This is a genomic window from Aliivibrio thorii, assembly GCF_057368585.1.
In genome coordinates, this window is the sequence record NZ_CM170654.1 from 634,385 (window position 1) to 865,070 (window position 230,686).

218 protein-coding genes and 8 pseudogenes (2 of these 226 cut by a window edge) are annotated in these 230,686 nt (G+C 39.1%); 149 read left to right on the top strand and 77 right to left on the bottom strand.

Translation table 11 applies throughout. From position 1 onward, the window contains the following. Positions 1 to 690 carry the 5' portion of a LysR family transcriptional regulator gene (locus tag AC2IP4_RS02785; RefSeq protein ID WP_486306705.1) on the bottom strand. The gene continues 237 nt to the left of window position 1, outside the view, so 690 of the gene's 927 nt are visible here — the first part of the coding sequence; it begins with the start codon at positions 688 to 690; its stop codon lies off the left edge, out of view. Positions 691 to 980: 290 nt separating this feature from the next. Here AC2IP4_RS02785 and AC2IP4_RS02790 point away from each other — a divergent pair, with 290 nt between their 5' ends. Next, entirely contained in the window at positions 981 to 1,622 is a 642-nt protein-coding gene (locus AC2IP4_RS02790; RefSeq protein WP_375321100.1) for an AcfA family outer membrane beta-barrel protein, read from the top strand. 40 nt (positions 1,623 to 1,662) lie between these two features. Then, positions 1,663 to 2,028 carry a NirD/YgiW/YdeI family stress tolerance protein gene (locus AC2IP4_RS02795; protein WP_375321099.1) on the top strand — a complete coding sequence of 122 codons (366 nt, stop codon included), beginning with the start codon at positions 1,663 to 1,665 and terminating at the stop codon, positions 2,026 to 2,028. A gap of 72 nt (positions 2,029 to 2,100) precedes the next feature. On the opposite strand, the gene AC2IP4_RS02800 is transcribed toward AC2IP4_RS02795, so the two are convergent. Together AC2IP4_RS02800 and AC2IP4_RS02805 are read right to left on the bottom strand one after the other, a co-directional pair. Next, positions 2,101 to 2,841, bottom strand: a complete 741-nt coding sequence (locus AC2IP4_RS02800; protein ID WP_486306704.1) for a copper homeostasis protein CutC — start codon at positions 2,839 to 2,841, stop codon at positions 2,101 to 2,103. Positions 2,842 to 3,121: 280 nt separating this feature from the next. Next, positions 3,122 to 3,730 carry a peroxiredoxin C gene (locus AC2IP4_RS02805; protein ID WP_060991677.1) on the bottom strand — a complete coding sequence of 203 codons (609 nt, stop codon included), beginning with the start codon at positions 3,728 to 3,730 and terminating at the stop codon, positions 3,122 to 3,124. 130 nt (positions 3,731 to 3,860) lie between these two features. Here AC2IP4_RS02805 and AC2IP4_RS02810 point away from each other — a divergent pair, with 130 nt between their 5' ends. The 3 genes from AC2IP4_RS02810 (at position 3,861) to aceA (ending at position 8,282) form a co-directional block, all read left to right on the top strand. After that, positions 3,861 to 4,760, top strand: a complete 900-nt coding sequence (locus AC2IP4_RS02810; protein WP_375321097.1) for a hydrogen peroxide-inducible genes activator — start codon at positions 3,861 to 3,863, stop codon at positions 4,758 to 4,760. A gap of 574 nt (positions 4,761 to 5,334) precedes the next feature. Further along, entirely contained in the window at positions 5,335 to 6,939 is a 1,605-nt protein-coding gene (gene aceB / locus AC2IP4_RS02815; protein ID WP_486306703.1) for a malate synthase A, read from the top strand. A gap of 14 nt (positions 6,940 to 6,953) precedes the next feature. Beyond that, positions 6,954 to 8,282 carry an isocitrate lyase gene (gene aceA / locus AC2IP4_RS02820; protein ID WP_375321095.1) on the top strand — a complete coding sequence of 443 codons (1,329 nt, stop codon included), beginning with the start codon at positions 6,954 to 6,956 and terminating at the stop codon, positions 8,280 to 8,282. Positions 8,283 to 8,387: 105 nt separating this feature from the next. Here the strand turns inward: aceA and AC2IP4_RS02825 are convergent, their stop codons facing one another. Next, positions 8,388 to 8,831: a CBS domain-containing protein gene (locus AC2IP4_RS02825; RefSeq protein ID WP_375321094.1), complete on the bottom strand. Its 444-nt coding sequence runs from the start codon at positions 8,829 to 8,831 to the stop codon at positions 8,388 to 8,390. A 243-nt stretch (positions 8,832 to 9,074) separates the two neighbouring features. On the opposite strand from AC2IP4_RS02825, the gene queA reads away from it, so the two are divergent. The 5 genes from queA (at position 9,075) to secF (ending at position 14,735) form a co-directional block, all read left to right on the top strand. Further along, a complete protein-coding gene (queA, locus tag AC2IP4_RS02830) occupies positions 9,075 to 10,127 on the top strand; it encodes a tRNA preQ1(34) S-adenosylmethionine ribosyltransferase-isomerase QueA (protein WP_486310537.1) in 1,053 nt (350 codons plus the stop codon). Between the two features lie 196 nt (positions 10,128 to 10,323). Further along, on the top strand, positions 10,324 to 11,451 hold the full coding sequence (gene tgt / locus AC2IP4_RS02835) for a tRNA guanosine(34) transglycosylase Tgt (RefSeq protein WP_105055315.1): 1,128 nt from the start codon (positions 10,324 to 10,326) through the stop codon (positions 11,449 to 11,451). Between the two features lie 78 nt (positions 11,452 to 11,529). Then, entirely contained in the window at positions 11,530 to 11,862 is a 333-nt protein-coding gene (gene yajC / locus AC2IP4_RS02840) for a preprotein translocase subunit YajC (protein ID WP_105055314.1), read from the top strand. 53 nt (positions 11,863 to 11,915) lie between these two features. Next, a complete protein-coding gene (gene secD, locus AC2IP4_RS02845) occupies positions 11,916 to 13,772 on the top strand; it encodes a protein translocase subunit SecD (protein WP_105055313.1) in 1,857 nt (618 codons plus the stop codon). A 12-nt stretch (positions 13,773 to 13,784) separates the two neighbouring features. Continuing rightward, positions 13,785 to 14,735: a protein translocase subunit SecF gene (secF, locus tag AC2IP4_RS02850; protein WP_105055312.1), complete on the top strand. Its 951-nt coding sequence runs from the start codon at positions 13,785 to 13,787 to the stop codon at positions 14,733 to 14,735. Positions 14,736 to 14,808: 73 nt separating this feature from the next. On the opposite strand, the gene AC2IP4_RS02855 is transcribed toward secF, so the two are convergent. The 3 genes from AC2IP4_RS02855 to map form a co-directional block, all read right to left on the bottom strand. Beyond that, the gene (locus AC2IP4_RS02855) at positions 14,809 to 15,189 is read right to left on the bottom strand and encodes a DUF3461 family protein (protein ID WP_060991667.1); all 381 of its coding nucleotides are present in this window, start codon (positions 15,187 to 15,189) and stop codon (positions 14,809 to 14,811) included. 121 nt (positions 15,190 to 15,310) lie between these two features. Continuing rightward, on the bottom strand, positions 15,311 to 17,932 hold the full coding sequence (gene glnD, locus AC2IP4_RS02860) for a bifunctional uridylyltransferase/uridylyl-removing protein GlnD (RefSeq protein ID WP_486310538.1): 2,622 nt from the start codon (positions 17,930 to 17,932) through the stop codon (positions 15,311 to 15,313). A gap of 59 nt (positions 17,933 to 17,991) precedes the next feature. Further along, positions 17,992 to 18,819, bottom strand: coding sequence for a type I methionyl aminopeptidase (map, locus tag AC2IP4_RS02865; RefSeq protein WP_486310539.1), 828 nt, complete (start codon positions 18,817 to 18,819; stop codon positions 17,992 to 17,994). A gap of 356 nt (positions 18,820 to 19,175) precedes the next feature. On the opposite strand from map, the gene rpsB reads away from it, so the two are divergent. From rpsB to AC2IP4_RS02970, 21 genes are all read left to right on the top strand, one after another. Continuing rightward, positions 19,176 to 19,904 (top strand): 30S ribosomal protein S2, encoded by a 729-nt coding sequence (gene rpsB, locus AC2IP4_RS02870; protein WP_375321090.1) that lies wholly within the window; start codon positions 19,176 to 19,178, stop codon positions 19,902 to 19,904. Positions 19,905 to 20,038: 134 nt separating this feature from the next. Then, a complete protein-coding gene (gene tsf / locus AC2IP4_RS02875; protein WP_105055308.1) occupies positions 20,039 to 20,884 on the top strand; it encodes a translation elongation factor Ts in 846 nt (281 codons plus the stop codon). A gap of 165 nt (positions 20,885 to 21,049) precedes the next feature. After that, entirely contained in the window at positions 21,050 to 21,781 is a 732-nt protein-coding gene (gene pyrH, locus AC2IP4_RS02880; protein ID WP_105055307.1) for a UMP kinase, read from the top strand. A 36-nt stretch (positions 21,782 to 21,817) separates the two neighbouring features. Further along, entirely contained in the window at positions 21,818 to 22,375 is a 558-nt protein-coding gene (frr, locus tag AC2IP4_RS02885) for a ribosome recycling factor (protein ID WP_060991661.1), read from the top strand. Between the two features lie 123 nt (positions 22,376 to 22,498). Continuing rightward, positions 22,499 to 23,272: an undecaprenyl pyrophosphate synthase gene (gene uppS, locus AC2IP4_RS02890; protein WP_105055306.1), complete on the top strand. Its 774-nt coding sequence runs from the start codon at positions 22,499 to 22,501 to the stop codon at positions 23,270 to 23,272. Between the two features lie 3 nt (positions 23,273 to 23,275). Next, a complete protein-coding gene (locus tag AC2IP4_RS02895; protein WP_375321088.1) occupies positions 23,276 to 24,115 on the top strand; it encodes a phosphatidate cytidylyltransferase in 840 nt (279 codons plus the stop codon). A gap of 101 nt (positions 24,116 to 24,216) precedes the next feature. Further along, a complete protein-coding gene (gene ispC / locus AC2IP4_RS02900; protein ID WP_375321087.1) occupies positions 24,217 to 25,419 on the top strand; it encodes a 1-deoxy-D-xylulose-5-phosphate reductoisomerase in 1,203 nt (400 codons plus the stop codon). A 2-nt stretch (positions 25,420 to 25,421) separates the two neighbouring features. Further along, complete coding sequence (gene rseP / locus AC2IP4_RS02905) at positions 25,422 to 26,780, top strand: sigma E protease regulator RseP (protein ID WP_486310540.1); 1,359 nt, start codon at positions 25,422 to 25,424, stop codon at positions 26,778 to 26,780. Positions 26,781 to 26,809: 29 nt separating this feature from the next. Further along, positions 26,810 to 29,239, top strand: a complete 2,430-nt coding sequence (gene bamA / locus AC2IP4_RS02910) for an outer membrane protein assembly factor BamA (RefSeq protein WP_375321085.1) — start codon at positions 26,810 to 26,812, stop codon at positions 29,237 to 29,239. Positions 29,240 to 29,308: 69 nt separating this feature from the next. Continuing rightward, positions 29,309 to 29,824, top strand: coding sequence for an OmpH family outer membrane protein (locus AC2IP4_RS02915; protein WP_375321084.1), 516 nt, complete (start codon positions 29,309 to 29,311; stop codon positions 29,822 to 29,824). 8 nt (positions 29,825 to 29,832) lie between these two features. Beyond that, positions 29,833 to 30,852, top strand: a complete 1,020-nt coding sequence (gene lpxD, locus AC2IP4_RS02920) for a UDP-3-O-(3-hydroxymyristoyl)glucosamine N-acyltransferase (RefSeq protein ID WP_375321083.1) — start codon at positions 29,833 to 29,835, stop codon at positions 30,850 to 30,852. 127 nt (positions 30,853 to 30,979) lie between these two features. After that, a complete protein-coding gene (fabZ, locus tag AC2IP4_RS02925; protein WP_060991653.1) occupies positions 30,980 to 31,432 on the top strand; it encodes a 3-hydroxyacyl-ACP dehydratase FabZ in 453 nt (150 codons plus the stop codon). Between the two features lie 2 nt (positions 31,433 to 31,434). Then, positions 31,435 to 32,223 carry an acyl-ACP--UDP-N-acetylglucosamine O-acyltransferase gene (gene lpxA, locus AC2IP4_RS02930; protein ID WP_105055299.1) on the top strand — a complete coding sequence of 263 codons (789 nt, stop codon included), beginning with the start codon at positions 31,435 to 31,437 and terminating at the stop codon, positions 32,221 to 32,223. A 73-nt stretch (positions 32,224 to 32,296) separates the two neighbouring features. After that, a complete protein-coding gene (gene lpxB, locus AC2IP4_RS02935; RefSeq protein ID WP_375321082.1) occupies positions 32,297 to 33,448 on the top strand; it encodes a lipid-A-disaccharide synthase in 1,152 nt (383 codons plus the stop codon). A gap of 4 nt (positions 33,449 to 33,452) precedes the next feature. After that, positions 33,453 to 34,076, top strand: a complete 624-nt coding sequence (rnhB, locus tag AC2IP4_RS02940) for a ribonuclease HII (protein WP_486310541.1) — start codon at positions 33,453 to 33,455, stop codon at positions 34,074 to 34,076. Then, positions 34,076 to 37,555: a DNA polymerase III subunit alpha gene (gene dnaE, locus AC2IP4_RS02945; RefSeq protein ID WP_274417396.1), complete on the top strand. Its 3,480-nt coding sequence runs from the start codon at positions 34,076 to 34,078 to the stop codon at positions 37,553 to 37,555. Before rnhB ends, dnaE begins: the two co-directional genes overlap by 1 nt. A gap of 51 nt (positions 37,556 to 37,606) precedes the next feature. Continuing rightward, entirely contained in the window at positions 37,607 to 38,566 is a 960-nt protein-coding gene (gene accA, locus AC2IP4_RS02950) for an acetyl-CoA carboxylase carboxyl transferase subunit alpha (protein ID WP_486310542.1), read from the top strand. A gap of 67 nt (positions 38,567 to 38,633) precedes the next feature. Beyond that, positions 38,634 to 39,989, top strand: a complete 1,356-nt coding sequence (tilS, locus tag AC2IP4_RS02955; protein ID WP_486310737.1) for a tRNA lysidine(34) synthetase TilS — start codon at positions 38,634 to 38,636, stop codon at positions 39,987 to 39,989. A gap of 51 nt (positions 39,990 to 40,040) precedes the next feature. Continuing rightward, positions 40,041 to 40,352 carry a c-type cytochrome gene (locus tag AC2IP4_RS02960; RefSeq protein ID WP_130047695.1) on the top strand — a complete coding sequence of 104 codons (312 nt, stop codon included), beginning with the start codon at positions 40,041 to 40,043 and terminating at the stop codon, positions 40,350 to 40,352. Positions 40,353 to 40,429: 77 nt separating this feature from the next. After that, positions 40,430 to 40,768, top strand: a complete 339-nt coding sequence (glnB, locus tag AC2IP4_RS02965; RefSeq protein ID WP_060991646.1) for a nitrogen regulatory protein P-II — start codon at positions 40,430 to 40,432, stop codon at positions 40,766 to 40,768. A gap of 86 nt (positions 40,769 to 40,854) precedes the next feature. Beyond that, the gene (locus AC2IP4_RS02970) at positions 40,855 to 41,721 is read left to right on the top strand and encodes an endonuclease/exonuclease/phosphatase family protein (RefSeq protein WP_486310543.1); all 867 of its coding nucleotides are present in this window, start codon (positions 40,855 to 40,857) and stop codon (positions 41,719 to 41,721) included. Here AC2IP4_RS02970 and AC2IP4_RS02975 read toward each other — a convergent pair. From AC2IP4_RS02975 to gloB, 3 genes are all read right to left on the bottom strand, one after another. Then, the gene (locus AC2IP4_RS02975; RefSeq protein WP_130047693.1) at positions 41,702 to 42,394 is read right to left on the bottom strand and encodes a YIP1 family protein; all 693 of its coding nucleotides are present in this window, start codon (positions 42,392 to 42,394) and stop codon (positions 41,702 to 41,704) included. The two genes, AC2IP4_RS02970 and AC2IP4_RS02975, sit on opposite strands and share 20 nt — an antisense overlap. After that, positions 42,391 to 43,932 (bottom strand): LysM peptidoglycan-binding domain-containing protein, encoded by a 1,542-nt coding sequence (locus AC2IP4_RS02980; protein ID WP_375321076.1) that lies wholly within the window; start codon positions 43,930 to 43,932, stop codon positions 42,391 to 42,393. The genes AC2IP4_RS02975 and AC2IP4_RS02980 overlap by 4 nt, the downstream gene beginning before the upstream one ends. Positions 43,933 to 44,045: 113 nt before the next feature. Further along, the gene (gene gloB / locus AC2IP4_RS02985; protein WP_375321075.1) at positions 44,046 to 44,804 is read right to left on the bottom strand and encodes a hydroxyacylglutathione hydrolase; all 759 of its coding nucleotides are present in this window, start codon (positions 44,802 to 44,804) and stop codon (positions 44,046 to 44,048) included. A 44-nt stretch (positions 44,805 to 44,848) separates the two neighbouring features. On the opposite strand from gloB, the gene AC2IP4_RS02990 reads away from it, so the two are divergent. Beyond that, entirely contained in the window at positions 44,849 to 45,589 is a 741-nt protein-coding gene (locus AC2IP4_RS02990) for a methyltransferase domain-containing protein (RefSeq protein WP_375322815.1), read from the top strand. 15 nt (positions 45,590 to 45,604) lie between these two features. Here the strand turns inward: AC2IP4_RS02990 and rnhA are convergent, their stop codons facing one another. Beyond that, entirely contained in the window at positions 45,605 to 46,078 is a 474-nt protein-coding gene (rnhA, locus tag AC2IP4_RS02995; RefSeq protein ID WP_375321074.1) for a ribonuclease HI, read from the bottom strand. Positions 46,079 to 46,115: 37 nt separating this feature from the next. Between rnhA and dnaQ the strand changes: the two genes are divergently transcribed. The 7 genes and pseudogenes from dnaQ to AC2IP4_RS03030 all read left to right on the top strand — a co-directional run bounded on the left by dnaQ (position 46,116) and on the right by AC2IP4_RS03030 (position 53,332). Continuing rightward, positions 46,116 to 46,844 carry a DNA polymerase III subunit epsilon gene (gene dnaQ / locus AC2IP4_RS03000; RefSeq protein ID WP_130044060.1) on the top strand — a complete coding sequence of 243 codons (729 nt, stop codon included), beginning with the start codon at positions 46,116 to 46,118 and terminating at the stop codon, positions 46,842 to 46,844. 9 nt (positions 46,845 to 46,853) lie between these two features. Then, a complete protein-coding gene (locus AC2IP4_RS03005; protein ID WP_486310544.1) occupies positions 46,854 to 48,116 on the top strand; it encodes a TIGR03503 family protein in 1,263 nt (420 codons plus the stop codon). Between the two features lie 172 nt (positions 48,117 to 48,288). Beyond that, entirely contained in the window at positions 48,289 to 48,468 is a 180-nt protein-coding gene (locus AC2IP4_RS03010; protein ID WP_105055287.1) for a hypothetical protein, read from the top strand. 159 nt (positions 48,469 to 48,627) lie between these two features. Continuing rightward, a pseudogene (locus AC2IP4_RS03015) lies at positions 48,628 to 49,328 on the top strand (IS4 family transposase); the annotation flags it as partial. A 35-nt stretch (positions 49,329 to 49,363) separates the two neighbouring features. Further along, a complete protein-coding gene (locus tag AC2IP4_RS03020; protein WP_486310545.1) occupies positions 49,364 to 50,104 on the top strand; it encodes an IS6 family transposase in 741 nt (246 codons plus the stop codon). Between the two features lie 569 nt (positions 50,105 to 50,673). Next, positions 50,674 to 52,230, top strand: coding sequence for a methyl-accepting chemotaxis protein (locus AC2IP4_RS03025; RefSeq protein ID WP_486310546.1), 1,557 nt, complete (start codon positions 50,674 to 50,676; stop codon positions 52,228 to 52,230). A 361-nt stretch (positions 52,231 to 52,591) separates the two neighbouring features. Beyond that, positions 52,592 to 53,332 (top strand): annotated as a pseudogene (locus AC2IP4_RS03030) (IS6 family transposase). A 375-nt stretch (positions 53,333 to 53,707) separates the two neighbouring features. Here the strand turns inward: AC2IP4_RS03030 and AC2IP4_RS03035 are convergent. Then, entirely contained in the window at positions 53,708 to 54,637 is a 930-nt protein-coding gene (locus AC2IP4_RS03035) for a helix-turn-helix transcriptional regulator (protein ID WP_486310547.1), read from the bottom strand. A 143-nt stretch (positions 54,638 to 54,780) separates the two neighbouring features. On the opposite strand from AC2IP4_RS03035, the gene AC2IP4_RS03040 reads away from it, so the two are divergent. Continuing rightward, on the top strand, positions 54,781 to 55,254 hold the full coding sequence (locus tag AC2IP4_RS03040) for a hypothetical protein (protein ID WP_375321068.1): 474 nt from the start codon (positions 54,781 to 54,783) through the stop codon (positions 55,252 to 55,254). A gap of 54 nt (positions 55,255 to 55,308) precedes the next feature. On the opposite strand, the gene AC2IP4_RS03045 is transcribed toward AC2IP4_RS03040, so the two are convergent. Both AC2IP4_RS03045 and fadE read right to left on the bottom strand, forming a co-directional pair. Continuing rightward, entirely contained in the window at positions 55,309 to 56,631 is a 1,323-nt protein-coding gene (locus AC2IP4_RS03045) for an IS4 family transposase (RefSeq protein WP_486310548.1), read from the bottom strand. A 125-nt stretch (positions 56,632 to 56,756) separates the two neighbouring features. Beyond that, on the bottom strand, positions 56,757 to 59,204 hold the full coding sequence (gene fadE / locus AC2IP4_RS03050) for an acyl-CoA dehydrogenase FadE (protein WP_486310549.1): 2,448 nt from the start codon (positions 59,202 to 59,204) through the stop codon (positions 56,757 to 56,759). A 354-nt stretch (positions 59,205 to 59,558) separates the two neighbouring features. On the opposite strand from fadE, the gene lpcA reads away from it, so the two are divergent. Continuing rightward, positions 59,559 to 60,140 (top strand): D-sedoheptulose 7-phosphate isomerase, encoded by a 582-nt coding sequence (gene lpcA / locus AC2IP4_RS03055; RefSeq protein ID WP_045102705.1) that lies wholly within the window; start codon positions 59,559 to 59,561, stop codon positions 60,138 to 60,140. A gap of 75 nt (positions 60,141 to 60,215) precedes the next feature. After that, positions 60,216 to 61,043 carry a class II glutamine amidotransferase gene (locus tag AC2IP4_RS03060; protein WP_375321065.1) on the top strand — a complete coding sequence of 276 codons (828 nt, stop codon included), beginning with the start codon at positions 60,216 to 60,218 and terminating at the stop codon, positions 61,041 to 61,043. A gap of 55 nt (positions 61,044 to 61,098) precedes the next feature. On the opposite strand, the gene purN is transcribed toward AC2IP4_RS03060, so the two are convergent. Together purN and purM are read right to left on the bottom strand one after the other, a co-directional pair. Next, positions 61,099 to 61,737, bottom strand: a complete 639-nt coding sequence (gene purN, locus AC2IP4_RS03065; RefSeq protein WP_375322814.1) for a phosphoribosylglycinamide formyltransferase — start codon at positions 61,735 to 61,737, stop codon at positions 61,099 to 61,101. Between the two features lie 129 nt (positions 61,738 to 61,866). Next, the gene (purM, locus tag AC2IP4_RS03070) at positions 61,867 to 62,907 is read right to left on the bottom strand and encodes a phosphoribosylformylglycinamidine cyclo-ligase (RefSeq protein WP_375321064.1); all 1,041 of its coding nucleotides are present in this window, start codon (positions 62,905 to 62,907) and stop codon (positions 61,867 to 61,869) included. 225 nt (positions 62,908 to 63,132) lie between these two features. Here purM and upp point away from each other — a divergent pair, with 225 nt between their 5' ends. Further along, positions 63,133 to 63,759, top strand: a complete 627-nt coding sequence (gene upp, locus AC2IP4_RS03075) for a uracil phosphoribosyltransferase (RefSeq protein WP_060991633.1) — start codon at positions 63,133 to 63,135, stop codon at positions 63,757 to 63,759. A gap of 70 nt (positions 63,760 to 63,829) precedes the next feature. On the opposite strand, the gene AC2IP4_RS03080 is transcribed toward upp, so the two are convergent. After that, positions 63,830 to 65,080, bottom strand: a complete 1,251-nt coding sequence (locus tag AC2IP4_RS03080; RefSeq protein ID WP_486306694.1) for a uracil-xanthine permease family protein — start codon at positions 65,078 to 65,080, stop codon at positions 63,830 to 63,832. Positions 65,081 to 65,286: 206 nt separating this feature from the next. Here AC2IP4_RS03080 and AC2IP4_RS03085 point away from each other — a divergent pair, with 206 nt between their 5' ends. Continuing rightward, entirely contained in the window at positions 65,287 to 66,447 is a 1,161-nt protein-coding gene (locus tag AC2IP4_RS03085) for a DUF2066 domain-containing protein (RefSeq protein ID WP_375321062.1), read from the top strand. A 245-nt stretch (positions 66,448 to 66,692) separates the two neighbouring features. Here the strand turns inward: AC2IP4_RS03085 and AC2IP4_RS03090 are convergent, their stop codons facing one another. The 3 genes from AC2IP4_RS03090 to bepA are packed head-to-tail and all read right to left on the bottom strand — an operon-like array spanning position 66,693 to position 68,968. Then, entirely contained in the window at positions 66,693 to 67,127 is a 435-nt protein-coding gene (locus tag AC2IP4_RS03090; RefSeq protein ID WP_105055279.1) for a DUF2069 domain-containing protein, read from the bottom strand. A 20-nt stretch (positions 67,128 to 67,147) separates the two neighbouring features. Continuing rightward, positions 67,148 to 67,498, bottom strand: a complete 351-nt coding sequence (gene arsC, locus AC2IP4_RS03095; RefSeq protein ID WP_375321060.1) for an arsenate reductase (glutaredoxin) — start codon at positions 67,496 to 67,498, stop codon at positions 67,148 to 67,150. 15 nt (positions 67,499 to 67,513) lie between these two features. After that, complete coding sequence (bepA, locus tag AC2IP4_RS03100; protein ID WP_375321059.1) at positions 67,514 to 68,968, bottom strand: beta-barrel assembly-enhancing protease; 1,455 nt, start codon at positions 68,966 to 68,968, stop codon at positions 67,514 to 67,516. Between the two features lie 161 nt (positions 68,969 to 69,129). On the opposite strand from bepA, the gene AC2IP4_RS03105 reads away from it, so the two are divergent. Together AC2IP4_RS03105 and AC2IP4_RS03110 are read left to right on the top strand one after the other, a co-directional pair. Further along, positions 69,130 to 69,351 (top strand): sulfurtransferase TusA family protein, encoded by a 222-nt coding sequence (locus tag AC2IP4_RS03105; protein ID WP_375321058.1) that lies wholly within the window; start codon positions 69,130 to 69,132, stop codon positions 69,349 to 69,351. Positions 69,352 to 69,359: 8 nt separating this feature from the next. Continuing rightward, positions 69,360 to 70,427 (top strand): AI-2E family transporter, encoded by a 1,068-nt coding sequence (locus AC2IP4_RS03110; protein WP_105055275.1) that lies wholly within the window; start codon positions 69,360 to 69,362, stop codon positions 70,425 to 70,427. An 86-nt stretch (positions 70,428 to 70,513) separates the two neighbouring features. Here the strand turns inward: AC2IP4_RS03110 and bcp are convergent, their stop codons facing one another. Further along, a complete protein-coding gene (bcp, locus tag AC2IP4_RS03115; RefSeq protein ID WP_375322813.1) occupies positions 70,514 to 70,981 on the bottom strand; it encodes a thioredoxin-dependent thiol peroxidase in 468 nt (155 codons plus the stop codon). Positions 70,982 to 71,013: 32 nt separating this feature from the next. After that, a complete protein-coding gene (locus AC2IP4_RS03120; RefSeq protein WP_375321057.1) occupies positions 71,014 to 71,547 on the bottom strand; it encodes a glycine cleavage system transcriptional repressor in 534 nt (177 codons plus the stop codon). A 274-nt stretch (positions 71,548 to 71,821) separates the two neighbouring features. On the opposite strand from AC2IP4_RS03120, the gene dapA reads away from it, so the two are divergent. Next, positions 71,822 to 72,703, top strand: coding sequence for a 4-hydroxy-tetrahydrodipicolinate synthase (gene dapA / locus AC2IP4_RS03125; RefSeq protein ID WP_105055272.1), 882 nt, complete (start codon positions 71,822 to 71,824; stop codon positions 72,701 to 72,703). 11 nt (positions 72,704 to 72,714) lie between these two features. Continuing rightward, positions 72,715 to 73,767 (top strand): outer membrane protein assembly factor BamC, encoded by a 1,053-nt coding sequence (bamC, locus tag AC2IP4_RS03130; protein ID WP_375321056.1) that lies wholly within the window; start codon positions 72,715 to 72,717, stop codon positions 73,765 to 73,767. Positions 73,768 to 73,813: 46 nt separating this feature from the next. Here the strand turns inward: bamC and AC2IP4_RS03135 are convergent, their stop codons facing one another. The 4 genes from AC2IP4_RS03135 to AC2IP4_RS03150 are packed head-to-tail and all read right to left on the bottom strand — an operon-like array spanning position 73,814 to position 76,307. Beyond that, complete coding sequence (locus AC2IP4_RS03135) at positions 73,814 to 74,047, bottom strand: DUF2897 family protein (RefSeq protein WP_375321055.1); 234 nt, start codon at positions 74,045 to 74,047, stop codon at positions 73,814 to 73,816. A 2-nt stretch (positions 74,048 to 74,049) separates the two neighbouring features. After that, positions 74,050 to 74,718, bottom strand: coding sequence for a M15 family metallopeptidase (locus AC2IP4_RS03140; RefSeq protein ID WP_105055269.1), 669 nt, complete (start codon positions 74,716 to 74,718; stop codon positions 74,050 to 74,052). Positions 74,719 to 74,777: 59 nt separating this feature from the next. Then, positions 74,778 to 75,911: a succinyl-diaminopimelate desuccinylase gene (dapE, locus tag AC2IP4_RS03145; RefSeq protein ID WP_375321054.1), complete on the bottom strand. Its 1,134-nt coding sequence runs from the start codon at positions 75,909 to 75,911 to the stop codon at positions 74,778 to 74,780. Positions 75,912 to 75,959: 48 nt separating this feature from the next. Beyond that, the gene (locus AC2IP4_RS03150) at positions 75,960 to 76,307 is read right to left on the bottom strand and encodes an ArsC family reductase (protein WP_375321053.1); all 348 of its coding nucleotides are present in this window, start codon (positions 76,305 to 76,307) and stop codon (positions 75,960 to 75,962) included. 189 nt (positions 76,308 to 76,496) lie between these two features. On the opposite strand from AC2IP4_RS03150, the gene AC2IP4_RS03155 reads away from it, so the two are divergent. After that, complete coding sequence (locus AC2IP4_RS03155; RefSeq protein ID WP_105055587.1) at positions 76,497 to 76,781, top strand: type VI secretion system PAAR protein; 285 nt, start codon at positions 76,497 to 76,499, stop codon at positions 76,779 to 76,781. A gap of 165 nt (positions 76,782 to 76,946) precedes the next feature. Further along, the gene (locus tag AC2IP4_RS03160) at positions 76,947 to 77,228 is read left to right on the top strand and encodes a winged helix-turn-helix domain-containing protein (RefSeq protein ID WP_060991618.1); all 282 of its coding nucleotides are present in this window, start codon (positions 76,947 to 76,949) and stop codon (positions 77,226 to 77,228) included. An 85-nt stretch (positions 77,229 to 77,313) separates the two neighbouring features. On the opposite strand, the gene AC2IP4_RS03165 is transcribed toward AC2IP4_RS03160, so the two are convergent. Genes AC2IP4_RS03165 through narQ form a run of 3 tightly spaced genes read right to left on the bottom strand, consistent with a single transcriptional unit; the run spans position 77,314 to position 79,971 of the window. Beyond that, positions 77,314 to 77,643 (bottom strand): DUF4156 domain-containing protein, encoded by a 330-nt coding sequence (locus AC2IP4_RS03165; protein ID WP_375321052.1) that lies wholly within the window; start codon positions 77,641 to 77,643, stop codon positions 77,314 to 77,316. A 1-nt stretch (position 77,644) separates the two neighbouring features. Next, positions 77,645 to 78,256: a response regulator gene (locus AC2IP4_RS03170; protein ID WP_375321051.1), complete on the bottom strand. Its 612-nt coding sequence runs from the start codon at positions 78,254 to 78,256 to the stop codon at positions 77,645 to 77,647. A gap of 23 nt (positions 78,257 to 78,279) precedes the next feature. Further along, positions 78,280 to 79,971: a nitrate/nitrite two-component system sensor histidine kinase NarQ gene (gene narQ, locus AC2IP4_RS03175; RefSeq protein ID WP_375321050.1), complete on the bottom strand. Its 1,692-nt coding sequence runs from the start codon at positions 79,969 to 79,971 to the stop codon at positions 78,280 to 78,282. A gap of 188 nt (positions 79,972 to 80,159) precedes the next feature. Between narQ and napF the strand changes: the two genes are divergently transcribed. The 6 genes from napF to AC2IP4_RS03205 all read left to right on the top strand — a co-directional run bounded on the left by napF (position 80,160) and on the right by AC2IP4_RS03205 (position 84,763). Beyond that, the gene (gene napF / locus AC2IP4_RS03180) at positions 80,160 to 80,678 is read left to right on the top strand and encodes a ferredoxin-type protein NapF (RefSeq protein ID WP_375321049.1); all 519 of its coding nucleotides are present in this window, start codon (positions 80,160 to 80,162) and stop codon (positions 80,676 to 80,678) included. Next, positions 80,678 to 80,962, top strand: a complete 285-nt coding sequence (locus AC2IP4_RS03185; protein ID WP_375321048.1) for a chaperone NapD — start codon at positions 80,678 to 80,680, stop codon at positions 80,960 to 80,962. The genes napF and AC2IP4_RS03185 overlap by 1 nt, the downstream gene beginning before the upstream one ends. Beyond that, the gene (napA, locus tag AC2IP4_RS03190; RefSeq protein WP_375321047.1) at positions 80,959 to 83,448 is read left to right on the top strand and encodes a periplasmic nitrate reductase subunit alpha; all 2,490 of its coding nucleotides are present in this window, start codon (positions 80,959 to 80,961) and stop codon (positions 83,446 to 83,448) included. The genes AC2IP4_RS03185 and napA overlap by 4 nt, the downstream gene beginning before the upstream one ends. 76 nt (positions 83,449 to 83,524) lie before the next feature. Next, positions 83,525 to 84,013 carry a nitrate reductase cytochrome c-type subunit gene (locus tag AC2IP4_RS03195; protein WP_375321046.1) on the top strand — a complete coding sequence of 163 codons (489 nt, stop codon included), beginning with the start codon at positions 83,525 to 83,527 and terminating at the stop codon, positions 84,011 to 84,013. A 32-nt stretch (positions 84,014 to 84,045) separates the two neighbouring features. Next, positions 84,046 to 84,621, top strand: a complete 576-nt coding sequence (locus AC2IP4_RS03200) for a NapC/NirT family cytochrome c (protein ID WP_060991610.1) — start codon at positions 84,046 to 84,048, stop codon at positions 84,619 to 84,621. Between the two features lie 10 nt (positions 84,622 to 84,631). After that, entirely contained in the window at positions 84,632 to 84,763 is a 132-nt protein-coding gene (locus tag AC2IP4_RS03205; RefSeq protein ID WP_081091591.1) for a TIGR02808 family protein, read from the top strand. A 66-nt stretch (positions 84,764 to 84,829) separates the two neighbouring features. On the opposite strand, the gene AC2IP4_RS03210 is transcribed toward AC2IP4_RS03205, so the two are convergent. Next, entirely contained in the window at positions 84,830 to 85,189 is a 360-nt protein-coding gene (locus AC2IP4_RS03210; protein ID WP_486310550.1) for a DUF2956 domain-containing protein, read from the bottom strand. Positions 85,190 to 85,394: 205 nt separating this feature from the next. On the opposite strand from AC2IP4_RS03210, the gene AC2IP4_RS03215 reads away from it, so the two are divergent. The 3 genes from AC2IP4_RS03215 to AC2IP4_RS03225 all read left to right on the top strand — a co-directional run bounded on the left by AC2IP4_RS03215 (position 85,395) and on the right by AC2IP4_RS03225 (position 87,233). Next, complete coding sequence (locus tag AC2IP4_RS03215; protein WP_486310551.1) at positions 85,395 to 85,844, top strand: DUF2919 domain-containing protein; 450 nt, start codon at positions 85,395 to 85,397, stop codon at positions 85,842 to 85,844. 11 nt (positions 85,845 to 85,855) lie between these two features. Beyond that, positions 85,856 to 86,245 carry a hypothetical protein gene (locus tag AC2IP4_RS03220; protein ID WP_105055260.1) on the top strand — a complete coding sequence of 130 codons (390 nt, stop codon included), beginning with the start codon at positions 85,856 to 85,858 and terminating at the stop codon, positions 86,243 to 86,245. Positions 86,246 to 86,327: 82 nt separating this feature from the next. Then, positions 86,328 to 87,233 (top strand): Dyp-type peroxidase, encoded by a 906-nt coding sequence (locus AC2IP4_RS03225; RefSeq protein ID WP_375321043.1) that lies wholly within the window; start codon positions 86,328 to 86,330, stop codon positions 87,231 to 87,233. 83 nt (positions 87,234 to 87,316) lie between these two features. Here AC2IP4_RS03225 and crr read toward each other — a convergent pair whose 3' ends face one another. The 5 genes from crr to cysZ form a co-directional block, all read right to left on the bottom strand. Then, the gene (gene crr / locus AC2IP4_RS03230) at positions 87,317 to 87,826 is read right to left on the bottom strand and encodes a PTS glucose transporter subunit IIA (RefSeq protein ID WP_105055258.1); all 510 of its coding nucleotides are present in this window, start codon (positions 87,824 to 87,826) and stop codon (positions 87,317 to 87,319) included. A gap of 76 nt (positions 87,827 to 87,902) precedes the next feature. Then, positions 87,903 to 89,627, bottom strand: a complete 1,725-nt coding sequence (ptsI, locus tag AC2IP4_RS03235; protein WP_375321042.1) for a phosphoenolpyruvate-protein phosphotransferase PtsI — start codon at positions 89,625 to 89,627, stop codon at positions 87,903 to 87,905. A gap of 57 nt (positions 89,628 to 89,684) precedes the next feature. After that, positions 89,685 to 89,942, bottom strand: a complete 258-nt coding sequence (gene ptsH / locus AC2IP4_RS03240) for a phosphocarrier protein Hpr (RefSeq protein WP_005420435.1) — start codon at positions 89,940 to 89,942, stop codon at positions 89,685 to 89,687. Between the two features lie 320 nt (positions 89,943 to 90,262). Next, the gene (gene cysK, locus AC2IP4_RS03245; protein WP_375321041.1) at positions 90,263 to 91,231 is read right to left on the bottom strand and encodes a cysteine synthase A; all 969 of its coding nucleotides are present in this window, start codon (positions 91,229 to 91,231) and stop codon (positions 90,263 to 90,265) included. 129 nt (positions 91,232 to 91,360) lie between these two features. Then, the gene (gene cysZ / locus AC2IP4_RS03250) at positions 91,361 to 92,119 is read right to left on the bottom strand and encodes a sulfate transporter CysZ (protein ID WP_105055255.1); all 759 of its coding nucleotides are present in this window, start codon (positions 92,117 to 92,119) and stop codon (positions 91,361 to 91,363) included. A gap of 287 nt (positions 92,120 to 92,406) precedes the next feature. Between cysZ and zipA the strand changes: the two genes are divergently transcribed. From zipA to gltX, 7 genes are all read left to right on the top strand, one after another. Next, positions 92,407 to 93,348: a cell division protein ZipA gene (gene zipA, locus AC2IP4_RS03255; RefSeq protein WP_486310552.1), complete on the top strand. Its 942-nt coding sequence runs from the start codon at positions 92,407 to 92,409 to the stop codon at positions 93,346 to 93,348. Positions 93,349 to 93,435: 87 nt separating this feature from the next. Continuing rightward, positions 93,436 to 95,442, top strand: a complete 2,007-nt coding sequence (gene ligA / locus AC2IP4_RS03260) for an NAD-dependent DNA ligase LigA (RefSeq protein ID WP_486306690.1) — start codon at positions 93,436 to 93,438, stop codon at positions 95,440 to 95,442. Between the two features lie 475 nt (positions 95,443 to 95,917). Then, complete coding sequence (locus tag AC2IP4_RS03265; protein WP_486310553.1) at positions 95,918 to 96,982, top strand: porin; 1,065 nt, start codon at positions 95,918 to 95,920, stop codon at positions 96,980 to 96,982. A 93-nt stretch (positions 96,983 to 97,075) separates the two neighbouring features. Next, on the top strand, positions 97,076 to 97,870 hold the full coding sequence (locus tag AC2IP4_RS03270; RefSeq protein WP_486310554.1) for a hypothetical protein: 795 nt from the start codon (positions 97,076 to 97,078) through the stop codon (positions 97,868 to 97,870). Between the two features lie 395 nt (positions 97,871 to 98,265). Then, positions 98,266 to 99,327 carry a porin gene (locus AC2IP4_RS03275; protein WP_486310738.1) on the top strand — a complete coding sequence of 354 codons (1,062 nt, stop codon included), beginning with the start codon at positions 98,266 to 98,268 and terminating at the stop codon, positions 99,325 to 99,327. 93 nt (positions 99,328 to 99,420) lie between these two features. Then, on the top strand, positions 99,421 to 100,215 hold the full coding sequence (locus tag AC2IP4_RS03280; protein ID WP_486306688.1) for a hypothetical protein: 795 nt from the start codon (positions 99,421 to 99,423) through the stop codon (positions 100,213 to 100,215). Between the two features lie 169 nt (positions 100,216 to 100,384). Next, entirely contained in the window at positions 100,385 to 101,812 is a 1,428-nt protein-coding gene (gene gltX, locus AC2IP4_RS03285) for a glutamate--tRNA ligase (RefSeq protein WP_375321035.1), read from the top strand. Positions 101,813 to 101,911: 99 nt separating this feature from the next. Here gltX and AC2IP4_RS03290 read toward each other — a convergent pair whose 3' ends face one another. From AC2IP4_RS03290 to AC2IP4_RS03300, 3 genes are all read right to left on the bottom strand, one after another. Next, positions 101,912 to 102,079: a hypothetical protein gene (locus tag AC2IP4_RS03290; RefSeq protein WP_375321034.1), complete on the bottom strand. Its 168-nt coding sequence runs from the start codon at positions 102,077 to 102,079 to the stop codon at positions 101,912 to 101,914. Between the two features lie 146 nt (positions 102,080 to 102,225). Further along, on the bottom strand, positions 102,226 to 104,166 hold the full coding sequence (locus AC2IP4_RS03295; protein ID WP_486310555.1) for a tetratricopeptide repeat-containing diguanylate cyclase: 1,941 nt from the start codon (positions 104,164 to 104,166) through the stop codon (positions 102,226 to 102,228). Positions 104,167 to 104,309: 143 nt separating this feature from the next. Continuing rightward, complete coding sequence (locus AC2IP4_RS03300; RefSeq protein WP_375321032.1) at positions 104,310 to 105,446, bottom strand: flagellar assembly protein FlgT; 1,137 nt, start codon at positions 105,444 to 105,446, stop codon at positions 104,310 to 104,312. A 169-nt stretch (positions 105,447 to 105,615) separates the two neighbouring features. Between AC2IP4_RS03300 and AC2IP4_RS03305 the strand changes: the two genes are divergently transcribed. Then, positions 105,616 to 106,251 (top strand): FlgO family outer membrane protein, encoded by a 636-nt coding sequence (locus tag AC2IP4_RS03305; RefSeq protein WP_105055248.1) that lies wholly within the window; start codon positions 105,616 to 105,618, stop codon positions 106,249 to 106,251. 11 nt (positions 106,252 to 106,262) lie between these two features. Further along, a complete protein-coding gene (locus tag AC2IP4_RS03310; protein ID WP_105055247.1) occupies positions 106,263 to 106,694 on the top strand; it encodes an LPP20 family lipoprotein in 432 nt (143 codons plus the stop codon). Positions 106,695 to 107,199: 505 nt separating this feature from the next. Here AC2IP4_RS03310 and AC2IP4_RS03315 read toward each other — a convergent pair. The 3 genes from AC2IP4_RS03315 to flgA all read right to left on the bottom strand — a co-directional run bounded on the left by AC2IP4_RS03315 (position 107,200) and on the right by flgA (position 108,929). Continuing rightward, entirely contained in the window at positions 107,200 to 107,628 is a 429-nt protein-coding gene (locus tag AC2IP4_RS03315) for a flagella synthesis protein FlgN (protein WP_105055246.1), read from the bottom strand. Positions 107,629 to 107,676: 48 nt separating this feature from the next. Beyond that, complete coding sequence (gene flgM / locus AC2IP4_RS03320; protein WP_375321031.1) at positions 107,677 to 107,988, bottom strand: flagellar biosynthesis anti-sigma factor FlgM; 312 nt, start codon at positions 107,986 to 107,988, stop codon at positions 107,677 to 107,679. 218 nt (positions 107,989 to 108,206) lie between these two features. After that, a complete protein-coding gene (flgA, locus tag AC2IP4_RS03325) occupies positions 108,207 to 108,929 on the bottom strand; it encodes a flagellar basal body P-ring formation chaperone FlgA (RefSeq protein WP_486310556.1) in 723 nt (240 codons plus the stop codon). A gap of 95 nt (positions 108,930 to 109,024) precedes the next feature. Here flgA and AC2IP4_RS03330 point away from each other — a divergent pair, with 95 nt between their 5' ends. From AC2IP4_RS03330 to flhB, 40 genes are all read left to right on the top strand, one after another. Then, entirely contained in the window at positions 109,025 to 109,945 is a 921-nt protein-coding gene (locus tag AC2IP4_RS03330) for a chemotaxis protein CheV (RefSeq protein ID WP_105055243.1), read from the top strand. Between the two features lie 70 nt (positions 109,946 to 110,015). After that, the gene (locus AC2IP4_RS03335) at positions 110,016 to 110,843 is read left to right on the top strand and encodes a CheR family methyltransferase (RefSeq protein ID WP_375321029.1); all 828 of its coding nucleotides are present in this window, start codon (positions 110,016 to 110,018) and stop codon (positions 110,841 to 110,843) included. A gap of 195 nt (positions 110,844 to 111,038) precedes the next feature. Next, a complete protein-coding gene (gene flgB, locus AC2IP4_RS03340) occupies positions 111,039 to 111,434 on the top strand; it encodes a flagellar basal body rod protein FlgB (RefSeq protein WP_060991588.1) in 396 nt (131 codons plus the stop codon). Between the two features lie 2 nt (positions 111,435 to 111,436). Next, a complete protein-coding gene (gene flgC / locus AC2IP4_RS03345) occupies positions 111,437 to 111,853 on the top strand; it encodes a flagellar basal body rod protein FlgC (RefSeq protein ID WP_105055242.1) in 417 nt (138 codons plus the stop codon). A 15-nt stretch (positions 111,854 to 111,868) separates the two neighbouring features. Beyond that, entirely contained in the window at positions 111,869 to 112,579 is a 711-nt protein-coding gene (flgD, locus tag AC2IP4_RS03350; RefSeq protein ID WP_105055241.1) for a flagellar hook assembly protein FlgD, read from the top strand. 162 nt (positions 112,580 to 112,741) lie between these two features. Beyond that, positions 112,742 to 114,040 carry a flagellar hook protein FlgE gene (gene flgE / locus AC2IP4_RS03355; protein WP_105055240.1) on the top strand — a complete coding sequence of 433 codons (1,299 nt, stop codon included), beginning with the start codon at positions 112,742 to 112,744 and terminating at the stop codon, positions 114,038 to 114,040. Positions 114,041 to 114,253: 213 nt separating this feature from the next. Beyond that, positions 114,254 to 115,003: a flagellar basal body rod protein FlgF gene (locus AC2IP4_RS03360; RefSeq protein ID WP_151654696.1), complete on the top strand. Its 750-nt coding sequence runs from the start codon at positions 114,254 to 114,256 to the stop codon at positions 115,001 to 115,003. A 55-nt stretch (positions 115,004 to 115,058) separates the two neighbouring features. Then, positions 115,059 to 115,847: a flagellar basal-body rod protein FlgG gene (flgG, locus tag AC2IP4_RS03365; RefSeq protein WP_065593826.1), complete on the top strand. Its 789-nt coding sequence runs from the start codon at positions 115,059 to 115,061 to the stop codon at positions 115,845 to 115,847. 12 nt (positions 115,848 to 115,859) lie between these two features. Beyond that, positions 115,860 to 116,651, top strand: a complete 792-nt coding sequence (flgH, locus tag AC2IP4_RS03370; RefSeq protein WP_375321028.1) for a flagellar basal body L-ring protein FlgH — start codon at positions 115,860 to 115,862, stop codon at positions 116,649 to 116,651. A gap of 2 nt (positions 116,652 to 116,653) precedes the next feature. After that, on the top strand, positions 116,654 to 117,775 hold the full coding sequence (locus AC2IP4_RS03375) for a flagellar basal body P-ring protein FlgI (protein ID WP_375321027.1): 1,122 nt from the start codon (positions 116,654 to 116,656) through the stop codon (positions 117,773 to 117,775). A gap of 133 nt (positions 117,776 to 117,908) precedes the next feature. Next, a complete protein-coding gene (gene flgJ / locus AC2IP4_RS03380) occupies positions 117,909 to 118,913 on the top strand; it encodes a flagellar assembly peptidoglycan hydrolase FlgJ (RefSeq protein ID WP_375321026.1) in 1,005 nt (334 codons plus the stop codon). A gap of 265 nt (positions 118,914 to 119,178) precedes the next feature. Beyond that, positions 119,179 to 121,059: a flagellar hook-associated protein FlgK gene (gene flgK / locus AC2IP4_RS03385; protein ID WP_375321025.1), complete on the top strand. Its 1,881-nt coding sequence runs from the start codon at positions 119,179 to 119,181 to the stop codon at positions 121,057 to 121,059. A 17-nt stretch (positions 121,060 to 121,076) separates the two neighbouring features. Further along, positions 121,077 to 122,270: a flagellar hook-associated protein FlgL gene (gene flgL, locus AC2IP4_RS03390; RefSeq protein WP_375321024.1), complete on the top strand. Its 1,194-nt coding sequence runs from the start codon at positions 121,077 to 121,079 to the stop codon at positions 122,268 to 122,270. A gap of 652 nt (positions 122,271 to 122,922) precedes the next feature. After that, the gene (locus AC2IP4_RS03395; protein WP_375321023.1) at positions 122,923 to 124,062 is read left to right on the top strand and encodes a flagellin; all 1,140 of its coding nucleotides are present in this window, start codon (positions 122,923 to 122,925) and stop codon (positions 124,060 to 124,062) included. A 297-nt stretch (positions 124,063 to 124,359) separates the two neighbouring features. Next, complete coding sequence (locus tag AC2IP4_RS03400; protein ID WP_375321022.1) at positions 124,360 to 125,493, top strand: flagellin; 1,134 nt, start codon at positions 124,360 to 124,362, stop codon at positions 125,491 to 125,493. 347 nt (positions 125,494 to 125,840) lie between these two features. Then, a complete protein-coding gene (locus AC2IP4_RS03405) occupies positions 125,841 to 126,974 on the top strand; it encodes a flagellin (protein ID WP_375321021.1) in 1,134 nt (377 codons plus the stop codon). Between the two features lie 400 nt (positions 126,975 to 127,374). Further along, complete coding sequence (locus tag AC2IP4_RS03410; RefSeq protein WP_486310557.1) at positions 127,375 to 128,502, top strand: flagellin; 1,128 nt, start codon at positions 127,375 to 127,377, stop codon at positions 128,500 to 128,502. Positions 128,503 to 128,747: 245 nt separating this feature from the next. Continuing rightward, positions 128,748 to 129,884: a flagellin gene (locus AC2IP4_RS03415; protein WP_060991574.1), complete on the top strand. Its 1,137-nt coding sequence runs from the start codon at positions 128,748 to 128,750 to the stop codon at positions 129,882 to 129,884. 124 nt (positions 129,885 to 130,008) lie between these two features. Next, positions 130,009 to 130,428 carry a flagellar protein FlaG gene (locus AC2IP4_RS03420; RefSeq protein ID WP_375321020.1) on the top strand — a complete coding sequence of 140 codons (420 nt, stop codon included), beginning with the start codon at positions 130,009 to 130,011 and terminating at the stop codon, positions 130,426 to 130,428. Between the two features lie 24 nt (positions 130,429 to 130,452). Continuing rightward, positions 130,453 to 132,423: a flagellar filament capping protein FliD gene (fliD, locus tag AC2IP4_RS03425; RefSeq protein ID WP_375321019.1), complete on the top strand. Its 1,971-nt coding sequence runs from the start codon at positions 130,453 to 130,455 to the stop codon at positions 132,421 to 132,423. A gap of 60 nt (positions 132,424 to 132,483) precedes the next feature. Beyond that, positions 132,484 to 132,774 carry a hypothetical protein gene (locus tag AC2IP4_RS03430; protein ID WP_105055226.1) on the top strand — a complete coding sequence of 97 codons (291 nt, stop codon included), beginning with the start codon at positions 132,484 to 132,486 and terminating at the stop codon, positions 132,772 to 132,774. A gap of 15 nt (positions 132,775 to 132,789) precedes the next feature. After that, a complete protein-coding gene (gene fliS, locus AC2IP4_RS03435; RefSeq protein ID WP_060991570.1) occupies positions 132,790 to 133,200 on the top strand; it encodes a flagellar export chaperone FliS in 411 nt (136 codons plus the stop codon). 189 nt (positions 133,201 to 133,389) lie between these two features. Further along, positions 133,390 to 134,871 (top strand): sigma-54 dependent transcriptional regulator, encoded by a 1,482-nt coding sequence (locus tag AC2IP4_RS03440; protein WP_105055225.1) that lies wholly within the window; start codon positions 133,390 to 133,392, stop codon positions 134,869 to 134,871. Between the two features lie 127 nt (positions 134,872 to 134,998). Next, positions 134,999 to 136,042, top strand: a complete 1,044-nt coding sequence (locus AC2IP4_RS03445; RefSeq protein WP_105055224.1) for a sensor histidine kinase — start codon at positions 134,999 to 135,001, stop codon at positions 136,040 to 136,042. Positions 136,043 to 136,044: 2 nt separating this feature from the next. Continuing rightward, positions 136,045 to 137,481 carry a sigma-54-dependent transcriptional regulator gene (locus AC2IP4_RS03450; protein ID WP_375321018.1) on the top strand — a complete coding sequence of 479 codons (1,437 nt, stop codon included), beginning with the start codon at positions 136,045 to 136,047 and terminating at the stop codon, positions 137,479 to 137,481. Between the two features lie 100 nt (positions 137,482 to 137,581). Then, on the top strand, positions 137,582 to 137,893 hold the full coding sequence (gene fliE, locus AC2IP4_RS03455; RefSeq protein WP_060991566.1) for a flagellar hook-basal body complex protein FliE: 312 nt from the start codon (positions 137,582 to 137,584) through the stop codon (positions 137,891 to 137,893). 17 nt (positions 137,894 to 137,910) lie between these two features. Further along, on the top strand, positions 137,911 to 139,644 hold the full coding sequence (gene fliF / locus AC2IP4_RS03460; RefSeq protein ID WP_375321017.1) for a flagellar basal-body MS-ring/collar protein FliF: 1,734 nt from the start codon (positions 137,911 to 137,913) through the stop codon (positions 139,642 to 139,644). Next, entirely contained in the window at positions 139,637 to 140,689 is a 1,053-nt protein-coding gene (gene fliG / locus AC2IP4_RS03465; RefSeq protein WP_060991564.1) for a flagellar motor switch protein FliG, read from the top strand. The genes fliF and fliG overlap by 8 nt, the downstream gene beginning before the upstream one ends. Positions 140,690 to 140,807: 118 nt before the next feature. Beyond that, complete coding sequence (gene fliH / locus AC2IP4_RS03470; protein ID WP_105055586.1) at positions 140,808 to 141,605, top strand: flagellar assembly protein FliH; 798 nt, start codon at positions 140,808 to 140,810, stop codon at positions 141,603 to 141,605. Beyond that, on the top strand, positions 141,605 to 142,924 hold the full coding sequence (fliI, locus tag AC2IP4_RS03475; RefSeq protein ID WP_486306683.1) for a flagellar protein export ATPase FliI: 1,320 nt from the start codon (positions 141,605 to 141,607) through the stop codon (positions 142,922 to 142,924). Before fliH ends, fliI begins: the two co-directional genes overlap by 1 nt. 28 nt (positions 142,925 to 142,952) lie before the next feature. Then, complete coding sequence (gene fliJ / locus AC2IP4_RS03480; protein WP_486306682.1) at positions 142,953 to 143,393, top strand: flagellar export protein FliJ; 441 nt, start codon at positions 142,953 to 142,955, stop codon at positions 143,391 to 143,393. 129 nt (positions 143,394 to 143,522) lie between these two features. Further along, positions 143,523 to 144,758: a flagellar hook-length control protein FliK gene (locus AC2IP4_RS03485; protein ID WP_375321014.1), complete on the top strand. Its 1,236-nt coding sequence runs from the start codon at positions 143,523 to 143,525 to the stop codon at positions 144,756 to 144,758. 40 nt (positions 144,759 to 144,798) lie between these two features. Beyond that, complete coding sequence (fliL, locus tag AC2IP4_RS03490; protein WP_486306681.1) at positions 144,799 to 145,281, top strand: flagellar basal body-associated protein FliL; 483 nt, start codon at positions 144,799 to 144,801, stop codon at positions 145,279 to 145,281. Between the two features lie 7 nt (positions 145,282 to 145,288). Continuing rightward, the gene (gene fliM / locus AC2IP4_RS03495) at positions 145,289 to 146,323 is read left to right on the top strand and encodes a flagellar motor switch protein FliM (protein WP_105055217.1); all 1,035 of its coding nucleotides are present in this window, start codon (positions 145,289 to 145,291) and stop codon (positions 146,321 to 146,323) included. A gap of 21 nt (positions 146,324 to 146,344) precedes the next feature. Further along, a complete protein-coding gene (fliN, locus tag AC2IP4_RS03500) occupies positions 146,345 to 146,728 on the top strand; it encodes a flagellar motor switch protein FliN (protein ID WP_060991557.1) in 384 nt (127 codons plus the stop codon). A gap of 42 nt (positions 146,729 to 146,770) precedes the next feature. Further along, the gene (fliO, locus tag AC2IP4_RS03505) at positions 146,771 to 147,157 is read left to right on the top strand and encodes a flagellar biosynthetic protein FliO (RefSeq protein WP_375321012.1); all 387 of its coding nucleotides are present in this window, start codon (positions 146,771 to 146,773) and stop codon (positions 147,155 to 147,157) included. Then, entirely contained in the window at positions 147,144 to 148,013 is an 870-nt protein-coding gene (gene fliP, locus AC2IP4_RS03510) for a flagellar type III secretion system pore protein FliP (RefSeq protein WP_375321011.1), read from the top strand. The genes fliO and fliP overlap by 14 nt, the downstream gene beginning before the upstream one ends. A gap of 9 nt (positions 148,014 to 148,022) precedes the next feature. After that, a complete protein-coding gene (gene fliQ, locus AC2IP4_RS03515) occupies positions 148,023 to 148,292 on the top strand; it encodes a flagellar biosynthesis protein FliQ (protein WP_065593796.1) in 270 nt (89 codons plus the stop codon). Between the two features lie 22 nt (positions 148,293 to 148,314). Next, positions 148,315 to 149,097 carry a flagellar biosynthetic protein FliR gene (gene fliR, locus AC2IP4_RS03520; RefSeq protein ID WP_375321010.1) on the top strand — a complete coding sequence of 261 codons (783 nt, stop codon included), beginning with the start codon at positions 148,315 to 148,317 and terminating at the stop codon, positions 149,095 to 149,097. Positions 149,098 to 149,127: 30 nt separating this feature from the next. After that, positions 149,128 to 150,258 carry a flagellar biosynthesis protein FlhB gene (gene flhB / locus AC2IP4_RS03525; RefSeq protein WP_060991552.1) on the top strand — a complete coding sequence of 377 codons (1,131 nt, stop codon included), beginning with the start codon at positions 149,128 to 149,130 and terminating at the stop codon, positions 150,256 to 150,258. A 28-nt stretch (positions 150,259 to 150,286) separates the two neighbouring features. Here flhB and AC2IP4_RS03530 read toward each other — a convergent pair whose 3' ends face one another. Further along, complete coding sequence (locus AC2IP4_RS03530; RefSeq protein WP_375321009.1) at positions 150,287 to 150,958, bottom strand: flagellar brake protein; 672 nt, start codon at positions 150,956 to 150,958, stop codon at positions 150,287 to 150,289. Between the two features lie 264 nt (positions 150,959 to 151,222). Here AC2IP4_RS03530 and flhA point away from each other — a divergent pair, with 264 nt between their 5' ends. The 22 genes from flhA to AC2IP4_RS03640 all read left to right on the top strand — a co-directional run bounded on the left by flhA (position 151,223) and on the right by AC2IP4_RS03640 (position 172,175). Continuing rightward, positions 151,223 to 153,319, top strand: coding sequence for a flagellar biosynthesis protein FlhA (gene flhA, locus AC2IP4_RS03535; protein ID WP_105055210.1), 2,097 nt, complete (start codon positions 151,223 to 151,225; stop codon positions 153,317 to 153,319). A 34-nt stretch (positions 153,320 to 153,353) separates the two neighbouring features. Further along, complete coding sequence (flhF, locus tag AC2IP4_RS03540) at positions 153,354 to 154,838, top strand: flagellar biosynthesis GTPase FlhF (RefSeq protein ID WP_375321007.1); 1,485 nt, start codon at positions 153,354 to 153,356, stop codon at positions 154,836 to 154,838. Then, positions 154,835 to 155,725 (top strand): MinD/ParA family protein, encoded by an 891-nt coding sequence (locus AC2IP4_RS03545; protein ID WP_105055208.1) that lies wholly within the window; start codon positions 154,835 to 154,837, stop codon positions 155,723 to 155,725. Before flhF ends, AC2IP4_RS03545 begins: the two co-directional genes overlap by 4 nt. Next, positions 155,718 to 156,449, top strand: coding sequence for an RNA polymerase sigma factor FliA (locus AC2IP4_RS03550; protein ID WP_105055207.1), 732 nt, complete (start codon positions 155,718 to 155,720; stop codon positions 156,447 to 156,449). The genes AC2IP4_RS03545 and AC2IP4_RS03550 overlap by 8 nt, the downstream gene beginning before the upstream one ends. A gap of 48 nt (positions 156,450 to 156,497) precedes the next feature. Beyond that, the gene (cheY, locus tag AC2IP4_RS03555; RefSeq protein WP_011262352.1) at positions 156,498 to 156,866 is read left to right on the top strand and encodes a chemotaxis response regulator CheY; all 369 of its coding nucleotides are present in this window, start codon (positions 156,498 to 156,500) and stop codon (positions 156,864 to 156,866) included. Between the two features lie 33 nt (positions 156,867 to 156,899). Further along, positions 156,900 to 157,616, top strand: a complete 717-nt coding sequence (locus AC2IP4_RS03560; protein WP_105055206.1) for a protein phosphatase CheZ — start codon at positions 156,900 to 156,902, stop codon at positions 157,614 to 157,616. 9 nt (positions 157,617 to 157,625) lie between these two features. After that, a complete protein-coding gene (locus AC2IP4_RS03565; RefSeq protein WP_375321006.1) occupies positions 157,626 to 159,812 on the top strand; it encodes a chemotaxis protein CheW in 2,187 nt (728 codons plus the stop codon). 15 nt (positions 159,813 to 159,827) lie between these two features. Next, positions 159,828 to 160,946 (top strand): protein-glutamate methylesterase/protein-glutamine glutaminase, encoded by a 1,119-nt coding sequence (locus tag AC2IP4_RS03570; RefSeq protein WP_375321005.1) that lies wholly within the window; start codon positions 159,828 to 159,830, stop codon positions 160,944 to 160,946. Between the two features lie 10 nt (positions 160,947 to 160,956). Then, positions 160,957 to 161,724 carry a ParA family protein gene (locus AC2IP4_RS03575; protein ID WP_060991543.1) on the top strand — a complete coding sequence of 256 codons (768 nt, stop codon included), beginning with the start codon at positions 160,957 to 160,959 and terminating at the stop codon, positions 161,722 to 161,724. Beyond that, positions 161,724 to 162,821 (top strand): chemotaxis protein CheW, encoded by a 1,098-nt coding sequence (locus AC2IP4_RS03580; protein ID WP_486310558.1) that lies wholly within the window; start codon positions 161,724 to 161,726, stop codon positions 162,819 to 162,821. Before AC2IP4_RS03575 ends, AC2IP4_RS03580 begins: the two co-directional genes overlap by 1 nt. A 29-nt stretch (positions 162,822 to 162,850) precedes the next feature. After that, positions 162,851 to 163,345, top strand: a complete 495-nt coding sequence (locus AC2IP4_RS03585; RefSeq protein WP_060991541.1) for a chemotaxis protein CheW — start codon at positions 162,851 to 162,853, stop codon at positions 163,343 to 163,345. Beyond that, positions 163,345 to 163,806 carry a DUF2802 domain-containing protein gene (locus AC2IP4_RS03590; RefSeq protein ID WP_375321003.1) on the top strand — a complete coding sequence of 154 codons (462 nt, stop codon included), beginning with the start codon at positions 163,345 to 163,347 and terminating at the stop codon, positions 163,804 to 163,806. The genes AC2IP4_RS03585 and AC2IP4_RS03590 overlap by 1 nt, the downstream gene beginning before the upstream one ends. 450 nt (positions 163,807 to 164,256) lie before the next feature. After that, complete coding sequence (ccmA, locus tag AC2IP4_RS03595; protein ID WP_486310559.1) at positions 164,257 to 164,871, top strand: cytochrome c biogenesis heme-transporting ATPase CcmA; 615 nt, start codon at positions 164,257 to 164,259, stop codon at positions 164,869 to 164,871. Beyond that, positions 164,872 to 165,540 (top strand): heme exporter protein CcmB, encoded by a 669-nt coding sequence (gene ccmB / locus AC2IP4_RS03600; protein ID WP_375321001.1) that lies wholly within the window; start codon positions 164,872 to 164,874, stop codon positions 165,538 to 165,540. It abuts the gene before it with no gap. A 42-nt stretch (positions 165,541 to 165,582) separates the two neighbouring features. After that, positions 165,583 to 166,335 (top strand): heme ABC transporter permease, encoded by a 753-nt coding sequence (locus tag AC2IP4_RS03605; protein ID WP_375321000.1) that lies wholly within the window; start codon positions 165,583 to 165,585, stop codon positions 166,333 to 166,335. A 24-nt stretch (positions 166,336 to 166,359) separates the two neighbouring features. Beyond that, complete coding sequence (gene ccmD / locus AC2IP4_RS03610; protein ID WP_061002989.1) at positions 166,360 to 166,566, top strand: heme exporter protein CcmD; 207 nt, start codon at positions 166,360 to 166,362, stop codon at positions 166,564 to 166,566. Then, complete coding sequence (gene ccmE, locus AC2IP4_RS03615) at positions 166,563 to 167,048, top strand: cytochrome c maturation protein CcmE (RefSeq protein WP_486310560.1); 486 nt, start codon at positions 166,563 to 166,565, stop codon at positions 167,046 to 167,048. The genes ccmD and ccmE overlap by 4 nt, the downstream gene beginning before the upstream one ends. Continuing rightward, positions 167,045 to 169,003 (top strand): heme lyase CcmF/NrfE family subunit, encoded by a 1,959-nt coding sequence (locus AC2IP4_RS03620; RefSeq protein WP_375320998.1) that lies wholly within the window; start codon positions 167,045 to 167,047, stop codon positions 169,001 to 169,003. The genes ccmE and AC2IP4_RS03620 overlap by 4 nt, the downstream gene beginning before the upstream one ends. A 3-nt stretch (positions 169,004 to 169,006) precedes the next feature. Continuing rightward, positions 169,007 to 169,558, top strand: a complete 552-nt coding sequence (locus AC2IP4_RS03625; RefSeq protein WP_375320997.1) for a DsbE family thiol:disulfide interchange protein — start codon at positions 169,007 to 169,009, stop codon at positions 169,556 to 169,558. After that, positions 169,558 to 170,073 (top strand): cytochrome c-type biogenesis protein, encoded by a 516-nt coding sequence (locus AC2IP4_RS03630; RefSeq protein WP_105055197.1) that lies wholly within the window; start codon positions 169,558 to 169,560, stop codon positions 170,071 to 170,073. Before AC2IP4_RS03625 ends, AC2IP4_RS03630 begins: the two co-directional genes overlap by 1 nt. Next, positions 170,070 to 171,284, top strand: a complete 1,215-nt coding sequence (ccmI, locus tag AC2IP4_RS03635) for a c-type cytochrome biogenesis protein CcmI (protein ID WP_375320996.1) — start codon at positions 170,070 to 170,072, stop codon at positions 171,282 to 171,284. Before AC2IP4_RS03630 ends, ccmI begins: the two co-directional genes overlap by 4 nt. Positions 171,285 to 171,389: 105 nt before the next feature. Continuing rightward, positions 171,390 to 172,175 carry an MlaA family lipoprotein gene (locus AC2IP4_RS03640; protein WP_105055195.1) on the top strand — a complete coding sequence of 262 codons (786 nt, stop codon included), beginning with the start codon at positions 171,390 to 171,392 and terminating at the stop codon, positions 172,173 to 172,175. An 89-nt stretch (positions 172,176 to 172,264) separates the two neighbouring features. Here AC2IP4_RS03640 and AC2IP4_RS03645 read toward each other — a convergent pair whose 3' ends face one another. From AC2IP4_RS03645 to AC2IP4_RS03690, 10 genes are all read right to left on the bottom strand, one after another. Next, complete coding sequence (locus AC2IP4_RS03645; protein ID WP_375320995.1) at positions 172,265 to 172,864, bottom strand: DUF2238 domain-containing protein; 600 nt, start codon at positions 172,862 to 172,864, stop codon at positions 172,265 to 172,267. 443 nt (positions 172,865 to 173,307) lie between these two features. Further along, a complete protein-coding gene (locus AC2IP4_RS03650; protein WP_486310561.1) occupies positions 173,308 to 174,234 on the bottom strand; it encodes a glycosylasparaginase in 927 nt (308 codons plus the stop codon). Between the two features lie 37 nt (positions 174,235 to 174,271). After that, positions 174,272 to 175,645, bottom strand: coding sequence for a M17 family metallopeptidase (locus tag AC2IP4_RS03655; RefSeq protein ID WP_486310562.1), 1,374 nt, complete (start codon positions 175,643 to 175,645; stop codon positions 174,272 to 174,274). Positions 175,646 to 175,660: 15 nt separating this feature from the next. Further along, positions 175,661 to 176,653 carry an ABC transporter ATP-binding protein gene (locus tag AC2IP4_RS03660; protein WP_486310563.1) on the bottom strand — a complete coding sequence of 331 codons (993 nt, stop codon included), beginning with the start codon at positions 176,651 to 176,653 and terminating at the stop codon, positions 175,661 to 175,663. Beyond that, on the bottom strand, positions 176,653 to 177,633 hold the full coding sequence (locus tag AC2IP4_RS03665; protein ID WP_486306673.1) for an ABC transporter ATP-binding protein: 981 nt from the start codon (positions 177,631 to 177,633) through the stop codon (positions 176,653 to 176,655). The genes AC2IP4_RS03660 and AC2IP4_RS03665 overlap by 1 nt, the downstream gene beginning before the upstream one ends. Continuing rightward, positions 177,633 to 178,655 carry an ABC transporter permease gene (locus AC2IP4_RS03670; protein ID WP_375320990.1) on the bottom strand — a complete coding sequence of 341 codons (1,023 nt, stop codon included), beginning with the start codon at positions 178,653 to 178,655 and terminating at the stop codon, positions 177,633 to 177,635. The genes AC2IP4_RS03665 and AC2IP4_RS03670 overlap by 1 nt, the downstream gene beginning before the upstream one ends. Position 178,656: 1 nt before the next feature. Continuing rightward, complete coding sequence (locus tag AC2IP4_RS03675) at positions 178,657 to 179,643, bottom strand: ABC transporter permease (protein WP_105055189.1); 987 nt, start codon at positions 179,641 to 179,643, stop codon at positions 178,657 to 178,659. A gap of 99 nt (positions 179,644 to 179,742) precedes the next feature. Continuing rightward, positions 179,743 to 181,410 carry an ABC transporter substrate-binding protein gene (locus AC2IP4_RS03680; RefSeq protein WP_375320989.1) on the bottom strand — a complete coding sequence of 556 codons (1,668 nt, stop codon included), beginning with the start codon at positions 181,408 to 181,410 and terminating at the stop codon, positions 179,743 to 179,745. Positions 181,411 to 181,816: 406 nt separating this feature from the next. After that, the gene (locus AC2IP4_RS03685; protein ID WP_375320988.1) at positions 181,817 to 183,130 is read right to left on the bottom strand and encodes an outer membrane protein transport protein; all 1,314 of its coding nucleotides are present in this window, start codon (positions 183,128 to 183,130) and stop codon (positions 181,817 to 181,819) included. Between the two features lie 538 nt (positions 183,131 to 183,668). Continuing rightward, positions 183,669 to 184,883, bottom strand: coding sequence for an outer membrane protein transport protein (locus tag AC2IP4_RS03690; protein ID WP_375320987.1), 1,215 nt, complete (start codon positions 184,881 to 184,883; stop codon positions 183,669 to 183,671). An 877-nt stretch (positions 184,884 to 185,760) separates the two neighbouring features. Between AC2IP4_RS03690 and fadI the strand changes: the two genes are divergently transcribed. Next, entirely contained in the window at positions 185,761 to 187,089 is a 1,329-nt protein-coding gene (gene fadI, locus AC2IP4_RS03695; RefSeq protein ID WP_375320986.1) for an acetyl-CoA C-acyltransferase FadI, read from the top strand. Beyond that, positions 187,089 to 189,188, top strand: a complete 2,100-nt coding sequence (fadJ, locus tag AC2IP4_RS03700) for a fatty acid oxidation complex subunit alpha FadJ (RefSeq protein ID WP_486310564.1) — start codon at positions 187,089 to 187,091, stop codon at positions 189,186 to 189,188. Before fadI ends, fadJ begins: the two co-directional genes overlap by 1 nt. 112 nt (positions 189,189 to 189,300) lie before the next feature. Here fadJ and AC2IP4_RS03705 read toward each other — a convergent pair whose 3' ends face one another. Beyond that, positions 189,301 to 192,078 carry an insulinase family protein gene (locus AC2IP4_RS03705; RefSeq protein ID WP_375320984.1) on the bottom strand — a complete coding sequence of 926 codons (2,778 nt, stop codon included), beginning with the start codon at positions 192,076 to 192,078 and terminating at the stop codon, positions 189,301 to 189,303. A gap of 165 nt (positions 192,079 to 192,243) precedes the next feature. Between AC2IP4_RS03705 and sixA the strand changes: the two genes are divergently transcribed. Beyond that, positions 192,244 to 192,714, top strand: coding sequence for a phosphohistidine phosphatase SixA (gene sixA / locus AC2IP4_RS03710; RefSeq protein ID WP_375320983.1), 471 nt, complete (start codon positions 192,244 to 192,246; stop codon positions 192,712 to 192,714). Between the two features lie 78 nt (positions 192,715 to 192,792). Here the strand turns inward: sixA and smrB are convergent, their stop codons facing one another. After that, positions 192,793 to 193,326 carry an endonuclease SmrB gene (gene smrB / locus AC2IP4_RS03715; RefSeq protein WP_375320982.1) on the bottom strand — a complete coding sequence of 178 codons (534 nt, stop codon included), beginning with the start codon at positions 193,324 to 193,326 and terminating at the stop codon, positions 192,793 to 192,795. Positions 193,327 to 193,378: 52 nt separating this feature from the next. Between smrB and prmB the strand changes: the two genes are divergently transcribed. Next, entirely contained in the window at positions 193,379 to 194,311 is a 933-nt protein-coding gene (prmB, locus tag AC2IP4_RS03720; protein ID WP_375320981.1) for a 50S ribosomal protein L3 N(5)-glutamine methyltransferase, read from the top strand. A gap of 612 nt (positions 194,312 to 194,923) precedes the next feature. Continuing rightward, on the top strand, positions 194,924 to 196,009 hold the full coding sequence (gene aroC / locus AC2IP4_RS03725) for a chorismate synthase (protein WP_105055178.1): 1,086 nt from the start codon (positions 194,924 to 194,926) through the stop codon (positions 196,007 to 196,009). 184 nt (positions 196,010 to 196,193) lie between these two features. Here aroC and AC2IP4_RS03730 read toward each other — a convergent pair whose 3' ends face one another. Both AC2IP4_RS03730 and AC2IP4_RS03735 read right to left on the bottom strand, forming a co-directional pair. Further along, positions 196,194 to 196,832 (bottom strand): trimeric intracellular cation channel family protein, encoded by a 639-nt coding sequence (locus tag AC2IP4_RS03730; protein WP_105055177.1) that lies wholly within the window; start codon positions 196,830 to 196,832, stop codon positions 196,194 to 196,196. A gap of 62 nt (positions 196,833 to 196,894) precedes the next feature. After that, positions 196,895 to 197,470: an MgtC/SapB family protein gene (locus AC2IP4_RS03735; protein WP_375320980.1), complete on the bottom strand. Its 576-nt coding sequence runs from the start codon at positions 197,468 to 197,470 to the stop codon at positions 196,895 to 196,897. A gap of 172 nt (positions 197,471 to 197,642) precedes the next feature. Here AC2IP4_RS03735 and AC2IP4_RS03740 point away from each other — a divergent pair, with 172 nt between their 5' ends. After that, entirely contained in the window at positions 197,643 to 198,173 is a 531-nt protein-coding gene (locus AC2IP4_RS03740) for an elongation factor P hydroxylase (protein WP_375320979.1), read from the top strand. A gap of 7 nt (positions 198,174 to 198,180) precedes the next feature. Further along, positions 198,181 to 198,441, top strand: a complete 261-nt coding sequence (locus AC2IP4_RS03745) for a YfcL family protein (RefSeq protein WP_375320978.1) — start codon at positions 198,181 to 198,183, stop codon at positions 198,439 to 198,441. A gap of 81 nt (positions 198,442 to 198,522) precedes the next feature. Here AC2IP4_RS03745 and AC2IP4_RS03750 read toward each other — a convergent pair whose 3' ends face one another. After that, on the bottom strand, positions 198,523 to 198,948 hold the full coding sequence (locus tag AC2IP4_RS03750) for an HIT domain-containing protein (protein ID WP_486306667.1): 426 nt from the start codon (positions 198,946 to 198,948) through the stop codon (positions 198,523 to 198,525). A 78-nt stretch (positions 198,949 to 199,026) separates the two neighbouring features. Here AC2IP4_RS03750 and lpxM point away from each other — a divergent pair, with 78 nt between their 5' ends. Both lpxM and clcA read left to right on the top strand, forming a co-directional pair. Beyond that, positions 199,027 to 199,968: a lauroyl-Kdo(2)-lipid IV(A) myristoyltransferase gene (gene lpxM / locus AC2IP4_RS03755; protein ID WP_105055172.1), complete on the top strand. Its 942-nt coding sequence runs from the start codon at positions 199,027 to 199,029 to the stop codon at positions 199,966 to 199,968. A gap of 222 nt (positions 199,969 to 200,190) precedes the next feature. Continuing rightward, positions 200,191 to 201,603: a H(+)/Cl(-) exchange transporter ClcA gene (clcA, locus tag AC2IP4_RS03760; protein ID WP_105055171.1), complete on the top strand. Its 1,413-nt coding sequence runs from the start codon at positions 200,191 to 200,193 to the stop codon at positions 201,601 to 201,603. Here the strand turns inward: clcA and AC2IP4_RS03765 are convergent. Beyond that, the gene (locus AC2IP4_RS03765) at positions 201,580 to 202,182 is read right to left on the bottom strand and encodes an outer membrane beta-barrel protein (RefSeq protein ID WP_181044584.1); all 603 of its coding nucleotides are present in this window, start codon (positions 202,180 to 202,182) and stop codon (positions 201,580 to 201,582) included. The two genes, clcA and AC2IP4_RS03765, sit on opposite strands and share 24 nt — an antisense overlap. A gap of 262 nt (positions 202,183 to 202,444) precedes the next feature. Further along, on the bottom strand, positions 202,445 to 203,254 hold the full coding sequence (rlmA, locus tag AC2IP4_RS03770; RefSeq protein WP_375320976.1) for a 23S rRNA (guanine(745)-N(1))-methyltransferase: 810 nt from the start codon (positions 203,252 to 203,254) through the stop codon (positions 202,445 to 202,447). A 499-nt stretch (positions 203,255 to 203,753) separates the two neighbouring features. Between rlmA and AC2IP4_RS03775 the strand changes: the two genes are divergently transcribed. Further along, the gene (locus AC2IP4_RS03775) at positions 203,754 to 204,803 is read left to right on the top strand and encodes a porin (protein WP_375320975.1); all 1,050 of its coding nucleotides are present in this window, start codon (positions 203,754 to 203,756) and stop codon (positions 204,801 to 204,803) included. Between the two features lie 216 nt (positions 204,804 to 205,019). Here the strand turns inward: AC2IP4_RS03775 and AC2IP4_RS03780 are convergent, their stop codons facing one another. After that, positions 205,020 to 205,520 (bottom strand): YfbU family protein, encoded by a 501-nt coding sequence (locus AC2IP4_RS03780; RefSeq protein ID WP_105055167.1) that lies wholly within the window; start codon positions 205,518 to 205,520, stop codon positions 205,020 to 205,022. A 103-nt stretch (positions 205,521 to 205,623) separates the two neighbouring features. After that, positions 205,624 to 207,378, bottom strand: coding sequence for a formate--tetrahydrofolate ligase (locus tag AC2IP4_RS03785; RefSeq protein ID WP_375320974.1), 1,755 nt, complete (start codon positions 207,376 to 207,378; stop codon positions 205,624 to 205,626). Positions 207,379 to 207,694: 316 nt separating this feature from the next. On the opposite strand from AC2IP4_RS03785, the pseudogene AC2IP4_RS03790 reads away from it, so the two are divergent. From AC2IP4_RS03790 to AC2IP4_RS03800, 3 genes and pseudogenes are all read left to right on the top strand, one after another. Beyond that, positions 207,695 to 208,369 (top strand): annotated as a pseudogene (locus tag AC2IP4_RS03790) (response regulator). 40 nt (positions 208,370 to 208,409) lie between these two features. Continuing rightward, positions 208,410 to 208,880 (top strand): Cys-tRNA(Pro) deacylase, encoded by a 471-nt coding sequence (gene ybaK / locus AC2IP4_RS03795; protein ID WP_486306665.1) that lies wholly within the window; start codon positions 208,410 to 208,412, stop codon positions 208,878 to 208,880. 34 nt (positions 208,881 to 208,914) lie between these two features. After that, positions 208,915 to 209,805, top strand: a complete 891-nt coding sequence (locus tag AC2IP4_RS03800; protein ID WP_375320972.1) for a patatin-like phospholipase family protein — start codon at positions 208,915 to 208,917, stop codon at positions 209,803 to 209,805. A gap of 192 nt (positions 209,806 to 209,997) precedes the next feature. Here AC2IP4_RS03800 and AC2IP4_RS03805 read toward each other — a convergent pair whose 3' ends face one another. From AC2IP4_RS03805 to AC2IP4_RS03825, 5 genes and pseudogenes are all read right to left on the bottom strand, one after another. After that, positions 209,998 to 211,194 (bottom strand): DEAD/DEAH box helicase, encoded by a 1,197-nt coding sequence (locus tag AC2IP4_RS03805; RefSeq protein WP_105055164.1) that lies wholly within the window; start codon positions 211,192 to 211,194, stop codon positions 209,998 to 210,000. 125 nt (positions 211,195 to 211,319) lie between these two features. After that, positions 211,320 to 212,066: pseudogene (locus AC2IP4_RS03810) on the bottom strand (tripartite tricarboxylate transporter permease). A gap of 16 nt (positions 212,067 to 212,082) precedes the next feature. Continuing rightward, a pseudogene (locus AC2IP4_RS03815) lies at positions 212,083 to 212,289 on the bottom strand (tripartite tricarboxylate transporter TctB family protein); the annotation flags it as partial. Further along, positions 212,282 to 212,502 (bottom strand): annotated as a pseudogene (locus tag AC2IP4_RS03820) (tripartite tricarboxylate transporter substrate binding protein); the annotation flags it as partial. The pseudogenes AC2IP4_RS03820 and AC2IP4_RS03815, both read right to left, overlap by 8 nt. A 291-nt stretch (positions 212,503 to 212,793) precedes the next feature. Further along, entirely contained in the window at positions 212,794 to 214,887 is a 2,094-nt protein-coding gene (locus AC2IP4_RS03825) for a methyl-accepting chemotaxis protein (RefSeq protein ID WP_375320971.1), read from the bottom strand. 269 nt (positions 214,888 to 215,156) lie between these two features. Between AC2IP4_RS03825 and AC2IP4_RS03830 the strand changes: the two genes are divergently transcribed. Continuing rightward, positions 215,157 to 215,585, top strand: coding sequence for a hypothetical protein (locus AC2IP4_RS03830; protein ID WP_375320970.1), 429 nt, complete (start codon positions 215,157 to 215,159; stop codon positions 215,583 to 215,585). A gap of 63 nt (positions 215,586 to 215,648) precedes the next feature. On the opposite strand, the gene AC2IP4_RS03835 is transcribed toward AC2IP4_RS03830, so the two are convergent. Then, a complete protein-coding gene (locus AC2IP4_RS03835; RefSeq protein ID WP_375320969.1) occupies positions 215,649 to 215,846 on the bottom strand; it encodes a hypothetical protein in 198 nt (65 codons plus the stop codon). Between the two features lie 165 nt (positions 215,847 to 216,011). Here AC2IP4_RS03835 and AC2IP4_RS03840 point away from each other — a divergent pair, with 165 nt between their 5' ends. Beyond that, positions 216,012 to 216,869, top strand: a complete 858-nt coding sequence (locus tag AC2IP4_RS03840; protein WP_375320968.1) for an AraC family transcriptional regulator — start codon at positions 216,012 to 216,014, stop codon at positions 216,867 to 216,869. 66 nt (positions 216,870 to 216,935) lie between these two features. On the opposite strand, the gene purB is transcribed toward AC2IP4_RS03840, so the two are convergent. From purB to AC2IP4_RS03860, 4 genes and pseudogenes are all read right to left on the bottom strand, one after another. Further along, positions 216,936 to 218,306: an adenylosuccinate lyase gene (gene purB, locus AC2IP4_RS03845; RefSeq protein WP_375320967.1), complete on the bottom strand. Its 1,371-nt coding sequence runs from the start codon at positions 218,304 to 218,306 to the stop codon at positions 216,936 to 216,938. Between the two features lie 67 nt (positions 218,307 to 218,373). Beyond that, entirely contained in the window at positions 218,374 to 218,991 is a 618-nt protein-coding gene (gene hflD / locus AC2IP4_RS03850; RefSeq protein ID WP_375320966.1) for a high frequency lysogenization protein HflD, read from the bottom strand. A gap of 11 nt (positions 218,992 to 219,002) precedes the next feature. Beyond that, positions 219,003 to 220,127 carry a tRNA 2-thiouridine(34) synthase MnmA gene (mnmA, locus tag AC2IP4_RS03855; RefSeq protein ID WP_486310565.1) on the bottom strand — a complete coding sequence of 375 codons (1,125 nt, stop codon included), beginning with the start codon at positions 220,125 to 220,127 and terminating at the stop codon, positions 219,003 to 219,005. A 117-nt stretch (positions 220,128 to 220,244) separates the two neighbouring features. Further along, positions 220,245 to 220,801: pseudogene (locus tag AC2IP4_RS03860) on the bottom strand (AAA-type ATPase lid domain-containing protein); the annotation flags it as partial. Between AC2IP4_RS03860 and AC2IP4_RS03865 the strand changes: the two are divergent. From AC2IP4_RS03865 to AC2IP4_RS03875, 3 genes and pseudogenes are all read left to right on the top strand, one after another. Next, positions 220,728 to 221,483: pseudogene (locus AC2IP4_RS03865) on the top strand (ferredoxin--NADP reductase); the annotation flags it as partial. The pseudogenes AC2IP4_RS03860 and AC2IP4_RS03865 overlap by 74 nt on opposite strands. Next, positions 221,482 to 221,817 (top strand): TehB family protein, encoded by a 336-nt coding sequence (locus tag AC2IP4_RS03870; protein WP_486310566.1) that lies wholly within the window; start codon positions 221,482 to 221,484, stop codon positions 221,815 to 221,817. The pseudogene AC2IP4_RS03865 and the gene AC2IP4_RS03870, both read left to right, overlap by 2 nt. A gap of 61 nt (positions 221,818 to 221,878) precedes the next feature. After that, the gene (locus AC2IP4_RS03875) at positions 221,879 to 222,151 is read left to right on the top strand and encodes a hypothetical protein (RefSeq protein ID WP_060991489.1); all 273 of its coding nucleotides are present in this window, start codon (positions 221,879 to 221,881) and stop codon (positions 222,149 to 222,151) included. A 90-nt stretch (positions 222,152 to 222,241) separates the two neighbouring features. Here AC2IP4_RS03875 and AC2IP4_RS03880 read toward each other — a convergent pair whose 3' ends face one another. Further along, on the bottom strand, positions 222,242 to 222,415 hold the full coding sequence (locus tag AC2IP4_RS03880; protein WP_105055154.1) for a hypothetical protein: 174 nt from the start codon (positions 222,413 to 222,415) through the stop codon (positions 222,242 to 222,244). Positions 222,416 to 222,515: 100 nt separating this feature from the next. Beyond that, complete coding sequence (locus tag AC2IP4_RS03885; protein ID WP_105055153.1) at positions 222,516 to 223,136, bottom strand: pseudouridine synthase; 621 nt, start codon at positions 223,134 to 223,136, stop codon at positions 222,516 to 222,518. 170 nt (positions 223,137 to 223,306) lie between these two features. Between AC2IP4_RS03885 and AC2IP4_RS03890 the strand changes: the two genes are divergently transcribed. Further along, positions 223,307 to 225,535, top strand: a complete 2,229-nt coding sequence (locus AC2IP4_RS03890; protein ID WP_486310567.1) for an NADP-dependent isocitrate dehydrogenase — start codon at positions 223,307 to 223,309, stop codon at positions 225,533 to 225,535. 100 nt (positions 225,536 to 225,635) lie between these two features. Here the strand turns inward: AC2IP4_RS03890 and AC2IP4_RS03895 are convergent, their stop codons facing one another. The 4 genes from AC2IP4_RS03895 to folD form a co-directional block, all read right to left on the bottom strand. Continuing rightward, positions 225,636 to 227,153 (bottom strand): SpoVR family protein, encoded by a 1,518-nt coding sequence (locus AC2IP4_RS03895; protein WP_105055151.1) that lies wholly within the window; start codon positions 227,151 to 227,153, stop codon positions 225,636 to 225,638. Between the two features lie 8 nt (positions 227,154 to 227,161). Further along, the gene (locus AC2IP4_RS03900; RefSeq protein WP_375320963.1) at positions 227,162 to 228,430 is read right to left on the bottom strand and encodes a YeaH/YhbH family protein; all 1,269 of its coding nucleotides are present in this window, start codon (positions 228,428 to 228,430) and stop codon (positions 227,162 to 227,164) included. Positions 228,431 to 228,507: 77 nt separating this feature from the next. Continuing rightward, positions 228,508 to 230,442, bottom strand: coding sequence for a PrkA family serine protein kinase (locus tag AC2IP4_RS03905; RefSeq protein ID WP_486310568.1), 1,935 nt, complete (start codon positions 230,440 to 230,442; stop codon positions 228,508 to 228,510). Between the two features lie 188 nt (positions 230,443 to 230,630). Further along, positions 230,631 to 230,686 carry the 3' portion of a bifunctional methylenetetrahydrofolate dehydrogenase/methenyltetrahydrofolate cyclohydrolase FolD gene (gene folD / locus AC2IP4_RS03910; protein WP_486306662.1) on the bottom strand. 802 nt of this gene lie beyond the right edge of the window, so 56 of the gene's 858 nt are visible here — the last part of the coding sequence; its start codon lies beyond the right edge, outside the window; it ends in the stop codon at positions 230,631 to 230,633.

The window sequence follows — 230,686 nt, forward strand, 5'->3', positions numbered from 1 at the left end:
GCGGAAACCAATTTTATGTTTAATATCCAGATCTTTAAGCACTTCACTCGCTAAACTTTTAGTGTCATTCCAACCTGGAATAATTAAAGAGGCAAGTTCATAGCCTTCAAAATCATAAGGTGTTGCCACTTGTTTTTTAATTGGATGGTCATTTCTAATAATTACACAACCAGTTACGGTCATTAAATTATTGGCGAGCAACTCTTTTGATACTTTTTCATATTCATAGTTAATTGCAATGTCTAACTTTCCTTTGATTAGATCGTCAAAGGTGGATGTTGACCAGTTAAATAATTGAAGATCGACATTTGGGGCCTCTTCTCTAATTTGGTGAAATAAAGCACCAGATAAGCAGGTTAAAACTTGAGGAGCCAATGCTATTTTAAGTGTTTGTTGTAATTCACTGGCTTGGAAGTTTTGTGGAGCATTTAAAATTGAAGATAAGCCATCAAGATAAGGATGAATGCTCTCTGCTAATTCTTCAGAAAATGGGGTTGCTTTTAAACCATGATGGACTTTTATAAACAGCTCATCATTAAAATGGTTACGCAGTTTTTGTAGCGCTTGGCTGATTGCCGGTTGTGAGACAAATAAACGTTCAGAGGCTTTGCGCATATTTAACTCTTGAGAAAGAATTAAAAAGGTTCTCAGTAAATTTAAGTCTAATGTTGCAAAGAGATCTTTAGCCATATTGAATTATTTCCTTATTAAAAAATTGAATTATTAAATAATCCTTTACGAATCCTTCGTGAACTCTTTCTTATTGTATTGAATTTATGATGAAAAAGTATGGTTTTTTAGGGACTGTAAGTTTTTACAGCTATTTAAAAATCTATAGAGCGAGTTTAATAATTATTAATGAATGGGTATAAATAGATATGAAGATCCTCTTCACACTTCCTTCACGATCTCTTCTCTATAGTACCCACATTACGAATTAAGACCAAACTTAACATCATAACGATAGGATTGAATTTATAATGAAAAAGTATGTATTTTTATTGATGGCTGCAACATCAACAACTGTATTCGCAGCACCATACGTAGGCTTAGAATATGGCGTAACGAATATGAGCCATGATTACTCAACGACTTTTTCAGATAATGTATCTTTAACGCCTGATGATTCAAATTCTGCATTTGGTGGTTTTGTTGGTTACCGTTTTAATGAGTTTGGTTTAGAGCTAGGATATAAGAAATTTGAGAGTGATGATTCTCGTAGTGTAATGATAACTCCAAGCGACCAAGCTGGCTTTACTCAAGAGCGTGAGTGGGACGCAGATTTAGATGCAAGTCAATTTACGTTTAAACCAGTATATTTCTATAATATTAATGAAAAGCTACAGTTAAAAACGGGCTTAGGTTTAACTTATACTCAGTATAAATATAATTCTTCTTCTCAAGATGAATTTGAAAATATATTAAATGATGATATTGAGAATACAAAGCCTCGTAATACTGGCGGTGAATCTCAAAAAGATGACGTTTGGGGCGGTATTGCAAGTGTAGGTATTGAATACATGGTGATCCCGAACCTAGCTTTAGGGGCATCTGCAAGTTACCAAGCAGATAGTATTGCTAATGCAACGTCGTTCATGTTGAGTTCAGCTTACTACTTTTAATATGCAGTTATAGAAGTTAATCATATTTGGAAATAATAAAATGAAAAAAATCGTATTAGTAAGTGCATTAGTATTAGTATCAACAGGTGCATTTGCTGCTCAAAACACTCAAATTGCTAAAGGTGGGTTCACCGGCCCAAGTGCGGTGACAGTAAATACAGTTCAAGTAGCTCAAGAGGCAAAAGATGACACTCCAGTAACATTAACTGGTTATATTGTTTCTTCATTAGGTGATGAAGAATATCAATTTAAAGATGCGACTGGTGAGATGATTGTTGAGATTGATCATCGTGATTGGAATGGTATTGAAGCAACCCCTGAAACAAAATTAGTGATTCAAGGTGAAGTAGATAAAGAGTGGAAACACACTGCTATTGACGTAAATACTGTGCAATTAGCAAAATAATTTTTCGATTGAACTCAGTATCAAAAAGGCCAGAGATAATTCTCAGGCCTTTTTATTCGTATTTTAAATCGATTAAATGCTTTGTCTTACCGCATCAATTTTTTTAGAGTCCGTCACCGGGACAATAAAATCATCCAAATCGCCAGCTCCCATCTTCACGCCATCTAATACTAATTTCATTTTACTTGGACGAGTTGATTTACCAGATAAATGAATTTCAGTGACACCGGTCTTTTCTATAATTTCTTTTGCATTGTCAGCAGTGACACCAGCACCTGCTAATATGTCAAAGCGTCCATTGGCTAGTTTTACCATTTCAGATAGAACATCAATACCATCATAAGCATTAGCTGCTAAACCTGATGTCAGAATACGTTCGCATCCAAGCTCTGCAATATTTTCAATCGCTTTTTTATAATTAGAACATTGATCAACAGCACGATGAAAAGTAACGCCTAAATCATTGTCATTGGCTATTTTCATTAAACGAGTAGCAAGAGGCATGTCAATATCGCCATTTGCTTTTAATACACCAAATACGACACCTTGCAGACCGGCTAATTTTGCGGCGTGGATATCTTCAATCATTGCCGATATATCATCGTTGTCATAAAGAAAATCGCCTTGTCGAGGACGGATCATCGCATAAACGGGAATAGAAGAAATAGCGGCGGCTTTTTTCATAAAGCCAAAGCTTGGTGTTAATCCACCCAATGCAAGAGAGGAGCAAAGCTCAATACGATCTGCGCCACCATTAATAGCATTGTGCAGAGATTCTAGATTATCGATACAGACTTCAATTTTAATAGACATGATGTGTAGATAGAAATAATGGAGAATGAGTCAGTATAAAGAATATTTAGTTTTAGATGTGTGAAGAGGGCGTCAGAATTACGCGTTAGAACAAAGAGCCCGCTTCCAGTTTTATCAATAGAAAAGAAAAAGCCCTGAAGATAACTTCAGGGCTTTTAGTATTAGGCAAACTTTCTGATTTTAGGCTACTGCGTTTATACGCTTTTAATATTCTAGCCACATGCACCGTTGAGCATTAGTGCATTCGAGTACTTTTATGTAAAGTACTCTATGTTAGCAATTACTTGCTTAGGTCGTCAGCGTGTTCAGATAGGAATGCTGCAACACCTTTTGGAGATGCGTCCATACCTGCTTTGCCTTCTTCCCATTGTGCTGGACAAACTTCACCATTCTTCTCGTGGAAGTTTAGTGCGTCAACCATACGTAGCATTTCGTCGATGTTACGACCTAAAGGAAGATCGTTAACTACTTGGTGACGAACAAGGCCGTCAGCATCGATTAGGAAAGAACCACGGAAAGCAACACCAGCTTCTGGATGCTCAACGTCGTATGCTTTACAGATTTCGTGCTTAACGTCAGCAACTAGAGGGTACTTAACTTGACCAATACCACCATCTTCGATAGCAGTGTTACGCCATGCGTTGTGAGAGAATTGTGAATCGATAGAGATACCAATTACTTCTGCGCCTTTAGCTTGAAAATCAGCTAGACGATTGTCAAAAGCGATTAGCTCTGAAGGACAAACGAAAGTGAAGTCTAGTGGGTAGAAGAATACTACCGCTTTCTTACCTTTAGTGAATTCTGCGAAGTTGAAGTTATCAACGATTTCACCGTTACCTAGAACAGCTGCAGCAGTAAAGTCTGGTGCTTGACGACCTACTAGTACCATTTTTGAATCTCCTAAAAATTAGATTTTCCAAACTTCGTGTTTGGCTTTGTGTTTCAACAGGACAAACTATAGTACAAAAGGTATGATTGAAAAAAGCGAATTAAATAGATTGATGTAATCGAGAAAAACGATGAACAAATGGCCTTCATTAAAACAGTTACACTACTTTATTACTCTGCATGAGACTCGCCATTTTGGTGAAGCAGCAGAACGATGCTTTGTCAGCCAGTCAACATTAAGTAAAGGAATACAAAACCTTGAAGAATTAATTGGTTGCCCATTGTATGAGAGAGATAAAAAGACATTAGTTTTTACTCCTATCGGTGAAAAAGTCGTTGAGCAAGGACGAGAGTTATTAGCGAAAGGACAAGACTTAATCGAATTAGGATCCTTGTGCCAAGGTGATGCAATGCAAGGGCAACTACGTGTTGGTTGTATTCCAACTATTGCCCCATTTTTATTGTGCGATTTAGTGCAAGAGGTTAATAAAAGTTATCCGCAGTTGACTCTCTTATTAAGAGAAGATACAACGACCAATTTATTAGCGGCATTAAGGCAAGGGCAATTGGATGTCCTTATTTTGGCTCTTCCTGTTGATATTTCGGGAATGGAGAGTTTGGTGGTTGGTCGTGACCCATTCAAAATGGTTATCAGTAAAGATCAAGCAGGAACAATATCTACACCAATCCATTATGATGAATTGCCTGATGAATTTGTTTTCTTATTAGAGAAAGAGCACTGTTTAACTGAACATGCGGTTTCTGCTTGTAAGTTAACGAGTAAAGAGAAAATAAATCCATTTACTGCAACCAGTTTACATACTCTTGTCCAAATGGTGGCTAATGGTTTGGGTACAACTTTTATTCCTCAAATGGCAATCAAGCATGGTTTGCTAGATAACCAGAATTTGGTTGTGGTTGAGCCACCAGGTCAAGAGGCATCACGTGATATTGGTTTAGTTTGGAGACCAAGCTCATCTCGTTTGCAAGCTTTTCATCAGTTAGCTGATGTCGTAAAAGACATATTATAGTTTTATGATCACATTTTAAGGCGCTTATTTATTTTATAGATAGGCGCCTTTCTACTTTTGAATAATAGGGCAATTAGTGACCACCTTCTCACTTCTTTATATTTATTTGAAATCAGGTCTGATCAGTTAATCTCCTTTCTTTTTGTTGTATATCGTCACTTTCCTATCTCCACTCGTTTAGTTGAATGAGTCTTTCTCTTTTTTTAATTCTATCTCTCTGTTTTATTTGTGAAATTAAAACTGTGAATTTTACATGTTCAATTTTACAAGTTTAATTTGTGTAATTTTACTACGTTTTTATTAGATCAATTACTCACGTTGTTGTTTCAGATTTGTGAAAAATAATTTTTGACAATTACCTTTATAGAGCATTTACTCATAACTCAACTTTCTGATTTATGTCGACATATTATTGAAATATCAAGGCGATATTAGCCTTTAGTAGGGGTTGTAATTCATTCGCTCTTTCGAGAATGTAATAGACGTAAACAGCAAGAACGATAAATAGGATGAAACATGAATACTGATTCGTAGTGTTTTAGTTACAAATGTAATTTTGCCGGAGGCGCAGACCATGACAGATACCATGACGAAGAAAGAACAAGAATTATCCATTATTGGGCCGAGTCTTCCTCAAGTTGATGAAGTATTAAGTGCAGGAGCGATTCGCTTTCTTACCCATCTTGTCGAAAAGTTTGCGCATCGAGTTCCTGAACTTTTAGAAACCCGCAAAGTAAGACAGCGAAAAATAGACGCAGGACAACTGCCCGATTTTTTAACGGAAACACGTTCAATCCGAGAATCTAAATGGAGTATTCAAGGTATTCCAAGTGATCTTCAAGACCGACGTGTTGAGATCACAGGCCCAACAGACAGAAAGATGGTAATTAATGCATTGAATGCAAATGTAAAAGTATTCATGGCTGATTTTGAAGATTCATTAGCACCGTCATGGGAGGCGGTACTTAATGGTCAAATTAATCTTCGAGATGCAATGAACGGTACAATTCAATACACCAACCCTCAAACTCAAAAGGTATATCAGCTTAAGCAAGATCCTGCGGTATTAATTTGTCGTGTACGTGGACTGCATCTTCCAGAAAAACACGTGCTTTTTAACGGTGTTGCTATTCCCGGAGCTTTGTTTGATTTCGCGCTTTATTTCTATCACAACTACCAGACGTCATTAAAAAAAGGCAGTGGCCCGTACTTCTATCTTCCTAAACTACAAGCCTACCAAGAAGCGGCGTGGTGGAGTGATGTATTTACCTTTGCTGAGCGTGAGTTTGGTTTAAAGCAAGGTACGATTAAGGCGACAGTACTGATTGAAACCTTACCTGCTGTGTTTGAGATGGATGAGATCCTATACAGCTTAAAAGAGCACATTGTTGGTTTAAATTGTGGCCGATGGGATTACATTTTTAGCTACATTAAAACCTTAAAAAATCATCCAGATCGCGTGTTACCTGATCGCCAAATGGTGACCATGGAAAAACCGTTTTTAAATGTCTATTCACGATTACTGATTAGAACGTGTCACCGAAGAGGAGCGTTTGCGATGGGAGGAATGGCCGCCTTCATTCCATCGAAAGATCCGGTGAAAAATGATTGGGTGTTGAATAAAATCCAAACGGATAAATCACTGGAAGCCAATAATGGACATGATGGCACGTGGGTTGCCCATCCAGGATTAGCAGACACCGCGAGGGCTGAATTTGAACAAGTACTAGGCGAGCGAACAAACCAATTAGATATCAGTCGAGATACTGATGCACCAATTACCGCTGAAGAATTGCTCGCACCGTGTGAAGGCGAAAGAACGGAAGAGGGGATGCGTCACAACATTCGAGTTGCAGTGCAATACATTGAAGCTTGGATATCAGGAAATGGCTGCGTGCCTATTTACGGATTAATGGAAGACGCTGCAACAGCAGAAATATCACGAACGTCTATTTGGCAATGGATACAACATGGGAAAACCTTAGATACAGGCGCTGTTGTAACGGCTGATTTGTTTAGAACCATGTTATTAGAAGAGATGAAAGTTATTGAACAAGAATTGGGAACAGAACGCTTTGATTCTGGCCAATTTACTCAAGCAGCAAAACTGATGGAGCAATTGACCACCAGTGATCAACTAACAGACTTTTTAACACTACCTGGCTATGAATACTTATAAGAGAGGGAACTATTATGACGACATTTAAACCGCAAACTCGCCAACAACAAATTGATGCATTGGAAAAAGACTGGGCAGAAAATCCGCGTTGGGATGGAGTAACTCGTCCTTATACCGCTGAAGAAGTTATTAATCTTCGAGGATCTTTTGCACCAGAAAATACCATTGCACAAAAAGGGGCTGACAGGCTATGGGAGCTGGTGAATGGCTCATCAAAAAAAGGGTATGTAAATTGTCTTGGCGCGCTAACGGGTGGACAAGCAGTTCAACAAGCAAAGGCGGGAATTGAAGCTATTTATTTGTCAGGTTGGCAAGTAGCAGCGGATAACAACACTGCATCGACCATGTACCCAGACCAATCGCTATACCCGGTAGATTCGGTACCTTCGGTAGTGAAACGTATTAATAATGCCTTCCGTCGTGCGGATCAAATTCAATGGTCAACAGGAGCAACACCTGAAGAGGGAATTGATTATTTTCTTCCGATTGTTGCCGATGCAGAAGCCGGTTTTGGTGGTGTACTTAATGGCTATGAGTTGATGCGTAATATGATTGAATCAGGTGCGGCTGGGGTTCACTTTGAAGATCAGTTAGCGTCAGTAAAAAAATGTGGTCACATGGGAGGTAAAGTATTAGTACCAACTCAAGAAGCGGTACAAAAACTGGTAGCAGCACGACTAGCAGCCGATGTGGCAGGCACAACGACATTGGTTATAGCAAGAACCGATGCCAATGCCGCAGATTTGCTAACCTCAGATTGTGATCCTTATGATCAAGAGTTCATTGAAGGGGAGCGTTCGGCTGAAGGTTTCTATAAAGTGACCGCAGGTATTGATCAAGCAATTTCTCGTGGTCTGGCGTATTCACCTTATGCTGATTTAGTGTGGTGTGAAACCGCAACGCCATGTTTAGAAGAAGCGCGTAAATTTGCAGAGGCGATTCATGCAGAATATCCGGATCAACTGTTAGCCTATAACTGTTCGCCGTCGTTTAACTGGGAGAAAAATCTGGATTCAGAAACGATTGCTAAGTTCCAACAAGAGCTAGCAGATATGGGGTATAAATACCAGTTTATTACGTTAGCAGGTATTCATAACATGTGGTTTAACATGTTTGAACTAGCGCACTCTTATGCACAAGGTGAGGGAATGCGTCATTATGTTGAAATGGTTCAACGTAAAGAGTTTGAAGCAGCGGATAAGGGCTATACTTTTGTTGCACACCAACAAGAGGTCGGTACAGGCTACTTTGATAAGATGACAAATACCATTCAAGGTGGCAATTCATCAGTGACCGCACTAACAGGCTCAACAGAAGAAGAGCAATTTAAAACGAACGCATAACTGTTTTAATTTAAGATATTCAAATAATAAGAAAGGTTGGTATTATCACGTTTAGGGAGAATGGAGTCTCCCTTTCTTTTTCTACTTATATTGAAAGTTAGCTGATTATTCATCAAGTTCCATAGGGTCAACTTCTTCTTGTAATTCTAATAAGTTAATGGCGATAGTTACAAAATCTGAATCAGTAATAATTCCTACCAACCTCCCTCGGTCAACAACGGGCAAACATCCTACTTTGTGTTTTTGCATAAACAATGCTGCAGACTTTAATCCACCATGTGGAGAAACGCTCATGATGTTTTCATGCATGATGTCATTAAGTGGAATGCTTAAAGCAGATATTTCTTCTAGTGTTGGTTTTTCTAAACATGACGTTTGAGCTGATAATAAATCACGCTGAGTAACTAACCCTACGAGTGCACCTTCAGTATCTACGATGGGAATATGCCTAATACCATGCTCATCCATTAATGCTTTGGCATCTTCTAGTGAGTTGGAACGAAGCAAAGTATGAGGATGAGTTGTCATCATGTCATTAACGGTAAACATAGCGTGCTCCTGCAATCTATAAGTTATTTTTTAAATATAGAATGAGAACGAATAAAAAAGTGCGAACTAGATAGCGATTTGAAGAGATAAACATATTGATGCGACTTTCTCTGTTTAAAGTCAAATTCATTAATTAAAGTGCTAATTTATTCAAAATTTGAGAGGTATATTGCTTCATCCCTTGCTATTGCTCTGGGCGTGAATATACTACTCTGTCTGCCATTTTTGATGAAGAAGTAAACCATGCAAGTATCCGATTTCCACTTTGAATTACCCGATGAACTTATTGCTCGTTATCCTCAACCTGAGCGTACGGCAAGTCGCCTATTACAATTAAACGGTAATAGTGGTGAATTAGTTGATGGTCAGTTTACTGATGTACTGGATTTAGTGCAGAGCGGTGATCTTGTTGTTTTCAATAATACGCGTGTTATCCCTGCTCGTATGTTCGGTGTAAAAGCCTCTGGTGGAAAGCTAGAAGTATTAGTTGAGCGTGTGCTTGATGAGCATTCAGTATTAGCTCACGTTCGTTGTTCTAAGTCACCAAAACCTGGCAATCAATTGTGGTTAGGTGAGAATCAAGAATACGAAGCAGAGATGGTTGCTCGTCACGATACCTTATTTGAAATTCGTTTTACTTCCGACAAGAAAGTATTAGATATTTTGGATGAAATTGGTCATATGCCACTTCCTCCATATATTGACCGCCCAGATGAAGACGCGGATAAAGAACGCTACCAAACGGTTTATAATGAAAAGCCGGGTGCTGTTGCTGCTCCAACGGCGGGTTTACACTTTGATACAGACATTTTAGAAAAAATGAAAGCAAAAGGCGTAGAATTTGCCTACGTTACGCTTCATGTCGGTGCGGGTACATTCCAACCTGTTCGTGTTGATAATATTTTAGCACATCACATGCACTCAGAATACGCTGAAGTTTCTCAAGAAGTCGTTGATGCCGTTAATGCAACGAAGGCTCGCGGTGGTCGTGTAATTTCTATTGGTACAACCTCAGTTCGCTCTTTAGAAAGTGCTGCACAACACGCATTAAAGCAAGGAACAGAGTTAGCGCCGTTTTTTGATGATACTGAAATTTTTATTTACCCAGGATACGAGTTCCAAGTTGTTGACGCATTGGTGACAAATTTCCACTTGCCTGAGTCTACACTTATCATGCTTGTAAGTGCTTTTGCTGGTTATGAAAATACGATGAAAGCGTATGAGCAAGCGGTGAATAATAAATATCGTTTCTTTAGCTATGGTGATGCGATGTTTATTACAAAAAAGACAACGTAATTAATGTAAGCTAATACATTATATAAATTCAAATTTCACTCATGGAATCAGTGAAATAGGAAAACTGGATGTTTTCAACTAGGTTAACGGTAAAGTAAATAGAACGATTGTTAATCTAGCGGTGCATCATTAACCCTATTAGTGAATGCAAATTAAATAAATTGTCAGATTGTTTCTCTGGCTTATCGGAGGTTTCGTGAAGTACGAACTACTGAAAAAACAAGGTCGCGCACGTCGTGGTCAATTACAATTTGACCGTGGTACGGTTGAAACTCCAGCATTTATGCCAGTAGGTACTTACGGTACTGTTAAAGGCATGACTCCTGAAGAAGTTAAAGATACAGGTGCTGAAATCTTATTGGGTAACACATTCCATTTATGGTTGCGTCCTGGTCAAGAGATTATGAAGCTACACGGTGACTTACATGATTTCATGAACTGGAAAGGCCCAATCTTAACGGATTCAGGCGGTTTCCAAGTATTTAGTCTTGGTAAGACACGTAAGATCACTGAAGAGGGGGTTCATTTCCGTAGCCCTGTAAACGGTGACAAGGTCTTTATGGATGCTGAGAAATCAATGCAAATCCAATACGATCTTGGTTCTGACGTCGTTATGATTTTTGATGAATGTACTCCGTACCCTGCAACGCATGACGAAGCACGTATCTCAATGGAGCGTTCTATTCGTTGGGCTGACCGTAGTCGTAACGAGTTTGATCGTCAAGAAAACCCGAATGCACTGTTTGGTATCGTTCAAGGTGGTGTATACGAAGATCTACGTGATGTTTCTGTTGAAGCGTTAACTAAGATTGGTTTTGATGGTTATGCTGTTGGTGGCCTAGCAGTAGGTGAACCAAAAGAAGATATGCACCGCATTTTAGAGCATACATGTCCACAATTACCTGAAGATAAGCCACGATACCTAATGGGTGTTGGTAAACCAGAAGATTTGGTTGAAGGTGTTCGTCGTGGTATTGATATGTTTGACTGTGTTATGCCAACGCGAAATGCACGTAATGGTCACCTATTTGTGACTGGCGGTGTGATCAAGATCCGTAATGCGAAACATAAAACAGATACAACACCACTAGATCCTGAATGTGATTGTTATACTTGTCAGAATTACAGCAAGTCTTACTTACATCATTTAGATCGCTGTAATGAAATTTTAGGTGCGCGTTTAAATACGATTCATAACCTACGTTATTATCAACGTATTATGGCGAGCATCCGTAAGGCTCTGGAAGAAGAACGTTTTGAGCAGTTCGTAGAAGAATTCTACGCACGTCGCGATCGTGAAGTTCCACCATTAAAAGACCTTTAAAAACAGAGTTATCACTCATATATCTAAAGGGATATGTGTATGGTCACATTTAGAAAATATAAACGAGGACGTTATTAAATGAATTTTTTCTCTCAGGCTCATGCAGCTGGTGAAGCAGCGCCACAAGGCGGTGGTATGCAAATGTTTATCATGCTTGGTATGTTTGCTGTTATCTTCTACTTTATGATCTATCGCCCACAAGCGAAACGTCAAAAAGAACACAAAAACCTAATGTCTTCTATGGGCAAAGGTGATGAAGTCCTTACTGCAGGCGGTTTAGTGGGTAAAATCACTAAAGTATCTGAAGAAAATGATTACATCGTAATTGAGCTTAATGCGAATAACGAAGTAACTATTAAGAAAGATTTTGTTTCAGCGGTTCTGCCAAAGGGCACACTGAAATCACTATAAAAATTGTACCCCCTAGTTTCGGCTAGGGGGTATTTTTCGTTAAGGACATCGCTGTGCTAAACCGTTTCCCTTTATGGAAGTATTTGATGGTAATCTCTGTATTACTAATCTCAGCTCTCTATGCACTTCCAAACCTTTATGGTGAAGATCCAGCCGTTCAAATCACGGGTAGTCGTGGTACTGAGGTTCAGACCTCTACGCTGGATGTTGTCGCTGAAAATTTAAAAAACAATGACATTGCTTATAAGTCGATTGCATTCGAAAATGGCAGTGTACTTGTTCGCTTTAATGATACTGATTCTCAAATCAGTGCTCGAGATATTATCAATCAATCACTAGGTAAAGATTACGTAGTGGCGCTAAACCTTGCAGCATTAACTCCTGATTGGCTAACTTCTATTGGTGCTGCTCCAATGAAGCTAGGTCTTGACCTTCGTGGCGGTGTTCACTTCTTAATGGAAGTGGATATGGACGCGGCAATGAGTAAACTTATTGGTCAACAAGAAGAATCTTTCCGTACCGATTTACGTGAAGCAAAAATTCGTTACCGCGCGATTCGTGAATCAGGGAAAGATGCTGTTGAAGTCGTTTTACGTAATGAAGAGCAATTAGCTGAAGCAAAAAAATTATTGTCTGATGCTCATCGTGATATGACTTTTGTAGATTCAGAATCTAATGGTCAATTTAAGCTTGTTGCTAAGTTTACAGATCAACGTTTGCAAGAGATTCGTAATTATGCCGTTGAGCAAAATATTACGATTATCCGTAACCGTGTTAACGAACTTGGTGTGGCAGAGCCTCTAGTTCAGCGCCAAGGCGCTAGCCGCATCGTAGTTGAATTACCTGGTGTACAAGATACTGCTCGTGCAAAAGAAATCTTAGGTGCAACAGCAACGCTTGAATTCCGTGAAGTGGATGATAAAGCAGATTTAGCTGCGGCAGCAAATGGTCGTGCGCCAGCGGGTAGCGAGATTAAAGAAGATCGTAATGGTCGTCCTGTTGTTCTGAAAAAACGTATTATTCTTGGCGGTGCAAGCATTACAGATGCAAGCTCAAGTGCTGATGAATATGGTCGTCCACAAGTTAACATATCACTAGACAGTGAGGGTGGTAGCAAGATGACGGCATTCTCTCGTAAAAATATCGGTAAGCTAATGGCTACGGTATTTACAGAGTATAAAGACAGTGGTCGTCGTACGCCTGAAGGTCGAGTGATTCTATCTAAAACAGAAGAAGTGATTAACCAAGCGACGATTCAGTCTGCTTTAGGTCGTAGCTTCCGAATTACTGGTATTGATTCTCAAGCTGAAGCTCATAACCTTGCGTTATTACTTCGTGCTGGTGCGTTAATTGCCCCAATTTCGATTGTTGAAGAACGTACGATCGGTCCATCAATGGGTCAACAAAACATTGATATGGGTATTCAGGCATGTATCTGGGGTATGGTTGCAGTAATGCTGTTTACTCTGGTTTACTACCGTGGCTTTGGTCTGGTTGCTAACTTAGCGCTTGCTGCTAACTTGGTATTAATTATTGGTGTTATGTCGATGATTCCAGGTGCGACAATGACCTTACCTGGTATTGCCGGTATCGTATTAACCGTAGGTATGGCGGTGGATGCAAACGTACTTATCTTTGAGCGGATCCGTGAAGAGTTAAGAGACGGACGTAATCCACAACAAGCGATTCACCAAGGTTATGCTAACGCATTTAGTACGATTGCGGATGCAAACATTACAACACTAATTACAGCAATTATTCTGTTTGCAGTGGGTACTGGTGCGATTAAAGGCTTCGCGGTAACGCTGTCTATTGGTATTTTAACATCAATGTTTACTGCGATTGTTGGTACTCGTTGTGTGATTAATTTAGTTTACGGCGGCAAGCGCGTAGACAAGCTGTCGATCTAAGGACTCATTATTATGTTTCAATTAATGAAAGCAGAGAAAACGATCGACTTTATGCGTTGGTCTAAGCCTGCCTTTTTCTTTTCAATGTTGATGATTGTTGCTTCAATTGCGACACTTTCAACAAAGTGGTTGAATTGGGGGTTAGATTTTACAGGCGGTACTTTAATTGAAGTTGGTTTTGAGCAACCTGCTCAATTAACTGATATTCGTGGTGCACTAGAAGCAAAAGGCTTTGGTGATGCAACGGTACAAAATTTTGGTACTGCTCGTGATGTCATTGTTCGTCTTCAACCTCGTGATGGGATTAAAGGAGAAGAATTAGGTAACCAAATCATCAGTGCAATCAAAGAAGGTACTGGCGATCAAGTTGAGATGCGTCGTATTGAGTTTGTTGGTCCAAATGTGGGTGATGAACTAACTGAAGCGGGGGGGTTAGCGATCCTTGTTTCTTTGTTATGTATCTTGGCTTACGTTTCAATGCGCTTCCAATGGCGTTTAGCCGCGGGGGCGGTATTGGCATTGGCGCACGATATTATCATTACATTAGGTATTTTTTCATTCTTACAGATTGAAGTAGATTTAACGATTATTGCAGCATTACTAACGGTAGTCGGTTATTCCTTGAATGATACTATTGTTGTATTTGACCGGATCCGTGAAAACTTCTTGAAGATGCGTAAAGGTGAGCCTGAAGACATAATGAATGATTCAATTACTCAAACATTAAGCCGTACGTTGATAACATCAGCAACGACTCTGTTTGTAGTTATCGCATTGTTCACTCAAGGTGGTGCAATGATTCATGGTTTTGCTCTTGCATTACTATTGGGTATTACGATTGGTACGTATTCTTCTATCTATGTCGCTTCTGCGCTTGCTCTTAAATTAGGTATCACTCGTGAGCACCTAATGCCAACCCCTGTTGATAAAGAAGGTGAAGAAGAATTTGAGCAAATGCCTTAACTGGTAATGTGTATATTCTACTGATAAAAAATGGACCTTAATTGGTCCATTTTTTATCACATAAAAAGCAGTGTTAAAGCTTATCTAGATCCCGTTCGATTTCTTCAATTTTACTTGCTACAACTTTTTCTAAGTGACGAAGATCTTTAAGGATTTTCTTTTTCACATCCGCAGGCGTTTCTTTTTCTGGGCGTGTAATTTTATTAAGCTCATCAATGATTAATGTTAGGTTACGGTTAATCTCGGTGGTTTCTTTATAACGATGGCTACCACTATCAACTAAGACATTTTTTACTTGGCGTGGGTATTTAAATTTTACGCTTTTAGCGAATAATTCACCTTTCTGTTTACCAAAATAAATTTTAAGTACGTCTTTATGTGCTTCTTGACGCAAAGAGTAACGCTCAATTTTTTCGGGTTCTGAAATTCCAAGGCTAACTAAGTGTGGGTACATGGTTTACTCCATTGTTATTATCTTGTTGCTTCAATCTTCATCTAAGATAACGAATATAACAAATAGCGTTAAAGAAACTTGTGGGGTAGATCCGTTAAGTTTAAATAGGGTACTTTAAATATTAGTTTATTAGATTATCAACATTTTCAATGAGCGCAGTTTTTAATTCATCTTGTTTTTCTTCATCAAGCCGACCGCCTGTCTCTGACGTTAAAATAAAGAGATCTTCCGCACGCTCACCTATAGTGGTGATCTTTGCAGCATGAAGGTTCACGCCTAAACGTGCAAAAGTGGCTCCTACCGTAGCTAATAACCCTGGCGTATCTAGTGCTACAAATTCCATTAAAGTACGCTTTCCCGTTTTAGTTGGAAGAAATTCCATACGAGTTTTAACAGTAAAATGTTGTAGTTGTCGGGGGGGACGACGAGTCTTGATGTGTGTTTCTTGAGTTTCCAATTCTACAGCGTACAACTGGTCAATTAAACGTTGCTGTCTATCTTCATCAATAGGATCGTCATTTTGGTCAAGAACCATAAAAGTATCAAGGGCATAACCGTCTTTGCTTGACATGATTTGAGCATCATAAATGGTAATACTTCGTCGATCTAACTCTGCAGCGACGGTTGCAAAAAGGTGTGCCTGATCTTTACTATAAATGAAAATTTCCGTGCCACCGCGCGTTGGATTTTTACTGATAAGTATCAGCGATTTTTCTTTGTCTGAATGATTAAGAAGATTACTTGCATGCCATGTAATCTGTTGATGTGTATGGCGTAAGAAATAATCAGCTTTAAATCGGCGCCATAGATCTTCTACTTGCCATTGGGTAAAGCCTTCTGCTCGTAGTTGTGCAGAGGCCATGTGTTGATTATGGCGGATACGATCACGCATATCAGGTGGGTTTTCTAAACCACGACGTAGTGCTCGCTGTGTTGCATTATATAAATCAGCAATAAGTGTTCGCTTCCAACTATTCCAAAGGTCTGGGTTAGTTGCACTGATATCTGCGACAGTAAGGCACACTAAATAATCTAAACGCTCTTCATCTCTAACGTGTTTTGCAAACTCAGTAATAACATCAGGATCATAAATATCACGGCGTTGAGCAGTTACAGACATGAGTAGGTGACTTTTTACTAGCCAAGCAACAAGGTTTGCTTCTGGTTTTGATAACCCATGTTCAATACAAAACTCATAGGCATCAACAGCGCCAAGTTCTGAATGATCGCCTCCTCGGCCTTTTGCTATATCATGAAAAATAGCCGCGATGATTAATAGTTCTTTTTTAATCATTTTTGGATAGACTTCGCAGCAAATAGGGTGTTTTTCTCGGTTTTTTGGGTCTGAAAATTTATTAATGTGTTTTAGTAAGCGAATACTATGTTCATCTACGGTATAGGCATGAAATAAATCAAACTGCATTTGTCCAACAATGTGGCTCCATTGAGGTAAATAAGCAGAGATAACACCTAACTTATGCATTGAACTAAAGGCATTATGGAGCGCATTTGGGTGTTGAGTTAGTTGTAAAAATTTTTCACGCGCTTCTGGGATATCACATAAAAAACGATTCAAACGGCGTCGAGCTGTGCGTAATTGCCGCATTGTTGGAGGGGAAACGCCTTCAATACTAGAATCACTAGCCATTAATAAGAACATATCCAGAATGGTATCAGGACGAGCTTGGAATAAAGCAGGCTTTCTTGCTTCAATAAGACGACCGCGACGTTGAAAATCATTATTGATAATAATGGCTTTGGTTTGTTCACCTTGGTTAAGGATGGCTTGGTCGAATATTTTTAATAGCATGCTATTAAGTTCTGCAACACGTCGTAAAGTGCGGTAGAACTCTTTCATCATGCGCTCGACACCACGGTTGCCTTCACCGATAAAACCTAAATGTTCAGCGACAGAAGCTTGATGGCCAAAGGTGAGCCGATTATCGTAACGTTTTAGCTCAATATGCAAAGCAAAGCGAACGCGCCATAAGAACTCTTGGCATTCTAATAATTCTCGATACTCCGCGTCTGTTAAGAAACCAGCTTGGCTCATCTCAAGCAGAGACGTTGCTCCAAAATGACGTCGAGCAATCCAGCTAAGGGTGTGAATATCTCTCAGCCCACCAGGACTTGATTTAATGTCGGGCTCTAAGTTGTAAGTGGTGTCGTGATAGCGACTATGGCGTTTTTTTTGCTCATCAATTTTAGCTTGATAAAAGGATTCACTTGGCCAGAAACTATCTGAGTGAATATTCAGTTTCAATTGATGGGCAAGTTCTTTATCTCCGCAGATATAACGCGCTTCTTGTAAATTGGTCGCTACGGTTAAATCGCTTTTTCCAATTTCGATACATTCAGATAAAGTTCGAACACTATGACCGACTTCTAGCTTTAAATCCCAGAGTAAGGTAACGAAATGGCTGACTTTTTGACAAAATCCCTCGTCAGTATTTCCTTTGGTAAGCAATAGGATATCAATATCAGACAAAGGGTGAAGTTCACTGCGCCCATAACCACCAACAGCAATGAGCGAGGTGTCTGAGGTGTCATTGAATGCAAAGAAAGCCCAAAGGCGAGACAGTAATTGGTCAAAATAATCAGCACGTTGTAGCACTAAGTCTGACACCGGTAAACTTTGATGGAAACAATCAATTTGATATTGAGAGAAAAGGGCAAGCTGATGTTTTAGCTCTGTAATCGTGAGTTGCTGATCAGATAAAGCAAGAGGAGATGTATAGTTCATAGCAATCCTTGCTAATGTAAAACAGAAGACCGAAGCCTTCTGTTTATTTTAATGTTTGATTATTTATTGTTCATATGACGAGGGATACTTTCTTCAGCGCGAAGTGTTAATACTTCGCAACCGGTTTCTGTAACCAAAATAGTATGTTCCCACTGAGCGGTATTCTTACCGTCACCAGTATAAACTGTCCAACCATCGTTATCATCCTGCAGACAACCAAATTTACCTAAGTTGATCATTGGCTCGATAGTGAATGTCATGCCAGCTTTTAACACTGTGCGGTCATTATTTTTGTAATGAACAACTTGTGGTTCTTCGTGGAACTGAGAACCAATACCATGACCGCAGTAATCACGAACAATTGAACATTTAGGTGTTGTGCCTTTAATGTATTTTTGAATTGCAGTGCCAATTTCACCCAGTTTTACACCAGGTTTTACTTTACGCATACCTACGTACAGGCTTTCTTGTGCAATTAAGCATAGACGTTTATCTGTAGAGCTAACGTCACCAACCAAAAACATTTTTGAAGTATCGCCATGATAACCATCTTTGATTACAGTAATGTCGATGTTAAGAATATCACCATCTTTTAGTACTGCTGGCTTAGTGAAACCATTGTATTGCTCATCTTGTGTAGCTGGAATGCCGTGACACACAATGTGGTTGATTGAGGTACAAATAGATTTAGGAAAACCATGGTAGTTTAGTGGTGCAGGGATCGCACCTTGTACTTCAGTAATATGCTTATGGCAAATTTGGTCAAGTTCTTCAGTTGTTACCCCTGCTTTTACGAAGGGTTCAATCATTTCAAGTACTTCTGCGGCTAATTGGCCGGCAACGCGCATTTTTTCAATTTCTGCAGCGTTTTTAATATTTACTGACATGGGCTTTTCTCTATCTAAAAATAAATCGTTCTGGTTAAACGATAATTGTTCTTAGTTTACCTAGGGTATGTTTATCTTTCAATATGAAGAAGAATGAAAAATAATTCTTGGTTGAAAGGGAATCAGAATGATTTTTTTGAAAATAGTAGATTTTAGCGACGTTTTTATGGTATAAAGCGCGCCGGATTGATGAACAATTTGTTCTCAATACCGACAATACTTTAATTTTAAATCACACACATACCGTCACGCTGTCCGGGGTGCTCAACTTTTTGATTGTTTCAATCAAATGGTTAGGGTCGGATTACAAGCGGGGTATGTGGAGGCTTAACCCCATTTAATAGAGGAATTCTCAAATGGCAACTGTATCAATGCGCGATATGCTTAAAGCTGGTGTTCACTTCGGTCACCAAACTCGTTACTGGAACCCAAAAATGAAGCCATTCATCTTTGGTGCTCGTAATAAAGTTCATATCATCAACTTAGAAAGAACTGTACCAATGTTCAACGAAGCTTTAGCAGAACTTGCTAAAATCGGTAGCAAAAAAGGTAAAGTTCTTTTTGTTGGTACTAAGCGCGCTGCATCTGAAGCTGTTAAAGAAGCTGCGATCAACAGTGACCAGTACTACGTGAACAACCGTTGGTTAGGCGGCATGCTTACTAACTTTAAAACTGTTCGTCAGTCTATCAAGCGTTTAAAAGAATTCGAAGTTCAATCTCAAGACGGTACTTTTGAGAAGATCACTAAGAAAGAAGCGCTTATGCGTACACGTAGCATGGAAAAACTAGAGAAATCTCTAGGTGGTATCAAAAACATGAACGGTCTTCCAGACGCGTTATTTGTTATCGATGCTGACCATGAGCACATTGCAGTTAAAGAAGCAAACAACCTAGGTATCCCAGTATTTGCTGTTGTTGATACTAACTCAAACCCAGATGGCGTTGACTACATTATCCCAGGTAACGATGACGCAATCCGCGCTATCCAACTTTACCTGAACGCTGCTGCTGATTCTGTAAAGTCTGGTCGTAACCAAGACGTTGCAGCTGTAGCTGAAAAAGACGGTTTCGTAGAAGCTGAGTAATTTTTCGACTCGTCGAATTATTATTTGCTCCTAGTGAGTCTTTTAGTTTCGTAGTAAACTAAATATAGTTAGCAGGGGCCCAATTTGGCCCCTGATTTTTAACTTTTATACCTATTTATATTGAGGAATTGAGAATGGCAACTGTAACTGCTGCTCTAGTTAAAGAACTTCGTGAACGTACTGCTGCTGGTATGATGGAATGTAAGAAAGCACTTGTTGAAGCTGAAGGCGACATCGAGCTAGCAATCGAAAATATGCGTAAATCTGGCGCAGCAAAAGCGGCTAAAAAAGCAGGTAACATCGCTGCTGAAGGCACAATCATTATTAAAGAAGAAGCTGGCGTTGCTGTTCTTCTTGAAGTTAACTGTCAAACTGACTTCGTAGCTAAAGATGCTGGTTTCCTAGCATTCGCTAACGAAGTTGCTGAAGCAGCTTTAGCTGAGCGTCTAGACATCGAAGCTCTTCAAGCTAAATTTGAAGATGCTCGTATCGCTCTAGTTACTAAAATCGGTGAAAACATCAGCATCCGTCGCGTTCAACTTGTTGAAGGCGTAGCACTTGCTTCTTACCGTCACGGCGAGAAAATTGGTGTTGTTGTTGCTGGTGAAGGCGAAGCTGATACGCTTAAGCACATCGCTATGCACGTTGCTGCTTCTAAGCCTGAGTACGTTAACCCATCTGACGTACCTGCTGAAGTAGTAGAAAAAGAAAAAGCTGTTCAAGTTGAAATCGCTATGAACGAAGGCAAGCCTCAAGAAATCGCAGAGAAAATGGTTATCGGCCGTATGAAGAAATTCACGGGCGAAGTTTCTCTAACAGGTCAAGCTTTCATCATGGAACCTAAGAAAACTGTTGCTGAAATTCTTAAAGAAAAAGGCGCATCAGTATCTAACTTCGTACGTCTAGAAGTTGGTGAAGGTATCGAGAAAGCGGCTGAAATGAGCTTTGCTGACGAAGTAGCTGCAGTACAAAAAGGTTAATCCTTTCGTATTGTTGATAAAAAAGACCGTGGCCATGCTGCGGTCTTTTTGTGAATGCTCAATAAATAACAAGTTATGATGATAATTGTGCCCTTTTGTGTATTTAAGTTCTAATATCAAAAGGCTACAGTTATTTCGACAACTCTTAGTGAAAAGGTAAGAACCATGACGACGAACCCGAAACCAGTATATCAGCGTATTCTATTAAAACTTAGTGGTGAAGCACTTCAAGGCGAAGAGGGTTTTGGTATTGACCCTGCAACACTTGAGCGTATGGCTCAAGAGATAAAAGAACTGATTGAACTTGGTGTTCAAGTTGGTGTTGTTATTGGTGGTGGTAACCTTTTCCGTGGTGCAGGCCTTGCAGAAGCTGGTATGAATCGCGTAGTAGGCGATCACATGGGTATGCTAGCAACAGTAATGAATGGCCTTGCTATGCGTGATGCACTTCACCGTGCTTATGTAAATGCACGAGTAATGTCTGCTATCCCTCTAAAAGGTGTATGTGATGATTATAATTGGGCTGATGCAATCGCTCAACTTCGTCAAGGCCGTGTAGTAATTTTCTCTGCAGGTACAGGCAACCCATTCTTTACAACCGATTCTGCTGCGTGTTTACGTGGAATTGAAATTGAAGCTGATGTCGTTTTAAAAGCAACAAAAGTAGATGGTGTGTTTACCGCTGATCCAGTATCTAACCCTGATGCAGAATTATATGATAAACTGGATTATAACACTGTTCTTGAAAAAGAATTAAAAGTTATGGACTTAGCAGCGTTTACTCTTGCTCGTGACCACAAAATGCCTATCCGTGTATTCAATATGAATAAGCCGGGTGCATTGCGTCGTGTTGTAATGGGTGAAACTGAAGGTACTTTAATCAGCAGCGCTGAATAAATCGTCCAATATAAAATAACAATTTAAGGTGAAGTTGTGATTAACGAAATTAAAAAAGACGCTCAAGAGCGCATGGAAAAAAGCGTAGAAGCACTGAGAAACAGCCTGTTAAAAATTCGTACAGGTCGTGCTCACCCAAGCCTTCTAGCTGGTCTCTCTGTTGAGTACTACGGTGCAAGAACTCCAATTAATCAAGTAGCAAACATCATTGCTGAAGATTCTCGTACTCTTGCGATTACTGTTTTTGATAAAGAGCTTGCTGGCTTAGTTGAAAAAGCAATCATGATGTCAGATCTTGGTCTAAACCCAATGTCTGCTGGTACAGTAATTCGCGTACCGCTTCCACCGCTAACAGAAGAGCGTCGTAAAGACCTTGTTAAGATTGTACGTGGCGAAGCTGAAGGCGCTCGTGTTGCTGTTCGTAATATCCGTCGTGATGCAAATGGTGATCTTAAAGGTCTTCTTAAAGAGAAAGAAATTTCAGAAGATGATGATCGTAGAGCACAAGACGAAATTCAAAAACTGACAGATTCTGCAGTTAAGAGCATTGATGAAGTGCTTTCAGTAAAAGAAAAAGAGTTAATGGAAGTCTAATTTACTTTTATTACTCATTGTTCAGGCTGATTTTTTCATATAAATAATGATATGATGTCGGCGATGAACACGATAAGAAGCGCTATGTGTAGACATTAGCGCTTTTATTTTTAAGGGAGTTATATGGCCAGTCAACCTAACAGCGAATTTTTATCATCTGAAGTATTACCAAATCATATAGCGGTAATCATGGATGGTAATGGACGTTGGGCGAAAGCTCAGGGTAAGCCTCGTGTATTTGGTCATAAAGCCGGTGTTGATGCGGTGAGAAAAACCATATCAGCAGCCAGCAAACTAGGGATAAGAGCCATTACTCTTTTTGCTTTTAGTAGCGAGAATTGGCGTCGCCCAGAAGAAGAGGTTAGTGTCCTCATGGAGTTGTTTATTACGGTTCTTTCCCGTGAAGTTAAGCGTCTTCATAAAAATAATATTCAGTTACGCGTTATAGGTGATACCTCTCAATTTAGCTCTCGTCTTCAAAAGAAGATCGTTGATGCTGAGGCATTAACTTGTGAAAATTCAGGGTTAGTGCTAAATGTTGCTGCAAATTATGGCGGCAAGTGGGATATTACCCAAGCAGTTAAACGTCTTGCTTATCAAGTGGAGCAAGGTAATTTACAGGTTGATGATATTGATGAAGCGTCGATTGCTTCTAAGCTCACAATGTCAGATTTACCTGATGTGGATTTAATGATTAGAACCAGCGGTGAGTGCCGCATCAGCAATTTCATGCTGTGGCAAATGGCTTATGCTGAGTTTTATTTCACTGACCAATATTGGCCTGATTTTAATGAACAAAGTTTAGCGGATGCTATTGCTTGGTTTGTTAGTCGAGAAAGACGATTTGGTTGTACAGGTGAGCAAATCCAAGCTCTAATGAACGAAAAGGATCTATAAAGTTTGAAACAGCGTATTATTACCGCTCTTATTTTAGCACCCCTAGTTATTGCAGGCATTTTCATGTTGCCAATGCAAGGTTTCCTTATTGCGATTACCGCAATTACACTTGTAGGCTTTTGGGAGTGGACCCAGTTTACAGAATCTAAATCTCGTTATATAGCCTTAGTCCCTTCAGTCATAGCCCTTGCAGCGTCTCTTTTTTTATTGCCAACCTCAACCTTGGAACTTGCGATTCCAACTGATGGGCATCAAGCAATCTTATTGATTGGTTCAATATGGTGGCTAGTTGCTTCAGGTTTGGTTTTAACCTTCCCTAAAAGTAAAACATTATGGCAAAACAACCTATCTTTAAAGCACATTTTTGGTTGGCTAACAATGATCCCATTTTTGTGGAGTATTCTATTGTTGCGTGCCGATAGTTATGCGGTTGATAGTTTTTATGGCGCTAAATTAGTTTTATTGGTTTGTTTATTGGTATGGGCTGCAGATAGCGGCGCTTATTTTGCTGGCAAAACCTTTGGTAAGCGTAAAATGTCACCAGCAGTAAGCCCAAATAAAACGATCGAAGGTTTAATCGGTGGGATTATTACTGCGATTATCGTTGGCTGGGTTGCTGCAAGTGCTTTTGAAATCCGATTTGAAAGTACAATTGCGATGTTAGGTATTTTCATTGCAACCATTATTATTTCAGTATTAGGTGATCTTGTTGAAAGTATGTTTAAGCGAGCATCTGGTATTAAAGACAGTGGCACTATCATTCCTGGTCATGGTGGTATTTTAGATCGTATTGATAGCTTAACGGCTGCATTCCCAGTATTTGCTTTCTTGTATTTTCTATAGTTCGTTTCTCTTCTGTTTTGAAGAACTAAATCAACTTTATTTATACGGTAGATATCATAATCTACCGTTTTTCTATTCAATTTTCATTGTGGTCATTCATTATGCGCAAGTTAACCATTTTAGGTGCTACTGGCTCTATTGGTAGTAGTACACTTTCAGTCGCAAAACAAAACGCCGATAAATTTGATGTTGTTGCATTAGGTGCAGGAAGCAACGTTGAAAAAATGCTGGATCTTTGTTGTGAATGGCAACCTAAATATGCTGCTATGGCAAGTACTGACGCAGCACATTCGTTAATGGTTAAGCTAAAAGAGCGTGATCTTGATATCGAGGTGTTTTCAGGTGAGGAAGGGCTTTGTCACATAGCTCAACTTGATGATGTTGATACGGTCATGGCGGCGATTGTTGGTGCGGCTGGCTTACTACCTACAATGTCAGCAGTTAAAGCTGGAAAACGCATATTACTTGCTAATAAAGAAGCCTTAGTCATGTCAGGGCAATTATTTATTGATGCTGTTGAAAAGTATGGTGCTGAGTTATTACCTGTTGATAGTGAGCATAATGCTATCTTCCAATGCCTCCCTGAGAGAATTCAAACCAATTTAGGCCGTTGTGATTTAGACGCTAATGGCATTAGTTCTATTTTATTAACAGGTTCAGGTGGTCCGTTTCGTTATACTGATATATCAGAATTAGAATCTGTAACACCTGAAATGGCAATTGCTCACCCTAACTGGTCAATGGGACCTAAGATCTCTGTTGATTCAGCAACCATGATGAATAAGGGATTAGAGTATATTGAAGCTCGTTGGTTGTTTAACGCAAGCAAAGAACAACTGAAAGTTGTTATTCATCCACAATCTGTAATTCACTCAATGGTTCAATATAAAGATGGCTCAGTTTTAGCGCAAATGGGACTTCCTGATATGAGAACGCCTATTGCTTGCACAATGTCTTATCCTAAAAGAGTCAATGCTGGAGTTGAACCACTTGATTTTACTAAAGTGGGTGAGTTTAGTTTTCTTGAGCCAGATTTTTCTCGTTACCCATGTTTGAAATTAGCAATTGATGCATGTTATTTAGGTCAGCACGCGACGACAGGGTTAAATGCAGCTAATGAACAATCAGTCGCTGCTTTTTTGAACGGTCAGATTAAATTTACAGATATAGCTCGAATTAATGAGTCGGTTTTGGACAAAGTATGCGCAAACTTCCAAAACCTTGAGCTAGATAGCTTGGAAAGCCTGATTGACCTAGATAGAATGGCCCGTCATTATGCCGATGAGGCAATTAAAAAGGTTTAACTATGTCAGAACTTCTATGGAATCTATCATCATTTATTATCGCACTAGGTATTCTTGTTGCTGTTCATGAGTATGGTCATTTTTGGGTAGCTCGCCGTTGTGGTGTAATTGTTGAGAAATTTTCTATTGGTTTTGGTAAGTCAATCTGGAGCAGAAAAGGCAAAGACGGCACTGAATATAACATATCAATGATCCCACTTGGGGGTTATGTAAAAATGTTGGATGAACGTGTTGATGAGGTTCCTGAAGAACTTAAACAACATGCTTTTAATAACCGTCCTTTATGGCAAAGAAGTGCCATTGTTGCCGCAGGACCAATCGCGAATTTTATTTTTGCAGTGGTAGCGTGTTGGCTTGCTTTTATGATCGGAGTGACGGCATTAAAGCCAGTTGTTGGACATATCGATAAAAATTCAATTTTTTCTCAAGCAGGAATTGAATCTGGAGTGGAACTAAAAGCGATTTCAGGAATCAAAACCTCGGATTGGGAAGCGGTTAATATGGCGATTGTTTCTCATATTGGCGATGAATCAATGACAGTAACCTATAGCGATGAAAATAACATTGGTGTAGATGTTACAGCAACTCTAGATTTATCTGGGTGGGAATTTGATCCAGAAAAAGATTCACCTATGGTGTCTCTTGGTTTTCTTCCTTATCGCCCAACATTAACTTTAGATGTTGCTAATATAAGTGCAAATAGTGCAGCTGAAAAATCAGGTTTATTGGTTGGTGATCGCTTAGCTTCGGTTAATGGTAATAAGTTAGCAGAATGGCAGAATATGGTTGACGCGATACAATCAAATCCAAATAAAACGATGGAGCTAGTTGTACTTCGTGATAATGAACAGGTGGCTTTAAGCTTAACTCCTGATAGCAAAGAGAATGTTGACGGTAAAATTATTGGTTTTGCTGGAGTATCACCTATTTTTGAAGCATGGCCTGAAGGCTATCGCTATGAAAAACAATACGGTCCAATTATTGCCTTTGAAAAAGCGATTGAAAAAACCGGAAATATTATAGATTTAACATTAACCATGACTAAAAAATTATTCACGGGTGATGTAGCGTTAAATAATTTAAGCGGGCCTATTTCTATTGCCAAAGGAGCAGGAACCACTGCAGAATATGGCTTAGTATCATTTTTAGGATTTTTAGCTTTAATTAGTGTTAATTTAGGTATTATTAATTTATTACCTCTTCCGGTATTGGATGGCGGGCATTTACTCTTCTTTGCTATTGAAGGGATTACGCGTAAACCAGTATCCGAAAGAGTTCAAGAAATTGGTTATAAAGTAGGAACAGCAATGATTATGTCATTAATGGCTGTCGCTTTATTTAACGACTTTATGCGCCTTTAAGTAGTAGCAAGGGAATAATAAAACGTATTATGGCGATGAAAAAATTGTTGATAGCCTCACTGCTTTTTGGCAGTGTTGCAGCGCAGAGCGCAGAAACATTTGTTATTGATGATATACGCTTTGAGGGATTACAGCGTGTCGCATTAGGTGCAGCATTACTTAAGACCCCTGTTCGAGTTGGTGATAATATGAGCCAGCAAGATGTATCTCAGGTGATTAAAGCATTATTTGCGTCTGGTAACTTTGAAGACGTAAAAGTATTTCGTGATGGAAATGCGTTGCTAATTAAAGTGACAGAACGCCCAACGATTGCAAATATCTCTTTTTCTGGTAATAAAGCCATTAAAGAAGAGCAGATGCAGCAAAACTTAGAAGCTTCTTCTATTCGTGTAGGCGAAGCATTAGATCGAACAACATTAAGTAATATTGAAAAGGGCTTAGAAGACTTCTATTACAGTGTTGGTAAGTACAATGCAACGGTTCATGCTGTTGTAACGCCACTACCTAGAAATCGTGCGGATTTAAAATTTGTATTTACTGAAGGCGTTTCGGCTAAAATTCAACAAATTAACTTTATTGGTAATGAAGTATTTACTGATGAGCAACTCCTCAGTCGTTTCAATCTTAATGTAGATGTCGCGTGGTGGAATTTTTTAGCGGATGAAAAATATCAGAAACAAGTACTTGCTGGTGATATTGAAGCATTACGTTCATATTATCTTGATCGCGGTTATTTGAAATTTCAGGTAGATTCAACTCAAGTTTCTATTTCTCCAGATAAAAAAGGCGTATATATCGCGTTAACCGTTGAAGAAGGGGCGCCTTACACTGTAAGTGGCGTTAAATTCCAAGGTGAGTTGATCGGTAAAGAAGACGAATTTAAAAAGCTTGTTCCTTTTGAAGATGGCGAAGTTTATAACGGCTCTGAAGTTACTCGTTTAGAAGAGAATATTAAACGTATTTTGGGTGAAGCCGGTTACGCTTATCCTCAAGTTCGTACCATGCCAGAGTTTGATGATGAGAACCAAACAGTATCGCTAGTTATTAATGTAGAGGCGGGTAACCGTATCTATGTTCGTGATATTAAATTTGTCGGTAATACTTCCACTAAAGATGAAGTGTTACGTCGTGAAATGCGTCAGATGGAAAGTTCTTGGTTAAACTCTAAGTCGATTGAAACGGGGAAAAATCGTTTAAATCGTTTAGGTTTCTTCGAAACGGTCGATGTACAAACGGTTCGAGTTCCAGGATCTGATGATCAAGTTGATCTGGTTTACTCTGTAAAAGAAGCAAACTCAGGTAGTGTTAACTTTGGTGTCGGGTACGGTACTGAATCGGGTGTGAGCTTCCAAGTTGGTCTTCAGCAGGATAACTTCATCGGTTCTGGTAACCGTGTTGGTATCAATGCAATGATGAACGATTATCAAAAGAACATCAGTTTAGATTATCGAGACCCTTACTGGAACCTTGATGGTGTCAGCTTAGGTGGTAAGATTTTCTATAATGAATTTGAAGCATCTGATGCGGGTATTGTCGATTACACCAACCAAAGTTATGGTGGTAATCTTACATGGGGTTTCCCGTTTGATGAGCTAAACTACTTCGAAATTGGTGTGGGTTATACGCATAACAAAATTTCTAATCTAGAAGGTTATGTTCAAATTGAACAATACTTAAATTCAGTAGGTGATGCTTATGATGAAGGTGCTCAAACGCTGATCGTAAGTGATTTTGATGTGACGTTATCTTGGACTCGTAATAACTTAAATAAAGGTTATTTCCCAACCGCAGGTAACTACCAGCGTGCGTCTTATAAGATAACGACGCCGAATTCGGATTCACAGTTTTTCAAAGCTCAATATGAAGTGCGCCAATATTTCCCATTAACTAAAAAGCATGAGTTTGCTTTATTAATGCGTGGTAAGGCTGGATACGGTAATGGTTACGGTCAAACTGACGGTAATGATAACTTGTACCCATTCTATGAAAACTTCTATGCAGGTGGTTTCACAACATTACGTGGTTTTGGTTCAAACTCCGCGGGCCCAAAAGCCGTTTATGCTCAAGGTTCAAATGGGGGTATAGGTAATAATACCTCTTACGCAGCAACGGATGATTCAGTTGGTGGTAATGCAACAGCTTTAGCAAGTATTGAGCTAATTGTACCAACTCCATTTGCAAGTGAAGAGACACAAGGTCAAATTCGTACCAGTGTCTTCTTTGATATGGCGAGTGTTTGGGATACAGAGTTTGACTATAAAGATCCTAAACCAGGAATGGATGGCAGTCAGTATTACTATGATTATTCTGATCCATCGAATTTCCGTTCTTCATATGGTGCAGCTTTACAATGGATGTCTCCTATGGGGCCGTTAGTATTCTCAATTGCGAAACCAGTGAAGATTTATGAGGGTGATGATGAAGAATTCTTTAGTTTCACCATTGGACGAACTTTCTAAGCATTGATAGCTCTAATAGAAAAGTGTTAATGTAAAGCGATTAAATTTAGGTCGATAATAATTAAGGATATGATTTTGAAAAAGTTGGTAAAAGTAGCCGCTTTAGGCACAGTATTATTAAGTGGTTCTTTTTTTGCTAATGCAGCAGAAGCAGCAACCAAAATTGGTTATGTAAATATGGCTCAAATCGTTCAGCAAATGCCACAACGTGAAGCTATTTCAGAAAAACTTCGTGCTGAGTTTAAAGATCGTATTGATGAATTACGTGGTTTAGAGTCAAAAATTAAAGATAAAGTAGAAACTATCAAACGTGATGGTGAGCTTTTAGGTACGTCAGGTAAAACTAAGCTTGAGCGTGAAATTGCATCTCTTCAGTCAGATTATAAACTGAAAGCACAAGCATTAGATGAAGATAACCGTCGTCGTCAAGGTGAAGAACGTCAGAAACTGATCATGCAAGTTCAACAAACAGTAGAAAAAGTAGCGAACAAAGAAGGCTACGATATGGTTGTTGATGCACAAACACTACTTTGGGCAAAACCAGAAGACAATCTATCTGAAAAAGTTATTAAAAAAATTAAATAAGGTCGAACATGACTCGTATTACGCTTGCTGAATTGGCAAAAAAACTGGGTGCAACCGTTCATGGTAACGGTGATGTTGTTGTACATTCTATCGCTTCGATGAGTAAAGCTGGAGAAGGGGATATAACGTTCCTCTCAAACGCCAAATATCGTAAGCAATTGGCTAGTTGCCAAGCATCAGCGGTGATTGTGAAAGAGGCAGACATTGAGTTCTGTCAATCTAATGCATTAATAATGCGAGACCCATATTTAGGCTTTGCTTTAGCTGCTCAAGCTTTAGATACAACACCAGCTCCAGCAAAAGACATTGCACCATCTGCATATATTGCTGATGATGCAGTAATTGGAGAAGGTGTTGCTATCGGACATAATGCAGTCATTGAATCAAAAGCCGTTATTGCTGATGGTGCGATTATTGGTGCAGGCTGTTTTGTTGGCCAAGAAGTAAAAATTGGTAAGAATACTAAGTTGTGGGCAAATGTTTCTATTTATCATCGAGTAGAAATTGGTGAATCTTGCTTGATTCAATCTGGTACTGTTATTGGTTCTGATGGTTTTGGTTATGCAAATGACCGTGGAACTTGGGTTAAAATACCCCAACTAGGATCGGTTATCATTGGCGATAATGTTGAGATTGGTGCCAATACCGCCATTGACCGTGGTGCAATTGATAATACTGTTATTGAAAGTAATGTTATTATTGATAACCAAATTCAAATCGCTCATAACGTACAAATCGGATCTGGTTCTGCGATGGCTGGTGGTACAATTGTTGCTGGCAGCACAAGTATTGGTAAGCATTGTATTATCGGTGGTGGTTCAGTGATAAATGGTCACATTGAAATTACCGATGGTGTAACTATTACTGGTATGGGTATGGTGATGAGAGGCATTAGCGAAAAAGGCATGTACTCATCAGGTATTCCACTGCAAACCAATAAAGAATGGCGAAAAACTGCAACTCGTGTTCACAAAATTGATGAAATGAATAAACGATTAAAGGCAGTAGAGAAAAAGTTAGTCGACTAATTCTCACTTAGTAACATTCTAATTAATAAGTATTGGTCTGCATTTTGCAGACCTTTGTCTATCTCTTATTACTCTATTTGAGCTACACTATTACTCAGATACGATATTGTTTTACAGGAATATTATTTTGACTCGTGAAAATAAAACGCTCAACATTACAGAAATCCAAGAGTTATTACCTCACCGTTACCCATTTTTATTGGTTGACCGAGTAACAGATTTCGAAGAAGAAAAATACTTACACGCGATCAAGAATGTGTCTGTAAATGAACCTCAATTTACTGGCCATTTCCCTCAAATGCCAATTTTCCCAGGAGTATTGATTCTTGAAGCAATGGCTCAAGCTACTGGTTTATTAGCATTTAAATCATTTGGTGCTCCTGCTGAGAATGAGCTTTACTATTTTGCTAGTATTGATAAAGCTAAGTTCCGTAAGCCAGTGGTTCCTGGCGATCAATTAATTATTGAAGTTGAATTCATTAAAGATCGTCGCGGTATTGCACTATTTAACGGTGTAGCCAAAGTTGATGGTGCTGTAGTGTGTTCAGCTGAGCTTAAGTGTGCAAGACGAGAGTTTTAATTATGATTCATGAATCTGCTCAAATTCACCCGTCAGCAGTTATTGAAGGTAATGTGACGATCGAAGCGAATGCTTCTGTTGGTCCGTTTACTTACATTTCAGGTAATATCACGATTGGTGAAGGTACTGAGGTTATGTCGCATGTTGTCATTAAAGGCGACACTACGATAGGTAAAGATAACCGTATTTTTGCATTTGCCATTATTGGTGAAGAAAGCCAAGATAAAAAATACAGTGGTGAAGCTACAACCGTTGTTATTGGCGATCGTAATGTTATCCGTGAAAGTGTTCAAATCCACCGTGGTACGACTCAAGATCGTGGCGTAACAACGGTTGGTAGTGATAACTTATTGTGCGTAAATGTTCATATCGCACATGATTGTGTTGTTGGTGACAATATAATCATGGGGAACAATGCAACACTAGCTGGTCATGTGAACATTGAAGATTATGCGATTGTTTCTGCATTATCGCCTGTTCATCAGTTTTGTACCGTTGGTGCTCATAGCTTTATTGGTGGCGCATCGGTTGTTGTTCAAGATGTACCTCCATTTGTTATGGCACAAGGTAATCACTGTAAGCCTTTCGGTATTAATATCGAAGGATTAAAGCGTCGCGGTTTTGAAAAACCTGAAATTCATGCAATTCGTCGAGCTTATAAAGCGCTTTATCGTAATGGTAATACATTAGAAGAAGCAAAAGCTGAGATTAATAAAGAAATTGAAGCATTTCCAGTACTTCAAGGCTTCTTAGATTTGTTTGAAAAATCTACGCGCGGTATTATTCGTTAATTACGGCGTTTAGAAGTATATAAGCATATTATAAAGGCCTATTGATGTAGGCCTTTTTTATTTTGGAGCAAAAATGACCAAACCATTACGAATTGGTATCGTCGCTGGTGAGTTATCTGGTGATACGCTAGGTGAAGGCTTTATTAAGTCTGTTAAAGCACAATATCCAGATGCTGAGTTTGTTGGGATCGGCGGACCAAAAATGATAGCTCAAGGCTGCAATTCTTTATTTGATATGGAAGAGTTGGCCGTAATGGGATTGGTTGAAGTACTTGGCCGTTTACCGCGTTTATTGAAAGTAAAAGCAGAATTGGTGCGCTACTTTACTCAAAACCCACCCGATGTCTTTATTGGTATTGATGCGCCTGATTTTAACCTTCGTCTTGAAAAAACGCTAAAAGAGAACGGAATTAAAACAGTTCATTACGTTAGTCCATCAGTATGGGCATGGCGTCCAAAGCGTATTTTTAAAATTGATGCAGCAACGGATCTTGTTTTAGCCTTTTTGCCGTTTGAAAAAGCATTTTATGATAAATACAATGTGGCTTGCGAGTTTATTGGTCATACATTGGCTGATGCAATTCCAATGCAAAGCGATCAATTTTCAGCTCGTGAATTATTAGGCTTACAGCAAGATCGTCAATGGTTGGCTGTTTTACCGGGTAGCCGTGGTGGTGAAGTTGCATTGATTGCAAAGCCATTTATTGAAACCTGCCAACGCCTTCATAAACAACACCCAGGAATGGGTTTCATCGTTGCCGCTGTGAACGAAAAACGCAGAGAACAATTTGAAGCAATTTGGAAAGATACAGCTCCAGAATTAGATTTTACTATTATTCAAGATACAGCTCGAAATGTAATGACAGCAGCTGATGCTGTATTATTAGCGTCAGGTACCGTAGCACTTGAATGTATGCTAATTAAAAGACCAATGGTTGTTGGTTATCAAGTTAATAAACTAACAGGATGGATTGCTCAAAAGCTTTCAATTACTGAATTTGTTTCTTTGCCTAATGTATTGGCAGGAAAAGAATTAGTGCAAGAGTTTATTCAAGAAGAGTGTCACCCTGATTTTCTTTATCCGGCAATGGAAAAAGTATTGAGCCAAGATAACAGTGAATTAATTGAAAAATTTACTGAAATGCATCAGTGGATCAAAAAAGATGCGGACAAGCAAGCAGCTAATGCCGTCTTACGTCTAATTAATAAAGAAACCGCAGAATAACGCTATGACAAAAAAAACAGACTCAAAAGAATTACCACCATTTGAATACCCTGAAGGATACCAGTTATTTTCCGGTGTTGATGAAGTCGGGCGTGGGCCATTAGTTGGTGCTGTTGTTACTGCGGCTGTAATTTTAGACCCGAATAATCCGATAGAAGGGTTAACAGATTCAAAGAAACTGACAGATAAAAAACGAGAACAACTGTTTCCCGAAATTCAAGAAAAAGCCTTAGCATGGTCACTAGGCCGTTGTGAGGCCCATGAAATTGATGAGTTGAATATTCTGCAAGCGACAATGGTTGCGATGCAAAGGGCTATTGCTGGGTTGAAGATAACGCCTGATTTTGCCTTAATTGACGGCAATAAAGTCCCCGATTTACCAATGGCCGGTTTAGCGGTTGTTAAAGGCGATTTACGAGTTCAAGAGATCAGTGCTGCATCCATTATTGCAAAAGTAACCCGTGACAGAGAGATGGAGGAGTTAGATAAAGAATTCCCTCAATATGGATTTGCCAAGCACAAAGGTTATCCAACCAAAGCACACTTTGCTGCGATTGAAGAGCATGGTGTGATTGCTGAACATCGCCGCAGCTTTAAACCCGTTAAGCGTGTGTTAGGGATTGAATAATGTCTGAACCTAAATTCGTACACCTCAGAGTACACAGTGATTTCTCGCTAGTGGATGGGCTTTCAAAAGTGCCGCCATTAGTGAAAAAAGTCGCTGAGTTAGGAATGCCTGCAATGGCATTGACAGATTTCACCAATTTATGTGGCTTAGTTAAGTATTATTTTGCTGCACATGGTGCTGGTGTTAAACCTATTATTGGGGCCGATTTTAAAGTTCAGTCACCAGAGCTTGGTAAGGAACTGTTTAATTTAACCATCTTAGCTAAAAATAATGAAGGGTATAAAAACCTAACATTATTGATCTCAAAAGCGTATTTACGCGGACATGTTCAGCATACACCGGTAATAGATAAAGAGTGGTTAATCGAGCATAAAGAAGGCTTAATACTTCTCTCTGGTGGTAAAAGCGGTGATATTGGAAAAGCCTTATTAAAGGGCAATAAAGATCTCGCTCGTGACTGTGTCGCGTTTTATCAAGAACACTTTTCAGAACATTACTATTTAGAGCTAACGCGAACAGGCCGACCTGACGAAGAGAGTTACTTGCACTTCGCTGTTGAGTTAGCCGAAAATGAAGGCCTACCAGTTGTTGCCACCAATGATGTTCGTTTTATTAAAGCCGATGACTTTGATGCGCATGAAATACGCGTGGCAATTCATGATGGTTTTACTTTAGAAGATCCTCGCCGCCCAAAACTCTACAGTGAACAACAATACCTGCGCTCAGAAGAAGAGATGTGTGAACTCTTTTCTGACATACCAGAAGCACTAGAAAACAGCGTTGAAATAGCAAAGCGCTGTAACGTAACGGTACGTCTGGGTGAATACTTTCTGCCTAACTTCCCAACAGAAGGGATGAAGATTGAAGATTTCCTCGTTAAGAAATCTCAAGAAGGTTTAGAAAGACGTTTGGCCTTTTTGTTTCCTGATGAGAAAGTGCGTTTAGAGCGTCGACCTGAATATGATGAACGTCTACAGATAGAGCTTGATGTTATTAACCAAATGGGATTCCCGGGTTACTTCTTGATCGTAATGGAATTTATCCAGTGGTCAAAAGATAACGATATTCCAGTTGGTCCCGGTCGTGGCTCAGGTGCGGGTTCTTTGGTTGCTTATGCTTTAGACATTACCGATCTTGATCCTCTTGAATACGACTTACTATTCGAACGTTTCTTAAACCCTGAACGTGTATCCATGCCCGATTTTGATATCGATTTCTGTATGGATAAACGTGATCAAGTTATTGATCACGTAGCGGAAATGTATGGCCGTGATGCGGTATCTCAGATCATCACTTTTGGTACTATGGCTGCTAAAGCGGTAATTCGAGATGTAGGTCGAGTACTTGGACATCCTTATGGTTTTGTTGACCGTATTTCTAAGTTAGTACCGCCAGATCCAGGAATGACGCTAGCCAAAGCGTTTGATGCTGAGCCACAATTGCCCGAACTCTATGAGGCGGATGAGGAAGTTAAAGCACTGATCGATATGTGTCGTATCCTTGAAGGGTGTACACGAAATGCAGGTAAGCATGCGGGTGGCGTTGTTATTTCACCAACGACGATTACAGATTTTGCACCATTATATTGTGATGCAGATGGTAATTTCCCTGTAACGCAATTTGATAAAAATGACGTTGAAACCGCTGGATTAGTTAAGTTTGACTTCTTGGGTTTAAGGACTCTGACCATTATCGACTGGGCACTAGGCCTAGTTAACCCAAAGCTAGCAAAAGAAGGAAAAGATCCAATTCGAATCGAATCGATTCCTTTGGATGATCAGGCGTCATTTAATGTATTACAAAACTCGGAAACGACCGCGGTATTCCAACTAGAATCCCGTGGTATGAAAGATCTTATCAAACGTCTACAACCAGACTGTTTTGAAGATATTATCGCATTGGTGGCACTATTCCGTCCGGGGCCATTGCAATCAGGCATGGTAGATAACTTTATTGACCGTAAGCATGGTCGAGAAGAGGTTTCATATCCGGATGCAACGTGGCAGCACGAGTCGTTAAAAGAAACGTTAGAGCCAACTTACGGCATTATCTTGTATCAAGAGCAAGTAATGCAGATTGCACAGATCTTAGCGGGCTATACGCTAGGTGGCGCGGATATGCTTCGTCGTGCAATGGGTAAGAAAAAGCCAGAAGAGATGGCAAAACAACGTGGTACCTTTAAAGAAGGTGCAATTGCAAATGGCGTTGATGGCGAGTTGTCGATGAAAATCTTCGACTTGGTAGAGAAGTTTGCAGGTTATGGCTTTAACAAATCTCACTCTGCGGCTTATGCACTCGTTTCTTATCAAACCTTATGGTTAAAAACGCATTATCCAGCGGAATTTATGGCTGCAGTAATGACGGCTGATATGGATAATACGGAAAAAGTCATCGGCTTGGTTGATGAATGTTTCCGTATGAAGTTGAAAGTATTGCCACCAGATGTGAATGCGGGTTTATATCGTTTCAATGTCGATGAAGATGGTGCCATCGTTTATGGTATTGGTGCAATCAAAGGCGTTGGTGAGGGCCCAATTGAAAATATCATCGAAGCACGAAATAAAGGCGGGCATTTCCGTGATTTATTCGATTTTTGTGCTCGCATTGATACAAAGAAAACTAATAAGCGTGTTGTAGAAAAATTGATCCGCTCAGGCGCATTAGATCGACTTGGACCGCACCGTGCTGCATTAATGGCTTCATTAGAGGATGCCATGAAAGCGGCAGGCCAGCATCATCAAGCCGAAGCTTTTGGTCAATCGGATATGTTCGGGGTGTTAACTCAAGCGCCAGAAGAAGTAGAGCAAGCGTATATTCATGTACCAAGATGGCCTGAAAAAGTATGGCTTGAGGGAGAGCGTGAAACATTAGGTCTTTATTTAACTGGGCACCCAGTGAATGCCTATATTAAAGAGTTGTCTCGATATACTACTTGGCGATTGAATGATGCTCACGTTACGAGACGTGATCAAACAGTAACAGTTGCAGGTTTAGTGATTGCTGCTAGAGTAATGACCACTAAACGAGGTAATCGTATTGGTTTGATGACATTAGATGACAGATCTGGCCGAATGGAAGTGATGTTGTTCTCAGATGCGCTTGATCGATACGCTGATTTACTAGAAACTGATAAAATAGTGCTCGTTTCGGGACAGGTCAGCTTTGATGATTTCAATGGTGGGCTTAAAATGTCAGCCCGTGAAGTGATGTCATTGGGAGATGCACGAGAAAAATACGCTCGTGGGCTATCTGTTTCTGTTACCGATGCGCAAATTAACAACCAATTTTTTGAACGCTTTAGTCAAATACTAGAGCCGAACCGGGCAGGGACTGTTCCGGTAAATGTATATTATCAGCGAGCTGATGCTCGTGTTAAGTTGGTCTTAGGAACAGAATGGCGAGTGACGCCAACAGACCAACTGATGGATGATTTGAAATCGTTGCTTGGCGAACAGCAAGTCGAGCTTGAATTTAACTAGAATAAATAAGGCTACTAATTTGAGTAGCCTAGAACTAACAAGGATTCTTTAATGAGCCTAAATTTTCTTGAATTTGAAAAACCAATTGCAGAACTAGAAGCAAAAATTGAAGCGCTGCGTGATATTTCTCGCCGTGGTGGAGATAATACGCTTGATCTAGAAAAAGAAATTAAGCAATTAGAAGATAAATGTTTAGAGCTTAAAAAGAAAACATTTAGTGACCTAGGCGCGTGGGAAGTTGCTCAACTTGCTCGTCACCCAGAGCGCCCATATGTATTAGATTACATCGAACATATGTTTACCGAGTTTGATGAATTAGCTGGCGATCGTGCTTTTGCTGATGATAAAGCACTTGTCGGTGGTATTGCTCGTTTAGATGGCCGTCCAGTGATGGTTATTGGTCATCAAAAAGGCCGTGGCACAAAAGAAAAAGTATTACGCAATTTCGGTATGCCAAAACCAGAAGGCTACCGTAAAGCAAAACGCCTAATGCAAATGGCAGAGCGCTTTAAAATGCCTATCATTACTTTCATCGATACCGCTGGTGCTTACCCAGGTGTTGGCGCGGAAGAGCGTGGTCAATCTGAAGCGATTGCAATGAACCTAAAAATCATGTCTGAGCTAAGCGTTCCAGTTATTTGTAACGTGGTTGGTGAAGGGGGGTCAGGTGGTGCACTAGCCATTGGTGTGGGTGATTACGTAAACATGCTTCAGTACTCAACTTACTCTGTGATTTCTCCAGAAGGTTGTGCTTCAATCTTATGGCGTGATTCAGATAAAGCACCACAAGCTGCTGAAGCGATGGGCCTTGTCGCTCCTCGCTTAAAAGAGTTAGAGTTGATTGATACGATTATCGATGAACCGCTAGGTGGTGCGCACCGAGATCATAAAACGACCGCTGCAAATATTAAGGCACGTTTGATTGAACAATTGAATGAGCTTGAAGGTTTTGATGAAGAGGCATTGCTTGATCGTCGTTACCAACGCTTAATGAGTTACGGTTACTGCTGATAATTTTTGTCAGATAGAGTAAAGTGAAAGCGAGCCTGAGTGCTCGCTTTTTTATTATCTGGATATACTGTTTATGCTTTATTCTCAATTCTCATCTCAATTAGCTTCTTATCCTGTCGCTACACCACATCTTGTCGTTGCCTTAAGTGGTGGTATTGATTCAATGGTACTTCTTCGGTTGGCATCTATTTATGCTAAAGATAAGCAATTAGAATGCATTGCCGTCCACGTTAATCATGGTTTAAGTCAGCATGCATTTGATTGGGAAGCCGTATGCCAAGTGCATTGTGATTCTTTATCAATCCCATTAAATATTGAGCGGGTTGAGCTTGTTTTGAGCGCTCAAGATAGTTTGGAAGAGGTAGCAAGAAAAGCACGCTATAAAGCATTAGATAAGCATATGCAGGCCAATAGCTTATTACTTACGGGTCAACATCAAGATGACCAAGCCGAAACCTTTTTTTTGGCATTAAAAAGAGGCAGTGGACCGGCTGGATTATCCTCTATGCCATCAATTACGCCTTTATCTCAAGGTTATAAGTGTCGGCCATTACTTTCTGTTTCTCGAACTGAGATTGAGCAGTACGCACAAGATAACCAACTTGAATGGGTTGAAGATGAAAGTAATAACGATACGCGGTTTGACCGTAATTTTTTACGTCATGATGTTGTGCCTAATTTAGTCCAACGTTGGCCAAGTTTTACTTCTGCGGTATCCCGTAGTGCTCAGTTGTGTGCCGAGCAAGAAAGTCTGCTAAATGAATTACTTTCCCCAAAGCTGGTAGAGTTTCAAAATGCGTATCAAGGTATTTCTATTTTACGATTGATCCATGAATCGCCATTAGCTCGTAATATGTTGTTAAGATTATGGTTAAAGCAGTTTGCTATTCCTTTGCCAAGCCAAGCACAACTTGGTGTGCTATGGAATGAAGTGGCGCAAGCAAAAGAAGATGCGAACCCTACATTAGCACTTGGCTCTGTTCAACTTAGACGCTCCCAAGGTTATTTATACTGTTTGCCTCATTATGAAGAACTGTCTGAGTGGAGAAGTGAGCTAAAGGATAAGTTACTACTACCAGACGCCCTTGGGAAACTGACCTTGTTACCAGTAGTGACAGAGGATAAAGCCGCTACCATTACCTCTTCAAATCAAGAGGCTTTGTTATTAAGAGCACCTTCAGAAAACGAGAAAGTTGAAGTACGTTTTAATGTGGTAGGTTTAACGCCTCATCCTGAAGCTCGTCAGCACAGTCGAAAAATGAAAAAGTTATATCAAGAGTATGAAGTACCCAGTTGGCAAAGAACTCGAATGCCAATGGTTTTTTATAATGATGAACTGGCTGCTGTTGCGGGCTTATTTGTTTGTCAAAAATTTTCAGGCGAAGAATGTGAGCTACACTGGCATAAAACTGAATTTGAATAGACATTGATAACTAACTTGGCAAAATAACCAAAAATAATAAGGAGCAATGGAATGAAAAAAATAATTGGATTGGCGTTTGTCGCTTTATTTGCATCAGCACCAACACTAGCGGCAGGGGATGCGGCAGCAGGGAAGGCAAAATCGGCGATATGTGCTTCTTGTCATGGCGCTGATGGTATTGCGGTTATTCCAGGTTATCCAAACCTGAAAGGTCAAAATGCTCAATATATTGAATCTTCATTGAAAGCGTATAAAAATAAGCAACGAAGTGGTGGTAATTCAGCAGTAATGCAACCAATGGCAGCAATGCTAAATGATGCAGATATGGCAAATTTAGCGGCGTATTACTCAACAATGAAGTAATGTGATTCCTAGGTTGTATGTTCGCTTTGGCTCAAGGATAATGGGTGGATACTATTTATGAATGTTAAGGGACTAATATGAAAAAGATCGAAGCCATTATTAAGCCATTTAAACTTGATGATGTGCGTGAAAGCCTTGCTGATGTCGGTATTACAGGTATGACTGTCTCTGAAGTTAAAGGTTTTGGTCGTCAAAAAGGTCATACAGAGTTGTACCGTGGCGCTGAATATATGGTTGATTTTTTACCTAAAGTGAAATTAGAAATCGTAGTGACTGATGACGTGGTTGATCAGTGTGTTGATGCGATTATTGAAACGGCGCAAACAGGTAAAATTGGTGATGGTAAAATCTTTATCACAGATGTGAGTCGAGTTATTCGTATCCGTACAGGTGAAGAAGACGAAGACGCAATTTAATACCCACATAAACATGAGTATCTGCTAATCTAGTTAGCATTATTACTATTTAAGGAAGGAGTGATGATTCACTCCTTTTTTTGTTTATGAAAATGAAAACCCGCTTATTATCATGTGCTGCGATTGCTGTTGGTTTAACGTTGACGGCAAAGGCATTTATTTTCACTGTACCTACAGATCCTGAATTTATTGAGATCTCCTCAACACCAGAGCAAGTTGTTCCTCAATATAAATCCGGTTGTGCTCAGTTTGATGTTTCTGCACCGATTGACCGTAATGGTCAATTGAATGTATTGGTGTGGAATATTTATAAACAACAGAAAGTGGATTGGGAAAAAGCATTAAAGGCATTATCTGAACCATCAGATTTAGTGTTGTTGCAAGAAGCCAGTCTAACGCCTGAGCTAAAGCAATTTGTGATTGATAGATCCTACTCAGCAGAATTAGTGCGTGCCTTTGATGTGTTTGATACTAGCGCAGGTGTATTAACGTTAGCAAAATCGCCGGCAACCAAAGTGTGTGCGCATACCGCAATAGAGCCTTGGCTTCGCTTGCCTAAATCGGCGCTGCTGTCTGAATATAGACTTTCGAATGGTGAAAACTTGATGGTTGTTAATCTTCATGCGATTAACTTTACCTTAGGTACTGAAGACTATAAAAACCAAATAGAGTCGCTCTCTAAGGAGGTCGAAGAACAGCAAGGTCCTTTAATTGTTGCAGGTGATTTTAATACTTGGAGTGATGCAAGGTTAAGTGAATTAACCCAGCAAACTGAACGGTTGAATTTAAAAGAAGTGATCTTTACACCAGATGAAAGAATGCGTTTTATTACAGGCTTACCGTTAGACCATATTTTTTATCGTGGATTAAAAGTAAAAGAAGCGCACTCAATAAAGAGCAACGCTTCTGATCATAACCCTTTACAGGTAAGTTTTAGCCTGAAAACGCCGTAACAAAGCCCCACAATGTAAAGCAGCTAACCCAAGGTAGAATGGCAATGATAAGTGCCTTTGAGCGCTCTAAGTCTGTCCATGCGCCTAAAGCAGCATAGCTTAGCGCAATATACCAAGGCATTAGTAGTGGGAAAGAACTCGCATAAGCAGACCAGTGATCTGTCATTGGTAACTTCATTAAGCCATTTAAGCTGTTTAAATCGGCAGCGTAAGGCATGATATTCGCGTGATTAAGCAATAGGCTAGCGTAACTTGCGATATCACCAATTAATGCAGGGAACATCACAATGGTGCTGCCTGCTACCCATTTGAAGTAACCGTGCTGATATTGGCTCTGTTTTGTTGCCAGTTTGAACCACAATGCTAATAGCAGAATAGTCGCAGTTCGGCCCATAACATCGTTAATCACTTCGCCGGCCAGTAATATCTCTTTAGTTAACCATTCAGGTTGAACTTGCCCACCAATACTTTCTATTTGGGCGGTTAAGTTAGTGGTTACCCATTCGAAATTCACTAAATCGAAATAGGTTCCCCAAAACATGAATGGTGCGAAGACCAATAAAATATAAGGTAGCCATGCCCATTTGCCACGCTCGTATAGCGCGGCAAAACAGTCAGCAGGTGATCGGAAGATATCGACCAATAAGATCAATGGATTTGAAGACGGTGTCATACGTTTACCTTAGTAACATCAACGTAAAGTTTTAATTTTTGACCTGGCTTAATGTAAGAGCCACGTTCGATGTTATTCCATTTCATAATATCTGTCACAGAGACACTGAATTTCTGTGCGATAGAGCTTAGGTTATCCCCTTGTCTGATTTGATAATGTACAGTTCGGATGATTGCGCCATCAGAGCTGTTTTTCCAAATCACTAAGTTTTGACCTACACGTAATGAATCCTTTGGTGCCATGCCGTTCCATTTTGCTAGATCCCGGTATGAAATCGAGTTGTCACGAGCAATGCTCCATAAACTTTCACCGTCCTTAACTTTATGGGCTAACTTGTATTTCCCTTTTGCTTTCGCTTGAGTTTTTTTCAAGCGCTGTGGGGCACTTAGCGCATACGTTTTATTGCCTTGTGAGGCGGTTGGGATTAATAAGTATTGCCCAACACGAATGCTTGAACCATTTAAATCATTAGTTTGCTCTATGATATTTGTTGTTGTGTTGTGTTTTACTGCTAATTGACTAATGGTATCACCAGGTTGTACTTTGTAACGTACGACCTTAATGGTTTTATCGCCATTTTTCTTTAAATTAGCATTAAATTGCGCTACGTTTTCAATAGGTAATAACAGATGATAAGGACCGTCTGGAGAGGTAGCCCATTGGTTGTAAGCTGGGTTGTAACCTTGTAATTCAGTGATTGAAATACCTGCAAATTCAGCAGCAATAGCAAGATCGAGTTGTTGTTTAGGATCTACCATTTCAAGGACTGGTTTATTTGGAATAGGTGGCAGTTCTACACCGTATTTTTCATGATTTTTTATGATATCAGCAAGAGCAAGCAATTTAGGGACGTAACCACTGGTTTCTTCTGGTAAATCTAATGAAAAGAAATCGGTTGGTTTACCTAGTTTTCTATTCTTAGTCATGGCTCTTGATACTCGACCTGCACCACTGTTGTAGGATGCTATTGAGTTTTGCCAATCACCATTGAAGCGGCTATCAAAATACTCCATATAATCTAAAGCCGCATTTGTTGCCGCTGGAACGTCACGACGTCCGTCATACCACCAATTACGCTCTAACTTAAAGCGATCTGCTGTGCCAGGAACGAATTGCCATAGACCCGCTGCACTACCATGAGAATAAGCAAATGGGTCAAACGCACTCTCTACTACAGGAAGAAGGACTAATTCCATAGGTAAGCCGCGCTTTTCGATCTCAACTGTGATCATATATAGGAAAGGTTGAGCTCGTTTTGCCACTGTTCGTAAGTGATTTGGGTGCTTTGTGTACCAGTTACGGTAATAATCTACAGACTTATGGTCAGGGATTGGCATGTTTAATTGCATAGCAATACGCTGCCAAACATCTTCTTGTTCTTGAGGCGTTAAAACTGGTTTTACTTCAGAAGGTGTGGTGTCTTTTTTTGAAGGTGCGGTAACCGTTGAGGCGGTTTCTGTCTGAGTTTGCTCTGGAGGAGGTGCGGTTTGGCAGCCTGCTAATAGCGCTAATCCAATCCAATGGAATTTTAGTTTCATTGTGTATTGCCTTCAGTGTGCTTATGCCAACATCACAGCATGATATTGGCATTCATATTTTTTATTTGGACACGGATAATACGTTGCAACCACACATCAAACAAGTTTCATACTTAAAACTCATCTTTCCATCTTCTTAATGCGGTAAAGGTCTCAAGTTCGGTACTTTCTGAGACTTTATTCACAACCGCTTTTTTTACACTATTTTCATTTGTTCGTAAAAAAGGATTAATTAATTTCTCGCGTTGCATTGTTGATGGAATGGTCGACTTTCCATTCGCTCGAAGATGTAATACTTTTTCACGATATTGTTGTAGGTAATCATTATCAGGCTCTACTGCTAATGCAAATGCTAAATTGGATGCAGTATATTCATGAGCACAATATACTTCTGTTTCATCCGGTAGAGCAGCCAGTTTTTGCAGTGAATGAAACATTTCTTTGGCTGTACCTTCAAATAAACGGCCACAGCCAGCAGAGAACAATGCGTCACCACAAAAAAGTTTTTCATCTCCCACATAGGCAATGTGGCCTTTTGTGTGTCCTTCAACGCCAAGAACCATGAATTGTTCATTGAATAACTCAACAAAATCGCCATCACCTACAGGGTGAGTTAAGGTTGGAATCGGTTCATTTTCAGGTCCAACAACATTGATATTAGGAAACTGACGAACAAGTTCAGGGACTCCCCCTATATGATCATGGTGGTGGTGAGTGATCAAAATTGCATCTAAAATAAAATTATGAGCTTTGATGCACTCTAAAACAGGTGTCGCGTCACCTGGATCAACAACAACACAGTGATTATCATTGTTGTGAATTAACCAAATGTAATTATCATTAAATGCAGGTATGCTTTTTATTGATAGCATTAACCTTTCTCCAAATTTTGTAGCGTAAATAGGTAACGATATTGATTAAGCCAGCACTGCTTGATAAAAAAATTGAAAAACCGCATTCATGGTCTGATATCCCTCACGGAGAGTGGATAGGAGAGCTAATTCAATCACGTCTGGATGAATGGTGCCCTAAATTGTTTGGTTACCATATGCTTAAAATTGGTGGGCTCAGTGCTGAACTTGATAGCCGTTTCTGTAATATTAAACACCAAGTTAACCTAGATAACAAAAATTCATTAAAAAATATTGTCTCTGAATTGCCTCAACTGCCTTTTTTAGAAAAAAGTATCGATGCGTGTGTGCTTGCGCACCAACTTGATTACTCATCAGATCCGCATCAATTATTAAGAGAAATTGATAGAGTTTTAATTAATGATGGCTACGTTATTTTGACTGGCTTTAACCCGATGAGTGCAATTGGACTAGCGAGCTTATTTCCATGGAGAAAAAATAATCTACCGTGGAGTGGGCGAATGTTTACGCCACACCGGATTAAAGATTGGCTTAGTGTATTAAATTTTGAAGTGGTTTATAGCGATTGCTTTGCATTAGCGCCTTTAACTCGTTATCGAACGGTATGGACATGGTTTGAAAATTTAGGAGGGGAGTCAGTAAAACCAATCAGTGGGATTTATTTTATAGTTGCAAGAAAAAGGACTTATCCATTAAGACCAATAAAGTCGGCGTGGAAAAAGAAGCCGAAGTTGGCTCCTATTTCAGTGGCACAGACTCATCAAAGTAAAACTGAGTCAAAATAACATTTTTTCATAAAACTAGCCGGGGTAACCTGCATCATCTTGAGTCGGGTTTTCTGCCGCAGTTCTTGCTAGATCATCACACATTTCATTTTCACGATGTCCAGCGTGACCTTTTACCCAACGCCAGTCAACAGTATGGCGTTCAGCTTCTGCATCAAGCTGTTTCCAAAGATCTGCGTTTACCACGGTTTTTTTATCTGCTTTTTTCCAACCTCGTTTTTTCCATCCATGGATCCATTGAGTGATCCCTTGGCGAACGTATTGGCTGTCTGTAGTTAGTACGACAGAGCATGGCTCTTTTAGATTACGTAGAGCAACCACGGCAGCAAGCATTTCCATACGATTATTAGTCGTTTGATTAAACCCCTCAGAAAACGTTTTTTCTGTACCTTTATAGCGCATTACAATACCGTAACCACCAGGACCTGGATTTCCTAAACAAGAACCATCTGTGAAAATTTCAACCTGCTTCATTATCTCTGTTATCATTAGAAGAATTTAGAAATAGTCTGACACAAATGAGCCTATGAATACTAGCGACAATTCCCCTAATCGAATTATTGTTCTCGATACAGAAACCACAGGTATGAACTTTTCGGGTGGACCTGTTTATGAAGGTCACCGTATTGTTGAGATTGGTGCAGTCGAGATCATCAATCGAAAATTAACCGGTAATCACTTTCATGTATACATTAAGCCTGATCGATTAATTGATCTTGAGGCAATTGATGTTCATGGTATTACTGATGAGTTTTTGTATGACAAACCAGAATATAAAGATATTCATGATGAATTTTTAGCCTTCATAAAAGGTGCGGAGCTGGTTGCTCATAACGCGCCCTTTGATGTTGGCTTCATGGATTATGAATTCAGTAAATTAAACAAGCTTATCGGTACTACGGATCAGTATTGTAAGATTACCGATACCTTGGCCATGGCGAAGAAAATCTTCCCAGGTAAGCGTAATAACCTTGATATTCTTTGTGAGCGCTATGGAATTGATAACTCACATCGTACGCTTCACGGCGCTTTACTCGATGCCGAAATTCTAGCTGATGTTTACTTATTAATGACGGGTGGACAAACAAGCTTGAGTTTTAATGCTGGTAATCAATCCGATTCCTCAGAAGAAAGCATTAAAAGATTGAATTCAGGAAGAAAAGGATTAAAGGTTTTGCATGCTACGGCCGATGAAATAGAAGCGCATGAAAAGCGCTTAGATATCGTTGGTGATGCCTGTTTGTGGCGTAGTTAGGAGTGTAATATGTGGCGGTTATTGATCATTGTACTGTTTTTCCCAATGCTTTCTTGGGCAAAGAGTACTGAAATGTCGTGGCTGGATAACCGTTTTCGTGTTGATCCAACCATAAAGCAAGTCTCTTTTTTGGTTTACAGAGAAAAGGCATCTCAAGCAGTAACCTTAGTTCGTCCTGATGGAACAAAATATTATGCTTGGGAGCACCCAGAAAATGTTGCTTGGTATGAAGAAAATGGAATGGATATTATTTCCATTGAGAATCCAATGCCGGGTCCTTGGCAAGCTATAGGTAAAATAACACCTGAAAATAAAGTTAAAATTTTATCGAATCTAACACTTAATGTGGATTCGTTACCGAAAAAACTCTATCAATCGGAAAGTTTAAAATTTACTGCTCGGTTGCTGCAAGATGGCAAACCTCTTGTTTTACGTGATTTTTTGAATCGTATTAAATTAAATGTGACGTTTACTCCCTACCTTGCGAATGAAAAAGATCTTGTAAAAGAAGCTCGTCCGTTAGCCGAAGTATTAGGTACTTTTGAAGATAATGGCGAAGATCTTGATGAAGTGGCGGCGGATGGGATCTTTACGGCTAATTTGCCTATTAATATTAAGCCGGGTAAATATTGGGTCCGAATTCAATCTCGTAATGGCGTGTTTTTAAGAACAGTAGAGCAAGATGTTCTGGTTTATCCATCACCAATCAGAGCAAGCTTTACTCAAGCTCGTAATGAAAATCAAAGCCATTCAATGACTATTGATACCGAGGCGGGAGTAATAAAAGCAGGTTCACTTGCGGGTCATATAGAACAGATTAATCCAAATAAAGTAACAAGAGTAACTCAAGCACAATCTAATAAAGATGATGAAAAATTGTATTTTGACTTACCAAACAGCTATATGTCGGGTAAAAATACATGGTCAGGTTGGGTGTATGCAACTGATATGGCAACAGATCGTCCTCTTCAGTTTTTTCTTGGTAAGCACAGTTATGGTGTGACAGAACCAATTGACTTAAAAGCCGCTTATGAAGCTCGAATTAAGGCTGAAGCTGAACAGCGTAAAATTGATGCGCAAAAGAAATTAGAAGAAGAACGAGCAGAAGCTCGTAAGTGGTTTTGGATTTATGTAGTGCTTGGAAATCTACTGATTATTGTTCTTATTTTTGGGGCTATCTTTGGTTGGAAAAAAGTTAATGCAATGAGACAATTGAAAGCAGTGGCGCCAAAATCAGAAAAACTATCTATGCCACCACCACCTAAAGTCTAACTTTACTTGAGGGGATGCAAAAATAATAAAAAGCCGCAGAATAGTATTTTTTTTGTTCGTATTTTTTCATTCTGTTACATTTGTTCTAAAATTAGCGTTTGCTTTTTTATAAAATTTGCACTAACGCCACTTATTAAATATACTTCTATCAATTATTGAAGAGGGCGATATTTTGGATAAGCAAAAAGTAATGCTAGAAGCTGCTTTTAACGAAATGTTAACAAAGAATAAGGGTGCACAAATAAGTTCTTTAATTTGCTGTGGCTTATTGGGTATGAATAATAGCAGTATTGATTACTTATCTATTGAAGAGATTATTTATTTAAAGTTAGTTGTTAATTTAAATAAATAAAGCCCAAAATAAGTAGAATAAAAGGCCAGTGCATATACTCTTAATGCCGATCGTTTAAGGTACTTGAACGATCCTAAGATCACGTGATAATCCCTACTAACTTTTGTTGGTAGGGATTTTTATACGTTAGTTGATGAGTTAAACCAAGCGCATGAAACGATAGAAAACAGTAGTAACTATGAGTTTGTTGTTAATGCTATTGAGATGGAATGGATTGAACAGGCTCTTCATAATACTAACAAAACAAGTATTCGGCGTCGCCGATTACCAGCTCAACAAGCCGTATGGCTCGTTATTTGGATGGGTTTACAACGCAACAAGTCAATCAAGGAAGTATGCAGCTCTCTAGACTTAGCTCTTCAACCTCAACCAGAAAATAGTTGGTCTAGAGTTGCGCCTAGTGTACTCACGGACAGTCGACGTCGATTGGATGAGGCTCCCTTAGCTGCACTTTTTAAAACAGCTGTTTCGGCGTGGTAAACCGATGCGCTTCAGCTAAACAGCGTACTAAATCTCAATGTTCTTGCTGTTGACGGTACGACTTTTCGATGTCCAGATTCAGAAGAAAATGCTGAATCATTTGGCTTCATTTCTAAGAACTATAAACCTTATCCTCAGCTTCGATTAGTTGGATTAATGGCAGCTGAAACTCGCATGATGCTGGGCGCATCGTTTGATGCGTGTAATGTTGGTGAAGCGACATTAGCACATCGCCTGCTAACTGACGTTCCCGCTAACTCACTAACCTTATTCGATCGTTGCTATTTCTCTGCAGATTTACTGATTTACTGATTAACAGGCAAAAAGCAGCATCTAACAGTCACTGGTTGGGGTTGTTGCAAAAAATTCAGTTTAACGTCAAGATCCCACAATCTTTCATACCATTTCGTAGCTAATGACCAATTCTGAATTTAAATGGAAATACTTCGCACCAGAAATTATACTTTGGTGCTTACGCTGGTATGGTTCCACACCAATGAGTTACGCAAATCTCAGTGATATGCTCGCAGAGCGAGGCATATCGGTTAATCGTTCTACTATCTATCGTTGGTTTATTGAATATTCCCCTAAATTACGTAAAAAGTTACGTCGTAATTATCAATTCATCCAAACTGATAGCTCCTGGCAACTCGATGAAACTTACGTGAAAGTAAAGGGAAAATGGAACTACCTGTATCGAGCCATCAATAAACAAGGGGAAACCTTGGATTTTTATTTCTCTTACAAGAGAAATAAAGATGCCGCTTATCAATTTCTTAGGCGTTGCTTACGATGCTATGAGCTAGAGCAGCAGCCTAAAACGTTAAATACAGATAAACATTCCTCATACGCCAATGCTATTGCACGATTAAAAGAAGAGGGACGACTCCGATCTGATGTTAAGCAACGCCAAGTTAAAACTCTCAACAATGGGATTGAATCCGATCATGCTCCCATTAAGAAGTTGATTGTGGCCACTGGTGGTTTCAAGCTAAGAAAACGAGCTTGGTCAACCATTCAAGGGTTTGAGTCTTTACGAATGCTGAATAAGGGACAATTTGATTTCTGGTTACGCAATGATAAACGTAAAACGATAGCGCGGGAGAGATCCGCCTTTCTCAATCGCTTATTCAATGTTGAGGTCGTTTTTCAATAATAATGAGTCAATTGTAGGACTTATTTACTAACTCAGATTATTTGCAACAACCCCGTTTAGCCATGACCGAACGCTATTTAAATCAGTCTAAGCGAAGACGAGATGAAATAGATGAGCGGCTGTCACTGTTAACTGGACAGTATGATTAATGTGACAAATGGGGTTGTTTTTGAGATGAATTTATCATGCTAATCAATTAGTTAATCATAGGGTGTGTTAATGTATTATTGATTTTCTATACGCATTATTACATTTACATGACATTTCTTTGTTTATTTCTAGATAGAATTCAGCGCTTGGGGTGTATGTCGTTCAAGGGTGGTTATACAGTAAAGCCTTACCTGCATCTGAATGGATATCATTCTGTGCACATTATTCGAAAAAGAAATAAGAATCAGACATGATATCTGATGTGGTTCGTCGAGTTCAAGTCGCCTTTTCTCACTCACAAAACACCAATGTTAAATTTGAAGTCGGTGGGGCAACAGAGCACGTTCTATTCTAACATTTTAGCTCACCAGTACGTGAATAGCCCCTAATAATAATAATAATGCTTTAAAGGAATTACAATGAGAGAAACTCACGTTTACATTACTAATACGGAAATTGATTTCCCATCATCAGAGCAACTTTTATCCATCACAGATCTGCAGAGCATAATCACTTATGCTAATGATAGTTTCTGTAAGGTAGCCGGTTACACACTTGATGAATTAAAGGGGAAGCCACACAGTACTGTCCGACATCCGGATATGCCTAAGGTTGCTTTTAAGGACATGTGGCAGAAATTACAAAGTGGCGAGTCATGGCGTGGCGTGGTGAAAAATAGATGCAAAAATGGCGATTATTACTGGGTGGACGCTTACGTAACTCCTATATATGAAAATGATAATATCATCGGTTACCAATCTGTACGGGTTCGCCCCACGTTAAAGCAAAAGCAAGATGCACAACAACTTTATAATGATTTAAACAATGGGAAAAAGGTACACGACTTTCATGCTAACTTCGCTTTAAAACGTGCGCTGGCCGTAGCCTTATTTTTTGCTAGCCATATAATTATCTGGCTTTTAGCTCACAGCATGTTTGTGTATATGTTTTTACCCGCTTTTATATTTGGCGGGTTATCCATTATTTTTTATGAAGAATTATTCCGGCTCCCCAAGTTTATAAATCAACTTAAAAGTACCATTGATAGTCCTTCTCGATATATTTTCTCTGGCAAAGGGCTAATTGCAATTGCAAATTACCCAGTAACCATGTTGAACGCGAAAGTAAGAACCATACTCGGGCGTAGTAAAGACATGGGGGAACACTTAACTTCTTTAGCAAGTGAACTTGAAATATCATCGAAGCTTTCTATGAAAGGTCTTATAGAAGAAAACTCACATTTAACCCAACTTGCGACAGCCATCACTGAAATGAGCACAACGATTGGAGACGTTAGCCAGAATACCAATGGTGCACATGATCAGGTACAAGGTGTTCAACAGTTATGCCAACAAACTGTTACTGTTCTAGATGCCACACAAAATAAAATTTCCGAGTTAACATCTGATGTTGAAAATGCTGTAATTAGTGCGACTAAACTCGTTGTTGATGCCGATAATATCTCAACAATAATGTCTGAAATTCAAGGTATCGCCGATCAAACAAATTTACTCGCTTTAAACGCGGCTATCGAAGCTGCTCGCGCAGGTGAGCAAGGACGTGGATTTGCTGTTGTCGCTGACGAAGTTCGAACGTTAGCAAGTAGAACGCAAGATGCTACTGTTCATATACAAAAATCGGTTATTGAACTGCAAACGACTTTAAAGCACTGGAGTGATGTAATGCTCACCAGTAAAGATAACGCGGAACAGTGTACTCATGAATCTATTCAAGCTAAACAGGCAATGGGACAAATTATGGATAAAATGAATGAGATCAGCGACATTACAGCTCAAATTGCCACTGCAACAGAAGAACAAAGTGTAGTTGCAAATCAAGTCACTCAAAGCGTCCATACTATTGATGATATTTCACGTAGAAATGCTGATATATCTCAACAGGTTAATGCCAATGGAATAAATGTGAATAACTGTGCCAATAAAATAAATATCTTAAGTACGACATTCAACAATTGATCTAGTAAACCTATTTTGAAAAGTGGATTTGACATCAATTGTAGTAATAGCATATAAACAATAGCTCGATGACTTCCTAGCTCTTCCCTTGGGAAGAGGCATTGGCCTTGATTGCCATAACGATGACAGCATTTTTCCAATATTCGTTTTGCTTCTTTATAAAAAGCAAAATCAATGACCCTTCCCGGGGCCGCGGTTTTGGTGGCTTCTAGGCGATAGCGTTCAATATGGCGTTGATAGTAGTTTTCTCTAAACTCTAGAAAAGAGGTTAGTTTTCCGTACTCTTCTGCTAATTGGGGTTGTTGCAAAAAATTCAGTTTAACGTCAAGATCCCACAATCTTTCATACCATTTCGTAGCTAATGACCAATTCTGAATTTAAATGGAAACACTTCGCACCAGAAATTATACTTTGGTGCTTACGCTGGTATGGTTCCACACCAATGAGTTACGTAAATCTCAGTGATATGCTCGCAGAGCGAGGCATATCGGTTAATCGTTCTACTATCTATCGTTGGTTTATTGAATATTCCCCTAAATTACGTAAAAAGTTACGTCGTAATTATCAATTCATCCAAACTGATAGCTCCTGACAACTCGATGAAACTTACGTGAAAGTAAAGGGAAAATGGAACTACCTGTATCGAGCCATCAATAAACAAGGGGAAACCTTGGATTTTTATTTCTCTCACAAGAGAAATAAAGATGCCGCTTATCAATTTCTTAGGCGTTGCTTACGATGCTATGAGCTAGAGCAGCAGGCTAAAACGTTAAATACAGATAAACATTCCTCATACGCCAATGCCATTGCACGATTAAAAGAAGAGGGACGACTCCGATCTGATGTTAAGCAACGCCAAGTTAAAACTCTCAACAATGGGATTGAATCCGATCATGCTCCCATTAAGAAGTTGATTGTGGCCACTGGTGGTTTCAAGCTAAGAAAACGAGCTTGGTCAACCATTCAAGGGTTTGAGTCTTTACGAATGCTGAATAAGGGACAATTTGATTTCTGGTTACGCAATGATAAACGTAAAACGATAGCGCGGGAGAGATCCGCCTTTCTCAATCGCTTATTCAATGTTGAGGTCGTTTTTCAATAATAATGAGTCAATTGTAGGACTTATTTACTAACTCAGATTATTTGCAACAACCCCGGTATTATGAATTAGCAAAGTAAGCGCGGCCATTGGGCTAATATTTTAAGATAGTAATCTATCAAGAAATTTTGTATTGATAATGAAATAAGCTACTAAACCCTTTATTATTTGTCAAAGAAGCTCTGCGAGTCAGAATTTACAACAAAAATTCATCCCATTATCGTAACAGAGCCAGTAGAAGAGCAGTCGAATATTGTGGTGCTGAGATTTAATAATGGCTTTCGTGCCGAGGTTCAATTACCGGGTAGTTTTGATAAGTGATAAAATTCAATGTACCACTACAAACTAGGAGATATCTACTACAACCCTAGTTCCTACTTATTTAGTCTCACTGCTTCCTAACAAGCTTTGAATGTATTCTCTAGCAAAAGGAATAAGGCTTGAGATGACCTTTAATGCAAGTATTGTTTCAGCTTTTATCCTAAGCTGTACGTACCTATAGTTTTTTCCGAATACCTTAATCCCACCAAACGGCACTTCACTTCCTTTTGCAAGTATTTCACATTCGGTACTGGTTTCAAATAGTGCAAAAGCCTCTTGGTCATGGCAATTCAAAACTAAGTGTTTTACTTGAGTGTTGGCACAAAGTATATCTAGCATCAACAAAATGCTCACCATCCTAGGTGCAGGTAGTGAACCATAGGTAGAGACTACATACATATCGGCTATTTTTTCTGAACTATTGTCATAGCCAATGAAAGGGCAGGCTGATAGCTGGTCTGGGGAAATGGCAGCAGCAGGTTGATTCACTGGTATAAAGCCATAAAGTAGATGACCGACTAACATGCCAGCAGAATCACTGAATGTATTTGCAACCAACTCGCTTGTTTGTAGATCCTCGGCATTGATGGATATGCCCATATAATCATGGTGGAACCCGCTCAATTGTTCACATAGACCCTGCTGTTTAAGCAATGAACCATGGTGATAATGGGAAAATGTACTCGGCGTGACGGTGTAAGGGTAGAGAATACGGTTGGTCATTTTATCGAAATGTCGTTTGTTCTTTTCTTTTGCTTTAACGTTAGGGTCTATAAGTTGTACTACATCTTCTTCCATCACTCGTGCTATAAGTAGCTGTTTCGATAGTTTTGGAGAGGTGACGCCGCGTTCCCAACGGCTAAAAGTAGTAAGATCAAGCTTAGAAAGCGCAGGATCTGATGAGCTAAGTAGATCAACCATTTCTTGTTGTGTCAAAATTCTGTCTGTTCTTACGTACTCGAGGAACTTTGCAAATGTTATTGGCATTCCTTAGCCTCACAATATTATTCTTAATATCACTATGCTATTACAATTTATTTAAGACTTCTACCTTTTCGTTTGATTAGGGCATCAACACTCACGGCTAGAGCATTTTAGAAGTCACCGCGAGTGAATCTGAAGAGATATTGATGACATTGTGGGATGTTCGTGATCGTCAAAGTAGCCATTCAGGAAAGTTGGATAATAAATTGAATGTGGTTGCATTTAACAATGGAGAATATACTTGTACTCCTGAAGATAAGGTATGGCTCTGTTCATCTTATAGTGGTGAGTTTGAATTGAATTTGAATAAAGGTGAGCCAATAGATTTATCACAGCTTGCAGGATATTATAGTGCACAAATTGACGATGATATTTTAAATCTGGTGATATTAGATGATGGCAAGTTAGAGATTACATTTAATCATTGTAAGGATAAAGCATTGATTAATTTAATTCTTGAAGAACAAGCCGCTTTTTTTAAGATTAAGAGTAATTCGTGTTCATTTGGTAAAACAGAAGGGTTAATTAGAGCTGTGGTTGAGAATGATAATTTTAAAAGTTTAGAAATTCAAAGTAATGACCTACAGTTTCCTCAGGTTTGGATCAAACAAATTAATTAGTATTGATGCCTCTCTATATAATAAAAAGCCGATCATATGATTAATGCCACTCGCTTAAGGGCGAGTGGTATGTTTATTAGGATATTTGACTGCCTTTTTTAAAACTGCTCGGGGATATGGTTTCCTATTCCGTTTCTTGGGGAGAATAAGCCGTTTCCCACTTTCCCTGAGAGCCTTTAAGTTTTTTGGTATCGCTCCAGGGCTTCGTGTATCACTCGCCCAAATCATCTCGTCCATAATTAAAAATAGTGCATTGATAAAGCTGATCCGCAGGGGCTCAACTTCGTGCTGTTTAGCCATTTCAGCCATTTCCAACCTTACTATGTTGTAGCTGGTTAATATTCCCCATAACTCCTGATATACGCCAACTTTTTTCTTGCTTCGTAATACTGGCTTGTTCTGCAACTGATACTGCTTGAGCTCTCCGTAACTGCGCTCGATTTCCCAACGCTCCCAATACACTTTAACCAATGCATCAAATGGGTAGCGTTCCGGACATAGGCAAGAAGTAATAAAGCCTTTGATTTCACCTGTAGGCGTTGGGATAAGAATAAGTCGAGCCTGCCACTTTTTATCAAGATAAGGAGCAAGCTTTTGAGCTTGTGGTGAAACGGGCATATCAATGAGATGATCATGTTCAGTATAACTCTCAACGATGTCATAACGCATCTTAGCCTTGATTGGTGTTAACCAATGAGTGTTACTGCTTGCGCCACGCCAGGTGGTAAATAGCTCTGCAGAAGTGAACCCTCTATCAAAGAGTGTTAATGAATCATCAGGTGCTGAGCCCACTAGTTGTTGAGCATAGGATATTTCACTATTTGTCACTGGCCCAAAAGCAGCATCAGAGACAAGATGGCTGCGTGTTGACATCAATGTTACCGCCAGTACACTCGGAAGCGATGCCCCTTTTTGAGCAAAGCCGAAATGTTGATTTTCTTCTGTATTATGAGTTTTGAAATGTGTGCCATCGACACTAAGAAGCTTCAAACCGCAAACTTCATCAAAGTCTGACTGTTGCTCCCACTGTTGTGCTGTAGTTTTAAATAAGTAGCGCATAGGTTTATCACCGAGACGTTCTTTTCCCTTGATAATACTGCTTGTTGCCATAGGCGTGAATTTGCCATCCACATCAGGGAATGCCAACTCCAACTTATCACAGACATCTTGAATGGAGCGATTACGCTGGAGCCCAATCCCTAGAACTAGCCAAACAGCTTGTTCAGCGGGTAGTCGGCGTTTTCGGAGCGATGTTCGTCCCGTTTGTTGAATCGCTTCTTCAACCCACTCTAAAGGAATATGTTTACTGAACACATCGATTGGACGTTCGTGGCAAAACTCTGCGGTAATTTGTAACTCTTTTGAAAATTCAGACATAAAAAATCGGCCGTAACTTACGTTACGACCGATTATGAGGCATCTGGAGGATCGTTCAAGTAGCTAAACGAACGGCATTAAGATCATATACTCTGGCCTTTTTATTTGTCTTTTTTATCTTTAAATTAAGCTATTTTACTGTGCTCAAAATTATTAGTTTGAGGCTTTACTATCAGTTCGCTTGGGTCAAAGTCTTCTACACTAATGGTCGCTAAGCGACTTTTTTCAGCTTTACGAAGTAATAAGGCTTCTTTGTCTGAAATGATGTTTAGCTCTAAACCTACTTTGGCTACACGATCTAATTGCATGAATGGTAAACGTTGTTTTGACTCTTTGCATACGCGGTCATAAATTGGCTCTGCAGTTAAGATATCAATTAATGCTTCTTCCATTTTTCCTACAGGGTTAAATCGACTGGCTTCCAAGAATAAACCACGACCAATTCGACTACGAGCGCCTGATGGCTCTTGAAGGATACGAGCTAATTTATGGTCAAGTTTATCGCTTGGACCTTGGCGACGAAGCCCTGTCGGTAATAGGATGAAACGCATTGCACTAGCAATAAATCGATTTGGGAAGTTTGCTAATAGCCCATCAATTGCTTGCTCTGCTTGGTGAAGTGAATCTTGAACACTCCAATGAACTAGTGCTAAATCTTCTTTCTGGCGACCTTCATCATCAAAACGTTTTAGAGTCGATGTAGTTAAGTATAATTGACTTAAAATATCGCCAAGACGTGCTGACATGCGTTCACGACGTTTTAAACTTCCTCCAAGAACTGCCATTGAGATATCTGATAGTAGTGCAAGGTTCGTACTGTAGCGATTTACTTGTTGATAATAACGCTTTGTTTCATCGTTAAATGGCGTTTTAGAACCTCTGCCATCAGATAGACCAAACCATAATGAACGTATAAAGTTACTGATACCAAAACCAATATGACCAAACACTGCCGCATCAAATTTTTCAAGAGAGGCTTGCTTACCTTCTAGGTAGGCCGCATCCATCTCTTCAAGAACATAAGGGTGACAACGAATAGCTCCTTGACCATAAATGATCATTGAACGAGTTAATATATTTGCCCCTTCCACAGTGATAGCGATTGGAGAGCCTTGGTAACCACGCGCTAAGAAGTTTGAACTCCCTAAACAGATCCCTTTACCTCCGGCAATGTCCATACCGTCAATAGCAATGCGCTGCGCACGGTGAGTACAGTGGTATTTTACAATCGCAGAGATAACCGATGGTTTTTCACCTTGAACTATACCTGCAACAGTCAATGCACTTGCTGCATCCATCATATAAGCATTTCCTGCCATACGTGCTAGCGGCTCTTCGATCCCTTCCATTTTACCAATTGGCATTTTGAATTGACGACGAATACGAGCATAAGCCCCAGTCGCAAGTGCAGCAGTTTTTGCGCCGCCAGTGGCATTTGATGGCAGGGTTATACCACGACCAACAGATAAACATTCGACCAGCATACGCCAACCGTGACCTGCCATTTTTTCACCACCGATGATGTAATCAAGTGGAACAAATAAATCTTCACCTTGTGTTGGACCATTTTGGAATGGAATATTCATAGGGAAATGACGACGGCCAATTTTAACGCCTTCTAAGTTAGTTGGAATAAGTGCACAAGTAATGCCTAAGTTTTTCTTATTACCAATTAATCCATCTGGGTCTTGTAGTTTGAATGCTAAACCAAGAACAGTAGCAACAGGAGCGAGAGTGATATAACGTTTATTCCAAGTGATACGCATACCTATCACTTCTTCGCCTTCCCACATGCCTTTGGTTACGATACCAAAATCAGGAATTGAGCCGGCATCTGAGCCTGCTTCTGGGCTTGTTAAGGCAAAGCATGGAATTTCTTTACCTTCAGCAAGGCGAGGTAAATAATGATTTTTTTGGTCTTCAGTACCGTAATGCTGTAAAAGTTCACCAGGACCTAATGAGTTAGGAACTCCAACGGTAATAGAAAGCACGCCTGAAACACTCGTTAATTTTTGTAGTACACATGATTGGGCATAGGCAGAGAACTCTAAACCACCGTATTTTTTCTTAATGATCATAGCGAAGAACTTATGATCTTTTAGGTATTGCCATACTTCAGGTGGTAAATCGGCAAGCTCATGAGTGACTTCGTAATCATTAACCATACGGCAGACTTCGGTCACTGGACCATCCATGAACGCTTGCTCTTCATCTGACAGTGTATTTTTAGGAATATTATGAAGAAATTTCCAATCTGGATTGCCTTTAAATAGTTCAGCTTCCCACCAGACGGTTCCTGCTTCAATTGCATCTTTCTCTGTTTGTGACATTTCAGGCATGACGCTCTTGAATATAGCCAATGCCTTATTACTGAAAATAGATTGACGAATTGAAGGGGTGTTTAATGGCACTGCAATCACTAAGAAGACTGCCCATGTAATAGGACCTGCATAGCCTAATCCTGAACTCACAGCTAAAATAGCCGCTGTGACAAGGGTGGCAGTGCGTAGAGATTGTCGATGATAACTTAATGCAGCAAGTGCAATTAATGTTGTTAAAAGTGTCAGGGCCATGTGATTCTCCTTTTTCGGCGCTGCTCTGTTTGTAGAAACAGAGGGTATTACGATACTCGGTCGTAAAGTTATTGTGTGACGCTATTCTGATAAGAGGTCTAACCAGTTAATGTAAGTGTAGTTCTAATGTTAACAAAAAGTAAATAACGTTAGTGGTCAAAAAGTGATCCAGCTTGGGTAATTAATAAACAATTTTTATTTTTAAGTGAGTAACTTCTAATTTTGTTGGCTATCAATAGAGATATTTATGGCGTGTATAGAAGAAATATAGAGCGGATCTCTTTTAAAGGTTTGCCGGTATAGGTACACTGAGATTAGCCCCTAATAGGGAAAATAATAAATAGAGAGAATCCTATGTCTTATCAAGATCTGATCCGTTCTGAATTAACAGAAGCTGCTCAAGTACTGAATGACTTTTTAGCTGATGATAAAAACCTTGCTCAAATTGAATTAGCGGCAAAGACCATTGCAGACTCTTTTAAACAAGGCGGTAAAGTATTGTCTTGTGGTAATGGTGGTTCACACTGTGATGCCATGCACTTTGCTGAAGAATTAACGGGCCGTTATCGTGAAAACCGCCCAGGTTACCCTGGTATTGCTATTTCTGATCCTAGCCATTTATCGTGTGTAAGTAATGATTTTGGTTATGACCATGTTTTTTCTCGTTACACTCAAGCCGTTGGCTCAAAAGGCGATGTATTATTTGGTTTATCGACGTCAGGTAATTCAGGAAATATTTTAAAAGCGATTGAAGCAGCAAAAGAAAAAGGGATGAAAACTATCGCTCTAACAGGTAAAGATGGTGGAAAAATGGCTGGCCTTGCTGATGTAGAGATCCGAGTCCCTCATTTTGGTTATGCTGATCGTATTCAAGAAATCCACATTAAAATCATCCATATTGTTATTCAATTAATTGAAAAAGAAATGGAAAAATAATTCATTATACTGATCAATCTTGATAACTCTGTGAATTAAGGTTGGTCAGGTTGCGAATAAAGGAGTAACGCAAGAATGTGTGAATTACTCGGAATGAGTGCCAATGTACCAACCGATATTTGCTTTAGTTTTAAAGGGTTAGTTCAGCGTGGTGGTAATACTGGCCCGCATCGTGATGGCTGGGGGATTACTTTTTATGAAGGGAAAGGATTTCGCACATTTAAAGACCCTAAGCCAAGCTGTCATTCAAAAATAGCTGAGTTAGTGCAAGATTATCCAATAAAAAGTAAAGCAGTAATAAGTCATATTCGCCAAGCAAATCGTGGGGATGTTAATCTCGAGAATACACACCCATTTACGCGAGAGTTGTGGGGGAGGTATTGGACATTTGCTCATAATGGTCAATTAACGGGATTTAATGAGTTATCAACAGGACGCTTTAGGCCTGTTGGGGAAACTGACAGTGAACGTGCTTTTTGTTGGTTATTGAATCAATTAGAAGATAAATATCCTGAGCCACCTCAAGATATGATGCTGATGTTTGAGTTTGTGTCTGAGTGTTGTGATCATCTTCGAAGCTTAGGTGTGTTCAATATGCTCTTGAGTGATGGTGAGTACATTATGACTTACTGTTCGAACAATTTACATTGGATCACTCGACGTGCGCCATTTGGTCAAGCTTCATTAATTGATGAGGATGTGACTATTGATTTCCACAAAGAAACAACACTTGATGATGTAGTTTCAGTGATTGTTACACGACCATTAACGGACAATGAAGAATGGCATAAAATGAAAGTCGGTGAGTATGGCTTGTTTCATTTTGGTGAGTTAATTGCGGGTAATCATGAAACCGTTCCAGACATGGCACCACCGCCATCTGAATGCCCAGTTAACGCATAAACGAACTTTACGAAATAAAATGCCCATTGAAAGATAATATCAATGGGCATTTTTATTATTCAGTTTCTAATCCTGACTGACCTAATATATGGCCATCTAGTAAGGCTTTACCATTTTTCATTATCAATCTTTCTTCAACTAACCAATTAGCTACCATTGGGTAGATTACATGCTCTTGCGCCTGTACGCGTGATGCCACATCTTCAGTATTATCATCTGCAAAAATAGGCACTTTAGCTTGAAGTATGACTGGACCACCATCTAATTCAGGAGTGACAAAATGAACGCTCGTCCCATGTTCTTTATCGCCGGCATCAATAGCTCGTTGATGAGTATGTAATCCAGTGTATTTTGGTAGAAGAGAAGGGTGGATATTCAGCATTTTACCTTGATAGCGAAGAACAAAGTCTTCACTTAATATACGCATAAAGCCAGCAAGAATGATGACATCTGGTTTATGAAGATCGATCAGTGTTGCTAAAGCTTCATCATACTGTTCACGATTAGCATAATCAGCTGCACTTAAACAATGAGCGTTAATCCCTGAATTTAGTGCTCGCTGTAATCCATAAGCATCACTTTTATTTGAAATGACGGCAGCTATACGTGCGTTAGGGATTTTGTTACCACAAGCATCAATAAAAGCTTGTAGGTTACTGCCACTGCCTGAAACTAATACAACAATCTTCTTCATCATAATCGTCTTATTCTTTAAGTAATGAGAACTATTCGAACATAAATAATAGATATAAAAAAGGTGATCGAATAAGTGATCACCTTTCTATTTATGCTTTATGAGCTAGCTCAAAGTTTATATACCCGATTAACGGATCTCTACTTGTTCTTCGCCTTGCTCTGCAGCCGCTACTTCACCAATTACCCAAGCGTTTTCGCCTTCAGCATTCAGTAGAGAAACAGCTTGTTCTGCTTGATTTTTTGGAAGCGCAATAACAAGGCCTACACCACAGTTAAAGGTACGGTACATTTCATATGTATCAACGTTGCCTTTTTCTTGTAACCAGTTAAAGATAGCAGGCCATTCCCAACTCTTACCATTAACAACCGCTTTTGTACCTTCAGGAAGCACGCGTGGGATATTTTCCCAGAAACCGCCACCAGTAATATGAGAGATTGCATGAATATCATGCTCAGCAATCATTTTAAGTGCTGATTTAATGTAGATTTTTGTTGGTTCGATAAGATGGTCTGCAACCGTTTTACCGTTTAATTTTTCGGTAAGGTCTGCGTTTGATACTTCAAGAATTTTACGGATTAATGAGTAACCATTAGAGTGTGGACCACTTGAACCTACTGCGATTAATGCATCACCTGCCGCTACTTTTGTGCCATCGATGATGTCTTCTTTTTCGACAACCCCAACACAGAAACCAGCAACATCGTAATCTTCACCTTCATACATACCAGGCATTTCAGCAGTTTCGCCACCGATTAGTGCACAACCAGCTTGAATACAGCCTTCACCGATACCTGTAACTACTTCAGCAGCAACATCAATATCAAGTTTGCCAGTTGCATAATAATCAAGGAAGAACAGAGGTTCTCCACCTTGAACAATAAGGTCATTTACGCACATAGCAACCAAGTCGATACCAATCGTATCGTGCTTATTTAGATCGAGTGCTAAACGTAACTTAGTACCAACACCGTCAGTACCTGAAACTAAAACAGGTTGTTTGTATTTAGTAGGAAGTTCACATAACGCACCAAAACCACCAATGCCACCCATTACTTCTGGGCGACGAGTACGTTTTACTACGCCTTTAATTCGATCAACAAGTGCATTACCAGCATCAATGTCTACACCAGCATCTTTGTAGCTAAGAGAAGTTTTGTTGTCGCTCACGGAGGTGTCCTCGCCATAGGTTGGATTTCAAAAATCCGCGCCATTCTAACAGCACAATGTAAAAAGGGAAACGTTTGCGTAAGGGTTTTTGCATAATTTTTGTAATAAAAAATAATAAATTCGGTAAACAATTTCTTAGGCAGTAATTTATTTTACGATAACGCCATTTTTCAATGAAAAAATATGTATAATTAGAAGGTTTGATTAATGTATCTGGAGTCAGAAATGAAAGTTGTTGAAGTAAAACATCCGCTAATAAAACATAAAATTGGTTTAATGCGTGAAGGCGATATCAGTACTAAACGTTTTCGTGAATTAGCAACAGAAGTAGGTAGCCTACTTACTTATGAAGCAACATCAGATTTTGAAACAGAAAAAGTAACTATAAACGGCTGGAATGGCCCAGTTGAAGTTGACCAAATTAAAGGTAAAAAAGTAACAGTAGTGCCAATCCTACGTGCAGGTCTTGGTATGATGGATGGTGTTCTTGAGCATATTCCAAGTGCACGTATCAGTGTTGTTGGTGTTTATCGTGATGAAGAAACACTAGAGCCAGTACCATACTTTAATAAGTTAGCGTCTAACATTGATGAGCGTATTGCTCTTGTTGTTGACCCAATGCTTGCTACTGGTGGTTCAATGATCGCAACTCTAGACCTTCTAAAAGAAAATGGTTGTAAGCACTTTAAAGTACTTGTACTTGTTGCTGCTCCTGAAGGTATTGAAGCACTAGAAAAAGCACACCCAGACGTAGAGCTTTATACTGCAGCTATTGATGAGAAGCTAAATGACAAGGGTTACATCGTACCTGGTCTTGGCGATGCTGGTGATAAGATCTTTGGTACTAAATAATTTTAGTTACTTAAGTTAAGAATTAAAAAAGGCTTGATGTATTAATCATCAAGCCTTTTCTTACCTAGAACTATTTGTCTTCTTCCATTTGAGCATTATCAACAACATGGCTTTCGCCTAAGTCATTAGGAAGAATTAAATTAAGTGCAATAGCGACAATCCCACAAAGACTTACGCCCTGTAAGTTAAAGTCACCAATACCTACAGCCATACCGCCAATACCAAAGACTAAAGTTACGCCAACGATTGTTAGGTTACGTGCTTTATGTAAATCAACTTGATTTTTAATCAGTGTATTTAGACCTACCGTAGCGATAGAACCAAACAGTAAGATCATGATGCCCCCCATAACTGGAACAGGGATGGTTTGTAGCATAGCGCCTAATTTACCAACGAGAGCAAGAACAATGGCGCATACAGCAGCCCATGTCATGATCACTGGGTTAAATGCTTTGGTTAGCATTACTGCGCCTGTTACTTCACTGTAAGTTGTGTTCGGTGGCGCGCCGATAAGAGAAGCGGCCATTGTTGCAATACCGTCACCTGTGATAGTGCGGTGCAATCCTGGTTTTTTAAGGTAATCTTTTCCTGTCACGTTTGAAATTGCAAGCATGTCACCTACGTGTTCAACGGCAGGTGCGATTGCAACTGGGATCATAAATAGAATCGCATTAATGTTGAACTCAGGGAAAGTGAAGTTAGGTAGGGCAAACCAAGCGGCTTGATGAACTGGGGTAAAATCAACAACACCAAAAATAAGGCTAAGAGAGTAGCCAACTACGATGCCTGATAAAATTGGAAGAAGCTTGAAGAATCCTTTTGAAAAAACACTAACGCCAATAGTTGTAAATAATGAAGCTGCAGCTATCCAAAAGGCGAGTTGTCCATCAACTAATTGATAAGCACCATCACCAGTCTTTCCTAACGCCATATTCACAGCTGTAGGAGCTAAGCCTAAACCAATTACCATAATTACTGGGCCAACAACCACAGGAGGTAATAATTTATGAATAAACGCGACACCTCTAACTTTAATTACCGCGCCTAATGCAACATACACTAGCCCTGCGACCATTAGTCCGCCCATGGTAGCTGGAATACCCCATGTTTGAGTTCCGTAGATAATTGGAGCGATAAAAGCGAAAGAAGAAGCGAGGAAGATAGGAACAGAGCGACGAGTAACTAATTGAAAGAGAAGAGTACCAATACCAGCACCAAAAAGAGCCACGTTAGGGTCTAAGCCAGTAAGAAGAGGAACTAGGACAAGGGCACCAAATGCAACAAACAGCATTTGAAAACCTTGGAATAAATTGTATAGCATTTCCATTTCCAGTAATGAATTTGAGGGATTCTATCATTATTTGAGCAATAAATATCTTGATTTCACTCGTGAAAAAATAAAACTTTTTCCGAAAGTATTACTCTAATAGCTTGAAAGTTAGATCTGAGTCAATTCGAATCCTTGCTGAATAATAGGATAGCCCTTATTATCGGCGGTAAATTATAAAAGTAATTATAGGTTGTTTGATGTTACGTATCTTGTGTTTATTAATGTGTATGATTGCTAGTCCTGTTTTTGCGCAGCAGCAAACGGATCTTTATCATACCGAAGTGCAATTAACTGATGCAGAGAAAGCAGAAAGTTTAGCTAAAGAAGAAGGCTTGGTGAATGTATTGATCAAAGTTTCTGGTCAACAGGAAATTGCTGAAAACGAAGTGATAAAAAAGGCGTTAACACGAAGTGATCGCTACGTAACTCAAATGAGCTTTGTTGAACATGATGACGCCCCTCGTGGTATGAAACTAGGTTACAACTCAAGTATGGTTCTAAACTTGTTAATGCAAGCAGAACAGAGTATTTGGGAGACTCCGCGTAAACCCGTATTAGTTTGGGTCGTCAATGAATATAATTATCAGAGAAGCGTCATTTGGGAACAATCAAACAATTCATTAATCACTCGTATTAAGAATGCTGCAAATGAACGTGGTTTACCGGTTATGTTTCCTGTAGGAGATTTTGATGATGTAACATCTATCGAAATTCCAGATTTGTGGGGTAACTTTAAAAAGCCAATTGCAGATGCGAGTGAGCGTTATAATCCTCAAGCTATTTTAGTGGTTAAAGTTAGTGGTAATAGTTCAAGTTGGACGTTGTTTGATACGACTCCTCAATACCTTACGACGACATCGAAAAAACCAATTGAAGGCAAATCATCAGGTGCTGTTCAATTAGCTGATATGGTTAACGAGGTCAGTGATTATTTTGCTCAAACTTATACGAAAAATTTAGGTGCTGTTGCTAGTGATTCTGAAGTTGTATCGATTAAAGGGATTCATACAACAAGATCTTTCTTCACTTTAGAGAAGTTATTAAAGCAGATGAACTCAGTTGCTAGTGTTCAAGTTGATACAATTCAAGGTGATAAAGTTACCTATACATTAAGCCTATTAGGTGACTATCAACAATTTAATGATGAATTATTAAGTAAAAATACTCGTATATCATTGGTGCCTGAAGAACCTATCGTTAATGAGGACATCAGTTCTGAATTAACCACTGAAGTAACGAAAGATACAGCTGAACCTGAACTTAAAGAAGAGGCGCCTATCGTAGAAGAGAGTGCTTTGGTCGATGAGTTAGAAGTGAAAAAACTAGTGATTCATCAGTATCAATTAAGCGCAAATTAATCGATTTCAGTTAAATAAAAAGGTGACTATAGAGTTAATGCCAGTCAGTTAAGCGAACATCAATAAAAACAAGGGCTTCAGACGAATTTATTACAATCATTCTGGAGCCCTTGTTGTATCTATCTTTCACTCTCTTAACGGGTACTTTGCCATATCTATTAGACATTGAATAAATAGTGCATAATTACTCAATAAAGTGACTAACTGATCGGCATTAACTATAGAGTCACCTTTTTTATGTTTAATTATTCACCTTCAGTGAATTTTGCTTTTTCTATTTTTTCAACTTCAGATAAACGTTTCAGTTTTAATCCGAGCTCTTTACCTCGAAGGCGAGCGTAATAAATATTACCTACAAACGCACCTGTAGTAAGAATTACCTCAATCAGTGCAAAGTATCGTTCGCCTTCATCAAGCCAAAGAATGGTTAAACCATGTAAAAAATAAAACATTAAAATAAAGTTAGCCCAAGCATGAGTGTAAGGCTTACCTTGAATGATGCCCTTTAACGGAAACAGCATAGGAATTATCCATGCCACAGTCACGCCATAAGGGTTAATTAATGGGTGGGGGGAGAATGTACTATGCCAAAGTGTAATAAAAATGAGTAGTGCTAAATTACAAAACAAAGCAAGTAAACGGTAGCGCTTCGTCTCTGCGCTCATTGCAACTGAATCCATGTCTTTTCCTTGGTGTTGTTTTATAAAATTTCTAATACTTTCTCGGGTGGGCGTCCCATTCTTGCTTGGTTATTGTTAACTACTATTGGACGCTCCATTAGCTTTGGTGTTCGTGCCATTGCTTCAAATAATTGTTCGTCAGTCACAGAGCTATCACTTAGATTTTGTTCTTTATATTCAGTTTCTTTTGTTCTCATCATGTCACGAACAGAAGTAAAACCTAATTGAGAAAATAGTGCTTTTAATGCATCAGTACTCGGTGCTTCTTCTAAATATTTAACCACATTTGGAGTAATTCCTCTTTCTTCAAGTAACGCTAAGGTTTCACGACTTTTTGAACAACGAGGGTTGTGAAAAATAACAACAGACATATTTTTTCCTTTTGATTATAAGGTGCTAAAACGTTCTCGTGATAGACGGAGCTGATCAATTCTTGCGTCGTATCTAGCTTGGTCTAAACTTCCAAACTCAACCAATTGACTTGCTTGAGTATAATTACTGAGGGCTTTATTCCACATACCCTTTAAGGCATATACTTCAGCCCTTGCGGCTAATTCACCATTAGTACTGCCATTGTCATGGTAGGCCTTAGAAAGTAACTGCCATCCTGTAGGGTCATCTGGATAATCATGAGTATAACGCTGTAAAACACGTATGGCTTCTGACAGTTTATTGGATTCGGCAAGAGCGTGAGCATAGTTAATCGTTAATACTGGGTTATTTGGTAATTGCACTAAGCTGTCTTTTAAGCGTTTAACTGCTTGCTGATTTTTTTTTGTATAGAGATCTAAATCGGTAGCCGCATCAATATAAAATGTATTAAGAGGATCTTTTCTTAATAGAACATCCATGATTGGTTGTGCTTTGTCATATTGTTTTGAATCAATATACACTAGCGCTCTGCCGTAATTTAGCGCTTGTTTAATATCGTTATTGTGAGTTTTTGATTTACGAGAAAACCAGTCTAGAGCTGCGCCACTGTCAATACCAGCAAAGCGTGCAACAATACGAGACCGCGCAAGATGATAGCGTAATGAGGTATTTACTCGGCGCATAGGGTACTGTTGTGCTCTTTCTCTACTGTCGGTAATACGAGACGTTGGCAGTGGGTGAGTTAGTAGCATGGGTGGTGGTGTGCTTGCATAGCGGTATTGATCAGCTAGGCGAGAGAAAAATCGAGGCATCGCTGAGACATCAAAACCTGATTTAGCTAAAGTATCAATACCAAACCTATCTGCCTCTTTCTCATTACTACGAGTGTAGTTAATTGAACTTTGCATCGCCCCGGCAGTGGTTGCATGAATTGCTGCTATTCCGGCTTCTGGAGCAGCTATTGCTAATAATAAAGATCCAATAAGTGCAGCTACAGTAGCTGGTGAGCGCCTTGCTTGATCTTCCATACTACGAGCTAAGTGGCGTTGAGTTATATGTGCAATTTCGTGAGCGACAACAGAGGCTAATTCACTTTCTGATTGGGCGTATAAAAATAACCCAGAATGAAGTGCTACGTAACCGCCAAAAAAGGCAAAGGCATTAATTTCTCTATTATTAATTAAGAAAAAATGAAAAGGGGTTTTTACATCGCTCGCATTTGCGACTAATCGATGCCCTAGGGCTTGAACATATTCAGCTAAAACAGGATCATTAATAACAGGTTGGCTTGCTCGAAGCATACGCATATATGCATCACCATAGATTAACTCTTGGTCAATCGTTAAGGTTGATGCTGCTGTGGTCCCTATATCCGGTAAATTTAAATCGTTCTTTGCATAAACGGGAAGAGTACTTGTCAATAATGAGGTGATCAGTAAACAACTGGCCAGCTTTTTTAATTTGAACATGTCGTTTTTACAAATCCTTTTCAATAACATTCTCTTATAGAGAGATAATAACGTAATCTTGATGAATAAGAGCACCAAATTTAGAATTGGTTTCTTTTTTGTCGTAATTATGTGATTTATACTCTTTCAATTGAAATCTATCATATCTATAGAGTCGCTGAATGGAAACCAGAAGGTTAGATTTATCACAACATCGTTGCCCAATGTCGCTGTTATTAGCAAAACGGGCCAGTAAATCATTAATTAAAAATGAAATGTTACAAATCAAAGTCGTCGACAAAGCGTCTTTAAGCGATATGATGTCATACTTCGAACAGCATCTATTTGATATTCAATTAGAGCATGCTGACACCTGCTCACTTTTAACCATCATAAAAAAGTAGAACTTAATATGTTAGATATGGTTACACAGTGGTATAAACGCCGCTTTTCTGATCCTCATGCCGTTAGCCTTGTTGCGATTCTTATCGTTGGGTTTATCACGATCTACTTTTTTGGCCATTTAATTGCTCCCTTGTTAGTGGCTATTGTTCTTGCATATTTACTTGAATGGCCAGTGGTAAAACTGAGTAAATTAGGTATACCAAGAACACTGTCAGTCATGCTCGTTATTATTTTATTTATTAGCGTTATGTTAATGGCTGTTTTTGGGTTAGTTCCTACAATTTGGAATCAAGTCGGTAACTTAATTAATGATGTGCCATCGATGTTTAATGGATTGCACAATTTGCTATCTAGCCTTCCGGGACGTTACCCTGAACTGATTCAACCTCAATCGATTGATACTTTACTAGAAACCATTCGTGGCAAAGTTCTTGGCATGGGCGAAACCATGGTTAAAGGCTCATTGGCATCATTAGTCAGTATTGCTGCGTTAGGGGTGTATTTGATCCTTGTTCCGTTGCTTGTTTTCTTTTTATTAAAAGATAAAGAAGAGATGGTAAGAACAATGAGTAATATTCTGCCAAAGAATCGTCGTTTAGCGACAAAAGTATGGGTTGAGATGAATGAACAGATCAGTAATTACATTAGAGGAAAGGTAGTTGAAATTCTGATTGTCGGTGGCGTGAGCTACATTACTTTCTTTATTATGGATTTACGTTATGCCTTATTGCTCGCTGTAATGGTTGGGTTTTCTGTATTGATTCCTTATATAGGAGCCGCTGCAGTTACCGTTCCTATTGCTATTGTTGCTCTATTTCAGTGGGGATTAACGCCTGACTTTTATTGGTTGATAGTCGCTTATGGCATTATTCAAGCACTCGATGGTAATGTTTTAGTGCCTGTACTTTTTTCTGAAGCCGTTAACCTTCATCCGGTCGCTATTATTGTATCGGTACTGGTGTTTGGTGGATTATGGGGCTTTTGGGGGGTTTTCTTTGCCATTCCGTTAGCAACATTAGTGAAGGCGGTATGGAAAGCGCTTCCTGCAACAGATGAAGTGTTTAATAAAGCATAAGGCAGCTTAACAAATAAAAAGGCGGTGCTTTTAATAAGCATCGCTTTTTTATTTTGAGTTTTTAAAACGATTATTTCTCGTTTAGCTTATTTATTGTTTAAATAGTCCAATACCACTTCGTGGTGAGTTTTTGTCTTGAACTTATTGAAGACGTGTTCAATAACACCTTCTTCATTGATCAAAAAGCTAATGCGGTGTAATCCATCATAAGTTTTCCCCATGAATTTTTTCTCACCCCAGACACCAAAAGCATCAGCAGCGGCATGATCTTCATCTGATAATAATGTGAAGTTTAACTCGTCACGTTCGATGAATTTACCTAAACGTTTTACAGGATCAATACTAACACCAAGAGTGACGACATTATGGGCATCTAATTCGGCTTTAATATCACGAAGACCTTGAGCTTGAACTGTGCACCCTGGAGTCATTGCTTTTGGGTAGAAATAAAATAAAACCTTTTTACCTTTTAAATCAGAAAGAGAAATAGACTCTCCATGTTGATCAAGAAGTGAAACGTTTGGTGCAGGAGCCCCTGCTTCTAGTGGTGTGATCATGATATTTCCTTTTGAATTACTTTTTATTATTAGAGGGAATTTTTATAAAAATTAATTTTACCGCTGACACTTAATAAAGCACATAGAGATTCAAACTCTTCTTGGATCTCCATAATATGACATTCTTGAAAGATCTCTGCGGTGATTTGAATTTGAAAAGTATTTTGGTGCTCTCCCTTTTTAAGAGTTTGCGCACTTAGCGTTTTTAAATCGATGTCTCGATTTGCTAGGAAGTCAGTAAACTTCTCAGTTAAGCCCGGACGATCTTCTGATTCAACGAACGCATCAATCGTATAGAAAATATCTTTCTCTTGATGGGGAGAGGTTCGTTTCATCATGGTCGTTAAATCATGCTGTTGTCCAAGTAAAGGTAGGGTATTTTCAATACGAGAAATCGCGTTCGCTGTGCCAGACAACAACATGATTAATGTAAACTCATTACCAAATGAGGCGATACGGCTATCTACGATATTGCAGCTTGACTCAGTGACAAGGCGAGTCACCTTATTAGAGATACCAGGTCTGTCTGTACCGACCGCGGTAATTACAAGGTATTGAGGCATAAAAAACTCGTTGTTGAAAAAGATAACCCAATACTAACACGCAAGTGATTGTGTGATAAGCAAGCAATAGTGAACAATCGTCAAAAAAAAGACTCTACAACATAGGCTCTTATGTAATATCCTTGAGGTATATTGAGTGAATGATTTTGCTCATTGCATAAGAAGATGAAAACCAGATAAAACATCATGGTCAAGGACTATGACTCTTTGCAATGATATTAATGAATAACAAAATTAGTTTACACGTTCAAGCTAAGATAAAAGGGAGAAGGATATGTTCTCAGGTAGCATTGTCGCATTAGTAACACCATTAGATACTGATGGTGAAGTAGATTACACCAGCTTAAAAAATCTTGTTGATTATCATATTGATGCCGGTACAAATGGCATCGTTGCTGTGGGTACAACGGGAGAGTCAGCGACATTAAGTGTAGAAGAGCATGTCAAACTAGTAATGAAAACACTAGAGTTTGCAGATGGACGTATTCCTGTTATTGCAGGTACTGGTGCTAATGCCACTCATGAGGCGGTAACATTTAGTAAGCTTTTCCATGACTCAGGTGTTGCTGGCTGTTTAAGTGTGACGCCTTACTATAACAAACCAACACAAGAAGGTTTGTTCCAGCATTATAAAGCGATTTCTGAAGCAACAGACATTCCTCAGATCCTTTATAATGTACCCGGACGTACTGCGGTTGATTTGTTACCAGAAACGGTTGCTCGTCTGTCAGAGTTTGACAACATTGTTGCACTAAAAGATGCAACGGCTGATTTAGATAGAGTTGCACTGACTCGTGAACTTTGTGGCGAAAAATTTATCCAACTTAGTGGTGATGATGCAACGGCGCTTGATTTTGTTAAGTTAGGCGGTCACGGTGTTATTTCGGTAACCTCAAATATTGCAGCAAAAGAGATGGCAACGATGTTCGCACTAGCGGCTCAAGGTAAGTTTGAAGAAGCGGAAGTGATTAACCAACGCTTAATGCCACTACATAAAGATTTATTCGTTGAAGCAAACCCAATTCCTGTGAAATGGGCAGCACATCGTTTAGGTATGATTACTCATTCAGATATTCGTTTACCATTGACGGAGCTAAGCTCATCATTACAGCCTGTGGTTGAACAAGCCTTAATTAGTGCTGGTGTGTTGAAATAATAGGATTGAAAATGAAAGTGAACACTCGCTTTGTTGTTGGATCATTAATGATTGCTGTTTTATCAGCATGTTCAAGCAGTCCAACAGAGCGTCGCCAAGCTAAGCAAGACTTTAAGTATTTGGATACGCCGCCGCTCGTTGAGTGGAAGCAACCTGCTGATGCTAAACCTGAGTTTTATCCTCAATATGATATCCCTCAAGGAGAATTTATTGGTGGTATTGGTAAAGATGTCGATATTCGTCCACCTCAGCAGGTTCTTGAGCTTATTCCTGGTGCTCGATTTGAAGAGTTAAATGGAGAAGTGACTGTTTGGCTGATTAAAGAAGAAGAGGTCGATAAACTTTGGCAGACCGTGTTAACTTTAATTAAAAAACGCGATATCGGTTTAAAAGTGCAAACTGATTCTGAATTAGAAACGGATTGGATAAAGTGGAACTCAGAAGATGAAGACCATGAGTTTGGTGCTCGCTATAAGATCAATAAACTAAGTCAAAATAGACGTTCTGGTTTCCAAATATCACTGATTGATTGGCAAGTAGATGGTAAGCAAACAGACGTTACTTTGGCTAATAAAGCGCGTTACAACATCTTGATGACAAATTTAGTAACGTCAGCTTACGATGCTCAATTGCGTGAAGAAGCGCGTATTCGTGCTGAGGAATTAGTGAAGCGTATTCCTATTTCTATGGGACAAGATAGAAGTGGTCTTCCAATTATTATTGCTCGTGCGCCTTATAATATTTTCTGGGAACGTCTTGGTGAATTATTACCAATGATGGGGTTAGAAATTGAAGATAGAAACCGTTCTCAAGGTACCATTAAGGTAAAATATAGAGAGCCTGATGATGAGTATTGGGAAGAAATAGGAACGAAGCCATTGGCTTTTGAAGGCCGTACTTACAATCTATTATTAGGTGATTTAGGTAACCGAACATCGATTAATGTTACAGATGCTGCTGGTAAGCCTGTAGATGAAGCAACGTTGGATTCTGTTGTTCCAGTTTTAGCTGCGATGATTGAAAAATCAAATAATGCACCTAAAGTGAAAACGGAAGAAGAGTAGAATTTAGTATTAAATTAACAGCGTTTATTTAAATAGTTAAAGACGTTCACATTAGTGAACGTCTTTTTTTTTCATTGTTTTGTTCTGTAATGATGCTTTCTTCATTTGAGGATGTTATTGAATTATCGTCTTCTGATGATTCATGTTCATTTTTTTGTGAGTAAAGCTTTTCCTTTGATTTAAATTTCATATTTGCTGTTGCTTTTAGGGCTGCAAGGTTACCAATAACAACACTTAAAACGATGACAATAATAACCCAAGGATTCATTAACCATTCCATATTTATTCCTTATTAATATTAGTAATGTAGCGAACAAATAACGTATCAATGTGTTTAATAATAGTATCTTTTCCTGCTAATTCGACATTTTCCCATGCGTTTAAAAGTACTTCGGGAGTTAATTCGGTCATAAATAGTGAGCTTTGCTCTTTATGGCTCACATGCCAAGGTTCAATAGCGACGCCTTGTCTGTCTACTTTATAAGGAAAAAAGAAACCATGCTTATGTGCATTTTCTTGTAGCCATATACTAAACGAGGCTTGGTGCCCTGTATTATATTCCCAAGGTTCTAGCAGAAGCGCTGTGTTTTCAGGGAGAGTATTTGATGCATAAATATCAAGATCTGTACCCCAATGATGACGACTTCCACCAGGAAGGGCAGACCAACGCATAATTGCATGGATTTTATCTAGCTCACTCATATTGTCAGTATTCAGTGGCTGCCCATCTTCACCTAAAATAGGACGGATCCCATTGAACTTATTATTCCAAATCATTAATTGACGTTCAAAATCACGGAAACTGCTTGCAATGGTAAGTGTAAAACCTGCGTTGAGTGCCGCCTGTGTTAATGCGTAAAAAGAAGTAACGCAATGGCGATGAAGTTGACGATTAGCTGTTACAAAAGAGAGGTGTTGGGTTGAAAGACCTGTAAGTTGTGCTTTTTCCATAATTCACCACATTAAAGGAAGAGAGGGTCGAAACCCTCCCATCATATACTCAAAAATCATCAAGAAAATAGATTATTAAGCACTTGTTGATACATATCAGTTAGCTTTTCTAGATCATCGACTTTAACGCATTCGTTCACTTTGTGAATTGTCGCATTAACAGGACCAAGTTCGATGACTTGAGACCCCATTTGAGCAATAAAACGCCCATCAGAAGTACCACCAGTGGTCAATAGTTGAGGTTTTTGCTGGTTGACTGTATCTACTGCATCAACAACAGCTGTTAAAAGATCACCTGTATCGGTTAAGAATGGAAGGCCATTGATGATCCAATCTAAATCGTATTCTAAATCGTACTTATTTAAAGTATCAATGACATGCTGTTGTAGGCCTTCAACCGTAGATTCAGTACTAAAGCGAAAGTTGAACATGATTTCTACATCACCAGGTATTACATTAGAAGCGCCAGTACCTCCATTAATATTAGGAATTTGAAAACTTGTTGGTGGGAAGTAATTATTACCGGTGTCCCACTCTGTTGTTGCTAGTTCTGTTAATGCTGGCATCGCTTGATGAATAGGATTACGTGCAATATGTGGATAAGCAACGTGGCCTTGAATCCCTTTCACTGTTAAATTTCCAGTCAGAGAGCCACGACGACCATTCTTTACAACATCACCCACATACTCAGTACTAGATGGCTCACCGACAATACACATATCGATGATTTCATTTCGATCTTTTAGGGTATCAACGACGCGTGTTGTTCCATTAATAAATGGACCTTCTTCATCAGAGGTAATTAAGAAAGAAATAGAGCCTTTATGGTTAGGATGCTCTGTAACAAAGCGTTCAACGGCCACAACCATGCAAGCCAAAGAACCCTTCATATCAGCAGCACCACGAGCGTATAACATGCCATCAATGATTGTTGGTTCAAATGGATTGGTATTCCAATGATCTAATGAACCAGTTGGTACTACATCGGTATGACCAGCAAAGGTAAATAAAGGCGCTTCAGTACCACGGCGAGCCCAAAAATTAGTCGTATCTTCAAATACCATCACTTCTATTGTAAAACCAAGCGCTTCTAGCCGTTTTATCATAAGCTCTTGGCAACCGGCGTCCTCAGGGGTAACAGATTGGCGGCTTAATAAATCTTTTGCAAGAGCTAACGTTGGGGTGTCTGTCATGGTGTATTCCTTTACTTTATCTTTAATTAGTCATCAAAATTACGAGTTTTAAACGGTAAATAGAGTTTCATATTGAGCAGGTTTAAACCCTAAGTGGTATTCATTGTTATGAACTAATACAGGGCGTTTAATCATGGCTGGCATTTTTAGTAATAATTCAATCGCACTTTCTTCATTTAGAGTATTTTTCTGCTCATCCGTTAATTGGCGGTAAGTTGTGCCTCTTTTATTGACAACATTTTCCCAGCCAAGCTGTTTAACAAAAGTTGTCACCATCTCTTTATCAATACCATCAGTGCGGTAGTCATGATAAGTAAAGTTGATTTCATTTGCGTCTAACCATTTTTTACACTTCTTTATCGTATCGCAGTTTTTTATTCCGTAAATTGTAGTCATGGCTTTCTTCATTATGTTATTAATTATTAACTCCTTTATAACGAGAATTGAACCAATACGCCAGTCTTGAGCATAATTTATCATTCTATTGATTATTATTTGAAGTGACTCGTCTTTTTCTTAAGTACATTATTTTTGTTTGTATAGAAAATATACACTTTGTTATCGACATTAATAAGGGCATACATGATGGGGAATGCAGTAAAGGTTGGAGATATAGGCAGTGCACATGATGGTTTTCATCCCAGTCCAATATTGGCAGGTTCAGCGACAGTTAAAGTCGATGGTGTTCCAGCTGCAAGAAAAGGCGATCCTTTAGCTCCTCATGTGAAGCCAAAGCATCCTCCTCATCCTAGATTTATTTCTGGTGGTTCAAGTACTGTTTTTATTGACGGTCAGCCTGCAGCTCGTAATGGGGACAAAGTTGGATGTGGTGGAACTGTAAAGGGAGGAGGAACCGTTAATATTGGATAATTTGACCTAGGTTATTAGTGATAGTTATGAAAATTAATTACAAAAAATGCATTTTTATGTGTTTTTTGATGGAATTGTGCGATTATTTTCGTAATTAGTTGATCAATCTCAACATCATAAATATTGAATGATTAATAATTGTTATTATTAAATCAGGAGGTATCAATGGAGTTGAATCCAGTGTTTGCCAGACGCTTATATTTGGCGTTATTGGTGCATAATTTAGAAAGACCAAATGTGCCGAAGCTTGTCGAATTAACTGGCTGGCCTCGTCGTACGATTCAAGATGTATTGAAAGCCTTACCTGGCATTGGTATTGAATTGATGTTCATTCAAGATGGACGTCGCCATAATGACGGGTATTACCGCTTGTCAGATTGGGGGCCTTATGATCCTGAGTGGGTGTGTTCACGAGAAGATGAAATCGCATCAACGTTGTATCATTAATAATCTAATGATGATGAAATTTAAATAAAAATGCCAACAAATATGTTGGCATTTTTGTTTTTATTGGTTGGAATATCAAATATGGCTAAGGACAAGAATAGGCTGTACCAAGTAGGGTGATTGATGTATTAAATGGCATAGGATCTTGAAGTATGACGGTATTTGCACCCAAAGAATAAGCTTCGTTTTTTATATCGTTAACCGCCGAGACCATTAAATCTTTGTTGGATATAAAAAAGAAGGTGTACCAATGCCCTTCACTACCTGTAACCGTTCCTAGTTCAGAGCATTGTCTACTCATATTCTCACTATAATGAAGAGTGATTGAACTTGAATCATTATCTAGAGGCTGTGTTGTTGATATACAGCCACTTAATAAAAATAAGCTTAAGGTAGAAATGAGCAATGTTTTCATATTAAGAGTCCAAATAAAGTAACGTTGCTGCAACTCGTGATTTCACGTTTAGTTTTTTCAATAAACTTTTCATGTGTACTTTTACGGTAGCTTCAGAGATAAATAGCTTATCGGCAACTTGTTTGTTTCGCATACCTTTAGCTACGTTTTGTAAAATCTCTAATTCTCTTGCAGTTAGACTTGCTAATTTATCATCACCATTATGATCTTGTTCTAAACACATTTTAACTTGTTCAGAATAGGCTTTTCCGCCTCGCATTGCTTCTTTTAATAAGGCTATGAGTTCATCTGGTTCGCTGTCTTTTAATAAATAACCATCAGCACCAGCCTTAACCAGTGTTTTAATATCTTGTTTGTTATCAGAAACGGTTAAAATTACGATAGGGCATGTTACCCCTTCACTACGTAGTGCGTGTAATGTATCAAGTCCTGACATTCCTTTCATATTTAAATCAAGTAAAACTAAGTCAGGTTCATCCTGAGATATCAGGGCTACCGCATCTGTACCGTTACTTGCTTCGCCTGTTAATGCAAACTCGTCATCAAAAGAGAGAAGTTGGCCAATACCACGACGCATCAATGGGTGATCATCAACGATAACAACATTCCACATAATTTTTACCTTCTATTTTATTTTTATTGGTTTAGTGGAAACATAACGTTCACTGTACAACCGTGTTCAAGTTCTGAGGATATCGATAAAGTGCCGTGAACACAGTTTGCGCGTTCTTGCATTATCCTTAATCCATAATGATTAATTTTTTCTTCTGTAGGATCAAATCCTACGCCATCGTCTTCAATGTTAATGCAACCTTGCTCACTTTCTTGAAAACACGTAATGATAATATTATCAGCTTTTGAGTGTTTGATGGCATTTAATGTTGCTTCACGTATTAATTGTAATAAATGAACATGTTGTTGGGCGTTTATTGGCAATGAAGGCAGTTCATTATTTACTCTAATATTTATGTTAGTTTGTGCAGCTAAGGTCGTTGTTATTTCTTGTAACGCCTCACCAAAGTGAGCCTTATTGATAGTTAACCGAAAAGTGTTAAGTAACTCTCTTAATTGAGTATAGGCACTTTTGAGCCCTTCATCTAATTCTATTAATGTATTACCTGTATTTTTACAGTCACACTTCGCAAGTTGGCGTTTTAGTAACGTAGTTTGGATCTTTAAATAAGATAAAGATTGAGCCAAAGAATCGTGCAGTTCGCGAGCAATGGCTGAGCGTTCTTCTAACAGTATAAGTTGATGAGTTTGTTTTTGAGCTTGATTATAAAAAACACCACGAGCAAGAATATTTGAAATGTTAATGATCAGCTTTTGATCTGGACAAGGAAGGGAGAATTGCCACATTAAGTAACCAAGCTGCTCCCCATCAATACTGAGTTCTTGCAAGCTCCAAGGTGAGTCATTCGAATCACCACTGGTAATTTCCCAATCCCCTCCTGATTCTTCTTCTACGATTAAACGAGCACTTGTGATGCCCTCTATGTTTACAAAAGTATCAAGAATGTTTTTAAATGTTTGTTCATCCAATTGAGATGCTGATAGCTGCTGCGAGCAATGATAAAGCGTTGTTAGTGAGCGGTTTGCTTGGCTTAACTTTTTGGTTTTATCTTCAACTCTATTTTCTAATTCTTTGTAATTTAAGTGGATTTGTTTTGCCATGTGGTTGAATGAATCACTTAATTGGCCTAATTCATTGTCGCTTCTTAAATCAACTTGAACAGAATAATTACCTTTTGTCATCGCTTTACTTGCTTGAACAAGTCGATGCAATGGGGTCACAATTTTTCGCTGGGTAAAAAAGATAATGAAGACACTTAGAAATACAATTAATGATAATCCAAGGGCTCCGATAAATGATAAAAGGTGCAGTTTTCTTTCTGAAAATTCTTGCAACCGGAAAACAAAGTGGTCTATTTCATCGACAAATAAGGAAACTTTATTTAGATAAATTTGCTTATTATCACTAAGTAAAGCCGGCTTTAAAGCATGCCATTGCAGACGAATATCCTGATAAGAAAGTTCAATATCATCAGGAACAAACCATTGCTCTAATGTTTGAAAGGAAGGAGATTCAATAGAGTCAGAAAATTTATTTAAGTGATTTATTATTTCTGGCGAATCACTTTCAATATCATAAGCTAATCGATAACTTTGCATACGTAATGAACCTGCAATGTTGACCGCTTCAGCATCCTTTAAACTAGAAGATAGGGTAATTAAAGCCAAGCTAGTTGTAATTATGGAAATGAGAACTATCCATAGCATCACTTGTGCAATTGTTTTTGTTAAAATTGAGGTTTTTGTATGTTTCATCTTTGTTAATAGTGGCCTATGATTAGTTAAAGGCAAATGAGCTCTATTTTGTTGTTTTTATTTGTTTTAAAAATTGATCTAAAACAAATGTACCCCTTGTTTAGCCATTATGGGGTATATCAATAAATATAACAAAATTTAAAATTCATCGTATAAAAATGTGAATAGACAATTGGAGTTGTGAATAGATGAGTCAAAATAATGCCGTTGACCATTCTAAACGTGGTCTTTTTCGTCGTTTCTCCAATAAAGAAAAAATACATCCTTTAATACAGCAACGACTACCTTGGGTTGAGAACGAAGCAAAATTTGTATCTCAATGCACCCAATGTGAAAAGTGTATTAAAGCGTGTGAAGAAGAAATAATTGTTAAAGGCGATGGTGGTTTTCCTATTGTCGACTTTTCAAAAGGGGAGTGCACTTTCTGTGAAGAATGCGCGAATATTTGCCCTGATAATTTATTTGATTTAACCATTGTGTCAGCTTTTTCTCATAAAATATCTATAAATGAAAGTTGTTTAGCTAAGCAATCGGTTGAATGTCGTAGTTGTAGCGATATGTGTGAGACACAAGCCATTCGCTTTCAATTAGTGCTGGGAAATGTTGCTCAGCCTCAAATTAACTTAGATGTTTGTAATGGATGCGGAGGCTGCGTAGCCGCTTGCCCTGCTTCTGCTATCAGCATGACACTGGAAGAGCAAAAATAATGCTAGAAAACTTGCCTGAGAATGAAGTTCATATTTCAAGTTTAGTGGTTCATGTTAAACCTGAATTTTTGAAGCAAACAAAAGAAAAAATACTGGCACTACCGAATACGGAAATCTATGGCGAAAGTGACGAGGGCAAGTTAATTGTTGTACTTGAAACTGAAAACCAGGGATATATCACCGATTCAATCGATAAAATAAATGACTTCGAAGGAATTCTAAATGTCGCTTTAGTTTTCCACCAAATCGAGCACTTTGATTCGCAATGTGAGGATGAATCATGAAAATGACAAGACGTGCGTTTGTTAAAGCAAACGCAGCAGCTTCTGCTGCAGCTGTTGCTGGGGTTACTTTACCAGCATCAGCAACTAATTTAATCGTTAGTTCTGACCAAACAAAAATTAAATGGGATAAAGCGCCTTGTCGTTTTTGTGGTACTGGTTGTTCTGTACTTGTGGGTACTCAAAATGGTCGTGTTGTTGCGACTCAAGGTGATCCTGAAGCTCCCGTGAACAAAGGCCTTAACTGTATCAAAGGTTACTTCCTATCTAAAATTATGTACGGAAAAGATCGTCTACAAACGCCAATGCTGCGTATGACTGATGGTCAATATGACAAAGAAGGTGATTTTGCTCCTGTTTCTTGGGACGTAGCTTTTGACACCATGGCTGAGAAATGGAAAGCAGCGTTGAAAAAACATGGTCCAACAGGTGTTGGTATGTTTGGTTCTGGCCAGTGGACAGTAATGGAAGGCTATGCAGCCGTTAAATTGATGAAAGCGGGCTTCCGTTCAAATAACATCGATCCAAATGCTCGTCACTGTATGGCTTCTGCGGTAGGTGCGTTCATGCGTACTTTCGGTATTGATGAGCCAATGGGTTGTTATGATGACTTTGAACACGCAGATTCATTTGTACTGTGGGGTTCAAACATGGCAGAAATGCACCCAGTATTATGGACTCGTATTTCTGATCGTCGCTTAAGTAATCCACACGTTAAAGTAAATGTGTTATCTACTTATTATCACCGTTCATTTGAGTTAGCTGATAAAGGGTACATTTTTGAACCTCAATCTGATCTGGCTATTGCTAACTTCATTGCTAACTACATCATTCAAAACGATGCGGTAAACTGGGATTTCGTAAATAAACACACGAACTTCAAGCAAGCAACCACAGACATCGGTTATGGTCTTCGTGATACTGATCCGCTACAAATGAAAGCGGAAAATCCTAACTCTGGAGCGATGAGCTCGATCAGTTTTGAGGAATATAAAGCGTCAGTTGCACCATACACAGCAGAAAAAGCCTCAGAAATGTCAGGTGTATCAGAAGAAGATCTGATCACATTAGCGAAGCAATACGCGGATCCAAAAACGAAAGTAATGTCTTTATGGACAATGGGTATGAACCAGCACACTCGTGGTGTTTGGATGAACAGCCTTGTTTATAACATTCACTTGTTAACGGGTAAGATTTCAACGCCGGGTAACAGTCCATTTTCATTGACTGGCCAGCCTTCTGCATGTGGTACAGCTCGTGAAGTCGGTACATTCTCACATCGTCTACCTGCTGACATGGTTGTTGCTAATCCTAAGCACCGTGCAATTTCAGAAAAAATCTGGAAACTACCAGAAGGTACATTGAACGGTAAGCCTGGTGCACACGCCGTTGTTCAAGATCGCATGCTTAAAGACGGCAAGATTAACGCTTATTGGGTTATGTGTAATAACAACATGCAAGCCGGTCCAAATATTAATACAGAACGTTTACCAGGTTACCGTAACCCTGAAAACTTCATAGTATGTTCAGACCCATACCCAACAGCAACAGCTCAAGCTTCGGATCTTATTTTACCAACAGCAATGTGGGTAGAAAAAGAAGGTGCATATGGTAATGCTGAACGTCGTACTCAAGCTTGGTACCAACAAGTACAAGCAAAAGGCGAAGCTAAATCTGATTTATGGCAAATCATGGAATTCTCAAAACGCTTCACAGTAGAAGAAGTGTGGGGCGAAGAGCTATTAGCTAAAGCACCTGAATTCCGCGGTAAAACAATGTATGACGTACTTTATAAAAATGGTCATGTAGATGCTTTTCCATTATCAGAAGCTCAAGAACTAAATGATGATGCTAAAGCACAAGGTTTTTATGTTCAAAAAGGCTTGTTTGAGGAATATGCTAGCTTTGGCCGTGGTCATGGGCATGATTTAGCACCATACGATACTTACCACCAAGTACGTGGCCTACGTTGGCCTGTTGTTGATGGTAAAGAAACATTATGGCGCTTTAAAGAAGGTTCAGATCCATACGCTAAAAAAGGCTCTGATTGGGACTTCTATGGTAAGCCTGATGGCAAAGCTTTAATTATCTCAGCACCTTATGAAGCTCCACCAGAAGTACCTGGTGATGAGTTTGATATGTGGTTATGTACTGGTCGTGTTCTTGAGCATTGGCACACAGGTACTATGACCCGTCGTGTTCCTGAGCTTTATAAAGCGGTACCAGATGCCCTTTGTTATATCCACCCTGCAGATGCGAAGAAACGTAATCTACGTCGTGGTGATGAAGTATTAATTTCTAATAAACGTGGTGAAGTTAGAGTACGTGTTGAAACTCGTGGTCGTAACCGTCCGCCTAAAGGATTGGTATTTGTACCATTCTTTGATGCTCGCATCTTAATTAACAAATTGATTTTGGATGCTACCGATCCTCTGTCTAAACAGACAGATTATAAGAAGTGCCCAGTTAAGATCACTAAAGTTGCTTAATTAATACATTGATAGGTTACTAGTTTTTTTAACTAGTAACTTGTTACAGAGTTTGCCTTAAGGCGGAGAAATTAGAATGAAAAAATTCATTATAGCGCTTATGTCAGCAGGACTACTGTTTGCAGGTGCAGTACAAGCAGAATCAGAACAAACTACCGAATTACCAACTGCAGAGTTGAATAACCCTGGTGGTATTGGTGGTGTAGAATCATTACGTGGAGCATCAGAGCTAGAAGCAACTCGTCCTGCGGATGATTTTAAACGTTTTCCTCGTGATCACGCATTAGAAAGTGATTATGTTTATCAGCCACCATTGGTACCACATACAATTCGTAACTATGAAGTATCATTGAACGCGAATAAATGTCTATCATGTCACAGCTGGAAAAACGCAAAAGAAATGGGCGCAACGAAGATCAGTGTAACGCACTATGTGAATCGTGAAGATGCTGTACTTTCAGATGTATCACCTCGTCGTTATTTCTGTTTACAATGTCATGTCCCTCAAGCTGATGCTAAACCGTTAGTTGAGAATGAATTTGAACGTGTGGACTCATTGCGCTAGTTGATAGCCAATACTGTTAAGAGAGGCTATACATGAAATTATTAAAAGCATTTTGGAAGCGTTTTTCATCTCCAAGTAAAGCGGCAGTAGGCATTGTCCTATTTATGGGTTTTATGGGGGGGTTACTTTTCTGGGGCGCATTTAACACGGGTATGGAAGCAACCAATACAGAAGAATTCTGTTCTGGCTGTCACGCCCCAATAGTTAAAGAGATCCAAGAGACGATTCACTACTCAAACCGTTCTGGTGTTCGTGCTATCTGTTCTGATTGTCACGTCCCTCATAACTGGACAGATAAAATCGTACGTAAAGTTCAAGCATCAAAAGAATTGTTTGCGCATTACGTAACTAAAACGATTGATACTGAAGAGAAATTCAAAGAGCGTCGTGGTCATCTAGCAGAGCGAGAATGGCACCGAATGAAAGAGAATAATTCCCAAGAGTGTCGCAACTGCCATGAATTTAACTACATGGATTTCTCAGAGCAAGGTCCTCGTAGTGCTAAACAGCACTCAACGGCATTAGCATCAGGTGATAAAACCTGTGTAGATTGTCATAAAGGTATTGCTCATAAACTGCCTGACATGTCTGGCGTTGAAGGTTGGTAAGGAGCTTACTATGAGTACGTTAGAATCAGTTATTTGGCATACACTAGGCTATATCGCTATGCCATCCATCATTTTAGGTGGTTTTGCTGCGGTTGCTGTGTTATCTATTTGGGTGTTATCACTTAAAGCAGATAAAGAGTAGGGCGTTAAGAGCAAATTTATAATAAAAAAGAGATGAGGTAATTTAGCTTCATCTCTTTTTTTGTGCTTAAAAACCGAGTACAGAGTAATAAATAAATCCTGCCCAACTTAGAGCAAGTAATATCCAAGGTAATGCTTTATTCGATTCAGCATTTATTTTATCTTGTTGAGCTTGTTTTGCTTCAATGCCTGAAATTGTCTCATTATTTTGCTTTTGACGAAGTGTTTTTTTCTTTAATTTATCTGCTTCTCTGGCTTTTTCTTTCTGCTGTTTTTTATATAAGGTAATGCCTTTTTCTATTCCTTGAGCAATCAACTTAGTTTGCTCTTTTGTTTGTGCTGGTTTTTGTGTAGCTTTAGCTATCTTCATTGCTTCTTGTTGCGTTTCAATAGAAGAGATCTCTTTTGTTTTTTTGTTGTTTGTCATAATTATTCTTTATTTTTAATATTTGAGAGTATCTTTGTGTATATTCAAACAGTAACTGATGCAAAGTGTGACGGCAACATTGCTTTTGATCTTTGAACTGTTGTCAGCTCAAAGTTTTTATTTTATCCAATCGTTATTTTTAATTATTTCAGTAAGACTGAACAAGTCTACTGAGAAGATTGTTAGTTTATTTTTAAGGTAGAAAATGCACTATTCATTTGATGCATATGATGAGCATGGTTGGTTAAAGCCACCAATATGGCTATGGCTTGGTTGGGTTATTTTAATTCGTTCTGTTGTTGTTTTTGTAATGGCTGGAGCGAGTCGTGAACAAGGTACTGATTTACTGGCATTGTTTTACCCTAATCATACGCATCTTTACACGAGTTTATATCTAAGCTTACCCATTGTGTTTTTTATGTGGTTAAGTAGTTTTAAAAAGCCAACAAGACCTTTTATGCTCACCCTTTGGAAGCAAGGTCGATGGCTAACCATTATTATGGTTCTTATTGATCTCGCCATGCTAATTGAATCTGTAGTGGTGAGTAGTGGAGAGTTTCAGTTAGGAAGTGCCGTGATTATCTTACTTCTTAGCTGGTTTTTAATTTTTTTACTTCGTAGCAAAAGAGTAAAGATATGTTTTAGTCTGACGTAGAGGTGAAGACGATGGATTTATCAACTGGGGCGCTTTTATTTAGTGCTTTATTAAGCCCATTAGCAATGGCTGATTGGCAATTGGACTTAGGGTTAGAAATTAACCGTCCTGATTTACAGCGTATTAGTAATTCTTCAGCATCATTAGTACTTGGAGAAGAGACACTTGTATTTAATTCTATTGATCAACAATCCCAAGTGAAAGCATGGGCTGAAATAAAAAACATTAATGCGGAAAATGTAGAGATTGCCTTTCGAGTAACAGAAGAAGGAAATGGCAATGTGCGTACTATTTGTGCTCCGACGATTATTACTAAGTTAAACAATCAAGAGTCTTATATGGTTTCTGATTCTTCAGCAAAAGAAACAGTAAAATTATCAGTAGAAGTGATTTCTTCATAAACTCTTATTAATTATCAAACAATCCCATGATTTATTACATATAATGGACTCAGTTAATTCAAAATAGAAAGGAACTGAGTTCATGTCTTACACCCCTCAAACGGCATTATTGCCAGAACCTGATCGATTTGCATTATACGTAACTCTAAATATCAAAAGTAATCCTCAGCTTGTATTAGAACAGTTACAAGCGCTTCCTGCTTTGATCATTGAATTAAATGAAAATCAGCCAGACGCAAACTTAAGTAGCGCGGTTTCCTTTGGTACTGATTTTTGGACTACACTGTCTGCACCTATGCCGCCAGAATTGACCAACTTTAAGCAATTAGGTAAAGGCGATATTATTGCTCCAGCAACGCACGGAGACGTACTAATTCATCTTCATTCCAACCGTCATGATTTACATTTCTATATTCTACGTAAGTTGATGAATGTTATTTCTGAGCATGTAGACATTAAAGAAGAGACTTCTGGGTACCGTTTTCTTGATTCTCGTGATATGACTGATTTTGTTGATGGAACGGAAAACCCTAAAAACGAAGCCCGAGCTGAAGTTGCCTTAGTTAAAGAGGGGGAATTTACAGGTGGAAGCTACATGATGTGTCAACGTTTTGTGCATAAACTTCCGGCATGGAATCGCTTATCTGTTTCAGCTCAAGAAAAAGTAATAGGTCGTACTAAACCTGATTCAATAGAGCTAGAAGACGTTCCAGCTGCTTCACACGTAGGCCGTGTTGATATTAAAGAAGATGGTAAAGGGGTTAAGATCCTACGCCACAGCTTGCCGTATGGCTCGGTTTCTGGTGACCATGGTTTATTGTTTATTGCTTATTGTCACTCTGTACATAATTTCCAAGTGATGTTGGATAGCATGTATGGCGAAGTCGATGGAAAAACTGATCAATTATTGCGTTTTACAGATGCAGTAACTGGTGGTTATTTCTTTGCTCCATCACAAGAGATGCTTGCTGAACTGACCGTTAAATAGATACAAAAAGGCCGCTGTTTTCTTTGAGATAACAGCGGCCTTTTTAATGTCTTGTGTAAACTAAATCAATCGATTAAGAAAGATTATTTAGTTACTTTAAGAACTGGAGATTCACCAACAGTAACAGCACCAGTAAGCTTAGTAAGCTCTTTGATTTCGTCCATGTTAGAGATAACAACTGGAGTTAGAGTTGATTTAGCGTGCTCTTCTAGGTACGCAAGATCAAATTCGATTACAGTGTCGCCAGCTTTAACTTCTTGACCTTCTTCAGCGATACGAGTAAAGCCTTGACCTTTAAGTTCAACAGTATCGATACCGAAGTGAACAAAAAGCTCGATGCCATCGTTAGATTCGATAGAGAAAGCGTGGTTAGTTTCGAAGATTTTACCGATTGTACCGTTAACTGGAGCAACCATTTTGTTGCCTGCTGGTTTGATAGCAATACCGTCACCAACGATTTTTTCAGCGAATACTACGTCTGGCACATCTTCGATGTTTACAATTTCACCAGAAAGAGGTGCGATGATGTCGATAGCACCAGCGTCAGCGCTTTCAGAAGAAAATGCGCTTTTAATTTTGTCAAACAGACCCATTGTGTAGCTCCCTAAAGTTTATATTAAATAGCCACTAAAACTTAGTGGCTATATTTAATTCTTTGCAACTATACTATTACTTAGTATTTTCTGCGATAAATTTTTCAACGTGTGCTTCAATTTCTGCTGCTGTTGGCATTTGAAGTGCTTCATCTGCCATCGCTTTTACTGCTGCAAAGTTTGAGTTACGAACGATTTTCTTAACAAGAGGGATAGAAATACCACTCATGCTGAATTCGTCTAAGCCCATACCTAGAAGAAGTAAGCTTGCACGCTCATCACCCGCTAGCTCGCCACACATACCAGTCCACTTGCCTTCTTTGTGAGAAGCGTCGATTACTTGCTTGATTACAAGCAGAACCGCTGGAGATAGTGGGTTGTATAGGTGAGAAATCATTTCGTTACCACGGTCAACAGCAAGAGTATATTGTGTTAAATCGTTAGTACCGATAGAGAAGAAGCTAACTTCTTTCGCTAAGTGGTGTGCAATTGCAGCGGCTGCTGGTGTTTCAACCATAACACCAATTTCGATGTTTTCGTCAAACGCTAGGCCTTCAGCTCGAAGTTCTACTTTGTATTCTTCGATTGCATTTTTAAGCTCACGGATTTCTTCAACAGAAATGATCATTGGGAACATGATACGCAGTTTACCGTGTGCAGATGCACGTAAAATACCACGTAATTGATCACGCAGAATTTCACGACGGTCTAAACTGATACGAATTGCACGCCATCCTAGGAATGGGTTCATTTCTTCAGGAAGATCCATGTATGGTAGATCTTTATCACCACCGATATCCATAGTACGGATGATCACTGGCTCACCATGCATCGCCTCTGCTACTTCTTTATAAGCAACATATTGCTCTTCTTCAGTAGGAAGTGCATCACGATCCATGAATAGGAATTCTGTACGATACAGACCAACACCTTCGCCGCCGTTACGGATGATACCGTCACAGTCTTTAACTGTACCGATGTTACCGCAAACTTCAACTTGGTGACCATCTATAGTGATAGCTGGTAGGTCTTTTAGTTTTGCTAGTTCTTCTTTTTCTGCAACTAAAGTGTCACGGATTTTTTTAGATTCAGCTAGCTCTGCTTCTGATGGATTGATAACAATCTTGTTGTTAACCGCATCAAGAATCAGCATGTCGCCGTTCTTCACTTGCTTAGTGATATCGTTAGTACCAACGATAGCAGGAAGTTCAAGAGAACGCGCCATGATAGAAGTATGAGATGTACGACCGCCGATGTCACAAGCAAAACCAAGAACGTAGTCTAGGTTGATTTGCGCTGTTTCAGAAGGCGTTAAATCGTTAGCAACTAGGATAACTTCTTCATTGATATCACTCAGTGAAACAATATTGATGCCTAATGCGTTTTTAACAAAGCGGCTACCGATATCACGGATATCTGTAGCACGCTCTTTTAGATAATCATCATCTAAAGATTCAAGTGCACAAGCTTGCTCTTCAATTACAGAATAAATTGCAAAATCAGCCGCAAGCTTATCATCTTTGATAAGGGCTAAGATTTCTTCTTCTAGCTCTTCATCTTCAAGAAGCATAATGTGCCCCTCAAAAATTGCTTCTTTTTCTTCGCCAAATGTTGCTAGCGCTTTCGCTTTAACCGCTTCTAATTGCTCAGAAGACTTAGCTCTAGCGTCAAAGAAACATTTAACTTCTGCTTCTACTTGAGATTCAGAGATTGGAGTTTTGTTTAGGACAATTTCATCTTCCTGAAGTAGTAGTGCTTTACCAAAAGCAATACCCGGAGATGCTAGAATGCCAGAAATCATAGCTTTACCTTAACATTGATCAAATTAGAGAATGAGAATAATTAAAGAAAAAGCTGATTAATGCAGCTCATCCATTAGTTTAACTAGGTGGTCTACAGCTTCTTTCTCTTGAGCGCCTTCAGCAGAGATAGTTACGTTAGTACCTTTAGTTAGACCTAAAGTTTGTAGTTTGAAAAGGCTAGTAGCACTTGCGCTTTTGCCGTTAGAAGTAACAGTGATTTTAGCATCAAAACCTTTTGCTTCTTTAACGAACTGAGCCGCTGGACGTGTGTGAAGGCCGTTTTCTGCAGTGATTACTACGTCTTGTGAATACATTGTGTATACCCCGATTTATATTTTATGTTGAATTAATGTCGTTAACCAATTCTGTTTATGACAGTACTTTCGCACATCATTGCTCCAGAAACAATCCGTCTGAATGTAAAATAAGTTAACGACAGTAATTTATACATACTGTCTTACTTTGTAACATTTAGGAGGTCCAATATTGATATATTCTATTGGATTGTAATTATTTTACACCTAAAAATAAAGTGGCTAGATTATTACTAAGGAGTGAAATGAAATCAACAAAAAAACCCCAGAAGGGGCTTTTTTGGAAGAAAAATTGATTTGAACACGTGAATATTGCAGATTTATTGTTCGTTTTCTTGTTCCGTAAACAAACCAGCAAAAAGTGCGGTACTTAAGTAGCGCTCACCTGAACTTGGCAATACAACCACAATTTGTTTATTCGCAAACTCTGGAAGTTCAGCAATACGGTTTGCGGCAACAACTGCGGCACCTGAAGAGATGCCCGCAAGAATACCTTCTTCTTCCATTAAGCGACGAGTCATAGCAATGGCATCATCAGAAGTAACAGCTTCAACACGATCAATTAATGCCAGATCTAGGTTACCTGGAATAAAACCAGCGCCAATCCCTTGAATTTTATGGGGGGAAGGCTTTAATTCTTGACCTGCAAGAGCTTGAGCTATTACTGGTGATTCCGCCGGCTCAACTGCAACTGAAAGTACGGCTTTATTTTGTGTATGTTTTAGATAACGACTTGTCCCTGTTAATGTACCACCAGTACCAACACCTGCGACAAACACATCAATGTTACCTTCAGTTGCTTCCCAAATCTCTGGCCCTGTCGTTTTTTCATGGATAGCAGGGTTTGCTGGGTTATTAAATTGTTGAAGTAGTAGGTACTTACTTGGGTCACTCGCTACAATTTCTTCTGCCTTTGCAATTGCACCACTCATACCTTTTGGTGCTTCAGTTAATACAAGGTTAGCTCCAAGTGCTTTTAGTAGTTTACGACGCTCTAAGCTCATTGATGCCGGCATAGTTAGTGTTAGCTTATAACCACGAGCGGCAGCAACAAAGGCTAATGCAATACCTGTGTTGCCAGAGGTCGGCTCTACTAATTCAATACCTTCTTTTAATGTACCTGCTTTTTCAGCTTCCCAGATCATGTTTGCGCCGATACGACATTTAACACTGAAACTTGGGTTACGAGCTTCTACTTTTGCTAATACGTTACCATTACTTACACGGTTTAGACGTACAAGAGGGGTGTTACCAATAGTTTGAGAATTATCTTCATAAATCTTTGTCATGATCTGTTCCTTCATTTCACGTAACGCGTGATTCAATACGGAGTAAATATTTGGTGACTCATTTGAGTAACTCGACTTACTTAGAATACGAAGAGTTTCTCAAATGAGAAAGGATCGAAAGGTTATAAGTTATGGATTAACGTTTTTATGTGTATCACGATAGACATCAACCCACATAGCTGTTGCTCCACAGACTGCGATAGGCATAACAAATAGGTTCAATATCGGAGTCATTGTAAAGAGAGTAACAAGTGAACCGAAAGATAAGCATTTTCCACGCTTGGTTTTAAGTTCGTCTCTCATTGTTTCAAAAGGTACTTTATGGTTATCAAATGGATAATCACAATATTGTATTGCCATCATCCAAGCGGTAAATAAGAACCATAGAACAGGCGCAATACTTTGACCGATTGCTGGAATGAAAAATAGAATGAACAGGCCTAATGCTTTTGGGAGGTAATACTTTAATTTCTGCCACTCACGTTTGAAAATACGAGGTAAATCTTTTAGGGCATCAACAATACCGCCAGTTGGTGCTGGTTGGTTCGTTAATTTAGCCTCGAGATGCTCAGCGAGCAAGCCATTAAATGGAGCTGCAATCCAGTTAGCTAGCGTGCTAAAAAAATAAGAGAATACCGCTAAAATACTAACCACTATTAATGGCCATAATAGATAAGACAGCCAATCTAGCCAGCTTGGAATTTGAGCTAAAATCTGTTCAATCCAACCACCAATTTGGTTAAATAGGTAAAAAAATGAGCCCCCTAATAAAATAAAATTAATTAATAGAGGAATAAAGACGAAACGGCGGATCCCAGGGGTCATCGCCAATGACATACCTTTTAAAAAATATTGAATACCTGATTGGGTTTGTTTTAATGAACTCATAATCTATATTTACATTTTGTGTACCATGTATTCACTATACTCAAAAACACGCACAAAGAAATGGAATTAGCGTAAATAAAGATGATGTAAATTGTTCAAATGTAAGATTTATGTCACCACTTTCATTTTGTTATTCAACAATAGGGCTATTATTTGGTACATTACCAATAAGTAGTGGTAGATTAACGGTTACAGTTAAACTACCTTCATAGTAGTTAAGGAAAACTTCCTTTGTATTTTTTACAAAATAAGGAAGTTCAATAAAGCAGAAGAGCAGAGAGTTAGCGATGCAAGAATTGCGATTAGTGTTGATACTTGTTGGGGCATTAGCCATTGCGGCGTTATTGTTTCATGGCTTATGGACAAGTCGAAAAGAAACGAACTCAAAATTTGGAAAAAAAGTAGACATAGATTTTGATTCAGAGATTGATGATGAGCAACCTGCTCCTATGCGAACTTTTGATCAAGCAAAAGAAGACGTTAATATTCCAAGAGAGAGAAAAGAGCCAGCGTTTGCAAGAGAAGAACCTGCTTTTTCTAAAGATCCTATTTTTGATGGTGAAAGCGTCACTTCGGAGCCAATCGAAAAGATTCAAGAAAAGCCTGTCGAGACGGCTATTGAGAAGGTTGAGCAACCACCAATAAATGACATTAAGGTTGAACAAGAACCAACAATGTCATTTTCTGCAATTGATGAAAATGTGGTTCCTCAAAAAGAGATACCTCAACCATTGCAGATAGAAGAGCCTATCGTTATTCCTGAACCGATTATTACTATTATTGAAGAACCAGAACCAGAACCAGAACCAGAACCAGAAGAGGATGTTATTGTTATTAATGTCCACGGAATGGGAAGTGAGCGCTTTAATGGTAACCGGTTATTTAATAGCTTGGAGCAAAATGGTTTAGTGTTTGGCGATATGGGGATTTATCATCGTCACTCAGATCTATCTGGTAGTGGTAAAGTCTTATTTAGTACTGCGAATATGGTAGCTCCTGGCCATTTCCAAGTACCTGAAGGTGATGAATTCTCTACTCCTGGAATTTCCTTCTTCTTACCACTGCCGTGCTACGGCGATGCAGAGCATAATTTTAAATTAATGCTACAGACGGCTCAGTTAGTGAGCTCTGAGTTAGGTGGTAATATTTTGGATGAAAAACGAGATATGCTGACTCCAAATAAAATAGATGAATATAAACAACGAGCAAAAGTGTTCTGCCGTAAATAGATCGTCTATTATTATAGTTAATTGAGAAAGGCTCCTAGTGAGCCTTTTTTTTATTTTTTGTACAACAGAACAAGAAGTTGATGAACCATGAGTACAGAACAGACATTAGATGAGTTGAGACAACAGCTGAATTACCACGCGTATCGTTATTATGTGGAAGATTGTCCAGAACTTCCCGATGCAGAATACGATCGAATGATGCAGCAATTACTTTCTATTGAGGCTGAATATCCTGAGTTAGTTACTGTCGACTCACCAAGTCAGAGAGTGGGTGGTGAAGCGTTGGATGGATTTACTCAAGTAAAGCATGAGATAGCAATGCTCTCTTTAGATAATGCCTTTAATGATAAAGAGCTAGAATCTTTCGAGAAAAGAATCAATGACCGTCTCATAACTAAACCTGTTTCATTATTCTGTTGTGAACCTAAATTGGATGGTCTAGCGGTCAGTCTTTTGTATGTTAATGGTAAATTAGTTCAAGCTGGGACTCGTGGTGATGGTTTAACGGGCGAAAATATAACAGAAAATGTTAGAACGATTCGTTGTATACCATTAACACTTCAAGGGGAAGGTTGGCCAACACGATTAGAAGTTCGTGGTGAAGTTTTTATGCCAAAAGCAGGTTTTGATGCGTTAAATGAACGCGCATTAAAACGTGGTGATAAACCATTTGTTAATCCACGTAATGCCGCAGCAGGCAGTTTACGTCAATTGGATTCGAAGATCACCGCGACTCGTCCACTAAGCTTTTATGCTTATAGTGTTGGGGTGATTGATGGTGGTGAATTAGAATCAAGTCATTATCAGCGTTTTGTTCAACTTAAACGTTGGGGTCTTCCTATGTGTGAGGAGACTAAACAATGCAGTTCATTAGATGAGGTTAAAGCGTATTACAAAGATATTCTTGAACGTCGTGATTCACTGAAATATGAAATTGATGGTGTCGTCATTAAAGTTGATGATATTGAACTTCAAGAACAGCTAGGTTTTGTTGCTAGAGCACCTCGTTGGGCTATTGCTTATAAATTTCCTGCACAAGAAGAACTAACAATACTTAACGATGTAGAGTTTCAAGTGGGTCGAACGGGTGCTATTACACCAGTCGCTAAACTTGAACCTGTATTTGTCGGTGGCGTAACCGTAAGTAATGCGACACTGCATAATGCTGATGAAATTGCACGTCTAGGTGTTCACATTGGTGATACGGTGATAATTCGTCGTGCGGGTGATGTGATCCCTCAAATTGTTTCTGTTGTTGAGGCTCGCCGTCCTGAAGACAGTAAGGCGATTGTATATCCAACAACGTGTCCAGTGTGTGATTCGCAGTTAGAGCGCATTGAAGGAGAAGCGGTAACACGTTGTGGTGCCGGTTTAGTCTGTCCAGCTCAACGTAAAGAAGCACTAAAGCATTTTGTTTCTCGTAAGGCTCTTGATGTTGATGGCTTAGGTGACAAAGTAGTAGAGCAATTAGTTGATAAAGAAATGGTCGAAACCCCCGCAGATTTATTTAAACTTTCGGCTGGAGTGATTACGGTATTAGAACGAATGGGAGCGAAATCAGCTCAGAATGTTGTTGATGCCTTAAATAAGTCAAAAGAAACGACATTGCCTAGGTTCTTGTACTCACTAGGGATACGTGAGGTTGGTGAGGCCACTGCGGCAAATTTAGCGATACATTTCTTAACATTAGAAGCGGTTCAAGCTGCAAGTTTTGAGCAGTTAATAGAGGTCAATGATGTTGGTGATATTGTCGCTAAGCATGTATTACATTTCTTTTCTGAACCTCATAATCAAGCTGTAATTGAAGATCTTAAAACGGTAGGTGTTCACTGGCCTGAAATAAAAGCACTAGATGAATCGGTACCTCAACCGTTAGCTGGTAAAGTTGTTGTTTTAACTGGAACCTTGTATCAATTAAAACGTAATGAAGCAAAAGCAGCGTTGCAAGAGTTAGGTGCAAAAGTAACAGGCAGTGTATCTAAAAAGACGGATATTCTTTTTGCTGGTGAAGCTGCTGGTTCTAAATTAGCGAAAGCTGAAGAATTAGGTATTGAAATAATGAATGAAGAACAACTGATAGAATTATTAAATTAATTACTGATTTTTTATTTTTGTAAATATGGACTGTTCAGGTATTTAACAAATATTCCCAATGTTTTTTAATTAGCTTTCATTTCTGATCGGCTCTCAATAAGTTGTGAACATGATCGCATTGAGGTGTTTTTTATATTTATAAGTTATTGTTTTATATATTCTATGCTTTTATTTATGTTTTTTGATCTATTTAATTTGATCTTAATCACTAACGCGAAAGAAGTTTGCGCTCCGTCATATTTTTTTTGTTGTAAATTAAGTTTTTGTTTTATGTTTTTTTTGAACGGTTTAGTATTTATTCATGGATGCACAGTGTGTATGCAGGAAAAAATATAAGGTAATTACGATTTTTAAATTTTCCTTTTCTTATTTAAAAATTGTGTGAATTAGGAGATTTATTTACTGCTTTCGGCGGCCAACTTAAAGCGAGTAAATAATGAACACAGCTATATCCATTTTTTAGGAGCTTTATTCCATGGAAAACAAATTTTTTAAAACAACGTTACTCGGTGCTGCAGTTGCTTTAGCATCTTCAGGTGTAACAGCGAAAGAAGTAGGTATTAACTCAGACTTTAATGTTGAAGTGTACGGTGTTGCTGCGATCTCAATGGTTAACTACAATACTACCGACAATGATAATGACAGTTCTGGTTATGCTGTAGAGAATGAATCTCGAATTGGTTTCCGTGCTCATAAAGAGATGTTCGAAAACGTATTAATTACAATGCAAATTGAGTCTGGTTATGTTGATAGTACAGACTGGGGTCATGGCGGCGTTTCTGGTGGTGTGCTAGGTTTCCGTGATACGTTTGTTGGTGCATCTGGTGATTGGGGTAACGTGCGCGTAGGTCGTGTTCTTACTCCACTATATGAACTAGTTGACTGGCCGTTTTCTAACCCAGGTTTAGGCTCTGTATTCGATTGGGGTGGTATTGCTGGTCATTACGATCGTCAATCAAACCAAGTGCGTTATGATTCACCTAAATTTGGTGGTTTCTCATTTGCAACTTCTGTTGGTCGTGACGATAACGCTAATGGTGGTGGCGCAGCTACACGTGATTCATCATTTGTGAGTGCAAACGCAAAATACAGTTTTGAAAAAGTAACATTCATGGGAGCTGTTGAAACTGGCTCTGATTTTAATGGTGTTGCTAGTCAAGATAACCAAGCTTATCTAGTGGGTTTAGAGGCTTCATTACCTGCTGGTTTCGGTTTTGCAGCAGCATATAAAATGGAATCATTAGATAACCAAGCTAATAAAGCTGGTGTTGCTCAAATGGGTACGGATGTTGAGCAAGGCTCTTACTCTATCATTGGTCAATACTGGAACGGTCCAATTGGTTTCAAACTGGGTTACGCTGCTAACTTAGAGTCAGAAACGAACGGTAAGACTGATAAAGATTCTGATAGCAACACAATTTCAGGTCAGTTGATGGCTGTTCATAACGGTTTCGTACCTTACCTACGTGTAGCTGGACGTACTGTTGGTGATGCTGATACAGATATCGTAACACGCGTTGGTTTAGAGTACGGCTTCTAAGAAAGTTGTTACTTAGCTAACTTTTAAAAGCGCTGGCAATTTTTTGTCGGCGTTTTTTACTTTAAGAGCATTTAAAATTTAAGGTGTATTAGGATGTATAAAAGAATTTTAGGACTAAGCGTAATATTACTTAGTGGGTGCTCCACATTATCAAGTGATGATGATTTTAGTGATGCAGTAAATGAGGTAACAAAAAAATCAACGTATGTATCTATAGAAGCGAAAAGCATTAACCCAATCGAAAATGAAGGTGTTGGGGCGAATGCGATGAGGAATACCTCTCAGTTAACGGCCAATTATGCGACAACGCCAAAAGCTGCGCCTACTTCTTATTTAGCGGTAGAGCTTAGTTATTTTAAATCAAGCTACGTATACGATTCTGTTTCATTAAATGGCACCGAAAAGAAAATGACAGCCTATTCGCCATCAACAGAATCATGTAGTGAGCATTGTACTGCTACTCAATATTTTACATTTCCTATTGATAATGAAGACATCGTATTATCTGCTAAGAGTGGGTTAACTTATGTAGTTAAAACTAAAAATGATCTTTCGAAATTGTCTTTCACGATCCCTGCGGGTTATTTTCAAGCCGTGCTGGATGAAAAAGCACTTCAATTACAGAATACACAGATGGTTGTTACACAACAGCCAGCGGCAGAAATAAAAGAAGTTGAAACAAAGCCTGTTGAAATGACCAAGTATTGGTTTGATGATGCTACAGCTGTAGAGAAAGAGGAATTCACTGAATGGGCGTTTGCAAATAGAAAAACGGTAACGACTTCATTGGAAGGTAATTCAAAATCGGCAGAGATGCTGAGCTATTGGTATGAGAAAGCATCAGCTGAAGATAAAGCTCAAATTTTGACTTGGTTATTAAATAAATAGCGTTTAGAGATTTATTAATTCTCGTAAAATACCAAGTGCGACTTAGTTCGCACTTTTTTTTAAATTAAAGTGAATATTTATAATTTTAACTAAATCTGGTGTGATCTAACCCTTTGTTTTTGGCGTGTTTAGGTATGATTTTTGAGATTTCGATCTCTTTTGTTTTATTTTTAATCGTGGTTGTTTTTTTTGGCATTTAATTAAGTTATTGATTTTATTTTAATATGTTTTTTTATAAGTAATCCAGTTTGAACCTCGTCACTCAAAAAACATAACTATATTTTCTTTGTGAAAAAACATTGTCATAGTCTGCTTCAGACAACAAATCTAGTGCATGGTTCATTTCGGCGACCAACTTAAATATCTATGCATTACTTAATTAGTTAAATGAAGGAATTATGACTATGTTTAAGAAAACCCTTTTAGGTGCTGCTATTGCATTGGTTGCGAGCGGTGTAACTGCAAAAGAAGTGGGTATTAACTCCGACTTTAATGTTGAAGTATATGGTGTTGCTGCAATTTCATTGGTTAACTACAATACAACTGATAATAATGATGCAAGTTCTGGTTATGCTGTAGAGAATGAATCTCGAATTGGTTTCCGTGCTCATAAAGAGATGTTCGAAAACGTATTAATTACAATGCAAATTGAGTCTGGTTATGTTGATAGTACAGACTGGGGTCATGGCGGCGTTTCTGGTGGTGTGCTAGGTTTCCGTGATACGTTTGTTGGTGCATCTGGTGATTGGGGTAACGTGCGCGTAGGTCGTGTTCTTACTCCACTATATGAACTAGTTGACTGGCCGTTTTCTAACCCAGGTTTAGGCTCTGTATTCGATTGGGGTGGTATTGCTGGTCATTACGATCGTCAATCAAACCAAGTGCGTTATGATTCACCTAAATTTGGTGGTTTCTCATTTGCAACTTCTGTTGGTCGTGACGATAACGCTAATGGTGGTGGCGCAGCTACACGTGATTCATCATTTGTGAGTGCAAACGCAAAATACAGTTTTGAAAAAGTAACATTCATGGGAGCTGTTGAAACTGGCTCTGATTTTAATGGTGTTGCTAGTCAAGATAACCAAGCTTATCTAGTGGGTTTAGAGGCTTCATTACCTGCTGGTTTCGGTTTTGCAGCAGCATATAAAATGGAATCATTAGATAACCAAGCTAATAAAGCTGGTGTTGCTCAAATGGGTACGGATGTTGAGCAAGGCTCTTACTCTATCATTGGTCAATACTGGAACGGTCCAATTGGTTTCAAACTGGGTTACGCTGCTAACTTAGAGTCAGAAACGAACGGTAAGACTGATAAAGATTCTGATAGCAACACAATTTCAGGTCAGTTGATGGCTGTTCATAACGGTTTCGTACCTTACCTACGTGTAGCTGGACGTACTGTTGGTGATGCTGATACAGATATCGTAACACGCGTTGGTTTAGAGTACGGCTTCTAAGAAAGTTGTTACTTAGCTAACTTTTAAAAGCGCTGGCAATTTTTTGTCGGCGTTTTTTACTTTAAGAGCATTTAAAATTTAAGGTGTATTAGGATGTATAAAAGAATTTTAGGACTAAGCGTAATATTACTTAGTGGGTGCTCCACATTATCAAGTGATGATGATTTTAGTGATGCAGTAAATGAGGTAACAAAAAAATCAACGTATGTATCTATAGAAGCGAAAAGCATTAACCCAATCGAAAATGAAGGTGTTGGGGCGAATGCGATGAGGAATACCTCTCAGTTAACGGCCAATTATGCGACAACGCCAAAAGCTGCGCCTACTTCTTATTTAGCGGTAGAGCTTAGTTATTTTAAATCAAGCTACGTATACGATTCTGTTTCATTAAATGGCACCGAAAAGAAAATGACAGCCTATTCGCCATCAACAGAATCATGTAGTGAGCATTGTACTGCTACTCAATATTTTACATTTCCTATTGATAATGAAGACATCGTATTATCTGCTAAGAGTGGGTTAACTTATGTAGTTAAAACTCAAAATGATCTTTCGAAATTGTCTTTCACGATCCCTGCGGGTTATTTTCAAGCCGTGCTGGATGAAAAAGCACTTCAATTACAGAATACACAGATGGTTGTTACACAACAGCCAGCGGCAGAAATAAAAGAAGTTGAAACAAAACCAGTTGAAATGACCAAGTATTGGCTTGATGAGGCTTCTCCTGTAGAGCAAGAACAATTCACTGAGTGGGCTTTTGCTAACCGTAAAACGGTAAACAGTAAATTAACTACCTCGTCTAAATCATTAGAAATGTTGAGCTATTGGTATGAGAAAGCGTCTTCTGAAGATAAAGCACAGATCTTGACTTGGCTATTGAATAAATAATTTTTGAATTTTAAAAGTGGTTAAGTGAGTTACTTAACCACTTTTTCTATTTTTTAAATTAGGGACTCTCTCTCTTTCCCATTGTAGATTTACCTTATAGTGCTAAAATAGCGCACAAATTATGTGGTGCTGACAGATTCAGCTCAACCTCTTCAAAAAGGTAATAACAATGACGGTTAAGACTCGTTTTGCTCCAAGCCCAACAGGCTACCTTCACGTTGGTGGTGCACGTACTGCACTTTACTCATGGCTTTTTGCTAAAAACCAAGGTGGCGAATTTGTTCTACGTATCGAAGATACGGATCTAGAACGTAACTCTCAAGAAGCGGTAGATGCTATTATTGAAGGTATGCACTGGATGGGTATGGAATGGGATGAAGGTCCTTATTACCAATCTAAGCGTTTTGACCGTTATAATGAAGTAGTTGATCAACTACTTGCAGAAGACAAAGCTTACAAATGTTATGCATCAAAAGAATTGTTAGATGAAATTCGTGCAGAACAAGAAGAAAATAAAGAGATGGCTCGCTACGATGCAAACCACCCAAAAATTGTTGCCGCGAATGCAGCTGCAAAAGAAGGGGATGCGTGTGTAATTCGCTTCCGTAACCCTAAAGAAGGTTCGGTAGTATTTGATGACCAGATCCGTGGTCGTATCGAAATCTCAAACAGTCAATTAGATGATTTGATCATCCGCCGTACTGATGGCGCACCTACGTACAACTTCGTAGTGGTTGTTGATGATTGGGATATGGGTATTACTCAAGTTATCCGTGGTGAAGATCATATCAACAACACACCTCGTCAAATCAACATCTACGAAGCATTGGGCGCACCAGTACCAATGTTTGCTCACTGTGCAATGATTCTAGGTGATGATGGTGCAAAACTGTCTAAGCGTCATGGTGCAGTTTCTGTAATGCAGTATCGTGATGAAGGTTATCTACCAAACGCATTAAATAACTATTTAGTACGTTTAGGTTGGTCTCATGGTGATCAAGAGATCTTCTCTCAAGAAGAAATGATTAACCTATTTAGCTTAAATGCAGTAAGTAAGTCAGCATCAGCATTCAACACTGATAAACTGTTATGGTTAAACAACCATTACATTAAAACGTCAGAGCCAGAGTATGTTGCTAAATATTTACAATGGCATTTAGATCAAAAAGAGATCTCTCTTGAAAATGGCCCTGCAATTACAGAAGTAATCACTTTAGTCGGTGAGCGTTGTAATACGCTGATTGAACTAGCTGAGCAATCTCGCTACTTCTACCAAGATTTTGAAGAGTTTGAAGCCGGTGCTGCTAAGAAACATCTACGTGGTGTTGCTAAAGGCCCGTTAGAACTTGCTCTTGCTAAAGTTGAAGCTCTAGAAGAGTGGACAACTGAAAACCTTCATAATGTGATTGAAGAAGTATGTGCTGAGCTAGAAATTGGTATGGGTAAAATTGGTATGCCATTACGTGTTGCTGTTACTGGCGGTGGTCAATCTCCATCGGTTGACGCAGTAATGCAAATGATTGGTAACGAGCGTGTCGTTGCCCGTATCAAGATGGCACTAGCATTTATTGTAGATCGTGAAGCTAACGCTCAATAATACTGAGTATAGAATTTAGTTTTAAGTATATTATTGAAATGTAATAAAAAAGCCGTTGAAAGGTTTACTATTCAGCGGCTTTTTTTATTGATTAAACATCTATTTAATTGTGCCTTTTACCACTTTACAAAGCGTTGCATACGTCATAACGATGCTACCATCAGTTTGTTCACAGGACACTTTCGGTCCGATTTCAGTAGAGCCTTCTAAAGCAAACGAATTAAAAGAAAAAAGAGCAACTAAAATTGTTAACCATGCATATTTCATTTTTATGATCCTCAATAAACGTTCTATTGATTAATCCATTGTAATTATTAGTTGTCGCATATCCATTGCTTATTTAAATATAGACATTGTTTTGATCTTGTAAATGAGAATCGGTTAATTACATTTTATTACATCACTAATGAGGTTTAAATTATAGGATCAACTAAAGCATCTACAATACAGTTTTTACCGTTTTGCTTAGCTTGATAAAGCCCTTCATCTAATATGAAATATATCTGTTCTACATCTTTCATTTCTCGCTCAAGATATACCCAAGAAAAACTCGCGGTAATAGATAGAGTTTTTCTATCTAGAGTGGTGAAACTACTTTGTTCTAAATTTACTCGAGCAGATTCAATCATCTTCAAGCATGTATCTTTAGTTTCATTCGAAATTAAAATCAAAAACTCCTCTCCGCCAATACGGCCTATTTGATGAGGTGATGGTATTGCCTTTTCTAAAATGGAATAGAGGTGTTTAAGTCCTAAGTCCCCATTTGGGTGGCCGTGTAGGTCATTTAATTTTTTAAAGTTATCAATATCTAACATAACTAATGCTGCTTGAGTATGAAAGTTCGTTAAGTTTTTATTTATGATTTCAAATATAGAATGTCGATTATTTGCATTAGTTAATACGTCTTTATGCGCCAAAGTGTTAAGGCGTTTCCTTGAGCGTAAGATAAAATATATCGTAATAGTTAGAAGGGCAATGATGATTTGAAACAGTAAGCGATATTTCCTTTCTATGTTTATTTCAAGTTGCTTCTGATGAACAACCTTTAAATTATTGAATTGTTGCTCTTCCTTCTCAATAAGAGATTGACGTAGCTGTAGCGCTGCATAAGCCTCTTGGTGATCCATTGAATGGATGTTATCTATAATTTCTTCGTATTGTTTTCGAGAAATTAATGCCAATTCAAAATTACCAATAAATTCATGTATTTGAGATTGAATTAAGTAAGATGCAGATAAGGCCTGTTTATTTTGTGATTTTTCAGACTTATCTATTGCGGTAGCGATGTAATTTAATGCTTTATTTACATTTTCATATTTTAAATAAACTTGGCTGAGAGCTTGATATATTTCGATGTTTAGAGCTGAATTTGAATTGAGATCGAGTTGTTTAAGGGCAAGTAAAAGGTATTCAATCCCTTCATCGTAGTAGCCTTGAGCATTAAGAATTGAGCCAAAGATAAGGTAGGCTCGACTTAGTGTTTTAGCATTATAACTGTCTTGTAGTTGCTCTATAGCTAATGTAGCTGAAGCTTTAGCTTGAGAGTAATTTGATGATTGTGAATAAATTTCGGCAAGTATAAGGTGCGATTGAGCAATTTTTTGCGGAATATTTCGCTCTATACGGATTTCTAATGCTTTAGTCGCATATTCTTTTGCTGAATTTATCTTACCCATCTTTAGAAGTAAGCTGCTTATATTATTGTAAGCAGTATCGTTAATTTCATAAGGCTTTGCCAAAGATAGGGCTTTTTCGCTAACAATTAATGCTGATTGATAATTTGTAACGCCTTGGTAGCTTAAAGCCAACAGGCGATATCCCCATTTTATGTCAATATAATGATTTGGTGTCTGTTCTAAATGTTTCAATGCTGATTGACAGTAAAATTCGGACAAATAATAGTTTCCTAGTGCTAAATTAGCTCGGCATTGGTTGAGTTGAATTAAGCTATTTAAATCCAAATTATTAAGTTCTTTGGCTTTATTCTGAGCTATTTTAATATAGTTCAGTGATTTTTCATATTGCCCCTTATCTTCTAAGTCCATTGATTTTAAGATCAAATGTTCAATATTTTCATAGAGTTTAGCGCTGTAGTTATTTGTTTTATGAGAATAAGTGTCACCTCTACGAGTCACAAAGCCATGAATTCGAGTTGCTGTATAGATTCGCTCAGCAGAAGGAGGTAGCGATGAATAGACGTCATTAAGCATCGATAAGGCTTTGTTTTGATCTTGTATTCGGTATTGATGGTATTGTTTTTTCCATGCTTCTTCAGACATAACTGAACCAGCAGATGAAGCAGAGCTTATCAGCAATAGTAAACTACTAATAATTAAACGAAACTGTCCTAGCATGATGACTCAATGAGAATGTTGTTCTAATTATATTGGAAAGAATATCTCAAGATGAAAGGTAAAACGAGGATAAGCCTCATAAAAAAAAGAGAAACTACCGTCAATGGTAATTTCTCTTAGATATTAATGATCTACGTCTATTTTTATTGAATGACAGTTTTATGCATTACATCACCAATTTGAACACTATTGATGAGTTGAGGCTGATCTATTACCAACTCAGCATTTTGTTCATATACTCGGTCAACAGTTAATGTAATATTGGTTTTGGCTACTTTATTACGTGGTAGACCATTTTGATCAATAAACGAGCCTGTATGCCAAAGATCTAATTTATCACCTTTGCTAACGCCATGAATACGACCAAGATCCATCGTGATTCGATTGTTATGAATACTGACTACTTGTGGGAGAGTAATTTTACAAGCAAATTGGTTTTCAAGGTCCAGCATCATATCGCGATTCACTCGAAGAACCATTTCGCCATAAGCTGAAGTCCAAAAACGTGCACTTTGGGTGTCAACTTCACTTGTTTTTGGAAAGTCCCATTGAGCCACTTCACGGTAATTATTGTTATAGACCGTTTGCCCTGTTTTGCCATCTAACACAGCAACCTCAATAGCAAATTGACGATTTATGGTGTCTTTCTTCAATAAGTTTTGCTCAATCGTTGCACTTAGGTCTGTAATGTGTCCTGAGAAAATATATTGAGCGCCATGATCTTCTGCAATCATTTTTGCAACTTCAGGCTGGCGTTTATCAATTCGGACATGAGATGTGCCAACAGAAATAAAGCTTTGTGACTCTTTATCTAATTGACGAGAAAAAACGGTGCTTAGATCTTCACCTAACTTATAAACTTTACCCATAACCGCTTGTTGTGGTGAGTCTACTGTTATCTCACTTGTCATTATGGTTTTTTTGTATTGACCAACATGGCAACTGTTTGCCGAAGGGTAAATATCAATACGTGCAGTAATGTATAACTTCCCATTTTTTTTCTTTTCTTTTACTACTTCAATACTGCGAATTTCACTTCCACTGAATTGATAGCGTTTTTCATCATTCTCAAAGAAGACTTTAAGATCATTTAAACGGCTAATGTCGGCCCCAGAAAAGAGCATTGCTTGATAAGCGGCATCTTCTAGTGCATGAGGTCTTGCCGCATTTTTACTGGTTAATACACTTGCTGAGCCAGTTACTTCAAACCACTCAGCGTTAGCTGGTAAGCTGTAACCTATTGTTAATATTGATGTAAGTAAAAAAAATATTCTTTTCATTGCTGCTATCTGCCAAGTGGGTATGAAATTTGCTAACTAATATTTGTTGATTGATAAAAGTACTTACAAATTGCGTTTCCTAAACTACTGCAATTTTTGTTCCTAGTTTAAATTTGACGCTTAAATGAAGCGAGTAAGTATATAAAAAACATTATCTGGAGATAATAGAATGAGAGTATTAGTTGTAATTTTGCTGTCAATGGTGGTGAGCGCATGCGCCTACTCCCCGATTTATAATGGTAAAGAACCTTATAATGGCAGCCCATTTATGTTGGCAGATACACCGCGACATACAATGGATTACTTTATTGAGAGTTTAACAGAGCAATTGGTAACATCGAATACGACACTGTCGGCACGATCTCCGATTGCCATTACTTCTTTTGTTGATTTACAGCAGATGGATCAAACCAACTGGCTAGGTAACTCAGTGACTGAAGGGTTTATGTTCCAGCTACAGCGTCGTGGTTTTAAGGTTATTGACTACAAAACAACGGGTAATATTCGTGTAACTCAGCAGGGTGATTTCGCTTTTAGCCGTGACTGGAAAGAATTAGTGCAAGAGCAGCAAGTTGATTACGTGTTAACAGGTACGATGCTTCGCCAAGATGGTGGTGTGCTAATTAATGCTCGTGTTATTGGAATGCAAACTAGAATCGTTGTTGCTTCGGCACAAGGTTTCCTTCCTGCGGATCGAATTGGCCGTGACTTAGATACCTTAAATACCATGCGTATGGAAGATGGTGTTCTTATTCGTTCTGATGTGAAGAAAGCAGAGCGTAATACCATAATCCTACGTCCATAGGAGAAGCAGATATGAAACATTGGTTTTTATTAGCTCTATTAGTATTAGTTGGTTGCCAACCAATCGGTGTCATGCGTGAAAGCGATCACTTGACCGCGGTCGGTTACGCTAGCATTAGTGAGCAAGCGGGTAAGAATATTGATGAAAAACGTATTCGAGCTATGCGAGCGTCAAAAGTTGATGCATATCGTGAATTAGCGGAACAAGTTTATGGGATGCGAATTAGTGGTAAAGTTGAAATGAATGATCAGCAACTGGGTGAAGAAACAACCAGTGCTGGTGTTGATGGTATTATCCGTGGTGCAGAAGTAATTCGAACTTATCCTGTGGGTGATAGTTATGTGACTGAATTAAAGTTAGATTTGAAAAAGATGGAGCGTATGAAAAATCAAGGTCAAGTTTATGACGTACCCTCAACGCAAAGAAAAACAACGTTATTTTAATTAACGAATAAACACTCTCATTCAACATATTTGCCCTTGGTACTTTTAGTGCTGAGGGCTTTTTTATTATTTGAGTTGTAGAAGATGGATGAGTATTCAAGAGGTATAATTTATTCAAAAGTGCTTAGTAAACAGCATTATTGAGTTTTTGAGTATGACGTTGATCATTTGTTGGGGTAATTTGTTCAGAATTTTGATAATTAAGAAGTTTTGGACAATGGTTATTGTTTTAGTCAGTTGGATTTATGTGTCTTTATCTATTGGTGTTTCGATTATTGCTCATAATCAGAGGCGTTCAGCACCTGTTTTTTTTATGATTTCTATAATGTTGACACCAATTGGTAGTTTTTTGATTTATTTCTTTCTAAGCAAGCCAGATGAAAAGGCTAGTGAAAATAAGGACTGATAGCGTATTTATAAAGCGGGTAGGTATGCCCAGAGTGTTTTTATATAGAAAAATAATTAAAGAGGAGATTTTGTCTCCAATAAATTTAAACTCTCAAGGTTAAGCTTTTATATTTGTGCCTAACGTCGTGATATTACGAGTTTGGCCTTCAGCAGTATATGTCATGCCATTTTTACCACGGCTTTGTTGCATAAGATTATTTAACTTATTAAAACTCAATTGTGCACGTTGAAGGGCTTCGCCATTAACCACGTTTTCTTCTTTACAATCATGGATGATAGATTTTATTTCAACCACTTTGTCATTTAATACGCTATCTTCAGAAAGAAGCTGCCTTTCCGCGTGACTACCTAGTAACTGATCATATTGACGTAACTGGTTCAATAGCCCTAATTTATCGTGGGCAATACTTTCCATTTCCGCTGGTTTTCTACTTGCAATAGCCACCTTCTCTCGACTAAGAACAGTCGAAAGTGATATTGCGACACTGCGTTGTAGGTCCAATAATTCAGTTAATGTTTGAGCCATATTGTCTCTATATTATAGGTATACAATGAGAAAAGTTACCAGCCTAGGTTATAGGCCGGCTAATTCATCTTCAAATTTAATCATGTTGTCTGCTAGACGCTCAGGATCAACTGAATAAGAGCCATTTGCAATAGCTGCTTTAATTGCAGCAACTTTATCTTCATTAAAAGAAGGTTCAGTTGCTAGTTGTTGGTGCATTTGGCCAATTTCTTTTCCTTGATTGCTCAAAGAGACGGCATCTGTTTTTGCAGACAATGCTGGTGCTGAACTTGTTGGTGATTTATCACCAGAATCAACACGAGCTTGATTGCGTACAGTTGTCATTGCTTGGCTAGCACGTAGTTGGTCAATATTTGTCATATTATTCAAGCCTTTTCGCCGGTTAATACATTCTTATAAACTATTTATCGGCTGTCAAAAAATTAACTTAAGCAAATAATGAATATTTTTGACGCTTTTTTCATTATTTTAAACTGTGGTAAAACTAAGCATAAATAATGCCACAAAAATCATATCGGCACTAAGTCCAAGAAGTTTAGGAAAAAATCTAATATTCTGTGTGACATTTAATTCCGCACTTAAAAGCGAATACTAATTTCCCCCACGGCAGTGACTATACCACTAACAATGCGTTTGGATTTGTCGTTTTCAACATTTACTTTATCGCCTAAAGCGCCATCACCCAGTGCCGTTCCCTTTGTTAGGATACTTAATTCGCCTTTTACTGCTTTAATTATAACACTGTCGTTGCGACACACCATGCAGATGTCGTTTTTTTCGACAACGTCACCAGCTCTTACACTGCGTTTAATTCTAGAACCGATAATATCATTTGGGTTAGCGTAGCCCCCTCGTCGATAAGTTCGAGTGTTTACTAGTGTTAATGCTAAATCGCTGCTTGATATTGAATGCCCTTTTGATAAAGGAGAGATTGCAGTAACTAATGGCATCATTAATTCTGTTTTTATAGGAACATATACTTTCCAATCATCAAGTTGGCATTCAACTAATACCGATGTATTACCACTTGTATTTAAGCGTCCAGGTAAAGAGGCACTGAGTGGTTTTGGGCAATCAGTTGCATAAATTCGGTTATCAATACGCGCAGCCTCTACATTGATTGTCCCATTTTTAGGAATTTCAATTTGTGTTTGAATAAAGGACTCTGCCGTTTGTTTGATTGCGTTTAGCTGTTCATCTGTGGCAGCATACGCAATAGAATTAAAGAAACTTATGAATACGCCGATAACGCTTATAAGTCGATAAAGAGTGATCTTGGAATCACGTTTTTTTATTATCATATTTTTATTATAAAATGCCATATAGTATGTCGTGTTCGTCATGGGTTTATGTTAGGCTCACGGTTCATTGATAATGGCACAAGATGGAGTCATATATGACAGGTATACTGGATTCGGTGAATCAGCGCACACAACTTGTTGGACAAAACCGTTTAGAACTACTTACTTTCCGTCTTATGGGACGTCAACGTTATGGTATTAACGTTTTTAAAGTAAAAGAAGTATTACAGTGTCCGAAGTTGACTTCAATGCCAAATTTAAATCCATTAGTAAAAGGAATTGCTCATATTCGAGGTCAAACGATCTCTGTGATTGATTTGAGCCTTGCTACGGGTGGACGTGCAACAACAGATATTGATAAGTGTTTTATTATTATTTCTGAGTTTAACCGTACGATTCAGGGGTTCCTTGTTAAGTCTGTTGAGCGTATTGTAAATATGCATTGGGAAGCTATTTTGCCGCCACCGCAAGGAACTGGCCGTGCAAACTATTTAACAGCAGTAACTAACATTGATGATGAATTGGTTGAAATTCTTGATGTAGAAAAGATTTTGGCTGAAATCGCGCCTATTGATGAAACAATTAATGAAACATTGGTTGAAGAGATGGCAGCGATCAGTCCTGAAGTCGTACGTAAAGTATTGATTGCAGATGATTCAAGTGTTGCTCGTAAGCAAGTTCAACGTGCCGTTCAGTCTATTGGCTTTGAAACTATCATGGTAAAAGATGGTAAAGAAGCGCTAGATAAGCTTGTTGATATGGCAAATGAAGGCAATATTTATGATCAAATTGGTTTGGTTATTTCTGATGTTGAAATGCCAGAGATGGATGGTTATACCTTAACCGCCGAAATTCGTCGTGAACCTGCACTGAAAGATCTACACGTAATATTGCATACTTCATTAAGTGGTGTATTTAACCAAGCAATGGTAGAACGTGTTGGTGCAAACCAATTTATTGCGAAGTTTAATCCAGATGAATTGGGTGCCGCAGTAAAAAGAGCGGTTGAAAAATAAAGCCTACCTGTTATTTTGTCACCTGTAATCTAAGGTGACATTCATTTTTTATTTGGAAATTTATTCGTTAATGACAACTATAACTATCAACGAACAAGAATATCGTGATTTTAGCCGATTTCTTGAGTCTCAATGTGGCATTGTTCTTGGTGACAGTAAGCAATATCTAGTGAGAAGCCGACTGAGTCCTTTAGTTGCTAAGTTTTCATTAGCTTCATTGTCTGATTTATTAAAACAAGTGATCTCGGGTCGTAATCGTGAATTGCGTGTTGCTGCGGTTGATGCAATGACAACCAATGAAACATTATGGTTTAGAGATGGTTACCCGTTCACTGTATTGTCTGAAAAGCTTCTTCCAGAGCTAGCGGCAAATCGTCGCCCATTAAAAATCTGGTCAGCGGCAAGTTCATCAGGTCAAGAACCTTACTCAATGGGGATGACCATTGCTGAGATCCAAGCGCGTAAGCCTGGTTTTCTTCCAAACATTAGTATTACAGCAACTGATATTTCACCATCAATGCTAGAAAACTGTAAAGCAGGTGTTTATGATAATCTTGCATTAAGTCGTGGTTTATCTCCAGAACGCCGTCGTGCATTTTTTGAAGACGCGGATGATGGAAAAATGAAAATTAACGATAAAATTAAACGTATGGTTAATTTCAGACCTCAAAACTTAATGGACAGCTACAGTTTATTAGGTAAATTTGACATCATCTTTTGCCGTAATGTACTTATTTATTTTTCACCAGACATGAAAGCGAAAGTGTTAAATCAGATGGCGGCAAGTCTTAACCCTGGTGGGTATTTATTGCTTGGTGCTTCTGAGTCATTAACAGGTTTGACGGATAAATTTGAAATGGTTCGCTGTAATCCAGGAATTATTTATAAACTTAAATAATCATATTTGAGTAAATTACCAACAAAAAGCGGCTTAGGTCGCTTTTTTTGTGCCTAAAAATCAGGTTCGGCATGTTAATTGCTTATATTTTTACTAGTAGTATCGTCAATCTGTTTGTTAAGTAACAAAGTTGGCATACAGGTTGCTATATAGAAATTATATATACTGCTAGTCAGTTCTTGTGGAGGGTTTGGAATGGCAATTTCTTTTGATAACGCATTAGGTATTCATCAGTACACGGTAGGAGTTCGCTCTGAACGTGCTGAAATGCTAGCGACAAACATCGCTCAAGCAAATACACCAGGCTATAAAGCAAAAGGAATGGATTTTCAAAAAGCAATGCAGTCGGCAACATCGAAGGCAAGCATGGGTCTCAGTCGTACCGATGGTCGGCACATTAATGCCTCAACACGAATGGCAGGGGAAATTCAATACCGTGTACCTACTCAACCAGATACGGGTGATGGGAATACGGTTGATGTAGATTTGGAACGTAATTTATTTATGCAAAACCAACTTCGTCATCAAGCATCATTGGAATTTTTAGGTAGCAAATTCAAAAACCTAACCAAAGCAATTAAAGGGGAATAGAGATGAGCTTATTTAATGTTTTTAACGTTACAGGGTCTGCAATGAGTGCAGAGTCAGTTCGTCTTAATACCACTTCAAGTAACATGGCAAATGCTGATAGTGTAAGTAGCTCTGCTGCTGAAACGTATAAAGCTCGTCAAGCTGTCTTTGGTGCGGAATTGAGTAAAGCAAAATACAAACAAGATCATACAGTTCCTGTAAAAGTACTTGGTATTGTAGAAAGCCAAAAACCATTGCGTGCAGAATATAACCCTGATCATCCTATGGCAAATGACGATGGCTATATTTTTAAGCCAAACGTTAATGTAATGGAAGAAATGGCAAACATGATTTCTGCTTCTCGTTCATACCAAACGAATGTGCAAGTTGCAGATGCAGGCAAACAAATGTTGCAGAGTACTCTGCGAATGGGTCAATAAGGATAGGAGGTAGCTATGACTGGAATCAATAACGTTGGTCAACAAGGCTTGTCCTACATCGACCAGCTTAAAAGTCTTCAAGAGGCGAACAAGCCTGAAAAGACAACTGGCGGTAAAAATGAACTGAAGCAAGAAGACTTCCTTGCATTATTAACCAAACAGTTGTCTCAACAAGACCCATCTAAGCCGGTTGAAAACGATCAAATGATTGCGCAAATGGCATCATTTGCAACCGTCGATGGTATCGGCAAGATGAATACACAGTTTGATAGCTTGAATTCATCTATGACATCTAACCAAGCATTACAAGCGTCTTCGCTTGTTGGCCGTGATGTTCTAGTACCTGGCGCTAAAGGCTTAAAAGAAGCAGATAAAAGTATGGCGGCAATGGTTAAATTGCCACAGTCAATTAATAACCTAATGGTTCGTGTTGAAAACGAGCAAGGTCAATTAATTCGTACTTTAAATGTGGGCGCTAAACCTGCTGGCGACACTCGTGTTGAGTGGGACGGCAAAGATGAAAAAGGCAATGCTATGCCTGCTGGTCGCTACAGTATTAAAGCGGCGGGCGTGCTTGATGGAGAAAACAAAGAATTTGGCGTATCAACATACGCTAACGTCAACAGTGTTCTTCTAGGCAAAGGCGATGGCAATGTTCTGCTTAATCTTGCTGGCTTTACCTCACCTATGAAACTAGCAGAAGTCTTAGAAGTAGGTAAGGCGTAAAAGGGCGAATATTCAGTGCAGCATGACGCTGCCTGAATCCCCTTATTTATATCGTAAAATTCATTAATAAATAGAGCTATGCCAATTCCTTTAACATTCCCAATGACTGTGATCGTTAATGGAATTGGAAAATTATCAGCGTAGCTAGATAGGAGATATCAAATGTCATACGTAGCATTAAGTGGTCTAGCCGCTGCTCAAAAAGATCTAAATACAACATCAAACAACTTGGCGAATGCCAATACGTTTGGTTTTAAAGAGTCTCGTGCCGAGTTTGGTGATGTTTATTCATCATCGTTGTTTTCAAATGCTAAAACCACAACAGGTGGTGGTGCACAAACAACAAAAGTTGCTCAACAGTTCCATGAAGGCTCAAGTGTTTATACTAATAACCCAATGGACTTACGTATCTCGGGTCAAGGTTTTTTTGCGGTAGCGAAAGATCGCTTACAACCATCGACGAATGAGTTAAGCCGTAATGGTGCATTTCATTTAGATAATGAAAACTACATGACAACATCAAATGATGAGTTTTTATTAGGTTACGAAGTGGATCCTGAATCGGGTAATGTATCGTCTTATGAACCAAAAGCGATAAAGATCCCAGATCAGTTTGGTCAACCTAGACCAACTGAAAATGTTGAAATTGGTATGAATTTACCGGCAGGAGCTGAAGCAAAAGATCCAGCTCTCTTTGATATGAATGATCCTGATACCTACAATAAATCAACATCGGTAACGACGTATGATTCTCTTGGTCAGCCATATAAGATGACATCTTATTATGTAAAAGATGCAACGCAACCAAACCGTTGGAATGTATTCTATTCATCAACTGATGTTGATGGTGAGAAAGCCGTAAATATTAACGCTGGTGATGCAACGAATGCAGCAGGCCATCTTGGTCACTCTATTATCTTTAATAACGATGGTACAACTCAAAGTATCAATGCTGGTCAACCTGTTGCAACAACAACGTTAGGTGAGAATGGTTTAAACTTAAATGGTGCAGATCCTTCTCAGACATTAACCATGAAGTTTGATAACCCAACACAGTTCTCGGCACCGTTTGAAATGCGTCGCTTCAGTGAAGATGGTGCAACAACAGGTTATATATCAAAAGTTGACATCGATAAGAGCGGTAACATTATCGGCTCTTACTCAAATGGTAAAGATGTTACTCTTGGTCGTGTAGCAATGGTTCGAGTAACTAACCAGCAAGGCCTTGCCCAAAATGGCGGTACGCAGTGGTCTACGACTCAAGCGTCAGGTTCAGCTATTTGGGGTGAAGCAAACCAAGGTTCATTTGGTGATATTCAAAGTGGTACGTTAGAGCAGTCAAACATCGACATGACTCAAGAGCTAGTTGATTTGATTTCTGCACAGCGTAACTTTCAAGCGAACTCTCGTTCATTGGATGTACATAACCAACTGCAACAAAATATCCTACAAATTCGTTAATCTAAACGAGAATGTATTTATAAAATTGCCGTCGATATTGACGGCAATTTTTTACCCAGATTATTTGCCCCTTACTATCCCTTCTTTTCCTCCTTATTTATTAATTTTCTATTTATTTGACGTAATAGTTAGTTAACCATTTGAAAGTAAAGCTTAATAAAAGTTGGCACACACATTGCTATTATAACTTCAGATAGATTATTGGAGTTCATTATGGATCGCGCATTATTTTTAGCCATGAGTGGCGCAAAGCAAAACATGCAAGCTATGCAGCTGCGTTCAAACAACCTTGCCAATGTAAGCACAACAGGTTTTCGTGCCGATTTAGAGCAAGCGCGTTCAATGCAAGCGTATGGTGAAGGTTTGCCGACTCGTGTATTTAATATGACAGAGCGTCCAGGAAGCAGTTTTTCTCAAGGTTCAGTGATCACTACAGGCCGTGATTTAGATTTAACCATTGAAGGCGATGGTTGGATTTCAGTTATGGACAATACGGGCCGTGAAGGGTTAACTCGTGCTGGTAACCTAAAAATTGATGAAACAGGTTTATTAATGAATGGCAGCGGTCACCTAGTGTTAGGCGAAAATGATGCACCAATTACTTTGCCACTTCCGATCTCAAAGATTCAAATTGCAAAGGACGGCACTATCTCTGTTCTTGAGCAAGGTGCGCCAGCTGAAGCGATGGCAGAAGTTGACCGCATTAAATTAGTAAAAACCGATAATCGCGATTTATTTAAAGACACGAATGGTTTGTTCCGTTCGAAAAATCCTAATAATGCATTCCAAGCGGATGCGGGTGTAACCGTACTTAAAGGTGCATTAGAAGGCAGTAACGTTAATGCCGTAGGTGAAATGACCAATTTAATTGATTTGCAGCGTCAGTTTGAAATGCAAGTCAAGATGATGAGTACCGCTGAAGAGATGGATAAAGCATCAGACTCATTATTACGTATGGGTTAATTGAATAATTAACTTTGATTAACTTAATACATTAAAAAATTTAGAGGAACACACAATGAATCCAGCATTATGGGTAAGTAAAACAGGTTTAGACGCACAGCAAACAAACATTGCAACTATCTCAAACAACTTGGCGAATGCCTCAACGGTTGGCTTTAAAAAAAGCCGTGCCGTATTTGAAGATCTGTTTTACCAAAACGTAAATCAAGCCGGTGCTCAATCAACTCAAAATACCGAGTTACCAACAGGCCTAATGCTTGGTTCTGGTTCTAAAGTTGTGGCAACACAAAAAGTATTTACTAACGGCAATGCACAAACCACGTCGAACGGCATGGATATGATGATCGAGGGTAAAGGCTTTTTCCAAGTAACCATGCCTGATGGCAACATTGGTTACTCTCGTAATGGTCAATTTACCTTAAATGATGAAGGCGCAATTGTAACGACAGGTGCAGGTTATCGTTTAGAGCCTGAAATCGTTGTACCAGAAGATGCGATCAACGTTACTGTGGGGACGGATGGTGAAGTATCTGTTCGTTTACGTGGTCAGCAAGATAACCAAGTGATTGGTCAAATTACAACGGTTGATTTTATTAACCCAGGTGGTCTAGAGCCAGTAGGGCAAAACCTTTACTTACCAACGGGCGCAAGTGGTGATCCGCAAGAAGGAACACCAGGCCTAGAAGGTTTAGGTGCCATTCGTCAATCTATGCTTGAAGCATCAAACGTAAACGTAACTGAAGAGTTAGTAAACATGATTGAAGCACAGCGTGTTTATGAAATGAACTCTAAAGTAATCTCTGCTGTTGATAAGATGGCAAGCTTTGTTAACCAACAACTGTAATTGGTGATTAGGATGAAACGTCTTCTTTGTTTATTAGTACTAACAGCCTTAACGGGGTGTGAGTCACTATTAGTTCAAAATCCGAACTTACAAGATAGCGAAGTGACTTCTGCTACAACAAATGTTGATGCGGTAGAAGGCGATAAAGCAAAAGAAGAAGGTGGTGGCATTATCGATACACTTCGTGGTCGTAATGATCCTATTTCAGGCGATCCGGCTTGGGCGCCTATTCATCCGAAAGAAAAACCAGAGCATTATGCTGCAGCAACTGGTTCATTGTTTAACGTTGATCATGCACAAGATATGTATGATGATACAAAACCTCATGGTTTAGGTGACATCGTTACGGTTACGCTTGCAGAAAATACCAAAGCGGCAAAAAGTGCCGATGCAGAATTATCAAAAACGAATGATTCAAGCATGGATCCACTGCAAGTCGGTGGTCAAGAGTTGCAAATGGGTGGCCAATATAATTTTTCATATGAATTATCAAATGACAATAATTTCACAGGTAATACCTCCGCTAACCAAAGTAATAGCTTAAGTGGCTCAATAACAGTAGAAGTGATTGAAGTATTATCAAATGGTAACTTATTGATCCGTGGTGAGAAGTGGCTAACGCTTAACACCGGTGATGAATATATTCGTTTGAGTGGTACTATTCGTCCTGAAGATATTAATTTTGATAACACCATAGCATCAACCCGAATTTCAAACGCACGTATCCAATATTCTGGTACGGGCGATCAACAAGATATGCAAGAACCTGGATTCTTGGCACGATTCTTTAATGTAGCACTGTAATAATGACGAATCGTTGGAGTTTTGACGTGAATAAAAGCCTAGTTACCTTAATCTTTACTTGGTTATGTCTAAGTATCTCAACTGCACAAGCGGCACGCATTAAAGATGTGTCAGAAGTTGCAGGGGTTCGTAGTAACCAATTAATCGGTTATGGCTTAGTTTCTGGTTTGCCGGGAACGGGGGAATCTACACCTTTTACTGATCAAAGCTTTAATGCGATGTTGCAAAATTTTGGTATTCAATTGCCGCCGGGCACAAAACCAAAGACAAAAAACGTAGCGGCAGTAATGGTAACCGCAACGTTGCCAGCCTTTTCAAAACAAGGCCAAGTGGTTGATGTTAGCGTTTCTTCTGTTGGCTCAGCAAAGAGTTTACGTGGTGGTACCTTACTGCAAACTTTCCTAAAAGGTTTAGATGGTAAAACTTATGCGATTGCACAAGGTAACTTAATCGTAAGTGGCTTTAGTGCAACGGGAGCTGATGGTTCTAAAATTGTCGGTAATAACCCAACAGTAGGTCGTATCTCTGGTGGTGCTATGGTTGAACGTGAGGTTCCATCCCCATTTGGTCGTGGTGATTTCATTACCTTTAACTTGTTAGAAGCAGATTTTACTACTGCTCAACGTATGGCTGATGCCGTTAATAATTTCCTCGGTCCAAATATGGCGTCAGCGATTGATGCTACGTCTGTGAGAGTTCGTGCTCCACGTGATATCAGCCAACGAGTGGCTTTTTTATCAGCCGTTGAAAATGTCGATTTTGATCCTGCAGACGGCTCAGCAAAAATCATTGTTAATTCACGTACCGGTACAATCGTTGTTGGTAAGCACGTGAAATTAAAAGCTGCGGCAGTCACTCACGGTGGAATGACGGTTGCGATTAAAGAAAACCTTCAAGTGAGTCAACCTGGTCCATTTAGCGATGGTAAAACAGTTGTAACGCCAGATTCAGATATCGAAGTAACGGAAGAGCAAGGTAAAATGTTTAAGTTCGAACCGGGTTTAACGTTAGATGATTTGGTAAGAGCTGTAAATGAAGTGGGTGCTGCGCCTTCTGATTTGATGGCTATTCTTCAAGCATTGAAGCAAGCGGGTGCGATTGAAGGCCAATTGATCATTATTTAATGTTCTTTGATAAATAGCTAAATAATTACAGAAAACGCACTTCTTCGGAGGTGCGTTTTTTTTGGCATTAAACTTGCTCTAGTTAATAGAGTAAGTAGATTAATCTCGCAGATTAAAAAGAGTAAGTATAAAGATGAATAATTCAGTAAACATGACAGATGTCGGTTTCATCCATGATGTGGGTGGTCTAGATAAATTACGTAAAAGTGCAGTTAATGGCGATCAAGATAGCCAAGATAAAGCGCTGCGTGCTGCTGCTGAGCAATTTGAATCGATATTTACACAAATGCTTTTTAAATCAATGCGTAATGCGAATGGCTCATTTAAATCAGACATGATGAGTAGTGATAATCAGAAGTTTTTTGAGCAAATGCGTGATGATCAAATGTCGACTGAGTTATCGAAAAAAGGATCTCTCGGTTTAGCCGATATGATCGTCGCTCAACTTGGTGCATCAATGAATCAAGAGCCACCAGTTCAAAGCGGCAATAATTTAGAGCAAGATGCACGCACGGCAATGCGTAAGGCGGCAACCGATGAAACGTTACGTTTACCTTCTGATTATGTTTATCCAAATACATCTGAAGCAAAACAAGAGTCACAAGTAGAATCTCCAGCGATTGCACAATTAGAAAAAGCATTGGCAGCAAGACCTGTGCAACAACCACAGAAATTCGATTCTCCTCAGCAGTTTGTCGACACCATGAAGCCTTATGCAGAAAAAGCAGCAAAAGCGTTAGGTATTGATTCAAATGTTCTTATTGCTCAAGCCGCATTAGAGACAGGTTGGGGTAAAAAAGTGATTCAAAACTCTGTAGATTCAAGTCATAACTTATTCAACATTAAAGCAGACAGAAGTTGGCAGGGTGATAAGATCGCTAAAAACACCTTGGAGTATCACGATAATATCGCTGTTACTGAAAACGCTGCTTTCCGTTCATACGATAATTATGAAGAAAGTTTCAGTGATTTTGTTCGCTTCTTAAATCAAAATCCACGTTATGAACGTGCACTTCAGCAGACCCAAAGTTCTGAAAGTTTTATTAAAGGTATTCACAGTGCGGGTTATGCAACGGATCCAAATTACTCAGATAAAGTAATGAGCGTGATGAAAACGGTAGAAAGCTTAACTAAATAGCGCTTATCTACTTGTAAAACCTATTCATAAGAATCCTGTCGTTTATATAAGCGGCAGGATTTTTTTATTTTTGCCGCTTGACTAAATAAAAGAGGCAAAGAAAGGCAATAAAATAGATTAGAAAGAGGCAATGAGGAGTCGTAATGAGCATTTTAGCTTCTATTTTATTGATATTAAAGGAAATAAAAGTTGGCACATTGATTGCTATATTAGATTCGTTAGGAAATATTTATTGCATCTTTTATAGAGTTTTTTTGGAGGCTACATGGGACTTGATCTGCTACATTTGGGTACACAAGGTGTGCTTACGGCGCAGCGTCAACTGAATACGACCAGTCATAATATTAACAACGTTAATACTGAAGGCTTTAGTCGTCAATCGGTTGTTCAAGAAACAAATATGCCTCATTGGGTTTCGGGTGCAAACCTCGGCGCAGGCGTGCATGTTGCCGCTGTGCGACGTTCGTTTGATCAGTTTGCAACGAATGAACTGAACCTATCAACAACTAACCTTAATTACTCTATGGATACAGAAGCTAACCTAGATGTTCTAACGAATATGATGTCGTCTATTGGCGCTAAACGTATTCCTGAAAACATCAATGATTGGTTTGATGCCGTAAAAACTCTTGCCGATAGCCCTAACGAAATCGGTGCGCGTAAAGTAGTCCTTGAAAAATCACGTCTTGTTTCACAAAGCTTGAACGATTTTTACGAAAATGTGCGTCAGCAAAATGCAGATGTAAATAAGAAGATGGATCTAACTGTAGAGCGTATGAATGCCATTGCTCTTGAGTTAAAAGACATTAACAAAATGATGGTTAAGACCCCAGGTCCGCACAATGACCTAATGGATCGTCATGAAAAGTTAATTAAAGAGCTATCTCAATACACAAAAGTAACGATCACTAAGCGTGACAACGAGAATTCATTCAATGTATTAATTGGTGGTGGACACATGCTTGTGTCTGGCACAAATGCAAGTGAATTGAAAATGATTGCAGGTTCTCCTGACCCATTACAGCGCCGACTAGCAATGGTTGAAGGTAAGGGAATGAAAGCGATTCAACATGATAGTATTGGCGGTAAATTATCGTCACTATTTGAATTGCGTGATAGCACAATCCCAACAATTATGGATGAACTAGGCCGTGTGGCTGTTGGCTTCAGCAGTGAAGTTAACCGTTTACAGAGTCAAGCAATTGATTTACGTGGTCAAGTTGGTGAAAATATTTTCTCTGATGTGAATTCAGAACAAGCAGTCCGTAGCCGTGCTATCATTTCTGGTGACTCGTCTGCTGAAGTCGGCGTATTTATTGATGATATTAGCCAACTAAAAGCAGGGGATTACGCTCTTAAATATGATGGTAGCCAATATACCGTGACCCGACCTACGGGTGAAGTTCAGCGCTTAGACCCAACCGGTAACCCATCGACCTTTTTCTTAGACGGTATGCGAGTTGAAATTCGTGAACCACTAAGTGCCGGTGAGCGTGTATTACTTCGCCCAACGCGTATAGCGGCAGGCACAATGAAGCTTGAGATGAATGAAGCAGAGAAAATAGCCGCGCAAAGCTATGCAAGCTCAGCAACCTTTGCAACAGGTAATGCTAAATTTAAAGTATTACAAGCTGGCCCATTAAAAGAGTTCCAAGTTGTTATTTCTCCTGCGGCAAATCAATTTGCTGTATTGGATATGAAAGGCAAAATGTTATTAGAACCACAAACGTACCCACCTCAAGGTCCAGTAACTGTTGGTGGTACTACTTTTGAGCTTTCTGGTGGTGCAGCAGCAAATGATAAATTTGCGGCTAACTTAGTTCCATCAGAAGGTGATAATGGTAACTTATTGCTAATGCAAGGCTTACAGACACGTAAAGTAATGGACGAAGGCCGCTCAACGGTGATTGACCTATACGAAAACGTAAATACAGAAATTGGTCTTAAAAAAGCCACCGCTTCTCGTTTATCTGAAGTTTCACGTGTAGAGAATGAAGCGGCGCAAAGTCGTGTTGCTTCAGTTGCTGGCGTAAACTTAGATGAAGAAGCAGCGAATATGATGAAATTCCAACAAGCGTACATGGCCTCTTCTCGAATCATGAAAGCGGCAGATGAGACGTTTAATTCAATCTTGCAATTATCGTAATTAGGAGGCAATAGAGTATGTTAAATCGTATTTCAAGCTTTCATAACTACCAATCAGTGCAGAATGATATTTCTCGTCAAGAAGCGAAAGTTCATCAAAATAGCGCACAACTGGCGTCAGGTAAAAAGCTATTAACCGCAGGTGACGACCCCGTAGCTGCGTTATACGCGCAAAACCTAACGCAAAAGAAAGAAGAGTTACATCAATACAGCGATACCATTATCTTAGCGCGTAACCGTTTAGAGCGTCATGAGGTTGCGATTGCGAATGCAGAGCAATTTGCTGATGACGCAAAGCGCAGCGTGATGGAACTGATTAACGGTTCTCTTGCACCAGAAGATCGTTATGCTCATGCGCAAGACATTAAAGGTATTGCAGATAACTTCTTAAACCTAACAAACATGTTAGATGAATCAGGTAACTATTTATTTTCAGGTACAAAGTCGAAAACACAGCCTTTCTTTAGAGCGAATGACGGAACTGTAGCTTACGCAGGTGATGAATATCAGCGTAGCTTAAAGGTTTCCGGTTCTATTGAGGTGGCAGTGAATGACTCTGGTAGTAAATTGTTTACTGAGATAAAAAATCCATTTGGGGACTATGATCCACAATATGCATTACAAGAAGGGTCTGAGTTACTGCTTTCAAAAGCAACAAATTCTAATTATACCGATCCATCTACCTATGAAGTCACTTTTAAAGCGGGGGCAGATGGTCAATATAATTATCAGTTATCTCAAGACGGTAGCGTGGTAAAAAATGGACAGTTTGATCCTTCTGAAGGGATTAAATATGAAGGCGTTGATATTCAAGTTCGTGGTCAATTAAAAGCAGGCGATATCATTACGCTTGAACCAAAGAAAACCATCAGTATTTTTGATGCATTTAAGAAAGCACAAGAATTTGCATTGAAAGATGTCTCTGATGCTTCTAATACAGCAGAGTTACACCAAGTAACAGATGAATTTCATGCTGCATTTATTCACTTAAGCCAAGCAAGAGCGGAAGTGGGTACAAGGCAAAATACGCTTGATCAGCAAGAATCACAGCATCAAGATTTTGATTTAACTATCTCAAAATCATTAAGTTCGATTGAAGATTTAGATTACGCTCAAGCTGTGATTGAGTTTAATGAAAATACACGTGCACTTCAGGCTTCCCAACAAGCCTTCGGGAAAGTAAAAGACATTACATTATTTAATTACGTGTAAATTAACAAGTTTGATGACAAGCCTAGCTGAGATGCTAGGCTTTTTTTAATTTAACTGTATGAATAATAAGTTTTTATATGGGAAATGAATTGCCGTTTCTCTTTGTTTTTTTCCGCAGCTGATGTGTCTTTGATTATGTATAAGTACTTATTTTTGAGATGAATAAGAATTTTGTTTTTCTTATATAAATAAAGAGAGATACGACGGAAGCATTAAAGAGGAAAGAGCGGCAAATCGACTTGAAAAGCGGCAAAAAAATAATTCAGATAGAAAGTTAAGAGTTAAGTAACACTGAATAACCCTATTTAACTTATTGAAATTGTATAAGTTGATTGTTTTTTTTAATTTAAAATGTATTTTTCCTAAAATTGGCACAGCTTATGCTAATTAATAACTATGACTGAGACGCTCACAGTTTGCCAATGGTAAATAGTGGAATGACAGTGGCAAAGTAGAGTTACTCTTTTTGCTTTTGTATGTCAGTCATTAATTCATGTATTTTCTTCTCATCTTGGCATGAGATTTGATATGTAAATTACATGACATTGAAAAACATTGGCCAATTGTGGCTGATATTTAACTATGAATTTTAAATATTTCTGAATAGAGCAGAAATTAGATTTCGTGAAAACGAAGCTAAAGGAGAGCAACGATGGCTGTAAATGTAAATACTAACGTATCTGCGATGACTGCGCAGCGTTACCTAAATAACGCAACGAACGATCTAAACAACTCAATGGAGCGTTTGTCTTCAGGTACTAAAATCAACAGCGCAAAAGATGACGCTGCTGGTCTACAAATTTCTAACCGTTTAACAGCGCAGACTCGCGGTCTTGACGTTGCTGTGCGTAATGCGAACGATGGTATCTCTATCGCTCAAACGGCTGAAGGTGCGATGAACGAATCGACAAATATCCTTCAACGTATGCGTGATTTATCATTGCAAGCGGCAAATGGTTCTAACTCAGACCAAGATCGTGCTTCTATTCAAGAAGAAGTGCACGCTCTTTCTGATGAAATAAACCGTATTGCTGAAACAACCTCTTTTGGTGGTCGTCGCCTACTTAATGGTCAATTCGGTGAGTCTGCATTTCAAATAGGTGCTAATGCAGGTGAAGCAATCCTAATTAAGTTACCTTCAGTTCGTGCTGATGATGCCAGCATGGGAGGACAACGTTTTGTTTCTGAAAACGGCAAAGATGCATCTTGGAACGTAGAACCTGGCAAAAATGACCTGAAATTAGAATTCACAACTAAAAAGGGTGAAGCTGTTTCTATCGATATTAGTGCTAAAGCAGGTGATGATATTGAAGAATTGGCGACTTACATCAACGGTCAATCAGACAAGATCTCTGCATCTGTTGGCGATGAAGGTAAACTTCAATTGTTTGTTGCTGAACCATCTATTGAAGGTGAGTTAGCAGTATCTGGTAACCTTGCGACTGAACTAGGCTTAGCTAGCGGTTCTGGTATGAAAGCTACCGTTGATAAACTTGACGTAACTTCTGTTGGTGATGCTCAAGCATCTGTTGGCGTTATTGATTCAGCACTTGCTTACATCGATCGCGAACGTGCTGATTTAGGTGCTAAACAAAACCGTTTAGGTCACAGTATAAACAACTTGTCAAACATTCAAGAGAATGTGTCTGCTTCTAACAGCCGAATCAAAGATACTGATTTTGCTAAAGAAACAACAAACATGACAAAAGCACAAATCCTTCAGCAGTCTAGTACGTCTATTCTTGCTCAAGCGAAACAGTTACCAAACGCTGCACTAAAATTACTGCAGTAATAGTAACTAACAACAGTCATTAAGATTGAACAAGAGGTGCTCTCATCTCTCATCATCCTCTTGTTCATTTGATTGTTGTGCAAGCTTCAGGTAACTGGTTTTTTGTGTTCTTCTCACAGATCTCCTCATAAAAAACCAACCTAGCTTTATGCCCCTTAATTGGGGCTACCCTTTTCTGCTTACCTCTCAAGTATTGTCTATCCTTTTTCTCTTAAGTTTATTTTTTTTATGCCGATAAAGCGTTATAAGAGTCTGCTTTGCTATATCAGCAAAGAGCTATTTTATTGAGAGGTCATTATGACAGTGACAGTAAACACCAATGTGTCTGCCATGACGGCACAGCGATATTTGAATCAAGCGACGGAGCATTTAAACCAGTCAATGGAACGCCTTTCTTCGGGTAAGCGTATTAATAGCGCGAAAGATGATGCGGCAGGGTTACAAATATCCAATCGACTGCAAGCTCAAATGAGCGGTTTAAATGTTGCTGTCCGTAATGCCAATGATGGGATCTCTATTGCTCAAACGGCGGAAGGGGCGATGAACGAATCGACTAACATCCTTCAGCGTATGCGCGATTTAGCCTTGCAGTCATCTAATGGTTCAAATTCCTTGCAAGATAGACAAGCGATCCAAGAAGAAGCTGATGCTTTAAATGATGAATTAAATCGCATTGCAGAAACAACTTCTTTTGGTGGCCGTCGTTTATTGAATGGCCAATTTGGGACATCAACCTTCCAGATAGGTGCTAATGCAGGTGAAGCGGTTCAACTTACTTTAGGTAGTATGCGCTCTGATACCTTAGCGATGGGTGGTTTTCATTACACCTCACAAAATCAGCTTAATAAAGGTTGGACTATACCTGAAGGTGAGCAAACTTTAACAATGTCATTTGCTGATGAAAATGGAAAAGCTCAAGAGATTACGATAGAAGCGAAAGCCGGCGATGATATTGAAGAGTTAGCCACTTACATCAATGGACAGAATGATACCGTTCAAGCATCCGTAAATGAAAAAGGTCAGTTGCAGTTATTTACTGCCGGAGATCTAGTCTCAAGTGCAGTGACCTTTGGTGGCTCATTATCTGCGGAATTGGCTATTGGTGGTGCTGTATTTGATACCGTGAATGATTTGGATTTAACAACGGTAGGCGGTTCTCAAAAAGCCATTGCAACGTTAGATGCGGCAATGGGGTTTGTTGATAAAGAACGTGCTACTTTAGGTGCTTTTCAAAATCGTTTTGGTCATGCGATTAATAATCTAAATAATATTAATGAGAACATCTCGGCATCGAACAGTCGTATTGAAGATACTGATTTTGCTAAAGAAACAGTTGAAATGATGAAAGCTCAGATATTACAACAAGTGAGTTCAACAATATTGGCTCAAGCTAAGCAAGCACCTGATGTTGCTTTAAAGCTGCTTGGGTAGTTTTAGTTCTTTACGTATAAAAAACCAGCGTTTGCTGGTTTTTTTTTATCTGTAAAAAGGTATTTATTAATGAGAACTTGAGTAGATTTCTTTTATATCAATAGCTTAAGAGGTTTTAATGATAAACATAAAACTTTAGCTATTTTTCTGTCAAATTTAAAAAACTTTGAAGCACGATCATAGTTTATAAAGTAATCGATAATTTTATAAGAAAATCAATAAAGGTTTATTTTTAACCGTCGTTACATTAAGTATCAGGCGCTAATGGCAACATTGTTAGTTCCAAATAATGAAGCTCAGTTTTCCGAAAACGGAAAACAATCGGAAAACTAAACGGAGATACAACTATGTCAATTACAGTAAATACTAACGTATCGGCAATGACAGCTCAGCGTTACCTGAATAGTGCAACGGATGGCGTAAATAAATCAATGGAACGCTTATCTTCTGGCTATAAAATTAACAGTGCAAAAGACGATGCGGCAGGTTTACAAATCTCAAACCGTTTAACGTCACAATCTCGTGGTTTAGATGTAGCAGTACGTAATGCAAACGACGGTATTTCAATTGCACAAACGGCTGAAGGTGCGATGAATGAATCGACAAACATCCTTCAACGTATGCGTGATTTATCTCTTCAATCTTCAAATGGTTCAAATACTTCAGCTGATCGTGAATCGATTCAACAAGAGGTTGGCGCATTAAATGATGAGTTAAACCGTATCGCAGAAACAACGTCGTTTGGTGGCTCTCGCCTTCTAAATGGCCAATTTGGTACAAAGTCATTCCAAATCGGTGCTGATTCTGGTGAAGGGGTAATGCTTAGTTTAAATAACATGCGTTCAGACTCGGCATCAATGGGCGGAACAAGTTATAAAGCAGAAACAGAGCTGGGTGCTGATTGGTCAGTAAATGCTGAGAAATCAGAACTAACTGTGTCGTTTTTAAACAACGCGGGTGAAGAGAAAGAACTAACGATTAATGCGAAAGCTGGCGATGATATCGAACAAGTAGCGACGTATATTAATGGTCAAACAGATTCAATTAATGCCTCTGTATCAGAAAAGGGTGAGCTTCAAATTGTTACCTCTAATGATAAAGTTCAAGGGGAGGTGAGCTTCGGTGGTTCTCTTGCTGGCGAATTAAATATGGGTACAGCTCAAGCTGAAACCGTAAAAAGCATTGATGTAACGACTGTTGGTGGTTCACAAAAGGCCGTTGCTATTCTAGATGCGGCAATGCAGTTTGTCGATTCTAACCGAGCAGATCTTGGTGCATTTCAAAACCGCTTTAATCACGCAATTTCAAACTTAGATAGCATTAATGAAAATGTATCTGCATCAAATAGTCGTATTAAAGACGTCGATTTTGCTAAAGAAACGACAGAAATGACAAAAGCTCAAATTCTTCAACAGGCAAGTTCATCTATTTTAGCTCAAGCTAAGCAAGCACCTAATGCTGCACTTGGTTTACTGAGATAATTAGTTCGTTAAGAATAATTACTTACTTCTAAGGTAATAGTGCTCTCACACTATACCAAAGCCGGGGCTTGCCTCGGTTTTTTTTGTTTGTAAAACCATCAATAAATATTTATTTCTCTCTAAAGTAAGTGATTTTCCTCACATTTAACCTGAGTTTTAAATTATTTTCGATTTTTTTGCATTTTTCTCTAAAGAGTTTCCGAACGCGAGCGATAACTTAATTACAAGGCATGACGATTAAGAAAATCGCTTGAAAATTCTTTAAAAAGAAAAACTTAAAAAATTAAAAGTTTTTCTAAAGTAATTCAAAACGCGGTCGTTAAGTTAAGTATCAACGATGATTAATACGGTTTCCGGTCCAGGAGCGGAGTGATTCGGAACCAAAGTGGAGAAATAAATTATGGCTATCAATGTAAACACAAACGTATCAGCAATGACTGCACAGCGTTACTTAAACAGCACAACGAATGACCTAAACAGCTCAATGGAGCGTTTGTCTTCTGGTCTTAAAATTAACAGTGCAAAAGATGATGCGGCTGGCCTACAAATTTCAAACCGTCTAACTTCTCAAGCTCGCGGCTTAGATGTGGCAGTTCGAAATGCAAATGATGGTATCTCAATGGCGCAAACTGCTGAAGGTGCGATGAACGAAACAACGAACATCCTTCAACGTATGCGTGATTTATCACTTCAATCTTCAAACGGTTCAAATACACACGCTGACCGTACTGCGATTCAAGAAGAAGTGGTCGCTTTGAATGACGAATTAAACCGTATTGCAGAAACAACATCGTTTGGTGGCTCTCGCCTACTAAATGGTCAGTTTGGTACTAAATCTTTCCAAATCGGTTCCGATTCAGGTGAAGCGGTAATGCTAACACTGAATAACATGCGTTCTGATACAACAGCGATGGGGGGACATACTTACTCAGCGACAGAAGGTAAAGATGCAAATTGGTCAGTAAGTGCAGAAAACACAGAATTAACAATGAACTTTGTCGATAAAGAAGGCAAAGAGCAAAATATCTCAATCAATGCAAAAGCAGGCGATGATATTGAAGAAGTAGCGACTTACATCAATGGTCAAAGCAACGCAATCAACGCATCTGTTACTGAAGATGGCAAGCTGCAAGTATTCGCAGCAGCAGAAGCAACAGACATTGAGTTTAGTGGTTCATTAAGCAATGAATTAGGTATGGGTAATAAAGTTGCCGATACAGTGAAAAGCATAGATGTAACTACCGTGGGTGGTTCACAAAAAGCGGTTGCTATTCTTGATTCAGCTATGGAATACGTTGACTCAAACCGTGCTGACCTAGGTGCTTTCCAAAACCGCTTTGGTCACGCTATCAACAACTTAGAAAATATTAATGAGAACGTTAATGCGTCTAACAGCCAAATCAAAGATGTTGATTTTGCTAAAGAAACGACAGCAATGACGAAAGCTCAAATCCTGCAACAAGCGAGCTCGTCTATCCTTGCTCAAGCTAAGCAGGCACCAAATGCAGCATTAGGCCTGTTGGGCTAATCAGCATAGTAAATACTTGTGAGAATGGGAATTTATGCGACACGCTGAGTTCCTTCCCAACAGGTCATGAGTAAGTCTGACTTACTTTTTAAAATTAAACTTAGGCTATCCCGCATGTATTTTGTAGAGGTGAGAGTCTACAAAGTGCATAGAGATACGCTTTATAAATATATGTGAGAATCAATAGCTGGTTTGGAGGATGAGACCAAACCACTGTTGTACAATTTTCCTTAGGAGATCTATTTATGTCTATTACAGTAAATACTAACGTATCAGCAATGACTGCACAGCGTTACCTAAACAGCGCAACATCTGACGTTAATCAATCAATGGAGCGTCTGTCTTCTGGTAGCAAAATCAACAGTGCTAAAGATGATGCAGCTGGCCTACAAATCTCCAACCGTTTAAACACGCAGACTCGTGGTCTAGACGTAGCGGTTCGTAACGCAAACGACGGCATCTCTATGATGCAAACTGCTGAAGGCGCAATGAAAGAGACTTCAAACATCCTTTCTCGTGTGCGTGATCTTGCGCTGCAATCGTCAAATGGTTCAAACACTGACGCTGACCGTAGCGCGATCCAACAAGAAGTAACGGCTCTTTCTGATGAAATGAACCGTATTGCAGAAACAACTTCTTTTGGTGGCACACGTCTACTTAACGGTAACTTCGGTACTAAATCTTTCCAAGTTGGTGCAGATTCAGGTGAAGCAGTAATGCTTACTCTAAACAATCTACGTGCTGACGAAGCAAACATGGGTGGCCAATCTTTCACTGCGAAAGAAGGTGTTGCTGCGGGTTGGACTGCTGGTAAAGACGCAAACATGACTATCTCTTTCACAGACAAAGCGGGTGAAGAGCAATCTGTTTCTATCAACGCTAAAGCTGGCGACGATATCGAAGAAGTAGCAACTTACATCAACGGCCAAACTGACAAAGTTAGCGCTTCTGTTGGTGAAGATGGCAAACTGCAAGTATTTGCAGCTAAAGGCACAATCGAAGGCGAAATCGAATTCTCTGGTGCTCTAGCTAACGAAACTGGTATGTCTGACGCTGTTCAAGCTCAAAAAACAGTTGGTAACATCGACGTTACAACGGTAGCTGGTTCTCAAGACGCAGTAGCAGTTGTTGATGCAGCAATGAAATTTGTTGATAGCCACCGTTCTGAGCTAGGTGCTGCTCAAAACCGTATGGGTCATACAATCAACAACTTAGACAACATTAACGAAAACGTTTCTGCTGCTAAGAGCCAAATCAAAGACGTTGATTTCGCGAAAGAAACAACTGAAATGACTAAAGCACAAATCCTACAGCAAGCAAGCTCTTCTATCTTAGCTCAAGCTAAGCAAGCGCCTAACGCTGCTCTAGGTTTATTACGTTAATCTACACGATTAATTAATAATACCTAAATAGGTAGGTGGGCGGCTTCATCGTCAACCCACTTACTGAAATATGACAGCAGGGCCGCTCTCCTGCTGTCTTTTTTCGTATTAGGAGGAAAGAGTTATGAACCCCTCATTTGTATCTTCACCAGTCCTCACATCTTCACCTTCCAATAACGGCACGCAAATTGCTAGTTCTAATCAGCAACCGACATCATCTGTTAATACTATAAATAAAATAGCAGCAAGCGAATCGTTAGAAACATTGACGCCAAGCCAAGCGATTGTAGTAGAAGCAGAGCAAAAGCTTGAAACGAAAAAGAAAGAAGAAATTCATCATGCAGTAAAAGAGCTGAATGAATACGTTAAAAGCATGGGACGAGGATTATCATTTCATTTAGATGACGAATCAGGGCGGCAGGTTATTACCGTTCGTGAAATCAGCTCTGGTGAAATTATCCGTCAAATCCCCGATGACAAAATGTTGGAAGTTGCTAGAGAATTAGCTGCCAGTGCCTCTGGATTGATAGCTGAGAGGATATAAAACGTTAACTGAGGAAAATGCTTCATGAGTATGAGCCCGATGGGGATGGGTGGTGGCCTAGATATTAATTCTATGGTGGGTAAAATAGTTGAAAGCGAGCGCTTACCAAAGCAGCAGCGCATCGACCGTGAACGCTCAGACATAGACACGAATATCAGTGGTTACGGCCGTCTGCAAGAATCGTTAGATACCATGAAAAATCTCATGTCGACTTTTCGCCAAGAGGATACTTTTGCATCTCGAACCATCTCAAGCAGTGATGATGAAGTCGTAAGTGCAACAGCGACTCCTGAAGCCTTGGCTGGTCGATACAGCATTGACGTTTTACAATTGGCTCAAGCTCAAAAATTAGCGTCATCCCCAATTCGTGATGATGCTAAATTTGGTCCAGGTAAACTTGATATATCGTTAGGTGACAAAAGTTTCACTATCGATGTTATTGGTAAAAATAATAAAATTACCGATTTATTAAGACAAATTAATAGCGCGCCATCTAACCCTGGTGTGCAAGCTTCTATCGTAAAAGACGATGGTGGTTCTCGTCTTATCTTAGCATCAGATAAGCCTGGAGAAAGTCATAAAGTAAAAATTGAAGTTGATGCGGAGTATAACGATCAACTTCATCGTCTTGCCTTTAATCCAAATTTTGATCCTACAGTATCAACTAAGTTCGATATTCCAACACTTCTTCAATACCAAAATACCCCTGAAATAGCGGCGCAACAAGCGGGAGAACCGTTAACTCAAGAACAAGTTCCTGAACTGAGTGATGAAGAAAAATACGCTTATTTTAAACCGTTAATTGATGTTGCGAATAGAGATCTTGCGCGTGAAGAAAAAGCAGCTAAAGAAATCATGATGCAGCAAGAAGCAACAGCGGCATTAGCGACGTTAGAAGATCCAACCGATCCAACATCTGGCATGTCAGGATGGAGTGAGCGTACTGCAGGAACACTGCAAGCAGCACTTCCAAATGAAGATGAAAAGATTGAATTAGCTAAAGCGGCAAAGCAAGGCGATCAAGACGCTGCAGAAGCGCTTGCAGAAATTGGACAAACGCCAGATACGGTGTTCCAAGCAGCTGGTATTACTTACGAAGCGCCTCAGCAAGAAGCACCGAAAAAAGAAATTGTTGATATAGCAAAAGAAAAAGTAGAAAAACTGCCACCAACAATTAAAGAAATAGCAAAAGAAAAATTAGAACCGATTGAAAAGGTTGTAGAGACCATTAAACCTGAAGGTCCACGCAAACCTTTATATTCTGGTCTTCAAGAAGTTCAATCGGCAAGCAGTGCAAAAGTGGTCTTGGATGGTGTTGCAAGAATAAGCAGTGACACGAATGTTATTCAAGATGCGGTTCAAGGTGTTGATATCACTTTAAAAGGTACAACAGCAGAAGCAAGCAAGCGTATCGATTTAGACGTGCAATTTGATAGAGATACCGTAAAAGCTGCTATCGAACAATTTGTTAATACTTACAATCAGTTCTATGAAACCACCAAAGCATTGAGTGGTTTTGATCCGGCAACAGGTGAAAGTGGTCCACTTGCGGGAGACAGTGTCGTCCGTTCGGCTGAGTCTCGCTTAAAATCTGTATTTGTCGCGCCAGTCGAATCGGCTCCTACAGGAATAAAAACTCTGATAGAGCTTGGTATTTCAACAACTCGACAAGGCACACTTGAAATAAACCAATCCATGTTAGATCGTCAATTGAATGAAAATTTCAGTCAGTTGCATACTTTCTTTGGTGGTTCAAAAGGCTTTGCTAAGAAAGTTGAAGATGTTATTCAAAGCATGACAGGGGTGAGTGGTCCAATTCGTACACGAATGAATACGATGCGAGATCAAAACTATCGCCTTAATGATCAGCAGGTTGACTTAGACCGTCGAATGGATAGCTTACAAGAACGTACTCGTAATAAGTTTGCCAACATGCAAGATGTGACAGGAAAAATGAAAGCCCAGTTGTCAGGCATGATGAATGCGTTAGGTTAATTAATGCGATTAAGAAAAAATAAACCGATAAATAGCTGTCTTTAATAATAGGTATCTTTGATGGTGTTATTACAACAATTAGCAAAATTAGATCGAGAGCTACAGATCTCATATCGATGTGATGATATTAATTTTGAGCAAGTGGCGGTTTTTTTATCAGATCGGGAACAACTCTTGCATCAATGCATGAAAGTGTCAGAAATAGTGCATTCTACTGAATGGCAAGCTGCAATTGAAAGAACTCAACTAATTATCAATGAGATGAATGGTTTAGGACAACAATTTGCTTTAGATTATCAAAAACTGAACCATGCAAAAAAATCGGTTCAGTTATATAGAAAATTTCAATAAAACTGAGGAAATACGATGAGAGGTTCACTACAAGCATATAAGAAGGTATCAATTGATAGCCAATTAAGTGCTGCATCACCTCATAAGGTCATTCAAATGCTAATGGCTGGTGCTATCGAGCGCTTAATCCAAGGAAAAGCAGCAATGCAGCAAGGCAATACAGCTGTAAAAGGCGAACGTCTTGGTAAAGCATTGGATATCGTGATCAGCTTGCGTTCATGTCTTTCAATGGATGATGGTGGTGATATCGCAAACAATCTTGATTCTTTGTATGACTTTATGATCCGTCAAATTTCACAAGCAAACCAAAATAATGAATCTCAGCCGATTGATGATGTTGTAGATATGTTACGCGAAATTAAATCCGCTTGGGACCAGATTCCGGCAGAGTTTCATAATCTTACCGCTGATAAAGTTGGCATATAATAAAATATATTTTATAAATCAAATTTATTTTCTGATTTTTATATTAACCTCTCATTTACGGTATGACTGTCTATTAGTCGACAGTCATAGTTGCCTTATTTTTCTTATGCTATAATATGGTTAAATAACTTCGGTGTTGTCCAAGATATAGACCAATTAAATCAAAGAATTAAGGCGCATAACACTTCTATGAAAGGTTTAGCAAAGACTCTAATTATTGAAGATGATGAGCAGAACCGACATAATCTCAAGGTTATTCTTGAGTTTATCGGTGAGCATTGTCATGCTATTTCAACTTCAGAACTGTCTACTTTTGAGTGGAGTGCTCCTTGGAGTGCTTGTTTTTTAGGCCAAGCAACTAATGAATCGCAGAAAGAGCTGATCAAAAAATCATTAATCGATCATAACCATATCCCTGTCGTAATTATGACTGGCGCTATGTACGATCTTGATGATCTTACCAATTATGTTGGTGAATTAAACCAACCTGTTAATTATCCTCAATTAACGGACGCCCTTCGTCATTGCCAAGAATTTATGGGACGTCGTGGTTTGGGGATTCCACACCTAGGTCGAAAAAATACGCTATTCCGTAGTATGGTTGGGCAAAGCTCAGCAATTAGCGCTGTTCGTCATTTAATTGAACAAGTCTCTGGTACCGAAGCAAGTGTTCTTGTTTTGGGGGAATCAGGCACAGGTAAGGAAGTGGTTGCACGAAACTTACATTACCACTCTCCACGTCGTAAGGGACCATTCGTACCTGTAAATTGTGGTGCTATTCCACCTGATCTTTTAGAGAGCGAGCTTTTTGGTCACGAAAAAGGGGCATTTACAGGAGCAATTACCGCTCGTAAAGGTCGTTTTGAACTGGCTCAAGGCGGCACTCTTTTCTTAGATGAAATTGGTGATATGCCAATGCCAATGCAAGTAAAGCTATTGCGTGTATTACAAGAGCGTTGTTTTGAGCGTGTTGGCGGAAATCAAAGTATTAAAGCGGATGTTCGTATTGTTGCCGCAACGCATCGAAACCTCGATTATATGATTGAGAAAGGCACATTTCGTGAAGATTTATATTATCGCTTAAATGTCTTCCCAATTGAAATGCCAGCACTACGTGAGCGTAAACAAGATATTCCTCTGTTATTGCAAGAATTACTTGCAAGAATGGAAGCTGAAGGGAGTATTCGTGTTCGTTTAACTCCTCGTGCAGTTAATTCCTTAATGGAGCATCATTGGCCTGGTAACGTTCGTGAATTAGCGAATTTAATTGAGCGATTGATGATCTTATTCCCTGGTGAATCTGTTGATGTAAATCATTTACCGACAAAATATCGTTATAGTGATATTCCAGAGTTTCAACCTGAGAATTACAACCAACAAACCATTGAAGAGCAAGAACAAGCAGCACTTGCTGATATGTTTGCAAACTTCAGTGACGGTGGCGTCCCGCAAGCGGCAACACCAAGCTTTGGTCCTGCATCAAATGATTTACCAGAAGATGGTTTAAATCTAAAAGAGATGCTGGCTGATGTTGAAGTTAATATGATATGCCAAGCACTTGAGGCGCAAAATGGCGTTGTTGCAAGAGCGGCTGATATGCTGGGCATGCGAAGAACGACATTAGTAGAGAAAATGCGTAAATATAATCTGAATAAAGATGATATTCGTTAATAAGGTCTACTGACAAATAATTGACTCGTCAAACTTGCACTTTGTTGTAAGTTGTTGATTGTAATCAATAAAGGGGCTGGCATGTAAAATGCATTAGCCCTTTTGTTGTTTTGGCGGGAATAAAATTATGCAGGGTAATTTAGAGAGTGAGACCAACTCACCTCTTGGTACAGTAGAAGAACAAAATACACGTTATAAGCAAGTATTAGATGTAATGCCAGCAGGCGTAATATTATTGAATACTCAAGGCGTCGTGTGTGAAGTTAACCCAGAAGCGATCAGACTTCTTGGTCCTCCATTATTAGGTGAACGTTGGTTTGAAGTAATTCAACGATCATTTGACCCAAGAGAAGATGATGGCCATGAAATTTCGTTACGTAATGGGCGTAAGGTACGCTTAGCTATTTCTGCATCAGAAACGGGCCAGCTTATTCTTATTACGGATCTGACAGAAACTCGTCTACTGCAATCTAGAGTCAGTGATTTACAACGCTTGTCATCATTAGGAAAAATGGTGGCTTCCCTTGCACACCAAGTAAGAACACCACTATCAAGTGCAATGCTATACGCATCTAATCTGGGTTCTCCTAATTTACCTGCCGCGACACATAAACGTTTTCAAACTAAATTAGTTGACCGTCTTCATGATCTTGAAAAGCAAGTGAATGATATGCTGCTTTTTGCAAAAGGTGGTGATAACAAAGTTGTTAACTCCTTTACGATTGCTGATTTAGTTGCTGAATACCAACCCATGGTTGAAACCGCATTGCAGTCAAACCAAGTTGATTATGCTTTAGAGGTTGAAGAGGAAGATACATTACTCATGGGTAATGCAAACGCCATTGCGAGTGCGATCAGTAATTTGATCATGAATGCCATTCAAGTGATTGGTAAAGAGTGTCAAATCGACGTCTTCTTTAGACCGGTGAACGGATTTTTAAAAATATCGGTACAAGACAACGGTCCCGGTATTCCATTAGAACTACAAGATAAAATTATGGAACCATTTTTCACTACACGCTCTCAAGGCACAGGTCTTGGTTTGGCGGTAGTTCAAATGGTGTGTCGAGCACATAAAGGACAACTTGAATTGTATTCAGAACCGGATGATGGTGCGTGCTTCACCATGTCGATCCCGCTAACAGCAACCCAAACAGAATCTGGAGAATAACCATGGCGCAAAGTAAAGTACTGATCGTAGAAGATGATGAAGGCCTACGCGAAGCGTTGATCGACACCTTAGAATTAGCTGGTTATGAATGGATTGAAGCAGATAGTGCGGAAGCTGCTCTATTGATTTTGAAAAAAGAGCCTGTAGATATTGTTGTTTCAGATGTGCAAATGGCAGGTATGGGCGGCTTGGCATTATTACGTAGTATTAAGCTGAATTGGCCAAATTTGCCCGTTCTTCTAATGACAGCGTATGCCAATATTGAAGATGCGGTTTCAGCAATGAAAGAAGGCGCAATAGATTACATGGCGAAACCTTTTGCACCAGAAGTGCTTTTAAACATGGTAAGTCGCTATGCTCCAGTAAAAAATGAGCAAACGGGCGACGCCATTGTTGCTGATGAGAAAAGTCTTAAATTACTTAAATTGGCAGATAAAGTTGCTCGAACTGACGCAAACGTGATGGTGCTTGGCCCTAGTGGTTCAGGAAAAGAAGTAATGTCTCGTTATATTCATAACAATTCACAACGCAGTGAAGGGCCTTTTGTTGCAATTAACTGTGCCGCAATTCCTGACAACATGTTAGAAGCAACCCTATTTGGTTATGAAAAAGGCGCATTTACAGGCGCAGTTCAAGCGTGTCCGGGTAAATTTGAACAAGCGCAGGGCGGCACTATTTTACTGGATGAGATCAGTGAAATGGACCTTAACCTACAAGCGAAATTACTTCGTGTTCTACAAGAAAGAGAGGTTGAGCGTCTAGGTGGTCGTAAGAGTATTAAGCTTGATGTTCGTATTTTAGCGACAAGTAACCGTGATTTAAAAAAATACGTGGAAGAAGGTAATTTTAGAGAAGATTTATATTACCGTTTAAACGTATTCCCAATTGCATGGCCGCCATTAAAAGAGCGTAAAGGAGACATTAACCCTTTAGCGAAACATTTGATAGAGCGTCACTGTCAAAAACAAGGCTTACCTGTACCAACATTAACCGTTGATGCGATGGCTAAATTAGAGTCTTACCCTTGGCCTGGTAATGTGCGTGAGTTAGACAATGTTGTTCAACGAGCATTGATTTTGGCTGAAGGTAATCAGATCACTTCTGATGATGTATTACTTGAAGGTGTTGATTGGGCTGATGCTAGCAGTTTACAGCAAGTTGTAAGTGGCGAAGCTCCAGCAATTAGACCTGAGCAGCAGATACCGTCAATAAATGAGCCATCAACTATTGAACTAGAAAGCACAAATGTTGATGCTATGAGTACATCGACAGGCTTAGGTGGTGAATTGCGTGAGCAAGAGTACATTATTATTCTAGAAACGATAAAAGCGTGTGATGGAAAGCGCAAAGATGTAGCCGAAAAACTAGGGATTAGCCCAAGAACACTGAGGTACAAACTTGCTAAGATGCGTGATGCTGGAATCGATATCCCAAGCTAAAACAGTTAGTTATAGTTATTGATATTTTGGTATGTAAATTGCTTTATATACTTCGGGTCGTAAAATTAAGTCAATTAGTTGACTGGGTCGGAGAATAGAAATGAAGATTGGTGGTTTACAGGACGAAATGCAAGCAATGATGCTTGACGCGTCAAATACAACGCGTCCAGCAACAGGTAAAGAGGTCGGTGCGGACTTCAGTGCTATGTTTGCAAAAGCAGTAAATAACGTGAATGGCTTACAACAAGCATCAAGTGATTTGGCTGTGCGTTTTGATCGTGGTGATGAAGGGGTTTCATTATCTGATGTAATGATTGCACGTAACAAATCAAGCGTAGCATTTGATGCGACAATTCAAGTGCGTAATAAGCTAGTTGATGCTTATAAAGCACTAATGAATATGCCTGTATAGTTTCTAGGAAGTAAAGCGTGTCAGAAGAAAATAAAAATACAGACTTAACGGTATCTGATGGAATGTCATCAGGCGGTGCAATGACACTGGATGGTTCCGTTGATGTACAAAATCCTGATGTAGATGAGCAAAGTTCTTCAAAATTAGATTCAGCGCTGGGTAATCTTGATCTATTGCGTCAAGTTATCTTAGTTTTATCTGTTTCTATTTGTGTAGCCTTAATTGTAATGCTCTTCTTTTGGGTGCAAGAACCTGAAATGCGACCGCTTGGTATGTATGAAACGGATGAATTAATCCAAGTTCTTGATCACCTTGATGCGCAGAAAGCCGAATATAAACTAGATGGTAATACTATCTTAGTTCCTGCCTCTGAATTCAGTAAAATGAAATTAGATCTTTCTCGTGCTGGTTTAAATAAATCAGTTGATGAAGGTGATGAGATTCTATTGCAAGACATGGGCTTTGGTGTTTCACAGCGTTTAGAACAAGAGCGTCTAAAATTAAGCCGTGAACGTCAATTAGCCAGTACATTTGAGCAAATGCGTCCAATTCGTAAAGCACAAGTACTGCTTGCTATGCCAAAACAAAGTGTGTTTGTTCGTCATAACCAAGAAGCGTCTGCAACCGTATTTTTGACAATGCGTATGGGTGCTAGCCTAAAGCAAGAAGAAGTTGATTCTATTGTTGATATGGTTTCAAGTGCGGTTCCGGGAATGAAACCAACACGCGTTACCGTAACAGATCAGCATGGGCGTTTATTGAGTTCAGGCTCGCAAGATCCAATGGCAATGGCTCATCGTAAAGAGCAAGAATTAGAACGTAAGCAAGAGCAAACTCTGCGAGATAAAATTGACGCAATTTTAATTCCAGTATTAGGTTTAGGTAACTATACCGCTCAAGTTGATGTGTCTATGGACTTTAGTGCTGTTGAACAAACTCGCAAGAAGTTTGACCCACAAACGCCATCGACTCGAAGTGAATATACATTAGAGGATTATAATAACGGTAATGTTATTGCAGGGGTTCCAGGGGCGTTAAGTAATCAGCCTCCGGTTGATTCTGCTATCCCTCAAGACATTGCTGAGTTAAAAGACGGTTCAGTATTGGGTCAAGGTTCTGTACACAAGGAAGCAACACGAAACTTTGAGTTAGATACTATGATTAGCCATGAGCGTAAGCAAAGTGGCACCGTTGCTCGTCAAACTGTATCTGTTGCGATAAAAGAGCGTCAAAATGTTAATCCTGATACAGGGGAAGTGACATACACTCCAATGTCAGCTGAACAAATTGATAAAATTCGTCAAATCATCATTGGTAGTGTTGGTCTTAATGAGCAACGTGGTGATTTATTGAACGTATTAAGTGTTAAGTTTGCTATTGAAGAACAGCCAATCGTCATTGATGTGCCTATTTGGGAAAATCCAAACTTTAATGATTGGATTAAATGGTTAGCTGGTGCTCTGGTTATTATTGCCGTGCTTCTTATCCTTGTTCGCCCAGCAATGAATAAATTGTTATTCCCTAACCAAGCAGAAGATGATGCGATGGCAAATGGCGAAGGTCATGCTGATGGTGAAATGGGCTTAATTGGTAGTGATTTGGATGGTGACGGATTTGAATTTGGCTCTGGTATCGACCTTCCAAACCTACATAAAGATGAAGATTTATTGAAAGCGGTTCGTGCTCTTGTAGCGAACGAACCAGAGCTTGCGGCGCAAGTCGTTAAAAACTGGGTATCTGAAAATGGCTAATGAGATTGTAGAAGCAGAAAAAAAAGATGAAGATAACCAAGAGTTTGATCTTTCATCACTCGCAGGCTCAGAGCGTGCAGCCATTTTGCTACTTAGTTTGAGTGAGGATGATGCCGCGAGCATTATCCGCCACTTAGAGCCAAAGCAAGTTCAGAAAGTGGGTGCAGCAATGGCAACGGTATCTGATTTAAATCAGGTTAAAGTGTCAGCTATTCACCGTGCTTTCTTAGAAGATATTCAGAAGTACACTAGTATCGGTATGGGTAGCGAAGACTTTATGCGTAATGCATTGGTTGCCGCTCTTGGTGAAGATAAGGCAAATAACCTTGTTGACCAGATTTTACTTGGTAGTGGTTCTAAAGGCTTGGATTCATTGAAATGGATGGACCCTCGTCAGGTGGCAAGCATCATCATGAATGAGCATCCACAGATCCAAACTATCGTATTGTCTTACCTAGACCCAGATCAATCGGCAGAGATTTTATCTCAATTCCCTGAACGTGTACGTCTTGATCTAATGATGCGAATTGCTCACCTTGAAGAAGTTCAGCCTTCAGCTCTGGCTGAACTGAACGAAATCATGGAGAAACAGTTTGCGGGTCAATCTGGTGCTCAAGCAGCCAAAATTGGCGGCCTGAAAGCAGCGGCAGAAATCATGAACTACCTAGATAACAGTATTGAAGGTATGTTGATGGATCAAATTCGTGACCAAGATGAAGAGACAGCAACGCAGATTCAAGATCTTATGTTTGTCTTTGAAAATCTTATTGATGTTCAAGATCAAGGCATTCAAATGCTATTGCGTGATGTTCCGCAAGAAGTGCTACAAAAAGCACTTAAAGGCGCAGATGATGCACTTAAAGAGAAGATGTTTAAGTGTATGTCAAAACGTGCAGCAGAGCTTATGCGTGATGACCTTGAAGCGATGGGACCAGTACGAGTTGCTGATGTTGAAGCTGCACAGAAAGAAATTCTGGCAGTGGCACGTCGAATGGCAGATTCTGGTGACCTAATGCTTTCTGGTGGTGCGGATGAATTCGTATAATACGTTTTCAGTGCGTTAAGTTATAATAAAACGGCTATTTCGGTTTGATATCAACATGATTGGTATTATTGAAATAGCCGTTGTGCTTTTTAAACTTCTAATTTTACGGATTATCATCATGAGTATCAGCAAAAAACGTGGCTTTATTCGCATTACCGATGAGAGTGAACTGCAACGAACTAATATTTGGGAATCTCCAGATTATTCTGATCCTGATAAACCAGCCCGTGAAACCGCATTAAATTACGATCCCAGTTGGGCACCTTCATTACCTAAAGAAGAAGAGCCTGAAGAGTTTGTACTTACTGATGAAATCATTGAGCAAATCAAACAAGGAGCTTATAACGAAGGTTTACTAGAAGGCCAAGAATTCGGCTACAAAGAAGGCTTAGAAAAGGGCCAAGTAGAAGGGTTCGAAGCGGGTAAGCCAGAGGGTTACCAAGTTGGTTATGACGAAGGTATCGCAGCAGGACAAGCTGAGATTCAAGAGCTAATTAAACAATTAATTGAAATGACGGATAAATTTTCAGCACCACTAGAATTAGTCGATTCTCAAGTAGAAAAACAGTTAGTAGATATGGTACTTGCTCTGACAAAAGAAGTAATTCATGTTGAGGTAAAAACCAATCCTCAAGTGCTTCTTGATACGGTTCGTGAGGCTGTCGAAACTCTACCTGTCACTGAACGAGAAATCACTATTTCGCTGAATCCAGAAGATCAACAACGCGTTATTGATGCTTATGGTGAAGAAACATTAGCTCAAAAGCAATGGACTCTTATTTCAGAACCGTCAATGAATGTCGGTGATATTAATATCCAAGCTTCCGATTCTAAAGTTAGCTACTTATTAGAAGAGCGCATCAAAAGCGTATTAGCTAAATTTTGTGGAGTTAACCGTCACCAAGGAAATCAGTAATGTTGCCATTATCTGAACGCCTTTCTCAATATCAAACAACGGGGCTAACTACTCGTGCGATTGCATCTGGTAAGTTAGTGCGTGTTGTTGGCTTAACGTTAGAAGCGACCGGTTGTCGAGCACCTATCGGAAGTTCTTGCTTAGTCGAAACTATTAACGGTGAAATTGAAGCAGAAGTCGTTGGTTTTTCTGGTGAAAATCTATTTTTAATGCCAAATGAACAAGTATCCGGTGTGTTGCCAGGTGCAAAAGTCACCCCAATAGTGGGCGGCAGTGGTATCTCTGTTGGTATGGAGCTGCTTGGACGAGTCGTGGATGGTGTTGGTAATCCTATTGATGATCTTGGTGAGTTATATACTGAAGAGACGGCATCATTTACTTCAGAGCCTATCAACCCATTAGCAAGAAAACCAATTTCAGAACCGCTTGATGTTGGTTTGAAAGCAATTAACGGTTTACTTACGGTTGGTAAAGGACAGCGTTTGGGTCTATTTGCCGGATCGGGTGTGGGTAAGTCGGTAACTCTTGGCATGATGACTCGTGGTACAACAGCGCAAGTGGTTGTTGTTGGTCTGATTGGTGAGCGTGGACGAGAAGTAAAAGAGTTCATCGAAGAGATTTTAGGTCCAGAGGGGCGACAACGATCAGTGGTTGTTGCAGCGCCTGCCGATTCATCAGCACTAATGCGATTAAAAGGCTGCCAGACCGCATTGACTATTGCTGAATACTTTCGCGATCAAGGTTTAGATGTTCTATTATTGATGGATTCATTGACGCGTTTTGCACAAGCTCAGCGTGAAATTGCACTGTCTGTTGGTGAACCACCAGCAACCAAAGGCTATCCGCCATCAGTATTTGCTAAGCTTCCTGCATTGGTAGAGCGAGCTGGTAATGGCAATGATGACCAAGGTTCCATTACGGCATTCTTTACCGTATTAACTGAAGGTGATGATTTACAAGATCCCATCGCGGATGCATCTCGAGCTATTCTTGATGGGCATATTGTACTTTCAAGAGAAATGGCAGATGCCGGTCACTATCCAGCGATTGATGTCGAGAAGTCAGTCAGTCGTGTTATGCCACAGATTACTGACGAAGAGCATATGCTCATGTCGAAAGCGGTGAGACAAGTACTTTCTATCTGTCGTAAAAACCAAGATTTAGTTTCGATTGGTGCATATAAGCCAGGAACAGATCCTGCGATAGATCAAGCCTTTACGTTGAAGCCGCGTTTAGATGAGTATTTACAACAGAGAATGAAAGAAAGTGTTCCATTTGACATGTGTAAAAGTATGCTAAAAATGTTGCTGAGTGGCTAAATGGCAATAATGAAAAAAGAGAAAGATCATGAGTAATACGTTTGATTTCTTATTAGAACAATCTCAAGAAAGAGAGAATCAAGCAGTAATGGCATTAAATACAGCCAAAGCCGAGCTTGATGATTTCTACGAGCAGGTAAAGCAGATAGAAAAATATCGTCTTGATTACTGTAATCAATTATTGCAGCGTGGCCAGCAAGGACTGACTGCGAGTCAATATGGCCACTTAAATAAGTTTTTAGTTCAACTTGATGAAACCTTAACCAAACAAAAGAGTGCCGAATCTCATTTCACTTCCCAAGTGGATAATTGCCAAACCTATTGGCAAGAAACTCGTAAACAGCGTCGTTCTTATGAATGGATGATCGATAAGAAAAAAACAGAACGTCAGAAAATGTTAGATAAACAAGAACAAAACATGATGGATGAATTTTCAACGTTACAGTTTTCTCGTCGTTCTAAATCTTAACGGTTCTGAGTATTTGTTTTTGATTTCCTTTCTATTATTAAAATTGGCTTAATATTTGCTTTAAAATATCAAACGTTGAGCCTCTATCGCTCTTGTCAAAAAATCCACACTCAATGTAGAGAACATACTATGAGCAGTCATGACTTACCATTAAACAGTATCAATAAAAATGTGCCTATAAAGCCTGATACGAAAACGGCTGCCGTAGAACAAACAGAATCTGAAGGCTTTGTTGAAGAGCTAAAAGAATTGATGGAATTAAGCGAAAAAGAAGACGCCAAAAAAGCAGCGGTTGAAGAAAAATCAGCCGATGAGAAAGCAAGACTGGCTGAGAAAAAAGAAAAAGCCGACGAGTTGGAAAAAAAAGAAGACAGCGTAGAAGACAAAGTTGGTGAAGGCTCTGAGTTATTATCTCGTCTTGATCAAGCGAATGGTACGCTTGTGGATAGTAAGAAAAGCAAAGAAAATGCAGATAAAACGTCAGGATCTAGTGAAGAAGAGTTAGATCAGGAAGACGGAAAAGAAGCTATACTTACTCAAGCAACGGTTGGTGCCGCTGCTGGTAAAGAAAGCAGTAAAACCGTTGGTGATGAGTCGGACCCTACCCAAGAAATTCAATGGGGTAAGCAATCTAAAGCTGCGAGTGGCGAAGCTCAAACCAAAGGCGAAGCTTCTGGCAACAAAGAATCAACTAAGGAGCTGTTAACTTCAACGGCTCTTATCGGAAAAGCAGAAGCTGAGTCTGGTAAATTAGCCGATGCACAAAAAGCTAAACTGGATATATCAGCGTTAGGAATGACACAGGTCGCTAACGGTGACGCAGTTAATTTAACCGAATCAAAAACAACAGACTCTTTTGCTCAGCAATTAGCAACGGCATCAGGGACGACAGCAACACAACAAGCGGCAGCAGCTCAAGCGCAACGAACAGATCCGATGAATGTGCCTTTAAATATCCGTCAAGAAATGGCCAGTGATGAAGTTGCAGAGCGCATCAATATGATGATGGCAAAAAACTTAAAGCATGTTGATATTCGATTGGATCCACCAGAAATGGGACGCATGCATATTCGTTTGAATATGGGAGCTGATAGTGCTGGAGTTCAGTTTACAGTATCGAATCAACATGCTCGTGATGCTATAGAGCAAAGTTTACCGCGTTTACGTGAAATGTTTGCTCAACAAGGCATTCAATTGGCCGATACATCAGTACAGCAACAAAGTTCTGGCGATTCTTCACAATATGGCTATCAAAAAGAAGAGTCTTCTCGTCAAGGTTCTGGTTTTAGTGAAATGTCTTCTGAAGAGCATGAAGTCAGTGTTCAAGTATCAAAACCAAATGATGGGATTAGTTTTTACGCCTAATTTAGAATAATAATTTACGATTTATCCAAAAGGAAAAACAATGGCTGATCAAGGTGCCTCATTAAAAAATAAAAAGAAACTGATCATTCTCATCGCATTGATTGTATTATTACTTATTGGTGGTGCAGGGGCTTGGTTCTTTATGTCGAGTGAACCAAAAACAGAACCAACAGAGCAAGATATTGCTGCACTAGAAGCAAAAATGCCGGCGTTATATTTAAACCTACCTCAACCATTTATTTTCAATGTGACAGGTGATAAACGAGATCGTCTAGTACAATTGAAAGTTCAAGTTGTAATGCGAGGTACAGATAATGAAGCCGTTGCAATACAACACACTCCTTTAATTGAAAGTGCCTTATTATCTACTTTTGCCGCAGCTTCAGTTGAGCAATTAAGAGAGCCTCGTGGTCGTATTGATCTTCGAGAGCAGGCAACGCGTGATATTCAAGATGCCTTTACCAAAATTACAGCTAAACCTGTAATTGAAAAAGTATTATTTACTGACTTTGTAATGCAATAGGTTCAATGTGACAGATCTATTATCTCAAGATGAAATTGATGCTCTACTCCACGGTGTAGATGACATCGAAGATGAAGTGCCTGGTGGTGATGAAAACGTAGGTTCAATGAAGAACTTTGATTTCTCATCACAGGACCGCATCGTTCGTGGTCGAATGCCAACACTGGAATTGATTAATGAGCGTTTTGCTCGTCATATGCGTATTAGCTTGTTTAATATGCTAAGAAAGACGGCAGAAGTGTCAATCAACGGCGTATCAATGGTGAAATTTGGTGAATACCAAAATACACTTTATGTACCAACCAGTTTAAATATGGTGCGTTTCCGTCCGTTAAAAGGAACGGCACTAGTGACTATGGAAGCGCGTTTAGTTTTCATTCTAGTAGAAAACTTCTTTGGTGGTGATGGTCGATTCCATGCCAAGATTGAAGGTCGTGAATTTACACCAACAGAGCGACGCATTATTCAATTACTACTAAAAGTCGTTTTTGAAGATTATAAAGAAGCTTGGTCTCCAGTGATGGGGGTTGAATTTGAATATTTAGATTCAGAAGTTAACCCAACCATGGCAAACATTGTGAGCCCAACAGAGGTTATCGTAGTCAGTTCATTCCATATTGAAGTGGATGGCGGTGGTGGTGATTTCCACGTAGTGTTTCCATATTCAATGGTTGAACCAATTCGTGAATTGCTTGATGCCGGTGTTCAAAGTGACAAGATGGACACTGATGTTCGTTGGAGCAAGGCGCTGCGTGATGAAATCATGGATGTGCCTGTTGAAATGAAGGTTAATCTATTAGAAAGCCAAATTTCATTACGAGACTTAATGGATTTAGAAGCGGGCGATATAATCCCTGTTGAGATGCCAGAGGCTGCAACTGTATTTGTAGAAGAACTGCCAACCTATCGCGGTAAAGTAGGAAAATCTAACGATAAATTAGCGGTACAGATCACTGAGAAAATCAAACGCCCTGATATGGTGAAAACGGATTTAGCCTTCTTAGGCAAAGACGTATTGTTTGATCTAGATGACGAAGAATAAGATAAAAGAAGGTAATGGATCATGGATTCAAATGAACAACAAATGGCTGACGAATGGGCAGCAGCGTTAAGTGAAAGTGCAGAAGCGGTATCAGCACCTTTAGAAGATTTAGAAGAAAAAGCGCCGGCGTTTAACGAAGATGAACGTCGCAAGCTTGATACAATTCTAGATATTCCAGTAACTATTTCTATGGAAGTAGGGCGCTCACATATTAGTATTCGTAACCTATTACAACTTAACCAAGGTTCAGTTGTTGAGCTCGACCGTATCGCTGGTGAATCACTGGATGTTATGGTTAATGGTACGCTGATTGCTCACGGTGAAGTTGTTGTAGTGAATGATAAATTTGGTATTCGTCTAACAGACGTTATTAGCCAAACTGAACGTATCAAAAAGCTACGTTAATTTACCTACTTAGCTAAGTACTTGAACAAAAAGGAAAGGAATATGAGACAGCTATGGTTATTGGCCTTCGTGCCCTTTCCTTTGTTCGCTGCAAGCGGTACCAATGTTGATTTAGCTGCAACTTTGGGGTCACTAATTTTTGTTATCGCACTCATCTTATTTTTTGCATGGTTGCTAAAACGAATGAGAGTTCCGGGAGTTACAGGTGGTTCCGGCAGTGCAATGAGCATTGTAAAACAACTTCCTGTTGGAACTAAAGAGCGTCTTGCCGTCGTTCAAGTTGGAGAAGAGCAATTCCTTATCGGGATAACTTCTCAAAATATCAATATGCTGAGCAAACTTGAAAAACCGTTAGAGACGACAGAAAGTACACTAACGCCATTTTCAACACAACTAAGCCAACTGATGAAAAAAAATGCTAAAAACTAAATTAATTGCCGCCACTTTGGCGGTTTTTTCACTCTTATTCATGGCATCTTCTGCATGGGCGGCTGATGATCTAGCAAGCTCTATTCCTGCCACTGCCGCCAGCGGTGAAAGCATGACCGTGACTGCGATGGAAAAAGATTCAGGCGCCGCGAAAACCATCGCAAAAGGCAGCTCCTCTGGTAGTGGCATTCCTGCTTTTACCATGACAACCAATGCGAATGGTGGAGAAGATTATTCGGTTAACCTTCAGATATTAGGTTTAATGACCATGCTAGGCTTCTTGCCGGCCATGGTTATTTTGATGACATCATTTACTCGTATTGTTGTGGTTATGTCGATCCTCCGACAAGCTATGGGTCTACAGCAAACACCATCAAATCAAGTGATCATAGGTATCGCTATGTTTTTGACTTTTTTCATCATGGCACCCGTGTTTGATAAAGTGAATGACACCGCGATTCAGCCTTATATCAATGAAGAAATTAGTGCTCGTGAAGCATTTGATGTTGCTCAAGTACCAATGAAAGAATTCATGTTGGCACAAACTCGCGTTAAAGATTTAGAAACGTTTGTTAATATGTCAGGCGTTGAAGCAGAAAATCCTGAAGATGTTCCTATTACCGTTATCATTCCTGCATTTATTACTTCAGAGCTAAAAACGGCATTCCAAATTGGTTTTATGCTTTTCTTACCGTTCTTAATTATCGACTTAGTGGTGGCTTCAGTCTTGATGGCCATGGGTATGATGATGCTTTCACCTATGATCGTATCGTTACCGTTTAAATTGATGTTGTTTGTATTGGTTGATGGTTGGAATTTAATTCTTTCAACTCTCGCTGGTAGCTTTACAACTTAAGGAGCCAACATGACCCCTGAAATGGCGATAGAGCTATTCCGCGGTGCACTGTACATGGTGCTTATCATGGTGTGTGCCATTATCATCCCAAGTTTATTAATTGGTTTAGTGGTTGCTGTTTTCCAAGCTGCAACCTCAATCAATGAGCAAACGTTGAGTTTTTTACCGCGTTTAATCGTCACGTTATTAGCATTAATGCTGTTTGGGCATTGGATGACCAGAATGCTAATGGAGTATTTTTACGAGTTGATCGCGCGAATGCCGACGATTTTGTATTAACGAATAACGCTGAGCTGATGTTATGGAATATCCAACTCAAATAGTTTTAGATTTTATAGCGACCTATTTTTGGCCCTATACTCGCATCTCTGCCATGTTAATGGTGATGTCTGTATTTGGGGCGCGATTTGTGTCACCAAGAATTCGACTCTATTTGGGCTTAAGCATTACTTTGGCTGCCATGCCTGCAATCCCAGCGATGCCACCTGAAATTCAACTGGTTTCTTTTCAGGGGTTTATGACCACAGCTGAGCAAATCATTATTGGTGTAGCGATGGGAATGGTGACGGTTTTTGTTACTCAAACCTTTGTCTTACTTGGGCAAATTCTGGGTATGCAATCGAGTCTCGGTTTCGCTTCCATGGTCGATCCTGCGAATGGACAAAATACTCCCTTACTTGGTCAATTATTTATGTTTCTGTCTATCCTATTTTTCTTGGGAACAGACGGGCATTTAAAAATGATTAACTTTGTTGTGATGAGCTTTACTACGTTACCTGTAGGCGTAGGAAAGTTAACTAGTGTTGACTTTCAATCATTAGCAGGTTGGCTTGGAATAATGATGAAAGCAGGCTTAAGTATGTCTCTTTCTGGAATTATTGCCTTATTAACGGTTAATTTATCGTTTGGTGTAATGACTCGTGCTGCTCCTCAGTTGAACATATTCTCATTAGGTTTTGCGTTTGCATTACTTGTGGGATTATTACTGACTTCTTATATTATCCTTGGTTTATTTACTCATTATGATTTGCATTGGGGACGAGCAGAAGAACAAATATGCAGCATGATAAGGTTGGATTGCTAATGGCTGAATTAAGATCATTGGAGGTCAGTCATGGCAGAAAGTGACGGCCAAGAACGTACCGAAGACGCCACATCCAAACGCTTGCAACAAGCCAAAGACAAAGGGCAGGTTGCAAGGTCAAAAGAATTGGCGTCAGTATCGGTACTCGTATGTGGTTCAGTAGCGCTAATGTGGTTCGGTGAAGATGTTGCTAAAGCGCTTTTCTCTATTATGGAGCGTTTATTTTCCCTTTCACGCGAAGAGATTTTTGACACCAATAAATTATTAGAAATTGTTGGTGGTGCATTGGGGGCATTAGTTTTCCCAGTATTATTGATATTGGTTACCTTATTTGTTGCAGCATTAATTGGTGCGGCAGGGCTTGGGGGGATCAGCTTTTCAGCAGAAGCGGCTATGCCGAAACCATCGAAGATGAACCCTATGTCAGGTATTAAACGTATGTTTGGTATGCAGAGTTGGGTGGAGCTTTTAAAGTCGATATTAAAAGTGTCACTGGTTGGAGGAACGGCTTATTATTTGATAGATAAAAGTAAAGCGGATTTATTTCAACTGAGTTTAGATACTTATCCATCTAATATCTTTCATTCTCTTGATATTTTATTGAATTTTATCTTATTGATAAGTTGTACTTTATTGATTGTGGTTGCTATCGATATTCCTTTTCAAATTTGGCAACATGCCAACCAATTGAAAATGACCAAACAAGAAATTAAAGACGAATATAAAGAAACAGAAGGTAAGCCTGAAGTAAAAGGCCGTATCCGTATGTTACAACGCGAAATGACTCAGCGACGAATGATGGCGGATGTACCCTCAGCTGATGTTATTGTTACTAACCCAGAGCACTATTCTGTGGCTTTACGTTATGATCAAAGTAAAGACTCCGCGCCGATAGTTGTCGCCAAAGGTATTGATCATGTAGCAATGAAAATTCGAGAAATTGCGCGTGAGCATAATATCGATATTTTACCAGCACCACCGTTAGCTCGTGCGCTATACCATTCAACGGAAGTAGAGCAGCAAATTCCAGATGGATTATTTGCCGCTGTAGCGCAGATTTTAGCGTATATATTTCAGATGAAACAATACAAGAAAAAGGGTGGAACCAAGCCAGAGCTTGATGAAGATACCCTGACCATTCCTGATGAGCTAAAGAAATAGGAATAACAAGGTCATTCCTATTTCTTTATTAACTCCAACCTTTAAGAATGCATTGGTGATGAAGAGTTTGAAGATCTGATTCACTCATATTGCCGGAATCAAACATCACGCCAAGCTTTGATTGCTTTTCTTTTGCGTCGACATTTTTTATCTCACCGGTAACCGTGATTGGCGCAATCGTTTCTAATTCAATGGAAACACTGACTTTTTGATTAAGTAGGTTATTTGAATTCAACTTCGCAGGGAGTGAAACTGCGCACCCTCCAACCGAAAAATCCGTCATTACGCCCGTTAGATTATGACTTCGAACTGCTAAATTACAGGAAAATTGAGTTTTAAGGCGTTGATGAGTTCGGATTTGTCTCATTGAAATGCTTTTAGGCGCATGAAGACAAATCATCTCCATTGGACGGTAAATAACGGAGTGGACTTGTGTTCTAAACGCGATGACGTCGCGATGTGTTGTATTGGTAATGGAGCGAAAGGTAACTTCCGCGCCCTCTAAATAGATTTTGTTAAATTCTAAAGGAGGTGAAATAGGATAATCGATGAAAATGTATTGGCCTTTTTTAAATCCAACTAATGTTGAACTTGCTTGAGCTGATTGGCCATTTGGTGAAGTAATTTCGATAATGACTTTAGCACCAATATCCATTTTATTAAGCACGTTTTGATCCGTACTAAGTGATACGTCAGTCATACAAACACCAAATCAAAGAAGAAGTTTATAATTATACAAAGGACGTCATGATTTTCAATCTTGTTCGGTCTTTTTCCTTAGGAATTAAATGGTTAATTCAGAGTTTGTGATTATTGTTATATCTGTCAGAAAAGTGGAGTAGCAAAGCCAAAAAAGTGACATTAATCTGGCTCGAAACTTGCTTTATTTGGGAAGTAATCATGTTATCAGTTATTTATTATTGATAATTTTCAATAATAACGTCGAGTATAAGAAGCAGAAGTAATGAAATTTCAAATGCCCCTTCCAAATAAGCTGTCTGCCTTAAAAGGTACAAAACTACCGCCTATAGGTGCACCAGTATTAGTACTGTCCACTCTAGCGATGGTGATATTACCAATACCAGCATTTTTACTCGACTTAATGTTTACCTTCAATATCGCTTTGGCAATGGTGGTGCTATTAGTCACCATCTATACTCGTAGACCGCTTGATTTTGCAGCTTTTCCTACCATTCTTTTAGTTTCTACCTTGCTTCGTTTAGCATTGAACGTTGCCTCAACTCGTGTGGTATTACTGCATGGTCATGAAGGGCCTGGGGCAGCGGGTAACGTAATTGATGCGTTTGGTAACGTAGTTATCGGGGGGAACTATGCGGTGGGTTTAATCGTATTTATTATCTTGATGATCATTAACTTTATGGTTGTAACCAAAGGTGCTGGTCGTATTTCAGAAGTAAGTGCGCGTTTTACTTTGGATGCATTACCGGGCAAACAAATGGCGATTGATGCCGATTTGAATGCAGGGCTTATTGACCAAGAACAAGCAAGAACTCGTCGCTTTGAAGTAACCAAAGAAGCAGATTTCTACGGCTCAATGGATGGTGCGTCTAAATTCGTAAAAGGGGATGCCATTGCAGGTATTCTTATTCTGTTCATCAATATCATTGGCGGCCTTATTATCGGTATGGCGCAATTTAATTTAGGTTTTGGTGAAGCGATTCAAATATATACATTGCTGACGATTGGTGATGGTCTGGTTGCTCAGATCCCATCGCTATTATTATCTATCGGTGCTGCGATCATGGTTACTCGTCAAAATACCGATGAAGACATGGGTGAGCAACTTGTATTTCAATTAGTAGATAACCCAAAAGCATTAATGGTGACTGCTGGAATCATGTTTGTGATGGGTATTGTCCCTGGAATGCCTCATTTCCCATTTATCCTACTTGCGCTTCTTGCGAGTGGCTGGGCGTATTATTTGACCAAGAAGAAAGGTCAAGAGAACGAAGACAAGAAAGCGGCGCCTCCTATGGAGATGTCATCGTCACAACAACCTAAAGAATTGTCATGGGATGATGTACAACCTGTTGATGTTATCGGACTTGAAGTGGGCTATCGTTTAATTCCAATGGTAGACAAAGAACAAGGCGGTGAACTGCTTGATCGTGTTAAAGGCGTTCGTAAGAAACTATCACAAGATTTTGGTTTCCTTGTTCCTGCTGTGCACATTCGAGATAACTTAGAGTTACCACCAAACGTATATCGAATTACCTTAATGGGTGTGGCAGGCGGTGAAGCTGAAATTCGTCCTGATAAAGAACTTGCGATTAATCCAGGGCAAGTTTATGGGTCAATTGAAGGTGAACCAACATTCGACCCAGCTTTTGGTTTAGAAGCGGTTTGGATTAATGGCGAGCAAAGAGAACATGCTCAAGCTCTGGGCTATACTGTAGTGGATGCTGCTACAGTGTTAGCAACACATTTAAGTCAATTATTAACCAATAATGCGGCGCAGTTATTAGGTCATGAAGAAGTTCAAAACTTATTAGAGTTGCTTTCACAAAGCTCACCTAAATTGGTTGAAGGTTTAGTGCCAGATCAGCTACCGTTAGGTGCGGTAGTTAAAGTGCTTCAGAATTTATTAAATGAAGCAATTCCGGTTCGTGATATTAGAACCATTGTCCAAACTTTGTCGGAATATGCGCCTAAGAGTCAAGAACCTGACATTTTGACGGCAGCAGTTCGAATTGCTCTAAAACGATTAATTATCCAGGAAATCAATGGTATAGAGGCAGAGATGCCTGTTATTACATTAATTCCCGAGTTGGAACAAATATTGCATCAAACAATGCAGGCATCGGGTGGTGAGACCACAGGTATTGAACCAGGGCTAGCTGAACGCTTACAGACTTCTTTAACTTTAGCGACTCAAGAGCAAGAGTTAAAAGGAGAGGCGGCAGTCTTATTGACCTCTGGGGTATTACGTTCGACATTAGCCAAGTTTGTTAAGAATACGATTCCTAACTTACGAGTGCTTTCTTATCAAGAAATACCAGATGAGAAGCAAATTAGAATAGTTCAAGCTGTTGGTAACTAACCGCGTCGACTTAATTTAGCGCAGGAATACGATATTGAAAATTAAACGATTTTTTGCAAAAGACATGCGTTCAGCTCTAGTTCAAGTAAAAGAAGAATTAGGCGTTGATGCAGTCATTATGTCAAATAAAAAAGTAACCGGTGGTATTGAGATCGTTGCAGCTATTGACCCTAATTCTCAGCAGGGCTCACTTTCTACGCCTGCATCTCGTCGAATTGAAGAAGATAAAGTAAGCGTTGGAAAGGGGTCAATGACTCGACGCTTTGCTAACATGGTCAAACAATATGGTTCTAATAGCGACTCGGCTGATCAAGAACCAGAACCGGTTAAAATAGAAAGAGAAGAAGACAGTTTAGCGGCATTACTAAAGCGCCAATCTAAGTTTCAAGGCCAGCCGTCAAACTCTTATCAATCAATGAAGGCTCAAGCTCCTAAGCTTGATACATCTGAAATGACTCGTGCGATTCAAAGTAATCCTAATTTAGCGCACCTTATTTCAGATGAACCAATGAGACAGCAAAGTCAGCCAGCACAACCAAGGTTAGATCCTTCTCGTTATGAGAAAGGAAGACGTTCAACGCATGACTCTAATGAAGACTTAGAACACATGCGTTCAGAAATGTCGTCTATTCGCCGTTTATTAGAGCATCAAGTTTCAGGTTTAATGTGGCAAGAAGTTGAGCGACGTGAACCGTTGCGAGCTATGTTGATTAAACGATTAGAAAAGATGGGTTTGTCAGCAGAACTTGCTGATCAACTTGCTTGTTATATTCCAGAAGATACAGCACCAAAAGATGCGTGGCCTGCATTACTTAAATTATTAGCAGAGCAAATACCAACAGCGAAAGTAGATACTTTATCGCGAGGCGGTATTGTTGCGTTATTAGGGCCAACAGGGGTTGGTAAAACAACAACTATTGCTAAATTAGCGGCAAGAGCTGCAATGGAGTATGGACCAGATCAAGTCGCATTAGTAACTACTGATACATTCCGAATTGGGGCTCAGGAGCAACTTGCTATTTATGGTCGTATTATGGGATGTCCAGTACGTATTGCTAAAGGCGCAGATGAACTGGCTTCGGTATTATACCAATTACGTAATCGCCGCCTTGTTCTTGTTGACACCGCGGGAATGGGTCAACGTGATATTCGTTTAACAGAGCAGCTTGATACACTAATGGAAAATAGTGGTTCACAAATTAGCAGCTATTTAGTGATGCCAGCGACAGCGCAGCGCAGAGTATTACAAGAAACAATCGACCACTTCAAACGTATCCCATTATCTGGATGTATTTTGAGTAAGATCGATGAATCGTTAAGTTTAGGTGAGTTAATTAGCGTAACAATTGAGAATGGATTGCCAATAGCTTATATAGCAAATGGGCAGAGAGTACCTGAAGACATTGTACTCGCTCAACCAAAATATTTAGTAGCAAAAGCAAACGAATTACTAGAAAAAACGACGGAAAAGGACCCTCATTTCTGGAATAGCGACATGCCAGAGGCAGACAATTTATGATTGATAATAATATATACGATCAGGCTAGTGGATTACGACGACTGACCAAACCTACGCTGACCAAAGTGGTTGCCGTAACGGGTGGTAAAGGTGGTGTAGGTAAAACAAACGTAACATTAAATTTAGCATTATCACTTGCTCAGCAGGGAAAGAAAGTGATGGTATTAGATGGTGACCTTGGCTTAGCAAATATTGATATTATGCTGGGAGTTCGAACACATAAGAACTTAGGCCATGTTCTGGATGGTGAATGCGATCTTGCAGACATTATTGTTGAAGGTCCCTATGGCGTTAAATTAATTCCAGCGACATCAGGTTCTAAATCGATGGCAGAATTAAACCCAGCACAACATGTAGGATTAATTCGAGCTTTCAGTAGTTTAGAAGATGATATTGATGTACTTCTTATTGATACTGCAGCAGGGATATCGGACATGGTAACGAGTTTTTCTCGTGCCGCTCAAGATGTACTTGTTGTTGTTTGTGATGAACCGACGTCAATAACAGATGCGTACGCTTTAATTAAACTATTAAGCCGTGAGCACAACGTTCAGCGCTTTAAAATTGTGGCTAACATGGTGAGAAGTTACCGTGAAGGTCGTGAGCTGTTTGCTAAGTTAACATTAGTAACTGACCGCTTTTTATCTGCAAATATGGAATTAGTAGCTTGTATTCCATTAGATGAAAAAGTACGTTTATCTGTTAGAAAACAGAAAGTAGTTGTTGATGCTTATCCTCGCTCTCCAGCAGCGTTAGCGATGAAATCATTGGCGAATAAAGTAGTCACTTGGCCAGTACCAAAAGCGCCAAGCGGTCACTTGGAATTCTTCGTAGAAAAACTACTGCGAGGAGAAAAAGCAAGTGAGGTAGAGGACGATTATGTCTGATGGGCTAACTTACGATCATAAGGGTAACGTTAACAGTCAAAAGGCGTTTTTAGAGCGCTATTCTGATTTAGTGAAACGAATTGCTCACCATTTAATGGCAAGGTTACCTGCGAGCGTGCTAGTTGATGATCTTATTCAGTCTGGCATGATCGGTCTGTTAGAAGCTCAGCAGAATTACGATGGTAGTAAAGGCGCAAGCTTTGAAACTTACGCAGGGATCCGTATTCGGGGTTCAATGTTGGATGAAATCCGACGTGGTGATTGGGTTCCTCGTTCTGTTCATAAAAACAGTCGTATGATTAATTCTGCAATTAAAGCTCTTGAAGCTAAACTTTCTCGTGAACCGGTCGATAAAGAGATAGCAGAATATTTAGAGTTACCGTTAGATCAATATTATCAGATACTTAATGATGTAAATTGCGGTAAACTAGTCGGCATGGAAGATTTAGGTGTTTCTGATGATGTTATTACAATAGAAGATAATGCTGACGATAATACTCCATTTCAAGGTGTTGCCGATGAACACTTTAGAGTAGCTCTTGTGGAAGCGATTAAAACGCTTCCTGAAAGAGAAGCTCTGGTTTTATCTCTTTATTATGATGAAGAGTTAAACCTTAAAGAAATTGGTGCGGTTATTGGTGTCAGCGAATCTCGTGTCAGCCAAATCCACAGCCAATCAATGCAACGACTACGGGCCAAGTTATCAACTTGGACAGTAGAATAATTAAATCCCGTTACTTTGCCCTCACTGGAGGCGATTTTGAATAAAAACATGAAGATCCTTATTGTTGACGACTTCTCAACAATGCGCCGTATTGTAAAAAACTTATTACGTGACCTAGGTTTTAACAACACCCAAGAAGCGGATGATGGCTTAACAGCATTACCACTGCTTAAAAAAGGTGGTTTTGATTTTGTTGTAACCGATTGGAACATGCCAGGTATGCAAGGGATCGACTTACTAAAAACGATTCGTGCCGATGACGAATTAAAACATTTACCAGTATTAATGATTACTGCTGAAGCAAAACGTGAGCAAATCATTGAAGCCGCTCAAGCTGGTGTAAATGGTTATATTGTTAAGCCATTCACGGCTGCAACATTAAAAGAAAAATTAGACAAAATTTTTGAACGTTTATAAGTAAATGTTGCGCGGTAAAGGATTAGCAATAAGATGATTTCATTAACTGATGCCAAAGAGCTTGTTGCTTTATTAGAAGCAGGCAAGCAAGAAGAAGCAGATCAAATCGTCGCTTCATTAGCGGCCGTTAGCGAGCCTCCAATGCTTCAAGAAATTGGTTCTTTAACTCGTGATCTTCATGAGTCATTAAAGAACTTCAAGCTTGATCATCGAGTTGTTGCTATTGCTAATGATGAGATCCCGGATGCACGTGATCGTTTGCAATATGTGATTGATAAAACTGAAATGGCAGCCAATAAAACAATGGATGCTGTTGACCGTTCATTTCCTATTGCTGACGAGTTGCACGAGGGGCTACTTCAAGTACGTCCTCAATGGAACAGCTTAATGAAAGGCAGAATTGAGCTTACTCAATTTAAAGCGTTATGTCACAACATTGATGGTCTACTTACTCAAGTTGAAGGGAATAGCTCAGAACTACGCAATGAGCTAACTAACATCTTGATGGCGCAAGATTTTCAAGACCTTACCGGTCAAATTATTAAACGAGTAATTACGTTAGTTCAAGAAGTTGAAGACCGATTGGTTGATATTTTGACTTTGTTTAAAGTAGAAGAGCGACTTGGTGAACAAGACGAACTTAATAAACCTTCTCAACCTGAAGGTCCTATTTTAAACCCACATGAACGTGAAGATGCAGTTGCATCTCAAGATGACGTTGATGACCTATTAGCCAGTCTAGGATTTTAGAGGAATATTATGAGCTTTGAAATGGATGAAGACATCCTACAAGATTTCTTAATTGAAGCAGGAGAAATTCTTGAGCTACTTTCTGAACAATTAGTTGAATTAGAACAACGTCCTGACGATTCTGATTTATTAAATGCTATTTTCCGTGGTTTCCATACTGTAAAAGGGGGCGCAGGCTTCCTTTCATTAACAGAACTGGTTGATGCGTGTCATGGTGCTGAAAATGTGTTTGATATTCTTAGAACAGGTAAACGTAAAGTTACCTCTGAGTTAATGGACACTATTTTAGAAACTCTTGATAGCGTAAACGTAATGTTCAGCGCGGTTCAAAATGGTGAAGAAGTTGAACCTGCCGAACAGCGCTTATTGGATCTGCTTCATCATTTAAGCAAACCAGCAACTGAAGATGAAATTGCAGCAGCAACAACAGAAGTTGCGGCTCCAGTCGTTGAAGCTGTTATTCCTCAAGAGCCTGTTATTGAAAGTAATATTCATGATTCAGTGGACGATATTACTGAAGATGAATTTGAAAAATTATTAGATGAATTGCACGGCAAAGGTGCAGCTCCATCAAGTACTTCTTCTACTCCTGCACTAATAGAACCAGTGACCCCAGTAGTGGCTGCTGTTGATGGAGATATCACTGACGATGAGTTTGAACGTCTACTTGATGAACTTCATGGCTCAGGTAAAAGTCCAACGAATTCATCGACAGTACAAGCATCAGTGGCTCCAACTGTTAATACTCAATCTGTTGATGAAGTATTAGCGGGTGACTCTGATCTAATGAGTGATGACGAGTTTGAAAAACTGTTAGATCAACTACATGGTTCAGGTAAAGGACCAACAGATGAAGAGCTTGATCAAGCAGTGAAACCAGCGGTAGCAATGGCTCCAGCTACTCCAGCTCCTGTAGTGCAAGAAGCGCCAACACGAACGACTGCTCCAGCACCAACAAGAGCTCAAGTACCAGAAGAGAAGCCTGTAGCAAAAGCCCCTGCTAAGCCACAGTCTAAACCTCAAGCTGAAAGTACAGTTCGTGTTGATACATCAACGCTTGATAACATCATGAATATGGTGGGTGAGCTAGTTCTTGTTCGTAACCGTTTAGTCAGTCTAGGTTTGAATAGCAATGACGAAGAAATGTCAAAAGCGGTTTCAAATCTTGATGTCGTTACTGCTGATATCCAAGGCGCAGTAATGAAAACTCGTATGCAACCGATCAAGAAAGTATTTGGTCGTTTCCCACGAGTTGTACGTGATTTAGCACGTACATTGAAAAAAGACATCGTGCTAGAAATGCGCGGTGAGGAAACAGATTTAGATAAAAACTTGGTTGAAGCGCTTGCCGATCCATTGATTCACTTAGTGCGAAACTCTGTGGACCATGGTATTGAAATGCCGGATGTTCGAGCAAAAACAGGTAAAGATCGCACAGGTAAAGTTATCTTGTCGGCTTCTCAAGAAGGTGATCACATTCTATTAAGCATCATTGATGATGGTGGTGGTATGGATGCAGATAAACTTCGTGGTATTGCGGTTACTCGTGGTTTGATGGACAGTGATGCAGCGTCTCGTTTAACCAATAAAGAATGTTATAACCTCATTTTTGCACCAGGCTTCTCTACCAAAACTGAAATTTCAGATATTTCAGGTCGTGGTGTCGGTATGGACGTAGTAAAAACTGCGATCAACCAATTAAATGGTTCAATCGATATTGACTCAAGCATGGGTGAAGGCACAAAAATTGTTATTAAAGTGCCGTTAACATTAGCGATACTCCCAACCTTAATGGTCGGTGTTGCTAATCAGCCTTTTGCATTGCCATTAGCAAGTGTTAATGAAATTTTCCATCTTGATTTGTCTAAGACAAACATGGTTGATGGACAATTGACTACGATCGTGCGTGAAAAGTCGATCCCACTGTTCTTCTTACAAGATTGGTTAGTTCCTGGTTCTCGTCAAACAGAACGTACGGGATTAGGTCATGTGGTTATTATTCAATTAGGTGCTCAACGAGTTGGTTTTGTTGTAGATACATTAATTGGTCAAGAGGAAGTCGTTATTAAACCGCTTGATGAATTATTGCAAGGAACGCCAGGAATGGCGGGCGCAACCATTACTTCAGATGGCCATATTGCATTGATCCTTGATGTTCCCAATTTGCTTAAGCGTTACGCTGTTCGCATGCGTTAATGCACAAGGATTGACATGGCAATAAAAGTATTAGTTGTAGATGATTCTAGTTTTTTCCGTCGCAGAGTAAGTGAAATCATTAACGCAGATCCTCGTCTTGAAGTTATCGACGTTGCAGTTAATGGTAAAGAAGCGGTAGAAAAAGCAAAATTATTAAAACCAGATGTCATTACTATGGATATTGAGATGCCTGTCATGGACGGTATCTCAGCAGTAAGAGAAATCATGAAGGCTTGTCCAACGCCAACCTTAATGTTTTCTTCTCTTACCCATGATGGCGCAAAAGCAACATTGGATGCATTAGACGCAGGAGCTTTAGATTTCTTACCGAAGAAGTTTGAAGATATCGCTCGTAATAGAGAGGAAGCCGTTAGTTTATTGCAAAAACGTATTGCTGAAATTGCTCGTAAGAAATTGTTTATGCGTCGCCCATCAGTGGCAACGGAAACAACAACTTCGACGATTCGTTCAACCGTTCGTGCTACTGCATCTACTGCAGCGCCTGCTAAAAGTGCTCCTGTTGCACCACTCGCACAGCGCTTTAAAGCAACCGGTAAAAAATATCAATTAACTGCTATTGGGACTTCAACGGGAGGTCCTGTTGCATTACAAAAGATATTAACGGCAATTCCAGCTAATTACCCACATCCGATTATTTTAGTGCAACACATGCCTGCGACATTTACAGCAGCGTTTGCGGCTCGTTTGAATAATTTGTGTAAGATCCAAGTAAAAGAAGCAGAAGATGGTGATGTGCTGAAACCAGGTTGTGCTTATCTTGCTCCGGGTGGTTTGCAAATGATGATTGATGGTCGCCCAGGAGCTTCACGTTTGAAGATCTTAGATGGTGGCGAACGCATGAATTATAAACCTTGTGTTGATGTGACGTTTGGTTCTGCTGCAAAAGTATATGGTGATAAAGTACTTTCAATGATCTTAACTGGTATGGGGGCTGATGGCCGTGAAGGCTGTCGTATGCTTAAAGCTGCTGGAGCAACCATTTGGTCTCAAGACGAGCAAAGTTGTGTTGTTTATGGCATGCCTCAAGCGATTGATAAAGCGGGTCTGTCATCAGAAAGTTTACCTCTTGAACGTGTTGCAGAAAGAATTCTGATCGAAGTTGGATTGAAGTAGGAAAATACGAATGATTGTCTGGAGCATAGCGAACCAGAAAGGCGGCGTCGGTAAAACAACCACAACAATCACGCTCGCTGGTTTATTAAATCAGCGAGGTAAGCGTGTGCTAATGGTTGATACTGATCCTCATGGTTCTTTAACAACCTATCTGGGGTATGACTCAGACAATTTGCCGTGCAGCTTATTTGAATTATTTCAATTGCCTACGCTAAATAAAGCAACGGTAACGCCGTTTGTTTTAAAAAGTGATATCCCAGGGTTGGATATTATTCCTGCTCACATGTCTCTTGCTACACTTGATCGTGTTATGGGAAACCGTAATGGGATGGGGCTAGTATTAAAGCGAGCATTGAAAGCGTTAGAAGGTGACTATGATTACGTATTAATTGATTGCCCTCCTATTTTAGGAGTCATGATGGTTAATGCGCTAGCAGCAAGCACGCGAATCCTTATTCCAGTACAGACCGAATTCTTGGCTATGAAAGGCTTAGAAAGAATGATGAGAACACTTAATATTATGCAGAGAAATAAACCCTCTTTGTTTGATGTAACCATCATTCCGACCATGTACGACAAACGAACAAATGCTTCATTACAAACATTAATGGAGCTGAAATCGACGTATTCTGATCAGGTATGGGCATCAGCCGTTCCTATTGATACTAAGTTTAGAGACGCAAGTTTGAAAAGAATGCCACCTTCATTTGTTTCCCCAAATAGCCGTGGTGTTTTTGCTTATAAAACATTATTGAATTATTTAGAGAGATTAGCTTAATGGCTAATTTTAAAACATTTACCAGTGAAGAAGCACTTGATGACTATTTTTCATCACTGTTAGATGAAGAGATCATAGAGCTTGACTCTAAGCCTGAAGATATCATTCTGCCAGAGCCAGAGCCAGAGCCAGAGCCAGAGCCAGAGCCAGAGCCAGAGCCAGAAATTACTTGGCATTCAAGTTCTGTCACTGTTGAAGCGCCAGAACCACAATACCAACCACAATTTTCAGCAAGTGTGGATGACGATGATGATTATCCATTTGAATTACCTCAATTAGAGGATGTTCAACGTTTACTGAGTCAATTAGAAAGTTCTCAGCTTGAAGCTCAAATAGAGATAGATGCATTAATATTAGAGGATGCCGAGTTCAACGTTAATATTGAATCAACCCCAGTATTAGTAGCAGAAGAAACTAAGAGTGAGAGTGAAGACGTATCAGAAGAATACCTTGATCTATCTGCATGGGATTTGTCAGATAAAGTCACTGTAACGCCTTCTTCTGAGACAGTTATTGATGACACTCAAACGGTTGAAAATAGTCTTGATGCAATTGATGAAAATCAAGATGACAAGACAGAATCTCAATTAGAAACCAAAGCAGGTAAAGCACCTCCGCCAAGTGGTTTAGATTGGAAAAACGTTGAACATGATAACGTTTTTCAGGTTCTATTTTTTGAAGTGATGGGAGTGACTTTTGCCGTTCCATTAGCTCAATTAGGTGGCATTCATCAAATTACAGAATTGAGTCACTTAATTGGTCGTCCTGATTGGTATCTTGGCTTGCAAAATAGCCGAGAAACTAAAATTGATGCGCTTGATACAGCTAAGTGGGTGATGCCACAAAGTATCAAAGACGACAGTTACAAAGAAGGTTACCAATATCTTGTTATGCTTGGAGAAAGCAAATGGGGTTTAGCGTGTAATGCGTTAGCCGGTACAGAAACCATCACTAGTGATCGAATTCGTTGGCGTGAAACCGCAGGAAAGCGACCATGGTTATCAGGAATGGTAAAAGAGAAAATGTGTGCCTTGATTCACGTTGAGGCGATGATTACGATGCTTAATGCCGGTCTCGACATTAAGGGAATAGAGTAAGATAACTCTAAAGAGGATGAGGAAAGAAGATGTCTCAGATTAATGAAGTAGAGATCCGTAAAGATCAAGTTAATGATGAAGTATTACAGTGGGTAACGTTTCAACTAGAAGAAGAAACTTACGGCATCAATGTAATGCAAGTACGTGAAGTATTGCGTCATACAGAAATTGCTCCAGTACCGGGTGCTCCAGACTACGTTCTAGGTATTATTAATCTTCGTGGTAACGTAGTAACAGTTATTGATACTCGTTCACGTTTTGGCCTAATGCAAGGTGAGATTACTGACAATACACGTATTATCGTTATTGAGTCTGAGCGTCAAGTTATCGGTATCCTTGTTGATAGCGTAGCAGAAGTTGTATACTTACGTTCATCAGAGATTGACACTACGCCAAGTGTTGGTACGGAAGAAAGCGCTAAGTTCATCCAAGGCGTTAGCAACCGTGACGGCAAGTTACTTATCTTGGTAGACCTTAACAAACTTTTGTCTGAAGACGAATGGGATGACATGGCAAGCCTATAATGGTTGATATATTAACTCAGCTCTCAGAGCTATTCGCAGCAACAGCAATGATCTTAGTTCTTGTGGTTTTCTTTATTTTAAATCGCAAAAACAACAAGTTAGTGGAAAAACTGGCGCTAGCTCAAAAGCAAAATAAACATCTTCAAGATGAGCAACAAAAGCTGTATAAGCAATTTGTTGAGTTTCGTACGGGTTCGATTAATTTAGGGCAGCAAGTCGCGGAAATGACTCAATTAAGTCAACATTTTGATGATCGTTTGAATGAGTTAGAAAATACAGATGTAGACAGCCGTTTGTATTCGAGAGCCAACAAATTGGTTCAGTTAGGTGCTGGCATTAATGAATTGATGGAAGAGTGTGAATTGCCAAAAGCAGAAGCCGAGTTAATGATGTCTTTACAGACAAAAATTGCAGCTGGTAAAGGTTCAATTCCACGATTGCGCTTAGAAGACGAAGATTAATTCTCGTTTTTAATAGCAAAAAAATTATTAAGCTCCTCATATTGAGGGGCTTTTTTTATGTCCAGAGAAAAGCAGTTTGTTTTTAAATTATTAAAATAATATCAATCACAGTAAGTAAGTGGCCAAAAATAGCGAAGGAAAAATGCTTGAGAACAAGGCGGTGCTTTTAAATAAATAGTTATTCTACAATCAAAAACTTCAACGCAGTTATCGAGCATTTTAACCTGCTAGGATGAACAGTTATTTACTACGATTAATGTAACTATAAAGTAGTATGTACTTATCTTTTCAGTAACCATTTGATACTCTTGTAGATTATAAGGTATTAAAAAAATGAAACGAAAGGACATACTTATTTACTTATCTATCTAAATAGATTTGTTTTATATCTAAGTTTCATGGTTTTTGCTGTGCTAGAATGCCGATAATATTTTTTAACAATAGACAGTTATGCTAGGAATTCGCAACGTAACCTGTATTCGAGATGAACGTGTTTTATTTGAAAAACTAAGCTTTACCATATCTAGTGGTGAGCTGATTCAAATTGAAGGACAAAATGGTGCAGGTAAAACAACCTTACTTCGTATTATTGCAGGGTTAGGTTATGCGGATGAAGGAGATATCTATTGGAATGGCGAATTAACTAAGCAGTACCGAGAAGAGTTTCATTCTGATTTACTTTTTATTGGACATCATACTGGAGTTAAGCGAGAGCTAACTGCATTTGAAAATTTAGCCTTTTATCAATCAATGCATAATAATTACGACGAACCTGCAATTTGGGATGCGTTAGCTCGTGTTGGTTTAGCAGGAAGAGAAGATGTTGCCGCTGGACAATTATCAGCAGGGCAGCAACGTCGTGTCGCATTGGCGAGATTGTGGTTAAGTAATCATAAATTATGGATTTTAGATGAGCCACTAACCGCGATTGATAAACAAGGTGTGAAAGTGCTTGAGCAATTATTCATGGACCATGCAAAACAAGGCGGTATTGTTTTATTGACCACTCACCAAGATTTATTTACAGACAGTGATGAATTGAAAAAAATTAGACTAGGTGAGTAGATGCTGACTTCAATGACAACCATTATCCGACGTGAGCTATTAATTGCGTTTCGTCGTAAAGCTGATGTACTTAACCCATTGTGGTTTTTTATTATCGTTATCACGCTTTTTCCATTAAGTATTGGTCCAGAACCGATACTTTTAGCGCGTATTGCTGCTGGGATTGTGTGGGTTGCCGCACTTTTGTCAGCATTGCTTTCTTTAGAGCGATTATTTAGAGATGATTTTTCAGATGGGTCACTAGAGCAGATGATGCTGATGCCAACACCATTATCAGTGTTGGTCTTAGCTAAAGTCTTTGCTCATTGGATTTTAACTGGTTTGCCCTTAATCATTATTAGCCCATTGCTTGCTATTTTGTTGTCATTGGATTTTAACTCTTGGTTAGCGATAGTTTTAACGCTATTGCTTGGTACGCCAACATTAAGCTTTCTTGGTGCTGTTGGTGTCGCTTTAACTGTAGGGTTACAAAAAGGTGGCGTTTTACTAAGCTTATTAATTTTACCTTTATATATTCCTGTTCTAATTTTTGCGACATCGGCGATTGATGCTGCAGGATTAGGGATGGCTTATAATGGTCAACTAGCTATTTTAGGTGCTCTTTTTATGGGCTCCGCAACCTTAACTCCATTTGCGATTAGTTCAGCTTTGCGCGTTAGTGTTCAATAACCATAATTATAATTTTTATATTTGAGTAAGTGAGATAAACCAATGTGGAAATGGCTACATCCTTACGCTAAACCAGAAAAAGCGTATCAATTAAGTACCACACTGTTGCCATGGTTTGCGGTGATTTCGATCATTAGTCTAACCGTTGGAACTATCTGGGGTTTAGCGTTTGCACCGTCTGATTATCAGCAAGGTGACAGCTTTAGAATTATCTATATTCATGTACCTTCCGCTATTTTGTCTATGGGCGCTTATATGTCGATGGCGATAGCGGCTTTTATTGGTCTAGTATGGCAATTAAAATTGTCTGATATGGCTGCAGCGGCAATGGCTCCAATTGGTGCGGTATTTACTTTTATTGCTTTATTGACTGGTGCTGTATGGGGTAAACCAATGTGGGGCGCATGGTGGGTATGGGATGCTCGTTTAACTTCTGAGCTTATTCTTCTTTTCTTATACCTAGGTGTTATGGCGCTTTATAGTGCATTTGATGATCAACGCACAGCAGCTCGTGCTGCGGGTATTCTTGCGATTGTAGGAGTAATTAACCTGCCAATTATTCATTTCTCTGTAGAGTGGTGGAATACACTTCATCAAGGTGCAAGTATCACTAAGTTTGATAAACCTTCCATTTCTTCTGATATGTTGTGGCCTTTATTATTAAATATCATTGGTTTTGCAACTTTCTTCGGTTCTGTGACTCTTATTCGCTTTAGGAATGAAATTTTAGCAAAAGAGAGCCATCGTCCTTGGGTTAGAGCATTAGTAGAAACCAAATCTACGTCGTCTAAATAACCAGAGAATAAAGGAATTATTGTCATGCATTTTGATACATTCAGTGATTTTTTAGCCATGGGCGGTTATGCCGCTTATGTATGGGGCGCATTCGGCGCCACTTTTCTCTCATTATTCTGGATTTTGTTTTCTAGCTTAGGCAAGCGTCGCCAATTGCTAAAAGAGATTGAGCAGAAAATGGCACGAGAAGAACGAATTAAAAAAGCAAAAACTATGGAGAACACACTATGAATCCAAGACGTAAAAAGCGCCTAGGATTGATCCTTGCTCTATTCTTTGGGGTCAGTGCAACGATTGGCTTAATGTTATATGCATTGAATCAAAATATGGACTTATTCTATACACCAACAGAACTTGTTAATGGTAAGCCTGATGGTACAAAACCAGAGGTAGGTCAGCGCCTTCGTATTGGTGGTATGGTTGTCGCGGGTAGCGTGAAACGTAATAGTGAATCACTTGAAGTTTCATTTAAAGTGGCAGATATCGGCCCTGAAGTAACCGTTACTTATAATGGTATTCTTCCTGATTTATTCCGTGAAGGACAAGGTATTGTTGCACAAGGTGTTCTTGTGAATGCGACCACAGTAAAGGCTCACGAAGTATTAGCAAAACATGACGAAGAGTACATGCCACCTGAAGTTGCAGAAGCAATGAAGAAAACGCATGAACCACTTCAATACACAGATCAACAAAAACAAGGAACAGGTCAATGATCGCAGAACTCGGTCACTTTGCCTTAATTGCTTCTTTAGGGCTTTCGATCCTATTGAGTATATTGCCTTTGTATGGCGCAAGCCGTGGCAATAAAGCATTAATGCAAAGTGCAAGACCATTGTCGTGGGGTATGTTTTTACTCCTAAGCTTATCATTCGGAATTTTAATGTGGGCGTTCTACATTAATGATTTCACTCTGCAATATGTAGCAAGTAACTCAAACAGTTTACTTCCTTGGTATTATCGCTTAACCGCAGTTTGGGGAGCTCATGAAGGTTCACTATTACTTTGGGTTCTGATTCAAGCTGGTTGGACTGTTGCTGTTGCTACCTTTAGCCGCGGCATGCCACAAGAATCAGTTGCACGAGTTTTGGCTGTAATGGGGTGGATTAACGTCGGTTTCTTACTGTTCATTATTCTTACATCAAACCCATTCTTGCGTACGCTGCCATTCTTCCCTATTGATGGTCGTGATTTAAACCCGTTGCTACAAGATCCGGGTTTAATTATTCATCCGCCAATGCTATACATGGGTTATGTTGGTTTCTCGGTTGCTTTCTCTTTCGCTATCGCATCATTAATGGCTGGTCGTTTAGATACTGCATGGGCTCGTTGGTCTCGTCCTTGGACTATCGCTGCGTGGTCATTCTTAACGGTAGGTATCGCTCTAGGTTCATGGTGGGCATATTATGAACTTGGCTGGGGTGGTTGGTGGTTCTGGGATCCAGTAGAAAACGCCTCATTCATGCCTTGGCTAGCTGGTACCGCATTAATGCACTCATTAGCGGTAACAGAGAAGCGCGGTACGTTTAAAGCGTGGACAGTATTACTCGCAATTTTAGCGTTCTCATTAAGTTTATTAGGCACATTCCTTGTACGTTCAGGCATCTTAGTATCGGTTCATGCTTTTGCTTCAGATCCAGCGCGAGGCATGTTTATACTTGGTTTCCTTGTTATGGTGATAGGCGGTTCATTACTGTTGTTTGCATTAAAAGGAGCATCAGTAAGAGTGCGCGGTAATTTCTCTCTGTTTTCGCGCGAGAATGCGCTATTAGCGAATAACATTCTTCTCATGACAGCATTGGTTGTCGTGCTTGTTGGTACCTTATTACCCCTTGTTCACAAACAACTTGGTTTAGGTTCAGTTTCCATTGGTGCACCATTCTTTGATATGTTGTTTGCATGGTTAATGATCCCATTCGCTTTCTTAATGGGTATTGGTCCTCTGATCCGTTGGAAGCGCGATAACTTAAGTCATTTAGCAAAACGCATGATAATTACTGGTGCGATTACGATCCCACTAGCGGCAATTTTCATGGTTATTTTTGCAGATAGATTCCAATTTATGCCATACCTTGGTTGGATGATGTCTATTTGGATCGTGATTTTACATGGTTTTGAATTGTACGAGCGTGCAACTCACCGTCATTCATTCTCTGTTGGTTTAACTAAATTAGGTCGTAGTCACTGGGCAATGATGTTCGCGCACATTGGTCTAGCTGTAACTATTATTGGTATTGCCATGGTACAAAACTACAGCATTGAAAAAGATGTTCGTTTAGCGCCAGGTGAGCACATTGAAATGAACGGTTACCAATTCTACTTTGCAGGCGTTCGTGATACTGATGGCCCTAACTATGATGGTTATACGGCTGACTTTGATATCACGCTAGATGGTAAAGCAATTAACACGCTTCATGCTGAAAAACGTTTTTATGAAACAGCGGGTTCAATGATGACAGAAGCAGCGATTGATCGTGGCTTTACTCGTGATTTATACATCGCAATGGGTGAGCGCTTGGATGATAACCGTTCATGGGCTGTACGTATTTATTACAAACCATTTGTGCGTTGGATTTGGGCTGGTTCATTATTTATGGCGATAGGCGGCATGTTAGCTTTATCTGATAAACGTTACCGTTTTCGTAAAACAGACAAAAAACAGGAAGCTTAAATTATGAATAAGAATTTTTTATTTGCACCCTTAGCTCTGTTTTTAATTTTGGTTGCTGTGTTTGCTACTCAGTTAACACGTAATTCAAATGGTGATGATCCAACGAAATTGGAATCAGTTCTCGTTGGTAAACAGGTACCAGAGTTCCGTTTAGAAGATTTAGCAGAAGAAGGCAAACTGTACGATCAAAGTATCTTTAAAGGCGAGCCTCTACTACTAAATGTATGGGCGACTTGGTGTCCAACGTGTTATGCCGAGCATCAATACCTAAATACCCTTGCAACTGAAGGTGTTAAAATTATTGGAATGAACTATAAAGATGAGCGAGCAGGTGCAATCCAATGGCTAAAAGAGTTGGGTAACCCTTACTTGATCACGTTGTTTGATGGTGATGGCATGCTTGGTATGGATTTAGGCGTGTATGGCGCTCCTGAAACCTTCCTGATTGATAGTAATGGTATTGTTCGCTATCGACATGTTGGTGATGTGAATGATCGTAATTGGAATGAAGTATTAAAACCAATGTATGATCAACTTGTTGCGGAGGCTAAATAATGAATAGTCGTTTACGTAAATGGGGTCTTCGCAGTTTTGCAGCAATTGCATTGAGTTTCTTTGCTGTACAAGCAAGCTATGCCACGATTGATTTATATAAATTTGATTCGCCAGAACAAGAACAGCAATTTAAAGAATTAGGACAAACACTGCGTTGTCCTAAGTGTCAGAACAACAATATTGCTGATTCAAGTGCAGAGCTTGCACAAGACATGCGCCATAAAGTGTATGAAATGACTAAATCTGGGAAAACGGATGAAGAAATCGTAGCTTATATGATTGATCGTTATGGTAATTTTGTAACTTACGATCCACCATTAACGGCTGGTACATTAGTTTTATGGTTAGGTCCATTAGGTGTACTTGTGTTTGGTTTCGGTTTTATTGTTCTGCGTAGCAAAAAGAGTAAAACAACGGTAGAAGCAAATTCAGAAGAGTGGGATAACGAACATGAAGAACGTTTGAACGCTTTATTAGATGAGAATAACAATGAAGATGGGAAGGTAAACAAATGATTTTGTTTTGGATTTCAACCTTAGCCCTAATTTTTGTTGGTGTGGTATTTATCATTCTTCCTTTATGGAAAGCAAGAGAGCAAGATGATGAAGCCCGCCGAGATGAATTGAATAAAGCTTTCTATAAAGATCGCTTAGCTGAACTGAAAGAAGAAGATGCTGAAGGCCTTGTTAATAACCAAGATGAGTTAATCACAGAGCTAAAGCAATCATTACTTGATGATATTCCAGCGAAAGAGAAAGCAGAGCAAGATAACTTAAATGCACGACTGTTTATCTTACCTTCTATCATTATCTTTATCGCAATTTCTTATGGTTTGTATTTTAAGTTTGGTAATATCGATAAGATTGAAAAGTGGCAAGAAGTAAGCGCACGCTTGCCTGAGCTATCTAAGCAATTAATGAATCCTGAGGGAGTTTCTCTTAGCGATTCAGAAATGACAAACTTAACATTGGCATTACGTACTAAATTACATAATGAGCCAAAAGACGCAATGGGCTGGTTCCTATTAGGTCGTATTGGTATGTCGAATCGAGATATCGATACTTCTATTGGAGCAATGAAAAAAGCGTATGCATTAGAACCAACGAATGTTGATATTAAGTTAGGTTATGCGCAATCGCTTATGCTTTCTGGTGATGATGCAAAAGCTGAACAAGCTAAGAAAATGCTAAAACAAGTGCTTCGTGGTGATGCTACTAATTTACGTGCTTTATCATTATTAGCCTTCAGCTCGTTTGAGCGTCAAGATTATAAAGGCGCAGTATCGGCTTGGAAAGCAATGCAAATGCTGATTGGTCCTGATGATTCTCGCTATGAAATGCTAACTCGTAGTATTGAGCGTGCTCAATCTAAGATTAACCCTGAAGCGAATCTAGATAAGCAAGTTCCGATCACGGTTAACCTAGGCAGTAATGTAACGCTACCTTCTCAAGGTGTTGTGATTGTTTCTATTCACCCAGCAGATGGTTCACCAATGCCAATAGCGGCTGCTCGTGTACCTTTGAGTCGCTTTCCGCTTAAAATCATGATGTCTGATGACAACAATATGATTGAGCAACGTAAATTGTCAGATATGCCAAACTTTATTGTTCGAGCACGTATCGATCAAGACGGTAATGTATCGACAAAAGAGGGCGATTGGTACGGTGAAAGTTCAATAAGTACACTTGGTAAAAATGTATCAGTTGAGATTGATAAGCAATATTAATATCTCTTAACAAGTGGCATACTACGGCGGGTAGAGGCATTAAGCTTCTACCCGTTTTTTTATATAAACTATAATAATATTAATAAAGTTAGGCGAAGGTGTGTTGTGCTTAAAAGAATATGGATCTCTTGTTCGTTACTGTTTTTTATTGCTGGGTGTTCTCAAACCCCAGAGCAAGAAAATAATGAATTAGAAACAACCGAGATTGTAGAGGTTGATTATGATGACTCTCATAGTGGTGATCCCCTAGAGGGTTTTAATCGTGTCATGTGGGACCTGAATTACGATATTCTAGACCCTTATTTAGTTCGCCCAGTTTCTGTTGCTTATGTTGATTACACGCCAACCCCTATTCGTATGGGAATAGCAAACTTTTTAGCGAATTTAGATGAACCATCGAGCATGATAAACAATATATTCATGGGCAATGGTGAAATGGCAATGGTGCATTTCAACCGATTTTGGTTGAACACGACATTAGGTCTAGTCGGCTTAATTGATATTGCTAGCGCTGCTGAGATACAAAAACCAGACAGTAAATCCTTTGGTGACGCATTAGGTCATTATGGTGTCGGTAATGGCCCTTACTTTATGTTGCCAGGATATGGGCCATGGACATTACGAGAAGCGGGAGACTTTGTAGATGGTTTATATATGCCGCTATCTTACTTAAACTTCTGGCAAGGTTTAGGTAAATGGGGTTTAGAGGGCATGGAGTCTCGCGTTCAGCTTATCTCTCAAGAGCCTATATTAGAAGCATCACCAGATCCATACGTATTAACGCGTGATGTTTATCTACAACGCCAAGATTTTAAGGCAGAAGTTGAACCGGAAGTCGATTTAGACGCTGAAGACGATCTTGATGATTATTTAGATGAAATAGATGAGTAAGAATTAACAATAGCATCTCAGGTTTCAGGAACTATCCTCTCCTGAAACCTGAAACCTGAAACCTGAAACCTGAAACCTGAAACCTGAAACTAGCCGCGTTTACGTTGGGTTACCATTAGTAATAAGGCCATTAACGCTCCAGAGGTATCGCACAGCATGTCTTTCTGTGCATCCCAAATATCCCCTTGAGACCCTAAAAAAGCAATTCCTTCGTCACCACCAGCCGTCGCGGCATACCACCATTCAATGATTTCATAACCTGCTGCTACACTCATTAATGTAAATAAACCAAATGCCATAGCGAGTGGTGTCGAGCACTTTCTCGTTTTAATAAGGTATTCGGCAATAGGATAAGCGTAAAACCCAATAGAGAAATGAGCGACGCGGTCATAATTATTACGTTCAGAACCAATTAAATTATTAAACCAATCAAAGGGTACATCGGCAAACGTATATTTAGCACCTATGGTATGTAAAACAAGCCAGATAAACATTAATGCATACGCTGTTTTACTAAACTCAAAACGAGCTGCCATGTAAAGAATACCCGCAAGAATTAATAATGCAGGTAAGATTTCTGCTACCCAAACGGCGCGTGATATTGGATTAAAAGCAGTGAAGAGAAAAACGCATGAATAAAGTAAAGTGAGGATAGCGAGGAAGGGTTGTGTTCTAAGTGATGAAAACATAGTGAGTTCCTTAGATAAGCTCAATAAGAGTCATTTTAATATCAATCTGAGCAAGAAGTTAATCAAATGATTTTAATAAGTAAAAGTGAATAAGTACTTAGTTAAATTAATATTAGATCCTATCATGCAAAAAAACACAGTAAAAACACATTTTCGAGTATGTTTGTTTATTTAATAAATGGAAGCAAAGTGAAAATTGACGGAGTAATAGATCGTTTACATAATAATACCAATCGTAGTAAGTAACTGATCATCCTAGCTGGTTAAAATGCTCGATAACTGCGTTGAAATTTTTGATTGTCGAATAACTACTTATCGAAAAGTTTCGCCTTGTTCTCAAGCATTTTCCCTGCGCTATTTCTGAGCACCTACTCACTGTGATTGGTATAAAAAACCAGAGACAATTTATCTGGCTTTGTTGAATGACTACGATTAATTTTATGTTATTTTGTCATGATGACTTCTGCTTGGCGTTCTTCTGGTTTATCCATGCCTGACTCCCAGAACCAATAGGTGATATTTCCCGGACAATTTAAGCTAACGACTTTATGATTACCTTTATTATCAATAGCGTGAATCGTAACGCCTTCTGTATAGCCATCTTTAAGATAAGTCAGATCATTAATTGCTTCGTAAACTGCCTCGTTTAATGACATTCCCATTTTCATATATAGCACAACAGAATGAGCTGTAGCACAACGGATACTCATTTCACCTGTATGAGTACAAGCGCAAGCACCATAGCGACTGTCGGCGTAAGATCCTGCTCCAATAATAGGGCTGTCACCTAAACGACCTGGATACTTCCAAGCCCAACCGGATGTAGAGGTAGCAGCACTGATTTTTTCCTGATGATCAGAAGATAAAAATACCGTAGTATCCCGAACGCGCTCTGGATCTGTTGCATTATTAGATAGTGGCGCTAAAGGGACGTTAGGAAACGCTTTTTGCTCCTCATCTGTCATGGCCAGAGCCAGCTTTTCCCACCATACTTGTTTAGAATCTTCAATTAAGTTATTACCGGCAACGGCGTTTACTTCATTTGCAAAAATAGCCGCACCTTCACCGACCAAAATTTCATGATTCAGCTTTTGCATTACTTGGTAGGCAACATCAACTGGGTGCATATAACCTTTTAACGCACCGACAGCACCAGTGCGTAAACTATTGCCATCCATCACGGATGCGTCTAATTCCATTTCACCAAGTACATTAGGCCAACCACCGTAACCTACAGTACGAACTCTAGGGTCTAATTCGACAATTTTTATGCCTTCAATCAGTGATAATAGGCCATCTTCTTTTGCTTGTAGACGGCGAGCTGATTCTTCAATTCCAGGGAATGCTTCGGAGTTAGCGAGTAGGATCATATCGTGATTACCTTATTATAATTTTAAATAAAGAGAATTATTGCTGAGCAATATGCTGACAAATTTGAGAAAGTAACAAAACGCCAAAACCACTGGTTGCACTAGGGTGAATATGACGATGGGTCATTCCTAATGACATCGATGCCGAATCAATGTGAATCCATTTTTGTGTCGGTGCGATAAAGTGTTCTAAGAAAGTCGCAGCGACACACGCGCTGCCATCAGGATCTTCGCTGCCATGGCGTAAATCGGCGAAATCACTTTTTAATGTTGTTTCATATAAGCCGCCTGTTGGCATCTGCCATACAGCTTCAGCACATGACTTTCCGGCTTCTTTAGCGATAGAAAGTAATGAATTATCATTGCCCATTAATGACGCGTATTCTTTTCCTAATGCAATTCCTGTTGCGCCAGTTAAGGTTGCAATATCGATAAGATAATCAGGTTGATAAGTGTCTTGTGCATAATGAAGTACATCAGCTAACACCATGCGTCCTTCTGCATCCGTGGTAATAATCTCAACACTGGTTTTTGAAAGCATAGTAACAACATCACCGGGTTTAACGGCATTGCCCGAAGGCATATTTTCAACTAAACCACATAACCCAACCACTCGTATTGGTAGGTTTTGTTCTGCAATCGCATTAAGGGCACCAACGACGGCAGCGGCACCACCCATGTCAACTTTCATTGTACTCATGTAGCGAGGTTGCTTAATGCTGATACCACCTGAATCAAACGTAACGCCTTTGCCTACAAGCACTACGGTTGATTGAACCTTTTCAGGATGATAGTCCAAGCATAATAGTCGAGCATCTTTATCACTGCCTTGGGCTATTCCCATTAGTCCGCCAAAGCCTTGGGTTAACATATCTTCTCCAGAAAGAGAGGAAATAGAAATGTTCTTAATGGCAAGATCTTCAACGGCATGAACAAAACTTTCAGGGTAAAGGATATTTCCTGGTTTATTCATTAACTCGCGTGAGATTAATTGGCTTTTTGCTAAGGATTGCCCTTGCGCAAAGGCAGATAAAAGTGAAAGCGATGAACTATTTAACGCAAATAAAGCCAATGTTGGTACTAATTGCAGACTGTTGCTATGTTTATAGTTATAAACAGAGAGTGATAAACCAAAAGAAAGCCATTTTACCCATAGTTCGGGTTGGAACAGAGAGATAACATCGTCACTTAAGAATATATTCAGTTCTGTTGCGGTTTTAAAGGTCGTCGCAGTAAGATGACCAATATCTTGAATGTTAGCGATGGTATAAGTACTTAATGTAATGAGTCCATCACATTCTAAGGTATCACGGTCAATTTCAAGTTGTTTGGTCGAACCAAAAATGATCTGTATATTTTTTACAACGCGATGTTCATAATCCGTTGTGCGCATGAATGTAAAATGTTGCATGGAAAGTCCTTTTAATTATTCGTATAAATAACAACGTACAAAATGATTGTCTGACAGTTTAGTTACGCTAGGCATGTGTTCTTTACACTTTTTAGTTACGTGAGTACAACGACCTGCAAATGGGCAACCTGCTGATTCTGGTGTCCAAAGAGGGATCTCACCTTTGTTGCCTTTCAGTTTGGTATGAATCGATTTACTTAGGTCTGGCACCGCTGATACTAATAGTTGAGTATATGGATGTTGAGGAGCATGAATGATTTCATCGGTATCACCCCATTCAACCATGTGTCCTACGTACATGACCGCTAGGTCTTCTGCGATATAACGAGCCGTTGCAATATCGTGCGTGATGTAAAGTAGAGACATTTCTTTCTCAAACTTCATCTCTTCCATTAGGTTAAGAACGCCCGCACGGATAGAGACATCAAGCATTGAGGTCGGTTCATCAGCAAGCACTACCTCTGCACCAACCGCTATATTTCGAGCAAGGTTGACACGTTGACGTTGACCACCAGAAAGTTGGTGCGGGAATTTAGCCGCCGTTTCTTTTGGTGGGATCAACCCCACTTGTTCTAGAAGATCATAAACGCGATCCTCCAGCTCTTTTTGATTACCTGAAGTCACTTTCTTATGAATAAGAAGTGGTCTAGCAAGGTGATGAAAAATATTATGGGTTGGGTTTAAAGATCCAAACGGGTCTTGCCATACCATTTGTACGCCTTCACGATATTTCATGAGATCATTTTTCTTAACGATATCTTGAATATCACGGCCTTTGTATTCGATTACGCCGTCTGTCGGTGCGTACATTTTTGCGATCATTTTTGCTGTGGTGGATTTACCTGAACCCGATTCACCAACAACAGAAAGACCACGACTTTTGTACATTTTGAATGACACATCGTTGATTGCTCGCATCATTGGGTTTTTAAGTGCGTTGCTACTAACAGGGAAATCTTTAACTAGATTTTTACCTTCAATCAGTAGTTTGCCAAATTTATTGTTCATCATGATTCCAAATACTGAAGTTGAGTAAATAAATGGCAATTCGAAAAGTGGCCAGTTTCAATTTGACGAAGTTGTGTAGGGATAGTTCGACATATCTCATGTGCATGATGGCAACGAGACTGGAAGCGACAACCTTGCGGTATTTCTAATAAATTAAGAGGATTCCCTGGGATACCTGTTAATTTTGTTTTTGGCCCCGTTAGTGGTGGGAATGAACTCCCCAGCCCTTTTGTATATGGGTGGTAAGGAGAGGTTAAGATCTCTTTTGAAGAAGCAACCTCTATCAATTCACCTGAGTACATGATCCCAATGCGATCAGAAAACTCAACCATTAGTGATAAATCGTGCGTAATGAATAAGATTGAGAAACCAAACTCTTCTTTAAGCGCATAAATTTTCTGTAAAATTTCACGTTGAACCACGACATCAAGTGCCGTTGTTGGTTCATCCATGATGATCATTTTAGGGTTAAGAGCTAATGCAATGGCAATAACCAAACGCTGACGCATACCGCCAGAGAACTGGTGAGGATAATCACTTAAACGACTTGGGTGAATATCTACTATTTCTAATAGGCCTTGAGCACGAGTAATCGCTTGTTCACGAGTCATTGTGGTATGGCGCATGATCACATCACAGAACTGCTCTTCCATCGGAAGTACAGGGTTTAATGCGTTCATGGCACTTTGGAATACCATTGACATTTCACTCCAGCGGAAAGCCTGCATTTGTGGGTCGCTGTATTTTAAAATATCTTGACCATCAAATATAACCTCACCACCGGTGATGAATGCTGGCGGCTTATGCAGGCGCATTAAAGAGAATGCAATGGTTGATTTACCACAACCTGATTCACCAGCTAGACCAAAGACTTCACCTTTACCGATGTCAAAACTCACATTGTTTACAGCACGCACATCACCTGATTCAGTAATGTAATCCACACACAGATTGCGGATAGAAATTTGTGGGTCAGTCATTATTGTATCCCTCTTTCAATATGTGGTGGAAATGCGGTTTCAGTTGCCGGTGAATGAGCTTGTTTTACTGCTTTTTCCCAGCGACGCATTCCTTTGTGAGATCTCAATTGAGGGTTGGCGATTTCATCAACGGCAAAGTTTAATAAAGATAAGCCAAGAGCGATAAAGATAAGAGCTAAACATGGTGTTAAAATCTCCCACCATGCACCGATCAGCATAGAAGAAGAGGTTTGAACGTTATATAGCATCACACCCCAACTAATGGCATTAGGGTCTCCTAAACCAAGGAAAGATAAGCTGGCCTCTGTCATAATTGCGAGTAATACACAGCCAATAAAGCTAGCGCCTACAATCGAAATTAAGTTAGGTAAAATCTCAACAGAGATGATACGCCATGATGATTCACCTAATAATTCAGCTGCGCGAATGAACTCTTTTTCACGCAGTGATAAGGTTTGAGCTCTAACGACCCTAGCTCCCCATGCCCAAGAAGTAATGGCAATAACAACGGCAATGGTTGTAGGTCCTGCTTGCCCAATGAAAGCCGCAATAATAAACAGCAAAGGAAGCTGAGGAACCACAAGCATAATATTCATGGCTGCGGTTAATACTTCATCGACGCGTCCCCCAAAATACCCAGCAGACACGCCAATAAATGTCGCTAAAAGGCAGACTAAGATCCCAGCGCCGAAGCCAACAGCTAAAGAGGTGCGAGTGCCATAAACGAACTGTGACCAAATATCGCGGCCCATACGTGAAGTACCTAATACATGTTCGGCTTTTTCTGACATCATTAATGTGCGTTTATTGGTAGCAAGGTGTGTTGCAATCCAACCATCTGGATTGTTTTGCGCTGCTTTTACAACAAAAGAAGGATATTCATGTGGATTACCCGTTCCAACATCAGGCGCATGTTTGGTTAATAGTGGTGCGAAGAGCGCGATAAAAATAAAGACAAGTAAAATACAAAGTCCAAACAATGCCTTAGGGTTACGAGTCAGCAATGTGAATAAAGGTTTCATTTTATTTTTCTCCATTACGTAAGCGAGGATCTAAAAAGACAATGAAGATGTCGGCCATAAAATTAAAGAACAACATGAATAGAGTCATAAGAAGTAATTGCCCTTGTAGTACTTGGTAGTCTCGGGCGTGAATAGCATTCAATAAAACAGTGCCTAATCCAGGGTAGTTAAAGATCATTTCAATAATTAATTGACCACTGATTGCCGTTCCTAACGCCATAGATAATGCAGTTACACTTGGTAGCATGGCATTACGTGCCGCGTAGTTAAAAACAACGCGATTTTCAGTTAGGCCTTTGGCTTTTGCCATGGTAATGAAGTCTTCATTAAGAAGGTTAATCATGTTGTTACGCATGCTTATCAAGAACCCACCAATTTGAGTGATGGTGGCACAGAAAAGGGGAAGGGCTGCGTGATACAACACATCTTTATAAAATGCCCAGCTAGACCAGTCAGGAGTCTCGCCTGAAGTGTAAGCATTACCAGCAGGAAACCACTCCAAACCAACGGCAAAGATAAACATCACCAACATTGCAACCACTACTGATGGAATTGATTGGACTACAAGCATTGCTGGTGAGATTACGCTGTCATAACGGCTACCACGACGCCAAGCCGCAAAAATTCCAAGAACAGAGCCAATGCAGAACGAAAGGATAACGGCAGTTCCGGTTAAAAATAGTGACCACCCAATAGCGCCACCTAATAAATCAGTTACGGATATTGGGTAAAATTTAATGGAGGTACCCCAATTCCAAGTGAAAATATTAGATAGATAAGTAAAGTACTGTTCATATAAAGGGGCATCAACGAAGCCTAATAATTTTCTCATTGCATCAATACGCTCAGGACTTACATAAGTCATGGCGTTAGCAAACATCATGGTTACGGGATCACCCGGCATTGCTCGGGGTAAAATAAAATTTAACGTTGCAGCAAAAATTAAGGCTAAAAAGTAGAAGAAAAGTCGACGTACGAAAAAGCTCATAACCTATTCCTATTAAAAATAATGAAAATAAACTTAAGAGCAGCGTGAAATAGTGGAATTTCCATGCTGCTAGGGGTGTTTTTACGCGGTATTACTTGATTATGTTCTAGGTTTTAAATCAAGAACGTGCAGTAAACGCTCAGGAACACCAGCCCATGATAGTGGTCGGCCTTTTGGATTCTCAGCATTCCACCATCCAGTAAAACGACTTTCATTAAATTGATAAACATCTACGCCCGACATAACAGGAACAGTCACTTGGTTCTCAGCAATGATCTGTTGGATTTGGTGAGCAATGTTTTTTTGTTCTTTAATACTCGCGGTTTTATAGAATTTATCTAATAGCGTATCTAATTGAGCATCCTTGAAAAAATGCATCGCAAATCGTGGCATGTTTCCGCCAGCTTGATTACGTGAGTGGTATGCACTGTTCCAATAAGGGTGAGGATCGGCACCGTTAAAGTAATTGGTGTAAGCGATATCATAAGTCCCAGATACCATCGCTTTGTTATAGACCGCAAAGTCAGCCGTACGAGCGGTTGCATTGATACCGGCAGCGCGAAGCTGTTCTACACCAAGTTGCACAGTGTTATTAAAATCAGTCCAACCGTTAGGGGATTGAACTTCAAGTAGAATCGGTTTTCCTGTTGGTGTTTCTACGTATCCATCGCCATCAATGTCTTTAAATCCAGACTCTTCAAGCAATGCTTTTGCTCCTGTCACATTATAGGTGTTATAACCTCGATATTTGTTGTAGATATCTTTATCAGCCCAAAACTTAAATACCTCGCCAAGGCCTGATGCGTAGTCGTTCACAACACCATTACCATAAAAAGCGATATCAATAATTTTTTGGCGATCGATAGACATTGAGAAGGCGCGACGGAAATCGACGTTATTAATCGCTTCATGGTTGCCTGGTTTTGGGGATTTAAAGTTAAGCATAAAGGCCTGAGCGCTAGCAGCAGGGTACCAATATTTATGGTGCTTATTTCTAGCGACATAAGTGCTATCAATATCAGGGATAAAGGCTGCAGACCAATCCAGTTCTGATTTAATGATGCGACTGAGTAATTGGTCATTATTGGCAATTTGTGGTACACGTAAACAGTCCACTTCTAAGTTATCATTATCCCAATAGTTTGGATTTCGACATTGAACATAAAGTTGAGGGGTAAAGATGTCTATTTCAGTAAAAGGCCCTGAGCCAACAGGATTTTCATTAGTGAAACTTTCAGGATTTTTAATGTCTTTCCAAATGTGCTTAGGAACAACAGGAATATTGGCTATTTCATAAGGTAAATTTGAGTGCGCTTCGGTTAAATCAAAAATAACATTATTGCCTTCTTGGCGAACGTTTTTCAGCCAACGGTTAATACCACGAGGATCAAGCTCTGGTTTTGCTTTGATTAGTTCGAAAGAATAAACCACATCTTCAGCAGTGAACGGTTTTCCATCCGACCACTTTACGCCTTCCCGTATTTCGTAAGTAACTTGAGTTAAATCTTCAGACATGTAGTAATTTTTTGCTAAGCGCATAACGGGTTTATTACCATGCATTTGATTAAAAATAACCAAAGGCTCATAAATAAAATCTGTCGTTGTACGTAAGTTTGTTGATAAATAAGGGTTAAAATTACGAATGAGTACAGGATAGAAATCAGAGACAATAGTGAGCTGATTTTTTTCTTCTGCGAACGCACCTTGAGAAGATAATGCAGCGAGTATTACTAACGCGAGTCGAGATGACTTGGCTTTTAAAAACATAAAGCTTCCTTACTTAATGATTAATGCAATAAACCACAGTCATAAAATTAATTTCTATGAAGAGGTGAGTTCGTCGTTTTTTTTGAATATAAATAAGCACTTTTTAGAATTAAATTACAATTAAGGTTTTGATAAATAAGAGTAATATTGTGCTCTGTTATTTATTGGTATGCTGTAATTAACGGACAGTGTAGTCTGCATTAGAGTTAATTAAGAGTGGATAAAAGGCATATTTACTGGACATCCGTATCCAAGAGAATTATTTGTGATATGCTTAAAAAACAGGCGAGATGTTTACATTTTACTCAATAAGAGTTAAATAAAAGAAAGCCTTGGTTATTTTTAGAGATAAACAAATGGCGCTCATCATAAGATGAGCGCCATTCTGTTTGGTTCTATGGTTTTATTAGAAACGGTAGTTCGCTTGAACACCGACTAACCATACATTACCTGTTGTTTCGCCAGTGAATTCGCCACCATATGTTGCTGGATCTTCAAGTGGGTTGGTAATGCTTGAATCTTTTCCTTCATACATTTTAGCATCTTTTGCGAATATATAAGTAAAGCCAGCATCGAAAGTTAAATTATCAGACCATGCGTAACCCGCACCCATGCTTAGCCATAAGCGATCAGTTTCAGGGATCGTTGCTGTACGATTTTCATCACTTACTGCTGAAGTATCGTAAGCAACACCTGTACGTAGCGTTACTTTCTGATTAAGGGTATAAGTACCACCTAGCGCTAAGCGATAGTTATCTTCCCAGTTTTCTTCTTTTACTAAGCTTGTATTACCGCCACCAAAGTCAGCTTCTAATTTTTCAAAGCTACTCCAATCTGTCCAGTTAAAACTTGCGTGGATAGCTACTTTATCAGTCAATTGATGGAAACTTGCAAGTTCTGCTGTTGCGGGTAAAGCAAGAGCCATTGAACCATTTTTACGGCCACCTGCAGGCAGCTTAAACCCCATACCTTCTGCGTGGCCTGTTAGGTCCAATGCTACTTCAGATTTATAACTAAAGCCGATGCGGTTTGCATCGTTGACTTGCCAAGCTGTACCCACTTGCCAGCCCCAAGCCTCATCTGTGCCTTCCATGTATTTTAAGGTTGTTCCTGCTGTGTTCGGAATCACAAATTGTTCTGGAATGATAGCACCAAAGCTACCTTCAGCAATTACGTAACGAACACCGCCACCAACACTGAATTGTTGGTTGATTTTATACGCCATGTTTACGTTGATTTCTTTAGTGATAACACTAGCTTCGTTACCAAAGTTTGTTGCTGAGAAATCATCGCCTAGATCGGTTTCCATACCGTAGTTAGTGCCAACAGCAAAACCAATTGCAATTTGTTCATTTACACGATGAGAAACATATAAATTAGGAATAAATGCATCGTGTGCAAAATCATTAGATTTGGTTGATGTAGTTTTAGGTCCAGATGGAGTCATCTGTGTTGATTCACCCTCAACATCAATATTTGGATTTACATAAATACCACCAACAGAAACTTGGGTACCTTCTAAGTACGTCAGCATTGCTACGTTGCGCCATTGTGCATCTGCGCCATCAGCGATAGCTGCTTCACCTGCGTAAGCACGACCAAGACCAGTCGCTGAATACTCTGCCAATTGGAAGCCTGCTGCCATAGAGTTTGTGCTTGCTACTGAGCCTAATAGACCAAATGCAATAGCAAGAGATAGGCGGTTTTTATTATTGTTCATTGATTTTTCCATACTGGTACAAGTGTACGCTGAATTTTGTGGTAGTAAGTTGAAGTGGATAATACGTTTTAGAGTAAAAACTTCAAACAAAAAATTGATTTATTCGAGTTTTAAGCGCTTTTTTCTGTAAAAAGTTTCATTTTTAGACGGAATTTCTGTATTAATCTGGTCGGATGTGTTAATTGGGCGCACAGGTGTAGGTTTGAATTTAGATTGAGGGTATATGTGTACGCTGAAATTTTGGTGGGAAGTAGGAACTAGTTTTAGGGACAAGGGGTTAGGAAGAGCAGGGTTCAGATCGCTTCGCTTGCAGGTTTCAGGGGTGACCGCTTAACTAACAGCATCAAAGAAGGTTCTCCCCCTTGATTGATGAGTTATTGAGATCGATAAAGTAAATAGAAGGGGGAGTTAGAGGGGGGTTGTTTGCTCTTACTCGTCCCTAGTCCCTCGAAGCGTAGCGTTCTAAATACTGTTTCTTAAAGATCAAAAAAGGCCAACGTGTGCTGACCTTTTAGTTTTAAACTTTTAAGAATAAATCTTAGAAGCTGTAGCTGTACTGAACACCAGCAAGAATTGCATCTGCGTGTGTTGTTGCTGTTAGGGGAAGAATACCATTTGTATCTTCTTCAACTTTAACATCATCACCCATTAAGTAAGTAAAGCCGAAATCAACAGTGTGTTTTTTCTCAAAGTGGTAACTAAAGCCTGCAGAGAACCATTGGCGATCTGAATCCGGTACTGAGATTGATGTATCTTTATCTTGAGCCGCTGTGTCGTACATGTAACCTGCACGCAATGTCCATGCGTCGTTTAAGAAATAAGTACCACCAATAGCGTAGTGCATGCCGTCTTGCCAGTTATATACACTTTCACTGATTGCAGCATTTGTAAATTCGATTTGATCAAAATCACTCCATCCGATGTATTGAACAGAATAATGCACTGCGAATTTCGTGTCTTTAATTTCGTGGTAACCAGAGAACTCAATCATATCAGGAAGTGGCAAAGTCACTTTTTGATTACCATCTTTAGCTTCGATTTCAGGACTATAATGGTAAGATAAACCAAATCTATTACCTTTATCTAGCTCATAAACACCACCTAAATTAAAGCCGACACCAGTTCCTGTTGCGTCAATATCTAAAACTGAAGTAGTCCCTAGGTCTCTTTTTAATTCTCCAAAACCTTGAATTATATCAATACCACCACCAACGCTAAATTGCTCGTTTATACGGTAAGAGGTTGTTAGTGCGTAATTTATGCTCTTAATTTCTGTTGTGCCACCATATACATTAGCACCTGGTGTTGTTGGTGAAGTACCAAATGAATCATCGAAATTATTGGATGTACCAAAGTTAGAATAAATACCTGCACCAAACGCCCATTGATCGTTTAAGCGGTGAACATAGTAGATATTAGGAACAGGAGTGCCACTGCTGTTGTTTGCATCATCAATTGGAGCTGCTCCTCCACCTAAAGCTGAAGAGTCATAATTAATATCACTTACATCAATGTCTGTCTTGATGTAGTTAATACCAACAGAAAATTCAGATGAATCAAAAAGAGCCATCGCTGCAGCGTTACGAGCCATTACAGATGCGTTATCAGCGATTACAGCATCACCAGCAAATGCACGACCTAGGCCTGTTGCTGATTGTGCGTTTAGTTGGAAACCGGCAGCAGTAGCTTGTTGTGTTGCAAGAGTGATGGTAGCTGCTAGAAGTGTTTTAGAAAACAAGCGCTTCTTATTCATAATTTTTATATTCCATATATTGTTATTTCCTTTCAATTCTTACGACCGAAAAGATTTATTTTAGTTGAGACTGAGATCTCGACGCCGAGATAATAACGATCAGATCATAGACGACAAATCCGACCACTGCTAAAAAAACGTTAAAATTCGTGATCTGGTCGTGATTTGTACATAAATAGCAATTCAGTTGATATTAATAGAGCTTAAACTCTAATTTATTATATTGGTTTCTGTTGTGTTTTTAATCTTAACTTATTGTTTTTTTTGTGAAATAAATGGAACCTTTTTACATTTAGAGCTTACACTCTAAATTGTGATGGCAGTGAAGATAAATTGATGATTAATCATGATTTTTAAATGGTATTTTATGGTGAGTGTTAATGAATGGTAAAATTGATATGTTTTGTAACTGCTTTTGTTGTGTTTTATTGATTTGAATAAAAGTAGTAAAAGAACATAAAATTGATCTATTTCAATAAATGAATTGAGATTCACGTTATAGTTGATCTCGTTATCTGGTTGAGCAATCAACCCGTTGAGCAAGATAACATTTCCTTTTGAAGGCTGACTTTACTTTCTCCTTATCAGGTGAAACTGATTTTACAATTGGCTATTCGTTAATTGTTTTTTATTCTGACCACATCGATTGATGTGGTTTTTTTTTATCAAAATAGTCAGTAGGTTACATCCCACCGTTATCCTATTCGTTTCCATTTTTCTTAGTGATATTGTCATTTTCTACTGACAAACAATAAATTATGAGTGATTAATAATTCTCCGCTCACATTTCTACTATAACGCACTTCCCATAATTAACAAGTTAGTTACAATTAAGGTCTGACCACTTACGTTTTTAGTGTTTACGCAAGGAGATGCGATGTCAAATGGCAAACTATCAAAGACCTATCAACCACTCACAACACGACAAGGTGATCGTATTGCGGTTGTTTCAGGCATTCGAACCCCATTCGCTAAGCAATCGACCGCTTTTATTTCTACGCCTGCGGTAGATTTAGGAAAGCTTGCTGTAAAAGCATTAATGGATAAAACCGACATCGATCCTAAACTGATTGATCAAGTTGTCTTTGGGCAAGTGGTGCAAATGCCAGAAGCACCAAATATTGCACGTGAAATCGTATTAGGCACGGGAATGAACATTGGTACAGATGCTTACAGTGTGACCCGTGCCTGTGCAACCAGTTTCCAAACAACGGCTAATGTGGTGGAAAGCATTATGGCGGGCACAATAGATATCGGAATTGCCGGCGGTGCGGATTCTTCTTCCGTTCTTCCTATTGGCGTATCAAAGAAAATGGCCTCGACGTTACTTGCGTTAAGTAAAACTAAAACCATGAGCCAAAAATTGTCCCTTCTTCGTACATTATCGTTAAAAGACATTGCGCCAGTACCTCCAGCAGTCGCTGAATATTCTACTGGTATTTCAATGGGACAAACGGCCGAACAAATGGCAAAAAGTCACGGGATCACGCGTGAAGAACAAGATGCATTAGCTCATCGTTCCCATTCTTTAGCGGCTAAAGCGTGGAAAGGTGGATTGATACAAGATGAGGTAATGACCGCATTTCCAGAACCTTATAAAACATGGTTAGATCAAGACAATAATATTCGTCATGACTCTGATCTTGCGAGTTACGCAAAACTTCGACCAGCCTTTGATCGTAAATATGGTTCAGTTACAGCAGCGAACAGTACACCGTTAACAGACGGTGGAGCTGCATTGCTATTAATGAGTGAAAAGCGAGCGAAAGAATTAGGTTATGAACCACTTGGTTATATTCGATCTTTTGCTTTTAGTGCCATAGACGTACATCACGATATGTTGATGGGGCCGTCTTATGCTACACCAATGGCACTTGATAAAGCCGGTATTTCACTGTCTGACTTAACCTTGATTGATATGCATGAAGCCTTTGCAGCGCAGACTTTATCGAACGTAAAAATGTTTTCGTCTGATAAATTTGCTAAAGAATGCTTAGGGCGAGATAAAGCCATTGGTGAAATTGATATGGATAAATTCAATGTACTTGGCGGTTCTATTGCCTACGGTCATCCATTTGCGGCCACAGGGGCAAGGATGATTATTCAAACATTGCGAGAACTAAAACGTCGTGGTGGGGGGCTTGGGCTAAATACAGCATGCGCGGCTGGTGGTTTAGGTGCAGCGATGGTATTGGAGGTTGAATAATGAGTGTAGCAAAAGAACATAAATCGATGGAACTTGTTGAAAATACCAGCGCATTTGTATGGCATAAAGATGAGCAAAATATTGCTTGGCTGACCATTGATGTCATCGATGAAAAAATGAATACCTTAAAAGCTGAATTCGCAGAGCAAGTCTCACAAGTATTGGATGAGATCGAAGCACAGCAAAAAGAGATTAAAGGCTTAGTCATTCAATCTGGTAAGCCTGATAGTTTTATAGCAGGTGCAGACATCAGCATGATAGCGAGTTGTCAAAGCGCGGCAGAAGCTCAAGCGTTGGCTGAAAAAGGTCAACAACTGTTCCAGCGTATCGAAGATTTACCATTTGCGACTGTCGCTGCTATTCATGGCCCGTGTTTAGGTGGTGGACTTGAATTAGCGTTGGCGTGTGATTATCGAATATGTAGTGATGACAATAAAACTAAGTTAGGTTTGCCTGAGGTTCAATTGGGTTTGCTTCCCGGATCAGGTGGAACACAAAGATTACCAAGATTAATCGGTTTGCTAGCCAGTTTAGATATCATTCTTACAGGTAAGCAATTACGACCGAAAAAAGCAGAGAAACTGGGCGTTGTTAATACTTCAGTTCCTTTGTCTATTTTATCTCGAACTGCCGCGGAGTTTGCATTAAAGAAAAAATCCCAAAATAAAGTAGATGTCAAAGAGTGGGGAATATCGAGAAACCCAATTGGTCGCAATGTTATTTTTTCTCAAGCTGAAAAACAAGCTCAAAAAAAAGCACGAGGTAATTACCCTGCGATTGCGGCAATTTTAGATAGCATTGAATATGGGCTAGATAAAGGCATCAAAAAAGGTCTACAGCGAGAAGCTGCTCAATTTGGCAAGTTAGCGATGACTCCAGAATCTGCAGCATTGCGATCTTTATTTTTTGCTATGACTGAAATGAAAAAAGAAAAAGGCAGCGATGCCGAACCAAAAGTAATTAATCATGTTGGTGTGCTAGGTGGCGGCTTAATGGGGGGAGGGATTGCTCACGTATCTATCGTAAAAGCGAAGAAGAATGTCATTATTAAAGATATCAGTAATGATGGCCTGCTAAACGCATACCAATATCATTACCAGCGCTTAGATAAATTAAGAAAACGTCGAATAGTAACCAAAGCTAAGTTACAGCAGCAGATGTTGCAACTTACGGGTGTGACAGATTTTAGTGGCTTTACAAAATTAGATGTTGTGGTTGAAGCTGTTTTTGAAGATTTAGCTCTGAAGCAAGAGATGGTGAAAGCAGTGCAAGCACAGGGGCGAGAAGATATTATTTTCGCAACGAATACTTCTTCGCTTCCAATAGGCCAAATAGCCGAGAGGGCAGAAAAGCCTGAAAATATTATTGGTCTACATTATTTTAGTCCGGTAGAAAAAATGCCATTGGTCGAAGTTATTCCCCATGAAACCACCAGTGATGAGACTATTTCAACGGTCGTTTCTTTAGCTAAGCAACAGGGTAAAACACCGATAGTTGTAAAAGATTGTGCTGGTTTTTATGTTAATCGAATTTTAGCTCCATACATGAATGAAGCGGCGCGATTATTGTTAGCCGGTGAACCAATAGAAGTGATTGATGAAGCACTATTAGATTTTGGGTTCCCTGTTGGTCCAATTTCATTATTAGATGAAGTGGGGGTGGATATTGGCGCGAAAATTATGCCGATATTGGAAGTTGAATTAGGTGATAGATTCCGTAGCCCCGATGTGTTCAAAACCTTAATGGCTGATAAGCGTTTAGGTAAGAAAACCAAACGTGGTTTCTATATCTATAAAGGTAAGAAGAAAGAGCCTGACCAAGATATTTACACTCTACTTAATATCAAACCACACTCTCAGTTGACTAAAGAAGACATCGCAATGCGCTGTGTGCTTCCTATGTTATCTGAAGCAAAACGTTGTTTGGATGAAGGCATTATTCGTTCAGAAAGAGATGGTGATATTGGTGCTATCTTTGGGATTGGTTTCCCTCCTTTTTTAGGTGGACCATTTAGTTACATGGCGGCATTAGGTGAAGATAAGTTAGCAGTATTAATGAAGAAATATGCCGATAAATACGGAGACCGATTCACTCAATAATAGAACACTTAATCGTTTATATAGCCACCGTTTTACAATCTAAATAGAAAATAAAAGTCACCATAATCAACTAATTATGATGGCTTTTTTATCCATTCATCAAAATAAAAGGCTATCCGAGATTCACATCTTTAGCTCTAAGTTGAAATTCATCAATAGAGTCAATCTCTAAGCCCACATCTAAACGATCATATTGTTGATGCTCAGTGCCTTGGCAATGCATAATCAATCGGTTAGCTGTGCGTGGCTTTAATATTCCAACCACAAAGCGCAGCATCTCAGTACGAGTTAAACTCTTTAGATCGTCAGTGACACGTTCTTTATGGTCGAAATTCTGATCTTTATTACCAATACAAGCCCAGAAACGTTGTGCTCGTCCACGCAGGTTTGTATCTGGATCAGATATTTGATCAATTAATCCTTGTTTACTGCTTTGCCATTGAGCTTCATTTAACTCTAATAGCACCATATAAAATGCATTTAAAAATTCATCAATCGAATCTAATAAAATAGCAGGTGGTGCCATAGGCGATTGGACGTATAAAATTAAACCTGGGTGTTTGTTTAGCGGTAAATTTCCGGTACCAACCATATAACCAAGTTGTTGTTTTGTTCGTATCTCGTGGAAGAAAGATGCCGACATTAAATGATTCGCTAAGGTATACAGCGCAAAACTTCGAGGGTCTTCTTTTGGAGATTGATAGTAAATCAATAATGCTGAATCTGAGTGTTCACAGAATAACTCTCGTTGAAAAGTTCCAGAATTACCTAGCATGATTAAAGGTCGGAAAGACTCTTCATAGGTTTGATTCTGCATGCGCAATGCATTTTTGAGAGAGTCACCTAAATCAAGCGCTTGTTGTTTTGACCAATCACCATAGACAAACATTTCGACATGCAACTCAGAAAACATGGCCTGAACAAAGTTGGGTAAATCATCCGCTTCTATACTTTCCAGAGCCTCAAGTAATACAGGATAAGGGGGATTGTTTGGTTGTAAAATCCCAGATAACGCATTAAAAAGCTGTGATATTGGACGCTCTTTGGAAGCATTACTCCAATGACGAATTAATTGCGTTTTAATAAACTCAAAGCGTTCAGCACTGAATTCTCGAGTCGTAAAGCGTTTTAAAATAACATCTAATAATAAAGGTTGTTTTTGACTGAACCCGGATAAGGTTAGTGTCACGCCACCTTGGTGGCAATAAAGGTTGTAGCCCATCCCTGCAATTTCAGCTTGGTAGGTTTCTTCGCTTAATGCATCCATTAGCATTTCAACACATAAGCGAGTCTTCACGATTTTTCTAGGGTCTGATATTGAATGGGGACTATCAATTGCGATGTAAACCATTCCTTTGGGGACATGGAATTCATCTTCTTGTTTATGCCATAGCCTAAATCCAGGTAAATCCTCAATTAAAGTTGGAAACTCGGTAACGTTTTCTAATGATTGAGGCTCTAAGTCATAACAAATATAGGGGTTTTTTTCTGGTAATAACAAGTCAGGGTGCAGTTCTTTTGTATCCCAAGTCGCTATTTGTTTTTGGCTAAGAGGGCGAACTGAATAAGGCGTGTGATACCATTTATCCTCATGGTCGTACTCTAGACCTTGTGCAACTAAGGTGACTCGCATTTGCTCTGGTGTTAGCAAGTCAAGAAGATCAATGATTTGATTTTTATGATAACCTTCCATCATATAGTCAGCGTATATTGCATCTTCAGCTTGGTAACGTTGTAGATTCATTACTAAATGACTGACTAAATCTAATGGTTTGCTCTTTTCTTGAAATTGGAATGCGGATTCTAAAACGGCTTTTTTCTCACTGTAGCGCCATTCATCAAGCCCTTGTTGCTTAATTAGTTCAATGTATTGGAAGGTAAGGCTGATGATCTCATCGGTTTTATCAAGTCCTTTTTCTGTTAGGTTGTAAGCCAGAGTGAATTCTCTGAAATTGCTGCCACTGACTCCTCCGCCTGCGGTGAGTGAATTAATATAGCCTAATTTTTTTAGGTGAAGCATTAGGCTGCCATCACCCTCATAGCCCAGTAAGTGGCCAAGATAATTTAATGGTTTCGTTTTGTAGAAACGATCTTGATTTGGTAAATGAAAAGCTAAGCTTAATTTACGAACTTCTTTTAATGGCTCTATATTTATCCAGCAGCCTTGTTCTTTATCGGTGACATAAGGAACATCAACCACTTTATGACCAAGATTTTGATTTGGAATAGAACCAAAAGATTGAGTTGCAAGTAGCTCTAATTCACACAGAGGGCGGTTTCCAAGTACGACTGCAGTCATTAAATCAGCGGAATAATGTTGTTGATAAAAAGTCAGCATTTCATCTCGGATAGATGAGCCTTCAGCATCAGCTAAAGTATCAATACTACCGACTGAAAACTTTGAAAAAGGGTGCGCTTGATTAACTGTTTCTTTATGGACTTGATAAATTCGACGGACATCGTCTTTTAATTTTAATTTATATTCTGAATCGACAGCTTTTCTTTCTTTATCAACGGCTTCTTCGTTAAATAAAGAGGCATAAAAAAACTGACCGAACCGGTCGAGGCCTTCTTCAAAGGCATTGTGTGAAATCTCAAAAAAGAAGGTCGTATGTTCCGTTCCTGTCCATGCGTTATTTGATCCTCCTTGTTGGTTAATAAAGGAATGAAATTCACCGACTTTAGGGTACTTTTTAGTACCAAGAAATAGCATATGTTCTAAAAAATGGGCGAGTCCTGGGCGGTGTTCAGGATCATCAAAGTGGCCGACATTTACCGAAAGGGCGGCGGAGGAACGAGGGGCTGCATCATCTTGAATCAGTAATACTGGCAGCTTGTTATCGAGCTCGATGAATCGATAGTGTTTTTTATCATTTGGGCTAATATGCACAGGGTGCTCCTGTTTGAAGGCATAGGGGGTGATTTTTCACCTTTATTGTTATATTTATTTTTTTCAATTATGGCGCTGATAGCACAGAGTAGCAAACTCTCTCTTTCCTCTTTTTGGTTTTGCTTGCTACTATTGTGAGGTTAGTAATGATTTGAGAATGAATAAATGAAAGTATTCATAATGCGTCACGGTGAAGCAGAAGCGTATGCTCCTTCAGATGAAGAGCGTAATTTAACCCCACATGGTGAGAGTCAATCAGCAAAGATCGCACAATGGCTAATCGCTACGCATGGTGTTACGTTTGATTATGTTTTAGTGAGTCCGTACATTAGAGCCCAACAAACATGGCATATGATTAAGCCGATTTTGAATGTAGCAGGTGCTAAGGTTGAAGTTTCTGATGAAATAACACCTTATGGTGATTCTGATGATGTGGTGGAGTATGTCAAAGCTTTAGGTAGTGTGGAAGATATTGAGAATATTTTGATTGTTTCTCATTTGCCTTTGGTAGGGTATTTAACGGCGGATTTTGTTCCCGGAATTATGCCGCCAATGTTCCCTACTTCTGCTATTTCTTGTGTTGAATTTTCTCATGCAACAGGAAAAAGTGAGCTTTTGTGGTTGCAGCAACCGTAGAATAAAGTATTAGAACAGTAAGGCTTAATAAAAAAGATCCCTACATGCTTTTTGCACTTATTTGGGATCTTTTTGTTTTTATCGATCAGGAACTGAAAGCAGAACTAAAATAGCACCAGCGCCACCAAATTCTAATGGGGCTTGATGGAAAGCCATTACATCAGGATGTTGAGCTAACCATAAAGGCACTTTTTGTTTAAGGATGTGCTTTCCAATACCGTGCATAACACTCGCACATGAAATGTTCTCTTTTAAACAATAGGCGATCATTGACCCCAATTCGCGCTTTGCTTCATCTTGTTTCATTCCATGCATATCTAAAAAGACATCAGGGACATAAACACCACGACGCAGACGCTTTACTTCGTATTTTGATACATCATCGCGGGCATAACGAACGGGTCCTTCTGTATTCAGAAGTGGTACAAATTCGTCAGAAAAGAAAAACTCTTCATTTTTCCCTTCTTTTAATGATTTTCTTTGCTGTTGTTGCTCGCTAAAGTTCTTACTCGGTTGATGGATTATGGTATCCTGTTGCAACTTTTTAGAGCCTTGTACTGCTTCACGGAACAGCGAAAGTTCGTCATCTGATAGGTGGTCGTTTTTGCTCATTTTAAGATTCCAATAATTAACAGCAGTATTATAACTTGTTTTGGGGGCAATTTTGGATAAGATTTTTGTAGAAGAGGCCGTTTCTGAGCTTCATACGTTACAAGATATGTTACGTTGGACGGTAAGCCGCTTTAATGCTGCGGGTCTTTTTTATGGTCACGGTACAGATAATGCATGGGATGAAGCGGTTCAACTTGTGCTTCCTACGCTGTATTTACCTATTGATGTACCTGCTCATGTACGTGAATCTCGTTTAACATCAACAGAGCGCCTACGTATTGTTGAGCGTGTCGTTCGCCGTATTAATGAGCGTATCCCTACTGCTTATTTGACTAATAAAGCGTGGTTTTGTGGTCTTGAGTTTTTTGTTGATGAGCGCGTTCTTGTGCCTCGTTCACCAATTGCTGAATTGATTGAAACGCAATTTGAACCATGGTTAACCGAAGATCCAACACGTATTATGGATCTATGTACGGGCAGTGGTTGTATTGCGATTGCTTGTGCTCATGCATTCCCAAATGCAGAAGTAGATGCGATTGATATCTCAACTGACGCCTTAATGGTTGCAGAGCAAAACGTACAAGATCATGGCATGGAGCAGCAAGTGTTCCCTATGCGTTCAGATCTTCTGCGTGATATCCCTAAAGATCAGTATAACTTTATTGTTTCTAACCCACCTTATGTGGATGAAGAAGACATGAATAGCTTACCTGAAGAGTTTGAGCATGAGCCTGAATTAGGTTTAGCAGCTGGATCTGATGGTTTGAAATTAGTTCGTCGTATTCTTGCTAATGCACCTGATTATCTTACAGATGAAGGTTTCTTGATCTGTGAAGTAGGTAACTCTATGGTTCATATGATGGAGCAATACCCAGAAATTCCATTTACTTGGATTGAGTTTGCTGAAGGTGGACATGGTGTATTCATGTTAACTAAACAGCAGCTTCTTGATTGTGCTGAAGAGTTTTCTCTTTACCGCGATTAAGTTAGAAATACTTAAATCATGATAAAAAAGCCTAATGTTCGCATTGGGCTTTTTTATGCGTTTTTACTTTGTGACATGGCAAAATCAAGACGATTACGAAGAGTTTGTTGCTTTTCGCTGATGTTATTTTTACGCAATGCTTTTTTTACTAGACGAAGTAGTTTCATTTTCTTCTCTTAATCGTTAATGATATTAAGTAATTAGCAGGAATGATGCCAATTATTTTTTGCTATCCTTTCGTTAAAAACTTCATCCATGAATTGTTTATTTTATCAACATCTTTGTATTTATTTTAAGTTTTTGGCTCATTAATGAATCAAGTGTTAATTATACGTTGTAGCATCGATGTCAGTAAAAGGATATTCCTAAAATTGAGAGCCTTATCAATTAAAATTACTTTTTGGATCAAGATCACAAATTGCCGCTTTTATTTTTTAAAACCATAATTATGGCAAAGAAAATTAGGAGTAAGAAAAAGGTGCATCCACTAATTTAGAGAGAAAGCATTGCTAGGGGCTTTACTCTTACTGAGATTCAAGACAATATGGTTTTATTGAAAACTGATTATTAGTCAGTTAATAGTGGCGAATCAATTTATTTACAGAGGAAGTAATGGCTGGAAACTCTATTGGACAACATTTTCGAGTAACAACATTTGGTGAAAGCCATGGTTTGGCATTAGGTTGCATTGTTGATGGCTGCCCTCCAGGGTTAGAATTAACAGAGGCAGATCTACAAATCGATTTAGATCGCCGTAAACCAGGAACATCAAAATATACAACTCAACGCCGTGAAGCGGATGAAGTTAAAATTCTATCGGGTGTTTTTGAAGGTAAAACGACAGGCACTTCAATTGGTTTATTGATTGAAAATACCGATCAACGCTCTAAAGACTATTCTGAAATTAAAGATAAGTTCCGTCCGGGACATGCAGATTATACTTACCATCAGAAATATGGACAACGCGATTATCGTGGTGGCGGTCGCTCATCAGCTCGTGAAACCGCGATGCGTGTAGCGGCGGGTGCTGTAGCAAAGAAATACTTAAAACAAGAGTTTGGTATTGAGATCCGCGCTTACTTATCACAAATGGGTGATGTTGCCATTGATTCTGTTGATTGGAATGAAATTGAAAACAACGCCTTCTTCTGTCCTGATGCGAGTAAAGTTGACGCCTTTGATGAGCTTATTCGTAAGCTAAAGAAAGAGGGTGATTCTATTGGTGCTAAAATTACCGTCGTAGCACAAGGTGTTCCGGTTGGTTTAGGTGAACCTGTATTTGATCGTTTAGACGCAGATGTTGCTCATGCTTTAATGGGAATCAACGCGGTTAAAGGCGTTGAGATTGGCGATGGCTTTGAAGTGGTTCAACAACGTGGTTCTGAGCATCGTGATCCATTAACACCTGAAGGTTTTAGTTCAAACCATGCGGGTGGTATTTTAGGTGGTATTTCATCTGGCCAAGATATTGTGGCTCACATTGCGTTAAAACCAACTTCTAGTATTACTGTTCCGGGTGAAACGATTACTCGTAGCGGTGAAAAAACAGAGCTAATTACGAAAGGACGTCATGATCCTTGTGTTGGTATCCGTGCGGTTCCGATTGCAGAAGCGATGTTAGCGATTGTGGTTATGGATCATCTAGTTCGTCATCGTGGACAGAACTTTGGCGTACAAACAGAAACGCCTAAGATTTAGTGGTAGGAGATAGGGACTAGTTTTTAGGGACGAGTTAAGAGCGGAAGAACCTTCCTCTACTATTAATAGACATAAATAAAAAGAGCCAGATTGAAGTTACATTCGATCTGGCTCTTTCTGTTTGTATTTGATATTTAGCTCTTCCTAGCCCCTAAGATCTCGTCCCTAGCCTCTTTAACGTTTATCACTTCTTAACGCTTTCAGGCTGATCTTCGGTAATATCTAAATGAAACACTGGTAAGCACCAACCAAATTTTACTGCTGCCATACGAGCAGAGAAACCGATAATAATGGTAGCGATAGTTGCGATCAATTCGCTGACATTAAAGTGTAATAATCCGATGTATAGAACAGAGGATAATAGTGATATAGACGCATACAGTTCTTTGTGCAATACCATTGGCATTTGGCGACAGAATAAATCACGTAATAAACCACCAAACACACCAGTGACGATAGCGGCAACCACACAAATTAATGGATGTAACCCCATATCTAATGCGACTTGAGAGCCGATAATACTAAAAACAATAAGACCAATTGCATCTAATAATACAAAGAAACGATGGTTTTTTGCTACCCATGGGCCAATCCATGTGGTTAATACGCCTGCTATGCAAGTGATAACAAGAAAATGTGGATTCTTCACCCAACCAACTGGATAGTGACCCAGCAAGATGTCACGCACAGTACCGCCACCAATTGCTGTTGCACTTGCCACCAGCATAACACCAAACCAATCCATTTTTTTCTTACCAGCGGCTAATGCACCTGTCATTGCTTCAGCTGTAATCCCAATAATATAAAGAATTGTTAATAACATTTTCTAATACCATACCGTGTCGTGTTGGTGAAATAATAAGGCAGGGATTTTATGAGATTAAATCAATAATGACGAATGAAAAAAACTATTCTGATTCTTTTCGGATTAGTTTTATTTATGCATATTGTCGAGGTTTGAGATCTTGGTTTGTGGGTTCTTATATTAAGGAATTTTTGATGTACGCCTCGACGAAGACTTTTAAACGTATTCTCAAGCTTATCAATACCTAATAAAACAAATAAAGCGAGTAAAGTAATTATGATTGATTGTTGAATGTAACCCAGTGCTATCATCATTCCTAATGCGGCTAAAACCCAAATGATGGCGGCAGAGGTAACGCCGTGGATTTTTTCATCGAGAGTCATCATTACTCCGGCACCAAGAAAGCCAATACCGGTAATGATTTGTCCAAGAACTCGTGCATGGTCAAGGGAATTAACAGATAAAGACATAGCCATAGCTAAGAAAAAATAAGTACCTGAAATAATTAAAATAGAGGTTCTTATTCCTACTGGTTTCCCTCTGGTTTGCCTTTCAATACCAATTAATAAACCGTTAAAAGCACAAGCTGAAATAGCAGTCCAAGAAAAAGGGCCTAAATCAAGTAATTGAGCAAGTTGCAAAGTGATGTCATTCACGGGTGGTGAAGATCCAGTAGAAGGAAAGAGATAATTATTGAGAATATCAGTGCACACTTTTTACAGATAATGAATAATTTTGAAACAGAGGATAAAAATTATTTATCTAGATAGGTCTTTGTCTTTGCTTCAGGTAGAATGTCGCCCTCTTTATTATTGCTAAGCTTTTCGTATGCCTCATCAATACTCAGATTTAATTTCTATATTTAATGCTACTTTTCTTGAGTCTTTTAATACTAAACTCGTATTAGGTGGCGATGAACCTATTTACTTACCTGCAGATAGTGAGTTTGATTATCATCGAATTATTTTTGCTCGTGGTTTTTATCAATCAGGTATGCATGAAATTGCGCATTGGTGTGTTGCTGGCCCTGAACGTCGGTTATTAGAAGATTTTGGTTATTGGTATGAACCAGACGGTCGAACTGAACAGGTTCAATCTGAGTTTGAGAAGGTGGAGATCCGTCCTCAAGCGTACGAATGGATCCTATCATTAAGTGCTGGTTTAAAATTTAATGTTAGTTGTGACAACTTAAATGGTGATTTCGAGCCAGATCGTTTAGCATTCATGGCTAAAGTAAATAATGAAGTGATGGGTATTTTAGATAATGGATTACCTCCACGTGTAGAAATGTTGTCAAATGCATTGCGTGAGTTTTATCAAATAGCCCCTCTAACGAAAAAACAATTTATTGTCCAATAGGAAAAAGATGATCATTGAATTTGAAGAAAAAATGCTTGAACTGATTGATGCTCGTATTGAAACAGCGTCGGATGATGAGCTATTTGCTGGCGGCTATTTAAGAGGCCACATTTCATTATCTGTTGCTAAGTGTGAAGAAGAAGGCATTGCTGATATTGAAGTTTTGAAAGTACGTATCAATGAAAGTCTTGACGCTGCAAAGTCAGAGTTATCTCCTACAGATCGCATTATTGTTGCCGATCTATGGGATGAACTGCAAAACGCTTAGAATTAGCAGTATCAAATTAGAAGAAAGGCAGGTCGATTGAGTCCTGCCTTTTTTATATCATCATTTTTTATTCGTTGTTAACTAACGTTTAAAGCCCGATATAGCATCTAGTTTGTCACGAAGCGAATACACCAATGAGGTTTGAGCCGATTGCTCTCTTATTACACCATTTGTATTTCCCCATACTGGTCCCGGCCAAGCGCAGTCTGTAGTAAAGCGAGCAATGTGGTGGATGTGAAGTTGAGAAACTAAATTTCCTAATGCACCAATGTTAATTTTATCTGGTGCAAAGTTATCTTCTAACAGTTGAGCTACCGCACTTGATTCTTGAATAAACTGAATTTGTTGTGCTTCTGTCATATGGTGTATTTCTTTTAATTCATTAATTCTTGGTACTAAAATTAACCAAGGGCCGATCTCTTCTTTAATCATTAATACTTTACATAAAGGAAGGTCACCTAAAATGATGCAGTCTTGTTCTAAACGGGGGTGTAATTGAAAAGCCATTCGTATTTCCTTGGTTTCTATCAGCAATGCTTTGTTATATCATAATCGGCTTATAATGAAGAATAAGTGAATCTATTCATGAGTGAAAAAGTCGATAAAAATGTATATAACCCAACTTTTCAGTGGGCGTTTCTCCATCCTAGATATTGGCTTACATGGTTAGGGGTTGGTTTCGCTGTTATTTTGGCGTTTGTTCCTTTTCGAGTACGTGACAAGTTAGCAGCAAAGATAGTTAAATTGGTACTTAAAAAGCCAAGTGGTGGGATTAAACGCGCTAAATTGAACATTGCGACTTGTTTTCCTGAGAAGTCAGAGCAAGAGCAACAAAAGTTACTAGAAGATACCTATATTACAGGGGCCCAAGTTATGCTTGGGTTCTCTGAGTTAATTGTTCGCAGTCGCAAACATAATGAAAATAGAGGTATTTTTGTTGGTGGCGAGAATTTATTCCCTCTTTTAGAGCAAAAAGAGAATATTATTATTCTTGCTCCCCATGCGTGGGCGATTGATTTTCCTGCGATCTTACTTGCGTCTCGTGGTTACCATGTGACGACTATGATGAAACCTCAGAAGAACCCAATTACTGATTGGCTAATGCATGTTCAGCGTATGCAGTATGGTGGTAAAATTTATGCTCGTAGTGCAGGAATTAAACCGTTAATTAAAGCAATTAGAGAAGGTTATTTAGCCTATTATTTACCAGATGAGGATCATGGACCACAAAATAGTGTATTCGTGCCTTTCTTTGCGACTCAAAAAGCGACATTAAAAGGTTTTGGTAAATTGGCTCGTTTATCAAAAGCGAAAGTGGTTCCAATGTTGCCATCTTATAATGCAGAAACAGGGCAGTTTGAAATTATTACTCTACCTGCGATTGCTGATTTTCCATCTGGTGATGAAGAAACCGATGCTCGTGCAATGAATATTGCAATTGAGCAGTTGGTTACTGAGCGTCCAGAGCAATATATGTGGGTACTTAATTTACTGCGCTCTCGTCCAGATGGTAGCCGTCTTTATTAAGATTGATAAAATGTAATTTTTATGAAGCTCACTTCACTTTGAAATGGGCTTTTTTTGTGTCTATTTATTTTTTTGATTTATATCAAACTTCGATCTTGGTCATTTAATCAATCTAAGTTTTTGTAAATGGTTAGGGTCTATTCAGATGCAGAGCGTATAATTATTTATGATCTCTGTTCTGTAACGCTCATAATGCTCTTTAGTGCTAAGTTGATACGATAAATGCCAAAATCACCCAATTTTCGTTTCTTTCAAGGTGGGATGTTAAAGCATCGCACAACACCTAAATTTTTAACTACACAAACTGATTACTATGCACTGCTTTTTCTATCTGCTTTAGTTGGTGGTATTGCGGGTTCTGTTGTGGCTTTATTTGAAGCTTCAATCCGTTTGATTTCAGAACAACGTCTACACTTCATTCATAGCTTTCCTTATTCAGAATATCTAGCTCCAGTTGCCGCTGTACTCGCTGGGGCTGCAATGGCCGCTTTGGGTTTTTGGCTTACGTTTAAGTTTGCACCAGAAACAGCGGGTAGTGGTATTCCTCATATTGAAGGGGCATTGGATGGTACTCAGGAAATTCGTTGGGCGAGGGTGCTACCTGTTAAATTTATTGCAGGGACGCTAACTATTGCTTCAGGAATGGTACTTGGTCGTGAAGGGCCATCAATTCAAATTGGTGGTACTGTAGGGCGAATGATTGCAAGTAAAGGAAAACGATTTAGTCATTCTTCTCATATATTAACAGCAGCTGGTGCAGCAGCAGGTTTAGCCGCTGCATTTAATGCACCTTTAGCGGGGATCTTGTTTGTAGTTGAAGAGATGCGACCTCAATTTAGATATAACATTACATCTATTAAGTGTGTGACATTAGCGACTGCCGTTGCAACCATTGTTATGCGTTCCTTACATGGGCAAGAAGCATTTTTAACTATTCCAAGCTTTGAGGTTCCTCCACTTCGTTCTCTAATATTATTTGCGATTCTGGGTATTATATTTGGCATTATTGGGGTTAACTTTAATAAATGGATTCTAAAAGGAACAAGTAAAGTAAAACAAATTCATCAGAATAAGTTGTCTCGTATCGTATTGATGGGCGCGGCGTTTGGTGGCACTTTTGCTTTGCTGCATTTAGTTATTCCAGAATTATCTGGTAGTGGCATGGAAATAATTACTGAGATGTTTTATAGCCCAATGGCTTGGGTGCTTATGGTTGGTTTCTTTGTTTTACGAGTCGTGGTGACGGTCGCCTGTTTCTCATCGGGAGCACCGGGCGGTATTTTTGCTCCGATGTTGGCATTAGGTACTTTACTTGGTCTATCTTATGGTGTCGTAATGTCAACTTGGTTCCCTGGCTGGATATCAAGCCCTGGAGTCTATGCGATTGCCGGGATGGGGGCGTTATTTGCTGCAACAGTGAGAGCGCCTGTGACTGGTGTAATTCTTGTTGTAGAGATGACCAATAATTATCAATTGATATTGCCTTTACTTGTTACAACACTAGGCGCTACTTTTATTGCTCAGGCGTTAGGTGGACAACCTTTATATTCTGCTTTATTGAAGCAATCTTCACTTAAAGACAAAGAGTTGAGGACAGATCGCCAAGCCCCTTTAAAAGATGTAACTCAAGATTAGTTGAGTTGATAAAAGGTCGATAGCAACTCCATCAGAAATTACTCTCCCCATGGTGTAACTTGCTGCTATATTTAATGAATATGGCAGTGAGTATCCAATTTCAACGCCATAAGATAATCCGACTTCCTTTATTGATTTTTCACCAGAGATTGTTGTTTGTAAGGTTGTTCCGTTTGTATTCGTTTGAGATAAACTATCAACCATTAAATCTAAAGAATATTGATGAACGCCAAGGATACTTGCTAAATAGAAATCAGAATCAAAAAGATAAGATTGATATTTTAAGTTCATGCCTATAGAACTCGCATCTATTTCTACATTATCATAGCCAAAATTATCGGTTAAATGATGTTCATAGCTCCCTATCTTGCTGTACTCTAACTCAACAACGAGATTGTAATTTGGCGCTAATACAAACGGATAACCGATCTTTATGAACGCCCCCTTTTCTAAATCAATTTCAGCCCCATTTAATGTTAATGATGATTTTTCTAATCCAGAGGATAGGTAAACATTATCCAGCTTAGCGAAACTATAATTAGAAATAAGCAGCAACGTACAAATAAGTAAACACTTCATAAGATTCATCCATATTGATTAATATGTAAGTATCAGACCAGACAATATCTCTCCTCGTTGTTCTCTCGGAGTTCGATAAAATGGTGTTTTATCGGTGTATTGTGATCTACATCAAGTTTTACGCTGCGTTTTTATATTGTAGGCAGGAATGGACGAAAAGTGAGAGCAAGATAGAAGGGGGATTGGTGTTTTTTATAAAAATGCCAAATAACTTGTTATTAATTAAATAGTTATCTGGCGTCTTATTTTTGAGACTTGCTATTTACTTTTTATAAACTCTAATCGTAAAGTCTGCTTTGCAGTTAAAAGAAGCTTTATTTTTAAGTTCAGTTTTGAACTCAGCTGTTGCTTTCCATGCAAAAGGTGTCATGTCTAATAAGTGTAATGCTTCTTGACCATTTAAATGCATATCGTAAGTTAATTTCTTCTCTTCAATAAGCTTAAAGCCTGTGAGTTCCTCTGCTGTTTCATCATGTAAGCGAACATCACCATATACACCTTCACGTAATTCATACAAGTGATGACTTGCTGGCGTTACCGTAAATAAGTATCCACATTCTTTAATTGTGCGGTGGAGTTCTTCTGCTTTACATGGTGCATAAATACGCACGATGCCATCTAAGCTTTCGTCAGAAAAGGGTAAGCGGTGACTAGAAGCAACGCTAAATTGGCAATTAAGATAGCGTTTAGCTGCATATTTAACTGCTACCTTTGAAATATCAAGCCCAAAGACGGTTGCGCCTTCGCCACTTAATTGTTCTGCAATTTTAGAGGTGTAGTAACCTTCTCCACAACCAATATCTAATAGATTGGTTGAGCTATTGGTTACGTAATGCTGACATAAATCTGCAACTTGTTGTTGCATCGGTTGGTAATGTCCTGCTTCTAGAAATGCACGTCTTGCTTGCATCATTTCTTTATTATCGCCTGGATTTTTAGAACGTTTATGATGAGCAGGCATCAGGTTTACATAACCTTCTTTCGCGTTATCAAACTGATGGTTGTTTTCACAACGATATTGGTTGCTAGTAAGGTGCAACTCGGATTGACATAAAGGGCATTGATAAGACATAACCAGACCTGAAATTAGATTAGGGCTGCAGTGTACTTCTTCATTTCTAGAATAAAAAGACCCGCCAATAAAAAATCTACTCGTCTATTTATTTTTTATCTCAAAATTAATAATGTGATTCACTTCAAATCTTCATTCTAATAGAAGCTAACAAGACCTTTTTTGTTATCAATTTGTAGTGATCAATATCACCTAAATTGTTAATTATAGACTCAAAAAATGTGATCTTGAGTATTTCTAGGTGTAAAAAGGTAAATTTAAAATTTGATGTAAATGCAATAACATTATGATTTTAATATCTTTATACTTTTTTATAAAGGCTGTTTTTGAACTTGGTCAAACTATGAATGAGCTTTATTTTTTAGAGCGAATTAATAGGGCATGATTTGTCTCAACGGATTCAGATAAATATGTATGGATTACAAGTATTCTTGAGTTTGGCGGCTAAACAAGTAGAACAGCTAAACCAAAATAAGTTCAAAAATATAGGGCGTATAACATGAAAAAGACACTTTTAGCACTAGCAGTACCAGCACTTTTAATGGCAGGTTCAGCTTCAGCAGCAACGGTATATACAGCAGAAGATGGTTCGACAATTGATGTGTATAGCCGTTTAGGTTTCAATATTACAGATCGTAATGATGATGGCGATTCTGTTGGTAATTTTGATGCTCGTATCGGTTTGGGTGGTTCTCAAGTTGTTAATGATCAAGTATCTGTTATTGGTTGGGCTGAATATCAAGTAAACGCAGCTGAAGCTCGCGGTAATGGTGATTGGTCTCCTCGATACGTATGGGCTGGTATTGATGCATCAGAAGCAGGTAAAGTGACATTTGGTCGTGTAGCCTCTGGCGTTATCATGCTTTCTGATATTGGTGATGTATTTGCCGCGTCTGATGTGGTTCTGGGTCGTCAATTACAGTTAGTTGATAATTCATCTTCTCAAACTTTCCGTCAAGATGGCACAATCCAATATCAAAATAGTTTTGGTGCGTTTGATATGTCGGTTGCATACATTCTTGGTAACACAGATTCAGATCAAGATGGTTCTTACAATGCAGTAGGTCGTTATACGTTTGATTTAGGTGATGCTGGTACATTAGCGCCTGTATTAGCATATCAAGCAAACAGTACTGGTGATAATGCGGCAAACCCTGATGCTGATTACACATTCTGGGGTGCAGGTCTTCAGTACAAATTAAACGCTTTGACACTTGGTGCAATGTATAACCAAGATGAAATTGAAGGCGTTTACTCTGATAAGTCGACAGATAAGAGCTATGAATTAACAGCTGTATACGATATCAATGATGATTGGACTGCACGTATGGGCTACCGTTCATTAGAAAACAGCGGCGGTGATGAAGCGGAATACAAAGATACAACGTTTGAAGTTCAATACCACTTAACGGCTCGTTCTTCTATCTATACAAGTTACGTAATGCGTGATGGTGACAACGGTAATGCAACGACAGCTGGTGCAGTAATGACTGATTGGAACAATGCTGAAGAAGATTACTACCACCTAGGTCTTCGCTATGAATTCTAATCTGACCAATAATGTTGATATTGCTGTTAATCTATAAGGGTGGATTCTTAGTTAACTATCAATCAGGTTAGAAAATCAAAATCCTCACTGATCCGTCAGTGGGGATTTTTTCTTTTAGATAGGCATGAAACACTTGAATTGCAGGCATAAAAAATCCCCGACAGAGTGCGAGGATTTTAAATAGATTATTTATGCTTACTCTGATTTATATAGAAATTAAGCGTTAAAGATTTGCGCCATTTCAGTTGAGCATAAGTGATATTGGCGTGGACAATTGCGCCATGTTGTTAGCATACGACGATATTTATCAGTCATAGGCATCTGGCTGTTGAAGTGATGGTCTGCTTTATCAAACTGAGAGTATAAACCTTCAGAATTTGTTAAGAAGCGAACGTAATTCACTTGCTGTGCTTCTGTTGCAATATCAAAGCCTAAAAATTGAAGACGACGGGCATCAACTTTTGCTTGGCATTCAGGCACTAACATATTGTAAGACTCTTGCATTGCGTGATACATCTCCATGAAGTCGATGATTTCACGACATTCTGTTTCTGTTATACAACCAAAGTCTTTATCTAATTCACGAATTTGCAGTTCATAACCACGTTCAACAATCAGTTGTTGGCGTTTATATTTTTCTGCATTTGCAGGATCCATTTGTGACATTAAGTAGTACTGATTTGAAAGAATCAAGCGTTGAGCATTAGTCATATCCATCAGGATAACCTCAAAAATTATAAGTAAATTTGTATAAAAAGTTGAAGCTAGATTAACAGTAAATGTAGCACATAGAATATGATCTATATTAAGTTATGTGATCTTAGCTTAGTCCTGTTATGTTTCCATCTGTATCAATGTCTAAATTCATAAATGCAGGTTTTTCTGGTAAACCAGGCATCGTCATTACGTTGCCACATAGTGCATAAATAAAGCCAGCTCCTGCACACAATTTTAATTCGCGTATTGGCACGATAAAGTCGGTTGGTGCACCTTTGATATTACCGTCAGTAGAGATAGATGCTGGTGTTTTTGCCATACATACAGACAATGATTGGTAACCTAGTTTTTCAAACTGCTCCAATTGTTGCTGTGCTTTTTCAGATAATTCAATACGTTCTGCACCGTATCCTTGAATGGCAACCGCGGTTAATTTATCAAATAAGCTCATTTCTGGGGTATATAAAGGGGTAAATGTTGTGTTCTTTTCACAAGCTAAGACGACTTTTTTAGCTAGCTCTAATGCACCTTCACCACCTTTAACAAAGGCTTCACTGATCGCAACGTCAACATTCATGTGATTCGATAATGTTGAAACCCAATCTTTTAAGAAACTTAATTCTTCTTGGGTGTCTTCTGGGAATCGATTGATAGCAACAACAACAGGTAAACCGTATTTAGCACAATTAGCAATGTGCCATTGTAGGTTAGTCAATCCAGCATTTAGTGCGTCTTGGTTTGGTATGAATAGAGCCTTTGGTAAAGCTTGTCCTGGAGATAGTGGGAATAATCCAGAGTTTGCTTTAATACCGCGTAACGTCGCAACAAGTACGGCACAATCAGGCGCTTTTCCTGATAAAGGAGCTTTAATATTACAGGCTTTCTCTAGGCCCATATCTGAGCCAAAACCACCTTCGGTCACTGTATAATTTGTTAATTTTAATGCGATGTTATCGGCAATAATCGACGAGTTACCGTGAGCGATGTTAGCAAAAGGACCTGAGTGAACAAAGGTAGGTACGCCTTCTAATGTTTGCATCAGAGTCGGATTAATTGCAAACTTCATCGTGACAGTCATTGCACCAGCAACTTGCAGGTCTTCAGTTGTTACGGGGTCTCCATCAAAGTTATAAGCAACCACAATTCGCCCAATACGTTGACGTAAATCTTGAAGATCGGCCGCTAAGGCTAGAATCGCCATGAGCTCAGAAGCGGCGGTAATATCAAAGCCATCCTCACGTTGGTAGCCGTTAATCGTTTTTCCGTCTTCATTTTTGCCAATAGTGACCATACGAAGTGCACGATCGTTATGGTCCATTACACGCTTCCACACCACTTGAGATGGGTCAATTCGTAAAGCGGGTAAATCATTCTTTTGAGCGAATTCTTCATAACCTAAACGTTGTTCGTGATAGATACGAGCATCAATAGCAGCAGAAGCTAGGTTGTGTGCAGCAGTAATCGCGTGAATGTCACCAGTTAAGTGAAGGTTTAACTCTTCCATTGGTGCTACTTGACTGTAACCACCACCAGCAGCTCCGCCTTTTACCCCAAATACAGGCCCCATTGACGGTTGACGAATGCATGCGCTAACTGATTTTCCTAATTTAGCAAGACCTTGTGCTAAACCAATAGTTGTTACTGTTTTTCCTTCACCAAGAGGGGTCGGGGTAATTGCACTAACAAGGATTAATTTACCATTTGGTTTGTTTTCAAGGTGTTTTAAAGCATCGATATTGACCTTTGCCTTGTAACGACCTTGTGGGGTAATGTCATCATCATGCAGCCCTAAGTTTGACGCAATCGTTTTCATTCTTGTAAGTGTCGCAGTTTGGCAGATCTCAATATCGCTTTTCATAATAACGGGAGCCTTTAGGAAAGAGTTAAAACATCAGAAAAGAAGCGCTTGTTTTATACCACATAAATGGGGAGATACAGAATCAATTCCCTAAAAATAGTCTTTATTTAACAAGAATCGTTATCATCTGTGATCAAAGAGTATGAACAAGGTTTAAGAATAGGTTAATGATTTGTGATATGTTTATTGGTGAATTTACCGTTAGAAGTGAGCAGGGTAAAGGTACATTGATGACCGTTTACTTACCAAAAGAGTTGCACTAATACCTAGTTAAATAGGAATAAAGCGACCTAAAAAATAAACAAAAGGATATTGTGTGAGCAGTCAAATCAGTATTGTGATTGTCGAGGACGACATAGGAATTGCAGAAATACACCGACGTAATTTAGATAAAATTAACGCGGTAGAGGTGATTGGCATTGCTGCCAGTAAAGGAAGAGGCAATGATCTTATTTGATGTGTTAAGCCCTGATTTAGTCTTGTTGGATATTTATCTTCCTGATGGAAATGGTCTTGAGATATTACGAGAGTTACGTCAGAAAGAATCGTCACCCGATGTCATTTTAATTACCGCCGATAGAGATGTGAATACGCTACAAGAAGCGATGCGTGGTGGTGTGATAGATTATTTATTAAAGCCGTGATCTTTAGTCGATTAGAAGAATCAATAAATAAGTATTTAAGTCAAAAGCAACAATTCATAAATCGAGTTGATATTGATCAATCCATGGTTGATGCGATGTTGAATTCCACTGGAACAGCTACCATATCAAGGTTACCAAAAGGTATTGATGGCGTGACGTTAGAAAAAGTTCGTCAATTGTTTATTAATGAAAAACAACTAACGGCAGATTAAGCTGGTGAGTTAATTGGCGCAAGTTGAACCACAGCTCGTCGTTATTTAGAATATTTGATTAGCTCTGGAGAATTGAGTGCAGACTTGTCTTATGGCAATGTTGGGCGACCAGAGCTAACCTATTTTAAAACATAGTATTGTGAAAAGTAGGATTGTTTATGAAAGGTAATGCACCATGACACCAGCAACGAAATTATTAAAGAAAGCAAAAATAGAACATCAGGTGCTTGAGTATCATCATGATCCTAAAGCTCAAGCGTATGGATTAGAAGCCGCAGAGAAATTAAATTTACCTCATGAAGAGGTATTTAAAACCTTAGTAGTTCAAGTTGATGAAAAAGAGTTGGTTGTCGGTGTTATTCCTGTAGCGGATCATTTAAGTATGAAATTAATTGCTAAAGCTGCCGGTGGAAAAAAAGCGAAAATGGCGGATCCTACTCTAGTGCAAAAAACGACAGGGTATGTGATGGGCGGAGTAAGTCCAATTGGACAAAAGAAGCGCTTAAAAACGGTGATTGATATCAGTGCTGAATTACATAAAACCATATATGTTAGTGGTGGTAAAAGAGGTTTGGATATAGGGTTTGCACCAAAAGATTTACAACAAGTATTAAACGCACAATTTATGGATATTAAAGCAGAATAATAGTCGCGCGGGTTGGTATTATTTGGCAGGGAGAATGGCTGTGAGTAAAAAAACAGTATCACTGGTTTTAGGCAGTGGTGGAGCAAGGGGGCTTGCTCATATTGGTGTTATTCGTTGGTTAGAAGAGCATGATTTTGAGATTGTCTCTGTATCTGGCTGCTCGATTGGTACTGTTATTGGTGGTGTGTATGCAGCCGGAAAACTCGATGAATTTGAAGCGTGGATGCGAACCATAACAAAATTAGACATTGTCTCTTTAATGGATTTTAACTGGGGTAAAGGTGGGCTAATTAAAGGTGAGAAAGTCATGAATCGTCTGGGGCATATTCTAGGTGACTTGAAAATTGAAGATCTTGCTATTCCTTATACAGCTGTTGCCGCAGATATCAGTAATGAAAAAGAAGTCTGGTTACAGAAAGGTTCATTATTACAAGCGATTAGAGCATCTATTTCGTTACCTTTATATTTAATGCCGATAGAATTTAATGGTAAAACATTAATTGACGGTGGTGTATTAAACCCTGTCCCTATTGCCCCTACGTTTGGAGACCATTCAGATATTACCTTAGCGGTAAACCTTGCTGGTGAACTCACGCATAAACTCGATGATTTTAAAGAAGTTAACGTTGATATATCAGACAGTGAATCAGAAGAGGAAACGTCTTTTCATCGAAAGATCAGTGATTATTTTGGTTCCTTGACGGCAAAAACTTCGAGAATTGATTTAGGTATGTACGATATTGCAAATCAAGCATTTGATGCGATGCAAAGTACCATTGCAAGACAAAAGCTTGCGGCTTACCCGCCTGATATTACCGTTGAAATAGTAAGAGATGCGTGTGGAACGTTTGAATTTGAACGCACTGCAGAGATGATTGATTTAGGGTATGAAAGAGCAGAGCATGCATTAAAACATCTGTTATAAATCTTCTTAATCAACACATAGATACAAAAATGCCCATACTTTTCACTTCTCTTTTTAGTAAAAAGTATGGGCGTTTTTTAATTTAGTGGTCTAATACCAATCGTAGTAAATAATTGCGCTTTGTTCTCAAGCATTTTTCCTGCGTTATTTCTGACCACTTACTTACTGTGATTGGTATAACTAAAGCTGCGATTAAAATTTTGGAGCAGGCTTTCTGGTAGGCTTAAAGTTCAAAATAGAAATTGGCACTTCTTTGCGTGGTGCAAAGCCTTCAATTTCTTTACGAATAATTAAGTGACCAAGACGTTTTTCAATCATGCATAAGTTTTTAAAATCGTCTTTAGAAACAAATGAAATAGCCTCACCTTTTGCACCAGCACGACCAGTACGACCGATACGGTGAACATAATCATCAGCAGGGAAAGGTAAATCATAGTTAACAACACGTGTTAGCTCGTCAATATCAATACCACGAGCAGCAATGCCAGTTGCCACTAAATATTGCAATTTGCCTTCTTTAAAGTCATTTAATACTTTTGCTCGTGCATCTTGGCTGCGGCCACTGTGAAATGCTTCAGCTTTAATGCCACGCTTTTCTAGTTGGCTAACTAATTTTGCTGCACCATGTTTTGTTTCAATAAAGATCAGAGCTTGGTCCCACTGATTTTCTGAAATTAAGTGGCTAAGTAGTGCTGATTTTCTGTCTTTATCAACGGTCGTTAGCCATTGATCAATTTGTGGTGCAGATGTCGTTTTTGGCGAAATCGTAATTTCAATTGGGTTGTTTACAGCCGTTTTCGCTAAAAAACGGACTTGATCAGACAGTGTTGCAGAGAACAACATGTTTTGGCGATCAAGAGGTAAACGTTCGATGATTTTATTGATGTCTTCAATAAAGCCCATATCGAGCATACGATCAGCTTCATCAAGAACTAAAATCTCAATTTCATCGAAATGAATTGCGCGTTGTGTGTACATATCAAGAAGACGGCCAGGAGTGGCAACTAATACATCAACCCCTTCAATCAGACGTTCTTTTTGATTTTTATAATCAACGCCACCGTACATAGCCAGTGAACTAATATCGATATGCTTACTGTATTTTTGAATATTATCTTCAACTTGGATCGCTAGCTCACGTGTCGGCGTTAAAATTAATGCACGAATACGTTTAGCACGAACCTTAGTTGGATCTTCGCTGAGGATTTCTAAAATTGGTAATACAAAACTGGCTGTTTTACCTGTACCTGTTTGCGCGGCTGCAATTAGGTTTTTTCCAGTAAGCGCAACGGGAATGGCTTTTTCTTGAATTGGAGTTGGGGCTTTATAACCCAGTTCGTCGATGGCTTTTAAAATTGGATCGCTTAACCCAAGTTTGGAAAATGGCATGTGAAATCTCAGATATATGAATAGAAGGGGATTGTAGCATGAAAAAAAGAAATGGCAGCAGAGGAAATAGACACCAATACTATCCTCAGTATTGGCGCCTATGTGTAGACGATTAAATTAATTGATTACGATTTTACCGCGAACTTAGGTCGGATAATTTTATTAACGAATGTCAGTACCATTGGAAGGATTAGTACGATGGCTGCGATTGCAGTAAAGGTAAAGGTAAAGGTAAAGGTAATTGGACGCTCCCATAAGAAACTTAACTCACCATCACTGATCATTAATGCTCGACGTAAGTTCTCTTCCATCATTCCACCCAAGATAAAGCCAAATAATAGGGGGCGAGGGGGAAGTTAGCTAGCCGAAGCGCAATAGCGACCATCGCAATTAAGATCATGATGAAAACATCAATTGTATTAAAAGAGACTAAATAAACCCCTGTGATTGAGAAGAATAAAACCATTGGCATCAATACGGTTCTTGGTATCGCAAGCAATAAGGGCACCTAGCATGATTGCTGACAGTGTACCGCCAGTGAAAGAAGAGTAAGCAGCAAGAGCCAGAGCTTTTTGTGCCATTGGATAACCATCAAAGGCAGTAACCACAGTTGAAGAACAGCCTGGTGCATTGATCAATATTGATGAGGTAGACCCACCAAAAACGGCGCCATAATAAACACTCGCCATTAAGATCATACCTGATGCTGGATCAAGTCCGTAGCTCATCGGGAGCATTAAGGCAATGACAGAAATAGGGCCAAGACCCGGCAACATACCGATGAATGTACCTACAAAACAGCCGATCATCACCATCATCAAGTTGGTTGGCATAATCGCTGTTGATAAGCCTGCTAAAATTCCATCTAACATAATTAAGTCCTAGGGTTTACCAAGCAAGAAAAAGATAACCAGGTTCTAGATAGATATCCAAACCTTTGGTAAGAAGTAGCCAGAATCCAGTAACGAAAGGAAACGAGGCGCCAAATAAAATGGGTTTACGACGTTCGCCTAAAAGATAGAACCCTGCCAGTAAAAATAGGCTTGTAGCTAGAACAAAACCGAGCCATATTAAACCAATGCCATACAACACCACTTAACGATCGGATCACGATAGGCGTTGAGTTGACCATTAATGTATCTGGTTGGCGCTCTGCAGTTTCAATTAAATGAGCAATAGCTTTACCGTCGCCACCACCTGGAATAATAAAATGGATTTTTCAAGTTCGGCGGCGAACGCAGATCCTGACATAGCAAAAGAGGCTGCAATCATTGACGCTGTGATCTGTTTTTTAAATGAAGTAAGCATAAGTAATATTTCCTTATGTGTCCAAATTTCTCTGTCGTTGCGATATGAAACTTGAGAGTAGGGGGTGCAGCTTCTATGAGCTGTTATCTTTCAGAGATATACTGCTTTTCTTGGTTGTGGTGTAAATGTTATTTCTTCGGGGTGGGTTTGACTAGATAGGGGAAATAATGAGTATTTAGAACATAAAGGGGGTTTTGTTCATAAAGTTCATCATAGTATTTATAAGTAAAAAAGCCATGCAATAAGAAAATGCATGGCTTAAGTTTATTGTGTGTCTTGCGCTACTTTAGGTTATTGAGTCTTAAATTCACTCAGTTTCTGAGTTAATGAATGACTTTCTTTAGTGAGTGCTTCTGTATCTTTTAATGACGTATGCATATCTGAAAGAACCTCGTTAGCGGCTTCATTTATGCTGGTTACATTACGATTAATCTCTTCTGAAACCGAGCTTTGCTCTTCTGCAGCGGAAGCTATTTGATTATTCATATCATTAGCAACCAAAATAGCAGAGCTAATCTCTTTTAGATTATCTTGTGCAATCACAGTCTCTTCTTTAGTTGATAATGCCTGCTTTTGGCTATTATCCATCACCGTTACAATACTTTGAGTATTTTGTTGTAGTATCACAAGCATGTTATTAATTTCTTGAGTTGAGCTTTGTGTACGACTTGCTAGGTTACGCACTTCATCAGCAACAACTGCAAACCCACGCCCTTGCTCACCAGCGCGAGCGGCTTCAATAGCAGCGTTTAATGCCAATAAGTTTGTTTGTTCTGCAATACCACCAATTTCAGTTAGAATTTTTTGAATGCCATTGCTTGATGCAGCTAGGTTTACTACTTGCTCTTGAGCCTCATTAATGAATTGCGCCAGCTCTTCAACAGAAGCTGCAGCATTGTTCATTATTTTTTGACTTTCTTCACTGCTTACTTGAATTTGACTTGCAGCTGCTGCTGCTTGTAATGCAGACGAGGCAACCTCTTGAGCTGTTGCACTCATTTCATTAATAGCGGTCGCTAATTGAGTGACTTCATTCACTTGATTTTGTAGCTTAATTTGTGATTTCTCAGTTTCAGCCATGGTATTCATTGATGATTGAGAGACCAACTCTGCCGTATCTTTTGCATTATGAAGGGTGCCTTGAACTTTCTCGATAAAAGTATTAAACCAGAAAGCCAATTGACCAATTTCATCTTTAGATGTGACTTCAATTCGTTGAGTTAAGTCACCATCGCCTTGAGCGATATTTTCAAAACGAGACGTTAGGTTCGTTAAAGAAGCACCAATTTGTTTCGCTAAAATAAAGATGATGAAAATACCGATAATCGATGAAACTAAACCACTTAATAAACCATTAGAAAGTGCGTCATCACTTAGCTGAGTGCTTAGTGAATTAAAGTCAGTAATTTCTTTCTGCAATGTTTCTGAAGGAATAGAAACGATAACGATCCAAGGTTTAGAACCTGTATTTATTGTGGAAATAGCCGTTTTATATGGACCAATATCTTTTAAAAATGTCTTTTTTGTTATCGCGTCTTGTTGAATCTCGCTCCAGTTTTGAGCAAATTCTTTTTTTACTTTTGTACCAACAAGTTCCCCATCTTGACTAAAAGATAATAAAGTACCGTTCCATGAAGAAATAGAAACGACCGCTTGAGGAATGTCTATTCCTTGAGCCGCTTTTTTACTGATTTTCTGGAAGCTTTTAATTGACCAATCAAACCCAACAGAGCCAACAATTTCATTGTTGTGTCGTAATGGTAAGCTAATCGTAGTAATTAACTCTTCGTTGCCTCTTACATTGTAATAATAAGGTTCCATTACAAAGCTTTTACCTGATTCAAACGGCGCTAAATGCCATTCATCAATACGCTCACCATTATTGTTTAAAGCGGTATTGTTAAAGCTATCCATCCCTAAGGCTTCAAAGCTAGAGTCAATTGGTGAAAAGAATGGAGATAAAATACCGTTTTTATTTACCGCTTTTTGGGTCAATTCGGAATTGTCTTTGATAAAATTTTCTTTTTCCCAAACCATGTAGCCAGCAAAAACGCTTTTATTTTGAATTTTTAACGAAGCTATAAATTGTTCGATAAGAAGGCTGGCATTAGATTGGTGTTGATTTGATAATTCTAGTAATGATTGAAGTTGTTTTAAATTACTAATAACAGGAGAGAAAAGGCCATTCAGTTCGGCACTTTGTTGGTTAGCAATAGACAGTAATTTGTAATCAATATTTTCAACAAGTTGGTCAGAAACATGCTTTGTGATTTCTTTATTTACCTCATCATAAGAAACGGTTGTAAAAAACATAGCCGTACTTAATGTGATAAATATGGCAAGCCCTGCGCTAATCGCGATACGTGTTTTGATTGATTTAAACATAATGCCCCTAATGATAAAAATAGTTTTATAGAATTACTTATCGACTAAAAATAAATATTCATTAGGGTAAATAGAGCGGTTTTAGGATAAAAATTATAAAATGTTCAGATTGAGTTCATAAAGGGTAATTTATATTTATTTATAATCTTTAAGGTATATGATAAATCTCTTGATTAAGTTATTTTCTGTTAATCTGCTTTGTACCAATGCTAGTAAGTATTATTTTGATTGGCATTGTTTATATTCGTAAATTTATAGTGAGAAAAAGAATGAATAAAAAACTATTGATGCCTTTGTTATTTACCGTTGCTTTGGTTGGTTGTGATGATGCCAGTGAAGCGATTGATAACGCACAAGATGCAGCAAACAAGGCTGTTGATATGGCACAATCCAAATTAGAGTCAGTAGATCTGGATGTGTTAAATATTGAACAATTTGGTGATGCTGCTGATTCGGCGACGGAGTTTGCTGAATCGATCGATGAGGCACTAAATGCAGATTACAGCAATCCTAAAGCATTAGTTGAAGTTCAAGAGCACATAGCCAATGCTTACAGCTGCTTAATTGAAGCATCATCAGAATCAAGTGCTGAAAAACTAATGAACAAAGTAATGTCGACGATCTCAAATCAAGAAGCACAAAGTTTGATTGAAAAGGGCATTGAAAGTGCAAAAGAAATGCAAGCGTGCGTGATGTAATTTATTATTGTTTACATCGATAGTTTAAGCGCCAACATAATTGTATTTATGTTGGCGCTTTTTTTATGAATGTGCATTTGAGAGTGTTGGTAACTGTTGTAAATTTTGTTGAAGATCCATTGTGTATGCGTATTTGGATTGGTAACCAAAATAGTGCCATGTAGAACTATAGTGAGCCCCATATCCATAAGTAATTAATGCTATCCATTCTTTACGGTTATTCTCAATTGCTTGGTTGATTATTGCTTTTATTCGATTCATAACATAATCCTCTTCGTTGTATGCTTTTATAGTAAGAAGAGAAAATGATAAAAAGAGCATTAACTTATCTGTTTTTAATACTTTTCCATCAATGACTATTTAACTTTCCAATAAATAGTACTATTTAGGCAGGTTGTAACACTATTTAGCAGCGGAGGTTCATTGATGAAAGCGAATCTTGAAAGAGTACCCATCCGACTAGGCTCATCTTGGCGTTATAAAAAGATTGATGGTGTTGAAAAAAGCTATCATTGGCACTTTCATCATGAATATGAACTTGTTTTGTTTCGAAAAAATAATGCACAAGGAATGGTTGGTCATTTTGAAGGAGAAATAGAAAATAATACGTTATGGTTAATTCCCCCTAAGATGCCACATGCTATTGAGTTATTAGATGAAAATAATGAACGTCAGTGTGAGTCTCATATCATTTGGCTACCAAAAGATTGGGTTGAAAACATGATATTTAGTTGTACAGAATTAAGGAGAATGGCTGAATTATTAAAACGTTCTAGTAATGGACTGTGTTTTTCAAAATCCACAGCAGAAGATGTTTATCAATTAATAAGGAAGTTATTTAAAGGTTCGGTCTTTGATGATCTTGGATATTTAATGCAGATATTAGGTTGTCTATGTTCAGATAAAGAGACTAAGCAACTTCAATTATTTTCAAAGCAAGAAGCGATAGATAAAGAAGGAAAAGAGAAAATTGACCTTGTTTGTAAGTATATTGATGATAACTACCAAAATACAATTACATTACTGAATGTTGCCAATCACCTTTGCGCAAGTGAAAGCACTGTCCATCGACTATTCCAATCACATTTTGGTGAAAGTTTTAGTCAATATTTGAAAAAATTCAGATTAAATCATGCGGCTAATTTACTGACTCACAGCCGTTTACCTATTGGAATTGTGGCAGAGCAGGTGGGGTATAGAAATCAAACTAATTTTAACCGCTTGTTTAAGGATTATAAACACCTGACGCCAAATCAATATAGAAAGAAGTTTAGTGGTTTTTAGTTTTGATATGAAAGACATAAAAAAAGGCTGACACTATGTCAGCCTTAATAATACTTCACTGTAAAATTACAGCTTGTCAGTTAGCTCGATAGCTTGACCGATATAGTTTGCTGGTGTCATCTCTTTTAGACGAATTTTTTCGTCTTCAGGGATTTCTAAACCGTCGATGAATGCACGCATGCCTTCGCCGTCTACACGTTTACCACGAGTCAGTTCTTTTAGTTTTTCGTATGGCTTTTCGATGCCGTAACGACGCATTACTGTTTGTACAGGTTCTGCAAGAACTTCCCAGTTTTTATCTAGCTCAGCTTCAAGTGCAGCACGGTTGATCTCTAACTTGCTAATGCCTTTTAGAGTCGATGTGTATGCAATGATAGCGTAGCCACAACCAACACCTAGGTTACGAAGAACCGTAGAGTCAGTTAGGTCACGCTGCCAGCGAGAGACAGGCAGTTTTTGTGCTAGGTGGCTAAAGATAGCGTTAGCAAGACCTAGGTTACCTTCAGAGTTTTCAAAATCGATTGGGTTAACTTTATGCGGCATTGTTGAAGAGCCGATTTCGCCTGCAATCGTTTTTTGTTTGAAGTGGCCAAGAGCAATGTAGCCCCAAACGTCACGGTCAAAATCAAGTAGGATAGTATTGAAACGAGCAATCGCATCAAATAGCTCAGCAATGTAGTCATGCGGTTCGATTTGAGTTGTGTATGGGTTCCAAGTTACACCTAGAGATTCAGTGATGAACTCTTCGCTGAATGCATGCCAATCAACATCTGGGTAAGCAGAAAGGTGAGCGTTATAGTTACCTACAGCACCGTTGATTTTTGCTAAGATTTCAACGTTTTCGATTTGCTTGTATTGACGTTCCATACGGTATGCAACGTTAGCCATTTCTTTACCCATTGTTGATGGAGAAGCTGGTTGACCGTGTGTACGAGAAAGAAGAGGAACATCACGGTATTCGTTAGCTAGTGCTTTGATAGCATCAATAACGTTACGGATTTCAGGAAGAATCACCGTATCACGAGCTTCTTTAAGCATTAGAGCGTGAGATGTGTTGTTGATGTCTTCTGAAGTACATGCAAAGTGAATGAATTCATTGATAGCATGAAGCTCAGGAACGTCAGCTACTTTTTCTTTTAGGAAATATTCAACAGCTTTAACATCGTGGTTAGTTGTGCGCTCAATGTCTTTGATACGCATAGCATCTTCTTCGCTGAAGTTTACTGCGATGTCATCTAAGAATTGATTCGCTTCTGCGCTTAATGTAGCCACTTCCGCAATCGATTGCGTGGCTGCTAATTTTTGAAGCCAACGAACTTCAACAACAGTACGATACTTCAGTAAGCCGTACTCACTAAAGATGCTGCGTAGAGAAATTGTTTTACTTCCGTAGCGACCGTCTACAGGTGAAACAGCAGTTAATGCTGACAATTCCATGTAAATCTCCTAGATGTGTAATAAAGGTTAGTGGATAAAGCCTGCTTATTATAAACAGGCTTTAATTTTAAATTCGAGCTAAAATAATTTTTGCTTGCTCAACCATCTTTTTACGACCAAAAATTAAGTGGCGGCGTTTGCCCCCCGTTTGACGCCATAGTACGGCTGAGCGAATACCAGAAAGTAATAATGCTCGAACCTTATGTTGTGTCATTGGTTGTTGTAAAATAGACGGTGTGCCAGTGACTTGAATGCGAGGTCCCATTGGGCTGATCACATCTAAGTAAATACTGGCAATATTACTGAGCATTTGTTCGTCATGAATGTCAAAATGTTCAAGTTGACGTTCAATAGTACCAATACGTTCCCCAAGCTTGCTCATACCATCTCGGTGACCAGCTAGTTTACGTTCTAATGCCATTAAACTGATTAAGTAACGAGTTAATTCACTGCCTGCAGGCGTGTTATCAAAATCTCGAACTAGACATTCTAAACCAATGCGCAAATTGGCTTCATTGCCGTATACCGCAACGGTATTATTTGGATTGGTTTCTAAAATAGATTGAATAGCAGTATCAAACGCAGCTTGATCACAGTGTCCATCTTTCGCCATTTTTTGTACTAAGCTTGCCGCTTGGCAAATGCCAGCAAATGCAATGGTTCTGTCAAATAAAGTGTTCGCCACGTTTGGGCTCCTTAAATACGCTCTTCAATAATACCGCCACCTAGGCAAACTTCACCTAAGTAGAAAACTGCAGATTGACCTGGAGTTACCGCAATTTGTGCTTCATCAAAGATCACTTTAATGTTTTCATCATCGATAGGGATGATAGTACAAGGGATATCCGTTTGACGGTAACGTGTTTTTACTGTGCAGCTCAATGGGGCTTTGATCGGCGTGCGATCAACCCAATGAAGTTGAGACGCTAATAACCCTTGAGATTTCAGTAATGGGTGATCTTTGCCTTGAACTGCAATTAGCACATTACGTTTTAAATCTTTCTCGCCAACAAACCATGGGTCTTCATTACCGCCGCCGCCTTTAGAACCGCCGATATGTAGACCTTTACGTTGACCAAGTGTGTGATACATTAAACCTTGGTGTTGGCCAATGACCTTGCCTTCTGGTGTTTCAATGTTACCAGGCTGTGCTGGTAGGTACTTGCCTAAAAATTCAGTGAATTTACGCTCACCGATAAAGCAGATACCAGTAGAATCTTTTTTCTTCGCTGTGATCAAATCTTGCTCTTCAGCAATGCGGCGAACTTCTGGTTTTTCTAATTCGCCTACAGGGAATAAGCTACGAGATACTTGATCTGAGCTTAATGTGTATAGGAAGTAGCTTTGATCTTTGTTTGAATCCAAACCACGAAGCATTTCTGGCTTAGCACCATTAGCAACTTCTTCAGCTGTTGGGAAAGTACGACGAACGTAATGGCCCATAGCGATGAAATCAGCATCTAGAACTTCATCTGCAAATTCTAAGAAAGCTTTAAATTTGATTTCTTTATTACAAAGAATATCTGGGTTTGGCGTACGACCCGCTTTGTATTCCTCTAGGAAATATTCAAAAACGTTGTCCCAATATTCAGCAGCAAAGTTAATAGTGTGAAGGTGAATACCTAATTTGTCACACACCGCTTGTGCATCGGCTAAATCTTCGGCAGCGGTACAATATTCCTCGTTGTCGTCTTCTTCCCAGTTTTTCATGAAAAGACCTTCAACTTGGTATCCTTGTTGCTGAAGTAGATAGGCTGATACTGAAGAATCTACACCACCGGACATACCGACGATGACTTTCTTTTGGCTGTTGTCTGACATTCTTTAACACCACTAATAAAACTTGAGGCAGATTCTAACAGAAAGAATATGCTGGGGACAGATCCGAGACTAAAATCACATAATTATATCTGTGAAATTAGGGTTATTTATGTTGATTTAGCCCTTTAAATTTAAGCGTTTCGCTAAACGATGTAAATTTCCCGTATCAAGCTGTAAGACTCGTGCTGTTGATGCCCAATTTTGTTGCTGCTCTAGGTATGTTTTTTTATTAAAGTAGCTTGAAATTCATCAGTAGCAGAACGTAAATCTGTTGTGTTTTCAAGATTTATGCTGTCTTTTTTTTCAATCAGTTTGTTTTTAGCATGAGTGTCTTTTTTTATAGCGAAATGTACTGGATTGAGTATCAAATCAGAATCATTACTTTGTGCTCTAGAAAGCACCACAGCTCTGCTAATGACGTGTTCTAATTCTCGAATATTTCCGGGCCATGAGTAAGCATTAAGTAACGCGATGGTTTCAGGGGTAATACGTATACTCGAACCGCCTAATTTAATGCGGCTTTTTTCGGTAAAATAACCAGTAAGTAAGGTGATGTCATTATCTCTGTCTCTCAGTGGTGGCACAAAAATAGGAAACACACTGAGACGATGGTACAAGTCCGCTCTAAAGTGCCCATTTTTTACTTCTTCACTCAAGGTTTTATTTGTGGAAGCACCAATTAAAGCGTATCAAGCTGGGCAATTTACCAAGTTAGCATTACCTGATGAAAATGGTGGTTGGGTTAGAAGGGCGTATTCCATTGTGAATAACCCAAAGCAGGCTAAAGGACACCAACAGATGGAGTTTCTGATCATCGCTGATGACAGTGGAGAGTTATCTCCTCGTCTTCAATCGCTTAACTCGGGTGATGAAATTTTTGTTGGTAATGAGGCGGCAGGTTTTATGACTACGGATGAAGTCCCTCAAAATGTGGATGATTTATGGCTATTATCAACAGGAACGGCTATTGGGCCATTTATTTCAATATTAGAAACGCCTTCATTAGGTACACGATTTAAAAATATTGTACTTGTTCACGCCGTGAGAACAGAGTCTGAATTAATTTATCAAGAACGTATTCAATCATTACTTAATCGATATGAGAAGAGGTTCCATTATGTCCCAATTATTTCTAGAGAACATGTCACCGGAACTTTATGTGGACGAATCCCGTCTTTGTTGCTCAATGGGGAGCTTGAACACAACGCCAAATGTCAGCTTAGTACAACGCATAGTTTCTTATACATTTGTGGCAATCCAAACATGGTTAAAGACACATCAAATGTGTTACAAGAACTAGGGTTCAATAAACATCTGCGTAGAAAAATAGGGCAGTTTAGTTCGGAGAATTATTATGAGTCATTTACGTATCCCACAAAATTGGACAATCCAACGATCTACCCTGTTTTTTACTAAAGACAACGTCCCTGATGCATTGCTTTCTCACCATAATACGGCTGCTGAAGTGTTTGGTCAGATATGCGTTATGGAAGGTGTGGTGACTTATTATGGTTTTGCAGATTCAGAGGCTACTGAGCCTGAAGTTAAAGTCGTTATTAATGCAGGACAATTTGCAACAAGCCCTCCTCAATACTGGCATAGAGTCGAATTAAGTGATGATGCTCAATTCAACATTAATTTCTGGTCAGATCAAGATAAAAGCGGAAAGAAAATGTTTAACACGAAATAATTATGAACACTCTTTTTTTCATTTATGGCATAGTAGGCGAAATTATTAAGTGAGAAGTAAGATGACAGACCAACAAGACGATTTCATGACGGAAGAAACACTGATCGAAACCGTAAAGAATCAAATTGAAGACGGTAGCCCAATCGCAGTAAAAGAGACGCTAATGCGTCTAGTTATGACGGGTAATCCTCGTGAAGATGCGATTGAAATGATGGCGTGCGCTTTGGCTGTTGAAGTGTTTGATGTGATGAAGAATGGCGCTGAATTTAACCAAAAGCGTTATAAAGAAAATTTAGAGTCATTACCAGACATGAGTTTTATGGGTGATGAATAATCGTAATAACGATTGCGTGTAATTGGTATTAGAAATAAAGAAGGGCTAATAGTATTAATACTATTAGCCCTTCTTTATATTACAGTATGCCTAGTTTGCGCAACCAATTTCACCTGTCAACATGCAGTTTTGTTGCTGTTTTTCTTGATTATCATAGTGCTCATTTGTTAATTCAACAGAGTTAATGTCTTCTCTATCTGCAGGAGCACAAGCACTTAAAAATAATACGCTAGCAATCCCTGCTACCTTGATGATTATGTTCATATTTATTCCTTTATTCTTCTCGTGTTTTCTTTATGTTAAGTTAAAAAACCTCAAACGGACAGTTGTTTTTAACTTATTTTTTACATTTGAATCTGTTGCTCTAAAGTGAGACTTCTTTCCATTCACCATGAGGGACATCCTTAATAGTCCACTCCCCCATTGAATAGCGGATTAAACGTAATGTCGGAAACCCAATATGTGCAGTCATGCGACGAACTTGGCGGTTACGTCCTTCAATAATGGTAAGTGCTATCCATGTTGTTGGAATGGCAGCACGAAATCTAACGGGAGGATTACGCTCCCATAAATCAGGAGTGTCGATAATTTCAACTTTAGCAGGAAGAGTCATACCATCTTTTAACTCAATACCTTGACGAAGTTTTTCTAAATCGTCTTCTGTTGGTGCACCTTCTACTTGTACCCAGTATGTTTTTGGGGACTTAGATTCTGGTTGTGTTAAGCGAGCTTGAAGCACACCATCATTAGTTAGAATTAATAAACCTTCACTGTCGCGATCGAGGCGACCAGCGGCATAAACGTCTTTTACTGAAATAAAATCTGCGAGAGTCTGACGATGTTGGTCATCGGTAAATTGACTCAGTACATCAAAAGGTTTATTAAAGATAAGGACTTTACGATCTTTTGGCGCAGGGCGTGGCTTTTGGGTGTTTTTTTTCTTAAAGGCCGGTTTTTTCCAATTTGGAGAACGCTTGAATGTCATGTTAACTACCTTGCAAAATTGTAAAGCTTTTGTGGTGTTTAGTTTTAAAGTTCGCCGCTTTTCGCTATAGTACGCGCGTGAAACAAGAGACTAATAAAAATAAAGTCGGTAAATTACAAAACTCATTATACGTTTTGTTGTGGGTTTTGTGGATTAAATAGGGAAATTAAATGACAACGCAAAAATCTAAGATTATCTATACCATCACTGATGAAGCGCCAGCACTGGCGACACATTCACTTCTTCCAATTATTCAAGCATTTGCAGCGTCATCGGATATTGACGTTGATACACGCGACATCTCACTTGCTGGTCGTGTAATTGCTAACTTTTCTGAGTATTTAACCGAAGAACAACGTATTAGTGATGCATTAGCAGAGCTTGGCGAATTAGCAAAAACGCCAGAAGCAAATATCATTAAACTTCCAAACATCAGTGCGTCAATTCCTCAGCTTCATGCTGTAATCAAAGAGCTTCAAGCGAAGGGCTATGCTCTGCCTAACTACCCAGAAGAAGCAAAAACAGATGAAGAAAAAGCCGTTAAAGCGGTTTACGATAAAATTAAAGGCTCGGCAGTAAACCCGGTATTACGTGAAGGTAACTCTGACCGCCGTGCGCCTGGTGCAGTTAAGCAATACGCTCGTAATAACCCACACTCAATGGGGGCTTGGTCTGCTGATTCTAAGTCACACGTTGCAAGCATGAGTGAAGGCGATTTTTACTCAAGTGAGCAATCAGTAACGATTGATGGCGCAACAAACGTTACTATTGAGTTTGTTTCTGAAAATGGCGATGTTACCGTTCTTAAAGAAGGCTTATCGCTAAAAGATAAAGAGATCATTGATGGTTCTTGCCTGAGTAAAAAAGCATTAGTTGAATTCTTCGAAACTGAAATCAAAAAAGCGAAAGAAGAAGACGTATTGCTTTCTTTACACATGAAAGCAACCATGATGAAAGTATCAGATCCTGTTATTTTTGGTCATGCCGTTAAGGTTTTCTATAAAGATGTATTTGCAAAACACGCAGCAACTTTTGAAAAACTGGGTGTTGATGCTAACAATGGCGTAGGCGATGTTTACACTAAAATAGTCTTACTGCCAGATGCTGAAAAAGCAGCGATTGAAGCGGATCTAGCAGCGGTTTACGAATATCAACCTGAGCTTGCTATGGTTGATTCAGACCGTGGTATTACTAACCTTCACGTGCCAAGTGATGTAATTATTGATGCATCTATGCCTGCTGCATTACGTACTTCGGGTCGTATGTGGGGTCCAGATGGTCAGTTAAAAGACACTAAAGCAATGATTCCTGATCGTTGTTATGCGGGTGTTTATCAAGCTGTTATTGAATTCTGTAAAGCGAATGGTGCATTTGACCCGACAACAATGGGGTCAGTACCAAACGTAGGCCTAATGGCTCAAAAAGCAGAAGAATATGGTTCTCACGATAAGACATTTATTCTTCCTGAAGCGGGTACTGTTCGAGTGATTGATGGTACTGGTACTGCACTGATTGAACACTCGGTAGGTGAAGGCGATATCTGGCGTATGTGTCAGGCAAAAGATGCACCAATTCAAGATTGGGTTAAATTGGCAGTAAATCGTGCTCGTGCAACGGGAACTCCAGCTATTTTCTGGCTTGATGCTAATCGTGCTCATGATGCCGAACTGATTAAGAAGGTGAACACTTATCTTGCCGATCATGATACCACAGGTCTTGATATTCAAATTCTATCGCCAGTAGAAGCGACTGATTATACGTTAGCGCGTATTATCAAAGGCGAAGATACGATTTCTGTAACAGGTAATGTGTTACGTGATTACTTAACGGATTTATTCCCAATTTTAGAGCTTGGTACGTCCGCGAAAATGTTGTCTATTGTACCGCTTATGAATGGTGGTGGCTTGTTTGAAACTGGCGCAGGTGGTTCTGCCCCAAAACATGTTCAGCAGTTTGAAAAAGAAAACCACTTACGTTGGGATTCTTTAGGTGAGTTTTTAGCACTGGCAGCATCGTTTGAGCATTTAAGTGTCACGACAGGTAATACAAAAGCACAGATTCTTGCTGATACGCTTGATGCGGCAACGTCTAAGTTCCTTGAAACGAACAAATCACCATCACGTCGTGTTGGTGAATTAGATAACCGTGGTAGCCATTTCTACCTGGCAATGTATTGGGCGCAAGAACTTGCTACACAAACGAAAGATGCAGATCTTCAAGCTTACTTTGGTTCTGTAGCTGAAACATTAACGTCTAATGAAACTAAGATTGTTGATGAGCTAAATGCGGCACAAGGTGTTGCTGGTAATGTAGGTGGTTATTTCCAACCCGTCGCAGAACTTGCTGCAAAAGAGATGCGCCCAAGCGCGACATTGAATGCGGCGCTAGCTTCAATTTAATATCGAATAACGTCTTTATAATAAAGCGCGGTTAAGATGAAAAGCCTTGAAGTAGTGATAATTCAAGGCTTTTTTGTATATGTAATAGTTAGGTTAAGTATTAAATACTGGTATTGTAATAATTACGCTTTGGACAAGAAGAAATAATCTCTGCGCGATTAAATGAGATAACTTCTTCAAGTACGACATCAAATCCCCATAAACGGTGTAAATGTTTCATTACTTCAGCATGACTCTTATCTAATGGAATTCTATTGTGAGGGATATGTCGGAGTGTTAAAGATCGGTCTCCTCTCACATCCACATTCCATACTTGAATATTAGGTTCTAAATTACTTAGATTATATTGAGCCGCTAACTTTTCTCTTATTTCTCGATAGCCTGTTTCATCGTGAATTGCGTTGACTTCAATATGCTTATTTTTATCGTTATCTAGAATTGAAAATAATTTAAATTCACGAATAAGCTTTGGCGATAAATACTGACTAATAAAGCTTTCATCTTTGAAGTTATGCATTGCAAAATGGACAGCATCAAGCCAGTCACTCCCCGCTAATTCAGGAAACCATTCTTTATCTTCATCTGTCGGTTCTTCGCAAATTCGGCGGATGTCTTGGAACATAGCAAAGCCTAACGCGTATGGATTAATGCCACTGTAATAAGGACTATTGTAAGCTGGTTGCGCTACGACATTTGTATGGCTGTGTAAGAATTCTAAAATGAATTTTTCAGAGACGAGTCCGTCATCATATAAATGGTTCAAAATAGTGTAGTGCCAGAAGGTTGCCCATCCTTCATTCATTACTTGGGTTTGTTTTTGAGGGTAAAAATACTGGCTGATTTTTCTTATGATTCTGACGACTTCTCGTTGCCATGACTCAAGTAATGGAGCGTGTTTTTCAATAAAATAAAGAATATTTTCTTGAGGCTCAGAAGGGAATCGTATTTTTTCTTCGCTGTTTTCTTCTTTTGATTTTGGTACGGTTCGCCATAGATCATTGACTTGAGATTGAAGGTAAGACTCTCTGTCTTCTTGACGGATTTTCTCTTCTGCGATAGAAATTTTCTCAGGACGTTTATAGCGATCAACACCGTAATTCATTAATGCATGGCAAGAGTCGAGGATTTTTTCTACCTCATCTGCACCGTACTTTTCTTCACACTGAGTTAGGTATTGTTGAGCAAACAGTAAGTAATCAACAATAGAGCTGGCGTCTGTCCATGTTTGGAAAAGGTAATTTCCTTTAAAAAAAGAGTTATGTCCATAACACGCATGAGCCATTACCAAGGCTTGCATTGTTATGGTGTTTTCTTCCATTAGATAGGCAATACACGGCGATGAGTTAATAACAATTTCATACGCTAAGCCCATTTGGCCGTGTTTATAATTTTGTTCTGTTTGGATAAATTTTTTACCAAAAGACCAATGATGATAGTTGATTGGCATACCTACGCTAGAGTAGGCATCCATCATTTGTTCAGCCGTGATTATCTCAATCTGATTAGGGTAAGTATCAAGGCGGTAGTGTTGTGCGACCTTTTTTATCTCTACATGATATTGCTCTAATATTTGAAAGGTCCAATCTGGCCCATCAGGTAGCATAGCTTTCCTTTTCATAGTGCCTCCTAAGCCAGTTGTTTTTGAAACAACTCTCTGAAAATAGGATAAATATCTTCAACTGAGCGAATGTTTTTCATCGCAAAATTATCAAATCCTTGGGTAAGTTTTTCATACTCAGTCCACAAGGTTTGATGGTGACGTTTGGTTATTTCAATGTAAGAGTAATACTGACAATAAGGGAGAATCGATGAGGTAAGTAACTCTTTACATTTTGGTGAGTCATCGGCCCAATTATCCCCATCAGACGCTTGTGCAGCATAGATATTCCATTCATTGACAGGGAATCGTTCAGCAATCACCTCTTTCATTAGTCTTAATGCACTGGATACCATTGTGCCTCCCGTTTCTTGGGAGTAGAAAAAATCATGCTCATCAACTTCTTTTGCTTGAGTGTGATGGCGAATAAAAACGACCTCGACATTTTCATAAGTACGAGTAAGGAAAAGGTAAAGCAGTACATAGAATCGTTTCGCGATATCTTTTGTTGCTTGATCCATTGAGCCAGAAACGTCCATTAAACAGAACATGACAGCCTGACTTGATGGGATAGGGGTGCGTTCATAGTTTTTATAACGTAAATCAAAAGAATCAATATAAGGCACGTGCTTAATTCTTTCTCGTAATGTTTCGATTTCTTCTTTCATTTGACGTACAGAAAGGGGTTGAGCTGGTTCGCTGTTTTTAATCTCCTCTAACTCTTTTTCTAATTCAGAAAGTAGGCGTTTTTTTCCTGCCGTCATGGCCGTTCTACGCGCAAGGGATTGCTGTAATGAGCGGACAATATCGATATTAGAAGGGACGCCCGCCGTTTGGTAGCCTGCTCGGTGAGTTTCCCACTCTGTAATTTTTTGAACTTGATTCTTTTCTAAATTAGGCAATTCAAGTTCTTCAAATAGGATATCCAGATATTCATCTTTGGAGATTTGGAAACTAAATTCATCTTCGCCTTCTCCATCTGCACTAGCATCACCGTCACCAGCTCCGCCGCCACTGCCACCTTGTGGGCGTTCAATTTTATCGCCTCTAATGAATTGGTCATTACCAGGAAGGATCCGTTCTCTTATTCCTCCTTGGCCCTGATGAAAAACAGGCTCAGATATATCTCCCTTAGGAATAGAGATACTTTCACCGTCTTCTATATTTGTAACTGAACGTTGATTAACGGCATCAGAAACGGCGCGTTTAATCTGTTCTTGATGACGGCGAATAAAGCGCTGTCTATTAACGGTACTTTTCTTTTTCCCGTTTAATCTTCTATCGATAAATTGAGCCATTAGTTACCCCTTATTTTGCTAGGGGCAGCTCATTAAGTAATGAGCTGCAACATAATCTCGAAAATAAAAGAGTTTTATTATGAAGATTTACGTACACGTAAGTACCATTCCGCCAGTAAGCGAACTTGTTTTTTGGTGTAGCCTTTTTCCATCATTCGAGCGACAAAATCGTCGTGTTTTTTCTGATCATCAGTGGATGTTTTGCCGTTAAATGAAATAACAGGTAGCAGGTCTTCGGTATTTGAGAACATTTTTTTCTCAATAACAACACGTAGCTTCTCATAGCTTGTCCATGTTGGGTTTTGACCATTGTTATTCGCTTTGGCTCGCAAAACAAAGTTTACAATTTCGTTTCGGAAATCTTTTGGATTACTTATCCCTGCGGTCTTCTCTATTTTTTCTAGTTCATCATTAAGGGCTGAACGGTCAAACAATTGACCTGTATCTGGGTCTCGATATTCTTGATCTTGGATCCAGAAATCAGCGTAGACTACATAGCGATCAAAGATATTTTGGCCATATTCAGAGTAAGACTCGAGATAAGCGGTTTGAATTTCTTTACCGATAAACTCAACATACTTAGGCACTAAGAAGCCTTTGACAAATTCGGTGTATTTGTCGGCAATGTCTTGAGCAAATTGTTCTCGCTCAATTTGTTGTTCAATGACATAGAAAAGATGAACAGGGTTTGCTGCAACTTCCGCTTGATCAAAGTTAAATACGCGAGAAAGGATTTTAAAGGCAAATCGAGTTGATAAGCCTGACATTCCTTCATCAACACCTGCGAAATCTTTATATTCCTGATAGCTTTTGGCTTTTGGGTCAGTATCTTTTAATGTTTCACCATCATAAACGCGCATTTTAGAGAACAGTGATGAATTTTCTGGATCTTTAAGGCGAGACAATATCGAAAATTGAGCCAAAATATCTAAGGTACTAGGGGCGCAAGGGGCATGATAAAGTTCACTATGCTCAAGCAGTTTTTGGTAAATTCTAACTTCTTCTGAAACACGTAAACAATAAGGGACTTTTACGATATAAACCCTATCTAAAAAGGCTTCATTGTTTTTATTATTTCGGAAAGACTGCCATTCTGATTCATTTGAGTGAGCTAAAATCATGCCATCAAAAGGCAGAGCTGATAATCCTTCTGTGCCGTTAAAATTACCTTCTTGTGTTGCCGTTAGTAGAGGATGAAGCACTTTGATTGGTGCTTTAAACATCTCTACAAACTCCATTAAACCTTGATTGGCTTTACATAAGGAGCCTGAATAACTATAAGCATCAGGGTCATCTTGGGCAAAATGCTCTAATTGACGAATGTCTACTTTACCAACAAGAGATGAAATATCTTGATTGTTCTCGTCCCCTGGTTCTGTTTTGGCTATCCCTATTTGGTCGAGAATTGATGGGTGCACTTTGATTACTTTAAATTTGGTAATGTCGCCACCGAATTCATGTAATCGTTTTGCTGCCCACGGAGACATTATTGAACGTAGGTTACGAGGCTCAATACCGTATTCTTTTTTTAGTAACTCGCCATCTTCTGTGACATCAAATAAACAGAAAGGGTGATCGTTGACAGGGCTTCGTTCTCCATTAGCACTTAATACATAAATAGGTAATTTCTGCATTAAGCTTTTTAGTTTTTCAGCTAATGATGATTTACCGCCACCTACTGGGCCTAATAGGTAAAGCACTTGTTTGCGCTCTTCTAGGCCTTGAGCGGCATGTTTAAGGTAAGAAACAATTTGTTCAATTGGCTCCTCCATACCATAGAAGTCTTTAAAGGTCTCATAGCGAGAGATGACACGATTAGAAAAAATACGACTCAGCTGAGGATCAAGTGCAGTGTCGATTACTTCTGGTTCGCCAATAGCGATAAGAAGTCTTTCTGCTGCATTTGCGTAAGCACTTTTGTCGTTACTACATAATGACAAGAAATCCTGCAGTGATATTTCTTCATCTTTTGCTGCTTCATAACGGGCTTGATAGTGGTCAAAAATACTCATATCCATTTCCTCTTGTCGTCCATAGTTCCAAATCGTTCTTATCTAAGGTTAGTAACTAAACCCTTATTTTGTCCAAGAAAAAACTGAAAATAGAATAAAAATTAAGTGAGAAATGTGGCAGCGCGCAGGTATAAAAAAGGCGAACCTTTAAAAAGCTTGCCTATTGATATTTTTATTATTTGATTTGTTTATTTACAGTGGTATTGCTCGCAAGCCAGTAATGTATTTTCAATTAGGCTAGCAA

What these genes read in the sequence shown, in the direction of transcription:
- AC2IP4_RS02790 (WP_375321100.1), top strand. Translation starts at nt 981, where the DNA reads ATGAAAAAGTATGTATTTTTATTGATGGCTGCAACATCAACAACTGTA.
- AC2IP4_RS02795 (WP_375321099.1), top strand. Translation starts at nt 1,663, where the DNA reads ATGAAAAAAATCGTATTAGTAAGTGCATTAGTATTAGTATCAACAGGT.
- AC2IP4_RS02800 (WP_486306704.1), bottom strand. Translation starts at nt 2,841, where the DNA reads ATGTCTATTAAAATTGAAGTCTGTATCGATAATCTAGAATCTCTGCAC.
- AC2IP4_RS02805 (WP_060991677.1), bottom strand. Translation starts at nt 3,730, where the DNA reads ATGGTACTAGTAGGTCGTCAAGCACCAGACTTTACTGCTGCAGCTGTT.
- AC2IP4_RS02810 (WP_375321097.1), top strand. Translation starts at nt 3,861, where the DNA reads ATGAACAAATGGCCTTCATTAAAACAGTTACACTACTTTATTACTCTG.
- aceB (WP_486306703.1), top strand. Translation starts at nt 5,335, where the DNA reads ATGACAGATACCATGACGAAGAAAGAACAAGAATTATCCATTATTGGG.
- aceA (WP_375321095.1), top strand. Translation starts at nt 6,954, where the DNA reads ATGACGACATTTAAACCGCAAACTCGCCAACAACAAATTGATGCATTG.
- AC2IP4_RS02825 (WP_375321094.1), bottom strand. Translation starts at nt 8,831, where the DNA reads ATGTTTACCGTTAATGACATGATGACAACTCATCCTCATACTTTGCTT.
- queA (WP_486310537.1), top strand. Translation starts at nt 9,075, where the DNA reads ATGCAAGTATCCGATTTCCACTTTGAATTACCCGATGAACTTATTGCT.
- yajC (WP_105055314.1), top strand. Translation starts at nt 11,530, where the DNA reads ATGAATTTTTTCTCTCAGGCTCATGCAGCTGGTGAAGCAGCGCCACAA.
- secF (WP_105055312.1), top strand. Translation starts at nt 13,785, where the DNA reads ATGTTTCAATTAATGAAAGCAGAGAAAACGATCGACTTTATGCGTTGG.
- AC2IP4_RS02855 (WP_060991667.1), bottom strand. Translation starts at nt 15,189, where the DNA reads ATGTACCCACACTTAGTTAGCCTTGGAATTTCAGAACCCGAAAAAATT.
- glnD (WP_486310538.1), bottom strand. Translation starts at nt 17,932, where the DNA reads ATGAACTATACATCTCCTCTTGCTTTATCTGATCAGCAACTCACGATT.
- map (WP_486310539.1), bottom strand. Translation starts at nt 18,819, where the DNA reads ATGTCAGTAAATATTAAAAACGCTGCAGAAATTGAAAAAATGCGCGTT.
- rpsB (WP_375321090.1), top strand. Translation starts at nt 19,176, where the DNA reads ATGGCAACTGTATCAATGCGCGATATGCTTAAAGCTGGTGTTCACTTC.
- tsf (WP_105055308.1), top strand. Translation starts at nt 20,039, where the DNA reads ATGGCAACTGTAACTGCTGCTCTAGTTAAAGAACTTCGTGAACGTACT.
- pyrH (WP_105055307.1), top strand. Translation starts at nt 21,050, where the DNA reads ATGACGACGAACCCGAAACCAGTATATCAGCGTATTCTATTAAAACTT.
- uppS (WP_105055306.1), top strand. Translation starts at nt 22,499, where the DNA reads ATGGCCAGTCAACCTAACAGCGAATTTTTATCATCTGAAGTATTACCA.
- ispC (WP_375321087.1), top strand. Translation starts at nt 24,217, where the DNA reads ATGCGCAAGTTAACCATTTTAGGTGCTACTGGCTCTATTGGTAGTAGT.
- rseP (WP_486310540.1), top strand. Translation starts at nt 25,422, where the DNA reads ATGTCAGAACTTCTATGGAATCTATCATCATTTATTATCGCACTAGGT.
- bamA (WP_375321085.1), top strand. Translation starts at nt 26,810, where the DNA reads ATGGCGATGAAAAAATTGTTGATAGCCTCACTGCTTTTTGGCAGTGTT.
- AC2IP4_RS02915 (WP_375321084.1), top strand. Translation starts at nt 29,309, where the DNA reads ATGATTTTGAAAAAGTTGGTAAAAGTAGCCGCTTTAGGCACAGTATTA.
- lpxD (WP_375321083.1), top strand. Translation starts at nt 29,833, where the DNA reads ATGACTCGTATTACGCTTGCTGAATTGGCAAAAAAACTGGGTGCAACC.
- lpxA (WP_105055299.1), top strand. Translation starts at nt 31,435, where the DNA reads ATGATTCATGAATCTGCTCAAATTCACCCGTCAGCAGTTATTGAAGGT.
- lpxB (WP_375321082.1), top strand. Translation starts at nt 32,297, where the DNA reads ATGACCAAACCATTACGAATTGGTATCGTCGCTGGTGAGTTATCTGGT.
- rnhB (WP_486310541.1), top strand. Translation starts at nt 33,453, where the DNA reads ATGACAAAAAAAACAGACTCAAAAGAATTACCACCATTTGAATACCCT.
- dnaE (WP_274417396.1), top strand. Translation starts at nt 34,076, where the DNA reads ATGTCTGAACCTAAATTCGTACACCTCAGAGTACACAGTGATTTCTCG.
- accA (WP_486310542.1), top strand. Translation starts at nt 37,607, where the DNA reads ATGAGCCTAAATTTTCTTGAATTTGAAAAACCAATTGCAGAACTAGAA.
- AC2IP4_RS02960 (WP_130047695.1), top strand. Translation starts at nt 40,041, where the DNA reads ATGAAAAAAATAATTGGATTGGCGTTTGTCGCTTTATTTGCATCAGCA.
- glnB (WP_060991646.1), top strand. Translation starts at nt 40,430, where the DNA reads ATGAAAAAGATCGAAGCCATTATTAAGCCATTTAAACTTGATGATGTG.
- AC2IP4_RS02970 (WP_486310543.1), top strand. Translation starts at nt 40,855, where the DNA reads ATGAAAATGAAAACCCGCTTATTATCATGTGCTGCGATTGCTGTTGGT.
- AC2IP4_RS02975 (WP_130047693.1), bottom strand. Translation starts at nt 42,394, where the DNA reads ATGACACCGTCTTCAAATCCATTGATCTTATTGGTCGATATCTTCCGA.
- AC2IP4_RS02980 (WP_375321076.1), bottom strand. Translation starts at nt 43,932, where the DNA reads ATGAAACTAAAATTCCATTGGATTGGATTAGCGCTATTAGCAGGCTGC.
- gloB (WP_375321075.1), bottom strand. Translation starts at nt 44,804, where the DNA reads ATGCTATCAATAAAAAGCATACCTGCATTTAATGATAATTACATTTGG.
- rnhA (WP_375321074.1), bottom strand. Translation starts at nt 46,078, where the DNA reads ATGATAACAGAGATAATGAAGCAGGTTGAAATTTTCACAGATGGTTCT.
- dnaQ (WP_130044060.1), top strand. Translation starts at nt 46,116, where the DNA reads ATGAATACTAGCGACAATTCCCCTAATCGAATTATTGTTCTCGATACA.
- AC2IP4_RS03005 (WP_486310544.1), top strand. Translation starts at nt 46,854, where the DNA reads ATGTGGCGGTTATTGATCATTGTACTGTTTTTCCCAATGCTTTCTTGG.
- AC2IP4_RS03020 (WP_486310545.1), top strand. Translation starts at nt 49,364, where the DNA reads ATGACCAATTCTGAATTTAAATGGAAATACTTCGCACCAGAAATTATA.
- AC2IP4_RS03025 (WP_486310546.1), top strand. Translation starts at nt 50,674, where the DNA reads ATGAGAGAAACTCACGTTTACATTACTAATACGGAAATTGATTTCCCA.
- AC2IP4_RS03035 (WP_486310547.1), bottom strand. Translation starts at nt 54,637, where the DNA reads ATGCCAATAACATTTGCAAAGTTCCTCGAGTACGTAAGAACAGACAGA.
- AC2IP4_RS03040 (WP_375321068.1), top strand. Translation starts at nt 54,781, where the DNA reads ATGACATTGTGGGATGTTCGTGATCGTCAAAGTAGCCATTCAGGAAAG.
- AC2IP4_RS03045 (WP_486310548.1), bottom strand. Translation starts at nt 56,631, where the DNA reads ATGTCTGAATTTTCAAAAGAGTTACAAATTACCGCAGAGTTTTGCCAC.
- fadE (WP_486310549.1), bottom strand. Translation starts at nt 59,204, where the DNA reads ATGGCCCTGACACTTTTAACAACATTAATTGCACTTGCTGCATTAAGT.
- lpcA (WP_045102705.1), top strand. Translation starts at nt 59,559, where the DNA reads ATGTCTTATCAAGATCTGATCCGTTCTGAATTAACAGAAGCTGCTCAA.
- AC2IP4_RS03060 (WP_375321065.1), top strand. Translation starts at nt 60,216, where the DNA reads ATGTGTGAATTACTCGGAATGAGTGCCAATGTACCAACCGATATTTGC.
- purN (WP_375322814.1), bottom strand. Translation starts at nt 61,737, where the DNA reads ATGAAGAAGATTGTTGTATTAGTTTCAGGCAGTGGCAGTAACCTACAA.
- upp (WP_060991633.1), top strand. Translation starts at nt 63,133, where the DNA reads ATGAAAGTTGTTGAAGTAAAACATCCGCTAATAAAACATAAAATTGGT.
- AC2IP4_RS03080 (WP_486306694.1), bottom strand. Translation starts at nt 65,080, where the DNA reads ATGCTATACAATTTATTCCAAGGTTTTCAAATGCTGTTTGTTGCATTT.
- AC2IP4_RS03085 (WP_375321062.1), top strand. Translation starts at nt 65,287, where the DNA reads ATGTTACGTATCTTGTGTTTATTAATGTGTATGATTGCTAGTCCTGTT.
- AC2IP4_RS03090 (WP_105055279.1), bottom strand. Translation starts at nt 67,127, where the DNA reads ATGGATTCAGTTGCAATGAGCGCAGAGACGAAGCGCTACCGTTTACTT.
- arsC (WP_375321060.1), bottom strand. Translation starts at nt 67,498, where the DNA reads ATGTCTGTTGTTATTTTTCACAACCCTCGTTGTTCAAAAAGTCGTGAA.
- bepA (WP_375321059.1), bottom strand. Translation starts at nt 68,968, where the DNA reads ATGTTCAAATTAAAAAAGCTGGCCAGTTGTTTACTGATCACCTCATTA.
- AC2IP4_RS03105 (WP_375321058.1), top strand. Translation starts at nt 69,130, where the DNA reads ATGGAAACCAGAAGGTTAGATTTATCACAACATCGTTGCCCAATGTCG.
- AC2IP4_RS03110 (WP_105055275.1), top strand. Translation starts at nt 69,360, where the DNA reads ATGTTAGATATGGTTACACAGTGGTATAAACGCCGCTTTTCTGATCCT.
- AC2IP4_RS03120 (WP_375321057.1), bottom strand. Translation starts at nt 71,547, where the DNA reads ATGCCTCAATACCTTGTAATTACCGCGGTCGGTACAGACAGACCTGGT.
- dapA (WP_105055272.1), top strand. Translation starts at nt 71,822, where the DNA reads ATGTTCTCAGGTAGCATTGTCGCATTAGTAACACCATTAGATACTGAT.
- bamC (WP_375321056.1), top strand. Translation starts at nt 72,715, where the DNA reads ATGAAAGTGAACACTCGCTTTGTTGTTGGATCATTAATGATTGCTGTT.
- AC2IP4_RS03135 (WP_375321055.1), bottom strand. Translation starts at nt 74,047, where the DNA reads ATGGAATGGTTAATGAATCCTTGGGTTATTATTGTCATCGTTTTAAGT.
- AC2IP4_RS03140 (WP_105055269.1), bottom strand. Translation starts at nt 74,718, where the DNA reads ATGGAAAAAGCACAACTTACAGGTCTTTCAACCCAACACCTCTCTTTT.
- dapE (WP_375321054.1), bottom strand. Translation starts at nt 75,911, where the DNA reads ATGACAGACACCCCAACGTTAGCTCTTGCAAAAGATTTATTAAGCCGC.
- AC2IP4_RS03150 (WP_375321053.1), bottom strand. Translation starts at nt 76,307, where the DNA reads ATGACTACAATTTACGGAATAAAAAACTGCGATACGATAAAGAAGTGT.
- AC2IP4_RS03155 (WP_105055587.1), top strand. Translation starts at nt 76,497, where the DNA reads ATGGGGAATGCAGTAAAGGTTGGAGATATAGGCAGTGCACATGATGGT.
- AC2IP4_RS03160 (WP_060991618.1), top strand. Translation starts at nt 76,947, where the DNA reads ATGGAGTTGAATCCAGTGTTTGCCAGACGCTTATATTTGGCGTTATTG.
- AC2IP4_RS03165 (WP_375321052.1), bottom strand. Translation starts at nt 77,643, where the DNA reads ATGAAAACATTGCTCATTTCTACCTTAAGCTTATTTTTATTAAGTGGC.
- AC2IP4_RS03170 (WP_375321051.1), bottom strand. Translation starts at nt 78,256, where the DNA reads ATGTGGAATGTTGTTATCGTTGATGATCACCCATTGATGCGTCGTGGT.
- narQ (WP_375321050.1), bottom strand. Translation starts at nt 79,971, where the DNA reads ATGAAACATACAAAAACCTCAATTTTAACAAAAACAATTGCACAAGTG.
- napF (WP_375321049.1), top strand. Translation starts at nt 80,160, where the DNA reads ATGAGTCAAAATAATGCCGTTGACCATTCTAAACGTGGTCTTTTTCGT.
- AC2IP4_RS03185 (WP_375321048.1), top strand. Translation starts at nt 80,678, where the DNA reads ATGCTAGAAAACTTGCCTGAGAATGAAGTTCATATTTCAAGTTTAGTG.
- napA (WP_375321047.1), top strand. Translation starts at nt 80,959, where the DNA reads ATGAAAATGACAAGACGTGCGTTTGTTAAAGCAAACGCAGCAGCTTCT.
- AC2IP4_RS03195 (WP_375321046.1), top strand. Translation starts at nt 83,525, where the DNA reads ATGAAAAAATTCATTATAGCGCTTATGTCAGCAGGACTACTGTTTGCA.
- AC2IP4_RS03200 (WP_060991610.1), top strand. Translation starts at nt 84,046, where the DNA reads ATGAAATTATTAAAAGCATTTTGGAAGCGTTTTTCATCTCCAAGTAAA.
- AC2IP4_RS03205 (WP_081091591.1), top strand. Translation starts at nt 84,632, where the DNA reads ATGAGTACGTTAGAATCAGTTATTTGGCATACACTAGGCTATATCGCT.
- AC2IP4_RS03210 (WP_486310550.1), bottom strand. Translation starts at nt 85,189, where the DNA reads ATGACAAACAACAAAAAAACAAAAGAGATCTCTTCTATTGAAACGCAA.
- AC2IP4_RS03215 (WP_486310551.1), top strand. Translation starts at nt 85,395, where the DNA reads ATGCACTATTCATTTGATGCATATGATGAGCATGGTTGGTTAAAGCCA.
- AC2IP4_RS03220 (WP_105055260.1), top strand. Translation starts at nt 85,856, where the DNA reads ATGGATTTATCAACTGGGGCGCTTTTATTTAGTGCTTTATTAAGCCCA.
- AC2IP4_RS03225 (WP_375321043.1), top strand. Translation starts at nt 86,328, where the DNA reads ATGTCTTACACCCCTCAAACGGCATTATTGCCAGAACCTGATCGATTT.
- crr (WP_105055258.1), bottom strand. Translation starts at nt 87,826, where the DNA reads ATGGGTCTGTTTGACAAAATTAAAAGCGCATTTTCTTCTGAAAGCGCT.
- ptsI (WP_375321042.1), bottom strand. Translation starts at nt 89,627, where the DNA reads ATGATTTCTGGCATTCTAGCATCTCCGGGTATTGCTTTTGGTAAAGCA.
- ptsH (WP_005420435.1), bottom strand. Translation starts at nt 89,942, where the DNA reads ATGTATTCACAAGACGTAGTAATCACTGCAGAAAACGGCCTTCACACA.
- cysK (WP_375321041.1), bottom strand. Translation starts at nt 91,231, where the DNA reads ATGACAAAGATTTATGAAGATAATTCTCAAACTATTGGTAACACCCCT.
- cysZ (WP_105055255.1), bottom strand. Translation starts at nt 92,119, where the DNA reads ATGAGTTCATTAAAACAAACCCAATCAGGTATTCAATATTTTTTAAAA.
- zipA (WP_486310552.1), top strand. Translation starts at nt 92,407, where the DNA reads ATGCAAGAATTGCGATTAGTGTTGATACTTGTTGGGGCATTAGCCATT.
- ligA (WP_486306690.1), top strand. Translation starts at nt 93,436, where the DNA reads ATGAGTACAGAACAGACATTAGATGAGTTGAGACAACAGCTGAATTAC.
- AC2IP4_RS03265 (WP_486310553.1), top strand. Translation starts at nt 95,918, where the DNA reads ATGGAAAACAAATTTTTTAAAACAACGTTACTCGGTGCTGCAGTTGCT.
- AC2IP4_RS03270 (WP_486310554.1), top strand. Translation starts at nt 97,076, where the DNA reads ATGTATAAAAGAATTTTAGGACTAAGCGTAATATTACTTAGTGGGTGC.
- AC2IP4_RS03280 (WP_486306688.1), top strand. Translation starts at nt 99,421, where the DNA reads ATGTATAAAAGAATTTTAGGACTAAGCGTAATATTACTTAGTGGGTGC.
- gltX (WP_375321035.1), top strand. Translation starts at nt 100,385, where the DNA reads ATGACGGTTAAGACTCGTTTTGCTCCAAGCCCAACAGGCTACCTTCAC.
- AC2IP4_RS03290 (WP_375321034.1), bottom strand. Translation starts at nt 102,079, where the DNA reads ATGAAATATGCATGGTTAACAATTTTAGTTGCTCTTTTTTCTTTTAAT.
- AC2IP4_RS03295 (WP_486310555.1), bottom strand. Translation starts at nt 104,166, where the DNA reads ATGCTAGGACAGTTTCGTTTAATTATTAGTAGTTTACTATTGCTGATA.
- AC2IP4_RS03300 (WP_375321032.1), bottom strand. Translation starts at nt 105,446, where the DNA reads ATGAAAAGAATATTTTTTTTACTTACATCAATATTAACAATAGGTTAC.
- AC2IP4_RS03305 (WP_105055248.1), top strand. Translation starts at nt 105,616, where the DNA reads ATGAGAGTATTAGTTGTAATTTTGCTGTCAATGGTGGTGAGCGCATGC.
- AC2IP4_RS03310 (WP_105055247.1), top strand. Translation starts at nt 106,263, where the DNA reads ATGAAACATTGGTTTTTATTAGCTCTATTAGTATTAGTTGGTTGCCAA.
- AC2IP4_RS03315 (WP_105055246.1), bottom strand. Translation starts at nt 107,628, where the DNA reads ATGGCTCAAACATTAACTGAATTATTGGACCTACAACGCAGTGTCGCA.
- flgM (WP_375321031.1), bottom strand. Translation starts at nt 107,988, where the DNA reads ATGACAAATATTGACCAACTACGTGCTAGCCAAGCAATGACAACTGTA.
- flgA (WP_486310556.1), bottom strand. Translation starts at nt 108,929, where the DNA reads ATGATAATAAAAAAACGTGATTCCAAGATCACTCTTTATCGACTTATA.
- AC2IP4_RS03330 (WP_105055243.1), top strand. Translation starts at nt 109,025, where the DNA reads ATGACAGGTATACTGGATTCGGTGAATCAGCGCACACAACTTGTTGGA.
- AC2IP4_RS03335 (WP_375321029.1), top strand. Translation starts at nt 110,016, where the DNA reads ATGACAACTATAACTATCAACGAACAAGAATATCGTGATTTTAGCCGA.
- flgB (WP_060991588.1), top strand. Translation starts at nt 111,039, where the DNA reads ATGGCAATTTCTTTTGATAACGCATTAGGTATTCATCAGTACACGGTA.
- flgC (WP_105055242.1), top strand. Translation starts at nt 111,437, where the DNA reads ATGAGCTTATTTAATGTTTTTAACGTTACAGGGTCTGCAATGAGTGCA.
- flgD (WP_105055241.1), top strand. Translation starts at nt 111,869, where the DNA reads ATGACTGGAATCAATAACGTTGGTCAACAAGGCTTGTCCTACATCGAC.
- flgE (WP_105055240.1), top strand. Translation starts at nt 112,742, where the DNA reads ATGTCATACGTAGCATTAAGTGGTCTAGCCGCTGCTCAAAAAGATCTA.
- AC2IP4_RS03360 (WP_151654696.1), top strand. Translation starts at nt 114,254, where the DNA reads ATGGATCGCGCATTATTTTTAGCCATGAGTGGCGCAAAGCAAAACATG.
- flgG (WP_065593826.1), top strand. Translation starts at nt 115,059, where the DNA reads ATGAATCCAGCATTATGGGTAAGTAAAACAGGTTTAGACGCACAGCAA.
- flgH (WP_375321028.1), top strand. Translation starts at nt 115,860, where the DNA reads ATGAAACGTCTTCTTTGTTTATTAGTACTAACAGCCTTAACGGGGTGT.
- AC2IP4_RS03375 (WP_375321027.1), top strand. Translation starts at nt 116,654, where the DNA reads ATGACGAATCGTTGGAGTTTTGACGTGAATAAAAGCCTAGTTACCTTA.
- flgJ (WP_375321026.1), top strand. Translation starts at nt 117,909, where the DNA reads ATGAATAATTCAGTAAACATGACAGATGTCGGTTTCATCCATGATGTG.
- flgK (WP_375321025.1), top strand. Translation starts at nt 119,179, where the DNA reads ATGGGACTTGATCTGCTACATTTGGGTACACAAGGTGTGCTTACGGCG.
- flgL (WP_375321024.1), top strand. Translation starts at nt 121,077, where the DNA reads ATGTTAAATCGTATTTCAAGCTTTCATAACTACCAATCAGTGCAGAAT.
- AC2IP4_RS03395 (WP_375321023.1), top strand. Translation starts at nt 122,923, where the DNA reads ATGGCTGTAAATGTAAATACTAACGTATCTGCGATGACTGCGCAGCGT.
- AC2IP4_RS03400 (WP_375321022.1), top strand. Translation starts at nt 124,360, where the DNA reads ATGACAGTGACAGTAAACACCAATGTGTCTGCCATGACGGCACAGCGA.
- AC2IP4_RS03405 (WP_375321021.1), top strand. Translation starts at nt 125,841, where the DNA reads ATGTCAATTACAGTAAATACTAACGTATCGGCAATGACAGCTCAGCGT.
- AC2IP4_RS03410 (WP_486310557.1), top strand. Translation starts at nt 127,375, where the DNA reads ATGGCTATCAATGTAAACACAAACGTATCAGCAATGACTGCACAGCGT.
- AC2IP4_RS03415 (WP_060991574.1), top strand. Translation starts at nt 128,748, where the DNA reads ATGTCTATTACAGTAAATACTAACGTATCAGCAATGACTGCACAGCGT.
- AC2IP4_RS03420 (WP_375321020.1), top strand. Translation starts at nt 130,009, where the DNA reads ATGAACCCCTCATTTGTATCTTCACCAGTCCTCACATCTTCACCTTCC.
- fliD (WP_375321019.1), top strand. Translation starts at nt 130,453, where the DNA reads ATGAGTATGAGCCCGATGGGGATGGGTGGTGGCCTAGATATTAATTCT.
- AC2IP4_RS03430 (WP_105055226.1), top strand. Translation starts at nt 132,484, where the DNA reads ATGGTGTTATTACAACAATTAGCAAAATTAGATCGAGAGCTACAGATC.
- fliS (WP_060991570.1), top strand. Translation starts at nt 132,790, where the DNA reads ATGAGAGGTTCACTACAAGCATATAAGAAGGTATCAATTGATAGCCAA.
- AC2IP4_RS03440 (WP_105055225.1), top strand. Translation starts at nt 133,390, where the DNA reads ATGAAAGGTTTAGCAAAGACTCTAATTATTGAAGATGATGAGCAGAAC.
- AC2IP4_RS03445 (WP_105055224.1), top strand. Translation starts at nt 134,999, where the DNA reads ATGCAGGGTAATTTAGAGAGTGAGACCAACTCACCTCTTGGTACAGTA.
- AC2IP4_RS03450 (WP_375321018.1), top strand. Translation starts at nt 136,045, where the DNA reads ATGGCGCAAAGTAAAGTACTGATCGTAGAAGATGATGAAGGCCTACGC.
- fliE (WP_060991566.1), top strand. Translation starts at nt 137,582, where the DNA reads ATGAAGATTGGTGGTTTACAGGACGAAATGCAAGCAATGATGCTTGAC.
- fliG (WP_060991564.1), top strand. Translation starts at nt 139,637, where the DNA reads ATGGCTAATGAGATTGTAGAAGCAGAAAAAAAAGATGAAGATAACCAA.
- fliH (WP_105055586.1), top strand. Translation starts at nt 140,808, where the DNA reads ATGAGTATCAGCAAAAAACGTGGCTTTATTCGCATTACCGATGAGAGT.
- fliI (WP_486306683.1), top strand. Translation starts at nt 141,605, where the DNA reads ATGTTGCCATTATCTGAACGCCTTTCTCAATATCAAACAACGGGGCTA.
- fliJ (WP_486306682.1), top strand. Translation starts at nt 142,953, where the DNA reads ATGAGTAATACGTTTGATTTCTTATTAGAACAATCTCAAGAAAGAGAG.
- AC2IP4_RS03485 (WP_375321014.1), top strand. Translation starts at nt 143,523, where the DNA reads ATGAGCAGTCATGACTTACCATTAAACAGTATCAATAAAAATGTGCCT.
- fliL (WP_486306681.1), top strand. Translation starts at nt 144,799, where the DNA reads ATGGCTGATCAAGGTGCCTCATTAAAAAATAAAAAGAAACTGATCATT.
- fliN (WP_060991557.1), top strand. Translation starts at nt 146,345, where the DNA reads ATGGATTCAAATGAACAACAAATGGCTGACGAATGGGCAGCAGCGTTA.
- fliO (WP_375321012.1), top strand. Translation starts at nt 146,771, where the DNA reads ATGAGACAGCTATGGTTATTGGCCTTCGTGCCCTTTCCTTTGTTCGCT.
- fliP (WP_375321011.1), top strand. Translation starts at nt 147,144, where the DNA reads ATGCTAAAAACTAAATTAATTGCCGCCACTTTGGCGGTTTTTTCACTC.
- fliQ (WP_065593796.1), top strand. Translation starts at nt 148,023, where the DNA reads ATGACCCCTGAAATGGCGATAGAGCTATTCCGCGGTGCACTGTACATG.
- fliR (WP_375321010.1), top strand. Translation starts at nt 148,315, where the DNA reads ATGGAATATCCAACTCAAATAGTTTTAGATTTTATAGCGACCTATTTT.
- flhB (WP_060991552.1), top strand. Translation starts at nt 149,128, where the DNA reads ATGGCAGAAAGTGACGGCCAAGAACGTACCGAAGACGCCACATCCAAA.
- AC2IP4_RS03530 (WP_375321009.1), bottom strand. Translation starts at nt 150,958, where the DNA reads ATGACTGACGTATCACTTAGTACGGATCAAAACGTGCTTAATAAAATG.
- flhA (WP_105055210.1), top strand. Translation starts at nt 151,223, where the DNA reads ATGAAATTTCAAATGCCCCTTCCAAATAAGCTGTCTGCCTTAAAAGGT.
- AC2IP4_RS03545 (WP_105055208.1), top strand. Translation starts at nt 154,835, where the DNA reads ATGATTGATAATAATATATACGATCAGGCTAGTGGATTACGACGACTG.
- AC2IP4_RS03550 (WP_105055207.1), top strand. Translation starts at nt 155,718, where the DNA reads ATGTCTGATGGGCTAACTTACGATCATAAGGGTAACGTTAACAGTCAA.
- cheY (WP_011262352.1), top strand. Translation starts at nt 156,498, where the DNA reads ATGAAGATCCTTATTGTTGACGACTTCTCAACAATGCGCCGTATTGTA.
- AC2IP4_RS03560 (WP_105055206.1), top strand. Translation starts at nt 156,900, where the DNA reads ATGATTTCATTAACTGATGCCAAAGAGCTTGTTGCTTTATTAGAAGCA.
- AC2IP4_RS03565 (WP_375321006.1), top strand. Translation starts at nt 157,626, where the DNA reads ATGAGCTTTGAAATGGATGAAGACATCCTACAAGATTTCTTAATTGAA.
- AC2IP4_RS03570 (WP_375321005.1), top strand. Translation starts at nt 159,828, where the DNA reads ATGGCAATAAAAGTATTAGTTGTAGATGATTCTAGTTTTTTCCGTCGC.
- AC2IP4_RS03575 (WP_060991543.1), top strand. Translation starts at nt 160,957, where the DNA reads ATGATTGTCTGGAGCATAGCGAACCAGAAAGGCGGCGTCGGTAAAACA.
- AC2IP4_RS03580 (WP_486310558.1), top strand. Translation starts at nt 161,724, where the DNA reads ATGGCTAATTTTAAAACATTTACCAGTGAAGAAGCACTTGATGACTAT.
- AC2IP4_RS03585 (WP_060991541.1), top strand. Translation starts at nt 162,851, where the DNA reads ATGTCTCAGATTAATGAAGTAGAGATCCGTAAAGATCAAGTTAATGAT.
- AC2IP4_RS03590 (WP_375321003.1), top strand. Translation starts at nt 163,345, where the DNA reads ATGGTTGATATATTAACTCAGCTCTCAGAGCTATTCGCAGCAACAGCA.
- ccmA (WP_486310559.1), top strand. Translation starts at nt 164,257, where the DNA reads ATGCTAGGAATTCGCAACGTAACCTGTATTCGAGATGAACGTGTTTTA.
- ccmB (WP_375321001.1), top strand. Translation starts at nt 164,872, where the DNA reads ATGCTGACTTCAATGACAACCATTATCCGACGTGAGCTATTAATTGCG.
- AC2IP4_RS03605 (WP_375321000.1), top strand. Translation starts at nt 165,583, where the DNA reads ATGTGGAAATGGCTACATCCTTACGCTAAACCAGAAAAAGCGTATCAA.
- ccmD (WP_061002989.1), top strand. Translation starts at nt 166,360, where the DNA reads ATGCATTTTGATACATTCAGTGATTTTTTAGCCATGGGCGGTTATGCC.
- ccmE (WP_486310560.1), top strand. Translation starts at nt 166,563, where the DNA reads ATGAATCCAAGACGTAAAAAGCGCCTAGGATTGATCCTTGCTCTATTC.
- AC2IP4_RS03620 (WP_375320998.1), top strand. Translation starts at nt 167,045, where the DNA reads ATGATCGCAGAACTCGGTCACTTTGCCTTAATTGCTTCTTTAGGGCTT.
- AC2IP4_RS03625 (WP_375320997.1), top strand. Translation starts at nt 169,007, where the DNA reads ATGAATAAGAATTTTTTATTTGCACCCTTAGCTCTGTTTTTAATTTTG.
- AC2IP4_RS03630 (WP_105055197.1), top strand. Translation starts at nt 169,558, where the DNA reads ATGAATAGTCGTTTACGTAAATGGGGTCTTCGCAGTTTTGCAGCAATT.
- ccmI (WP_375320996.1), top strand. Translation starts at nt 170,070, where the DNA reads ATGATTTTGTTTTGGATTTCAACCTTAGCCCTAATTTTTGTTGGTGTG.
- AC2IP4_RS03645 (WP_375320995.1), bottom strand. Translation starts at nt 172,864, where the DNA reads ATGTTTTCATCACTTAGAACACAACCCTTCCTCGCTATCCTCACTTTA.
- AC2IP4_RS03650 (WP_486310561.1), bottom strand. Translation starts at nt 174,234, where the DNA reads ATGATCCTACTCGCTAACTCCGAAGCATTCCCTGGAATTGAAGAATCA.
- AC2IP4_RS03655 (WP_486310562.1), bottom strand. Translation starts at nt 175,645, where the DNA reads ATGCAACATTTTACATTCATGCGCACAACGGATTATGAACATCGCGTT.
- AC2IP4_RS03660 (WP_486310563.1), bottom strand. Translation starts at nt 176,653, where the DNA reads ATGAACAATAAATTTGGCAAACTACTGATTGAAGGTAAAAATCTAGTT.
- AC2IP4_RS03665 (WP_486306673.1), bottom strand. Translation starts at nt 177,633, where the DNA reads ATGACTGACCCACAAATTTCTATCCGCAATCTGTGTGTGGATTACATT.
- AC2IP4_RS03670 (WP_375320990.1), bottom strand. Translation starts at nt 178,655, where the DNA reads ATGAAACCTTTATTCACATTGCTGACTCGTAACCCTAAGGCATTGTTT.
- AC2IP4_RS03675 (WP_105055189.1), bottom strand. Translation starts at nt 179,643, where the DNA reads ATGAGCTTTTTCGTACGTCGACTTTTCTTCTACTTTTTAGCCTTAATT.
- AC2IP4_RS03680 (WP_375320989.1), bottom strand. Translation starts at nt 181,410, where the DNA reads ATGTTTTTAAAAGCCAAGTCATCTCGACTCGCGTTAGTAATACTCGCT.
- AC2IP4_RS03685 (WP_375320988.1), bottom strand. Translation starts at nt 183,130, where the DNA reads ATGAACAATAATAAAAACCGCCTATCTCTTGCTATTGCATTTGGTCTA.
- AC2IP4_RS03690 (WP_375320987.1), bottom strand. Translation starts at nt 184,883, where the DNA reads ATGAATAAGAAGCGCTTGTTTTCTAAAACACTTCTAGCAGCTACCATC.
- fadI (WP_375320986.1), top strand. Translation starts at nt 185,761, where the DNA reads ATGTCAAATGGCAAACTATCAAAGACCTATCAACCACTCACAACACGA.
- fadJ (WP_486310564.1), top strand. Translation starts at nt 187,089, where the DNA reads ATGAGTGTAGCAAAAGAACATAAATCGATGGAACTTGTTGAAAATACC.
- sixA (WP_375320983.1), top strand. Translation starts at nt 192,244, where the DNA reads ATGAAAGTATTCATAATGCGTCACGGTGAAGCAGAAGCGTATGCTCCT.
- smrB (WP_375320982.1), bottom strand. Translation starts at nt 193,326, where the DNA reads ATGAGCAAAAACGACCACCTATCAGATGACGAACTTTCGCTGTTCCGT.
- aroC (WP_105055178.1), top strand. Translation starts at nt 194,924, where the DNA reads ATGGCTGGAAACTCTATTGGACAACATTTTCGAGTAACAACATTTGGT.
- AC2IP4_RS03730 (WP_105055177.1), bottom strand. Translation starts at nt 196,832, where the DNA reads ATGTTATTAACAATTCTTTATATTATTGGGATTACAGCTGAAGCAATG.
- AC2IP4_RS03740 (WP_375320979.1), top strand. Translation starts at nt 197,643, where the DNA reads ATGCCTCATCAATACTCAGATTTAATTTCTATATTTAATGCTACTTTT.
- AC2IP4_RS03745 (WP_375320978.1), top strand. Translation starts at nt 198,181, where the DNA reads ATGATCATTGAATTTGAAGAAAAAATGCTTGAACTGATTGATGCTCGT.
- AC2IP4_RS03750 (WP_486306667.1), bottom strand. Translation starts at nt 198,948, where the DNA reads ATGGCTTTTCAATTACACCCCCGTTTAGAACAAGACTGCATCATTTTA.
- lpxM (WP_105055172.1), top strand. Translation starts at nt 199,027, where the DNA reads ATGAGTGAAAAAGTCGATAAAAATGTATATAACCCAACTTTTCAGTGG.
- clcA (WP_105055171.1), top strand. Translation starts at nt 200,191, where the DNA reads ATGCCAAAATCACCCAATTTTCGTTTCTTTCAAGGTGGGATGTTAAAG.
- AC2IP4_RS03765 (WP_181044584.1), bottom strand. Translation starts at nt 202,182, where the DNA reads ATGAAGTGTTTACTTATTTGTACGTTGCTGCTTATTTCTAATTATAGT.
- rlmA (WP_375320976.1), bottom strand. Translation starts at nt 203,254, where the DNA reads ATGTCTTATCAATGCCCTTTATGTCAATCCGAGTTGCACCTTACTAGC.
- AC2IP4_RS03775 (WP_375320975.1), top strand. Translation starts at nt 203,754, where the DNA reads ATGAAAAAGACACTTTTAGCACTAGCAGTACCAGCACTTTTAATGGCA.
- AC2IP4_RS03780 (WP_105055167.1), bottom strand. Translation starts at nt 205,520, where the DNA reads ATGGATATGACTAATGCTCAACGCTTGATTCTTTCAAATCAGTACTAC.
- AC2IP4_RS03785 (WP_375320974.1), bottom strand. Translation starts at nt 207,378, where the DNA reads ATGAAAAGCGATATTGAGATCTGCCAAACTGCGACACTTACAAGAATG.
- ybaK (WP_486306665.1), top strand. Translation starts at nt 208,410, where the DNA reads ATGACACCAGCAACGAAATTATTAAAGAAAGCAAAAATAGAACATCAG.
- AC2IP4_RS03800 (WP_375320972.1), top strand. Translation starts at nt 208,915, where the DNA reads ATGGCTGTGAGTAAAAAAACAGTATCACTGGTTTTAGGCAGTGGTGGA.
- AC2IP4_RS03805 (WP_105055164.1), bottom strand. Translation starts at nt 211,194, where the DNA reads ATGCCATTTTCCAAACTTGGGTTAAGCGATCCAATTTTAAAAGCCATC.
- AC2IP4_RS03825 (WP_375320971.1), bottom strand. Translation starts at nt 214,887, where the DNA reads ATGTTTAAATCAATCAAAACACGTATCGCGATTAGCGCAGGGCTTGCC.
- AC2IP4_RS03830 (WP_375320970.1), top strand. Translation starts at nt 215,157, where the DNA reads ATGAATAAAAAACTATTGATGCCTTTGTTATTTACCGTTGCTTTGGTT.
- AC2IP4_RS03835 (WP_375320969.1), bottom strand. Translation starts at nt 215,846, where the DNA reads ATGAATCGAATAAAAGCAATAATCAACCAAGCAATTGAGAATAACCGT.
- AC2IP4_RS03840 (WP_375320968.1), top strand. Translation starts at nt 216,012, where the DNA reads ATGAAAGCGAATCTTGAAAGAGTACCCATCCGACTAGGCTCATCTTGG.
- purB (WP_375320967.1), bottom strand. Translation starts at nt 218,306, where the DNA reads ATGGAATTGTCAGCATTAACTGCTGTTTCACCTGTAGACGGTCGCTAC.
- mnmA (WP_486310565.1), bottom strand. Translation starts at nt 220,127, where the DNA reads ATGTCAGACAACAGCCAAAAGAAAGTCATCGTCGGTATGTCCGGTGGT.
- AC2IP4_RS03870 (WP_486310566.1), top strand. Translation starts at nt 221,482, where the DNA reads ATGAGTCATTTACGTATCCCACAAAATTGGACAATCCAACGATCTACC.
- AC2IP4_RS03875 (WP_060991489.1), top strand. Translation starts at nt 221,879, where the DNA reads ATGACAGACCAACAAGACGATTTCATGACGGAAGAAACACTGATCGAA.
- AC2IP4_RS03880 (WP_105055154.1), bottom strand. Translation starts at nt 222,415, where the DNA reads ATGAACATAATCATCAAGGTAGCAGGGATTGCTAGCGTATTATTTTTA.
- AC2IP4_RS03885 (WP_105055153.1), bottom strand. Translation starts at nt 223,136, where the DNA reads ATGACATTCAAGCGTTCTCCAAATTGGAAAAAACCGGCCTTTAAGAAA.
- AC2IP4_RS03890 (WP_486310567.1), top strand. Translation starts at nt 223,307, where the DNA reads ATGACAACGCAAAAATCTAAGATTATCTATACCATCACTGATGAAGCG.
- AC2IP4_RS03895 (WP_105055151.1), bottom strand. Translation starts at nt 227,153, where the DNA reads ATGAAAAGGAAAGCTATGCTACCTGATGGGCCAGATTGGACCTTTCAA.
- AC2IP4_RS03900 (WP_375320963.1), bottom strand. Translation starts at nt 228,430, where the DNA reads ATGGCTCAATTTATCGATAGAAGATTAAACGGGAAAAAGAAAAGTACC.
- AC2IP4_RS03905 (WP_486310568.1), bottom strand. Translation starts at nt 230,442, where the DNA reads ATGAGTATTTTTGACCACTATCAAGCCCGTTATGAAGCAGCAAAAGAT.